This is a genomic window from Allobosea sp. 10L422 (assembly GCF_056395345.1).
This window is the reverse complement of sequence record NZ_JBFTJI010000006.1, coordinates 56,365-283,891: the sequence shown is the minus strand read 5'-3', so window position 1 is coordinate 283,891 and position 227,527 is coordinate 56,365. Positions and strand designations below refer to the sequence as shown.

The following is a 227,527-nucleotide window of genomic DNA, read 5'->3' as shown; positions in this document are numbered from 1 at the left end:
TGCTCCGGCCATGGCTTCAAATTCGCCAGCGCTATCGGCGAAATCCTCGCCGATCTGTCGACCACCGGCCATTCACCCTTCGACCTCTCTCCCTTCTCGCTTTCCCGCTTCGCGGCCTGAGCCTTTCCGGCAGGATACCCCTTTGGCCAGCGCAGCCGAAAATCGCCGCGGCATCATCTTCATGCTCGCGGCCATGTCGCTCTTCGTCCTCAACGACACGCTGATGAAGCTGGCGCGCCAGACCTACCCGGCCGGTCAAGCCATCGCGCTGAGGACGGCTTTCGCGATCGTCGTCGGCTTCGGGCTTGTCTTCCTCGCCCGCGAGAGCGACCGCCTCGCCATGACCTTCAGGCCGCGCGTGCTGCTGCGCGGGGTCCTCGAGGCCCTCAGCGCGCTGACTTTCGGCTGGTCGCTCGGGCTGCTGCCGCTGGCCAACATCACCGCGATCAACATGGCCTCGCCACTGCTCATCGTCGCGCTTGCGGTGGTGCTGGGGATGGAACGCGTCGGCTGGCGGCGGACGACGGCGCTGACCGTCGGCTTCATCGGCGTGCTGTTCGTGGTGAAGCCGGGCGCGGCCTCCTTCAATTCCGCGGCGCTCGTCGCCCTGTTCAGCACCTTCCTCGTCGCCTGCCGCGATCTCGCGACCCGCACCATCGGCGATGACGTGCCCTCGACAGTCGTTTCGCTCACCACGACGGTCCTCGTCGGCGTCGCCGCCCTCGCCTACGGCCTGACCGAGCAATGGCTGCCGGTCTGGCGGCTCGAGACCGTCTATGTCGCCCTGGCTGCCGTTCTGGTCACAGTCGGCACCTTCTTCATCATCAGCGCGTTCCGCCGCACCGATGTCGGCGTGATCTCGCAGTACCGCTACGCCGTCATCGTCTTCGCGACACTGCTCGGCTATTTCGTCTGGGGCGACGTGCCCGATCTCTTCGCCTTCCTCGGCATCGGGCTGATCGTCGGCAGCGGGCTCTACGCGATGCACCGGCAGCGCGTGCGACCGGATTCCCGGCTGAAGCTCGACCGCCGCCCCGATCCTTCGAAAGAGGCCGCCTGACGGTGGACGGGCCGCGAGGGCCCGTCTCAGGTTTCCGGTGTCAGCGCCGCTTTACGGTTCCAGGCGAGCGATCAGGCTGGAGGTGTCCCAGCGATTGCCGCCCATCTTCTGCACCTCGGCGTAGAACTGATCGACCAGCGCGGTGACCGGCAGCTGTGCGCCATTGCGGCGGGCCTCGTCGAGGACGATGCCGAGGTCCTTGCGCATCCAGTCCACGGCGAAGCCGAAATCGAACTTGTTCTGGTTCATCGTCTTGCCGCGGTTCTCCATCTGCCAGGAGCCGGCGGCGCCCTTGGAAATCACCTCCAGCATGGTCTCGACGTCGAGCCCGGCGCGCTTGGCGAAATGCACGCCCTCGGACAGGCCCTGGACCAGGCCGGCGATGCAGATCTGGTTGACCATCTTGGTGAGCTGGCCGGAGCCGGCCGGGCCCATCAGGCGGCACATCCGGGCAAAGCTCGCGATGACCGGTTCGACGCGGGCGTAGGTCTCAGGCTCGCCGCCGCACATCACGGTCAGAACGCCGTTCTCGGCGCCAGCCTGGCCGCCCGAGACGGGCGCGTCGACGAAGCCGAAGCCGCCAAGCTTTGACGCCTCGTAGAGCTCCCGCGCGACATTGGCCGAGGCGGTGGTGTGGTCGACGAAAACAGCCCCCTTCTCCATGCCCGCGAAGGCGCCGTCCTCTCCTGTCGTCACCGAGCGCAAATCGTCATCGTTGCCGACGCAGGCGAAGACGATCTCCTGACCTTTCGCAGCATCGGCCGGTGTCGCTGCGGACAAGCCGCCATGCTGGGCGACCCAGGCCTGCGCCTTCGTCGGGTTGCGGTTGTAGACGGTGACCTCATGGCCCTTGGCCTTGAGATGGCCCGCCATGGGATATCCCATCACGCCGAGACCGATGAACGCGACTTTGGCCATGAGCAGCTCCCGCTCCTTTTTGAAGACTGAAACGCTTTAGCGCGCCGTTGCCGGTCCGGGAAGACGGATGCGCGCCAGCCCTCCATGCGGCATTTTCCGTTGCAGCCGGGAGACTGGCGGCTTAGCTGCGGTCCATGACCATATCGAACGACGACGAATTGCAGGCCCTCAAGGAGATCGGCGGCATCGTGGCTCGCGCGCTTGCAGCCATGGGCAAGGCTCTGGAGCCCGGCATGACCACTGCGGAACTCGACGCGATCGGGCGCGATTTCCTCGAGCGGCACGGCGCATGCCCGGCCCCCGAACTGGCCTACGGCTTCCCTGGCGCGACCTGCATCAGTGTCAACGAGGAGATCGCCCACGGCATTCCCGGCGAGCGGCGCATCCTCGCGGGCGATCTCGTCAATATCGACGTCTCGGCGGAGAAGGACGGCTTCTTCGGCGATACCGGAGCCTCGTTCGCCGTGCCGCCGGTCAAGCCGAAGGTCGAGCGGCTGTGCCGCGACGGCCGGCGCGCGCTATGGGCCGGCATCGGACAGGTCGGCGCCGGCAAGCCGCTCGCCGGCATCGGCCAAGCCGTGGGGCGCTTCGCGGACAAGAACGGCTATACGCTCGTGCGCAACCTGGCGAGCCACGGCGTCGGCCGCTCGCTGCACGAGGAGCCGACGGAGATTGCGACCTGGCCCGACCGGCGCGAACGCCGGACCATGACGAACGGGCTCGTCTTCACCGTCGAGCCGTTCCTCTCGCTGGGCGCGGACTGGGCGGAACAAGGGGATGGCGATCGCTGGACGCTCTACAGCGATCCCCGCGCGCCAACCGTCCAGTACGAGCACACCGTGGTCGCGACACCGCGCGGCGCCGTCGTCCTGACCCTGCCGGGCTGAAGCCAGGCTACGGCCGGCTCAGCGTAGCGAGAGATGCCGGCTGAGCCGCAATTCGACCCTGTCCCAGACGCGCCGGATGATCTCTACCAGCACAAGATAGATCAGCGCCGCATAGAGATAGATCGACAGGTCGAAGGAGCGGGCGAAGGCGAGCCGCGTCGCGCCCATGAGGTCGAAGAGCGTGACCAGCGAGGCGATGGCGCTCGCCTTGATCATCACGATCAGCTCGTTGCCGAGCGGACGCAGCGCCAGGATCATCGCCTGCGGCATGATTACGAGACGCAGCGTCGCCCAGCGGTGCAGGCCGAGCGAGAGCGCCCCCTCGAACTGCCCGCGCGGGATGGATTGGATCGCGCCGCGCAGGATCTCGGCCTGATAGGCGGCCGTGTTGATCGTGAAGGTGAGAAGCGCGCAATAGAACGGGTCGCGAAAGAACCACCACAGGCCGACATCCTGCCAGAACAGCCGGAACTGACCGAGGCCGTAATAGACGAGGAAAAGCTGGCAGAGCAGCGGCGTGCCCCGAAAGAAGGTGGTGTAGCCGCTCACCAGCTTGCCGATCCAGGGCGCCCCGTAAAGCCTCGCGACCGCAAGGCCGAAAGCCATGACGAAGCCGAGCAGCACCGAGAAGAAGACCAGCTCGACCGTGATCCAGAGGCCGGACGCCATCCGGCAGCCGTAGTTCTGCAGGACTTCGCTACCGACGAACCAGCCGGGGTATTCGCACCAGTTCATCGCGTCGCGCCCCCGAAGGCCGCAAAGCCGCGATTGGCGCGCCTTTCCAGCCCGTCGATCGTCCGGGCAGAGATAAGCGAGAAGAAGAGGTAGATCATCATCGCCGCGCCGAAGAACAGGAAGGGTTCCTTGGTCACGACATTGGCGCGGGTCGTGATGAACATGATGTCCGGCAGGGTGATGACCGAGACCAGCGAAGTCTCCTTGAGCAGCACCATCCAGTTGTTGCCGAGGCCGGGCAGCGCCACACGGACAAGCTGCGGCAGCACGACAAGCCGGAAGGCCTGGCCCTTGCTCAAGCCGAGCGCCGCGGCAGCCTCGCGCTGGCCCTTCTGGATCGAGTTCAGCGCACCGACCCAGACCTCGCTGGAGAAAGCCGAGAGCACGACGCCGAGCGCGACCATGCCCGCAACAAAGGGGGGCATGCTGAAGGAACCGGGCAGGCCGAGGCTCTGCCAGAGCTGCTGAAGCAGGATCTGGATGCCGAAATAGATGATGTAGAGCGTGAGCAGCTCGGGCACGCCGCGAAAGACGGTGGTGTAGAGCGTGGAGATCCAGCGCAGCAGCGCGTTGTCGGAGCGCTTGCCGAGCGCGACGATCAGCCCCAGCGCAAGGCCGAAAGGCAGCGTCGCCAGCGCGATCGAGATCGTGACGGCGGCGCCCTGCAGCAGGGCCCAGCCCCAGCCTTCGGGGCCGAAGCCGAGCAGCGCGAATTTATCGAGCATGAAGATGCCGGGGCAGGAGAAGCTTATGCCCGCCGGCCCAGCCGGGCCGGCGGGAACGGTTCAGGACAGCCGGCTCAGTCGTATTTGAACCACTTGTCCTCGAGCTTCTTGTGCGAGCCGTCGGCCATGGTCTCGGCGATGGCCTTGCTGATCTTCTCCTTGAGCTCCGGGTCCGACTTGCGCACGGCGCCGCCGACGCCGGGGCCATGGATGGCGTCGTCGCGCTTCACCTCGGCGATCTTGCGGCAGCAATCCTTGCCCTTGCCCCGAAGGAAGTCGGACAGCGCGAGCGCGTCGGCGACGATGTAGTCGAGACGGCCGTTGAGCAGGTCGAGATTCGCTTCTTCCTGCGTCGGGTAGAGGCGAATGTCGGAGTCCTTGTAGAACTTCTCGAGATAGTTGGCGTGAATGGTCGAGCCCTGGGTGCCGACCGACTTGCCCTTGAGCGCGGCCGGCGAGATGTCGTCCGACTTGGTGCTCTTCGGCCCGATCGCCCAGATCGGCGTCTTGCTGTAGACCGCGGTGAAGTCGACCCGCTTCTTGCGCTCGTCGGTGGCGTTCATGCCGGCGAAGATGACGTCATACTTGTTGGCGAGCAGCGCCGGGATGATGCCATCCCAATCCTGCACCACCCAGGTGCATTTCACCTTCATCTTCTCGCAGAGCAGGTTGCCGTAATCGATCTCGAAGCCCTCGAGCTCCTTCTTGGCGTTCAGATTGTTGTAGGGCGGATAGGCGCCTTCGGTGCCGATCCGAATCTCCTTCCACTCCTTGGCCTGGGCGAGAGCGCCTGTCGCACCAGCCAGCGTCAGCGCCGCAGCAGCGACGAAACGAACGAAACCCTTCATGAAACCTCCCGCAGTTTCGAGGCCGCCGGATTTACCCTTGTCCCCGGTCCGACCCCGCTGCGACAGATTGGGCGCAGTTTCGCCTTACCCGCAAGAGGGTGCCCCGCAGCTTTTGACGGCCGGCACCGCCCAAAGGGCTGGCAACGAGGTCAATACTGCCAAAGGAGAAGACTGGCGTTGTGCGGGAGGCCCGACGGGCCGCGCGTTTCAGCGACGAGCGTCGATGACCGCCACGATCCAGATCGCAAGGCCGCCCAGCGCAAGCGCCGCACCGACCCAGCCGGTCGAGGTCCAGCCATAGCCAGCAGCGATCGCCATGCCGCCGAGCCAAGGGCCGAGCGCATTGGCGGTGTTGAAGGCGCTGTGGTTGAGCGCGGCGGCCAGCGTCTGCGCGTCCTCGGCGACATCCATCAGGCGCGTCTGCAGCATGGCACCGAGACCGCCGCCGCTGCCGATCATGAAGACGACCAGCGACACCGCCCAGATATTGCCGGAAGCGAAGGGGAAAGCCGCGAGCCAGAAAGCGCTCCAGAGCAAGAGGCCGGCAGTTGCCGGAACCAGCGCCCGGTCTGCCGCCCAGCCGGCGAAGAGCGTGCCGAGTGTCAGTCCAAGCCCGAAGACGGCGAGCACGACCGGCACAAGCGCGGGCGAAGCACCGGTCACCGCCATCAGGGTCGAGGCGAGATAGGCGTAGACCGCGAAGAGTCCGCCGAAACCGATCGCGCCGGTGGCGAGCGTGAGCCAGACCTGCCGACGCTTCAGCGCGCCGAGCTCCCGCAGCGGGCTCGCGCCCGGTTGCACCCTGTCGCGCGGCGCATAGAGCCCGATCAGCAGGACCGTCAGCAGGGCCAGCCCCGCGACGATGGCGAAGCCAGAGCGCCAGCCCAGGACCTGCCCCATCCAGCTCGCGGCGGGAACGCCGAGAATCGTCGCGATCGTCAGGCCAAGCATGACCCGCGCGACCGACTGCGCCCGCCGGTTCGGCGGCGAGAGCGAAGCGGCGACCAATGCCGCGACGCCGAAGTAGGCGCCGTGCGGCAGGCCGCTGAGGAAGCGGAAGGCCAGCATCCAGTGATAGTTCGGCGCCATAGCACTCAGGCCGTTGCCGATCGCGAAGACGGTCATCAGGCCGATCAGCAGCGTACGGCGCGGCACCCGCGCCGCCAGCACGGCAATCAGCGGCGCGCCGACCACGACGCCCAGCGCATAGATGCTGATGACATGCCCTGCCGTGGGTTCGTCGATGCCGAGGCCGGCCGAGAAATAGGGCAGCAGGCTCATCGCCGCGAATTCGGTCGTGCCGATCGCGAAACCGCCCATGGCGAGCGCGAACAGCACCAGCCCGACCGGCGTCGAGCGAATGGCGGACGTGCCTGCGTTCAGGCTGCGATCATGCGCGGCAAGGCTCATAAGTGGCTTTCGAAGGGATGGGCGCGCGATGCTGCGCCGCAACATGGAATAGCCATTCCGACACGCCATAGCAGCAGCGAAAACGACGCGGCCCCATGCACTGAGGGCATGGAAATCCGACCGATACGCTGCGGACGCGCGCAGCTATAAGGCGGGTTCAGACACAGGTGAGAGCAACGTGATTCCCTGGACGGTCCTCGACAGCGCGCCCCTGCCCGATGGCAGCGGAGATCTGCGCCTCAAGCAGCGGGGCAGCGAGTTCTCGATCATGCTGGGCAGCAACGAGCTGATGAACAGCCGTCTCAGCGGCTCGGAGGAGGCGCTGGCGAAGCTGGTCTGCGAGCGGCTGGGCCAGCGCCCCGGAATCCGAATGCTGATCGGCGGACTCGGGATGGGATTCACATTACGGGCCGCCCTCACCCATCTGCCGCCGGATGCAGAGGTCGAGGTGGCCGAACTGATCCCCGCCGTCGTCGACTGGGCGCGCGGGCCGATGGCGGCGGTCTTCGCCGGCTGCCTGGACGATCCGCGCACCCAACTGACCGTTGCCGACGTGGCCGGCGTCATCACCAACGCCAGGGGCCGCTACGACGCGATCCTGCTCGATGTCGACAATGGGCCGGAAGGGCTGACAGTCGCCGGCAATGACCGGCTCTATGCGGCAGGAGGGTTGCACGCCGCCAAGGAGGCGCTGCGGCCGGGCGGCATCCTCGCAATCTGGTCATCGGGCCCGGACCACGGCTTCACCCGGCGCCTGCGCAGCGCAGGCTTCGCCACCGAGGAGATCACGGCACGCGCCCGCCGCACGGGCGGCGGGGCGCGGCATGTGATCTGGCTGGCGGCGCGGCGCTAGCGATACCGAAGAACGGCCGGGATACCGGCCGATCTCCTCAGTTGAGCCGGCAGAGCCCGTCGCAGGGCGCCGCCGAAACGGTCTGGATGAATTCGCCAACCGCCTTCTGCGCATCCGGCTTCAGGACGGGCTGAGCCGCCTGCAAAGACGCGATCAGCGCCTGCCGATCCGGGGGCGCGATGCCAGCGGCGATATCGGCCGCGTTCTCGGCAAGGCTGCGTGCGATCAAGAGCTGATTCTGAGGCTTCAACGCCGGATTGCGCAGCGCCAGCGCCGCTCCGGTGACGATCTGCTGCAGGCCTAGGCGCATTTGCCGGATGCCCTGAAAGCGAGCATCGGTCTTCTCGTCGGCCTGCAGATGCGCGCCGAAATTGTTGATCGCCTGCAGCGACGCGGCGACAGCCTTCAGCAGGAAGACATGGGTCCGCGTCAACTCGTCTTGGTACTCGGCGACGTTCTTGGCCGTGTCCGGCGGCTTCCGGTCGGCCGAGAACAGGGTATAGGCCTGCAGGATTCTCGTCTGCTTCTGGACGATGTTCAGCAACGCCGGGATATCGGCGCCCGTATAGGGCTTCTTGCCGAGGATGGCCTGCTCGTCCCAGACGTCAGCCAGCACCTTGCCTTCGACGGGATCGGCCAGGCGCGGCAGGCTCGGCTGGCTCTCCGACGCCTTCATCATCGTCTCGACCGACGCGGCGGCGGCGTCCATATAGGCCGATCCGTTCTGCGGCACCTCGGCGCGCGCTGCGAACCCCAGGAGACAGGCCCCGCCCAGGGCGGCGAGCCGTGCGATCGAACCGAACCTCGTCATGGTCTTCCTTTTCCTGCGGCGCGAGCCTCAGCCAGAAGGCAGAGCTCGGTGAAGAGAACCTGCGCCGCGCATTGCGCCGTGTTGCTGGTCGCATCGTATTGCGGCGCGACCTCGACGACATCAGCCGCCACGATGTCGCGCCCCTTGAGCGCGCGCAAAATCGCCAGTGCCTCGCGCGGCGTCAAGCCGCCAACTTCGGGCGTGCCGGTGCCGGGCGCAAAACCGGGGTCGAGCGAGTCGACATCGAAGGAGACATAGGTCGGCCCGTCGCCGATCACGGCCAACGCCTTGGCGATCACCGCATCAAGACCGAGATCGTCGACTTCATTGGCATGGATCACGGTCATGCCGGACTCGTAGGAGAACTCCCACAGATATTCGGCGCCGCCGCGGATGCCGATCTGGATCACGCGCTCGGGGTCGAGCACGCCATCCAGCACCGCCTGGCGAAACGGGCCGCCATGATGGAACTTCGAGCCCTCATAGGGGCCGGACGTGTCGCAATGGGCGTCGATATGCACCATGCCGACCGGGCGCTTCGCTCCCACGGCCTTGAGGATCGAATAGGTGATGGAGTGATCGCCGCCCACCGCCAGCGGCGAGACGCCGGCCTCGACGATCGTCCGGAAGGTCGCCTCTATATCCTCATGGCAGCTTTCGAGCGAATAGCGCGAACGGAACGGCACGTCACCGACATCGGCGGCCTTGATCATGGTGAAGGGCGCCGTGCCGAGCGCATGATCCATGGGGCCCATCCGCTCGATGGCACGGACAGCGCGCGGGCCGAGGCGGGCGCCGGCCCGGTTGGTCACGCCCAGATCCATCGGCACGCCGATGATCGCGACATCGAGGCCGCCGATATCGGGCTTGGCGAGGGCGTCCGGGCGATAGGGCGCACCGACGAAGGTCGCGACATCGGCGAAGGGCCATTTGCGCCTGTCGCCGGTGAACTGGCCTGCCGCGACCTTGGCGAAGCGCGGATCGTGAATGTCGCCGCCGCTGGCGCCGGCATAGCGCTGCCTGAGCCGGTTGAGCCTGTCCTGATCCATGCCTGCCTCCTCGCGGACTTGCCTCAGCCCGGAATGCGCTCGAGCATCAGCACCGTGTGGTCCTGATATTCGACCTGTCCGAAGCCCTTGTAGCCGAGCTTTTGCGCGACGCGTAGGGAAGCAACGTTCTCGGGCGCGATGATGCAGACGCTGCGCCGTGCGCCATGGGTCGCCGCAAACCAGCCGTGAGCGGCAGCCGCCGCTTCGCTTGCATAGCCCTTGCCGTGAGCCTCTGCGGCCAAAATCCAACCGGCCTCGGGGGCATTGTCGAACTGCGGGGACAGCCCACGGCAACCGTCGAACAGGCCGATCTCGCCGACGAAGGCGCTGCTGTGTCTCTCGACCGCCACAAACATGCCGTATCCGCGCAGAGCCCAATGGCCGGCGATGCGGGTCAACCGATGCCAGGCCTCCTCCCGGCTGAGCGCCCGGCCGCCGAGGTAGCGAACGACATCCGGGTCGCTGCGCATCGCGTGGATCGCATCGAGATCATCGATCTCAGGGCGGCGCAGCCGCAGGTTTTCAGTCTCGATCATGGCCGCTTTAAGCATCGCCGCGGGAGCGAGCCAAGAGATGCATCGGAACTAGCCGAAAGTCGCAAGAATCGTCGATGAAATCCCTCGCGCTTCGAAAATCCATTCGCTACAACGCGTTTCGGAACGTCGGGCGACAGAACCCCTTTCGAAACGCCCGCACCCCCTGAATGTCCGAGGAGAATCGCTAGATGAAGCGTCGTCAGTTTATTCAGACCGCGGCTGCCGGCGCCGCGGCCAGCGCTGTGGCCATGCCTGCGGTTGCGCAGTCCAATCCCGAGGTGAAGTGGCGCCTGGCCTCGAGCTTCCCGAAGTCGCTCGATACGATCTATGCCGGCGCCGAGATCATGGCCAAGATGGTCTCCGAGCTGACCGACGGAAAGTTCCAGATCCAGGTCTTCGCCGCCGGCGAAATCGTCCCGGCCCTGCAGGCTCTCGACGCCGTCACGAACAACACCGTCGAGATGTGCCACACCGTCTCGTATTACTATGTCGGCAAGGATCCGACCTTCGCGATCCCCGCCTCGGTGCCGTTCGGCCTCAACGCCCGCATGCAGAACGCCTGGCTGTTCCAGCATGGCGGCAACGAGCTGTTCAACGAATTCTACAAGAAGTTCAACGCCTACGGCCTTCCCTGCGGCAATACCGGCGCGCAGATGGGCGGCTGGTTCCGCAAGGAAATCAAGTCGACCACCGATCTCCAAGGCCTGAAGATGCGCATCGGCGGCATCGCCGGCTCGGTGCTGCAGAAGCTCGGCGTCGTGCCGCAGCAGCTCGGCGGCGGCGACATCTACCCGGCGCTCGAGAAGGGCACCATCGACGGCGCCGAGTGGGTCGGTCCCTATGACGACGAGAAGCTCGGCTTCGCCAAGGTCGCGCCGTACTATTACTATCCGGGCTTCTGGGAGGGTGGACCGACCGTCCACGCCTTCGTGAACCTCGAGAAGTGGAACTCGCTGCCGAAGACCTATCAGGCCGCGCTCACCGCCGCCTGCACCTATGCGAACACCCAGATGGCGGCACGCTATGATGTCGTGAATCCGCCGGCGCTGAAGCGACTGGTTGCGGCCGGCACGCAGCTGCGCCCCTTCCCGCAGGACGTGCTGGAAGCGAGCCTCAAGGCCTCGAACGAGCTCTATTCCGAAATTTCGGCGAAGAACCCGGACTTCAAGAAGGCGATCGAGACCATGGCCGCGTTCCGTTCCGACCAGTATCTCTGGTGGCAGGTGGCGGAGCTGAGCTTCGACGTCTTCCAGGTGCGCACGCGCGCACGCTGAACGGCGGACGCCAAATCGTTGTTTCGAAGGCCCGGCATCACGCCGGGCCTTTTTTATTTGGCTGGTTGCCGCGGCGAGCGATCCATTGCGGATTATCGGCCCTGCCCCGCAATCCATGACGAAATTGCATGATTGCCATGCAAATACATCTTGCGCCGACAACCAGACCTGCTTTGCTGGCGTGCGTCAGCAACGACCGGAAAACCGGCGTGCATGCCTCTGAGGGAGAGCAAACTGGATGAAGCGTCGTCTATTCCTGAAGACCGCAGCAATCGGGGCAGCTGCGGGAACTATCGCGAGCCCGGCCATTGCGCAGCCGATGCCGGAGATCAAATGGCGGATCACCTCGTCCTTCCCGAAATCGCTCGATACGATCTACGGCGCCTCGGAAGTTCTGGCCAAGGCCGTTTCAGAAGCGACTGACGGCAATTTTCAAATTCAGGTTTTCGCAGCTGGCGAGATCGTGCCGGCTCTGCAGGCGGCGGATGCCGTGACGAACGGCACCGTCGAGATGTGCCACACCGCCTCCTACTACTATGTCGGAAAAGACCCGACCTTCGCCTTCGGCACGGCCGTGCCGTTCGGACTCAATTCCCGCCAGCAGAACGCCTGGTTTTACCATGGCGGCGGTATGGATTTGCTGAACGAGTTCTACAAGAAGGCGAACATCTACGCCCTGCCCGGTGGCAATACCGGCTGCCAGATGGGTGGGTGGTTCCGCAAGGAGATCAAGACCGYYGCCGACCTGCAGGGCGTGAAGATGCGCATCGGGGGCTTTGCCGGGCAGGTGATGAGCAAGCTCGGCGTCGTGCCGCAACAGATCGGCGGCGGGGATATCTACCCGGCGCTGGAGAAGGGAACCATCGACGCGGCGGAGTGGGTCGGCCCCGCCGATGACGAGAAGCTCGGCTTCAACAAGGTTGCGCCCTATTACTACTATCCCGGCTGGTGGGAGGGCGGAGCCTCGCTCCACTTCTTCATCAACACGCCGAAGTGGAACGAACTGCCGAAGGTCTACAAGTCGCTGCTCACGACAGCCGCCGCCCAGGCGAATATCGACATGCAGGCGAAGTACGACGCCCGCAATCCGGCCGCGCTCAAGCGCCTTGTCGCCGCCGGCGCGCAACTGCGCCCGTTTTCGCAGGAGATCCTCGAAGCCTGCCTGAAGGCATCGAAGGAAGTCTACGCGGAAACCAGCGCCAAGAATCCGGACTTCAAGAAGATCTACGATTCGATGTCGGCCTTCCGCGGCGACCAATATCTGTGGTTCCAGATCGCGGAATACACCTACGACAACTTCCTGATCCGCTCGCGCGTTTCGAACCTGCTCTGACCCAACGGAGCTTCCAGCGCGAGCGACACTTGCCCCGGCGCAAGCCGGGGTTTTTCATCGCATTGCGCCAAGCCACTCCCGCGGCAGCGCGCGCCATGCTAGACGGGATGCCATAGCCGTGCCTTGCTTTAGGGTTAGCAGGCATCGTCGCTCGGAAATCGCCATGCCCCGCACCGTCCTCGCCCTGCTCCTGACCTGCCTTGCGACCGCTGCCACAGCGCAATCGCTCGGCGAGCCCTTGCCGGGGCGCGCCGCTCCTCGCGAATCCTTCAGCAAACCCGCCCCCGCGGCCAGCAAGGGCGCCCGCCCCTGCCCCGAATACGGCGCCGGCTTCGTCCGCCTCGAAGGCTCCTCCCTCTGCGTCCGGGCCGGCGGCTCGGTCCGCGCCGAATTCGGGAAGAGCTCGCGCAACGGTTATGGCAGCCGCGCGGACGGGATGGCCTATCTCGAAAGCCGTGGCCAGACCGCCCTCGGGCCTGTCCGCTCGGTCCTCAGCGTTCGCGGCGGGGTCGATCGCGGCCTGGATTCCGGGCCGTTCCGCTACTGATCTCTTTATTTTCTACCGCGTTGTCGTCACGCGAGCCGGTGTCCGCTGCTCTCAAGGACGCTCTCGCCCTGAGGCTTCAGTAGCCGCGCGACCTCCGCCTGAAGCACGGGAACCAACTCTCGCTCGAACCAGGGATTGCGCTTGAGCCAGGCGTTGTTGCGCCAGGACGGGTGCGGCAGCGGCAGCATGCGCGGATGCACCGGCCGGGCCAGGATCTCACGCCAGTTCGACACCGTCCCCGAGAGATTGGCGGCCTCCTTTGCACCCAGATGCCAGCCCTGGGCATAGCGCCCGATCGCGAGCACAAGCTCGATCCGCGGCAGTGCCGCGAAGACCCGTCCGCGCCAGGCCGGCGCGCATTCCCGCCTCGGCGGCTTGTCTCCGCCCTTCGCGTCCAGCCCCGGAAAGCAATGCCCCATCGGCACGATGGCGACCTTGGCGGCGTCGTAGAACGCCGCCTCGTCGATGCCGAGCCAGCTCCGCAACCTCACGCCGGAAGGGTCGGTGAACGGGCGGCCGCTGGCATGAACGCGCGTGCCTGGGGCCTGCCCGGCGATGCAGAGCCGCGCCGTCGCGGAAGCCTGGATCACCGGGCGCGGCTGGTGCGGCAACGGCGGCAGGTAGAGCGGCGCGTCACGGCAAATCCGGCAGGCCCGCAGTTCCGCCAGCACCTCGTCGAGCGTTTCCGGCGCGCTCATCGCCTTGCCAGCCTGGAACGTCCGGGAGCCTGCGAGATTAGCCCATCGCAGACCCAAGCGGGCTGCTTCGCCGCATAGTCGTGCGGATCGCCTTTCTCGATCCGGGCGAGACCGTTGATGCGGCCGCTCGGACGGTTGCGGATGACATAGAGATCGCCGCTGACCTCGATGGTGAAACAATAGGTCCGGCGCGTTTCCTGCGGACCGTAGTAGTAGCAAACCGCGTCCGCGGTCGTCGTCCAGCAGGCATCCTTGTTCGACACGCCGCGGTTGTGACCGCTCGCGCGACCGTCGGGATGGTGAAACTCGCTGAAGGGCAGGTTGGTGCCGGTATAGACACCGGAGACGGTGTTGCCTTCGAACAGCCGCCGGATCTGCTCACCGTTCAGCCGCTCGGCCGCGCCGGCACCGGTCGCGGCGAGAAGCCCAAGGACCGCGACCGCGATGCCCGAGCACCGTCGCATCAGCGTTGCGCCAGCTTCCGGCTCATCGGCGGCGCCGGGGCGCGCGAGATCAAACCGTCGCAATACCAGGGCGTGCCGTTGTCGGTATGGTTGCGCGGATTGCCGAGTTCGACCTTGGCCAGCGCATTGACCATGCCGTTGCCGACGTTGCGCAGCACGTAGAGGTCGCCGCTCATCTCGACGGTGAAGCAATGCACCGTGCGATCGCTCGGCGGGCCGTAATAGTAGCAGATGCGGTCCGGCTTGGTGATCCAGCAGGCATCGGTATTGGGTTGCCAGCCATTATGGCCGAGCGCCTGCCCGTTCGGATCGTGATACTCGGTGAAGAAGCCGCCATTGGTGTAGCGCCCGGACACCGTGTTGCCGCGAAAGGCGCGTTCGATCGCCTCCCCGCTCAGGCGTTCGACCGCCTGCGCCGCGGTGACCGGAACCAGCAGAGCCAACAGGAACGGGAACAACCGGCGCATCACGCCTTCCAGCTCGGGCGCGTCGACAGCTGATCGTGCCAGCGGCGGATATGGACGAAGTCCTCGGCGAGCGGAATGCGTGAGGGCTTCATGAAGTCGATGGCGATGCCAGCGGTAATATCCGCCACGGAGAGGGCTTCGCCGCAGACGAAGGCGTTGCCGGCAAGCTGCAATTCCAGCAGCCAGAGATGGTCGTCCACGTGGTCCCGATTGGCCTCCGCCCATTCGGGGACCTGGTCCTCAAGCTCTGCCATGGACGGATGGCTGTGGCGGAAGACGGCGGCAACGCTGGCGAACAGCCCGAGCTCGATCCGCCGGTTCCACATCTCGATGGTCGCCTGCTCCTTCGGATCGCGGCCGAACAGCGCCGGCTGGGGATGAAGCGCCTCGATGTAGCGGCAGATCGCGATGGTCTCGGCAAGCGCGGTGCCATCGTCGAGTTCGAGCACCGGCAGGCGCTGCGCCGGGTTGATCCGGGCGAAGGCTTCGGTCCGATGCTCCTTCTTGGCGATGTCGATCGCCACCAGATCCGGCAGCGCCACGCCCTTTTCCGCGAAGAAGATGCGGACCCGCCGCGGATTTGGCGCCCGCCCGCCATCGTAGAGCTTCATCAGATGTTCTCCGTCTCCGGTGCACCGGATCACGGCCCGCGCCGGAAGGTCAACCACATGCTGCGGTTTCGTGACGCCAGCAAGGCGGGCGATGCCGCATCCGGCCGGGAGGGCCCGGGCTCAGCGCGGATGGGCGCGACGCCAGGCCTCGGGCCGCTCGAACTGCAGCGCCCAGAGTCCGCGCCGCGCGGCCCGCGCCTCCTCCTCCTGGGCCCGATAAGCACCATAGGACACCGCTTGGCCGTCGCGGACCATGCGGGCATTGACGTCCTCCTCGCCGACCCGGCAGCGGGCCAGCCCGCGGCCGTAGCGATCGACCTTGCCGATCTCGCAGGTCGCCATCCCCCCGGCCAGCATGGCCTGCAAGGCACGCCGCGCCTCGCGCCCGCAGGCAACCTGCCGGCCGGCCCGGTCGGTGCAGCTCTGGCGATATTCGGGGGCGTCGATCCCCTCCAGCCGCAGCTCCTCGCCGAGCAGCCTCAGCGAATCGCCATCGATCGCCTGCGCCGCTCCGACCAGCGTCCGGGCGGGGCCGAGGCGGTATTGCAGGATCGCACCAGCGAGCGCCAAAAAGCCGAGAAAGCCGAGCGCCACGGCGAAATCCGTGACGCGGCCGACACGGCGCCAGCCGAAGGGGCCGGAACGAGAGCTGCTAAATCCGAAGGGAGCCATCAGGAAGAGCTTAACGATTTGGTGTCCATGATGGCGAGCCGTTTGCGCATCCCGCGCGGCGGCACGAGGATACATCTTTCCGACCATGGCGGAAGTGACGGCCGAACAGGTGCAGCGCGGGCGCGGGCCCGATCCTTCCGTCGTGGCGCGCCGCAAGCACGTTTCACGGGAAGTGAAATCCGTGCGCGAGCGCCTGACGTCCTCGACCGGGCTCGAGCGCGCCTTCGATTCCGAATTGCTGCGCGTCTTCGCGCAATACCGCCTGACCGGCTCCGCCGGCACGCTGGTGCTGGTGATCGGCATCGCCGCAGCCGCCTGTCTGTGGCTGCCGACCATGTATGTCGCGCTGTGGAGCGCCGCGGTCCTCGCCAGCACGCTCATCATCGTCGCCCTGTCGCGCCGCTATCTGCGCAAGCCCGCCGATACGGTCCGGCTGAAACGTTGGCGCCGGCTCTTCACCCTGGCAGAGGGCATTCACGGCTTCTCCTGGGCGCTTCTCCTGCTGCTGTTCGCGCCTGTCGAGGCTCCCGGCGCGAAGGTCTTCGTCACCACGGCGCTGCTCATCGTCAGCGCGCTCACGGTCATGCTCTCCGCCACGATTCCGATCGCGGTCTATGCCGGGCTGACGCCGATCATCGCCGGCATCATGGCGTTCTTCTGGGAACGGCGCGACATGGACAGCGTGACGATGGCGCTGATGGCGGCCTCGGCACAACTCTTCTTCATCTTCCTGGCCAACCGGCTCTATGCCAGCTCGGTCGACTCGATCGGCTTCCGGGCCGAGAAGGACGCGCTGATCGCCGAACTCGAAACCGCGAATGCGAATTCCGACGAGGCCCGGCGCAAGGCGGAGGAAGCCAATCTCGCCAAGTCGCGCTTCCTCGCCACGATGAGCCACGAGCTGCGCACGCCGCTCAACGCCATCCTCGGCTTCTCCGAGGTGATGAAGAGCGAGATCTTCGGCGCGCACGCCAATGCCGCCTACAAGGAATATTCGGCCGATATCCACGGCTCGGGCCAGCACCTGCTGAACCTGATCAACGAAATCCTCGACCTGTCGCGCATCGAAGCCGGCAAATACGAGCTGAACGAGGAGGCGCTGTCGCTCGTCGACATCGTAGAGGACTGCCGGCACATGCTGGCAATGCGCGCCAAGGCCAAGGGCCAGAGCATCCGCACGCTTGCAGAGCCGCAGCTGCCGCGGGTCTGGGCCGATGAGCGCGCCATCCGCCAGGTCGTCCTCAACGTGCTCTCGAACGCGATCAAATTCACGCCTCAGGGCGGCGAGATCACGATCAAGGTCGGCTGGACGGCGACGGGCGGGCAATATGTCTCGGTCGCCGATACCGGGCCCGGCATCCCCGAGAACGAGATCCCGATCGTGATGCAGAGCTTCGGGCGCGGCTCGCTCGCCATCAAAACCGCCGAGCAGGGCTCGGGGCTGGGCCTGCCGATCGTCAAGGGACTGATCGATCTCCACGGCGGCAGCTTCAACCTGAAATCGAAGCCGCGCGCCGGGACGGAAGTGACCATCACCCTGCCGGCCGAGCGCGTGATGGACACGCTCGCCGCCTTGCCCGAGCCGAAGTCGCGGGCGGCATGAACTGCAAATCCGCGGCGGCAACGCCCGAATCTCGCCCCATCGATCGGCAACATCCATAGACGCCTCGCTCGGGGCGCCCACACTCTCCTCTCGGACCCTCGCATCATGAACCGGAAAACGCGCGTCGCCGTGCTCTATGGCGGAAAGTCGGGCGAACACGAGGTCTCGCTGAAATCGGCGGCCTCCGTCCTGCGCTATCTCGACCGGGACCGGTTCGAGCCCGTGCCGATCAGCATCGACAAGCAGGGCCGTTGGCAATGCCACGATCTGCGGCGCATCGAAGCCACGAACAGCGACAGCCTGCCGATCCCGGCGGATTCTCCGGCTATCCGGCTGGAAGCGCGGGGCACGCAGACCGCAATTCTGCCCGCCGACAACACCGCGCCTGCCATCGCGCCGGTCGATGTGGTGTTCCCGGTAATCCACGGCCCGCTCTGCGAGGACGGCGCGATGCAGGGCCTGCTGGAGCTTTCGGGCGCGGCTTATGTCGGTTCGGGCGTGCTGGCCTCCGCGGTGGGCATGCACAAGGACATCGCCAAGCGCCTCGCCGCGCTCGCCGGGCTGCCGGTCGCGCCATATCTTGCCCTGTCGCGCCGCGACTATCGCCGCGACCCCGAGGGCTCGGCGAGTGCGGCGCGCGAGGCACTGACGCTCCCGATCTTCGTCAAGCCCTGCAATATGGGCTCCAGCGTCGGCGTCCATAAGGTCAAGCGCTGGGAGGATCTTGACGCGGCGCTCGCCGATGCCTTCCTGTACGACACCAAGGTGCTGATCGAGCAGGGCATCGATGCCCGCGAGATCGAGGTCGCAGTGCTCGACGGCGATCCGCCGGTGGCGAGCGTCGCGAGCGAGCTCAACGCCGGCCCGCAGCACGAATTCTACTCCTACGAGGCCAAGTATATCGACCAGGACGGCGCAACCGTCGACCTGCCGGCGAAGCTCGATCCGTACCAGATGGCACGCGTGCGCCAGCTCGCCATCGACGCCTTCGTCGCACTGGAATGCAGTGGGCTGGCGCGGGTCGACTTCTTCCTCGACCGCCAGAGCGGCGCCTTCTACTTCAACGAGATCAACACGCTGCCGGGCTTCACCGCGATCAGCATGTATCCGAAGATGATGGAGGCTTCCGGCCTGCCCTACCCCGCGCTAATCACCCGCCTGATCGAACTGGCGCAGGAGCGACACGCCGAGCGGGCGGGGCTGAAGACGGATTATACGGAGTGAGCGGAACGTCATTCTCGGGCGGAGCGAAGCGCAGACCCGAGAATCTCAGAACAAGAGAAGACTGGTTTCCGAGATGCTCGGGTCAAGCCCGAGCATGACTGCTCATCTCAATCCTTCCGCGCGACCTGTGCCTGCTCGAAGGTCGCCATGCCCGAATGGACCGCCGCCGCCGCCTTGACGAGGCCTGCGGCGAGCGCCGCGCCCGTGCCCTCACCCAGCCGCATGTCGAGCGCGAGCAGCGGCACCTTGCCGAGACGAGCGAGCACATCGGCATGGGCGCCCTCAGCCGAGAGATGGCCGGCGATGCAGTGGTCGATCGCGGAGGGCTCGATGGCATGCAGGATCGCCGCGGCAGCCGTCACGACGTATCCATCGAGGATCACCGGGATGCGCTGCGAGCGCGCGGCGATGATCGCGCCGCAGATCGCCGCGACCTCGCGCCCGCCGAGGCGACGCAGCACTTCGAGCGGGTCCTTGAGATGGGCGCGATGCAGGGCCAGCCCCTTCTCCACCGCCGCGACCTTGCGCTTGAAGCCGGCTTCATCGACGCCGGTGCCGTGCCCGCACCAATGCGCGGCGTCGCCGCCATAGAGGGCGGCGTAGATCGCCGCGGCCGAGGTGGTGTTGCCGATGCCCATCTCGCCGAGGCAGAGCAGATCGGTGCCGCCGACAAGCGCTTCCATGCCGAAGGCCATGGTGGCGACGCAGGCGCGCTCGTCGAGTGCATCGGTCTGGGTGAAGTCTCCCGTCGGCAGGTCCAGCGCGAGATCGAAGACCTTGAAGCCGAGATCATAGGCCGCGCAGATCTGGTTGATCGCAGCGCCGCCCGCCGCGAAATTCTCCAGCATCTGGCGCGTCACCGTCTGCGGGTAGGCCGAGACGCCCTGAGCCACGACGCCGTGATTGCCTGCGAAGACGCAGACCAGCGGCCGGTCGACGCGCGGCGGCGCCTTGCCCTGCCAGGCCGCGAGCCATTCCGCGATCTCCTCCATGCGGCCGAGGCTGCCGGCCGGCTTGGTGAGATTGGCGTCGCGGGCGCGTACCGCGTTCGCCGCCGCCATGTCGGGGCCGGGCATCGCGGCGATGAGTTCGCGGATATCGTCGAAGGGCAATCCGGAGGCGGCCATGGGCAAATCCATTACGCAAGGAACCGCATCAGCGCATCGGCATGGCGGCAGGATTGAAGCTGCTGCTATAGGGTCGGGAGCGTGAAGACAATCGAGCAGAACAACGCGGCAGGCATGGCTGAAGCCGAGACGACGACGGAGACGCCCCCGCCGGACTGGCCGGGCTGGACGATCGCGACGGCGATCTGCCTGCGCTTCTGGTCGCGCCTGCCCGTCCCGCCATTGCCCGGCGAGGCCGGCAGCCACGGCATCCCCGACTTCCGCAGCGTGCCACGCGCTCTGCCCTTCGCGGCCCTCGTCATCGCGCTGCCGGCGTCGCTCATCACACTCGGCGCCGGGCTGGCGGGCCTGAGTGGTTTCGTCGTGGCTGCGCTCTCGCTGACCGTGCTGGCGCTGACCACCGGCGCCTTTCACGAGGACGGGCTGGCGGACACCGCCGACGGGCTGTTCGGCGGACACACGCCGGAACGCCGGCTCGAGATCATGAAGGACAGCCGCATCGGCTCCTATGGCGCGCTGGCGCTTGGCCTGTCTCTGCTGCTGCGGGCGAGCCTCATCGCCTTGATCCTCGACCGCTCCGGCGCCTGGGCGGCGGCAGCGGCGGTGCTCGTCGCGGCCCCCTGGTCCCGCGCCGAAGGGCTTTTCCTGCTCGCGACGCAGCCGGCGGCGCGCAGCAGCGGCGCCGCCGCGGCTGTCGGCCAGCCGTCGATCGTCACGGCGCGGATCGCGCTCGCCCTGAGCCTCTTCCTCGCGACCGGGATCGCGCTGTTGGCGCAACTCCCGGTGGCCGGGCTGCTGCTCGGTTTCGCGCTGGCGCATGGTGCCGCAGCCGTGCTGTCGCGGCTGGCGCAACGCCTGATCGGCGGGCAGACCGGCGACATCCTCGGCGCGGCGCAGCAGCTCGCCGAGATCGCGATCTATCTCGGGCTTGCGCTCATGCTGCATCCGAGCGCCTGACCAGCCGCCGCGCCCCCACGCGGACCGCCGCCAAACGTCATGGCGGGAGGCTCGAATGCGCAACGGGACTTGACGGCAACGATTTGTGAGCGCTCGCTCTGCTTGCCTCCCGTCTGCTTACGTTAGGTGACAATGCCATGCGCAAAGCTCTTCTTGGATTCCCGGCCGGACTGTTCGCCGTTGCCGCCGCCTATGCGGTGTCGAGCCTCGTTCTTCCGTCCACGGCCTCCGCCGTGGTCTGTGCCAAGGGCGTCTACCGGGCTGGATGCGCCGGGCCGAACGGCGCTGTCGTCGCACGGCGCGGCTATGTCGCTCCGCGCTCGCACGGCGCCGTGTGCCGACGCTACGGGGTCGTCGGCGGCGTACGCCGCTGCGTCGCCTGGTAGCAGCGGCGTCAATCTTGATCTGAAAGGCATCCGCCCTCCTTGCGACAGGGGCGGAACTTCAGACCGACCAGCCTGTCGCGGGAACAGAACTCAGCTCTTTGATGGCGGATGCATTGCACCGCCCGGAGTAGTCCCGGCTTGCCGCCGGTCCAAGGCGGCAAGAGCCTCTCCGCTCAAACGAAAGAAGAGCTTCTTCGGCTGTGCGGTCGCACCGAGGCTTTCATAGAAGCGCAGCAGGTCCGGGTCGTCGGCATCGGCAGTCCAGTCGATGCGGCGGTGGCCGCGTTCGAGCGCGAGGTCGGCCAGCGCCTCCATCAGCGCGCGCCCCAGGCCGCCACCGCGCGCCGCATCGGCAACGTAGATCTCCTTCAGGAAGAAGCCGGATTTCAGCCCCGGACCCGGATAGAGATTACAGGCAGAGGCGAAGCCGAGCACCGCCTCGCCTTTCACCGCGACGAGGATGTCGACGCCGGCCGGTAGTTGCGCGAGACCGACAAGGATCTCATCGGCCGGCGGACACGGCACCGCGTAGTGGCCCTGCATCTCGACCATCAGCGCGGCCAGCGCCGGATGATCGGCGGGCTGGAGCAGCCGGATCGCGGTTTCGCTCATCGGCCGCCCCACCTGCTCAGTGCAGCAGCGACCAGATGAAGCGGCTGGCGACGAAGAGCAGGAACAGACCGAATGCGACCTCCAGCCGCCGCTTCGAGAGCCGGTGCGCCATGCGCGCGCCGATCGGCGCGGTCCAGATCGAGGTCGGGATGAACAGGATCATGCCGATCAGCGAGACATAGCCGAGCGAGAGCGGCGGCAGGATGTCCATCTTCGGCCAGCCGGCATAGATGAAGCCAAGTGCGCCGGGGATCGAGATCAGCACGCCGAGGCCGGAGGAGGTCGCGACGGCCTGATGGATCGGGCGGCCATAGAAGGTCATGAACAGGCTGGAGAGCTGGCCACCGCCGATGCCCATCAGCGCCGAGAGCACGCCGATGACGCCGCCATAGGCGACCATCAGCGGCTTGCCCGGCATCTCCTCGCCGAACTTCCAGCGATCGGCAGCGAAGAGCAGGCGGATGGCCGAAATCAGTGCCACGACGACGAAAATGATCTTGAAGAGATCGGCCGGCGCGTAGCGGGCGATATAGCTGCCGACGATGACGCCGACCACGACCGGAACGGCCCAGATCTTCAGAATCGAGAGATCGACGAGTCCCTTGGCGCGATGGGCGTTGAAGGAGCGGATCGAGGTCGGGATGATGACGGCCAGCGAAGTGCCCACCGCAAGCGGCATGCGCACCTCGTCGGCCACGCCGATGACGCGGAAGACCTCATACAGCACGGGCACGATGACCGCGCCGCCGCCGACGCCAAAGACGCCGGCAAGAAGCCCCGTGGCCGCGCCGGCGAGCACGAGGGAGACGGCGAGGAAGGCGAGATCGCCGAGAGGAATGCCAGCAAACATGAAAACTCGATCCGGTTGGGCAGCCCGATCTCTCGGCCATTTGCGCGGCCGGGACAAGATGCCACCCCGCATGACGGCTGCGAGAAATCATAGCGCCAAGCCGAACCTCTCCTTGACGCGGTGCGTAGGGATCGACCGTGCCGGCGTTTCTGCTGAGCGTCCCCCTGTTTCGCGGAGGAGACCGAGCGACCGGCAATGTCGGCCGCCGGCCTGACGGCTCACCCCTGCCACAAAACCCTCATTCCAGGGCGAGCCCGGAACGAGGGAGGCTTTCATCCGCCGCGATCACACATCCAGCAGCGGCGCGAAGCCGCCATAGACGACGCGCTTGCCGTCGAAAGGCATCTTGAGCTCCCCCATGCGCGGATCCGCCATCATCTTGCCCCAGGCAGCGGCGCGCGCCTCCTTGGACGGCCACTCGACCCAGCTGAAGACCACCGTCTCGCCGGCTTCAGCCTTCACCGCTCCCTTGAAATCGGTGACCTTGCCATCCGGCACATCGTCACCCCAGGCGTCGACGACGCGGCGGGCGCCGAACTCCTTGAACAGCGCCGCGTGCCCGGCGGCGAAGCTGCGATAGTCGGCCTTGCGATCATTGGGCACGGCAACCAGGACGCCATCGAGGTAGCCCATCGCACCGCCCTCGCCTTCATCGATCAGCGAGGCGAAGCCGCCATAGATCATGCGCTTGCCGTCGAAGGACATCTCCTGGCCCATCATCTCCTTCATGCGCGGATCGCTCATGATCTTCTCATTCGCGGCGTCACGTGTGGCCCGGTCGGGGTATTCGAACCAGGAGAAGACCACGACCTCGTCGGGCGTCGCCTTCACGGCGCCCTTGAAATCGGTGACCTTGCCGTCCGGGACATCGTCGCCCCAGGCCTCGACATGGCGCCTGACGCCGAATTCCTTGAACAGCGGCGCCGCGGCGGCGGCTTGCTTGCGATATGCATCCTTGTTCGCGGCCGGGACCGCGACGACGAAACCATCGACATAAGCCATAGCGTTCTCCTCACTTGCGGCTGCCCGTGCGGCCGCGTCTCAAAACTTTGATATCGACCGACGCTTCCTGCTGTTCGATGCGGAAAAGCGCGCTCAAGCGCAGCAGGAGCCGGTTGCCAGCAGAGGCTGGAAGTTCGCTGCGCCCTTCGGCTCGTCCTCGTAGCGATCGTGGTGACGCATCCAGTCCATGATCCCGTCCTCGTTGCGGCCCTTCGGCATCATGTCGAGGAAGTTGTAGGCACCGATCAGCAGGTCGCCGCCGCGCGCATAGGTCGAGTAGGTGTGGAAGATCTCGCCGGCCGCATTGCGGTAGAAGACACTGAAACCCGGCATCTCGCCGCCTTCGCCTTCATGCGTCTCATAGTTGTATTCGTAGCGGCCGGCCGCCTTCTCCGCCGGGCTCGGCGAGACGTGAAAGTCGTGGTTGAAGTCGCTGCCGGCTGGGGACACCCAGGGGAAATCCCAGCCCATGCGGCGCCGGAACGGCTGGAACTCGGCATAAGGCGCTCGCGAGACCACCACTAGGCTGACGTCGTGGTGTTTCAGATGCTGGTTCGCGCCGTCGAAATGATCGGCGAGCAAGGAGCAGCCCGGGCAGCCTTCCTTGGCGCCCGGCCCGAACATGAAGTGATAGATGAGCAGTTGGCTCTTGCCGTCGAACAGATCGGCCAGCGACAGCCGCCCGTTCGGACCGGCGAAGACATAGTCCTTGTCGATTCTGACCCAGGGCAGCGCGCGCCGCTCGGCCGAGAGCGCGTCGCGTTGGCGGGTGAACTCCTTTTCATGGGCGAGATGGGCCTTGCGGGCCGCAAGCCATTCTTCACGGGATACGATCCTGTGTTCCATCGTCTCCGCTCCCTGTGTTTCCGCCGGCCCACGCCGGCAGCTCTTCCACGCGCTTGCCCGGCGGGGCAGCGCCGCGCTCCTTTTTCAGGCGAAGTAGGCCTCGAGCTTTTCCATGGTTCCGGTCCAGCCATGGGTGTGGCCGCGCACGGCCGCACCGTCGAACAGCTTCTCGTGCAAAAGCGTCAGGATCGTGCCCTCACCATCCGGCTTCAATGTGACGGTGACGCGAGAAACGCGCTCCGGCGTCGTCACCCAGGACCAGCTGAAGACGAGACGCTCGTTCTCGACGACTTCTAGATAGCGCCCGGACACCTCGTGGCGCTGGCCCGTATTCTCGATCATCACGACGCGATAGGCCCCGTCGACGCGCGGATCGATTTCGGCCTCCTGCGCAACGACGTTCTCGGGCCCGAACCAGCGCACGAGCAGCTCCGGATCGGTCCAGGCCGTGTAGACCTCGGCCGGCGACGCGTTGAGGCGGCGCTTCATCGTGAGGCTCGGTGTCACCTGTTGATGCATGTGCCCATCCCTTCAGCCTTCGCCCTTGCGCCGCGCCTCGAGCAGCGCCTCGAGCGCATCGAGCCTTTGGGTCCAGAAGCGCTGATAATGCGCCAGCCAACCCATCGCTTCCTCCATCGGCTCGGCGTTGAGACGACAGGACACGGTGCGCCCCGTCTTCGTCCGCGTGACCAACCCTGCATCCGACAACACTTCGAGATGCTTCATGATCGCCGGCAGCGAGACCGGGAACGGCTTCGCCAGCTCGCTGACGGAAAGCCCGTCTTCCCGCTCCAGCCGCGCCAGCAAGGCCCGCCGCGTCGGATCCGCCAGCGCGGAAAACGTCCTGTCGAGCTGAGCGGCCTGAAACTTAACCATTGAGTTAAGTTTAAAAGCAACCCGTCGACGCCGTCAAGCCCTGCTCGTTCGATGGAAACGGAATGCGCTGTACGGAAAGCTTGTCGGCTGGAGCGGGTGGTTTGTCGAAGCCGCCCGTAGCGGACTTCAACCGCCTTTTCAGATCAGACCAGCCGGCCTCGTCGATCGCCTCGACGCCGGGCTTGGACGCGTCCTTGAGCTTGGGACCAGCACCGGATCCAGCGCGAGCCGATCGGTATTCCACGAGACCACACCCGCGACCTTCGCGCCGAGCGGTTCGGCCATCGCCCTGGCCTCGTCGCGGATCATCCACTCCAGCGGGCCGGTGAAGACCAAGATCTTGCCGGCGACGGAGCTTGCCAAGGGGGCCGCTTCCAGTGGCTGCCGCGAGTCGACGTCAATCGCATGCGAGAGGTTGGTCACATGCGGCCTTTCTCGCGCCCTCCTGCAATCAGCCCTTCCCACTCAACGCCAACGGTTCTTTGATCTTTCCAGATGTGGCAAGCTCGGCGCCCATTGCGGCGTGCGCGCCCCGCTTGCCACTCAGATATCGTCCCAACGCGATCGAAGGCTGCTCGACAAGCCGATACATCATTTCGGCTGCGGGAAACACGATTGCCAGGAACAACAACGCTGTCATCGGCAAACCGATCCTGTCGGCTCCGAGGTGAATGGCCGCGAGCCAGAGAGGCATGTGGATCAGGTAGAGACTATACGAAACCCGGCCAAGCCACTGAGCTGGTGCCGAGAGAAGCAAACGCCAGCGATCGCCATAGGCGACGGTCGTCGCCACGATCCCGACCGCACCCACACCGATGACCCAATCCGACAGATAGCTATGCGTGCTGGGAGCCAGCAGGAGGATCACGGACAGCCCGACGACAACGTGACGGCGGGCCCCGCTGAGCTCCGCGAGCCGGCCGCGCCAGATGGCAAGCGTCTCCGCCATCACGATACCGATGATAAAAAAGATCAGATAGCGGGCGGTAACGATGACGTTTCCCAGCATCGTTGTGGACGATACGTAGATCTGCTGGCCCTCGCCAATCGGCGGCATGAGAAAGCTCGATCCAAGCAGGAGGAGTCCCCCGCCGATCAAAGAACCGACGCGCCAGCGTGTCGCGAGGAGTATCAGGACCGGAAAAATCAGCGCCACGCGAATTTCGACGATGAGACTCCAGATCGGGCTATTGAGACTGATGTCATCAGCTCTGCCGGTGCCGATCAAATGCAGCAGAACGAGCGGCAAGGACAGATCGACATTCCAATTCTCATGCAGCCAAGCGCTGGCCGTCGTCCCGCCGCGATTGCCTGTGAGCCAGAACAGCAAGGCCGCCAATAGAACCGCTACCGCAAACGGCGGATAGAGCCGGGCGAGCCGCTTCACGATGAAATCCTTGAAGACCAGCGACCGGCCGCCAGTGAACGGCAGAGCGACAACGAAGCCGCTCATGACGAAGAATACCAAAACTGCTGCGTGCCCCGCGATGAAAATGCGCAGGGGTGAGTACTTGATAATATTCACCCACTCCGCGCCACTCCCCGTCGGAAACGACAGGTAGATATGCTGGATGACGACGACGGCGGCCATGAGTCCGCGCAACGCATCTATCTGATGTATACGCATTATGGCCGATCTTTCTCCAGGCACCTGTGGTGAACACGAGAGCTCATCGAGTCTTTATGGCCCTGACTTGATCACTGCATTTTCCGGAAATTTGCCTCTCGAGGAACGCCCGGACGACGTGCGTCTTGCGCTCCGTGAAGAGGCTGAAAGCGAAGGCATAGAGGACAAGCGCGACCGTCAGCCCCACGCCCCAACTCACACCCTCCCAGCCGCTGGGCTGCAGGCTCAAACGCGGGTCGGCACGGCCGTTTGCCAGCGCCAGGATGAAGTGCAGTGCGGGAGCATGAAGAACATACAAGCTGAATGAAAATGATGCCAAAAGCGCATTGATGGGTGCAATCTTCAGCAGCACTGGAGAGTTGCTGAACCGCGCGGCAAGAAGGGCGTTCGCAAAAGCCAGACCGAGAACGATCTTCGCGCCTCCCCCCAGCAGCGTGGCCAGAGCCGGAAAACTGAAGCAGGCGGCCACTGCGGCAGCCCAAGCCAAGATCGGGGACGCAAAAATAAGCCTGGGCATGAATCGGACAACCGCCCCAAGCACCCAAATGAAGAAATAATTTATGACTGAAGGATTATTTTTGAACACTATTACAAAATATAATGCAATTATAAATGTGATCCTCAGATCTAAACGCCCCCTCCAGAAAGCGATAAATATGAATGGAAAGGTTAAGTAATAAAACATTTCATATGCGATGCTCCACAACGGGATATTGCTTCCAATCGTCGGCGCAAGAATGGTCTGCAGATTCAAGACATTCAGAATAACCGTAAGAGCGCTATAGCTGGCGACTGTTTCGCCCCCCGCATTGAGGCTAATGCCGAATTGTCCCACCCTGATCAGATCGAGCGTGAAACCCAACGCGAGCGCCGGCAGATACACGGCGTAGATCCGCGATATCCTATTGACCAGATAGTGCCTGCCCTCGAAGCGACCCGAGACGATATCCGAGACCGCACTCCCGCCGACCAGGAACCCGCTCGTGATGAAGAACCAGGTAACCGCTTGGTCGCCACAATTGGTCACGAGATAAACAATCGAAACCAGCGCTGACCGCAGGCTTTCCGATGTGTCGGCGGCCGGAACGAGAACGTTCTCCCGGACGTGGTAGATAAGAACAAGCAGAGCTGCGGCCCAGCGCGTCAGGTCGAGCGCCGAGGCCATGGACGGGCTGATTTCCTTGCTCGACACCGCATGTTCGATGCGACGTCTTGCGGTCCGGGCGATTGACGCTGGCCCTAGCAAGTCAGGCTCCTTCCGCCATGCCACGGCCGTTCACCGGGAACGCGCGAACGATTGAATTGCTCGGCGACGATACGGAGTTCAGCCATCCGACTGCTCCCGCCAACCGCGCCGGCCACGCCAGAGCGCGAGCGCGAAGGCGATTTCGCCCAACAGGATCCCGACGACGGACCAGAGCGGACCGCCGGTGAAGAGCAGGGTTGGAACAGCGATCATCGAGACCGCGGCGGAGACAATACTCGCATGGGCCAGGAGTCGGAACTTGCCCGCCGATTGCAGCAAAGCGCTGTCGGGCGCGCGCAGCATCCTGACACCGACGATAAGCATCCAGAGGGCGACACCCTGCGAGAGATAGCTCAGATCGTACTCGCGCGGGAAAACGAGCCAGGGCGCATAAAACAGCAGCAAGACCGCCGCCATTACCACCAACAACCATGCCGCCACGAGAATATAGCGGAAGAAGGTCACTGCGCGCTCCGCCTCCTCGCTCTGCCTCTCGTTGATGAAGCGCGCGATACGCGGCCGCTCGAACTCCGTCAGAGCATTCATGACCACGGTCAGCGGGCGCGTCAGCAGAGCGCTGGCGGCGATGGCGGCAAACGCGCCCGCGCCGCTCACGAGGGTCACGACATAGGCATGCGCGTTGCCGGTCGCCTCCGTCGTGACGACGCCCAGAAGCGACCAGCCGGAATGCTCCCGCCAGATCCCACTGTAGCGAGACAATTCGGCTCGTGCAGGCCAGCAAAACTGCTGCCGAAGGTAGTCGCGGCCCAACGGGAGCATGCCCAGCGAGCCGCTCAGCAAAAGCGCGAGATAACCAGAGACCGAGTCCGCACGGCCGGCAACCCAAATCGCAAGCATGGCAATGGCGAGCGCCGCACCAGAGACGATATCGGAAGCTGTTGCCCGTAACGGGCGACAAACTGCATAGGAATAGGCGCGACCGAACCAGCGCAGCATCGTCGCCGCTGAGAAGCTGGCGAAAACCGCAGCCTCCAACATGCTTGAGCCGATGGCCAAGGCAATGCCGCCAATCGTTGCGAAAGTGGCTGCGGTGAAGACCAGGTTCATCGCGAACAGGCTCCGCGCCATATTCCGCCGCTGCGCCTCCTCGCCTCGCAGAATCAGCACGGCGATCGGCGCGCAGAACAAGGCGTTCGACAGCCCCATGGCGAGCTGGCTCACAACGAGGAGAAAGGAGAACGTCCCGAAATCGGCCGGCGTCAGCAGGCGAAGCATCTGCAGCGAAAGCAGAAACTGCGTTGCTGCGAGAGCGATCGGCCCGAAGGCGGCGATGCCATAGCGCGAAAGCTGACCCAGCGAGCGCGAAACCCCACCAGCCGCGATGCCGGATCTCCTGAAGCCGTTCACCACACGCGACTCGGTCATGGCCTCGAAACCTCTGGACCATGCGGAGTGGCGCAATCCCGCATCGCCGGCGCCGTCATCGCTCGCCCACCGGCTGTGCAAGGCCGCTGCTTTTCGCGTGGACGCTGACAATCACGATCACCAGCATCAATTGCAGGAACTGGTCGCGGTCCATGATCGTCGTCTCCGTGGCGTTGTGTCCCAGGATGAACACCATCAACGCGAAGAGCAGACAGCCTGATCGGGATCGGAACACCGGATTGCCCAGAAGCGTGACGAATGGCCCTAAGATCAGGGCATAGACGGCCAGGATGATGCCAGGGATGCCGATTTGAGCGGCGAGATCGAGATAGCCGCTGTGGCCGCTGGCCAATGCGGTCAGCCAGCTGCCAGGCTGCGCGTATTCGAAGATCGGGCTGTTCGGGCCGATATTCCAGAACGAGCCATATCCAGACCCCAACAGCCAGTTCTCACCGATATAGCTGAGCAGCGGGCGCCATATCTGTGAACGGCCGGTCAACGTGTCCTGGCGATCGAGAGGCGCGATGATCTGCTCCCAATGCCACATGCCGTAGGCCGTCAGAGCGAGCACTACGAGGCAAGCGGCGATCAGCACGACCCCGCGGTCGCGCTGGCTGTAGAGGGAGAAGAGATACCCCGCAGCCAGGGCGATGACCGTCAGGCCAAATGAGGTTTTCGAATTCGTGAACCAGAGGAAGATGAACGAAAGCAAAATTATAGACAGACGATAGGCGCCACCGGTTCGCGAGAACGAAAACAGCAGTATGGTGATCGCGCAAATCATTCCCGTATAATTTTTCTCAGGAAATATTCCGCGCCAGTCCCCAACCAGAGCTATGGCCCGAAAACTGTCGGCCTGGTGAACGCCGATCGACGGAAGGGCGAATACGGCCGAGAAGTTCAGGAGGCAAACCGCGCCAAGGATCAGGCGAAGTTGCGCGAATGCCCGGTGCGCGCCCAGATGCACCAGACCGAGCGACAGCGTCACGACCACGATCGTCGTCAGCACCAGCCTGCGCACAGCGACATCGGGCTCGATCGCCCAGGACAGGCTCAGCCAGCAATAGCCCAGCACGAGCAGCAGACCGGGCGGAACTGCCTGGAGCTGCCGAAGATCGCGGTGCATCCCGACACCGAAGGCGGTCGCACCGAAGATCGCCATATAGACGAGCTGACGCCACAGCGTGCCCTGCCCCGTCAGGCCGGGGTTCGAAGCCGAAACGGCCAGATCGCTCATATCAGTCGCGATTGGCGCCGTGATCACCATGATGAGAAGAAGGAAGAACGAGATGTCGACGAGTTTGAGACGAGACATCGTGTCCGCCTCGCCCCCCCGCCTGCCGTCCGAGATGTGCGGCATCGCACCAGTCCTAAATCCGGCGCGACCGCGATCTAACAGGTCCATTGAAGTACCAGCCTCTCGTCTCGCCCCAAAAGCAGCGGCACTCGTCGGCGCCCTATTCGTAAGTGATCGATAGGGCATTGATTTTCATCGAGCCCGAGCCCCGCGTGACTTCAACTCCGGTGCCAAGCCCGTTGAACCACTCCTCGCCGGTTATCACGCCCTGCGCGCGCAGCCACAGGAGCATGGCCCGGATATCGACCGATGAAATCCGGACATCCGTCGAGGGCAGCAGGAGGATGTCCGGCACCTGACGGGTGCGATCAATGCTGACCTGCCAGTTGCGACCGGTCTCATCGCGGTATGCCCCGATGGGCGTCGAGGAGCGAACATAGAGTTTCGCGAGATCAGCGGCATGAAAGAAGACCTGCACTTCGAATAGCTGCTGATCATGACGGCCGGCTTCCCGGGTCAGCCATATATTAGTCATGACATTGTACTGATCGAGATTCCCGGCCAGAGCGAAATCGTGATTGTGCTTGAGGACAGCGATGTCTCGCACCTTGCGAGCGCTAATCGGGACAGGAGGCTTGGTGTTATAATAGTTTCCGAAATTGATCGCCAAGAAATTGAACACTCCGGACGCAGGAGGCGTACTCGGCCACGCCCACTCAATCGAAGTCTCTGCCGGAAAGCGATCCGGAAGGATCTTCATCGCGTTCGTATAGTCCTTCCCTTGGATCAGAGCTCCGGCGCCCCAAGGTTCCAGCCACGCCAGCCAGGGTCCCTTCGCGAAAGCCTGACGATCATGCAGTTCAACCACATGCGGTGGGCTCTGCTGGGCCGCTGCCTCGCCGACGGCGAAGCTCGACATCAGAAGTATGGGTGCTGCCCGACACCAGAATTTTTTCAATCGCATCGTCACTCCCTTACGGCACCATGAGACGCTGAACCGACAAACCGAGAGCCTGCCCGAGCCGCAGCTGGTCGAGCGAGCCGAACGACACACCTCCCCGAGACAGACGCCCGAACGCCGCGCGCCTCACCGCGGCCGTGCCCAGGTGCGGCGGCTTGAGTTGAAGATTCCACCCGCTGCAAGCGACCTGACGCAAGATTTGCGCCTGGCATGAGCCTTCGCGACAGGAAACCCTGAAGCCACTCACCCCAGAACCAGCAAGGGTCACATCATCTCGCGCACCCTCGCATCAATCTTCGTCTGCAGGCGCGTGGAGCCCAATATGATCGCCGGCAGCTCGACACCGACCGGCTCCGGCTTGCGGCTCTCGAGCAGGAGCGACAAACCCACGCCAAGGATCAGCCCCGCGGCCGCTCCCAGAATCAAGAACTGGATGCCGTTTGGAAACGTCGCCCGCAGGGGAATTGTCGCCGCCTGCACGACCCGCAGATTCGTCAGCTTGGCAGCTCGCAGATCCGCGTTGATCTGTTCTTCGACGGCGCGCTTAGCGTAGGTTTCAGCATTTAGCGTGGCCAGCGACAGCTCGCGCTTGAGCCGCTCGAATTCAGCCTCCTTGGCGGAGAGCGTGCGCAGCTCGGCATTGAGGCTGCCCATCTCAGTCTGCTGCTGAGCGGAAAGTCCCTCCAGTCCGGCAATCTCTGAATTGACTTTGAACAGCGCAACCATCGCCTCCTGATAGACCTTCACCATCAAGAGCGGCGGATCGTTCGAGGTCGCGTCGCGCCGGGCGCCCGGCCGTGTGGGCGCACTCGCGTCCGAGCCGAGGCTCTCGACGAGGTTGGAGACGAAAGGCGATTGCGTGACAGGCTTGAGAAGCCGAAGCTGTTCCGTCAGCCCCGAGCGTTGTCCCTGCTTCTCCGCGACCGCGATCCGCGTGGCGCTTAAGGAGGCGGAGAGTTCGCTGGCCCGACGCAGCAGCAGACTGCGCTGATCCTGGACCGAGTAGATGGCCTCCCTCCGGGCGAAATCTTCCAGCGCGGCCGAACGGCGTTCGACTTCGGCGTCGAACCGGCCACGCTGACTGCGGAAGAAGTCGGCCGCGCCTGGCTTTTCCGCCAGGTTGAGCTGGCGCGCGATAAAGGAGTCGGTGATCGCATTCGCGAAATCAGCCGCGAGTGCAGGATTGCTGTGTTTGAACGAAATGCGAATAATCTCCGAGTTCGGCTCGGTCCTTACCGTGACGTTCCGGGCCAGCTTCGCTGCGGCCACGTCGACATCGGGAATATTGATCGGAGCCGGCTCCGACTTTCCGTGAACGACAGCCCTTAGCGAGCCGCCAAGACCGTCGAGGATCGATGGTCTTGCGGTGCCGAACCTGTCCAGCCCGACCCGCGTGATCGCATCGCTGATCACTTCCTGGCTTTCCGCGACGCGCGCCTGAGAGCTGACCATCTCGATGGGCCGATTGCCGCTCTCCGGGCCCCCTCCCTGGCTGACGAGCACGGTGCTCGTAGCCTCGAAGACCGGCGTGATCAGCAGATAGAGCGCCACGAATGCGCCTAAACCGACGATCACCGACGTGATCATGATGAGCTTGTGCGACCAGACAGCACGGAGCAGCGCCGCAAACGAGGGGTCCTGGGACCTGAATTGAGCCATTAAAACCCACTCCGCGTTAGAAGTTCCGACACGCGCTCACCAGCAAAGGTCATGCCTGAAGGTAACTTCCAAAAGAAATTGCCCCTGCCGCAAAGGGAACTGCGCCGCATTACCGAAAAATTCCGACACCTCGGTGACGGGGCATGCACCGATTCACGGTGGTGCGGATTGCATGCGTTCAGTCGCGCGCGCGCTCGCCCGCTCCACGAAGCCATTTTCTGCTCCGTTGCGTTCATCCGAGCGAATCCGCCGATCTGCAGGAAGCGGCCGCCGACAGCGCCCAGGCAGCGGGTGGCGGCGCCTTCACGACGACCGCCGAAATCGGCGCGAGGGGCGGTTTGCGTTTGCTTGCCAGCCCGGCCAACAGCCCGAATGCCGTCAGATTCCACGCGACAAACGAGTAAGCTGCTCCCGCGAGCGTGCCGCGGCGAAACCAGAGAAATGCGATGGGTGCGACCAGCGCCATGACAGCGACGATCAGCCAGCCAGCCCGGAACGAACCCGCAATCAAAGCTGCCGCAATGAGCAACCACCAGATCATGATCAAGGCTCCGTTGCGGATCTGACTCAGCCGGGAAACAACCCGGCCGAGATGAGCTCGTCCGAGTGCGCCGCGCAGGACCTCGCCCGCCGCATTTGTGTGTTTCGACCGGATCCTTTTGCGCAGCAGGGCGTAGCTCGCGATGGTATGGCCGAAGTGGCGGACGGCGGGCATGTCAAGCCGTGTGAGCTCCCAGCCACGGCTCGCAAGCCGCGCCGCCAGTTCGAACTCCTCGAAGGCATGCAGATTGCGATCGGCGAAGTAGCCGACCTCGCGAACAGCTGAGCTTCGATAGAGCCCGCCGCAATCCAGCCGGTCGATGCGCGCCGGGTAGAAGGCGCTGTCGGATTGCAGGGCCTGGCGCCGTACGCGGAACTCGTGGTTTGCGGCGTTGACCTCCTCGATCCGCCCGCCCACGCCGGCAATCCGCGGATTGCGCTCCATGAAAGGGATTGCCGCCTCGAGGAACGCCGAATGCAGCTCCATATCGCCATCGAGGATGTAAAAAAATTCACCCTGCGCGTGCTGAAAGGCCAACTGTGCGCCGGCTCCGCAGGACCGGTCGGAGAGGTCGGAGAATTGCACGATTTTTACCGGATAGCGTGCCGCGATTTGCAGCGTGTCATCGGTCGACCCACTATCGGCGAGTATGACCTCACCCCCGAAACGCTCGGCGGCCGCAAGCGCACTCTGCAGCGCTCGCTCGATATGCCGCTCCTCGTTGAGCGCCTTGATGCCTATCGTCAGCTTCATCGAGCGCGTCCCGGGTTCTCCAGCTTTGACGCAGAATTCATCACAACTATACGCCACGATTCTCCGCTCCAACGATTAATCAGGAAAGTAATCGCTGATATTCGAATATTACGCGGTCGAACGACGCAGTTTTTCCCAGCCGCGCCGCGCGCTCGCTCATCTCCTCGTAGAACGGATCATCGTGGAGGAGCCGCCTGATGGCGGCGGCAAGGCCCGCGGCATCGTCCAGCCCCAGAAGAACGCCGCATGCGATCCCCCGATCATCGGTGATGCCTTCGACCTGGACCGGAATATCGGAGACGACGAGGGGAATGCCGAGTTTGGCAGCCTCGATCAACGCCAGGCTGTGCCCTTCAAAGCGGCTCATCTGGACGAAGACATCAGCCGAGGCCAGCGCAGCCAAGGCCTGCTCACGCGCCATGAAGCCATGCAGAGTCACGCGATCGGCGACGCCGCTGGCGTCAATGAAAGCGCGAAGCTGGCCTTCCTCCGGGCCTCCCCCCACGATGCTAATCCGAACGCCCGGCAGTTGCTGTGCCGCGCGGATCAGCACCTCGTAATTCTTCTGCTCCGAGAGGCGTCCTAACGCGACGACATGATCGCGTGGGCCCACGCCCCGCCGCGCGTCGCGGCGCACCTTGAGTGCAGCAAGACAACGCTCGATGCGCGGCGGCAGCGCATTGTGGATGACCCTCTGTTTCGTCGACAGCAAGCTGCCGGCTTTTGCGTAGGAATGCGCGACGGCGGTCGACACGCTGACGGCGGCGGCAACATTGGGCAGCAACCGGACGTAACGGTCGAGCAGCCCCACGGCACCGCTCAAGGTGTCGGCAGGGGTATGATGCGTCGATACGACCCGGATTTTCAGATCCGCGACGCACGCCGCAAGCGGAACGACCAGATTCGCCCCCGGCATGGCGGTGATCACCCAGTCCGGGCGCGTCTCGCGAAAATAGCGAACGAGGTGAAAGAAAAACGCCGTCAGTTGGCCAAACGTCCGGGGCTTGCCTGCGCAGATATGGGTCCATGCGACTGCGCCGGTCGTGGCACTCGCGGCTTCGGGCAGCGGCCAGAACGCGGCGAGCCCACTGTCGTGACCATTTCTGGCGAGCGCACCCGCGAGATCAGCCCAGAGCTCGCCGACGCCGCCCGCCGCCGAATGATTGACCATGAAGCAGACACGCCGCCTTGAGGCTTGTTGAAGGTTCAGCGTCACCAGTCGCCTCTCTCGCCAATCAGCCCTTGTCGCCCACGCACGCAGATCGCTCTGCTTCCGCGTTCCACAGCGCCCCGAGGTCATGCTGCACGCGCGGGCCGCGGCCCGCTCTCGCTGCCTCGCGGTCCCTGCCAAATATGCATCATCCTGGCGATCATCGCGTCATGGCTGAGCTCGCGCCGAAAGGTGCGGTAAGCATTCTCCGCAAGCAATTGCCGCAGAGCCTCATCGGATTCGAGCCGCGCGACAGCATTGGCCAGCGCCGCATGATCTCCGACGGGGACGAACAGACAGTCAAACCCGTCCTTGAGCGTTTCTGGGATCGCCCCCACCGGCGTGGTCACCACTGGCAGATGCGCGGCGAATGCCTCGATGATCGACATCGGGAAGCCCTCTTGATGCGAGGGCACGATCATGATGTCGGCTGCGTCGATAACGCTCCACATCCGCGTTCTGTCGATCCAACCGAGGAAGTCGCAGCAGTCTTCCACGCCAAGTTCGCGGGCCATCTGCTCGAAATGGGCGATCATTCCTCCGCCAGCGAGGGTCAGCCGCACATTGAGGCCGGCCTTCCGTAGCTCCGCAAGCGCAAGCAGAGCCTCCCGGACGCCCTTTCGCGGCGTCAGGTTCGCGAGCAGTACCAGTTGGAGCGGCTGCCCCGGCTCGCGCCGAATGTTGCGCGGCTTTCGCCCAGCAAGCCTGATAGCATTCTGAACGAGCGCGATCTTGTCGTCAGCGATATTAAGTTTGTCCCTGAGAACGCTTTTCCAGACATTGCCGAGAACGACGTTGACGCTTGCCGCCTGACAGACCTTTCGGGCGATCCGCTTCCACAGCGGCGAAGCCGTCTCGATGAAATCAGGAAACTCGGCACCGTGATGATGCAGGATGACACGCGTTCCGAACGCCCTGGCCAGCAGCACAAACATGCCTTCGCGCAGCACGCTCAGCCTTTGCGTCAATTGGACATGTACAACGCTTCGCCGATTGACCATCAGCAATGCGGTGAATGCTGCGGCAGCTGCAGGTGTCTCGTAGAGCGACTTCAGGACGGTCCCCTCGCTGCGCGTGTTGAGAACATGCGTGCGCTTGCCGGCCGCGATCAGCCCCGCTTCCATTTCACGCGTCATCGTGCCGAGCCCCCCGCCTTGGAGACGCCCGCCCGGCGACACGAAGATCACCTGTTGAAACTCTGCCACGCCACGGGCTCCCACACGTAAACAAAGCATCTTCGATAAGCTGAAGGACCGCGCGCCCCCAGCTCAGGCGCGGGTTTTGGTCAGCAAATGAAATGCCGCGATCGGGTTCGTCGAAAGATAGCGCGGCCCCAGGCGACGCGGCTCCTGCCGCATTCGATGGAGCCATTCGAGGCCGGCCCCCTGCATCCAGATCGGCGCCCGTGGAACATTGCCTGCGACATGATCGAACAGACCACCGCAGGTTCTGATCCAGGCCAGCCCGGCCAGCTTGGCCTGCCAGCGGGTCGCAAGACGCTCTTGGGCAGGGCTACCCAGACCGAGCCAGAGGATATCTGTGCCTGCATCCGTGATGGACCGACGGATCGCTTCCTCATCCCCTTCGCCAAAGTATCCCTGACAACAGCCGACGACCCGCAGTTGCGGGTATTGGCGCGTAAGCCGCTCTGCCGCCTGCTCCGCGACCCCGGGCTTTCCGCCTAGGAAAAAGAAGCGGATGCCGTTTTTGGCTGCCAGTGCAGCGCAGTCATGGATCAGGTCCGTCGTCGCAACACGCTCGGGCAGCGGGCGATTTGTCAGCCACCGCGATGCGATCACGAGGGGGGCGCCATCGGCATCGACGATGTCCGCCTGCGTGACGAGCTGCCGGAACTCCCCGTCACCGTGATAGCGCGCGATGACCGATCCATTTGACGCGATAACGACTCTGGGATGCGCCAACGAACCGGCTCGCGCCGCGCCGCAATCGCGAAGCATCAACTCAGCGAGCTCCTTGCGCGTGACGCGTGCTGTCGGAATCCCGCCGACGACCATCGTGTCGAGCGGCTTGGCACCCCTGGTCGCTCCCAAGTGGATCGGAATGCGATCGCTTGCCGGCTTCAACCATTTTTTTCTCTGCATTCCCTCACCTCGAGAAGTCAGAACCCAATGTCGATCGGAGAATCGAATAGATTCTCTTGAATTCAATGATATTAAATCGAGTGATTGATCTGATTCCTTAGTAAGCATCAGATTTTTGACTTATCTCCATGGAGATCGTCGTCAGAATTATACGTATATCCAGCCAGATAGACCTGTTTTCGACGTACCATATATCGAGATTTACGCGCCGCTCCATGCTCTCGACGGTTGGAGTCGGGCCACGAGAGCCATTGACTTGAGCCCAACCTGTAAGCCCCGGCTTGACAGAAAAGCGCCGCGAATAGGCAGCAATCCGCTGCCCGTAGTAGTCATCATGCGCTAGCGCGTGAGGGCGCGGCCCGACGAACGCCATCTCGCCACGCATGACGTTCAATAATTGCGGCAATTCGTCGAGGCTCGACCTACGAAGGAAGCGCCCAACTGCAGTAACGCGATGGTCGACGCGCTCTGCTTGGCGCACGACCGGGCCGTTTTCCTGCACATACATGGAGCGAAATTTGTAGATCTGGAACTTGCGACCGTTGAGGCCGGTTCGCAATTGCCGGAATAACACAGGCCCTTTGCTGTTAGCCCGGATCGCAACGGCGATCATGAAGAAGAGCGGCGTGAGAACCAGAAGCGCCATCACTGCTGACAGCGAACTCACAGCGCCGCGCAAATCTGACGACAGTCTCCAGTTGAATCGATTGACCCTGGGATTGACGGCGAGAGCGGGACCAGCGCCTGCCCTAACGTCGCCCGGTCCTGCACCGTCCATGCGACCCTCAATTCATTAATAATCTATTAATTATACGTTTCTCGCAGTGCAGCATTGATGTCAAGCCGCAGAATTGTGCATAATAAAATAATAATGCTCAATTCGGTGTCATATAATTGTTATCATTAAGCGCTATACCGCAACGTAATTTTCGCATGGCTATTTCATGTGCCCGCAATTTAGCCAACGACATATTTCACTTAATTATCGATCGACGCATGTTCTGGTTTATTATTGTAATGTCTTTGATCCATGTTGGACATAAGTTCATATTGCGCGAGTCCATAAGTATCGTACACTGGTTATATTTCACGATTAGCTGCTATTAAATCCCATGATCCAACGTCAGATTTAGCCTAAATATCAGGCAATCTGCATTTTGTACTTGAATAACGTGAAACTCGCGGCAAACTGACGTGCCGAGAAACCGACAGAGCCGCCGAATAATGTTGCAATCACCGCGCGGACTGCCTCACAGCGATTATACGCGGCGGATTGATGGATTTGACGGACTTCGAGCAATCGCGGCACTGATGGTTGTGGCCAACCACAAGACGGCAATTGCGCATGAATTTAATATATACAGTGGATCTTACGGAGTAACTCTGTTCTTTATTTTGAGCGGATTCCTGATCGTAAATATACTTAGAAATTATAAATATAACATCGACATGGGAGTCGGAATTTACAACGACTATATCTATAATTTTTATCTGAACAGGTTACTCAGAATCTGGCCACCATACTTCTTGACGATTGCATTGGCGTTCACGATGGGCGTGATCGGGATATGGAATCCGCTGACGCCATCCGAGCTGGCGGGCTCCCTGACGTTCACGATGAATGTCTTCCAGGCCTACTACTGGGCTGACTATCCCGAGCATATTGGCGCGCTTTGGAGCATCGCAATCGAAGAGCAGTTCTATCTCTGGGCAGCACCGGTTTTCCTCCTGAGCCCGAGACGTTATTTTCCCGCCATCTGCATGATTGTCATCGTCATCGCAGGCCTATCTGTCCCGCTGAACTGGCTGCTTGGCCTCCCCAGTCGAGCCATCTATGTCGGTTCCGCAGTCAATTTCGGTTTCATGGCTCTCGGCGGGCTCTGCAGCATCGCCATCAGACCATCCCCCATCTACGCAAGGGCCGCGCCGTTTGCCCTGATAGCCTTCCTTCTTCTGCCCATTGCAGCTTCCCATTACCCGACCAATGGTCTGCCGGCGTTGCTATTGAGAGCGTCGACCGCGCCGATCGTCGCTGTGCTGCTGCTCGGAATAGTCAGTGATCAAAAGAGCCTTTTGGTTCGGGCCCTCAGCCTCAAGCCGTTGGTCTATGTCGGACAGATCAGCTACGGCCTCTACCTCTATCACGGCCTCGTGGATCTCAGGCCGCTACCCATTGAGCCTCTTTGGCTTGGCCTCGTTGAAACCCCGATTGCATTCGCCGCCGCGTCGCTATCGTGGCGCTACATGGAACGCCCATTGATTGGGCTGAAAGGGCGCCTCCGGCGGGAACCGACGGCCAGCGCGCCCGCGTCATCGCGTATAAAGGGCGAGAGGAGCTGAAGCGGGGGCGTCAGCCTGTCTATGCAGCTCTTCGTCTTCGCGATTGCGGATGATCGTGATCGATCGAGGTTGGAGCGCCTTACCGCAAGATAGAGCCATGAGAAATGCGATGTGGAATCCCACATCGCGATCGCTCGGGTGCTTCGAGGGATAGACGTCATCAACGAAAATAAATCGCGATACGGTCGCCGGCGATCTCGTGGATCGCCATCTCGACATCGTAGATCGCGCCCATGACCTCTGCCGTTATGATCGCTTCCGGCGGCCCTTGATGCAGCACCCGGCCGTCGCGCATCGCGACAATCCGATCGGCGTAACAGGAGGCGAAATTAATGTCGTGCAGCACGACGACGACTGTCTTGCCGAGTTCGTCGGCCATGCGGCGCAGGAGGCGCATCATGCCGCGGGCATGTTTCATGTCGAGATTGTTGAGTGGCTCGTCGAGCAGCACGTAATCGGTGTCTGGCACAGCACCATCGCGACGTGCGCGCGCTGGCGCTGGCCGCCAGAAAGCTCGTCGAGGAAGCGATCGGCCAGCGGTTCGAGTGCGAGGAAGGCGAGTGCGCGCTCGACATGGTACCTGTCCTCCTCGGTAAGCCTGCCCTTCGAATGCGGATAGCGGCCGAAGGCGACGAGGTCGCGCACGGTCAGCCGCGCGGCGATGTGGTTGTCCTGCCGCAGGATCGAGAGCCGCCGCGCCAGATGGTCGGAGGGCGTGCGCAGCACATCGAGCCCGTCGACCAGGATCTGCCCGCCGCTCATCGGGATCAGCCTGCCGATCATGGAAAGCAGCGTCGACTTGCCGGCGCCGTTGGGGCCGATCACCGCGGTGACGCCGGCCTTCGGCAGGGTAAGGCTGACGCCGTCGACGACGAGCGTCTCGTCATAGTGCTTGCTGGCGTTGCGGATCTCGATCACCGGACACTCCCCCGGACCAGCAGGATGATGAAGACGATGCCGCCGAGGAATTCGACGATAATCGCCAGCGCCGTGTCGAAGGCGAAGACGCGTTCGAGCATGAGCTGGCCGCCGACCAAGAAGAGGATGGCGAGCAGGATCGCCGCCGGCAGGATCAGGATGTGCCGGTGCGAACGGATCAGCGCATAGGCGAGGTTGGCGACGAGCAGCCCGAAGAAGGCAACCGGCCCGACCAGAGCCGTCGACACGCTGACAAGGAGTGCGATCACGAGCAGGAGCCGCGTGATCCGGCTGCGGTAGTTGATGCCGAGTGCGATGGCGCTGTCGCGCCCGAGCGCCAGCACGTCGAGCTCGTGACGGCTCCGCCAGGCGGGAATCGAGGCCAGCGCCGTCGCCAAGGCGGCGATGCCGAGCAGCGTCGGATCGACCGTGTTGAAGCTGGCGAAGAAGCGGTCCTGCAGCACGACGAAGTCGTTGGGGTCGATCATCCGCTGCATTACGGACGACAGGCTGCGGAACAGGATGCCGAGCACCGCCCGCCAACGCCGCCTTCCAACGCGCGACCGTGGCTGGAGGCTCATGGGTGACGAAGCGGATATCGAGCCGCGCCGACTCGCCGAGTCGGCTAAAGGCGGATCGGGGCCTCGCCTCGCCCAGGATCGCCCTGACGATGCGTCGCACGGCCAATCCGTCGCGCGGGGCGTTCAAATGTCGGCCCATTGCCGCAACAGGTTGTGATAGGTATTCGCCAGCGTCAGCACGGAGGGGTGATCGTCCGGCAGGTCCTGCCGCAGGCGGATGATCGCCAGATCGAGCTGGTGCAAGAGGCCCCGGTTGGCCTCGTCCTTGATCATCGACTGGGTCCAGAAGAAGGAGGCCCAGCGGCTGCCGCGAGTGATCTCGTTGACGCTGTGCAGGCAGGTGGTCGGATAGACGATGAGGTCGCCTGCCGGCAACTTCACCTCGCGCGTGCCGTAGGTGTCCTCGATCACCAATTCGCCGCCGTCATAGTCCTCAGGCGGAGTTAGAAACAACGTTGAGGAGATGTCGGCGCGCATCCGCGCCCCGCCCGCGGCGGAGCGCACCGCGGCATCCACATGGCTGCCGAAACGCATGCCGATATCGTAGCGGTTGAACATCGGTGGCAGCACTCGCAGCGGCATGGCCGCCGAAGTGAAGGTCGCATTGCGGCCCAGCCCATGCAGCACGATTTGGCCGAGCTCGCGCGCTTGCGGTGAATCCACGGGAAGTTGCAGGTTGTTCTTGACCTTGCGAGCCTGCTCGCCGGCCGTCACGGAACCGTCCGTCCAGGCCGAAGCCTCAAGGACGGAGCGGCAGTGTTGGACCTCCTCGGATGTCAACAGGCCGGGAATGTGTACGAGCATGTCGTGTTCTCGACAGAAAGAGATGGAAGGACCGGGACCGGCCTTCCATCCAGATCAAGGCTGCGTTGATCGCTGGCTCAGAAGGTGGCTCCCACCGTCAGCACCACTGTGCGTCCAGCTGACGGTATTGCACGCGCCGTATTCAGGTTTTCGCCTTGGAAGAACGAGTCGTAATTCAGCCGGTCCGTAAGATTGTAGCCGTTGAGCGCCACGCGCCAGTTTCTGTATTCATATGAAATCAGCGCATCGAGCGAGAAGCTATGCGGAAGCTCTGCCATCTCGTCGTTGCGGATATACATCTTGTCGCGATAGGTGAAGCCGCCCCCCACCAATAGACTTCCCGGCACCGCGCCTGCGAAAAGCGTCGCAACATCATACGTCGTCCACAGCGAAACCGAATTCTTTGGCACGCCCGGCACCGGGTTGCCCTTATTGGCTACGACGTTCGTGCCGACGATCTCGCTGTCGAGATAGGCATAAGCGAGATTGACGGCCCAGGCATCGGTCACCTTGCCGGAGAGGCCCGCTTCGAAACCTCGAACCCGCTGCTTTTCTCCTGTCTGCGTCAGGACGCCACTCGTCGGGTCGGAGTAATAGGCATTGTTTTTCGTCACTTGGAATACAGCCGCGGTTAATCCGAGGCGCCCGTCGAGAAGACCGATCTTTGCACCAAGCTCAAAAGTGTCGGTCGTCTCGGGATCAAGATTTGTGCGTGCGGCGACGATCGGATTGACGTCGGAGGCAACATACTGCCCGAAGGGCAGGTTCGCTGCCGACGCAAACGAAGCGTAGAAGGTGTAGTCCTTGGTCGGCTCCCAGATCAGACTTGCCTTCGGACTCCAAAAATTGGCATCCGCATCCGTGATTGTTCGCCCCGTCGCTGCGGTTAAATCGTATTTGGAACGGAAATAGTCCCAGCGAACGCCGCCCAGGATCGAGAACTGGTCGGTGAGCCACACACGGTCGCTCGCGAAAAGCGCGACATCGTCGGATTCCGAGCGTTTCACATTGTTCGGATTCGGCAAGATCGCATAGTTCGCCCACGTATTCGGGGACCAGAGGCGCGGAATCGGATTCTTCGCGGGAGAGTATGAAAAGCCCTGCCGCTTGTCGTCCTGGTGGTTCAGGTCGAGCCCGAAGATCAACTCGTGGCGCAGGAAGCCGGTGTGGAACTTGGCGATGCCGGTGGACACATTCTGGATGCCCCAGGCCTTCTGCTCATAAGTTGGGCCGCCGCCGGCACCGTAGACGATGATCGGGTTTCCACCAGCGAAGAACGTGTTTGCGCAAGCCTGGTCGCAGCTTGGGGTCGTCGCGCTGAATCGGCGATCGTAATGTGAGAGCCTCGTGTCGTTGCTGAACGTCAGCCAATCCGTCACCTTCGTCTTGAAACGCGAGGTGATCATATCGACGTCGGAGACGTCCTCATCGCTGGATTTTCCGTAATAGAAGTTCCGCGGAATGCCGAATTCGGTCACCGGTCGACGTATGGTCGAGGCAGTCCTACCGATCATCGGAACTCCATAGTCCGGCGTGCGGTCATTGTGCTGGTGGAAATAGTTCAGGTGCCAGGTCGTATCCGTGCCCAGCCCCATGGCCAGCGAGGCGGCAAGCCCCCACCGATCTGACTTGACGCCATCACGGTCGGCAATGTCTTGCCGATTTGCCATCCCATTGATGCGCAGCGCCGTTGTTTCGTTGATCTGCTTGTTGACGTCGAACGTTCCACGGGCCAACGCGCCGGTGCCAAACGAGCCATTCACGTCATAACGATCACCAAGGCCTGCTTGCTTCGAGGTCGTGTTGATCGCGCCACCGGAGGTACCGACGCCAAAGCTCTCGGAAGACGGCCCTTTGAGCACTTGCACCTGCTCGTAGTTGAAGCTGTCGCGGACATAGACGCCAAAATCACGTAGACCGTCGACATAGTTGTCGCCGAACGCCTCAAAACCGCGGATGCGGAAACGGTCGCCGTTCGGCCCGCCATTGGCCTCCCCGATCGCGACGGTGATGCCCGGGACGTTGCGGAGGGCTTGTTCGAGCGTCGTGATCCTCTGCTGCTGGATGATCTCCTGCGGCACAACGTTGACAACCTGCGGAATGTCCTGGACGCGCCCGGGCAGACGGTCGACACCGGTTTGCGCTTGCAGCGTGTTCCCTCCGGCACCGCCCTGCACGTCGATCGTCGGCAGATCAATTGATGCTTCACCAGCCGCCTGAGCCATGACCTCAAATGGAACGAGTGCGGCGGCGCCCACGGTGAGCCCCAAAACCCACGTGTTCTGGGAGGAGGATTCGCGATCCCTGTCCTGGTTCATCTTCGGCGCACCCCAAGCCCGCTTTCAGCAATCCAAAAGGCTATAAGGGTTGGAAAACTGCGGTCGCAACACCGATGTTTCAGGTCACGTCTAAGTTTTGTTTTGCGCATTTTAGAGCGATTATAAAATCAAACTTCATGCTGAATTCGACTTGAGTGAGGCATATACGATCTCCCAACATTCTCCGGCGATGCAACGAGATCGAAACAGTGAACACGACTTCCCGTCTCTCGGACTTGATTGATGCTCAGTTGCCTTTCAAGCCTGCGTCAACTCGCGAGGTGGGCGCGCCCCGTTCAAGCCATCTGCGCAGATTGCGCCTTCTCATGGCGCTGGACGTCCTATTGGTTACAGGCAGCGTCAAAGGAGCAGCTGCTCAACTCGGCTTGAGCGCACCTGCGATGAGCCGCCTTCTGGGACAGATCCGCGCAGAGGTCGGCGATCCGATCTTTGTGAGAACCGGACGCCAATTGGTTCCCACACCACGGGCGGAAGCGATGCGCCTGGCCTTACGGAATCTTGCATCCGACGTGGAGCGCGTGCTCGATCGCAATTACGATTTGCCAGCCGCAGAGCAGAATGAGCACCGTGGCTCCAAACCGCTGTCGCGCCGGTCCCCTCCCCTGGGAATCCGGCCAAGCGTGTTGCTCGATGGTCAGCCCACTCCTGTGGAATTCGCAAAAGGTTTGGCTGAGCTTGCGAATACCTCTGATCCCCGACGACGCCTGGCTGGCTATCTGGCTTTGATGGGGCGTGGCATCGGCAACTCCCGGCCATTGACCCAAACAGAGGCTGACGATGCCTTTGAGATCATTCTCAACGGGCAAGCGGATCCGCTTCAGATTGGTGCGTTTCTCCTCCTGATGCACTATAGGCGCGAGACCGCGCCTGAACTTGCCGGCATGGTCTCGGCAGCTCGTCGTGTTAGTCAAACAGCAGGGCAATCCCCTGATCATGTCGATCTCGACTGGCCGGCCTATCTGCCCAGGCAGTCGCCGCGTCCACCGTGGTTCCTTCAGGCAGCACGCCTTGTCGCCAATGCCGGATATCGGGTCCTTCTGCACGGACCGACGACTGACGCAGCCAGCAGTCTCACGGAACTCGGTTTGGAAAAATTGGGCATTCGAAAATGTTCATCGCCATCCGAAGCCCGAAAGAAACTCAAGTCCGACGGTATTACCTTCTTGTCGCTTCGGTCACTTGGAGCTCAATTACAAAATCTACTGGACCTTTACCCAGTGTTCGAGTCTCGGACTCCCATCCATTCAGTGGTGCACATGCTCAATCCACTGGGAGCCGATGCCATTTTGGCAGGCGTCGCCCGCATCACTTACCATGGCATGCATCGGGATGCTGCCCATCTACTGCAATGGCCGGGAATGTCGGTCCTAGCCAGCGCCCGAGATGTTGCCGAGTTCAATCCGTTCAAGACCGCCAAAATCTATCGCCTCAGCGACGGTATCTCGGACGAGGTGATACTTCCCATGCAGAACGAGATCAGGTCGCCACCTCGCTCGATCTATTCAGTCATGGAAAACTGGGAAGCGGTTTGGGCGGGGGCAGAACGCGACGCGCGCGCGGTCGAAGTGGTTGTCAACACGGCGGCGGTAGCGCTTCTGACCATTCGCAAACAGGGAGTTGATGACTACCCACGCGCTCTGGAGGAAGCACGCCTCCTTTGGCAGGAACGTTTCAGTTAGCTGGAGTGTGGCCCTGCGGGCAGACAGGATCAGGTTGCGGTTTTGACCAAAAGCCGGGCGTGTCGATCCTCGAACTGCTGCCGGCTGAAAAACAGCCGAGCGCGGGAGTGCAGTCGACTTGGGCTGCTGCAGCTCTCGCCGTCGGGACAGAGCGCTGGTTCGGCGGCGCTCGATCAGCGGAGACTTTGGAGGCTTGCCGAAGAGCCGACCCTGCACAGGCCCATTTCCTGCAGCGCGTAGGCGGCTCTCAGGCAAATGTCCTCCCGCCACGGCGGTGCGATGAGCTGGACCCCGATCGGAAGTCCGCCGCCCCGGACCGGCACGACCGCGACGGGCAGCCCGATGCAAGAGATCGGCTGTGTGAACAGCCCCAGGCTTGGGCGCAGCGGAAGGGTCTCGCCCCTGACCTCCAGGGTCTTTTGACCGATGAGCGGCGCCGGGCATGGCGTGGCCGGCGCGATAATGAGATCGACTTCGGCGAAGCATCGCATCATCTCGTCATGGAACCAGCGGCGAGCACGTTGTGCCTGGACATACCACGCAGCCGGCAGCAGGGCGCCCGCCAGGAAGCGATCGCGCGTTTCGGGATCAAAATCATCGGCCCGTTCGCGCAGGCGCGGCAGATGGAAGGTCGAGCTTTCCGCATTGGTGATCAGGAAGGCGGCGGCGCGTGCGATCGCGGCGCCCTCCATGACGAGGCCCGGCTTGCCGCCAAGCGCCTTGGCCACCGCTGCAACTGCAGCGTCAGCTTCCGGCATGCCGTCGGTCGCGAAATAGCCGGCCGCCACGGCGATGCGCAGCCCCGAGAGCCCATCATGCAGATGCGGCATCACCGGCTCGACCGGCCGCTGTGCACAGGCCGGGTCGCCCGCATCGGGGCCCTGCATCAGGTCGTAGGAAAGCGCGAGATCGGTTGCGTCCCGCGCCAACGGTCCGAGATGGTCGAGGGAATCGCAGAAGGGAAACGAACGCGTGCGCGGCAGGCGCCCATAAGTCGGCTTGAGCCCGAAAACCCCGCAAAGCGAGCCCGGGACGCGGATCGAGCCGTTGGTGTCGGAGCCGAGCGCGATCGGCACGAAGCCTGCGGCAGTCGCTGCACCGGAGCCCGAGGAGGAGCCACCGGCCATCCGCGCCAGATCGTACGGGTTCCGGCAGGGGCCGTCATGGGCGTTCTCGCCGGTGAAGTCATAGGCATATTCGCCCATATTGAGGCCGCCGAGCAGGATCGCGCCGGCCGTGGCGAGGCGCTCGACGAGCACCGCGTCCCGCGTGGCCGGCCGCCGCTCTCGGTTGATCTTCGAGCCGGCGCGCGTCGGCAGGCCGGTGATGTCGAACAGGTTCTTGGCGGCGAAGGGCACGCCCGCCAGCGGCCCAAGCGGCTCACCGCGCGATCGGGCAACGTCGACCACGCGTGCCTGCTCCAAGGCGCGCTGCGCCGTCAAGTCGGTGAAGGCGTTCACATGCGGATCGAGCCTTGCGATGCGGGCGAGCGCCGCTGCGACCCCCTCCTCGGCGGTAGCCTCCCCGTCGCGAATCCTGCGGGCGGCCTCGTGAGCCGGGGCGAAGGCGTCGCTCATCGGCCGCCTCCCGGCAAGCCGGGGCGGAAATTTGGCGCCAGCTCCAGCCTGTCGTCGGCCAGCGGCGTCGCGTCGACGATCCGCGCCATGTTGTGGGCGATGGTGAGGAATTGCAACACGACCGGCTTTTGCGCCTCGCTGATCGCCAGGCCCAGCGTCGGTGCCATCACCTCGAGATGGCGGGCGGGGTCGAAGCCTCCGGGCGAATTGTCTGCCGTCTTCATGCTTCCGCTCTCTCCATGCGAACGAGCGCTGCCACAAAGGCCGCGCCGATCTCGGCGCTGGTCGTGACGCAGCCGAAGATGCCGCCCTGGGCCGCGATCATCCGCAACCCGACCTCGTGGAATTCCGGGACGTAAGAGGCACAGGCGTCGCCGGGTACGAGGCAACGATAGCCGCGATCATTTGCTTCGCGGATGGTGGTGTGGACGCAGACCTCGGTGGTGACACCGGCGACGATCAGGAAGGTGATGCCGCGATTGCGCAGCATCAGGTCGATATCCGTCTGGTAGAAGGCACCCTTGCCGGGCTTGTCGACGACGGGTTCGCCGGAAAGCGGAGCGAGCTCGGCAATGATGTCGTGGCCGGGCTCGCCGCGGACGAGGATGCGGCCCATCGGGCCGCAGGCGCCGATCCGCTTGTCCGGAGAAGAGCGCTCCAGCTTGGCGGGCGGCGCGTCCGAGAGATCGGCGCGATGGCCTTCGCGCGTGTGAATGATGAAAAGACCGGCCTCTCGCGCAGTGTCGAGCAAGCTTTGGCATGGGGCAATGGCGGTGCGGAGCCGCGAGACGTCGTTGCCGAGTGCCGTGCCAAAGCCACCGGGTTCGAGAAAGTCGCGCTGCATGTCGATCATCAGCAAGGCGGTTCGCTCTGGCTCGAGCGCGAAAGGCGCGGGCTGAGCCGGAATGACGAGACGACCCATAGCGACTCCCTGGGCGACAGATGCCGAAGGCTCTGCAAGGCGCGTGCCCGCCCGCTCCGGCGCGGCCGTCATCGGCGATCGCCGGGTTTTCGGCGCGGCCGGCCGCAATGCCGAACCGCGCGCACAACTCTTGCATACATGCCGATGGGAACTGCCTGCCCTTTGGGCACTATGATGGAGGCCGCCGCGTGCAAACCCTGACCGAGCTTTTGGCCGCGCATCTCGCGGGAGCCCGGCGCCTCAGCGAGACCGTGACGGGCTGCTATGCGCGCTGGCGGGCGCATGGCGACCCGGCGATGTTCATCACGCTGCGCCCTGAAGCAGAGGTCGTCGCGGAAGCCGAGCGCTTGCAGGCGGAGGGACCGCGAGGCCGCAGGCTCTGGGGTATGCCGATCGCCGTCAAGGACAATATCGACGTCGCGGGCCTGCCCACGACCGCCGCCTGTCCCGCCTTCGCCTACACGCCGACACAAGATGCGAGCGCCGTCGGGCGGCTCCGGGCAGAAGGCGCGATCGTCATCGGCAAGACCAATCTCGACCAGTTCGCGACTGGGCTCAACGGCACGCGCTCGCCCTATGGGACGCCACGCAACGCGCTGCGGGCCGACCTCGTTCCCGGCGGGTCGAGCTCCGGCTCGGCGAGCGCGGTCGCGGCCGGAATCGTGCCGGTTGCGCTCGGCACGGATACGGCCGGCTCGGGGCGCGTTCCCGCAGGCTTGCAGAATATCGTCGGGCTCAAGCCAAGTGTCGGGCTGGTACCGAGCGCCGGCGTCGTGCCGGCCTGCCGCACGCTGGACTGCATCTCCGTCTTCGCGCTGACGGTGGAAGATGCCTGGGCCGTGCTCGATGTCATGGCGGGGCTCGATCCGGCCGATCCGTTTTCGAGGTCGCTGCCGCTCGGCCGCCCCGGCGCCGCGCCGCCCTCGATCCGGCTCGGCGTGCCCGGCCCGGCCGATCGCGATTTCGCCGGTGATCGCCTTGCCGAAGCGAGCTACGCGGCGGCGCTCGAGCGGGCGGCAGCGCTTGGAGCCGAGATCGTGCCGCTCGACTTTGCGCCCTTCTACGAGACCGCGCGGTTGCTCTACGATGGCCCCTGGGTCGCCGAACGCTGGCTCGCCATCCGTGATCTCTACACGAGCGATCCAGATGCGATCCTGCCGGTGATCCAACAGGTCATCGCCGGCAAGCCCTTGCCGGATGCCGCAGCCGCCTTCGCCGCGCGCTATCGCCTGGCGGAACTCGCGCTCGCGGCCAAGGCCACGATGAAGGCCGTCGACGCCCTGATGGTGCCGACGGTTCCCCGCCCGGTGACCATGGCCGAGATGGCGGCTGATCCGATCGGCGCCAACTCCATGCTTGGACGCTATACCAATTTCGTGAACCTGCTGGATCTTTGCGCACTCGCTTTGCCGGTCAGCGTCGCAAGCGACGGCACGGCGGCCGGCGTCACGCTGATCGCGCCAGTGGCACAGGATGCGGCTCTTGCAGGCTTCGGGCGCGCCTTCCATGCCGCCAGCGGCCTGCCGCTCGGCGCAACCGGCCGTCCCATGCCGGCGGCGCCGGATTGGCCGACTTCGGGCGAACCCGGCGGCATCGAGATCGCGGTCGTCGGCGCCCATCTTTCAGGCATGCCGCTCAATGGCGAGCTGACGGCTCTGGGCGGCAGTTTTATCCGCGCGACGACGACGACGCCCGACTACCGGCTCTTCGCCTTGCCGGGTGGCCCGCCGATGCGGCCGGGCCTGGTGCGCGTCGCGAATGGCGGCGGAGCCATCTCGCTGGAGGTCTGGTCGCTGCCGCCGGAGGGCTTCGGCCGCTTCGTCGCCGGTATTCCCGCGCCGCTGGGGATCGGCACGCTGGGGCTGGCCGACGGCACGCTGGTCAAGGGCTTCCTGTGCGAGGCCGTGGCGACGCAGGACGCGCGGGACGTCACCCACTTCGGCGGCTGGCGCGCCTTCGTCGCGGCGCAGTCGGCTCAGCGCGCCCCCGCATAGCTGCGAAAGGCATCGCGCACGAAGCCGATATGGGCCCGCATCGCATCAGTGGCGGCCTGCCGGTCACCGCGCAGAATCGCCTGCACGATCACGTCATGTTCCTGCCAGGAGCCTCCGAGCCGCCCGGTCGTGCGGAACTGTGCCCGCCGGAACGGCGCGACGCGCTTGCGCGTCATCAGCGTCATCTCGGCCAGATAGCCGTTATGGGTGCCGGCATAGATCGCGCCGTGAAAGGCCTCGTTGCGTTCGTGGTAGCGCAGCGGATCGCCCTGGTGCACCAGTCCGCGCAACTCCAGATGGATCGCCTCCAGCCCGTGGCGCTCGGCCGTGTCCATGTTGTGGGCGGAGAGCCCGGCGCAGAGCGCTTCCAGCTCTGCCATCGCCTCGAACATGTCGTGGAGTTGCTCCGGTGTCGGCAACGCGACGAGCGCGCCACGATGCGGCCTGACCTGCACCAGCCCGGAAGCGGACAATTGGCGGATGGCTTCGCGGACGGGCGTGCGCGATACGCCGAAGCGCTTGGCCAGCTCCTGCTCGTCGAGCGCCTGGCCGGGCGCGAGCAGGCCGGAGACGATCTCGTCGGCTAGCTGCAGGCGCAGGCTCTCGGTGCGGGTGAGCGCACCCGCTTCGGCATCGGGTTGGGTCGCACTGCGTCGCATGGCGGCCGGTCGTGGAAGCGCAGCCGCCGGGGCGCCCGGCCTAGCGGGCAAGATTCGCTCGGTCATCCCCGCCGCTCATTCGGCGATGATGCTGACATGAGCGGCCACGACGCGCCAGCCTTCCGGAAACCGGACCCAGCTCTGGCTCTGGCGCCCGATCTTGCCGGTCATGCCATCCCGGCGAAACAGCGTGTTCGCGGTGGCGAAGTCATCGCCATAGGTGGTGATCCGGGTCCGTTCCAGCGCCCGCATCAGCCCTACGGGCGAGCGCCCTGCCCGGAAGGCCGCGATTTCCGCATAGCCATAAAGGTTCTCGCCCACGCCGTAGCGCAGGGTTTCAGGGGCGTTCCTGAAAAGCTTGTCGAGCGTTTCCACATCGTTCGTGGTCAGCGCTTTCTCATATTCGGCGAAAGCGGCTTCTACTTCCGCAAGGATGGCGGGATCGTTGATCTTCATGGCCCTGTTGCTTCGACGTGCGGGTGAAGGAGGCGTCATGCCGGCGGGTGCGGAATCGCGGTGAGCAATTCTTTCGTATACTCCGCCGTGGGCGCGCCGAGGACGGCCTCGGCCGTGCCCTGCTCGACGATCTGCCCGCTGCGCATCACGATCACCCGGTCGCAGAGCAGGCGCACAACGTTGAGGTCATGCGAGACGAAAATGTAGCTCATGCCGAGCCGCTGCTTGAGCTCCTCCAGCAGGTTGAGCACGACGGCCTGGACGGAGACGTCGAGCGCGGCAGTCGGCTCGTCGAGGATGACGAGATCGGGGTCGAGCGCGATTGCCCGCGCGATGCCGACGCGCGCTTTCTGGCCGCCCGAGAGCTGATGCGGGAAGCGGTCGATCAGCTCCACCGGCAGGCCGACGAGCTGCGCCAGCTCCTCGCAGCGGGCTCTGAGCGCGGCGCGGCCCCGGACACTCCCCATGCGCAGGATCGGGTCGACGATAGCCCGCTCGGCCGTAAAGCGCGGATTGAGGCTGTCGGTCGGATCCTGGAACACCATCTGGATACGTCGCCGGAAGGGCGATGCGGCGAACTGTTTCGCCGGAATCGCGCCGATATCCTGCCCGGCGAAGATGATGCGACCGGATGTCGGATCGAGCAGCCGGTTGACCATCATCGAGGTCGTCGATTTGCCGCAGCCGGATTCGCCGACGAGGCCCAGCGTCTCGCCGCGGCGCACCTCGAACCCGATGCTGTCGACGGCACGGAAGGCCGGCTGGTCCGGCTCCGCCTTGCCCATGAGCTTGGCGAGGAACGAGCCCTTGGCCGGGCGAGGATATTCCTTGACGAGATTCTCGACGACGAGAAGCGGCGTTGCGCCGGCGGAGCTTGGCGGTGGGCGCGCGCTGGAGCGCGCGGCCGGCTGGGTGGCAGCCGCCCGCTTCGCCTGGTCCTCCGGCAAAAGATCGCGCAGGCTCATTCCGATGCGCGGCGTCGCCTTCATCAGCCTGCGCGTATAGGGATGCTGCGGATTGCGGAAGATGTCGGCGGCGCTCGCCGTCTCGACGACGCGGCCCTTCTCCATCACGACGACCTTGTCGCAATAGGCGGCGGCGAGGCCGAGATCATGGGTGATCAGGATGGTCGACATGCCGCGCTCGCGCGTCAGCTCGACGATGAGGTCCATCACCGCCTTCTGCGTGGTGACGTCGAGGCCTGTGGTGGGTTCGTCAGCGATCAGCAGCTGCGGCTGGCAGGCCAGCGCCAAAGCGATGACCACGCGCTGGCACATGCCGCCGGAAAGCTCGAACGGATAGGCGTCATAGCGTTCGGCCGGGCGCGCGATCCTGACCTTCTCCAGCGCCTCGATCGCCTTCTCCCGCGCGGTCGCGCGCGTCGCCTGGACATGCTGGACGAGCACGTCTTCGATCTGCTTGCCGACCTTGCGAATCGGATTCAGCGCGGCCCGCGGATTCTGGAAGATCATCGAGATCTCGCGGCCGCGCAGGTCGCGCATCTGCGCCTCGGTCGCGGAGACCAGATCGACGCCGGAGAAGGCGATCGAACCTTCCGCAACCCGGCCGGCCCGGTCGAGGATGCGGACTACCGCGTAGGACGTCACGGACTTTCCGGAGCCGGATTCGCCGACGATCGCGACCGTCTCGCCCTTGCCGACGCTGATGTCGATTGCTTTCACGGCCTGCACCGTGCCACGGCGGGTCGCGAATTCGACGGTGAGGTTGCTGACATCGAGGAGAGGCGTGCTCATCGTCAGTTCCTCCGCTGCGGGTCGACGAGGTCGCGTACGCCGTCGCCGAGCAGGTTGAAGCAGAACACCGCGGTCATCAGCGCAAGGCCCGGAAAGAAGGCGACCCACCACTCGCCCGAGACGATGAAGCTCGCGCCTTCGGCGACCATGATGCCCCATTCCGGGGTCGGCGGCCGGACGCCGAGGCCGATGAAAGACAATCCCGCCGCGTTCAGGATGGCGTAGCCCATGGTCAGCGACATCTGCACGGCCATGATCGGCATGATGTTGGGCACGATCTGCGTCAGCAGCAGCCGCCATTCCGAATTGCCCGAGAGCCTCGCCGCCTGCACGAAGCCGGCCTCGCGGCGGATATTCGCCTCGGCGCGGGCGACGCGTGCGTAGAGCGGGAAATTGATGATGGCGGTGGCGATGACGATGTTGGTCACGGAGTTGCCGAGCGCCGCGACGATGCCCATCGCCAGCACGAAGAGCGGAAAGGCCATGATCGTGTCGGCGACGCGCCCGACCAGCGTGTCGACCCAGCCGCCGAAGAAGCCGGCCATGACGCCGGCAAGCCCGCCGAGCAGGAAGACCAGTGCGACCGAGGCAACGGCGATCGAGAAATCGAGCCGCGTCGCCGCGACCACGCGGCTGAAGATGTCGCGGCCGAGTTGGTCGGTTCCGAACCAATGCGCCGCGCTCGGCCCCTGAAGGGCCGCATTCGTGTTCGAGGCCAGCGGATCATAGGGCGTGAGCCAGGGGCCGAAGACGGCCGCCAGCAGGATCAGCGCGAACAGCCCGAAGGCGAAGCCGGTCACGGGGTTTTCCGCGACGATATGCCGGGCGTGGGCCAGCAGCGTTGTCGAGGGCGGAGCCTCGAAACGCAGTTGGGCGGGCTCGATCTTGCTCAACTCGTTCATGACTCAGCCCTCCAGCCGGACACGGGGGTCGATGACGCCGTAGAGGATGTCGATCATGAGGTTCAGCGCGACGTAGAGGATCGCCATGGTCAGCACGAAGCCCTGGATCGGCGCGTAGTCGGAGGCGAGCAAGGCCTCGACCGCATAGGAGCCGACGCCCGGCCAGGCGAAGACCTTCTCGACCAGCACATTGGCGCCGAGAAGGAAGGAGAAGACCATGCCCAGCGTGGTGACCACCGGCAGCATGGCGTTGCGGAAGGCGTAGGTGCCGATGACCTTGCGGCTCGACAGGCCGCTGGCGCGCGCCGTACGCACGAAATCGGCGCCGAGCACGGCCAGCATCGAGGCGCGTGTCATGCGCGTGATCGGCGCCAGCGAGAAGATCGCGAGCGTCAGCGCCGGCAGCAGCAATTGCGCGAGCACGGCCCGGAAGATCTCGAGATCGCGCGCGATCAGGCTGTCGATCAGCAGGAAGCCGGTGACGCGCGGCGGCTCCGAGAAGAAGACATCGAGCCGCCCGAGCGGAGCCGGCGCCCAGCCGAGGATGAAATAGAAGACGTAGACCAGAAGCAGCCCGGTGAAGAACACCGGCAGCGAGACGCCGGCTGTCGCGACGATCCGGCAGAGATGGTCGATCCAGGAGCCTTGTCGGACGGCCGCCAGCACGCCGAGCGGCAGCGCGATCGCCATCGAGATCAGCAGCCCTATGAGCGTGAGTTCGGCCGAAGCCGGCAGGCGCTGCGCCAGATCGACTGTCACCGGCTGTCCCGTCGTCAGCGAGGTGCCGAGATCGCCTTTAACCAGCGCTGTCACATAGGACGCGAACTGGACCGGCAGCGGCTGATCGAGCCCAAGCTTGCCGCGGATATCGGCGATGGCCTCCTTCGAGGCGGCGGGGCCCGCAAAATAGGCGGCGGTGTCGCCAGGCAGCACGCGCGTCAGCAGAAAAGTCACGATGATGACGCCGATCACCGAAGGGATCGTCGTCTTCAAACGGGCGGCGATCATGCCTAGCATGTACAGTTCCCCCGAGATTGCTTGCGTCATTCTCGGGCGGAACGCAGCGCAGACCCGAGAATCGCTTGATCGAGATGCTCGGGCCGAGCCCGAGGATGACGAGCAGGCGCATGGCACCTGCTCGTGAAAACACCCCTCACCCCTTGGTGAAGTAGCGGAAGTCCGGCTCGCGGCAGGGCTGGAACTGGTAGCCGCCGATCGACTTCTGCATCGCGACGTCGTGGGTCGGCTGAGAGATCGGGATCATCGGCACTTCGCGCTCGACCAGCTTGACGAAGTCGACCACGAACTTCTGGTACGCGGCTGTGTCCGTGGTGAAGCGGGCGGCATTGATCAGCTTGTCGAGCTCCGGGTTCTGGTAATTGGCGATATTGAAGATCGAATTGTTGCCGTGCATCGTCCAGAACAGATAATAATCGGGATAATCGAGCCAGCCGGCGAAGCGGTTCAGCGTCATCGGATTGGTTTTCTTGGCGATCTCGGTGCGGAAATTCGCGCCGGGAATCTTGGCGATCTCAACCTCGATGCCGATCGCGCCCAGCGCTTCCTTGATGAGCACGGACATCGGCTCGGCCACCGTCGCGTTTCCGGCATCGAACTGCAGCGTAGTCGAGAAGCCGCCACCGGCGGACGCGACGAGCGCCTTCGCCTTCTCGACATTGGTCTTGTAGGCGAAGGGCGTCGGCCAGGCCGGCGGCGGTGTCTCAGGTCCCCCGGACATGTCGACGCCACGACCAAACAGCGAGGCCTGCAGCATCTTGTCGTAGGGCAGCACCCATGCGACGGCCTGGCGCAGACGGGCATCCTTGAACGGCCCGACCTGGCTATTGAGATAGAGGCCCCAGACGCCGTTGGGAATGGGAACGCCGACGACGTTGATCTTGCCGCCGTCGAGCAAATCCTTGAAATCCTTAGGGGGCAGACCGTAGGAGACGTCGGCGTCACCGCGCTCAATGAGCGCGCGGCGCGTCGAAGGCGAGGCGATGTCGCGCGCGATGATGCGCTTGAGCTGCGGCAGCTTCCCGCTAGCCCAGGCGTCATTGCGCACATAGATCGTCTCGACGCCGGGCTTCCAGCTCTCGACTTTGAAGGCGCCGGAGCCCGCTACATTGTTCTTCAGCCATTCCTTCGCGAGCGGATCGCCGCCGCTGTTCTTGATCGCCAGTTCGGAGTCGAAGACGAAGGGGATCGTGACCGCCAGATTCGGCATGGTCAGCTTGTCCTTGCGCAGGAAATCAATTCGGAAAGTCTTGTCGTCGACGGCGACGAACTGCTCCGGCTTCTCCAGCGAGCCGGCGTTCATCTGCGTGGTGGCGAAGCCGCCGATGGTGACGGCGCGGTCCAGCGACCACTTCACATCCCTGGCCGTGACGGGGCGGCCGGAATGGAATTTGGCATCGCGCAGTTTGAAAGTGCAGCTCATGCCGTCGGAGGCGACCTGCCAGCTTTCCGCAAGCTCGCCTTCGAGCTCACTCATCGAAACCTGGTTGCCGCCACCGCCGGGGATCGGCACGGGTTTGAAGCGCAGCAGACGGTCATAGCAGTTGAGCGCCACGCCGTTCACAGGTTGCGAGGCGCCGATGCCCTGCATGTCCAGGCTGTTCGGCCCATATTCCTGCACCAGCAGCAAGGTTTCGGCGCGGCTTGGTGATTGCGCGCTGGCGCGCCCCGACATCAGGAATGGCGCGGACAGGCCTCCGGCAATGGCGGCGCGACGCGTGATGGCCATGGTGCTCTCCCGAGATAGCCGACGCCGCTCTGCGCCGGACGCTTCCGTTCGGGAGGGGCAATGCAGTTACCGTGCCGGGCTTGAAGCGCTCCCGTGCCGGGGATGGGCACCGATTGCGGCGGGCAAACGCGCAGTCATGCATACAATTTGAGATCCCTCGCTCAATAATTCGCCAATTTATACGCTGCCAGTAATTTCACCACGGCACATGGCCAGATGTGCTCCATCGCGAGCGCTCGCCCGGCGTGACCAGGAGCGGCGCAGAAGCGCTGCTATCGATACTTCACTGATTTACGCGGCAGATCGGCTGCCAGCGCAGCAAACGTGGCTGTCCCGGCAGTCCGTCCAAGCACCCGGATTCATGTCGGCGCAGGCAGCTGGCGGGCGAGCCGTGGCGGCGGACGAGCATCGATGGCCCGCTCTCGATTCCGCATCGGCCGTCGATCGGGCCCGGCGTCAATTTGGCTGGCGATGGCGCGAAGACGATCTCCACCCGCGCACGTCGCAATGCAGAACCTACGAAGCCCGCCTCGGTCATAGACTAAAGGATGACAACGACGCTGTTCAGACAGAGGCGTAGATATTTCATCATGACGGCAATCGGGCGCTCAGATCCGATCTAATCCATTAAATCGGGAGGATAACGATGCACCTGACCCGTCGCGGGTTTACGACCGTTCTCGCCGGTACCATTGCCGCCCCGGCCGTCATGCGGACTGCCTACGCCCAAGGCGCCACCGTCAAACTCGGCATGGTCGTGCCGATGACCGGCGCCGCCGCCGAATCCGGCTCCTTCGCCCAGACCGGCGCCAAGATCGCGCTCGAACAGGTCAACAAGGCCGGCGGCGTGCTCGGCAAGCCGCTCGAACTGATCTTCGAGGACGACCAGACCACCAATCCCGGTGCGGTCCTCGCCTTCTCCAAGCTCGCCAGCCAGCCCGACATCGTCGCCTTCATCGGCTCGATCCGCTCCACGCAGATGCATGCGATGGCGCCCGATATGCTGAAGATCGGCAAGCCCGTCGGCTTCGGCGGCACGGACCCGAACCTGACCAAGCTCGGCAATCCCTGGCTCTTCCGCTTCCGCCCGAACGATTCCTATTCGGGCAAGGTGATCGCGCAGTTCGGCGTCAAGGAACTCGGCAAGAAGAAATGGGCGATCGTCCATTCGACCGACGCCTTCGGCACGGCCGGCGGCAAGGCGCTTGCCGATGCCCTGCCCGACAACGGCGCGACGCTCGCGCTCGACCAGGGCTATGCCAACCAGAGCCAGGATTTCACGCCGGTCGTTCTGGCGGTGCGCCAGTCCGGTGCAGACATCCTCGGCACCTACTTCACCTTCGAGACCGATCTCGGCATCTTCGCCCGTCAATTGCGCCAGCTCGGCGTCACCATCCCTTGGGTCGGCTCGCCCTCGATCGTCAACATCTCGGCGCTCAAGCTCGCCGGTCCGGCGCTCTACAACACCTATGGCGTGGCGGACTATGCCGAGGACTCGAGCGATGCCTCCAAGGCCTTCGGCAAGGCCTATCGCGATGTCCGCAAGGTCGCGCCCGACAACCAGTCGTCCTGGACCTACGACGCCGTGACCTGCCTCGCCATGGCGATGAACAAGGCGGGCTCGACCGAGCCCAACAAGGTGCGCGAGGCCATGCTGGCGATCCGCGGCCATAACGGCGCCGAAGGCCAATACAACTTCGACAAGAACGGTGACGGCCTGCACGGCTACAACATCGTCAAGAACGACAAGGGCGACATCAAGTTCGACAACCGGCTCGACTTCACGCCGGACCTCGGCTGATTCCCGCCGAGGCGCGCCGGCTTCTCTGCGAAGCGGGGATCCGGCAGCCGCGCGGGGCTCGACAACGAACCTCGCACGGCGAAAGCCGCACGGCGCATCTCGTACCACGCCTTTCGAGGCGGGCGGCCTCGCGCCGTTCGCCGCGAAGGACCGATCGGCTCCACGCAAGCGCGGTAGACAGATGGATCTCGTTCTTCAGCTTCTTTTCACCGGGATCGGCATCGGCTCGGTCTATGCGCTGGTCGCGCTCGGCTTCGTCCTGATCTTCCGGGCCACCAATGTCGTGAATTTCGCCCAGGGCGAGTTCTCGATGGTGGCCGCCTTCCTGATGGTGGTCTTCTCGGTCAAGATCGGCCTGCCCTACTGGATGGCTTTCATCATCGCTCTGGTCTGCATGGCGGGGCTCGGCACGGTCTTCAATCTCGCGGTCTATTATCCGCTGCGCCACCGCACCTACCTGCCGGTCATCATCTCGACGATCGGCGCCTCGATCTTCATGGCCAACACCACGCTCGCGATCCACGGACCGGAGCCGGAGGTGCTCTCCGGCTGGTTCGACACGCCCGGCTTCATGCTCGGCCCGGTCTATCTCGACAACCAATACGTCCTGATCATCGTCGTGACCGCACTGCTGGTCGCGCTCCAATACTGGTTCTTCGAGCACACCCTGCTCGGCAAGAAGTTGCAGGCGACCTCGCAGGACAAGGAGACGGCCTCGCTGCTCGGCATTCCCGTCGCAGTGATGATCATGATCACCTTCGTCTATTCGGCGGTGATCGGCGGGATTGCGGGCATCCTGGTCGCGCCGGTCCTCTTCGTCTCGATCGGCATGGGCGCGACCATCGCGCTTAAGGCCTTCGCAGCCACCATCATCGGCGGCTTCGGCGACGTAACGGGCGCGATCATCGGTGGCCTCGCGCTCGGCGTCATCGAGACTTTCGGCGCCGCCTATATCTCCGTGCCCTACAAGGACGGCTTCGCCTTCCTGGTGCTGATCGCCTTCCTGATCTTCCGGCCGCAGGGCATCTTCGGCGAGCGCGTGGCGGAAAAAGCATGAGCACGACCGAAACCACCGCCGCCACAGACGACATCCGGCCGCGTCTGCGCTGGGGCGTCCCGGCCTATATCCTGCTCGTCCTCGCGGCGATGACGCTCGCCATCATCGTCCCCAAGACCGGCTATATCCTCAACATCTCGATGCAGGCGACGACCTATGCCATCGCCGTGCTCGGGTTGACGATCGTGCTGGGGCTCTGCGGCCAGATCAATCTGGCGCAGGCTGCCTTCTTCGGGCTCGGCGCCTATGCGGTTGGCCTCGGCCAGACCGATTACGGCCTGAATTTCTGGGTCTGCCTGCTGGTCGGCACCGGCCTTGCCGCCGGCTTCGGCGCGCTGCTCGGCGCCTCGACGCTCCGGCTCGGCGGCCACTACCTCGCCATGGTGACGATCTCCTTCCAGCAGATCGTCACCCTCGTCCTGATCAACTGGATCCCCGTCACCAAAGGGCCGGACGGTGTCCGCGCCATCCCGCGGCCACCGCTATTCACGGACGGCTCGACCTATCTCGCGCTCTGCATCGCGCTGCTGGGCATACTCGGCTATCTGGTCTGGCGCCTGCGCGACACCAAGCTCGGCCGCGCCATGCGGGCGGTGCGCGACAACGAACTCGCCGCCGGCGTCGCCGGCATCGACGTCTACCGCACCAAGGTCACGGCCTTCGCCCTCTCCGCCATCCTCGGCGGCATCGGCGGCGGTCTCTTCGCCGGCGGCTTCGCCTATGTCAGCCCGGACCAGTTCTCCTTCGCGGAGTCGGTGGTGTTCCTGACCATGGTGCTGCTTGGCGGCGTCGCCTCGCCGGTCGGCGCCGTCATCGGCACGGGCCTGCTGATCCTGATCCCGGAATGGCTGCGCTTCCTCAAGAGCATCCCCGGCCTCTATCTCGCGATCTATGGCGCGGCGGTGATCCTGATCGTGCTGTTCATGCCGGACGGCATCTGGGGCTTCCTGCGCGGCCAGCTCGACCGCTTCAAGCGGGCCGTGCTGCCCGGCCGGACGGCCGCGACGCTGCAACTGTCGGGCGGCGGTGAAGGCACCGAGACCGTGATGGAGGTGCGCGGGCTCTCCAAGCATTTCGGCGGCCTCAAGGCGGTCGACGAGGTCGATCTCACCATCAAGCGCGGCGGCGTGCATGCTCTGATCGGCCCGAACGGGTCCGGCAAGACCACGACGCTGAACGTCCTCTCCGGCCTCTACCGGGCGACGGCCGGAACCATCAAGCTCAACGGGCAGGACATCACCGACCTGCCGCCGCATGCCCGCACCAGGGCCGGGCTCGGCCGCACCTTCCAGAACATCCGGCTCTGGCGCTCGATGACGGCGCTGGAGAACGTCATGGTCGGTGCCGAGCGCCCAGGAAGCCCGATCGGCAACGACCCCGCCGCGCTGCTGGCGCGTGCGCGGGCGGCGCTCGCCTTCGTCGATCTGGAGGACCGGGCTGACGAGGTTGTGGCGAATTTTTCCTATGGCCATCAGCGTGCGGTCGAGATCGCCCGCGCTTTGGCCGGCGATCCCGTCCTGCTCCTGCTCGACGAGCCCGGCGCGGGGCTCAACTCCTCGGAGAAGGTCGAGCTGCGCAATCTGCTCAAGCGCATCTCGGCCCGCGGCCTCACCATCCTCATCATCGACCACGACATGACCCTGGTGAGCGAGGTCGCGCAGCACATTACCGTGCTGAACTTCGGCCGCCGCATCGCCGACGGCTATTCCGCCGACGTGCTGAAGCATCCCGACGTGATCGCGGCCTATCTGGGAACGGCACCCGATGTCCCTGCTTGAACTGAAATCCCTCGTCGTTCGCTACGGCGAGGTCGAAGCCGTCGACGGCATCTCGCTCGTCGTCGAGGCCGGCGAGGTCGTCACCCTGCTCGGCTCGAACGGGGCCGGCAAATCCACCACGCTGCGCGCCATCTCCGGCCTCGCGAAGCCGGCCTCGGGCGACATCCTCTTCGAAGGTCAGTCGATCGTCGGCCTTAGGCCCGAGGCGATCGTGCGCCGCGGCATCGCCCATGTGCCGGAAGGCCGGCGCGTCTTTCCGGGGTTGAGCGTGCGCGAGAACATCATGCTCGGCGCCTCGAACCGGCCCGGCCTGAAGACCGCCGCGATCAGGCGCGAAGCGGACGAGATGTTCGACCTGTTCCCCGATATCCGCCGCTTCGCCAATGCGCTGGGCTGGACGCTCTCGGGCGGCCAGCAGCAGATGGTGGCGGTCGCGCGCGGCCTGATGGCGAAACCGCGCATCCTGCTGCTCGACGAGCCGTCGCTAGGATTGGCGCCGGTCATCGTCCAGGCGGTGTTCGCGATCATCGCCGAGATACGCCGGCGCGGCACGACGGTGCTGCTGGTCGAGCAGAACGCCCGCATGGGCCTGTCGGTGGCCGATCGCGGCTATGTGCTGGAAACCGGCAAGCTTGTACTCTCCGGCACGCCGGAACAGCTCTGGTCGAACGAGGAAATCCGCGCTGCCTATCTCGGCGGACGCACCGCCGCAGCCTGACAGCCGGAGCGCTTTTCGAAAGGAAACGCAATGACGACTGCCAAGAACACGATTTGCCTCTGGTACGATAAGGACGCCGAGGCCGCGGCACGCTTCTACGCTCAGACCTTTCCCGACAGCGCCGTCGACGCGGTCTTCCGTGCGCCCACCGATTTTCCTTCCGGCAAGGCCGGCGATGTGCTGACGGTCACCTTCACGGTTCTCGGCATACCCTGCCTCGGCCTCAATGGCGGCCCCACCTTCAAGCACAGCGAGGCCTTCTCGTTCCAGGTCGCCACCGACGACCAGCAGGAGACCGACCACTACTGGAACGCCATCGTCGGCAATGGCGGCCGGGAGAGCGCCTGCGGCTGGTGCAAGGACAAATGGGGCATCTCCTGGCAGATCACGCCGCGGGTGCTGTCGGAGGCGCTGGCCGTCGGCGGCGAGGAAGCGAAGCGCGCCTTTGCCGCGATGATGACGATGCGGAAAATCGATGTCGCCGCGATCGAGGCGGCACGACGCGGCTGATCGCCCCGCTCGACCTGCAGCCGTGACCTGAACGCCGGCTCAGGCCGCCACAGCAGCCTCGTGTCGCGAGACATGCGCGACGGCGGCACGAAGATCGTCCAGCGTCGCATCCGCTCCCACGCAGCGCTCTGCGAGATGGCGGCGGAAGAGGCGTGCGCCGGGGCGGGCCGGAAACAGTCCGACGAGGTGGCGGGTGAAGGCGTGCAGCCGCCCGCCCCGCTCGAGACGCGCGGCGATATGCGGCTCCAGCGCTTCCAGCATGGCGAAGGCATCCGGCACGGGCGCATCCGAGCCGAAGAGCAGCGGATCGACCTGCAGCAGGATTTCCGGGTTCTGATAGGCCTCGCGGCCGATCATCACGCCGTCGAGCTTCTCCAGATGCCGCGGCCATTCGGACGGCGCCTTGATGCCGCCGTTGATGGCGATCGGCAGATCGGGGTTGGCAGCTTTCAGCCGATAGGCTCGCTCATAATCGAGCGGCGGGATCTCGCGGTTCTCCTTGGGCGAGAGGCCCTGCAGCCAGGCCTTGCGAGCATGGACAATCAGCGCATCGACGCCAGCGGCGTGGACAGAAGCAGTGAGAGCGTCGAGCGCCACTTCCGGGTCCTGATCATCGACCCCGATGCGGCATTTCACGGTCACGGGAATGGAAACCGCGGCCTTCATCGCCGCGACGCAATCGCCGACCAGCGCCGGTTCGCGCATCAGGCAGGCGCCGAAGGCACCGCCCTGCACCCGGTCGGAGGGGCAGCCGCAATTCAGGTTGATCTCGTCATAGCCGAAATCGGCACCGATCTTCGCCGCTTCGGCCAGGAGCTTTGGATCGTTGCCGCCGAGCTGTAGCGCGACCGGGTGTTCCCCGGCATCGAAGCCAATCAGACGCTGGCGGTCGCCGCGGATCACCGCCTGCGCCGTCACCATCTCGGTGTAGAGCAGCGCATGGCGCGACATCAGGCGGTGGATGATCCGGCAGGCGGAATCGGTCCAGTCCATCATGGGTGCCACAGAGAAGCGCATGTTCGGGAGCGGCAAGTTCATGGCCGCTCCCCTAACGCATCCGGCGCGATTTTGCACGCCGGCTCGTCGGCTCACTTCTTGGCGCGGGCGACGATCTGCGTTGGGTTGACGAAGCGCAGAGCGATGATCAGCCAGATCAGCGTCGTGATCATGTAGATCACGGCCATGGCGTCGATCGACTGTACCGCGCGCACGCCGGCAGCGAAGACCGCGTAATACAGCGCGACGACGAGTGTCTGGCTGGTCGGGCCGGCCGTCAGGAAGGTCAGCTCGAACATCGCCAGCGTCCGCACCAGCACCAGCAGCAATGCAGCGAGGATGCCGGGCATCAGCAGCGGCAGCAACACATGCACGAAGAGCTTGAAGGTGTTGGCGCCGAAGACGCGCGCCGCCGACTCGATCTTGGTGTCGATCTGCTCGATGAAGGGGATCATCACCAGGATGACGAAGGGCACGGTCGGCACGAGGTTCGCCAGCACCACGCCCGACATCTGGCCGGCGAAGCCGGTCTGGTAGAGCACGGTCGCGAGCGGAATGCCGAAGGTGATCGGCGGCACCAGCAGCGGCAGCAGGAAGAGCAGCATCACCAGCTTCTTGCCCGGGAAATCCCGCCGCGCCAGCGCATAGGCCGCGGGCACACCGATCAGCCCTGAGAGCGCCACCACCAGGAAGACGATCTGGAAGGTGACCAGCAGCACGTCGTGGAGCTGGAATTCCGACCAGGCGGCCGAATACCAGCGCGTCGTCCAACCGGCCGGCAGCCAGGTGCCGAGCCAGCGCGTCGCGAAGGAGGACGTCACCACCGTCGCGATCATCGCGAAGAGGTTGACGATGAAGAAGCCGATTAGCGTCCAGTTGGCGGCTGCCCAGAGCTTCGTCGAGAGACGTGTATCCTTGACCATCGGCTCAGCCCTTTCCGCCGCCGGCAGGGCCGCGATAGAGCAGGCCGCGCGCCGCCAGCACCACGACGACGATGGCAAGCTGAACCATGCCCATGATCATCGCGACGGCGGACGCCATCGAGTAATCGTATTCCTCGAAGGCCGCCTGATAGGCCGCGATCGAGATCACGCGGGTCGGCCCGGCCGGCGCGCCGAGCAGCACCGCCGAGGGGAAGACCGAGAAGGCCTGCACGAAGCTCAGGCAGAAGGTGATGGCGAGGCCCGGCAGCAGCAGCGGCAGGAGAATGTGCTTGAAGCGCTCCCAGGGGCCGGCGCCCAGCGTCGCGCCCGCCTGCTCAAGCGCCGGATCGATGCCGGAGAGGTAGGAGAGCGTCAGCAGGAAGGTGAAGGGGAAGCCGGTGATGACCAGCGACAGCATCACGCCCCAGTAGTTGTGAAGCAGCTTCACCGGGGTCGAGATGAGGCCGAGCGTCATCAGCGTGCGGTTGAACCAGCCTTGCGGGCCGAGATAGTTCAGCAGGCCTTGAGCGACGAGCACGGTGCCGAGCGTGATCGGGATAACCAGGATGGTCGTCAGCAGGCGCTGGTTCTGCATCAGCCGGACGCGGAAGGCGACCGGGATCGCGAGCAGGAGCGTCGCGACCGTCACCGGCAGGGCGAGCCACAGCGTGGTTCCGATCGTCCCATAGAGGAAGGAATCGGAGAAGAAGCGCTGGTAGTTGGCGAAGACGCCGCCGGCCTTCGGCTCGAAGGAAAGGACCAGCCCGTAGAGGAACGGGTAGATGAACAGCGCCAGCAGGAACAGGATCGCCGGCACGACGAGCAGGGTCAGCCCGTCGAAGCCACGGGCGGCCAGCCTCTGCTTCAGCGGAATGGAGGAGAGGTCCGTGCTCACGCCGCCCCTCCGTAGACGAGGACGCGTTCCGGATCGGCGGTCAGCGTCACCGCCTCGCCCGGAGACAGCTTGTCACGGGCCAGGAAGGAGAGGTCGGTACCGTCAGCCATGCGGGCGAAGCCGACGAACTCGCGGCCGCGGAACTCGGTCGAGACCACCTTGGCCTTGAGGCCGGGCTGGCCGGATGCCACGGGATGCAGATCCTCCGGGCGGATGGCCAGAGTGCCGTCGGAACCGGCCGAGACCGCAGCGCGGGCGCGGCCCGAAAGCTGCGCATCGCCGACGGCTACAGTCGCCCTGCCCTCGCCTGCCGAGACGACCTTGCCCTTCACCTTGTTGCGGAAGCCCATGAACTCCGCGACGTCGAGATGGTCCGGCCGCAGGAAGAGGTCCTCCGGCGTGCCGACCTGGCGAACCTGCCCGTCACGCAGCACGACGATGCGGTCGGCGAGCGAAAGCGCCTCCTCCTGGTCGTGGGTGACATAGATCGTGGTGGCGCCGAGCGTATTGTGGATGCGGCGGATCTCGGCGCGCATCTCCAGGCGCAGCTTGGCGTCGAGGTTCGAGAGCGGCTCGTCCATCAGCACGAGCGGCGGCTCGACGACGATGGCGCGCGCGATGGCGACACGCTGCTGCTGCCCGCCCGAAAGCTGGCCGGGCAGCTTCTCGGTCTGGCCCTGCAAATGCACCAGCGCCGCGGCTTCCGCCACGCGCTTGTCGATCTCGGCGCGCGGCATGCCGCGCATCTTGAGGCCGAAGCCGATGTTCTTGTTCACCGTCATGTGCGGGAACAGGGCGTAGTTCTGGAAAACCATGCCGAAGCCGCGTTCTTCCGGCCGCAGCGGGTCAATGCGCTTGTCGTCGAGCCAAATGCCGCCGCCCGTCGCAGGCAGCAGGCCGGCAATCAGGTTCAGGGTCGTAGACTTGCCGCAGCCGGAAGGCCCGAGCAAAGCGATGAACTCGCCCTTGCCGATCGTCAGCGAGACGTCCTTGAGCGCGTTATGGGTGCCGAAGTCACGGCTCAGGCGGTCGAGCTTGAGCTCGCGGAACGAAGCTGCGTTGATGGTCATGGCTTCCGGATGATCTGAGAGCGGGGTCGAAATGCCCGGCGGCGGACTTCGAATTACGGCCGAAGCCCGCCGCCGTGACCGGTCTTACTTCTTCTTGGCGCCGCCGACCTGCTCGTCCCAGATGCGGAAGGCGACGACCATCTTCTCCGGATCGAGCGGCGTTTCCATCGGGTTATCGGCGATCAGCTTCTCGTATTCGGGGCGGCCGAACTCGGCGATGGCCTTCTGGCTGGAAGCCGGCGCCATCGAGAGCGGCACGTCCTTCACGGCCGGACCCGGATAGAAATAGCCTTCGTCATAGGTGAAGGCCTGCTGCGCGGGCGTCAGCATGTGACGGACCAGATCGAGCAGAACGGCGAGCTTCTCGTCGGACACACCCTTCGGGATCATCATGTACTGGGCGTCGGTGACCCAGTGGAAACCCTTGAGCGCCTGGATCTTGGCTTCCTTCGGCACGATGCCGAGCACGCGCGGGTTGATGTCCCAGCCCGTCGTGCTGACGATGATGTCGCGCGAGCCGTCGCCGAGTTCCTTCATCGTCGCGCCGGTGCCGCCCGGATAGTACTCGATGTTCTCGCCGAGCTCCTTCAGATAGGCCCAGGTCTTGTCCCAGCCCTTCTCCGGATCCTTCGGGTCCTTGTCGCCGAGGATGTAGGGCAGACCCATGATCCAGGTGCGGCCGGGGCCCGAATTGGCCGGGCGGGCATAGAGGAAGCGGTTCTTGTTCTGCTTCGTCCAGGCCAGCAGTTCCTCGGCCGTGGTCGGCACGTTCTTGACCTTGTCCGGCATGTACTCGAGCAGCGGGCCGGAGGGGTAATAGACCATCGCCATGGCCTGGCCCTGCCCGAGATTGTGCATGGCGAGCGCCGGCTTCAGGAGCACGTCGTCGGGCTTCGGCAATTCGGAAGCGAAGCGCGGGAACAGCTCGATCCAGAGCTTCTGGTCGATGCCGGCGGAGAGCACGTCGAGACCGCCGATGACGAAGTCGATGTCGGAACGGCCGGCGTTCTGCTGAGCCTTCAGCTTGGCCGGCAGCTCGGGCGCCGGAGCCTTGGTGAAGACCATCCGCGAGACGGCCTTGGGGTTTGCCTTGGCGTAATTCTCAAGCGGCGTCTGAACCAGCGCCAAGGCGCCGCCGACGTCGATGATGCTGATCGTGAGCGGCGATGCCGGCAGCTTGAGCTGCTGCGCGAAGACGCCCGGCGCCTGCATTGCTGCGCCGAGACCGGCGACGCCACCAATGAAATGGCGCCGATTGATGCTGTCCTGAGCCATGTTTTCTCCTCCAGATGCGGATGCCCGCTTCTTCAGCTTTTTTATGTTCCGACGGTCCGGCCGCCGCATCCGGAGCCCGCCTTGCGACCCGGGAACCTGCCAAGTTGACGCAGCCCCCGGTTGATCGGTATCCTAGTATACTAGTCATCAAGAGCTTGGCAATGGCCCACCCTGCAGCCCGTCATAGCACGGATCAGATCTACAGCGTGCTACGCACGGACATCATCAGCGGCGCGCTGAAGCCCCGCGAATCGATGTCCGAGGCGCGGATGGCGCTGCGCTTCGGCGTCAGCCGCACCCCGGTGCGGGAAGCGTTCAAGCGGCTTGTCGACGAGGGCTTCCTGGTCGCGGTGCCGCAGGTCGGCACCTTCGTCGCGCCGATCGACCTCGCCGCCGTCCATGACAGCCAGTTCGTCCGCGAGACGCTGGAATGCCGCACCGTGGTGCTCGCCGCCCAGTGCATCGGCGACGCCGACCGCCGCCGGCTCGAAGCGCAGATCGAAGAGCAGGCGGAGGCCGTGCGGCGACAGGACCGGTCCGAGATTTTCCGCCTCGACGAGGTGTTCCACGCCGAAATCTCGCGCATCGCCGGCCACCGGGCCGTCTGGAGCATGATCGAGGGCGTGAAGGCCCAGATGGACCGGGTGCGCTGCCTCTCCCTCGAAACCCCGTCCTGGTCCGAGGTGATCCTGCACGAGCACAGGATCATCGCCGCCTGCGTCATGAAACATGACGCAAAAGGCGCGGAGGCCGCGATGCGCGCGCATCTGCGCACCGTCTTCGCGACGATCGACACGATCGCGAAGGACCATGCGGACGCATTCGACGATTCACGCCTCGAGCACGATGCCTCCTGAGGCCCATCCGCCCCGATAAAGCGATTTTTCTCGAAGGATTACCGACAATGGAACAATGCTGGCGCTGGTTCGGGCCGGACGATGTCGTGACTCTGGCTCAGGCCAGGCAGGCCGGGGCGACCGGCATCGTGAACTCGCTGCACCAGATCCCCTACGGCGTGGTCTGGAGCGTCGAGGAGATCGAGAAGCGCCAGGCGATCATCCGCTCGGACAAAAGCTTCGGCCTGGAATGGAAGGTGGTCGAAAGCCTGCCKATCCATGARAGCGTCAAGATCGGCGAAGGCGATCTCGAAACCGTCTTCGAGAACTACCGCCAGTCGATGCGCAACCTCGCGGCCTGCGGACTCGAGGTGATCTGCTACAACTTCATGCCGGTGCTGGACTGGACCCGCACCGAGCTGGCCCACAAACTGCCCGGCGGTGGCACGGCACTGCGCTTCAACCTGCATGAATATGTCGCGCTCGATCATTTCATGCTGAAGCGCAAGGGCGCCGAGGAGGGGCATTCGGCCGAGGTGATGGACAAGGCCAAGGCCTGGTTCGACAAGTCCTCGCAAGCCGATCGCGACCGGCTGCTCTCCAGCGTCATGGCCGGCCTACCCGGCGCCTTCGACCGCTACGACCTGCCCGGCCTCGCCCGCATCCTCGAGCGCTATGCCGGCATGACCCATGACAAGCTGCGGGCCAACCTGAAGCGTTTCCTCGAGGCGATCATCCCGACCGCCGAGGAAGTCGGCATCCGCATGTGCATCCACCCGGACGACCCGCCGCGCTCGCTCTTCGGCCTGCCGCGGATCTGCTCGACCGAGGACGACATCGCCTTCATCCTCGCGGTCGATTCCCCGTCGAACGGTCTCACACTGTGTTCCGGCTCGCTCGGCGCCAATCCGAAGAATGACGTGCCCCGCATCGCGCGACGCTTCGCCGACAAGATCTGGTTCGCGCATCTGCGCAATGTCGCCAAGGACCCGGATGGCTCCTTCATGGAAGCCGAGCATCTCGGCGGCGATACCGACATGGTCGCGCTCATCGACGTGCTGATGGCCGAGGAGCAGCGCCGCCGTGCCGCCGGCATCCCGCATTGGCGCATCCCGATGCGCCCCGACCACGGCCACGAGTTGCTGGACGATGTCGGCAAGGGCAGTTTTCCGGGCTACCCGGCCGTCGGGCGCCTGCGTGGCCTCGCGGAGCTGCGCGGCGTGATGACCACGCTGGCGCAGCTCAAGGGTTACGCTGCGTGAGATGCGAAAGGCGGGCTAAAGCCCGCCTTTGCAATAGCTCAAGATAGTCCAAAGCCGTCATTCTCGGGCGAAGCGTAGCGGAGACCCGAGAAACGCTTTCAGGATAAAAAGCCCCTTTTGGCCGGAAATGCTCGGGTCAAGCCCGAGCATGACGCGGTATCGGCGCCTCAGTGATCGTGGGAATGGCCCTTGTGGCCATCGGCGGCGCCATGGCCGCGACCATGATCGTGATCGCCGTGGCCGTGATGGTCGTGATCATGGCCGCAGCTCTCACCATGAGCGTGATGGTGCTCATGTGCGTGATCGTGGCCATGGTGCTCGTGATGATGCCCATGGCTGTGGTCATGCCCATGATGGGCATGCCCATGATCGTGATCGTGATGATCGTCCCCGCAGCCGCAGTCATCGCCGTGGGCGTGATGGTGGACCTCCTGCTCCGGCTGGAACGGGCGCTCGACATCCGTCATCGAACAGCCCTGGCCGCGAACCAGCTCGGCCAAAGCGGGATGACTGGGGATATAGAGCGCGTCGGGCGTCATTTCCGCCGGGACATGATGGCCGCCGAGATGCCAGGCGAGGCGCACCAGCCGCAGCGGGTTCTCGGCACGGACTTCAAGAAGGCTTTCAGGAGCGGCCTTGACCTGCACGAGGCGGCCATCCTCCAGCTTCAGCGCATCGCCGTCGTTCAGCGTCGCAGGCTTGTCGAGATCGATCGCGAATTCGAGCCCGCCTGCAGCCGTCACGGCGACGCCGTTGCTGTTGCGGCCCTGATATCCAAGGCTGAGCGTATCGACGACGCGCTCGGCGCGAACAGCGGCTTTGCGAAGGACGGAAGTGGCGCGAAGCATATGCAGCGATCCCATGGCTGGGGCTGGAGCGCGAGGCTTCAAGCCCGGACCGGAGCTTAGTAGCACAAACCGAGGGGCGCGCTACCAAGCTCGCGGGATCGTGGGAGGTCAGCGCGGCAGCGCCTTGACCTCGGCGTCGAACTTCTTGAGCAGGCGCGAGCGCTCGGCCGGCGAGCCCCAACGCGGCGTGTCGTAGTCGATCAGCTTCATCTCGGCGAATTTCGGCGCGTCCGGCGAGAGCAGCGCGTTCTTGTTCGACGGGATCGAGTTGATCTTCAGCTTCGCATTGATGTTCTGCGCATCGGGCGAGAGCGTGAAATCGACGAATTTGCGCGCGGCTTCAGGGTTCTTGCCGCCCTTGATGATCGAGACCGATCCGGTCTCGTAGCCGGTGCCCTCGCAGGGGGCGACGGTCTCGATCGGCGCGCCCTGGAGCTTCTGCGTCAGCATGTCATGGATGAAGGCGATGCCGACCGCCGTCTCGCCGAGCGCGGCCGCCTTCACCGGTGCGATACCGGATTTGGTGTACTGGCTGATGTTCTTGTGCAGGTCCTTGAGGAATTCGAAGCCCTTCTCCTCGCCGAGGCGCTGCACCGTCGTCGCCAGGAAGACATAGGCCGTGCCCGACGAGCTGGGATCAGCGATCTGGACCTCGTCGCGCAGCTTGGGATCGAGCAGATCGGCCCAGCATTTAGGGGCGGCGATACCCTTCTTCTTCAGCACCTCGGTGTTGTAGCCCACACCGAGAGCGCCGAGATAAATGCCATTGGTGCGGAACTTCGACTGCTCGGCATGGCGCTGCGCCCAGTCATGCAGCTCCGGCAACTTCGGCGACTTGTACTCGTCCAGAAGCCCTTCGTCGGCCGCCTGCAGATGCGGCTCGCCCGGCCCGCCCCACCAGACATCGCCGCGCGGATTGCTCGCCTCGGCCTTGACCTGGGCATAGACCTCGCCAGTGCTCTTTCTGATCATCGAGACCTTGATCCCGGTCGCCTTCTCGAACATCGCCGCGCCTTCGCGGCACTGTTCTTCGAGGATCGAGCAATAGACCGTGACCTGCCCCTGGGCGAAGGCCGGCTGGGCAGCGGCCGCAAGCACAAGGCCGGCAAGCAGCGCGCCGGCAGGCGCGAAACGCGAAGCGAACATCATTTTCCTCCATCAGATTCGTTTGCCGACGAAGAAATCGGCCGACCAATGGGGAGTCAAGGACCAAGCGGAGCCATCGAATGCGACTGCGCCCGCTAGGCTTTCCGCTCGGGATTGGCCAGAGGAAGCGCGTCTGCTTCCTGTTCTGCCACATCGGCCGGCACGGCCCGCTTCTTCTTGGCGGCCGGTTTCTTGCGGCGCTTCGGCTTGGCCTTCGGCAGCTGCGTATCCTGCAATATCTCGAGCTGGACCTGCTGGATCTCGGCGAGGCGCTGCCATTGCCGCGTAATCAGATGGTCCATCTTCTCATGCAAATGCCGGATTTCGAGCTCGGCCTTCAGATTGACCTGATAGTCGTTGAGCGAGCGCAGCCGGTCCTTCGTTTCCTGCCGCTTCTGGCTCATCATGATGATCGGCGCCTGCACTGCCGCAATGCAGGACAGGACGAGATTGAGCAGGATGAAGGGATAGGGGTCAAAGGCCTTGCCCTCCCCGATCGCGGCGTTGATCGCCATCCAGACGACAAGCACGATGCCAAAGCTGATCAGGAAGGCCCAGGAACCGCCAAAGCTCGCGAGATTGTCGGATAGGCGTTCGCCCAGCGTGCGATGCTCCTCGAAATCGTCCTCGACGTTCTCGGCGATGGTCTCCTGTCGGGCGATGCTCTCGGCCACCTCCCGATCGAGGTCGGAATATTCGCCGTGCTCCTCGCGCAGGATCTCCTCGACATAGCGGGTCCGATAACGCGCCAGCTCCTTCAGGCTGATCAGCGCGTGGTCGGGCAGATCCGGAAAGTCGGCGCGGATGTGATCGACGAGCGCGGGGCGCAGCGTGCCGATCTCGATGAGGTTCCTACGGGCCATATCCTGGCCGCTGATGGCGCAGATGCCACGCTTCTTGCCGAGCGGACTGTGGGACGTTGGCGGCTCGATCACGGGGACCGGCGGCACAGCTGGAATTTCGCTCTCCAGATTTGTCATGCGTGCATCATGCCTCTTCCCCGTCGCGGCGCTCGGCGCCGCGTCCGGTCATTTTCCTGCGAGCAGCTCGCCGCCCGGAAATGCCCGAAGGAACCGACTCCTCCGGGCTCCGCTCAGCCGATACCAGACTCAGGCCTTCAGCTTTTCGTCGTCTTCGGCATCTTCCGCCGAATCGTCGTCCTCGTCATCCTCGTCTTCATCATCGTTCTCGGCCGCCTCTTCCTCGTCCTCTTCTTCGTCCTCTTCTCCGGCGTCGAGGTCGAGATATTCGTAACCGAAGACGATCTCGCCGGTTTCGGGATCAAAAGCGCTGACCGAGGAATCCTCGAAGGCTTCGATCAGCAATTCGGCATCATCGGGCCCATCGACCTCGAAGCGACGCACCACCTCCTCGCCGTCTGCCTTGAGGACAAGTTCGATCGACCAGCCCCGCCCGGTGGTGTCGTAGATGCATTTCAGACCCTGGATCGCCAGCATGATGCTCTCTCCTGAGATTGATCCGATGCGCGGCTGCGCATCGGCCAGATGCCCGAGCTGCGTGACGGACATGCGACGCCCCGGAGAACGCCGACAGGAGAACGGAAGCCGGGCCGAAGGCGCCCACCGGCAATCGGGCTATCGCGACGCCTCAGCCAGGAAACGCTCGACCTCGTCGCGGCCGGGCGCGCCGCTGCGGCCGCCGAAGCGGGTGCACTTGATGGCCGCCGCGGCGGAGGCGAATCGGATCGCGTCAGCTTCCGCCTGCCCCTCTGCGAGCGCCAGGGCGAAGGCGCCGTGCCAGACATCGCCCGCGCCCAGCGTATCGACGGTCTCGACGGGAAAAGCCGGGCTGTGGCGAACCTCGCCCTGCTCGACATGGAGCACGCCTTCCTTGCCGAGCGTCACAGCCAGCCAGGTCGGGACATCCGCCGCCACCTTCGCGAGCCCGGCTCGCGGATCCTCCTCGCCAGAGAGCTCGCGCAATGCCTGCTGGCTGAAAGCGACATGGCTCGCCGTCCCGACGAGCTCCGGATGAGGCGGCCTGCGGTCGCCGTCGAGCACGCCGGGAACACCGGCGGCGCGGGCGAGCTTCAGCGCCGCCAACGCCCCCTCGCCCCAGCGCGTGTCGGCGAGGACGGCGTCGGCTCCTTCCGGCAAGCGCGGAGGCAGCCAATCGGCGTCCTCCGGCATCGCCGGGTCGGAATGGGAGATCACCATGCGCTCACCCTCGGCATCGACGAGGATGGCGGAGACCGGCGAGGTCAGGCCGGCGACGCGCCTTGCAAAAGCGGCGTCGACGCCCTCCGCCTTCAGATCCGCGACGATCTGGTCGCCGGTCAGATCGTCGGCGAGGCGCGTCGCCAGCCAGCAGGCGCCGCCGAGCCGCGCGATCGCGACGGAGGCGTTGCCGGCGCAGCCGCCGCCGACCACGGCGAGCCCGCGCGAGCGGTATTTCTCGCCGCGGGTCGGCATGGCCTCGACGCTGTAGACGTAGTCGAGCGTGGCGATGCCGAGGCAGAAGACGCCGGCCAAGATCTCACCAGGCCCCGGTGTTCGGCATGCTGGCCCAGGGTTCGGCCACAGGCTTCGGATCGCCCTTCTGCAGCAGCTCGATCGAGATGTTGTCGGGCGAGCGAATGAAGGCCATGTTGCCGTCGCGCGGCGGACGATTGATGGTGACGCCGGCCTTCATCAGCTTCTCGCAGGTCGCGTAGATATCGTCGACCTCATAGGCGAGATGGCCGAAATTGCGCCCGCCCGTATAGGTTTCCGGGTCCCAGTTATAGGTCAGCTCGAGCGTCGGGCGGCCGCGCGAGGCGCCGGCCTTGGCCTCGGCCAGATCGTCGGACGCGGCGAGGAAGACCAGCGTGAAGCGGCCCTTCTCGCTCTCGATGCGGCGGGTTTCGACCAGCCCGAACTTGTTGACGTAGAAATCGAGCGCCTGATCGAGATCGGTCACGCGGACCATGGTGTGGAGATATCGCATCGTCTTTCCTCGTTGAGCGGGAACAGGGTTGATCCTTTCTCTAATTCGGGCAAGAGCTGCCGCGTTCCAAGGTACGCCAAGCAGGACGAGCCATGACGACAACGCAAGACGGCCCATTGATGGCGCCGCCTGAGCGCGCCACGCCCGCCCAGATCGCACAGATCAAGCAGCGCGCCGCGATCCTTTCGGTGATGGCGACCATCCTGCTCACGGCAGCGAAAATGGTCGGCGCCATCATTTCCGGTTCGCTCGCCCTGCTGACCGACGCGCTGCAGGGGCTGGTCGATGTCGGCTCGACGCTGTTCACCTGGTTCGCCGTGCGCGCCTCGGACAAGCCGGCCGACGACGAACACCATTACGGGCATGGCAAGGTCGAGGCGCTGGCGGCGCTGGTCGAGACCGCGATCCTGTTCACGCTTGCCGGCGCGATCCTGTGGGAGGCCGGCAGCAGGCTGTGGCACAACCTGATCGAGCACGTCGCGGTGACGCCGCTGGTCATCGGCGTGATGCTTCTCTCGATGACGGTCGACGCCATCCGCTGGCGCTCGCTCACCAAGGTCGCAAAGGAGACCGGCAGCGAGGCGCTCGCCGGTGAAGCCACGCATTTCTCGGCCGATTTCGTCGGCTCGGCGCTTGTTCTCGCCGGCCTCATCGGCATCTGGTACGGCTTCGAGCGCGCCGACACGGCCGCCGCCTTCGCCATCGCGGCCTACACCGCCTTCTCGGCCTTCCGGCTGGCCCGCCGCGTCCTCGACACGCTGATGGACACAGCACCTGAAGGTGTCACAGAAAAGCTGCGCGAGGCCGCGCGGCGCGTGCCAGGAGTGGTCGGGATCAATTGGCTCAGGGTCCGGCCCGCCGGCGGGCGTGTCCATGGCGAGATCGGCATCAGCGTCTCGCGGACGCTGCCGCTTGACCGCGTCACCGCGATCAAGGCCGAGCTCGGCGGGGCCCTGCTGAAGGCCGAGCCCGATGCCGAGATCACCATCACGGCCGATCCAGTCCAGGTCGATGACGAAACGGCGCTGGAGCGCGTGCTCCTGATCGCTCTCAAGCTGAAGATCCCGGTGCACCATGTCACGGTCCACAGCATCGGCGGCAAACTCTCGGTCAGCCTGGACATGGAGGTCGATGCCAACCTGCCGCTCGGCGAGGCGCACGAGATCGCGACCCGGCTCGAAAGCGCAATCCGGGCGGAATTCGGCGGCGAGACGGAGGTCGAGACCCATATCGAGCCGATGGAGACCGGCCAGCCTCATGGCCACAACGCCGCCTGGGAGACTGTCGAGGATATCGGCAAGGCGCTGGCAGGCGAGACTGCGAAGCTCGGCGGCCCTATCCACGACATCCACAGCGTGCGCGTGCGCCAGACAGCCAAGGGGCTGGTGGTCAATTATCACTGCCGCGTCGACCCGGCCCTGAACGTGGTGGCCGTGCATGATGCGGTCGATGCGATCGAGCGGGCGGTGCGGATCGCGCGTCCGCAGGTCTGCCGGCTGGTCAGCCATGCCGAGCCGGCGGTTTCGGCCGGTTCCTAGCCGTCATTCTCGGGCGAAGCGAAGCGCAGGCCCGAGAATCTCTTTCCCGAGGGGCCTCCAAAACCTCCTTGTCATGAGATGCCCGGGTCAAGCCCGGGCATGAAGGCCTTGTTTCCCTCCCGAGCCGGCATGCTCTAGAAACGCTCCCTGAACTTCGCCATCAGGGCTCCCATGCGCAACGACGATGCTCCGCTGATCCGCCTCGAGGATTACCGCCCCTCCGACTGGCTGATCGACACGGTCGATCTCGACATCAGCCTGCAGCCGCAGAAGACGCGCGTGCGCGCCCTGCTCGCCTTTCGCCCCAATCCGGAAGGGCAGCCCGGCGCGCCGCTCAAGCTCGACGGCGACGAGCTGGCGCTGAAATCGCTCGCCCTCGACGGCAAGCCGCTCGATGCTTCCGCCTATACGGCGACGCCGCAGGCGCTGACGATACCAAGCCCGCCGCCGCATGATTTCACGCTGACCATCGAGACCGAGCTCGATCCGTCCGCCAATACGAAGCTGATGGGGCTCTACCGCTCGTCGAAGGTCTATTGCACCCAGTGCGAGGCCGACGGCTTCCGCCGCATCACCTATTTCCTCGACCGACCCGATGTGATGAGCGTCTACACGGTCAGGCTGGAAGCGGCGAAGGCCGAGGCGCCCGTCCTGCTCTCGAACGGCAATCTCATCGCCACCGGCGAAGTGCCGGGCACGGACCGGCATTTCGCCCTGTGGCACGACCCGCATCCGAAGCCGGCCTATCTCTTCGCGCTGGTCGGCGGCGCGCTCGACCATGTCCGGCAGGACTATGTCACGGCCGACGGCCACAAGGTCGAGCTCGCCGTCTATGTCGAGCCCGGCAAGGCCGGACGCGCGGGCTGGGCGCTGGATTCACTGGTCCGCTGCATGCGCTGGGACGAGAAGGTCTTCGGCCGCAACTATGATCTCGACGTGTTCAACGTCGTCGCCGTGTCGGATTTCAACATGGGGGCGATGGAGAACAAGGGCCTCAACATCTTCAACGACAAATACGTCCTGGCCGACCCGCAGACCGCGACCGACGGCGACTATGCCTCGATCGAGGCGATCATCGCGCATGAATACTTCCACAACTGGACCGGCAATCGCATTACCTGCCGCGACTGGTTCCAGCTCTGCCTGAAAGAAGGGCTCACCGTCTTTCGCGACCAGGAATTCTCCGCCGACGAACGCTCGCGCTCGGTGAAGCGCATCGCCGACGTTCGCACGCTGCGCTCGACGCAGTTCTCGGAGGATGCGGGCCCCCTCGCCCATCCGGTGCGGCCGCGCGCCTACAAGGAGATCAACAACTTCTATACACCGACGGTCTACGAGAAGGGTGCGGAGGTCATCCGCATGCTCAAGACGCTGATCGGCGACGAAGCCTTCCGGCAGGGCATGGACCTCTATTTCGAGCGCTGCGACGGCACGGCGGCGACGATCGAGGAATTCCTCGCCTGTTTTGCGGAAAGCTCGGGCAAGGACCTCGGCCATTTCGCCCGCTGGTACGAGCAGGCCGGCACTCCGACCATCGTCGCCTCCGGCCGCTATGACGCTGCGACCCGGCGCTATACGCTCGACCTGGCACAGAGCACGCCGCCGACGCCCGGCCAGAGCGACAAGCAGCCCGTCGTCCTGCCGATCAAGCTCGGCCTTGTCGGAGCCGGGGGCGATCTGCCGCTGCAGACGCAATCCAATGCCTATGCCGGCGATGGCCTCGTCATTCTCGACAGCGCCTCGCTCTCCGTGACCTTCGACAATGTCGACGAACCGCCGATCCCTTCGCTGCTGCGCGGCCTCTCAGCGCCCGCACGGCTGGAACTCGATCTCGCGGACGCCGATCTCGTCAGGCAGTTCTCGGCGGACAGCGATTCCTTCAACCGCTGGCAGGCCCTGCAGACCATCGCCATCCGTGCCCTCGTCGCGGCCGGAAAGCCCGGCGCGGCCCGCAGCGCGCTCAATGCGACAGCCACCGGGCTCGGCCGGGCGCTGGACGGCTTCCTTAAGGCCGAAGCTCTGGCCGACCCCGCCTTCGCCGCGCAGGTGCTGCGCCTGCCGGCTCCCGCCGACATCGCACGCGAGATCGGCCGCGACGTCGATCCGGACGCGATCTTCAAAGCTCACCGGAGCCTGTCGGCCGCTATCGGAGCGGCCGTCCTCCCACAGCTTCCGCCTTTGCGAGAGGCGTTGGCGACAAAGGGCACGTTCAAGGCGGACGCCAGCTCCGCCGGGCGTCGCGCACTTCGCAACGAACTGCTCGGGCTCGCCGCTCTCGCCACCCCGGCAGAGGGCGCCGCTCTGTGCGAGGAGCAATTCGCTTCCGCCGACAACCTGACCGACCGACTGGCAGCGTTGGCCGCGATGACGCTGATCCCCGGCGAGCGACGCGAAGCCCTGATCACCCGTTTTGCGGCGGCCTATGCCGGCGAGCCGCTCGTCCTCGACAAATGGCTGATGGCGCAGGCGCTGATCGCCGAGCCCGAGACGCTGGAGCGGGTCAAGCAGCTGATGCAGCACCCCGCCTTCTCGCTCGGCAATCCGAACCGGGTGCGGGCGCTGATCGGAGGGTTCGCGGCCAATCTCACCCAATTCAACCGCGCCGATGGCGAGGGCTACGACTTCGTCTGCGACATCGTCATCGCGCTGGACAAGACCAACCCTCAGGTCGCCTCGCGCCTCCTCGGCTCGTTCAAGAGCTGGCGCATGCTGGAGCCCGGCCGCAAGCAGCTGGCACAGGAGGCGTTGAGCACCGTCGCGCGGATGCCGAACCTGTCGCGGGATGTCGCCGACATCGCCGAAAGAGCCCTCGCCTGAGCCCGTCTTCCCAAAGGTTAACGGCGACCTGTCCAATTCATTAACGTTTCATTACCCGCGCAGGATTCATCGGATAAGCAACACAACCTAAAGGAGAATTCTGGGCTCCCAACGCAACTCAGGGCTAGACAAAACCGGGCTCTCGGATTCAACTGACTGTGATTCGCGGGGATGCGGCACGTCTCCCGATCTTACTGACGGTAATGTTTTCCGAAGGGGGACGGGCATGTCGCGTGCCAACGCGGATTGCGCACCTGTGCGCGCCGATACGATTCTGGGTGTAGCGAGATCGCTGACCCATCCGTTGTATCAGCGCTTCGAGGGTTTCGAGCCCGCACTCAGAACTGCGATCCCCGTCCTGGTCGGGTTCTTCCTCGTCATCCTCGGCGCCGGCGCGATCATGCAGACATCCGCGATGCGCGACGACGCGCTCGTGGATGCCGCCGCCGATATGGATCTGGTTTCCGCGCTGGTCGCCCGCGAGCTCGACACTGCGACGCTCGCCGGCAAGGAGCCCGCGGCGGTGCTCGCCGGGCTCACGGCCCGCCACCTCGCCGCCCATGGCCGCATCGTCCATGTCAGCGGCGCCGACGGGCGCGTCATCGCCAGCGAGCCCGTGATCGGCCAGACGCAGCGCAGCCTCACCGACTTCCTCGGCCAGACCCAGCCGCTCACCGTCTTCGGCGACCGCGCCGGCGTGATGCGCATAGCCCTGCCCAACGGCGCCGAGGTTTTCGCGAGCGTGCGCAACCTCGCCGCCCCGCTCGGCCAGGTCGCGGTGCTGCAGCCGGTCTCGCGCGCCCTCTCGGTCTGGCAGATCCGCCGCTCCGGCCTCGCCATCCTGTTCGGCGCGGCGGGCCTCGTCCTCGGCGTCATCACGCTGGCCTTCATGCTGCAGTCGAAGCGCGCCCGCGCCGCCGACGAGGATTGCGACTGCGTGCGCGAACGCATCGACACCGCGCTCAACCGCGGCCATTGCGGCCTCTGGGACTGGGATCTCGCCCGCGGCCGCATCTACTGGTCGGATTCGATGTATGCCCTGCTCGGCTACGACCGCGCTGGCGAATACATGTCGTTCGGCGAGGTCAGCAGCTTCATCCACCATGAGGACGTCGACCTCTACGCCATCGCCGATGCGGTGAGCCGCGGCGAGGCCAGCCATCTCGATCAGGAATTCCGGGTCCGCGCGATTTCGGGCGAGTGGATCTGGCTCAAGGCCCGTGCCGAGCTCGTCATCGATCGGCGCACCCGCTCGCGCCACCTCGTCGGCATCGTCGTCGACATCTCCGAACAGCGCCGCATGGCCGAGCGCACCGCCACCGCCGACGCCCGCCTGCGCGATGCGGTCGAGGCGATCTCGGAAGCCTTCGTGCTCTGGGATGCCGACAACCGGCTGATCCTCTGCAACGCCAAGTACCAACAGCTCCACCAGCTCCCGGCCGAGGCCCTGCAATCGGGCACGAGCTATGACGAGATCATGGAGCGCTCGGCCCAGCCGCAGATCGATCAGGAGCCGATGCGGGTCCAGCGCGGCGCCGCCGGCGCCACCTCCTATGAAGCGCGGCTCTCCGACGGGCGCTGGCTCCAGATCAACGGCCGGCGCACCAAGGATGGCGGCTCGGTCTCGGTCGGCACCGACATCACCAAGCTGAAGCAGCAGGAAGAGCGCCTGACCCAGTCCGAGCACCAGCTCCTGATGCACGTCACCGACCTCAAGGCCTCTCGCCAGAAGCTGGAAGCCCAGGCCCAGCAGCTCGCGGATCTAGCCGAGCGCTACCTCGAACAGAAGGCGGCGGCCGAGAGCGCCAACCGCGCCAAGTCCGAATTCCTCGCCAATATGAGCCATGAGCTGCGCACGCCGCTCAACGCCATCATCGGCTTCTCCGAGATCATGGAGAACGGCCTGTTCGGCCCGCTCGGCGAGAAATACTCCGACTACGTCCGCGACATCCGCTCGAGCGGCGGCTATCTGCTGGGGATCATCGACGATGTTCTCGACATGTCGCGCATCGAATCCGGCAAGATGCGGCTGGAGAAGTCCGAGATCGCCATCGGCCCGGTGCTGGATCAGGCCCTGCTCAAGGTGCAGCCGGAGATCGAGCGCAAGCAGCTGATCGTCAATCTCGAGGGCCCGCTCGACACCCATCTCGAGGCCGATCCGCGCGCGCTCTACCAGATCCTCGGCAACCTGCTCGACAACGCCGCCAAGTTCACGCCGGAAGGCGGGCGGATCGCGGTGCGTACCCGACATGTGCCGGGCGCGCTCAACATCTTCATCGAGGACACCGGCATCGGCATCCCCAAGGAGAAGATCGACCGCGTCGGCCGGCCGTTCGAGCAGGTCGAGGGCGATCTGGTGCGCAGCTACAAGGGCTCGGGCCTCGGCCTCGCCATCGCCCGGTCGCTGGCCGAGCTGCATGGCGGCTCGCTCAGGCTGCGCTCGGCGATGGGCGCCGGGACGATCGTGATGGTGCATCTGCCGCTCGACGGCGGCGCCGAACGCGTCACCGCGCAGGCGGCCTGAGCCTAAACCGCCTCCGGCGGCCGCCGCCTCGCCATGCTCGGGCCAGACCCGGGCATCTCCTGCCGGAAGTGGCTCCTGCGTCCTCTCGTCATGAGGGTCCCGGGCCTGGCCCGAGCGTGACGCCTAGTTTCCCTTCCGGGCCTCTCCCAGCACGCGCGTGAAGATCGCCCTCACCGCTGCGCGCACCTCGTCCAACTCCGCCTTCAGCACCTTGGCGTCGGGCCGTCCGACCGCCGTCGCGATCCGCCGCAGCACCCGAGGTGGCACGGCCTTGGGATCGAACGCTTCCTCCACCGTGAAGCGCTGCCAGAGCTGGACGTCGCCGATCAGGCGATGTGCATCGAGCAACATCGAAGCATCCCCGTCAGAGAGCAGCCCAGCCGCCCGCGCGGCGGCGAAGACGGAGGCCGTATCGTTGACGATCAGGCCGGGATGGTCGCTGGCATAGGCCAGCAGCAGGAACTGGGCGAGGAAATCGAGATCGGTCAGACCGCCGGCAGCCAGCTTCAGGTCCCAGGCGTCCTTTTCGCCCTTCTCCTTGGCGATCAGGGCCCGCATTTCGGCGACGGCAGCCGCGACCTTGGCAGGCGCGCGCTTGCGGGAGAGGATCGCCCGGATCGACGCTTCGGCCCGCTTCGCCAGCCCGGCGTCGCCGGCGACGACGCGGGCGCGGGTCAGCGCCATCTCCTCCCAGATCTCCGCTTCACCGGTGTGATAGGCTTCGAAGCCGGCGAACTGCGTCGCCGCCGGGCTTTTGTTGCCGGTGGGGCGCAAGCGCATGTCGACCTGATAGAGCGTGCCGCGGCGCGTCGGCACCGTCAGCGCCGCGACCAGCCGCTGGGTGAAGCGGATATGCCAGGTGACAGGATCGAGGCTCTTGGCGCCGCTGCTCGGCCCGGCATCCTCGGGCCGATCGTAGAGCAGGATGAGATCGAGGTCGGATGACGGCGTCAGCTCTCCCGCGCCGAGCCGGCCGAGCCCGAGCACGACCGTCTCCGCCCCGTCGATTACGCCATGATCGGCAGTGAAAGACGCGCGCGTATCGGCAAAGGCCACGCGCAGGCAGGCTTCGGCCACGGCGCAATAGGCCTGACCTGCTCCTTGTGCCGGATAGACGCCGGAGAGCAGCCGCGCGCCCACGAGGAAATTCTCCTGACGGGCGGCGTCACGGAGCCGGTCGAGCCCGTCCTCTACGCTTGGCGGCGGCGAGCCGACATAGCTGCGGATGCGGCGTTCCAGCGTGTCGACATCGAGCACCGCCTGCCCGAATGCCGGGTCGATGACCCCGTCGAGCACATGCGGATGCAAGGCCGCGACCTTGGCGAGGCGCGGCGCGCTGCCGAGGATCTCGGCGAAGAGCGTCAGCAGGGAATCATGCGAGCGCAGCAGCGTCAGAAGCTCGACCGCTGCCGGCATCCGCACGAAGGCGTTGTCGAGATGGGCGAGCGCGCCGTCGGGATCGGCGGTGCGGCCGAGCGCGACCAGCAGCGCCGGTGTCAGCTCCGTCAGCACTTCGCGGGCGCGGGCGCTGGTGACGGCGGCGCGGCGGCCGAAATGCCAGCCCCGCACCGTCTCCGCCGCCGTCATGCCATCGCGGAAGCCGAGCTTGCCGAGCGTCTCGACCGTCTCCGGGTCGGGCTCGGAACCGGTGAAACTCAGCGTCCCGGCTTCCGAGGCAAGGCTCGGCCCTTCCTCGAACAGCAGGGCATAATGGCCCTCGATGGTCTTGGCATGGGCCGTCAGTTCCTTGCCGAAGGCGGCGGCGTTGGCATAGCCGCAGAAACGGGCGAAGGCGTCGAGATCGCCCGCCGCCTTCGGCAGGGTCTGGGTCTGCTCGTCGTCGCGCATCTGCAGGCGGTGCTCGATGGTGCGCAGCCAGCGATAGGATTCGGAAAGTTCGTCGCGTGCCTGCGGCGTGATCCAGCCTTCGTTCGTCAGCTCCTTGAGCATGTCGAGCGTGCGCGGCCCCCGCAGCGCCGGGCGGCGGCCGCCGAAGACGAGCTGTTGCGTCTGGACGAAGAACTCAATCTCGCGGATGCCGCCGCGGCCGAGCTTCACATTGTGGCCGGCGACGGCGATGGTCTCGTGGCCCTTCACCGTCTGGATCTGGCGCTTCATCGCATGGATGTCCGCGATGGTCGCGAAGTCGAAATATTTGCGCCAGATGAAGGGGGCGAGATCCTTGATGAAGCGCAGGCCGAGATCGGTGTCGCCGGCGATCGGGCGCGCCTTGATCATGGCGGCGCGCTCCCAGTTCTGGCCCACGGTCTCGTAGTAGGAATAAGCCGATGGCAGCGCGATCGCGACATGGGTCGAGGCGGGGTCGGGTCGGAGCCGCAGGTCGACGCGGAAGACGTAGCCGTCCGGCGTGCGCTCCTGGATGATGCGGGCGATCTGCTGGGTGAGCTTGACGAAGAAGCTCGACGGCTCGCCGACGCCAGCGGCCTCCGCCGCCTCGGGATCGAAGAAGACCACGATGTCGATGTCGGAGGAATAGTTCAGTTCCCCCGCGCCATGCTTGCCGAGCGCCAGCACGACGAGGCCGGAGCCGGGCCCCGGATTGGCGGGGTCGGCCAGATTGATTTTTCCGAGATCGGCGGCCTGTCGCAGCACATGGTTGGTCGCGAGGCGCACGGCCATGTCGGCGGTCGCAGTCAGCGCTGCCGTCACAGTCTCGACGTTCCAGACGCCGCCGATATCCGCGAGCGCGATCAGGAGCGCCATGGCGCGGCGGAAGCGGCGCAGCTCGCGCATCAGGTCCGCGGTCTCGCAGCCAGCCCCGGCAAAGGCTTCGATCCCGGCGAGCAGTGCGTCACGACGCGCCTCGGGCGCTTGCGTCAGGCAGGCGAGCAGGGCCTCGGGATCGAAGCGCACGACCTGGGAGAGGAAGGGAGAATGCGCGAGCACACCGGCGACCAGAGCGGCGCTGCGCGGATGTTCGGCCAGATGAGTCTTCAGCGCCTCGGCCGCCGCCTCGTCGTGCAGCCGCTCGATCAGCTCGCGCGCCAGCAGCGCCTCGGCCTTGGCGCGTGCCGGCAAGACCGGTGCCGCACCCAGCCTGTCACAGAGCCGCTCAACCATCGCACACCTTCCTCCTCAGGAGGACGGCACGCCAGCAGGGTTTGCGACGGCTGTCGAGCTTTGAGCTTCGGGAGCCGCCTGCGTTTCCACAGACTTGCTCTCAGCCATCGGCAGGGCGATGACGACGCGCAGCCCGGGAGCGTTGTCCTCCAGGCCGAGGCGGCCGCCATGCAGGCGCACGACACCGGCTGCCAACGACAGGCCCAGGCCGAAGCCGGGCTTGCTGCGGCTGGTGTCGAGCCGCACGAAACGGTCGAGCACGCGGCCGCGATCGGCTTCCGGGATGCCTGGCCCGTGATCGGCCACGGAAAGCTCGATCTCGGCTCCGTTGCGCCTTGCGGCGACGGTCACGGTGCCGTCCCCGCCCTGTTCGGGGCCGCCGTATTTCAGGGCGTTGTCGATCAGATTGGCGACGGCCTGCCCGACCAGCTCGCGGTTTCCGACGATCCGCAGGTCCGGCTCGACTTCGCCGACCAGCGAGAGCCCGGCATCCTCGGCGAGCGGCTCGTAGAGTTCCGTCATTCCCGAGACGATCTCCGAGAGATCAAGCTCAGCCATATTGTCGCTGACGCGGCCCGCTTCCAGCCGTGCCAGCATCAACAGGGCGTTGAAGACGCGGATCAGATTGTCCGCCTCCTCGATGGAGCCATCAAGCGCAGCCCGCAGCTCGTCCGGCGACCGTGCACTGCGCAGCGCCTCCTCGGCCCGGCTACGCAAGCGGGTGAGCGGTGTCTTGAGGTCATGGGCGATGTTGTCGGTCACCTGCTGCATGCCCGCCATCAGCTCTCCGATGCGGTCGAGCATGGCATTGAGATTCAGCGCGAGGCGATCGAGTTCGTCGCCAGTGCCGGTGATGGCGAGGCGCCCCTTCAGGTCGCCCTCCATGATGCCATGCGCCGTCTCGCTCATGCCATCGATACGCTTCAGCACGCGGCGCGCCACAAACCAGCTTGCAAAGCAGCCGAGAACGAAGACCAGCGCTGCCGACCAGCCGGCGGCGCGGCGGATCACGGCGCCAAGCCGGTCACGCTCCTCGAGATCGCGGCCGACGAGAAGGCGGAACCCGGCCGGCAGGATGAAGACGCGCACAAGCGCATGGCTCGGCGTATCGACCGTTTCGCTGGAGCGAGCGTATTCGATCTCGCTCTCGCCGGTACGATCGAGCGTGCCGGGCGGGATCGCCTCGACATTGCCGGCGATGCGCTCGCCTACCGGCGTCGTGACGAGGTAGAGAGAAGCACCCGGCCCGCGCGAGCGGCGCTCGACGATGTTGACCAGCCGGCGGATGCCGCCCTGGCGCTGCTGCTCGGCCAGCCCCTGGATCTCGGCATCGATGGTCGAGCGGATCTGGTCGGTCAGCAGACGCTGTGCATTCCAGGCGACATAGCCGAGCACGAAGGCGGCGAAGAGTGCGAAGATGACGAGATAGGCAGCCGTCAGCTTGAAGGCGGTGGTGCGGAACAGCGTCGGCAGGAATTTCTGGCGCCGTCGTGCGGGAGCATCAGCGGGCGCTGTCACGGACCATGTATCCCGCGCCGCGGATGGTGTGGATCATCGGCTGCTCGAAACCCTTGTCGACCTTGGCGCGCAGGCGGCTGACATGCACGTCGATGACATTGGTCTGGGGATCGAAGTGATAGTCCCAGACGTTCTCCAGCAGCATGGTGCGCGTCACGACCTGCCCAGCATGCTTCATCAGATACTCGAGCAGGCGGAACTCGCGCGGCTGCAGGACGATCTCCTGCCCCTCGCGGGTGACGCGATGGGCGAGCCGATCGAGCACCAGTTCGCCGACGCGATAGCTGGTCGGCTCCGAAGCCGGCGCGCCGCGGCGGCGGGCCAGCACCTCGACGCGGGCCAGCAATTCGGAAAAGGCATAGGGCTTGGGCAGGTAATCGTCACCGCCCGCGCGCAGACCCTTCACCCGGTCGTCGACCTGGGCCAGCGCCGACAGGATGAGCGCCGGCGTCTCGTCCTTCTGTTCGCGCAGCGAGCGGATCAGGGAAAGACCGTCGAGGCGGGGCAGCATGCGATCGACGACCAGCACGTCGTAGCCGCCACCCTCAGCCATCGCATAGCCCTGCAGCCCGTCGGCCGCATGATCGGCGACATGGCCGACCTCGCGGAACGCTTTGGTCAGATAGGCCGCAGCCTCGGCATCATCTTCGACGATCAGGAGTCGCATGAGTATAACCTAGCTCAGAGCAAACGCCGATCCAAACGGACCGGCCTTTGCTCTGTTTCCGCCTATCGCATTTTCTTCACGCGCGCCGGCTTCCACGTCACGCATAAACAAAAAACGGCAGGCCGGAGGATACGCATCCGGCCTGCCGCCGCGATGGCTGGTCCCCTCGGCTGGGGCGACAGGAAGACCGAGGGAACCTGCCTGCTTCGTTCAGGCCGCCGGCTGGCGGCCAACCTCGAAGGTCACGTCACGAGACTTGCCTTCGCGGAACAGGGTGATCGTGGCCTTGGTGCCAGGGGCGAAGGTCGCGATCTTGCGGGACAGGTCGCGGGCGTCCTTGATCGCCTCGCCGTTGACCGCCGTGATGGTGTCGCCGCGGCGGATGCCGGCCTTGGCTGCGGGGCCGTTGCCCTGCGCCTCGGCGACGAGCGCGCCCTTGGCTTCCTTCAGGCCGATGGCATCGGCCATCTCGCCGGTGACCGGCTGGATCTGCACGCCGATGAAGCCGCGCGCCACCGTGCCATCCTTCTTCAGCGAGTCCACGACCTGCTTGACCGTGGAGGCCGGGATCGCGAAGGCGATGCCGACATTGCCGCCGGAAGGCGAGTAGATCGCGGTGTTCACGCCGACGACTTCGCCATTCTGGTTGAAGGTCGGACCACCCGAGTTGCCGCGGTTGATCGGCGCGTCGATCTGCATGTAGTCGTCATAAGGGCCGGAGCCGATGTCGCGCCCCTGGGCCGAGACGATGCCGGCCGTGACCGTGCCGCCGAGGCCGAAGGGGTTGCCGATCGCCAGCACCCAGTCGCCGATGCGCGGCTTGCCTTCGCCGAGCTTCACATAGGGGTAGTCACCGGCATCCTTGACCTTGAGCAGGGCGAGATCGGTGCGCGGATCGGTGCCGATGACCTTGGCTTCCAGCGTCTTGCCGGAGTCGGTGACGAGCTGGACCTCCACGGCGTTCTCGACGACGTGGTTGTTGGTCACGACATAACCGTCCTGGCTGACGAAGAAGCCCGAGCCCTGAGCCATGCCCTGGCGCGGCTGCGGCTTGTTCGGACGGTCGTTCTCGCCAGGCTCGCGGAAGAAGCGGCGCAGCTGCGGCGGCAGATCATCCAGATTCTGCTCGTCACTGGCGGCTGCGGCCTGCGTCTTGACGCGGACGGAGACGACCGCGGGCTTCACCTTGTCGACCAGATCGGCAAAGGAAGGCAGCGTGCTCTGCGCGCCGGAGAGCTGAATCGGCTGTGCAATGGCGTTGTGGTTCTGCATCAGGGCGCTGTCGGCAAGGCCGGCGGCCAGACCGATGCCGAGAATGGCGGTGCCGGCGAGAAGGGCGCCGCGCTTCAGGATGGACTTACGGGTTTCGTTCTGTGTCGTCATGATTTGAACCTCGTGAGCGTCAGGGTTTTCCCTGTTCGTGACGAGGAAGATGATGCCAGCCGCCTTACGCGGCTTTGGCCTGAACATGACGGTTTCGTAAGATTCAGCGGCAAGACCGCCCGCACCATCTTGACGGCTGGCGGCTCGCCGGCGCCCCCTGTGCCTGGGATGGGGGAAGGCGCCTATGCGTATCATCTGGGGGATTTCGTTTGCCGTGGCCTGCCTGAGCGGCCCTGCCGTCGCGCAGCAGGGTTCGGCCTATAATACCGGGCTGCGGGTGGCGCAGGCACGGGGGTATGAAAACGCCGATTGCTATGCTCGCGTCTTCGCGAAACATGCGGTCGTCGTCGAGAAGCTCGGCGGCAAGCGCAGCTGGTATGCCAACTCGACGCCAGCCTACAATGCGGAGCAGCGCTCTCGCTGCGGGATCGACCGACTGCAGGATCTGGCGGCACGGCGAGATTCGGAGCGCTTCGGCGCGCCCGGCGCATCACGCGCACGCGGCGGAGCCTATGGTGCGGGATTGAGAGTCGCGGCGGAGCGCGGCTATTCCGGCAGCGACGCTACCTGCTTCGCACGAACCTATGCGACCTTCGCTTCGCCTCATCCCGCCCCGACCGGCCGGGGCACCTATGCTATCGCCGGCACCAGCATGCGCGCCTATTCGCACGAACTGTTTCGGGCGTGCGGGATTAGCCGCTAGGGCTTCTCGTCCGCCGCGATGAGAGCCGCGAGCTTTTCGCGCTCCTCGGCGGACAGAGTCTGCGGCCCAGCCATCGAAGCCGTGCGGTGGCGCGCGCGCATCCATACGAAGGCGAGCGCCAGCAGCAGAATGACGAAAGGCGCCGCCCAGAGCAAAGCCGTGCGTGCATTGAAGGGCGGACGAAGCAGCACGAAATCGCCATAGCGGGCGACCACGAAATCGACCACCGCCTTGTCGCTGTCGCCGGCAACGAGCCTTTCCCGCACGAGCAGGCGCAGGTCGCGCGCCAGCGGCGCATCGGAATCGTCGATAGACTGGTTCTGGCAGACGAGGCAGCGCAGGCCGCCGGAAATGGCGCGTGCCCGCTGCTCCAGCGCCGGATTCTTCAGCACCTCGTCGGGCTGCACGGCCTGTGCGCCGGTGATTGCCAGCAGCACGATGCCAAACGTCAGGAGAAGGCGACGCATCGGCCTACTCCGCCGGCTGCGGCGCGGCCACCGCTGGCGCGGCACGCTTCGGAGCCGCCAGCCGGAAGCGCCGGTCGGTGAGCGAAAGCCCGCCCCCCAGAGCCATGATGATCGAGCCAATCCAGATCAGCAGGATCAACGGTTTGTCGTAAAGCCGTACCGCGACGCCGCCATCCTGCGCCTCGCCGAGGCTGACATAGGCCTGGCTCAGCCCGTCCGTGCGGATGCCGGCTTCGGTCGTCGGCATGCTTCGGGCGGTATAGATGCGCTTCGACGCCTCGAGCGGCGCCAGTTCCCGGTCGCCGGAGAACAGCTGAAAACGCGCGACCTCGGCGCGGAAATTCGGCCCGGTCCGGGGCGTGACGCCCTCCAGCACGACCGTGTAGCGCCCGCTCGTCAGGCGCTCGCCCGGCTTGAGGACCGCAAGCGACTCGGTGCTCCAGGCTTGAGCGGCGATGCCGATGATGCTGAAGCCGATGCCGGCATGGGCCAGCGCCGTGCCCCAGGCCGAGCGCGGCAGCCCCTTGGCGCGCGACAGCACGGCCTGCCAGCCGCTGGCTCGCGCGACGATGCGCTCGCCAAGATCGACCGCCGCCCCCAGGATCAGGAAGACGCCGAGCCCAACGCCGAGCGGCGCCAGGACCGGCCCGCCCCGGGTGAAGGCGATCACCGCGAGCGACGTCAGCACGGCCAAACCGAAGGCGGCGGCGTTGCGCTGGGCGGCGCCGAGCAGATCGCCGCGCTTCCAGGCGAGCGACTGGCCGATCGGCAGGATCAGCAGCAGCGGCACCATCACCGGGATGAAGGTCGCGTTGTAGAAGGGCGCTCCGACCGAAATCTTGTCGCCGGTCAGCATCTCCAGCACCAGCGGATAGAGCGTGCCGACGAAAACCGTGGCGCAGGCAGTGGCAAGGAAGATGTTGTTGACGACCAGCGCTCCCTCCCGGGAGATCGGCGCGAACAGCCCGCCCTGCCGCAAGAGCGGCGCACGCCAGGCGAAGAGCGCGAGCGAACCGCCGACGAAGAAGACCAGGATGAAGAGGATGAACAGGCCGCGCGCCGGGTCGCTGGCGAAGGAATGGACCGAGGTCAGCACGCCGGAGCGGACGATGAAGGTGCCGAGCAGCGACAGCGAGAAGGTCAGGATCGCGAGCAGGATCGTCCAGACCTTGAGCGCATCGCGCTTCTCCATCACCACGGTCGAGTGGATCAGGGCCGTGCCCGCGAGCCAGGGCATGAAGGAGGCGTTCTCGACAGGGTCCCAAAACCACCAGCCGCCCCAACCGAGCTCGTAATAAGCCCAGTAGGAGCCCATCGCGATGCCGAGCGTCAGGAAGGTCCAGGCCAACAGCGTCCAGGGCCTGACGGCACGCGCCCACATCGCATCGATGCGCCCGTCGATCAGGGCGGCGACGGCGAAGGCATAGGTGATCGAGAAGCCGACATAGCCGATGTAGAGCAACGGCGGATGGATCGCGAGGCCGAGGTCCTGCAGGATCGGGTTGAGGTCCTGCCCTTCCGCCGGGGGCTGCGCCAGGCGCTGGAACGGGTTAGAGGTGAGCAGCAGGAAGGCGAGGAAGGCCACGGCGACCAACCCCTGCACGGCCAGGGTCCCGGCCCGCAGCCGCGGCGGCAATGAGTTGCGCGACAGCGCGACCAGCGCCCCGAACAGGGTCAGGATCAGCACCCAGAGCAGCATCGAGCCCTCATGGTTGCCCCAGACCGAGGTCAGCTTGTAGATCAGCGGCTGCGCCGAATGGGAATTCGCGACGACGTTCGCCACCGAGAAATCCGAACGGACATAGGATGCGACCAATGCCGCGAACGACAACGCGACCAGCGCGAAGCTGATCAGCGCCGCGCTGCTGCCGACCGACGCCAGTGCCCTGTCATGACGCACGACGCCCCAGAACGGCACCAGTGCCTGGATGACGGAGACACCGAGCGCCAGCGCCAGCGCGTAATGACCGATCTCGACGATCATGCCCGGCTCACGGCTTGGCCGCGGGCGCGGCGGGTGCGCCGGCGCCGCCGGGCTGCCAATGCCCCTGCTTCTTCAGCGTGTCGGCGACTTCGCGCGGCATATAGGTCTCGTCATGCTTGGCCAGCACCGAATCTGCCTTGAACCGCCCTGCTCCTTCGAAGACGCCCTCGGTCACTACGCCCTGCCCCTCACGGAACAGATCCGGCAGCAACCCGTCATAGCCGACCTTCATGGCGGTCTTGCCATCGGTGATCGCGAAGGAGACGCGCTGGCCTGGTCCACGCTGGACGGAGCCCGTCTCGACGAGGCCGCCAAGTCGCATTCGGGTACCGGGGGCTACTCCCTTCTCGACGATCTCCGTCGGGCCGTAGAAGAAGACGATCGTATCGCGCATCGCGAAGAGCACGAGCCCGGCCGCGAAGCACAGCACGGCGCCGGCCGCCGCGATCAGCGCGAGGCGGCGCTGCTTGCGGGTCAGGCGGCGCTTGGCCGGCATGGAGCGGGTGGGCTGGGCGATACTCACGGCTTGGCATCCTTCAAGGCCAATTCATCGACCAGGGCATCGATCGCCGCAAGTGCAGCCTGATCCTGCGACAGGCGCTCGCGCGCCGTCTTCACCGCTTGCACCGCGGCATCCCGGTCGCCGATCACGGCGCGGGCCCGGATGAGGCGGCTCCATTCGGGCAGCGTTCCGCCGCCATCGGCCAGCCGCGCGGCCAGGCCGTCCACCATGCCCTTGATCGCCTGCTGGCGTTCGGCCTCCGGCAAGGCTGCGACCGCCTTGCGCCCGGCATCGGCCTGCATCTGCTCGATACGGGCGCGCACAGCGCCGGCCCAATCGGCCTGTGGCGGCGCATCGGCGAGGAGTTGCTGCAGATCGGAAAGTGCCCCCTCCCCGTCACCATCCTGCTCCTTGCCGACGGCGAGGTAGTAGCGCGCTCGCGGATTCCTCGGGTCGAGCTTGACCGCTTCCGCCAAGGCTTCCCGCGCGGCTGCTGTCACAATCCCGCCAGCTTCGAGAATGCGGGCTTCGCCGAGCCCGGCGAGCAGATCGGTATCGGGCCTGCCGTAGCGAACCGTCGCGGCGAAAGCCTTCACTGCCTCGTCGTAACGTCCCTGTCTCAGATAGATCGGCGCGATCAGCGACCACCCCTTGGCGTCCGTCGGATTGGCCGCGAGATGGGCCTCCATGCGCGCCAGGACAACGGCAAAATCCTGCTGCGGCCCGGCCTTCTCGACCCGCGCGGCCAGCGGCTGGTCGGAGAAGCCGGGCGAGCCGTACAGCCCGTAGACCAATAAGGCGAGGAGCGGCACAACCGACAGCATCAGCGCGGAGCTGGCCCGGCGGCGGCGCAAGGACGGTTCGGTCTCGCCCGAAGGCCCCACCTCGTCGTTGGCGGCCCGCAGCAGGCGGCGCGCCGCTTCAGCACGCGCGGCCTCCGCTTCCGGCTCCGCGATCAGCTTGCGCCCGAGATCGCGATCGATCTCCTTGAGCTGGGCGCGATAGAGGCTCTTGGCATCCGCGATATCGGCGAAATCCTGAACCTGGCCGTGGCTGAGCGGCCGGAGCAAGGCGAAGATCGCCGCTCCCGTCATCGCTGCAAAGATCGTCCAGATCATCATGAGGTGTTCTTAGCGAATCGGCCGGTCGAGTTCATGGCGACAAAGGGTCACGCGGGCTTGGATTTGATCTAGATCGAAGGCAGGACGAGCCGCGCGCGCAGCCCGCCCAGCTGCGAACGCTGCAGCGTCAGCTCGCCGCCATAGAGCTTGGCGAGATCGACGACAATCGACAATCCGAGGCCCGAACCCGGCGTCGCCTCGTCGAGCCGGCGGCCGCGCTTCAGCACTTCCGCCCTGGCGCCGTCGGGGAGGCCCGGACCATCGTCGTCGATCAGCAATGCCATCTTCTCGTCGTCAACGGCCTTGGCGCCCTCCAGCGAAACCTCAACGCGGGACGCCGCCCATTTGAAGGCATTGTCGAGCAGGTTTCCGAGCATCTCCTCGAAATCCTGCTTTTCGCCGCGAAAGCGCAGCGTCTTCGGAACGGCGTGCGATCCGGCGATCTCTCTGTCCTGGGAGATCTTCATGAAGGTCCGCAGGAGCGCTTCAAGCGAGGGAACCACTTCGGTGACGCCACCCAGCGCCCCGGACAACGCTGCGGCCCGCGCACGATCGAGATAGTACTGGACCTGATCGCGCATGATCGCCGTCTGTGTCCGAACCGTCTGAGGGAGTTGCCCTTCGCCCGAACCCGCCTCGTTCATCATGACGCTGAGCGGCGTCTTGAGGGCGTGGGCGAGGTTGCCGACCTGGGTGCGAGCACGGTCGAGTATCTCGTGATTGGCATCGATCAACTGATTGAGCTCGCTGGCGAGCGGGGCGAGGTCAGGCGGATACTGGCCGACGATGCGCGGGCTCTCGCCCGTTCTCACCGAACCGACCGCGGTCCGCAGGCGCACCAGCGGGCGCAGGCCGAACCGGACCTGCACGAGCGTCGAGGCGACGAGCGCAATGCCGAGCAGCAGGAAGGTCATCGCGAGCGCGAAGCGGAAATCCTGGATATCGCCCTCGATCTCGTCGGCGGGCGCGGCGACGGCGACGGTGAAGCGACCGTCCTCGCCGACATCGATCTCGCGCTCGAGAATACGCAGCATGCGATCGTCCGGGCCGGAGACATAGCTCTCCCGCAGGCCGCGGCTGTTCGGCGTGATCGACTGGTCGAGGAGCTTCGGCAGCTGGCCGCCGACCAGCGAGCGCGAGGCACGCACATTGGGCCGCTCGCCGTCGAGGCGGGTGATCTGCCAGTACCAGCCAGTCAGCGGCAGATCGAAGCGCGGCTCGCCGAGATCGCCAACCGTCTGGCGCTCCGTTTCCGGCGGCGCGGCGAGGTCAGCCACGAGTTGCTTGATATAGACCGAAAGCCGCTCGTCGAAACCGCGCTCGGCCGAGCGGCGGTAGAAGGTGGTGAGGCCGACGCCCGCCAGGACTAGGATGAGGACGCAGCAGAACGCTGCCGAGAGGAAGAGCCGCGCTCCCAGCGAATAACGATGGGATTTGAGGACCATCTCCCTAAATCAGACCTTTTCCGGAGCGGCGGCGATGTAGCCGAGGCCCCGGACGGTCTCGATGATGTCGACCCCGAGCTTCTTGCGGAGGCGGCCGACGAAAACCTCGATCGTGTTGGAATCGCGATCGAAGTCCTGATCGTAGAGATGCTCGACCAGTTCGGTGCGCGAAACGACGCGCCCCTGATGGTGCATCAGGTAGGAGAGAAGCCGGTATTCATGCGAGGTCAGCTTCACCGGATTGCCGTCGACCACCACGCGGCTTGCCCGCGTATCGAGCCGGACGGGTCCGCAGACCAGTTCCGAGGTGGCATGGCCGGCCGCGCGCCGTAGCAGGGCCCGCACGCGCGCCAGCAGCTCCTCGACATGGAAAGGCTTGACGACATAGTCGTCGGCGCCGGCGTCGAACCCTCCAACCTTGTCGCTCCAGCGGTCGCGCGCCGTCAGGATCAGCACCGGCATGGTCTTGCCAGCCCGGCGCCAGCCCTGCAGCACCGCGACACCATCGACCTTCGGCAGGCCGAGGTCGAGGATGACGGCGTCATAGGGCTCGGTCTCGCCGAGATAGAGCCCCTCCTCGCCGTCGAAAGCCTTGTCGACGGCGTAGCCGGCGTTCTCCAGCGCGGTCACGATCTGGCGGTTGAGGTCCTTGTCGTCCTCGACGACGAGCAGTCTCACGGTGGGTTCGCTCCAGTTTGTGCAGATGCCGGCAAGCGCTCAGCGGATGGTGGCGATCTTGCCGGATTGTCCTTCCAGCGTCACGCGTGCGACGCGCCCGTCGCGTTTCAGCGTCGTAACGACATAGACGAAATCATCGCCCTGCCGACAGAGCCTGATGCGGACGACTTCGCCGGGAGCCGCATGGCGGGCATGGCGCGAGGCCTCGGCAGGTTGCATGACCCGGCCTTCGGCAACGGCGTCGCGCGTTTCATCCGAGGACAGGCAAGACATCGGCGTCGCATCGTCGACGCGGATGATCGGCATCGGCGACGAAGTCATGAGCGCGAAAGCGAGGATCGGTTCGACCGGCATCATCGACATGGGCTAATCCCATCCGCGTGAATGGGCCATGAATGCATCACCCCGACCACAACCTAGACTAGATCATCCGACGGCGATCCGTCCACGCCATTCGCGCCCTCGCCCCACGGTTGTGCTCAGCTGGGCCAAAGACAAAGCGAGCTCCTGCTGCGCGGAGCCGAAATGCGCAAGCTCCTGCTCGGGTGGATAAATCCATTCGGGCGCGTTCACGATTTCGGCATGTATTAGCGTCTCACCATCGAGGACGCGGATTTCGTAGCGCTCAACTTCTTCGCCGGTGGGAACTTCGGCCAGATCCCACGAATCACCGTCGCTGCGGGTGCGCCGTACCCAGCTCAGACGGATGCCGGCGTCGGAACGGCGAGCCTTCGCCCGGGCCGGAGAGAACGGCAGCAGCGCATCGGCGCGCACCTCGACCGTGACCTCCGTCATCGTCGGATCGCCGACATCGTGGCGCGCGGGGCCGATGCGATAGCGGCGCTGTTTGCCGATCTCGGACAGCTGCGTCGTCAGTGTCACCGCCGCTCCGTCGAGAACGACCACGCGAGCCCCGGGCGGCAGATGGCGGGAAGCACCCGCTTCCGATCCACCAATTCCACGGACGAAATTTGAGAGGCGGAAGCGCTGCGGACCGATGAGATCGACCTGCGCCGCTGTCACGATCTCGACCTCGCCGTCCTCGCCGATCAAAGCCAGCGCGTTGGCGCCGGCGAGCGCTGCATGCGGCGACACGGACGACAGGACGCCGCCGCGTAACCGGACTTCGAGCACGGTGCGCTGATCGGTTCGCCAGAGCGGCCCTGGCGGGAGCTCGGTCAGCGTTTCGCCAATGATCGAGGGAGCCTCGACGAAGCCGCCGAGATCGAACAAGCCGGCCTCGTCGGCACTCCAGATCGCCAGCGCTCCCGGCCAGGGCGATGCGAAAGCCGCGACCGAGAGCAGCGCCGGTGGCTGCGCCGCGACGATCGGCAGGGCGAGCGGAACCACAAGAGGCCGGCCGGGCAAGGCCGGCGGCGTCCGCGGGGAGCGAGGGCCGCCCTTCGCGCCGGCACTGGAATAGATCGCCGGCTCGACCGCGCGCGCACTGACCTGCCGGGTCGGGCCATCGGCGATGCGCGTCACCCGGAACAAGCGGCGCCCCGCATCGACCGGAACGGAGACGACGTCCCCCGGCTCGAGATCAAGACAGCGCGGCGACAGCTCGCATTCCAGCGTCTCGCGCGCCGCCCACGCCTCCTGCAGGCGCTGGTCGGCCAGGCGTTGGGCCTCGGCGATGCGCGTCACGATCGCCGTCTCGACCGCGACCTCCCGGCGCGCCGCGCCGGCAAGGCGACGCGAGCGGCTTGCGGCTTTGCGATAGTCGTTTTCGCTGTCGCTGAAGTCGAGGCGCAGCTCCAGCGGCAGCTCCGTTTCCTGGCTGCGGCGCAGGGTGAAGGGCTCGCCGTCACGATCCGCAACGAAATCGTCGTGGTCGAGCAGCCGCGCGACCTTGCCGCCCCGCCCCTCGAAGCGCAGGCGCCCCGCGCTCATCACGGCGTCGAAGCCGAAGGTCTGAGCCAGCGTCTCGAGCGCCTGGCGGGCGGAAAGCGGGCGGTCGAGGACGTAGCCATCCACGAAGCCGTCCACGGTCATGCCCTCTGCAGGCGGCAGGCCGAATTCGGCGAGCAGCCCGGCGATGAGGCGATCGACCGGTATTCCCTCCAGCCGGCCGTTCAACCAATGCCCGGTCTCGAAATTGGCGCCGTCGGCCCAGATACCGCCGAGATCAGGAAAAGCCGGGAATGGCCGGGCATCCCAGTTCCAGACGACGATATGCGCGGGGTCGACCATGCGGATCCCGCTGACGGGATGAACCGGATTGCGCGTGGGATCGAAGCCGAGGCGGGCGGGATCGAAGCCGGAGATGATCGCCTCCAGCCCGCGCGTCTGCACCAGATCGTCACGAGCGCCGCTGGAGAAGGGCGGGAAGCCGCCCTCGGCCGAGCGCGTGTCGGGAAAGACATTGGGCGCGTTGGCGCCCTTGTCCACGGCCGGGATGCCGATCTCGGTGAGCCAGATCGGCTTCGCGCCCGGAACGAAGGGCGTGGCAGTGGTCTCGGCGCCCCCAGAGCGCCGGACATGCGCATTGTTCCACCAGCCATGCAGATCCTTGGGCCGAAACTGCCAAGGCTTTCCGTAGGCGCCGTCGGTGATCGGCACCCTCACCTGGGCTGTACGGCCTTCTTCATCGGCATAATACCAGTCAAAGGCTTCACCCGCAGTCAGCCGATTGCGGAGATAGGCGAGATCGGCGGGCCCGCGCGCGACGGCAGCATCGGCGTGATCGCCGGAATCGCGCCAGTCCGACAGCGGAGGATAATAGTCGATGCCAACAGCACCGATCGCCGGCGAGGCCCACAGCGGATCGAGCGGAAAATCGATGTCCTCGCCGCCGTCTCGGACATCGGCGCCATACTCCGTCCAGTCGGCGGCGTAGGTCAGGGTCGCCTCGGGCAGAATGGCTTCGACGTCCTGAGCGATCCCGATGAGGTGCTCGACCATCGGATAGCCCGACGTTGCGCGCAAATGCGTCAGCCCGACCAGTTCGGATCCGATCACGAAGCCTTCGACGCCACCTGCGGCCTGCGCCAGCATCGCGCAATGCATGATCTGGCGGCGGTACGACCACTCGTCTGGCTTGGAGCAGCCGATGGCATCGCCCACAAGCGACATGTCGGCCGGCCCGACCGTGCCGACGAAGGCGGCGACCTGCGCGGCGGCGGCCGCAGTTCCCTCCGCGCTCCCTGTGCGGCCGGGCGCGGGATCGCAGCTGATCCGGCCGCGCCAGGGATAGCGCGGCTGGCTGACCCCACCCGACCAGGGGTCCGGCAGGGCATTGTCGATCGGGACATCCATCATCAGGAAGGGATAGAGGACGACTTCGAGACCGTAATCGAAGCGCAGGCGCCGAATCAGTGCGATCACGCTCTCGTCGGAGGGCGTGCCGCCGAAGGCCGGGCGGCCGTCCATTTGGCTGACGGGGCGGCCCGAAGCGCGCGCCAGCCCTGCGACCGACCATTCGGCACCGACCGTCGGCTTGTGCGGAATCTCGACGCGCGGCGCGACGCTGCAGGAACCGGCGCGCAGATCGTCGCCGAACCAGGACACCACGAGCGAAACGGAGCGCAAACCGGGGCAGAGCGCGAGGAGATGGCCGAGCGCCGTATCGACGTCCGAGCCGCCATAGAGCTGGTGGCGCGTCAGGCTCTCGCTGACGCCCGGCTCGGGCTCATGGCTGACCGGCCTGGTGTCGTAGACGAATTCGCCGGCGCCGGGGATCAGCGAGACGGCGCGGATCATGCCACCCAGCCCCTCGACGGCACGCACGACCTCGAAATCGAACTGGGGCACGCGATTGCCATAGTCGGCAAGCGGGAGGCGCTCGAAGACGACATAGGCCAAGCCGCGGTAGGCCGGCGCGTCGCCCGCCTCCTTCGCGGCGATCAACGGATCCGGCTCCTGCGCTTCATGCCCGTGATGGACGCGCATCGCGACCGTGTTGACGTCGAGCTCACGTCCGTCGACCCAGATGCGCCGGATGAAGGCGATCGGCCCCTCGCAGAGGCCGATCGCGAGGTTGGCGTGGTAGCTGTAGGTTGTCTCAAAAGTCTTCTTCGAGCTGCCACCCTTGGCGCCGCTCTTGCTGCGGGTGACCGAAACGCTGACCTCCTCCTCGAAGCGCGTCGCCCAGATGAGCTGGCCGCCGAGGCGTGCCCGGCCATAGACCCGCGGAATCGATGCGCCCTCGGTGGAGGCGAGCCCGTTCACCTCCTTCAGCCGCGGCCCTTCGACCATCTTGTTGCCGCCTGCGCCGCCGAGCCAGGCCTGGTCGATGGTCGCGCCGGCCAGACCGCCGAGCGCCTGGCCGATCATGCCGCCGACCGGGCCGCCCAAGGCTGTGCCGAGCGCAGCGCCCGCGACCTGGAGGAGAAGCGTCGCCATCAGTCGGTCACTCCGGGGAAGGAAAAGGCATGGCTGAGATGGCGCCGCCACCAGGGCGTGAACGCGACCTCGGCGACGGCCGCCCCGTCATGGGCGTGGATGATGCGATCGGGCGCGCTCAGGATGGCGCAGTGCTTTGCCGGCAGATGCTCGCGCCAGCGGAAGAGCAGCACATCGCCACGCCGTTCAGCCCCGGTCGCGACCGGCATGAGATGGCGCAGCGCCGCGCTCGCCAGCGTCTCCTGCCGCAGGCTTTCGGCCCAATTTGCCGTGTAGGGCGGCGGCGCTTCCGGCTCCTCGCCCAGCAGATCGCGCCAGATCCCCCTGACGAGGCCGAGGCAGTCGCAGCCGACGCCGCACAGCGAGGCCTGGTGGTGATAGGGCGTGCCAAGCCATAGACGCGCGGCTTCGACGATTTCATCGCGTCTCATCGGAACAGGCTCCCCCCGTCGAGCGCACCGTCGCCGGGACGGACGCCGCCGATGATGAAGTCCGTCGTCGGCATATGCGGAAAGCCGCGGAAATTGACGCCGTTTCCGAATTTCGTCCGGCAGGTGGCGAAGCTCTTGTCGCATCCCGGCGCGACGCTAAAAGCGTCGCCTGCAAGGATCGCTCCGGCCGGAATCTGCCAGAGCTGGAAGACGGCGTGATCGCCCTCGATGCCGTGCCGCTTCACCTCCGTGGCGAAGCCGGCGTTGGCGCCGCCGGTGAAGACAAGCCGTCCGCCGGTGAAGTGGCCATCGGGATAGGAAGCGAGCGCTCCCGCGGTCAGCGTCAGGCGGCCATCGCTCCCACTGACGGCCGCGGCGACCGGCACCAATGCGACGCCGCAGCGCGCATCGCCGAGATCCGCCGAGCACGAGCGCAGGTAGAGGCGTCCACGCTCCTCGTCGAAGGCCTTGGCGATGCCGCGCATCTCGGCCGTGAAGCCGTACTCGCCGCGCCGCACCTCGCCGACGAAGCCCTCCTCGAGCAGCAACCTCTGCTCGGGCACGGCCCAATTGACCAGCCAGACGCGGACTCGCGCATCGTCGTAGAGCCCCCGCGCGAGGTCGGCCTCGTTCAGGCCCGATGCCGCGAAAGCACCGGCGACATCGCCGCCGCCGATGGCGAATCCCAGCTCGGCCGTCGTCTCGGCTGCCTCAAGCCCGGTCGACGCCGCATAGGTCAGACCGTCGAAGTCTAGAGCCCGGTCATGATCGGTGAAGCCGAGCACCAGCCCGTCGCGCCGCGTCAGGCTCCAGCAGCGACACAGGGTGGTCGCCCCGCTCTCGATATGGGCGGCGAGACCGGCGGGGATAGCGCGCATGGTGGAACCTCAGGGCAGGATCTCGACGACGGGGATGCGCGGGATCTCGCCAGCCTCGAAAGCCGAGAGATCGACATCGATCGCGTCGACGTCGAAGCGCACGGGAACGTCGAAGGCGAAGCCAGCGGTCACCGTCGCGCCCGGTGGCGGGATCGAGCCGGGCGCGAAGGTGATGCGCCCGGTCGCGGTGTCGCAGGCGAAGCTCTCCGCCGGCTGCTCGACGCCATCGAGCGCAATCTGCACGGTGCCTTCGCATGGCTTCGCAATCGCGCGGCTATAGGCGGACGGGCCGGCGCCATAGATCTTGCAGAGCTGGAAGGCCGCCGCGACGCCATCGCCAATCCCGATGATCTGATCCGTGGCGGCAGGCTCGCGCGAGGGAGGCGAGCTCTTCCAGTCGAGCTGGTCGCGCCAGCGGAAACCATGAAGCCGGCCGCGGCGCTCCTCGAAGAAGCTGACGACGGCCGCCAGGGCATCGAAGCTGCGTACGCCGAGCCCGGCGTCGTAGCGGCGCCGGGAATGGGCCCAGCGGCTATTACGAACCTCGCGCCCGGAGGCGAGCGTGACGATCTGCGTCTGACGCTCCGGCCCACCCCGCGCGCCACGCGCCACATCGGTCGGAAAACGGACTTCGTGAAAATCAGCCATGGGGACTCCGCTCATAGCGCACGGCTGCCGCGCGCAACGGCGCGGGCGATCGCGGCGGAGACCTGCGCTTCGGACCGGCGGAAGCTCTCGGCGTCGGGCGTCGACACCTGCACGACAACGCTGGGTGGCCGCACTGGGCCGCTGCCCGCCGCGCGCACGCCAAGCCGCCCATCGGGGCCGCGCGACAGCGGCATGATGGCCTCGGCGCCGCGCTCGCCCATCAAGCCGAGTCCGCGCCCGGTCGGGAAATAGGATGGGGAAGCAACGATGCCGCCTTCGGCGAAGGCCTTGACCGGAATGCTCGCAGCGACCGACCCAAAGCCGCCGGTGAACAGGTCAGTAAGACTTTTCACACCCATGCCGAGCAGACTGGAGAGGCCTGTCTGGAGCGGCTTGAGAGCCGTCTTGAGCAGGCTGTCGGTCAGCGAGCGGCCGACGCTACGCAGCACGTCCTCGAAGCGCTTGCCCTCCACGACGCCGCGAGAGAACGCATTTACGATCGATTTACCAAAGCTTTCCGAGGTTTTGCTCAAAGATTGAGTCAATTTATCCATCGTCCGCAGATCAGACAGACGATCGGTCTCGACCTCATCGTCACCGGTCATGTCATCCTCTTCAGATATTGATTCAGGAATTCAACTCAACTGTCTGGATGGGCGGCCATGAGAGCTGCCAGAGCGGCGCGATCCGTGGCGCCGCCGGCTTCGCTCTGATGTGCCCTCAGGGCTGCCGCGATCTCGCGCGGCGTCGCCGCCCAGAACTGCTCGGGCGGCCAGGCCAGCCGCCCTAGCCCGAAGGCCATGACATCGCTCCAGGGAAAGGCCGCCGACGGCTTCACGCCCCCGGCGGCGGCGAAGGGCGGCCCGTATCGCCCTCGCCGAAAGTGGCTTCCAGCAGCGCAATCGCGGCTTTGATCGCCCCGCTCAGCCCACCGTCGAAGGACAGGTTCGCCACATCCTCGTCCCGAATCGCCCTGCCCGCCCCCCGCAAGCCCGCCGCGAGAATGCGGATGATGTCGCGGGCGGAGAGCCGGCCATGCACGAAGCGCTCCCCGAGAGCGGGCAGGCTGTCGACGGCGAAGGCATGCTCCAGCTCGGCCAGCGCTCCCAGCGTCAGCCGCATGGGCAACGCATCGCCCGCGACCATGAGCGCGGTCTCTCCTCTGTGACGATTGACCATCACCGTCTCCTCAAAGCGCCGTGAAAGCGAGCGGGCCGGCGGATTCCAGCGAGAGGTCGAACGTGACCTCCCCGGCATGGTCGCCCCGGTACTCGAGGCTCGTCAGCTGGAAGAGACCTTCGATTATGCCGAAATCCGGCACCACGACCTGCCAACCTTGGATCAAACCGTCGAAAAAAACCTGGCGGACGAGAGCGTCGGAAGCCTCATCCTTGAAGATGCCGGAGCCGCTGATGCTGGCCCGGCGCACGCCCGCCCCGGCCAGTAATTCGCGCCAGCGCCCCGCGGATTCCGAATGGGTCACGTCCACGGTCTCGGCGTTGAACGCGATCTGCCGCGCCCGCAAGCCTGCGACGGTGACGAATGCGCCGACGCCATCCGCCGCCTTGAGCAGCAGATCCTTGCCTTTCTGTGCCGCCATGCGGCTTCTCCTTCCAATATTGGGGGTTGCCGGTGTCAGAGTGTTTCGGTGACCGCCCGAAAGCGGATCGTCACATGGCCGAGCCCGCTGCGCGGCTCGCGGGCGAGCCGGCTCGACAGCCAGCGCAGATTGACGAGGGCGTGCCCTTCCAGAGCGAGTTCGGCTTCGTCGAGCGCGCCGACGATCAGCCCAGCCGCCTGCAAGGCCTGCTGCGAGGAGCCGCTTTGCGACGCCCAGACGACGAGCGCGAGTTCCTGCTCGCAGCCGCGTTCGCTGCCGGTCGACCAGTCGCGGGCCTCGACATCGCCATGGACGACGTAGAGGCCGCGAGCCGCGCGCGGCGCCTCGCCATGGATGCGGCCGGGGCCGATCAGCGCCGTCAGCGCGGCATCGGCCGTCAAGCGAGCCTGAATTGCAGCGCGCAGGGCAAGGATCGCGCCGCTCATGGCTTCACCTCCTCCGCAAGACAGACGAGGCGCCGACGCGAACCGTCGGGATCGGCAACCGTTCGGATGTCGAAGATCCGGTCGCCGTCGCGCAGCCGCTTGCCGCCGTCGAGATCGCCGCGCCAACGCAGCGTCACGCGATGAGTGCCAACCTGCTCCGGGCGCCCCTGACGCCATTGCTCGGCGCCCGCAAGCCATTCGACCTGCGCCCAGAAGGCGGCCACCACCTCGAAGACCTGGGTTACCCCTCCCAGCTCATCCGGCGTGGAAACCGGCGCTTCCAGAGTAAGCCGGCGCCTCAGTCTGCCGATCGCAGCTCCAGCAGCCCTCGCCATGGTCAAAGCCTTCCACGGCGGAACGGAGACACCAACGCTGCGATCGCACTCGGCAGCGCCCGTGCGTCGCGGCTGGCGACATCGCCGCGCTCCTCGAACCAGCGGGCGGCCAATCTGAGCACGGCCTGGCGCAGGGGGGCGGGCACGGCGGCGGCTGTCGCCCCGTACCCGGCAACGATGTCGATCTCGATCGCGCCGTGATGGCGGCCGATCTCCGGCAGCTCTCCGGTTACGCGGATCAGTGGAGGGTCGGCACTCCTGTCCAGCGTGAGCGCCGCCTCGGCGACCGGTTGCGGAGCCCCGAGCATATCGTAGACCCGCGCCGCCTCGATCCTTGCGATCGGCGACAGCGGCAGCCTGATCTCGCCATTGCCGGGCCAACGATCGAGAACGATGCGCCAGGGCTGCTCGATCAGGCAGCGGCCCGCTGCCGCTTCGATCATCAGCCGAGCGGCCGTGATCAGTGTAGCGAGCAGATCATCCTCATTGTTATGGTCCAGGCGCAGGAATAGCCGGGTCTCGTTGAGCGTGACCGGTTCTGCCGTCGGCGGAGCCAGGGCGAGCGGCGTCATGTTCATCCCCTTCGTGGAATCGTCTGAAAGGTTCATTTGCGGAGCGAGGCGCGCTATCAGCGTTCCATCGGAAAGGAGCACTCGATGCGCATCGCGAATTGGATCGTCGCCGCCTCGCTCGGCGGCGCGGTCTGCGGGCTCGGCCCCCTGCCCGCGCAGGCCGTGGTCGGCGGGCGTGAAGGCGGACCCGCCGTCGGCTCGACCTTGATGGTGCTCAATGCCCGCGGCGGGGTATGCAGCGGTATCGTGCTCTCGCCGCGCGCCATCCTGACAGCGGCTCACTGCGCCGCCGGCGGAACGGAGCTGCGCATCCATTGGCGCGAAGCTGGCGAGCCCGTCCTGATCGCGCCTGCGGCGGTCAGCTTGCATCCCGAGTTCGATGCCGGTGCGATCCGCAGCCGGCGGCGCTCGATCGACCTCGCTCTGATCCGGCTCGCCGAGCCTCTGCCGGCGCGTTTCGCCCCTGCGGAGCTGGCCGACGGGCCGCTGCCTCCAGCAGGAAGCCCTGTCACGCTCGCCGGTTATGGGGTCGCCCGCGAGGGCGAAGCCCGCAGCACGGGCACATACCGATCCGCCACCCTGGCGGCGATCGAGCCCTATGGACCGAGCCGCATCCTGCTGTGGGCGGCCGATCCGGCCGGTGCGGGCAAGCAGCCCGGCGCCAGCGCCTGCCAGGGTGATTCCGGCGGACCGATCTTCGCCGATGGCGGCATCAGCGCCGTGACGAGTTGGTCCACCGGTCCGAAAGGCCGCAATTGCGGCCTCCTCACCCAGGGCATTCTGGTCGCGCCGCAACGCCAGTGGATCGACACGACACTTTCCCGATGGGGCGATACGGCACGCTGGTCAAAAGGCCGGTGAAAACGCTGGACTGCGCCGCGCCACCTCCTAGATTGATCGGCCGTCCACTGGTTCACATCATGATCCTGCGCTCGCTTACCGCTCTCGCGTTTTCCCTTCTGGCTGCCGCAACGGCGCAGCCCGCTCTGGCCGTCGTCGGAGGCACCGACTCACGCGATGCCCATGGAGCGCGTGCCTGGACCGTGCGGGTCGAGACCAGCCGGGGCGAGCTCTGCTCGGGCGCTGTGATCGCGCCTGAGATCGTGCTGACGGCCGCGCATTGCCTGATGGGCGGCGGCTCGATCAGCGTGGTCAGCCTCGACCCCCGTTTCCGCGCGCGGCGGCAGATCGTCGTCGCGGTCCTGCCGCATCCGAGTTTCGTGCCCGGCACTACGCCGCGCACGCAACCGGGCACCGACCTCGCCCTGCTGCGGCTGGCACAGCCGCTGCCGCCGGATATCGAGCCGCTCACGCTGGGCGGCGGCCTCTGGCAAGGCGAAACCGTCACCATGGCGGGCTACGGCCTCTCCGCCGAGAACAACAAGCGCACCGCCCGTCGCCTGCGTGAAACGCAGCTGCTCAACGCCGGCAACTATACGACCCAGAACACGGTCAAGGTCGCGGTCGACATCGAGGCGCGCGGCGAAACGCCGGGCGCAGGCGCGTGCCGCGGCGATTCCGGCGGTCCGGTGCTGCGCGGCTCGACGCGCTCGCGGGATCTCGTCGGCATCGTGAGCTGGTCGAGCGGACCGCTCAACACGCGTGCCCGGCGCATTTGCGGCGGCTTCACCGCCATTACGCCGATCAGCGACTACCGCGGCTGGATCTCCGAGGGCAGCGCACGGCTGCTTTCGTTCGGCAGCGAGGCGCCACCGGACGAGGCGGCCCAGCCGCGCGCTGCCTTCAGCTGGTGGTTTTCGCGCTGAGCAACTTCAGACCGCGAATTTCAACCCCTTGATCGCCGCGAAATCCTGCACGCCGCCGCCCACGCGCTTGGTCGTGTAGAACAGCACATACGGCTTGGCGGAATACGGGTCGCGCAGGATGCGCACGCCCGCCCGGTCGACGACGAGGTAGCCGCGCCGGAAATCGCCGAAGGCGATCGAGACCGCGTTGTTGGCGACGTTCGGCATGTCTTCCGCCTCGACCAGCGGGAAGCCGAGCAAGGTCGCTGGCGCACCGGCGGAAGCTGGCGGCTGCCAGAGATAATTCCCGGTGGTGTCCTTGAACTTGCGGACAGCGGCCTGCGTCTTGCGGTTCATCACGAAGGAAGCGTTCTGGCGATAGCCGGCCTTCAGCGCGTAGACGAGGTCGACCAGCACGTCGGACGGGTTCGAGGCGGCGAAGGCGCCGGCCACACCGGTGTGGAGCACGCCGATATTGCCCCAGGCCCAGCTCGCATCGGCTACGGTCGGGTAGGCGAGGAAGCCCTTCGGCTTGTCGGTGCCGTCGCCATTAACGAAGGCGGCGCCCTCCTGCTCGGCGAAAGCGCTCTCGGCCTCTTCGGCGATCCACTGGTCGATGTTGACGATGGCATCGTCGAGCAGCGTCTGCGTCGCGGCCGGCATGGCATAGAGTTCCATCGCCGGGAAGGAGAGCTCGGCCAGGGTGGGCGAACCCGTCTGCGGGCGCGCCGCGGTCTCCGCGACCCAGCCCGCGGCCGGGCCGGTCGTCGAGAAGGCCTTCTTGTAGGTGCCCGACGAGATCGTCCGCACTGTCGCCAGCGACCGGATCGGCGAGACGCTGGCCAGGCGGCGCAGGATCTCGCCCTCGACGGTCGAAGGCGCCAGGTAGCCGCCATCCGGGCCGGAGCCGGTGGAAAGCGCCTTGGCCTCCAGCCGCTTCAGGCCGCCGGCCTCGCCGGTGCGGACATAGGCCGCGAAGGCCGCCTTGTGCTCGGCGACGAGCGGGTCGCGGGCCGGGCCGTCCTGGCCGAGCGGCGGGCGGGCCCGGTCGAGAGTCAGCCGGTCGATGCGGCGCATGGTGTCGTCGAGCGCGGCATCCATGCGGATGAGCTTCTCCTCGGTCAGCGGATCGGCACTGTTGCGAGCTTCGATCCCGGCGAGGCGCTCGTCATTGGCGGCGCGATAGCTATCCAGCGTGTAGCGCAGATCCTCGAAGGCGAGCGCGAGGTCGGCGCCGGCCGCCTTGGTCTCCGGAGCATGGTCGAGATGGGTCATGGATTCTCCTCGGGTGAAGGTCAAAGGAAAGCGAGGTTGCGGAAGGCCGTCTTGACGGCGCTGATCCGGGCCTGGGGCAGCATCGGGAAGGTCACGATAGAGACCTCCCAGAGATCGACGCGCTCGAGCCGGCGCAGCCCGGAGCGGGGCTCGTTGCGGGCGCGATCGGGGCGGAAGCCGATCGACAGCCCGTCGATCGCACCTTCCCGCATCAGGGCATGGATTTCGCGAGCGCGGGCGACGGCAAGCGAAAGCCGGCCGCGCACGAAGAGGCCGCGGCTGTCCTCGCTCAGGCTCAGCCAGCGGCTGAGCGGCTCGGCCGGGTCGTGCTGCCAGAGCAGCTTGACGCCGGAGGGCCCGCGCCGGGCGAGACTATCGCGGAAGGCGCCGGGCTCGACCACGTCCTTCCCGAGATCGGGGATGCGGAACAGGCTGGCATAGCCCTCGAAGACCCCGTCCGGCATGACGCGCGCCGGCTGCAGCGGCAGCAACTTGGATTCGAGTGGAAGCCGATGCGGGCCGTTCATCGGCCTCCCTCCGCGCCTTTGCCGGCTTGCGGACTCCCTCCCTCCAGCTTCGCCAGCGTGCGGACGAAGCTGCTGAAGGTCTCCGTCGTCACGCCTTGGGGGCGCGCCTTGGCCGGCTGTGGCCGGCCGGTTCCCGGCCTGGTCGATGGCGGTTTGGCATCGCTGCTGCCCTTCATGATGGATCCCCCTCGTGGCGCGCGTTGAAGCGGTTGAGTTCGCGGACGAAGTCGTCGAAGCGGCGGTTCGCCGCGGTCAGTTCGCGTAGGACGAGCCAGGCGAGGCCGGAGGCGCTCGCGGCCCAGAGCAGCAGGCCGAGATGGCCGACATCGGCCCGGCCGATGAAGGCCGTAACGATTTGGTCGAGCATGTTCATGATTGCTCCTTCCCGGAGGCGCGCCGGCCGTAGCCGACCGCTTCGCGTTTCTCGTCGTCGTCGAGGAAATTCGCCGCGCCGACGCGCCGCCAGAGCGATTCGCGCTCGTCTGCGAGCGCCTCGACCGCATCGAGATCAGGTTCCAGCAAAAGGTCATCGCCGAAGGCGGGGCCAAGCCATTGCGCCAGCGACTGCGCCGTGCGTCTCACCAGTGGGATCACGGTCTGGCGCCAGAGTGCGCGGTTGGCCTCGGCGAAATTGGCGTGCGTGTTGTCGCCGGGCAGGCCGAGCAGCAGCGGCGGCACGCCGAAAGCGAGCGCGATCTCGCGCGCCGCCGCGCCCTTCGCCGAGACGAAATCGAGTTCCGCCGGGGTTAACGAGAGCGGCTTCCAGTCGAGACCGCCTTCAAGCAGCAGCGGGCGGCCGGCATTGCGCGCCCCTTGAAAGGAATCCTCCAGCTCCTGCTTCAGCCGGTCGAACTGCGCCTCGGTCAGCGTCGCGCCTTCCGGCCCGTCATAGACCAGAGCGCCCGAGGGCCTTGCGGCATTGTCGAGCAGGGCCTTGTGCCAATTGCTGGCGGCGTTGTGGATGTCCAGTGCACTCGCCGCCGGCTCGACCGGCGAGAGGCCATAGTGGTCGTCGACCGGGTGGAACAGCGTCAGATGCAGGATCGGCGGCAATTCGCCCTCATCCTGCCTGAAACGCACCGTGTCGCCGCCGACGGTGTAGTCATAGCCCTCCGGCCAGCCGTCGCGGCCGGGCACGACGCGCATCCGGTCGGGCCTCAGCGCATAGAGCTCGCGCGGCTCGCGACTGGTGCTCACCGCCTCGACATAGGCGTTGCCGGCAACGAGCAGATGGCCGAACAGCATCTCGCGGAAGGCGATGCCGCCCTGGCGGGGATTGGGCCGCTCGACCAGCGCCAGCGCCGGATGCTCCGGCATCTCGCGGTCTGCGACCTTGGCGACGAGCGGCGTCTGCGCCGCGGCCTCCGCGATCAGGCGGATGCAGCGATGCACCACCGGGTTGCGCTCATAGCCCTCGCGCGACAGGGCGACATAATCGCGGGGCGTCCAGACCGCCCGCCCCGCCTCGTGCAAGGCGATGAGCGGCCCGACGCGCGAGCGCTTCTGGTCCGGCGCGGCTCGGCCGCGCAGGTTGCGAAGGAAATCGAACATGGAGGTCTCGCTGTTGGAGCGTGAAACGACGTGGCGTCATGGTCGGGCTTGACCCGACCATCTCGGAAACCAGCGCCCTCTCGTCATGAGATTCCCGGGTCGAAGCTTCGCTGCGCCCGAGAATGACGCCTCTACATCCCCCTCACCCGCGGCCGGCCCTTCGGCGCGAGCATCAGATGGGTCAGCGCCCAGACGAGCGCGTCGAGCCGGTCGGGCGAGCGGCCGCCTTCGAGGCCGCGCGGCCCGAAGGCGCACATCTCGTCCTCCAGCTCCGGGAAGGTGCCGGCATGGCGCACGCGGCACTGCGCATAGAGCGCGGCGACCGGCTCGGCGCGCAGGTATTTGCCGCGCGTTGCCCGCACCGAGAGCACGGGAACGCCGGCATCGACCTCGCGGATCACGCTCTCGACCATCTCGCCGCCTTGGTTGACCTCAACGACCAGCGCATCCGCCTCGTGCCGGCGATAGAGCGCCACGGCCCTCTCCGCCCACTCCTGCGGCCGTGCGCCGGCAAGCGTCGCATCCTCCAGCACATGGCCGATGCCGTCGCGATCGATGCCGGCCACAACCAGCCCGCAGCGATCGGCGCGCTGCGAGGAGGAGGCCGGTGGATCGACGGCAACGGCGATGCGGGCGAGCGGCGGATGCTGCCGCTCGCGAGCCGCCTCGATCATCGCGCGGGTCCAGAGCGCGTCCGGGCTCTCCTCGACGATCTCGCCATCGAGCTCCTGCCGGCCGAGGCGCGTCCCGCCATAGGTTTCGGTGACGGTACGGACGAAGTCCGCGGCGAGGTTGAAACGATTGTCCCGCGTCTTCGCCCGGCTGACCGCGACATGCGGCTCGGCCAGCAGGCGCTTGACCAGCGGCACCGGGCGCGGCGTCGTCGTGATGACCTGCCGAGGGTGATCGCCGAGGCGAAGCCCGAATTGCAGCATGTCCCAGCACTCCTGAAGGTTCGGCCATTTCGCCATTTCGTCGGACCAGGCCGCGCCGAATTGCGGCCCGCGCAGCCCTTCCGGGTCTTCCGCGGAGAAGACCTGCGCGATCGCGCCGTTTGGCCATTGCAGGCGGCGCAGCGAGGGCTGCCAGATCGGCCGCTCCCAGCGCGTGTGGATTGCGAGCAGGCCGGAGACACCCTCGATCATCACGTCGCGCACCTGACCCTGGGTCTCGCCGATCAGGGCGATGCGCCCGGTCCGTATCTCTGCGAAGGGCGGATGGCCCAGTGCCATGCCCTTGACCCATTCGGCGCCGGTGCGGGTCTTGCCGGCGCCGCGTCCGCCGAGGACGAGCCAGATCGGCTTCGCAGGTTGGGGCGGCAACTGGTCCGGCCGCGCCCAGATCGTCCACTCCGCCATCACGGTCTCGACAATCTCAGATGGGGCCGTCTCCACCAGCTTCTTGAGCACCCTCACCCGCCTCTTCGGCGGCAAGTGCTTCAAGACGTCGAGCAAGCTCCTGACGGAGCGGTGCGACATGTCGCAGACCGTCCGCAGCAGAGAGTTCATCAGGCTGCTTATCCCTTTTCGCGGTCTGCGGCTCTTCGATCGCGACCAGCTCGCGCACGGTCCGCGCCAGCGTCGCCAGTGCCTTGGCGTCGGCCTCGCTCGCCGGTGCCCCCTTCGGCAGATCGGCGAGATGCTGCTCATGTGAATCGAGCTGGCGCTTGGCGGCGTGCCAGAGCTGGCCCACCACCGCTCTCCGGGAGACCGGCTGGCGTTTTCGCTTCGGTGCGGCGGGCGGTGGCAATGTTTCCATGCTGTCGTCTTCGGCCATGCGTCCCTTCCCGGATGACGGGCACGAAAAAGCCGCCGGCTGAGGGCGCGGCGGCTTCGTTCGGGCAGATTTCGTGAGCGTTCCTGATCTCTACACGATCAGCGTCACGTTGTCAAGATAATATTCCTACAACCTGGAGGCGCAAACTGCGAGAAAAAGTCAGGCTTGTTCCTTCTCGATCCATTTGTAGGTCGCGGCCGGAACGTAGTTCCCCATCCGGTCCAGCAGCGTCGCCGGCTCGGTATCGGTCATCGCCATGGCGCGATGGCTCTGCTTCAGGAAACCAGCCTCGACGGTCTGGTCGAGGAAGGTCGCCAGCGGATCGTAGAAACCCGCAACGTTCAGCAGGCCGAGCGGCTTGGCATGGATACCGAGCTGCCCCCAGGTCCAGATCTCGAACAGCTCCTCGAAGGTGCCGATGCCGCCGGGCATGGCGATGAAGCCGTCCGAGAGCTCGGCCATCCGCGCCTTGCGGGTGTGCATGGTGTCGACCACCTCGAGCCAGGTCAGCCCGATATGGCCGACCTCCTTGTCCTTCAACGCCTTGGGAATGACACCGTGAACCTGGCCGCCCGCTTCCAACGCCGCGTTGGCGACAATGCCCATCAGCCCGACGGCACCGCCGCCATAGACCAGCGTCAGACCGCGCCGGGCGATCTCGCCGCCCATGGCCCGGGCTCCCGCCGCATAGACGGGATCAATGCCGGGATTGGAACCGCAGAAGACACAAACCGATCTCATGTACCAAGAGCCTGCAAGATACGGGCCCAGGAACGCTGGCCCTTGTGGAAGGAGGACATGTCGTACTTTTCGTTCGGCGAGTGCACTCGGTCGTCGTCGAGGCCGAAGCCGACGAAGAGGGTATCGATGCCGAGCGTCCGCTTGAAATCGCCACCGACCGGGATCGAGCCACCGCTGCCGATCGAGACCACGCGCCCACCCCATTCATCGGCGAGTGCCGTGCGCGCCTTCTGAAGCACCGGCGAATCCGTCGGGACCGCCAGCGCCGGCGAGCCGGAATGGCTGATGAACTCTGCGGAGACATCCTCCGGCAGCCGGTCGCGGACGAACTGACGGAAGGCTTCGGCGATCTTGGCCGGATCCTGATCGCCGACGAGGCGGAAGGAGACCTTGGCCGAGGCTTTTCCGGGAATGACGGTCTTGCTGCCCTCGCCGGAATAGCCGCCCCAGATGCCGTTGACGTCACAGGTCGGGCGCGACTGGATCTGCTCGATCAGCATGCGCCCCTTCTCACCGATGGAATGCTTCAGCCCAACCTGCCCGAGGAACTCCTTCTCCGTCAGGTTGAGATCGGCCCACTCCGCCTTCTGGGCATTGGTCGGCTCATGCACGCCTTCGTAGAAGCCGGGAACTGTGATGCGGCCGTTCTCGTCGTGCAGCTCGCCGAGGATCTTCGTCAGCACATGGATCGGGTTGCAGGCCGCGCCGCCGAACAGGCCGGAATGCAGATCGCGATCGGCAGCCGTCAGCGTCACCTCCTGATAGACCATGCCGCGCAGGGTCGAGGTGATCAGAGGCGTCTCGCGGTCCCACATGCCGGTGTCGCAGACCAGCGCGTAGTCGGCCTTCAGCTCGGCAGCATTGGCCTTGATGTAGCCGGGAAGGTTGACCGAGCCGGATTCCTCCTCGCCCTCGACCAGGATCGTCAGCCCGATCGGTAGGTCGCCGGTCTCAGCCAGCATCGCGCGCACGGCCTCGATGAAGGTCATCACCTGCCCCTTGTCGTCGCAGGCGCCGCGAGCCGAGATGACCTTGCGGCCGGGCTCCAGCTCGCGCACGGTCGGCTTGAACGGGTCGGTGTCCCACAGGCTCAGCGGGTCGACCGGCTGCACGTCATAATGCCCATAGAACAGCGCATGCGGCGCGCCCGGCTTCGGCCGATGGGCGAGGACGACGGGGTGTCCGCCGGTCTCGCGCAATTCCGCCTTGAAGCCGAGAGATTCAAGATCGGCCCTCAGCCATTCGGCAGCGGCGCGTGTCTGCGCATTGAACGCCGGATCGGTGCCGATCGAAGGGATTTCGAGCCAGGAAGACAGGCGTTCGAGGGAAGCGTCGAGCCCGGCGTCGAGACGGTCGAGAATAGCGGGGAGCTTGGTCATGGCAGCCATCGGAAGCGATTCAGGTGACGCCATCATGGCAAGAGCCCAAACCGGCGTCAGCCCACAATCGTGCATTGCCGCCCGGCCCGATCGCAGCTCTAATTGACAACGCTTCGCAACTGCATTGACAGCATGCGGAACGGCGGCTACTTCTTATTGCAAACAAGTCGCAGCAAGGTCAGATCATGTCGCAAGGCGCCCCGGAATCCTCGTCGATCTGGCTACGATCGCGGGGCGAGCCCTCCCTGACGGATGTTTTTCGCACCATCAAGGTGACGCCGACCTCCTCGACCTGGCGAAAGTTCCTGGCCTTCTTCGGTCCGGGTTATCTCGTCGCCGTCGGCTATATGGACCCCGGCAACTGGGCAACCTCGCTCGCCGGCGGCGCCCAATTCGGCTACACGCTGCTGGTCGTCGCCCTGGTCTCGAACCTGATGGCGATCATCCTGCAGTCGCTCTGCGCGCGGCTCGCCATCGCCACCGGCCGCGACCTCGCCCAGGCCTGCCGCGACGCCTATCCGCCCTACATGGCCTGGCCGCTCTGGCTGCTGGCCGAGCTCGCGATCTGCGCGACCGACCTCGCAGAAGTGATCGGCACCGCGATCGGCCTCAACCTCCTCTTCGGCATCCCGCTCGAGATCGGCGTTCTGATCACCGCCTTCGACGTCTTCATCATCTTATGGCTGCAGACGCGCGGATTCCGGTGGATCGAGGCCTTCATCATCACGTTGCTCGGCGTCATCGCGCTGTGCTTCGGCATCCAGATCGCGCTCGCCGATCCGAACTGGGGCGAAGTGATCCGCGGCTTTGCGCCGACGACCGAGATCGTGACCAACCCGAACATGCTCTACATCGCGCTCGGCATCATCGGCGCGACGGTCATGCCGCATAATCTCTACCTGCACTCCGGTATCGTGCAGACCCGCGCCTATGGCCACACACTGCCTGAGAAGCGCGAGGCACTGAAGTTCGCGACGATCGACTCCACCGTGGCGCTCTGCTTCGCGCTGCTGATCAACGCGTCCATCCTGATCCTCGCCGCGGCGACCTTCTATAAGGCCGGCCATCACGACGTCGCCGAGCTCGGCAAGGCGCAGGAACTCCTGCAGCCGCTGCTCGGCGCCTCGATCGCGCCATCGCTCTTCGCCATCGCCCTGCTCTGCTGCGGCCTCAACTCGACCGTGACTGCGACCATGGCCGGGCAGATCGTGATGGAAGGCTTCCTGCGCATCCGCCTGCCCGCCTGGATGCGGCGGCTGGTGACGCGCCTCGTCGCGATCGTTCCGGCGATCGCGGTCACGCTGATCTATGGCGAGAGCCAGACGGCGAAACTGCTCATCCTGAGCCAGGTCGTCCTCAGCCTGCAGCTGCCTTTCGCGGTGGTGCCGCTGGTCATGTTCACCGCATCGAAGGGCAAGATGGGCGCTCTGGTGGCGCCGCGCTGGCTCAGCCTGACAGCGGGCTTCATCGCCGCGATCATCATCCTGCTGAACCTCAAGCTGCTGTTCGATCTCGCGACCGGGGCGTGACGGCGGCGACAGCGTTCCGATAAAGAACTCGTCATGCTCGGGCTTGGCCCGAGCATCTCCTGCCAAAAGACGCGCCAGTGCCCTTTCGGGGCTGAGATTCTCGGGTCTGCGCTTCGCTCCGCCCGAGAACGACGCCCGGGCTCAGCGCTTCCCGGACATCGAGCCGAGAATGCCGCGCAGGATCGCGTTACCCACCTGGCGGCCGATCGAGGTCGCGGCCGAGCGCGCGGCCGAGGTAATGACCTTCTCCGCCATGCTCTGCGGCAGCGGACCGCCACGCGAACCCGGCCCTGTCTTCGGGCGCTGCTGGGGCGCGCCGCCGCCGAGCCAGCCGCCGATCGTGTCGAGGATGCCCCCTCCCCCACCGGTGGACGCCTCGATGGACGAGCCGTCCGGATTGAGGTTCTTGCGCTTCATCAGCACTTCATAGGCCGACTCGCGGTCGATCATGGTGTCGTACTTGCCCTTCTCGGGCGAGGCATTGATCGCCTGCTGGCGCTGCTGCGGCGTGCATGGACCGACCTGCGCCATCGGCGGCGCGATCAGCGCGCGCTCGACCATCTCCGGCGAGCCCTTGCCCTCCAGCATAGAGATCAGCGCCTCGCCGACGGCGAGCTGGCTGATCGCCTCTTCCGTCTTGATCTTCGGGTTCTGGCGGAAGGTCTCGGCAGCGGCGCGCACGGCCTTCTGGTCGCGCGGGGTGAAGGCGCGCAGCGCGTGCTGGACACGGTTGCCGAGCTGGGCCAGCACCGTGTCGGGGATATCGAGCGGGTTCTGCGTGACGAAATAGACGCCGACGCCCTTGGAGCGGATCAGGCGAACGACCTGCTCGACCGCCGTCAGCAGCGCCTTGGGGGCGCCGTTGAAGAGCAGATGCGCCTCGTCGAAGAAGAAGACGAGCTTCGGCTTGTCGAGATCGCCAACCTCGGGAAGCTGCTCGAACAGCTCCGAGAGCAGCCAGAGCAGGAAGGTCGCGTAAAGCCGCGGATTGTTCATCAGCTTGTCGGCGGCGAGGATGTTGACGATGCCGCGGCCGTCGCGATCCGTCTTCATCAGGTCGTTGATGTCCAGAGCCGGCTCGCCGAAGAACAAATCGCCCTTCTGGTTCTCCAGTACCAGCAGCGCGCGCTGGATCGTGCCGACGGTCGCGGAGGTGACATTGCCGTATTTGGTGGTCAGGTCCTGCGCATTCTCGGCGATAAAGGTCAGGATCGCACGCAGATCCTTGAGATCGAGCAGCAGGAGCTTCTGCTCGTCGGCGATGCGGAAGGCGATGTTGAGCACGCCCTCCTGCGTGTCGTTGAGATCGAGCAGGCGCGCTAGCAGCAGCGGCCCCATCTCGGAGATCGTGGCCCGGACCGGGTGCCCCTGCTCGCCGAACACGTCCCAGAAGACGGTGGTGAACTGATCAGGTTCGTATTTCAGCCCGAGTTCCTTGGCCCGGTTGACGAAGGCCGGCTTGGAATCGCCCGGCGCCACGATGCCGGAGAGATCGCCCTTGATGTCGGCAGCGAAGACCGGGACGCCGTTGCGGGCGAAGCCCTCGGCCATGACCTGGAGCGTCACCGTCTTGCCGGTTCCGGTCGCGCCGGTCACGAGACCGTGGCGATTGGCGAGCTTGAGCAGCAGGTTCTCCGGCTTGCCGCTCTTGCCGATCAGAATCGCGCCGTCATCCGCCATCACACCCGCCTATGAGATTTCCCAGAACGTCAGTGGAGGGTGTAACCAAACGACGCAGAAGGCGGAAGCCCAAGCCCGTTGGAATCAGATCGTAAATATGTAAACTATTTTTACTGGGCTTCGCGGCGAAGCCGTTTGGCGAGGGGATTGGGACCATGGAAGAATTGCTCACGCGAGTGGCCGCTGCGGCCGGCATCAACGAGGAACTCGCCCGCAAGGCGGTCGGCATCATCCTCGCTTTCCTGCAGAAGGAAGGCCCGGCGACCGAGATCGGCCAGCTGATGGCTGCCCTGCCGGGCGCGCAGGCGCTCGCGGATGCCGAAGGAGGCGCCAAGGGCGGCATGCTCGGCGCGATCGGCGGGCTGATGGGCGGTGGCGGCGGCGTCATGGCGCTCGGCGGCCAGCTCATGGGCGCGGGCCTCTCGATGGGCCAGATCCAGAGCGTGTCCAAGGAAATGTTCGCCGTCGGCCGCGAGAAGGCCGGCGAGGACGCAATGGGCGCGATCGTGGGCGCCATTCCGGGGCTCGGCCAGTTCGTCTGATCCCGATCGATATTTTTGCGCCGTCGCGACGCCGTCCTTGTGCGGCATAGCGGCGGCGTTTTGTATCCCCTTCGTATTTCTGCACCTGCCCTGCGACGAAGTAGGGATGGCGGTGCGCGCCCGCCCATGGCAATCAGCGCTCCACGGCTGCACATTGTGCGGAAGAGGAGCATCGGCGCGCATGAACTCGGCTGCCCCATCCGACCTTCCCTACCTCGACGCCTTCCCGGCGCCGTCGCATGACGTCTGGCGTGCGGCGGTCGACAAGGTTCTGAAGGGTGCGGATTTCGAGAAACGGCTGGTCGGCCGCACCGCTGATGGCATCCGCATCGAGCCGCTCTACCCCGCTGCCTCCCCCACCGCGCGGGCCTTGCGCTCCGAAGCCGGGCGCTGGCATGTCGCCGCGCGGCTCGACCATCCCGCGCCGAAGGAAGCCCAGGCGCTTGCGCTCGCCGATCTGGAAGGCGGCGCCGACACGCTGACGATCAGCTTTGCGGGCGCGCCGGCGGCACGCGGCTATGGCCTCGTCGCCGATGATGTCGCAACTCTCGATGCCGCGCTCGACGGCGCGATGCTCGATCTCATCCAGCTGCGGCTCGACCCTGCCCCGGAGGGCCGCATCAACGCCTTGCTGCTGGCGGCGCTGATCGAGAAGCGGGGCCATGCGCCGGCCGAGCTTTCCATGGATTTCGGCCTCGACCCGATCGGCGTCTTCGCCGGCCTCGGATCGCTCGCCGTCTCCTGGTCGGAGGTCGGGCGCCGCCTCACTGAGACCATCCGCGCTCTCAAGGACCGCGGCTTCTCCGGCCCGTTCATCACTGTCGACAGCCGCCCCTATCACGAGGCCGGCGCCAGCGAGGCGCAGGAACTCGGCGCAGCGCTTGCCACCGCGGTTGCCTATCTGCGCACGCTCGAAGCGCAGGGATTTTCACTGGCAGAGGCGCGCGACACCCTCTCCTTCACGCTTGTCGCCGACACCGACGAGTTTCTGACGGTCGCGAAATTCCGGGCTGCCCGGCTGCTCTGGAAACGTATCCAGCAGGCGTGCGGGCTGACCCCGAAGCCGGCGCGAATCCATGCGGAGACGGCCTGGCGTTCGCTGACCAGGCGCGATCCCCATGTCAATCTGCTGCGCGGCACGGTCGCAGCCTTCTCGGCCGGAGTCGGCGGGGCGGATTCGCTGACCGTCCAGCCCTTCACCGCCGCGCGCGGTCTGGCCGACGCCTTCGCGCGCCGCGTCGCGCGCAACACGCAGTTGATCCTGCTCGAAGAGAGCAATCTCTGGCGCGTCGCCGATCCGGCGGCTGGCGCCGGCGGCTTCGAGGCGTTGACGCAGGCACTTTGCGAGAAGGCCTGGCAAGCCTTCCAGGAGATCGAGCGGCAGAGCAGCGGCGATCTGCGCGGCATCGTCGCCGGGCTCGCCAACGGTTCCGTCCAGAAGACCCTCGCCGAGCAGAGGGCAGCGCGCACGAAGGCGATTGCCACCCGCCGGGAGCCGATCACCGGCACCAGCGAGTTCCCCAATATCGGCGAGGGCGTGGTGACCGTGCTGGAAGTCGCGCCGGTCGTCCGCGGAGAACGACGTCCTCCCGGCAGCCTCGCCGAGCGCAACCAGGGCGAAATCATACGCTCCTTCGTCGGCGGAGCCGGCCGGGCCGATGCCCGGATCGCGCCCGGCGCGGCCCTGCACGCGGATGCGCTGCCCTCGCTCAGATTGTCGGAGCCGTTCGAGGCTCTGCGCGACAAGGCCGATGCCCTGCCGCAACGCCCGGTCGTCTTCCTGGCGACGCTCGGCTCCATCGCCGACTTCACCGCGCGCGCCGGCTTTGCCCGCAACCTGTTCGAGGCCGGCGGCCTTGCCGCGCCGAGCGGCGACGGCTTCGCCACCGACGGCGCCACCGATCTCGACGCGCTGGTCGGGGCCTTCCGCGCCTCGGATGCGAAGCTCGCCTGCCTGTGCGGTTCGGAACCGGCCTATGCCGCAGAAGGCGCTGCCGCGGCCGAAGCGCTCGCCGCGGCCGGTGCCACGGTCTGGCTCGCCGGCCGCCCCGCCGACAGCGAAGCTTTGAACAAGGCCGGCGTATCCTCGTTCATCTTCATGGGTTGCGATGTGGTCGAGGCGCTCGAACACGCGCAGGCCATCGCAAGGGCCTGATCGGAGACATGAGTTTGACTGCCATCGCCCTCACCATCGCCGGCTCGGATTCGAGCGGCGGCGCCGGCATCCAGGCCGATCTGAAGACCTTCGCGGCGCATCAGGTCTATGGCGCCAGCGTCATCGTCGCGCTGACCGCGCAGAACACGAAGGGCGTCAGCGCCATCCACGCCGTGCCGCGCGACTTCGTCGCCCAGCAGATGGACGCCGTCTTCGAGGATCTCGATGTCGGCGCGGTCAAGATCGGCATGCTGGCGACTGCCGAGTTGATCGAGACAGTCGCAGCCGGCCTGAAGCGCCACGGAGCGAAGAACGTCGTGCTCGATCCCGTCATGATCGCGGCTTCCGGCGCGCGGCTGCTCGAGACATCGGCGGTCGAGGCAATCCGCAAGCACCTCTTTCCGCTCGCGACGCTGATCACCCCGAACCTGCCCGAGGCCGCCGCCCTGCTCGGCTCCAGCATGGCGGAGACCGAACAGGCCGTCGACGAGCAGGCCGAGAAGCTTGCAGCGCTGGGCGCCGCCAATGTCCTGATCAAGGGCGGCCATGGCAGCGGCGATATCAGCAGCGACCTCCTGTTGCTCGCTGGCGGCGCGCGCCAGCGCTTCAATGCGCCACGTGTCTCGACCCGCAACACGCATGGCACCGGCTGCACCTTGTCCTCTGCGATCACCGCCAATCTCGCCAAGGGGCTGGCGCTGCCGGAGGCTGTCGGTCACGCCAAGACCTATATTTCCGCCGCCATCGCCGCCGCCGACGAGGTTGCGGTTGGCCAYGGCCACGGACCGGTGCATCATTTCCACCACTGGTGGGACAGGACCGACGGGAGCCAGCCATGACCGCGATCCCGGATTTCACGAAGCTCGCCTTCGCCGACACCCGGACGGCGGCGTCTGCAGACTTAGCGGCGGCCGAACCCTGGATGACACCGGAAGATATTCCGGTAAAGCCGCTCTATACGGCCGCTGACCGCGAAGGGCTGCCCTTCGTCGAGACGCTTCCGGGTATCGCGCCCTATCTGCGCGGCCCCTACCCGACGATGTACGTCAACCAGCCCTGGACGATCCGGCAATATGCCGGCTTCTCCACGGCCGAGGATTCGAACGCCTTCTATCGGCGCAACCTCGCCGCCGGACAGAAGGGGCTCTCGGTCGCCTTCGACCTCGCCACCCATCGCGGCTATGACAGCGACCATCCGCGCGTCGCTGGCGATGTCGGCATGGCGGGCGTCGCGATCGACTCGATCTACGACATGCGCACGCTGTTCTCCGGCATCCCGCTCGACCAGATGAGCGTGTCGATGACGATGAACGGCGCCGTTCTGCCGGTTCTGGCGCTCTATATCGTCGCGGCCGAGGAACAGGGCGTGCCGCAGGCCAAGCTCTCGGGGACCATCCAGAACGACATCCTCAAGGAGTTCATGGTCCGCAATACCTATATCTACCCGCCCTCGCCCTCGATGCGGATCATCGGCGACATCTTCGCCTTCACCTCGGCGAACATGCCGAAATTCAACTCGATCTCGATCTCCGGCTACCACATGCAGGAGGCGGGAGCGACGCAGGACCTGGAACTCGGCTACACGCTCGCCGATGGCGTCGAATATATCCGCGCAGGCCAGCAGGCGGGGCTTTCGGTCGATGTCTTCGCGCCGCGCCTGTCGTTCTTCTGGGCGATCGGCATGAACTTCTTCATGGAAGTCGCCAAGATGCGCGCCGCCAGGCTGATCTGGGCGAAGCTAGTCAAGGACTTCGGCGCGCAGAACGAGAAATCCCTGCCGTTGCGCACGCACTGCCAGACCTCCGGCTGGTCGCTGACGGCGCAGGACGTGTTCAACAACGTGCCGCGCACGATGATCGAGGCGATGGCGGCGACGCAGGGGCACACCCAGTCCCTGCACACCAACGCGCTCGACGAGGCGCTGGCGCTGCCGACCGATTTCTCCGCCCGCATCGCCCGCAACACCCAGATCCTGCTGCAGCAGGAGAGCGGCACGACGCGGATCATCGATCCCTGGGGCGGCTCCTATTATGTCGAACGGCTCACCGCGGAACTCGCCGAGAAGGCCTGGGGCCATATCCGGGAAGTCGAGGCGCTCGGCGGTATGGCTAAGGCGATCGAGGCCGGTATCCCGAAGCTGCGGATCGAGGAGGCCGCCGCCAAGACCCAGGCCCGCATCGACGGCGGCCAGCAGGCGATCATCGGCGTCAACTGCTTCAAGCCGGAGAATGAGGCTTCCATCGAGGTGCTCAAGGTCAACAACGCCTCGGTGCGCGCCCAGCAGCTCGACAAGCTGAAGCGCCTCAAGGCCGAACGTGACGAGACCGAGGTGCAGGCTGCCCTAGCTGCGCTCACCGATGGCGCGGCCGGCAATGCCAATCTGCTCGACCTCGCGGTCAAAGCGGCGCGCGCCAAGGCCACTGTCGGCGAGATTTCCATGGCCATGGAGAAGGTGTTCGGGCGCCACAGGGCCGAGATCAAGGCGATCTCGGGGGTCTACAAGCGGGAGGTCGGCGAGATGAACCCAGCCGTCACGCGGGTCCAGCTGATGTGCGGGGCTTTCGAGGAGGCCGATGGGCGCCGCCCGCGCATCCTCGTCGCCAAGATGGGGCAGGACGGGCACGACCGCGGCCAGAAGGTCATCGCCTCGGCCTTCGCCGATCTCGGCTTCGACGTCGATATCGGACCTCTCTTCGCGACGCCCGATGAAGCGGCGCGCCAGGCGGTCGAGAACGACGTCCACATTGTCGGCGTGTCCTCGCTGGCGGCAGGACATCTCACGCTGGTGCCGGAGCTGAAGGCGGCGCTGGCCAAGGCGGGCCGGCCCGACATCATGATCGTGGTCGGCGGCGTCATCCCGCCGCAGGATTTCGACGCCCTGATCGAAGCGGGCGCCTCGGCGATCTTCCCGCCCGGCACCGTCATCGCCGACGCCGCCGAGAAGCTTCTGGAAGAGCTGAACCAACGGCTGGGCTACGCCCAGCGCACGGTCGCTGCGGAGTAACGAAAAGGCGGGCGCTGCCCTCGGACCGCGCCCGCCCCATGGTCACAGCCGGCGTGGCGACACTTACCGCCAGCCGTAACCATAGCCGTAGCGCGGCGGAGGCGGCCGCATGCCGTAACCGTCGTAGTAGCGGTGCCAGCGACGCTGGCCCCAGAAGCCATGGACGGCGGGCGGCGCGGGCCGCCAATCGGCGCCATAAGCCGGGCGCTCATAGGCGGGCTCGTAACGGCCGCCGAAAGCCTGGGCATTTCCTGCTCCGGCGAAGGTGGAAGCGGCGAGCACGATGCCGCCCAGTGCGAAGGCCGCCAAACCTAAGCGGGCGCGATTGCGGAACATGGTCCCTGTCCTGTCTCGCGGCGGGGAGAATTCCCCTGCCGTGAGAGGAACATTCGCAAAACCCGGCTGAACGCGCTTTGAGGGCGCCGTTCAGCCACCGTTTAACTGCCGGAAAGCTGCTCGCGCTTCAGCAGCAGCGAAGCGGCGATCACGACGATGGCCACGGCCCCGATCATGATCGTGCAGGCGGCATTGATCTCGGGCGACACGCCGAGTTTGACCGCCGAGTAGAGCCGCATCGGCAGAGTGGTCGCGCCGGGGCCGGTCGTGAAGCTCGCGACGACGAGGTCGTCGAGCGAGAGCGTGAAAGCGAGCATCCAGGCCGCCGCCACCGCCGGCCAGATCAGCGGCAGGGTCACCGTCCAGAAGGTGACGAAAGGCGTGGCGCCGAGATCCTGCGCCGCCTCCTCCAGCGAGCGGTCGAAGCCGGCGAGCCGCGATTGCACGACGATACAGGCGAAGCCGAGACCGAAGGTCGCGTGGGCGATCGTGACGGTCCAGAAGCCGCGCTCGACATCGACGGCTACGAAAAGCAGCAGCAACGACAGGCCCGTCACCACCTCGGGCATGACAAGCGGTGCCAGCACCATGCCGGAGAACAAGGTGCGCCCCATGAAACGGCCATGGCGGGCGAGAGCCAGTGCCGCGAGCGTGCCGAGAATGGTCGCCAGCGTCGCCGAGACGACGCCGAGGCGGATCGAAAGCCAGGCCGCATCGAGCAGCGGCTCATTCTGCATCAAGGCGCCGTACCAATGCGTCGAGAAGCCGCCCCAGACCGTCACCAGCCGCGAGGCGTTGAAGGAATAGGCGATGAGCGTCAGGATCGGCAAATAGAGGAAGGCGAAGCCGACGATCAGCGCGAGGATCAACCCGGGGCCGAGCCGGCTCATGCCGCCATCTCCCGTCGCAGCCGCGCCCGCTGGAGCAGGACGAGCGGCAGCACCAGCACGACGAGCAGTACCACCGCCACCGCCGAGGCCAGTGGCCAGTCGCGGTTCGAGAAGAACTCGTTCCAGAGCACCTTGCCGATCATCACGGTGTCGGGGCCGCCGAGCAGGTCGGGGATGACGAACTCGCCCACCGCGGGGATGAAGACCAGCGCGGAGCCGGCGAGGATACCAGGCAGCGAAAGCGGCAAAGTCACCGTGAAGAAGGCTGTGACGGGCGTTGCACCGAGATCGGCCGCCGCTTCGAGCAAGCCGCGATCAAGTTTTTCCAGCGTCGCGAAGAGCGGCAGCACCATAAATGGCAGGTAGGAATAGACCATGCCGAGCAGCACGGCCGTCTCGGTGTTGAGCAGGCGCAGCGGCTCGATTTCGAAGCCGAGGAAAGCAAGCGCAGCGTCGAGCAGCCCGTCCGGCCTGAGGATGCCGATCCAGGCGTAGACGCGGATCAGGAACGACGTCCAGAACGGCAGGATGACGAAGACGAGCAGGAGACCGCGCCAGCGCGACGGCGCCGAGGCCATTGCATAAGCGAGCGGATAGCCGATCGCGAGGGCGAAGAGCGTGGTCAGCGCCGCGATGCGCAGGGAATAGAGATAGCTCTGCCAATAGAGGGGGTCGTCGCCGAGCAGCTTGAAGTTCTCGAAATCGAGCTGCGACAGGAACGCGCCGAGCTGCGCGAGCCCCTCGAAATGCGGCGCATAGGGCGGCAGCGCCGTCGCCGCCTGCGAAAAGGCCATGCGCAGCACGATGGCGAAGGGCGCGAGGAAGAACAGCGCCAGCCAGAGATAAGGCACGGCGACGACGAGGCGGCGAAGCCGCTGCAGCGAAGCGACCGCGCTCATGATGTCACTGCGCCGTCGTGCTCGGGCTTGCCCCGAGCATCTGGTGACATGAGAGGCTGCAGCGCCTCCTTCTGCCAGAGATTCTCGGGTCTGCGCTTCGCTCCGCCCGAGAATGACGCCCCTGCCCCAGCGCGCCTCATGGCGGCAGCACCACGCCGGCCTCGACATCCCAGGAGAGCCAGACCTTGTCGTCCCAGGCGAAGGGCCGCGCCATGCGCCGTGTCCGGTTGGCGAGCGCGACCTTGACGAGCTGACCACCCTCCCCTTGAGCGTTTTGCCCGCCGAGCATCACCTGGATCATGGTGAAGTCGCCGAGATAGCCGATATCCCAGATCTCGCCCGCGACCTTGTTGACCGCCTGGCCCGGCTCGTCATGGGCGATTTCGATCTTCTCCGGCCGGATGCCGATGACGAGCGGTTCGCCCGGCTTCAGCGCCGGTGCGTCCTCGTCGAGCTCGACGGTGCCGACATGCGGCACCTCGGCGCGGACCAGTTCGCCCTCGACGGCGGCGATCCTGCCTTCGAAAATGTTGATGTCGCCAACGAACTCCGCGACATGCCGGTTGGCCGGCGCCTCATAGATCACGTCGGGCGGGCCGATCTGGACGAGCTTGCCGTGGTCCATCACCGCCATGCGGTCGGCCATTGTCATGGCCTCGTCCTGGTCGTGAGTGACGACCATGAAGGTCAGGCCGAGCTCGCTCTGCAGATCCATCAGCTCGAACTGGGTCTGCTCGCGCAGCTTCTTGTCGAGCGCCGCCATCGGCTCGTCGAGCAGGAGCAGTTTGGGCCGCTTGGCGAGCGAACGCGCGAGCGCGACGCGCTGGCGCTGACCGCCGGAGAGCTGATGCGGCTTGCGCCCGCCGAGGCCGGAGAGCTTGACCAGCGCCAGCATCTCCTCGACGCGCCGGTCGATCTCGGCGCGTGGCAGTCCCTCGCGCTTCAGCCCATAAGCAATGTTGTTGGCCACGCTGAGATGCGGGAACAGCGCATAGGACTGGAACATCATGTTGATCGGCCGCAGATGCGGCGGGATGCCGGTGATGTCCTGCCCGGCGAGCAGGATCGTGCCCGCATCCGGCGTCTCGAAGCCGGCGAGCATGCGCATCAGCGTGGTCTTGCCGCAGCCGGACGGACCGAGCAGCGCAAAGAACTCGCGGGGATAGAGCGCGAGCGAGAGGTCGCCCACCGCCGTGACGTCGCCAAAGCGCTTGGTCACGCCCCGGAACTCCACCAGCGGCTTCGCCGCCGGGTCGTTCCAGGGCTGGAAGGCCCGGCGCACGCTGCCGGGCGAGGTCTTCTTCATGGGGCCGGCGACCTGTCCGAAACCGGTCACTTGCCGGTCTTCACGCGCGTCCAGAGCCGGTTCACCAGCCGCTGCGCCTTCTGGTCGTAGGGCGTGATCGTGTAGAGCCGCGCCATCACCGCATCCGACGGGTAGATCCCTGGGTTGTCGCGCACCGCGGCCGAGAGCAGCGGCTTCGAAGCGATGTTGCCGTTGGCGTACTGGATGAAGTCAGAGTTCTTCGCSGCCATCTCCGGCCGGTTGACGAAGTCGATGAACTTCAGCGCCCCGTCGACATTGCCGGCATCCTTCGGGATCACGAAGGAGTCGAACCACATCAGCGCGCCCTCCTTCGGGATGGAATAGGCGATCTGGACGCCGTTCTTGGCCTCCTCGGCGCGCTTCTTCGCCTGAAGGATGTCGCCGGAATAGCCGACGGCCAGGCAGATATCGCCATTCGCCAGCGCGTTGATATATTCCGAGGAGTGGAACTTCTGGATGTGCGGGCGGATCTTGCGCAGGAGCTCGCCGGCCTTGTTCAGATCGGCCTCGTTCTTCGAGTCGGGGTCGAGCCCGAGATAGCGCAGCGCCGCCGGGAACATCTCCTCGACCGCATCGAGCACATGGACGCCGCAGTTGGAGAGCTTCTTGAGTTGCTCGGGCTCGAAGACGATCTTCCAGCTGTCGATCACCGCGTCGGGGCCGAGGCGTTCCTTGATCTTGGCGGTGTTGTAGCCAATCCCCGTAGTGCCCCACATGTAGTTCACGGCGTATTTGTTGCCGGGATCGTATTTCGACAGACGGGTCTGGATTTCCGGCCAGAGATTCTTGAGGTTCGGCGCCTTGTCCTTGTCGATCGGCTGGTAGAGGCCGAGCGGGATGTGGCGCGGCAGGAACGACGCGGTGACGACGATCAGGTCGTAGCCGGTCTTGCCGGCCAGAAGCTTGGTCTCGACCGTCTCCATCTGGTCGAAGGTGTCGTAGACGACGGTGATGCCGGTTTCCTTCTTGAAGGCATCAAGCACCTCCGGATCGACATAGTCAGACCAGTTGAAGATGCGCAGCTGCTTCTCCTGCGCGGCCGCCGGTGCGGCGAGAAGTCCCAGCCCGATCGCGCAGGCGGCAATAGCCTCGGCCAATCGCTTCGTCGTCTTACCCAATCTGCCCCTCCATCAAGCTCAGGCGCGCGCACGCTAACAGCTTTCCCCCCGGCATCAACCGGCTTCAGGCGCGCTCCGATGCGCGCGCACAGCCCTGGGTTGCCAAGAGGCCCTGCAGCATGTCGGCGCGGGGTGACGCAAGCGTGATCGGCGATGTTCTTGCCGGCTTCAGCAGCCCTGCACATACCGTGCCGGATGCGCTTCCTCCGCCGCTTCCTGCTTTTCTTCGTCATCGCCTTCCTGCTGCCGCTCGCGACCCATGCGGGCTGGTGGATCTGGCAGACGCATGCTCCCGACTGGCGGCGGGCCGACTGGACGAGCGCGAAGCTTTTGCCCGCCGCCGCGGTCGAGCCCGAAGCGACGGTGCATCTCTTCGCCGCGCGCGTCGGGCGCTGGCGCGGAATCTTCGCGCATCATTCCTGGATCGTGGTGAAGGAGCGCGGCGCGAGCGCCTATACGCGCTTCGACGTCGTCGGCTGGGGCATGCCGGTTCGGATCAACCATCGCGACGCCGATGGCCGCTGGTTCGGCAATATGCCGGAACTCGTCGCCGAAGTCCGCGGCGATGCCGCCGAACGGCTGATTCCGCGCATTCGGGCGGCGGTTGCGAGCTACGCCTATTCGAGCCCGGACAGCTATCTCGCCTGGCCGGGACCGAATTCGAACAGCTTCGTCCAGCACGTTCTGTCGGAGGTGCCGGAACTCCGGCAGGCGCTGCCGCCGACGGCCATCGGCAAGGACTGGCGCGCCGACGGGCTGTTCGCCGGCCTTACCGCCAGCAGGACGGGCATCCAGGCCTCGGCCTATGGGATTGCGGGCGTCACGGTGGGCTGGGTCGAGGGCATCGAGATCAACATCCTCGGCCTCGTCGCCGGGTTCGACCTGCGCAGCCCGGCGCTGAAGCTGCCGGGCTGGGGGCGGATCGGGGTTTGAAGCCGGTCGTCATTCTCGGGTGAAGCGAAGCGCAGACCCGAGAATCTCCCGCCGGAGAGGGCACTGGTTTCCAGGATGCTCGGGTCAAGCCCGAGCATGACGCACCTTCTCTCAGACCGCCTCGAAAGCCTGTGCCAGATCGGAGATCAAATCCTCGATGTTCTCGATGCCGACCGAGATGCGGATCAGCGCGTCGGTCAGGCCGATCTCCTCACGCAGCTCCCTGGCGACGCCGGAATGGGTCATCGCCGCCGGATGCGAGACCAGCGTCTCGGTGCCGCCGAGGCTGACGGCGAGCTTCATGATCTGGAGGTTGTCGAGGAGCGCGAAGGCTTCCTTCTCTCCGCCCTTGACGTCGAAGGCGAAAGTCGAGCCCGCGGCGCTGCACTGCCGGTCGAAGACGGCCTTGCGCGGATCGCTGTCCTTGAGGTTGCCGAGATAGTGGACCTTAGCCACCTTCGGGTGGTTTTCGAGGTACTCCGCCACCAGCTTGGCGTTCTCGTTGGCGCGGCTCATGCGGATATCCAGCGTCTCCAGCGAGCGCATCAGCATCCAGCAGGAGTTCGGGTCTGCTTGCGTGCCGAGCGAGCCGCGCCAGGCCTTCACCTGCCGCACCAGCGCCTCGGAACCGCTGATCGAGCCGCCGACGAGATCGGAATGGCCGCCGACATATTTCGTSAGCGAAAGCAGAGTGAGGTCGGCGCCGAGGTTGAGTGGCTTCTGGTATTTCGGGCCGAGCAGCGTGTTGTCGACGACGACCGGTGGACGGTGGCCCTGCGACTTCTCCAGCTCGTCGGCGATCACCTTGCAGGCGGCGAGATCGACGAGGCCGTTGGTCGGATTGGCGGGGGTTTCGACCATGATCATCGCGACGCGGCCCTTGGCGGCAGCCGCCTTGGCAACCTCCCGCATCTGCGCGATGTCGAGCCCGTCGGTGAAGCCGAACGGCGTGATGCCGAAGGCGCCCATCTGGTTCTTGAGCAGGGTTTCCGTGCCGCCATAGAGCGGACGGGAATGGAGGATCGTGTCACCCGGACGCAGGAAGGCGAAGCAGGTCGTGGCGATCGCGGCCATGCCGGAGGCGAAGACGGCGCATTTCTCGGCCTCGTCCCAGATCGCCAGGCGATCCTCGAGAATCTCCATGTTGGGATGGTTGAAGCGTGAATAGACCAGCCCGGGCTTCTCGCCGGGTTTCGGCTGGCGCCGCCCCGAGGTGAAGTCGAAGAAGTCCTTGCCCTGCTGGGCGTTCTCGAAAACGAAGGTCGAGGTCAGGAAGACCGGCGGCTTGAGCGAACCTTCCGACATGGCCGGCGAATAGCCGAAGCCCATCATCAGCGTCTCCGGATGGAGCTTTCGGTTGGCGATCCGGTCCTTGTGATAGCTATCCCCGTTCATGAGCTGTCTCCCTTTTTTCGGCCGCGCCGTTGAATCCCTGCCTTTGAGAATAATCTCATCAGAGCGCCATTGCTTGGTCGATAAAGCTCACCGTAAACTCACGATTGCAGCTTCCTGCTCACAAACCTGCACAGCGGAGCATATCATGCTCGACACGATCGATCGTCGGATTCTCTCGGTGCTCCGCGAGGACGGGCGGATCACCAATCAGGATCTCTCGCAGCGGGTCGGGCTGTCGCCGACGCCCTGCCTGCGCCGGCTCAAGCGGCTGGAGGAGACCGGCGTCATCCAAGGCTATGCGGCAGTCGTCGACCCCAAGGCTTATGGCCTGCCCTTCAGCGTCTTCGTCTCGGTGCGTCTCACCCAGCAGAACCAGGAGCAGATCGCCGAATTCGAGAAGGCCGTCGAAAGCTGGAGCGAAGTCGCCGAATGCTACCTCATGACCGGCTCGCAGGACTATCTGCTGCGCGTCGTCACCGACGGCATCGAAGGCTATGAGCGCTTCCTCAAGCAGAAGGCGACGCGGCTGAAATGCATCCAGTCGGTCGAATCCAACTTCGCGCTCGCGACGATCAAGAAGCGTTCGGGCCTGCCGCCGATCTAGGGTCTGGCCTCGTCAGGCGCCGCGATCCATGGCGCGGCGCACGACCTGAGTGACCTCGCTGTTCGACAGGAACAGGTCGTGGCGCAGCATGCTCCAGCCGCGGCCGGACGTATCCGCGACGCGCACGCCCAGCGCATCGAGGCGCGAGCGGTCGGCAGCACCGGCGCGTGCAACGCCGCCGGCGATGCGCGCCGAGACCGCAAGCGCCCGGTCGCCGGGATCGATGATCACTGTCATGCGCTGCGCCAGCGGTCCGAGCTTCTTCACCGTCTGCTCGAAGGCGTCGATGTCGACATCGGGCGAAGCCAGCACGACGGAGCCGATCCGGGCATAGACATCCTGGGAATCGCGCAATTCGCGTAGGCCTTCCAGTGTCAGGAAGGTTCCCATCGAGTGGGCGACGATGTGGATGCGCCCGACCGTCGGGTTGGCAACGAGCGCCTGCAGGCTCTGGACGAAGCCGTCGCGCGACCAGAGCGCGCTCTCGCGGTCATAGGCGTAGTCGAACAGCTTGCCGCCGGACGGCCAAGTGAAGAGCGCGGTGCGGCCCTGGAATTCGAGCGAATGCGAGAGCTGGCCGGCGCTGCGCGCGGCTGTTTCGAAGGTTTCGTTGAAGCCGTGGACATAGAGCAGCACGTCGCGGCCATTGGCGGCATCCGAGAAGGCGCGCGGGGCGTCGTTGGTCACCTCGCGGCCGACGCCTAGCACAGCCCAGTCGCCACTGACGGCGGAGGAAACACGTCCGGATATTCCCCTGCCAGGCGCTGACAGGCGCACCTCGGCGAAGGTCAGCGGCCCCCGATCGGTGCCGAAATAGGGCGCGGCATTGCCGACCGACCTGCGCGTCGTCATGACCAGCAGACGCGGATCCTTGCCGAGCGCCGAGCTATCGGCGCGCTCCGGCTCGGCGAAGGGCGAAACGCTCGCTTCGCTCTGGGCGCAGGCGGCAAGCCCGAGGGGCAGGAACGCGGCGAGCGCCAGCGAGCGGCATGAAAAGTCGCGCCTCGTGACAGGCATGGCGGCAGGCATCCAAGATCGATCGTGAGAGGCCGAATGGCCAACCGGGCCTTAAGGGCAGGCTAACGCGGCCAGAATGGGGCGGCCCTGCGGCCTGGCTGCGGGGATCGCCCACCGTTGCAGCGATGTGACATCATTGGCCGCCGGAGAGGATCGTTACCGGAGCGGTCACGACCAAGCCGACGGTCGAGCCCACCGTGCCGACGACGCCGCCGGCGATGTCGCCGATCCGGTCGCCGAATTGCTGCCCGGCGAAGCCGATGCCCTTATCCTGCCGCAGCCGCTCGCCGATGAGCCGTACCACCTTGGGCGAGGAAGCGAACTTGGCGTGGTTCAGGCTGTCGCCCGAGGCCACCTCCGAGATGTCGATGATCCGCACGCCGAGCTTTTCCAGCTCCGCGATGATCTCGGTATCCTTCGCAGAGACGGAGCCGAGCCGGGTCTTGTCGCCTGCGAAGCGGCGCGAGAAGTCGAGCGCCTTGTCGTCGGCCGATACGAAGACGGTGACGGGCCGACGGATCTGCGCCATCTGCGTCTTGAAGACATCGAGATCGACATCGGGCGCGGCCAGCATGACGTCGCGCAGCTTGCCACCGAAGGCCCCGTCGCCGCGGATCGCGGCCTGGCGCAACGTCTCCAGCGTCAGCAGCGTGCCCATGGAATGAGCGAGAATATCCATGCGTGTGGAGCCGAGATCGCGCGGGATGCCGCGCAGACTGGCCTCGAGGAAGTCGCGCGAGTAGTAGGCGCTCTCGCGGTCATAGGGATAGGCGAGGAGTTCGCCGCGCGAGGGCCAGGAGAACAGCACCGGCACACCCTTGAAGCCGGAATCATAGACGATCTGGGCGAAGCGGTAGGCCGCATCGGCGAAATTCGTGTTGTAGCCGTGGACGAAGACGAGCACGTCGCGCTGATCGACCGGCCGGCTCTGGAGTTCCTTGCGCACATCCGAGATCACGGGCGCTAGGTCGAGCCGCTGGACATAAGTCGCGGTGAAATACTTGGCCGGATCGCCCGGCCCCGAGCTCGGCAGCTCCAGATTGCCGGGCTTGTGGCTGCGCGGCACGGTGATGTCGAGCCGCGCGAAGGAGAGCTTCGGCGAACGCTCGCCATTGAAATAGACCGGCTGCGCCGAGGGCTCGCGCGTCGTCGCGACATAGATTTCGACCGTGCCGGCGATGTCGGCCGCAGGCGCCTGGCTCAATTCAAGCGTGCGTGGCGTCGAGCAGCCCGCAAGGACCAGCGGCAGCAGCAACGCCAAAACAACACCGCGAAACCGCACCGCCACTCCAATCATCGCTCAGTCGTCTCACCGGATGCGCCGATCTTCAAGATGCGTGCATGACACAGTGATGAAGCAACTGGCGCACGGCGAACTCCTTGTCCCCCTCGGCGGCACCTTGCTAACTGGCGTCATGGCCCACCGCACGCCCACCGCCGACTCGCTCGGCGCCGCGCTTCTCGCCGGCGAACGCGCCGCCCTGGCCCGCGCGATCACGCTCGCGGAATCGCGCCGCGCCGACCATCGCGAGCAGGCGCAGGCGCTGATCCAGCGGCTGTTGCCCCATACCGGGCGTGCCATCCGCGTCGGCATCACCGGCGTTCCCGGGGTCGGCAAATCGACGACGATCGACGCGCTCGGCAGTCACCTCACGGCCAAGGGACACAAGGTAGCGGTGCTGGCGGTCGACCCCTCCTCGACCCGCACCGGCGGGTCGATTCTCGGCGACAAGACCCGGATGGCACGCCTCTCCGTCGATCCGAACGCCTATATTCGGCCATCGCCCTCCTCCGGCACGCTCGGCGGCGTCGCGGCCAAGACGCGCGAGACGATGCTGCTCTGCGAGGCGGCAGGGTTCGACGTCATCCTGGTCGAGACCGTCGGCGTGGGGCAGTCCGAAACGGCGGTGGCCGATCTCACCGACTTCTTCCTGGTGCTGATGCTGCCCAATGCCGGCGACGAACTGCAGGGCATCAAGAAGGGCATCATCGAGCTTGCCGACATGATCGCGGTCAACAAGGCGGACGGGGCCGGAGCAGCTGCGGCCCGCGCGGCAGCGGCCCAGTACAGGGCCGCACTTCATATCCTGGCGCCCACCTCGACCCTGTGGAGCACGCCCGTGATGACGATCTCCGGCCTGACCGGCGAAGGGCTCGACGCGCTCTGGACCAGGATCGAGGATCATCGCGCCCGCTTCGAAGCCAAGGGCCTGATCACCGAGAAGCGCCGGCGCCAGGACGTCAAATGGATGTGGGCGATGGTGCAGGATCGGCTGCAGGCCAAGCTCAGGCACGACCCTGCGCTGAAGGCGCGCGCGCCGGAACTGGAGGCTGCGGTCTCATCCGGCAAGCTCGCACCGACGCTTGGCGCCGAGGAGATCGCCCGCGCGCTCGGGCTCTAGCCGACGCCAGCCGCATCTTGCCTGTTCTGCGCGGCGTCGGTTTCAAATCGGGACAGCGGGGCTGGCACGCCGTTTGATCGCGGCGGGGTCGAAGGGGAGGTTCCATGGTGCTTTCGCGGCGCGGTTTCCTGGCTGCCGGCCTGACAGCCCCGGCATGGTTTCACCTGCCGGCCCGTGCGCAATCGGCAGCGCCATCCCGCGGCGGCCCGCTTGGCCATTTCGGCCTGGACGCCGCCCAGTTCGGATTGCGGCCGGGCGCTTCGGAGGATCAGTCAAGCCGGCTCCAGGCGGCATTGAATGAAGCGGCAAAGCGCAATGCCCCGCTCATGGTTCCAGCTGGGCGCTACCGACTTGCCTCAGTCCGCCTGCCGGACGGCGCGAACATCGTTGGGATGCCCGGGCAGACCCTCCTCGTGACTGCAAATGGCAATCCGCTGTTTGTCGCCAACAATATCGCTCGCGCAAATCTGACCGGCCTTGCCTTCGACGGGCTCGACATCCCTTCGCCGCAGCGCGACGGCCTCGTCGCCTGCAACAATATCGGCGCGATCACGATCTCGGACTGCGACTTCGCCAAGGCCGGGTCGGTCGGCCTGACCCTGCACCGCTGCGGCGGGCGCATCGTGGCAAGCCGCTTCCGCGGCATGCGCGATTCCGCCCTGTTCTCGTTCGACTCGGCGGGCCTCATCATCGAGCAGAACGATATCGAGGATTGCGGCAACAACGGTATCCAGATCTGGCGGAGCCAGGCCGGCGACGACCGGTCGATCCTGCGCGGCAATCGCGTCAGCCGCATTCGCGCCGATGCAGGCGGCAACGGGCAGAACGGCAATGGCATCAGTCTCTACCGCGCCGGCGGCGTGATCATCGAAGGCAACCAGCTGCGCGACTGCGCCATGACCTTCATCCGCAACAATTCCGGCTCCGGGGTGCAGATCCTCGGGAATCAGGGCCGCCGCTGCGGCGAAGTCGCGCTCTATGCCGAATTCGCCTTCGAGGGCACGATCATGGCGAACAACCTGGTCGAGGACTGCGCCCAAGGCGCCAACATCACCAATCTCGACCATGGTGGGCGGCTCGCCGTCTTCGCCAACAACATCATTCGCAACGCCAAGCGCGACCTGCCGCCCAATGGCGGGGAGCCGGTCGGCGGCATCGGAGTCCATGTCGAGGCCGAGGTGGCCGTGACCGGAAACGTGATCGAGAATGCGAGCGAGATCGGCATCTCGCTCGGCTGGTCCTGGGGGATGCGCAACCTGGTGGCGACCGGCAACATCGTGCGCAAGGCCGGCATCGGCATTGCCGTCTCGCTGGTGCCGAAGGAGCGCAACGCCGTCATCGCGAACAACGTCATCGACGAGGCACGCAATGGCGCCATCGTCGGCACCGAATACGGCAAGCCGGTCACCGGCGACCTCGCCAAGGCGCCCGACGCCAGAGCGGCGGGCATCCGGGTCGAGAACAACGCGGTCCGCTGATGCGCCTCAGGCAGCCGGTGCGCGGATGCGTCCGACCTCGATGCCGTTCCAGTTCTTCAGCACGGTTTCGCGCAGCGGCGCGAAGGCGGTCTGCGTCGCCTCGTCCATCGGCAGGAAGCGGGCGATCAGCGCGCCCAGCGCAACTTCCGCGGCACGGCCAGCGCCGTCATCGCATTTCAGCGCGATGCCATAGCCCAGCTCCGGCAAGGCAGCGCAGTAAACACCTTCGGCGCCAGTCTTGGTGAAGGCGCGGGCGCCGAGCAAGCTCATCAGCCGCGTGTCGTAGCGATCAGTGCCAGCCACCATGAAAGGGTGGGCCGCTGCGGCGGCGCGAATGCGCGCGGCGGCTTTCGCCCGCTCGGGGCCAAAGCCGTGGCCCGTGCCGAGGCGCGCGAAGCCCAACGCCAGCGCCTTCAGCGGCACAGCATAGGAGGGAATCGAACAGCCATCGATGCCCATGCGCTCGCTGGAATGCTCAGCACCGGTCACCTCCTCGAGGGCGCCGCGCACCGCCCGCTGGACGGCATGGCCCTGCTTCACATAGCCGGCCGGATCCTCATCCAGGCTGCAGGACAGGCAGACAAATCCGGCATGCTTGCCCGAGCAATTATTGTTGAGCGCGCTCGGCTCGGCGCCCGACTTGGCCAAGGCCCGCGCCACCGAGTCATTCATCGGCCAATGCGCCCCGCATTCGAGGCAGCCGGCGTCGCGGCCGGCCTTCTTCAGCATCGCGAGCGAGGTCTCGGCGTGCAGCGGCTCGCCTGAATGCGAGGAGACGGCCAGCGCGATCTCGGGCTCGGTCAGGCCGTAGTGGTCGGCCGCGCCGCTTTCCAGCAAAGGCAGCGCCTGGATCGCCTTCACCGCCGAGCGCGGAAAGACAGGCCGCTCGATGTCACCAACTGCGAAAACCACTCCACCATCGGCATCGACGATGATCGCAGACCCCCGATGGCGCGATTCGACGACATTGCCGCGCGTGACTTCGGCGAGGACGGGGTTTTCCATGGCGACCTCCAGATTCCGCTTGCTGCGGATTGCCGCTTTTGGCGCCGGGCGCGCCACCTGTCAAAAGCGCTGGCGGAAACCGCGAACGGCTGCCACCGTACACCCATCAGCCGTGCCACCGCCGAGCAGGATACCGATGTCGCCGGACTACGAGACCGAATACAACAACCGTGCCCGCGTGCCGGAGCATCCCGGCATCATCGCCGGCTGGCAGGCCGACGCCGCCGCCTACAGGGCGACCGCGCTGTGCGAGCTCGGCGTCTCCTATGGCGAGGGCGAGCGGCAGCTCTACGATCTGTTCAAGCCGGAGACGATCCGCGGCGACGCGCTTGTGATGTTCATCCATGGCGGCTACTGGCAGGCGCTCGACCGGAGCTTCTTCTCGCATATGGCGCGTGGGCTGAACCAGCTCGGCCTGCCCGTGGCGGTCGTCGGCTACGATCTTTGCCCGCAGGTCCATCTCGGGCACATCGTCTGGGAGCTTCAGCAGGCAGCTGCCGCGCTCTGGCGTCGCTTCGGCCTGCCGGTCGTCGCGACCGGCCACTCTGCCGGCGGGCATCTCAGCGCCTGCACGCTCGCTACCGACTGGAAGAATGTTGGCGCCGACCTGCCCGAGCATCTGGTGCCCGCCGCCTATGGCATTTCCGGCCTCTACAACCTCAAACCCCTGACCGAGACAAGCATCAACAACGCTCTCGGCCTCAGCATGGAAGCTGCCGAGCTCGAAAGCCCGCTATTCTGGTCGGCGCCGTCGCGGCTGACGATGGATGCCGTGGTCGGCGGCGAGGAGAGCGCCGAGTACCACAAGCAGAGCCGCCGGATCGTCGATGTGTGGGGGCTGGAAGGCGTGACGACGCGCTATGAGGAAATCCCCGGCGCCAATCATTTCACCATCATCGCCGGGCTGACAGAGCCGGACAATCCGATGACACGGCGCATCGCGGCGCTCGCTGGCGCCTGATCTCTCCGCAGAGGGCATAGCCTGCGCTGAAGCATCAGCCTCGCCCGAAAACCGCATTTCCCTTTTCGGGCCGATGCCTTATCCAGACCGCATCAGAGTTTCGGAGAGCGCGATGCAGACCTTCTTCGTCGAGATCAAATGCAAGCTCGGCAAGACCTATGAGGTCGCCAGCGAACTGGCCGATCGCGAGATCGCCTCGGAGATCTACTCGACCGCCGGCAACTACGACATCCTGGCCAAGTTCCATGTCGGCGCCGACGTCGATATCGGCCATTTCGTCGCGCAAAAGGTGCAGTCGATCCCCGAGATCGCGGACACGCACACGATCATCACCTTCAAGGCCTTCTGAGCCGCGCTCGCATTCGAGGCTTCGATTCAACCAGCGCATCTTCTGGTTGGAAGCGGCGTTTCCTGAGTCGCGCCAACGGATTGTCACAGCCTGCTCACAGAGCGATTCACCTCTTTCACAGATTGATTCAATCGGCCGCGGCCCGATCTTTGCCCTTGCTGCGGCCACCGAGGCATCCTGACCGCTTGACGCCGCATGGCCTTTTGCGCGACCAGCATCCTTCGGACTGCAGGGACCATCGCGCCATGAAAAGCACGCTCTCCACCGATCTGCGCTCGGGCGCGCTCGTCTATCATCGCCAGCCCCGGCCCGGTAAGCTGGAGATCCAGGCGACCAAGCCGCTCGGCAACCAGCGCGATCTGGCGCTGGCCTACTCGCCCGGCGTCGCCGCTGCCTGCGAGGCGATCGTCGACGACCCGTCTCAAGCGGCCGAACTCACCTCACGCCAGAACCTCGTCGCCGTCATCACCAACGGCACGGCCGTGCTGGGCCTGGGCGACATCGGCCCGCTGGCTTCCAAGCCGGTGATGGAAGGCAAGGCGGTCCTGTTCAAGAAATTCGCCGGCATCGACTGCTTCGACATCGAGGTCGAGCAAAAGAACATCGAGAAGTTCGTCGAGGTCGTCGCTGCACTGGAGCCGACCTTCGGCGGCATCAACCTCGAGGACATCAAGGGGCCGGAGTGCTTCGAGATCGAGGAGCAGCTCAAGGCCCGGATGAAGATCCCGGTCTTTCATGACGACCAGCACGGCACCGCGATCATCGTCGGCGCGGCCGTCCTGAACGGCCTCGACCTCGCCGGCAAGAAGATCGCCGACGTCAAGATCGTCGTCTCCGGCGCCGGCGCGGCCGCTCTCGCCTGCACCAACCTGCTCGTCGAGCTCGGTGCGCAGCGCAAGAACATCTGGGTCACCGATCTCGAAGGCGTGGTCTACCAAGGCCGAAACACGCTGATGGATCGCTGGAAGGAGGTCTATGCGCAAGAGACGGACGCGCGCACGCTGGCCGACGTGATCGGCGGAGCCGACATCTTCCTCGGCCTGTCCGCCGCAGGCGTGCTCAAGCCCGAGATGGCCAAGAGCATGGCGCCGAAGCCGCTGATCCTGGCGCTCGCCAACCCCAATCCCGAGATCACGCCCGAGGACGCGCTCGCCGTGCGTCCCGACGCGATGATCTGCACCGGCCGCTCGGACTATCCGAACCAGGTCAACAACGTCCTGTGCTTCCCCTACATCTTCCGCGGCGCGCTCGACGTGCAGGCGACGACGATCAACGAGGCGATGAAGCTCGCCGCGGTGCGCGCCATCGCGGCGCTCGCCCGCGAGGCCTCCTCGGATGTGGCGGCGCGCGCCTATGGCGGCGAAACCTCGACCTTCGGCGCGACCTCGCTGATCCCGAACCCCTTCGATCCGCGCCTGATCATGCGCATCGCCCCGGCCGTGGCGGAAGCCGCCATGGTGACCGGCGTCGCGCGCAAGCCGCTGGTCGATGTCGAGGCCTATCGCGAGCAGCTCTCGCGCTTCGTCTTCCGCTCGGGCTTCATCATGAAGCCGCTGTTCCAGCAGGCCAAGGCCGACCCCCAGCGCGTCATCTACGCCGAAGGCGAGGATGAGCGCGTGCTGCGCGCCGCCCAGGTCGCGCTGGAGGAAGGCCTCGCCATCCCGATCCTGATCGGCCGCCCGAGCGTGATCGAGACCCGCATCCAGCGCTTTGGCCTGTCGCTGAAGCCGGGCGTCGACTTCCAGGTGGTCAACCCCGAGGACGACCCGCGCTATCGCGACTACGTCCAGACCTATCTCGACATCGCCGGCCGGCGCGGCATCACGCCAGAGGCGGCGCGCGCGCTGGTGCGCACCAACAACACGGTGATTGCCGCGCTCGCGGTGGCGCGTGGCGAGGCGGATGCGATGATCTCCGGGCTCGAAGGCCGGTTCATGTCGCGTCTGCGGCACATCAAGGACATCATCGGCCTGGCGCCCGGTGTCTGCGATATCGCGGCCATGACGCTGATCATCACCAACAAGGGTGCCTTCTTCCTCTCCGACACCCATGTGAAGCACGATCCGAGCGCGGAGGAGATCGCGGACATGACAGTGCTCGCGGCGAGCCATGTCCAGCGCTTCGGCCTCGACCCCAAGATCGCTCTGCTCTCGCATTCGGATTTCGGCGCGGCCGACACCCCGAGCGCGCTGAAGATGCGTAATGCGCTGAAGCTGATCCGCGAGCGCGCGCCGCATCTGGAGTGCGACGGCGAGATGGAGGTCGAGACGGCCCTGGTGCCGCTGATCCGCGAGCGCGTGCTGCCCTCCTCGACTCTGAAGGGCATGGCGAACGTCCTGATCTTCCCGAACCTCGACGCGGCGAACATCGCCCATCAGTTCGCCAAGGTGCTGGCGGATGCGCTGCCGGTCGGCCCGATCCTGATCGGCACGGCCAAGCCCGCTCATATCCTCACCAGCTCGGTGACGGCACGCGGCGTGGTCAACATGACGGCCGTGGCGGTGGTAGAGGCCCAGGAGAGATCCGCGGCAGCCGGTTGATCGGCGCGATGCCCCTGCCACGCGCTCTACTGGCCCTCACGATCGGTCTTTGCCTGGCCGCGACGGCGACACCGGCACAGGAGCCGCTGCGCGAGGAGCCCGGTTTCCTGCGCGTCCAGATCGATGGCCGCGTAGCTCGCCTCGAAACCCTGGTCGTCCGCCCCGATCGCGCGTCGGGCCGTCTGCCACTCGCGCTGATCACGCATGGCAAGGCGCCGAGTCATACGAGGATGGGCGATCTGCGCGCCGTCGGTTATGCGGCCATCGCACGCGACCTCGCCCGCCGGGGCTGGATCGCCGCGGTCGTCGTCCGGCGCGGTTTTGGACAATCGGACGGCCCCTTCTCCACGGAAGGTGCGGGTTGCGACCTGCCCAACATGGTGCCGCGTTTCGAGAGCGACGCAAAGGAGCTCGAGGCCGCGCTCAAGGCTTTGACAGAGCGACCCGACGTCGCGCCCGACCGCATCATCGCCTTGGGTGAATCGGCGGGCGGCGCCGCAGTCATGGCGCTGGCCCAACGCAAGCCGCCCGGCCTGAAGGCCGTGATCAACGTCGCCGGCGGGCTCGATCTCAGCGACTGCGTCGAGAAGGGCCGGGACGCGCTCGTCGCGACCGTCCGGCACTGGCCGTGGAAGGATACCGTGCCGCAGCTCTGGGTCTATGCCGGCAACGACGAGCTCTTCCCGCCGTTCCTCGTCGACCGTATGCGGGGCGCGGCTCTCGACCGTGGCGGCGACGTACGTCTCATTGCGTTGCCGGAGGTCAAACCACGCGGCCACGCCGCCTTGCAGAACGGCAGAGCCCGCTTCGTTTGGCTCCGGGAGATGGACACTTCTTTGCGCGCCTGGAATCTGCCGACCCATTCTCCGGGACGGCCGAAGACGGAGTTCGACCGCATCGGCCTCGAAGGACGTGCTTCGGTGTTCGAGAACTATTTCAGCGCGCCCGGTGAAAAGGCGATGGCCGTCAGCCGAACCGGCAAGAGCTTCACCTACCGCTACGGCGAAAAGGATCTCGAGGCAGCCCGTCGCAACGCGCTGTCCGATTGCGGCAAGAAGGCCGAGGATTGCCGCCTGGCTTTCGAGAACGACCAAGCCGTCGACGCGCCCTAGGCAGGATCGGCTTTTCCGACTTGGCAGACTCACTCAGGCGGGTTCTACTTCCCTCCGTCGGGCATCGCTCGCAACGGCGCCCGGTCAAGGGAGGTTGCCATGCTCGACGTCACGCGCCGCACAGCTCCTCTGGCATTCGCCGCCATCCTGGCCGCAACCCGCGCCGAAGCGGTCCAGAGCCGGATCGTCTTCCACCGGGGCAATGACGGCGACCCCGAAACGCTCGATCCGCACAAGACCTCCACCGTCGCCGAAGCGCATCTGCTGCGCGACCTGCGCGAAGGCCTCGTCATCCACAATATGAGGGGCGAGGTCGTGCCCGGCGTCGCCGAGAGCTGGACGATGAGCCCGGACGGCAAGAGCTGGCGCTTCAACCTGCGCCCCAACGCGAAATGGTCGAATGGCGACCCGGTACGTGCCGCCGACTTCGTCTACTCCTTCCGCCGTATCCTCGATCCGGAAACCGGCGCGCGATACGCCAACCTGCTCTATCCGATCCGCAATGCCGAGCCGATCCACAAGGCATCGACCGGCTCCGCCCTCGACGATCTCGGCGTGGTCGCTTCCGGCGAGCACGTGCTGGAGATCGCGCTCGAACGGCCGACGCCCTATCTGCTCGAGCTTCTGACCCATCAGAGCACGCTGCCCGTCCATCCCGCCAGCACGGCCAAGGCTACGCAGGAACCGGGGCGCCCAGAAAACTGGATCACCAACGGCGCCTACATGCTGAAGGAGTTCGCCCCGAATTCGCATATCCGCCTCGATCGGAACCCCCATTTCCACGACGCCGCCAATGTGAAGATCGACACGGTGATCTTCTATCCGGCCTCCGATCTCGTGGCGGCGGCCCGGCGCTTCCAGGCCGGAGAGTTGCATCTGACGACAGACATTCCGGCAGACCAGTTCAAGCAACTGCGCCAGAAACTCGGAGACCAGGTTCGGATCGGCCCCTATCTCGCGACCTATTTCCTGATCCTCAACAGCGCCAAGCCGCCCTTCGACGATGCCCGCGTGCGCCGGGCTCTTTCGCTGCAGATCGACCGCGAATTCATCGCCGACCGGGTCTGGGGCGGTACGATGCTGCCGGCCTATGGGGTGGTGCCACCCCATATTGGCAATTACGGCGAGCGGGCCGAACTCGACTTCCGGCACAATTCGGTACTGGAGCGTGAGGAGGAGGCCAAGCGTCTTTTGGCCTCGGCCGGCTTCGGCAACAGCTTTCCGCTGCGGATCGAATACCGCTTCAACACGACCGACAACAACCGCCACACCGCCGAGGCGATCGCGGAACAATGGCACGCCATCGGTGTGGAGACCCGCTTCGTCGAGACCGACTACCGGACGCATTTCGCCTATCTGCGCGAAGGCGGCGATTTCGACGTCGCCCGCTACGGCTGGATCGGCGATTATTCGGACCCGCAGAACTTCCTGTTCCTGTTCCAGAGCGACAATGTCGGGTTCAACATCGGCAAGTACGGCAACCCGCAATTCGACTCGCTGATGAAGCTCGCCGCCGACGAACTCGACATCTCCAAGCGCGCCCTCATCCTGCGCGAGGCCGATAGCATCGTCATCAGCGAAGAGCCCTGGATTCCGCTGCTGCACTATTCGACCAAGAATCTCGTCTCGCCGAAGCTCGTCGGCTTCGAGCAGAACCTGCGCGGTGCGATCCCGACGCGGTTCCTCAGTCTGAAAGCCTAATACTGCGCCCTGCGCCAGACGCCGGGCCGTTTCCCTGCCTTGATGCTCGCAAGCGCCGCGAAGCTCCGCTAGGAAGAGCGCGTCCTTTTCCCACCCAGCGGGTCCGCAGCGATGAGCCGTATCGTCTATGTCAATGGCGCCTACCTCCCCGAGGAGGATGCCAAGATTTCCGTGTTCGATCGCGGCTTCATCTTCGGTGACGGCATCTACGAGGTTTCGGCCGTGATCGGCGGCAAGCTCGTCGACTGCGAGGCGCATCTGGCCCGCCTCGAGCGCTCCTGCGGCGAGATCCGGCTTGCGCTGCCTTGGTCGAAGGCCGAGCTCGTCGCGATCCATGAGGAGCTGATCAAGCGCAACAACCTCGACGAAGGCGGCATCTATCTGCAGGTCTCGCGCGGCGCGGCCGATCGCGACTTCCCCTTCCCGAAGGATGTCGCGCCTACGCTGGTGATGTTCACCCAGGCCCGCAATTTCGTGAACGCGCCGACGGCGAAGACCGGCATCAAGGTCGTCTCGACGCCGGACCTGCGCTGGGCCCGCCGCGACATCAAGAGCGTCAACCTGCTCGCGCCGGTGCTCGCCAAGCAGTTCGCGCTGGAGAGCGGGGCGCAGGAGGCCTGGCTGATCGAGGACGGCGTGGTGACGGAGGGTGCCTCCTCCACCGCCTGGATCGTCAAGGGCAAGACGCTGATCTCGCGCCCGCTCTCGAACAAGGTGCTGCCGGGCATCACCCGCAAGGCGGTGCTGGCCTATCTCGCGGAATCCGGTTTCGCCTTCGAGGAGCGCGAGTTCACGCTGGAGGAGGCGCTCGATGCCGAGGAGGCCTTCATCACCTCCGCGACCAGCCTCGTCATGCCGGTGACCTCGATCGACGGCCACACGATCCATAACGGCGCCCCCGGCCCGACCGCGCTGCGCCTGCGTGAGATCTATATCGCCTACGCCCGCAAGGGCGGCGTCCTGGGCTGAAATCGCAGGCCACTGCGTATCTCGTTGTCGTGCTCGCCCTTGTGGCGAGCATCCACGCCGTGAACGTCGCCCTCGACGAAGAAAGACGTGGATGGTCGGGACGAGCCCGACCATGACGGGCGGCGCTAAACGGCGTCCCCGGGCCGCTCTGCCCGCTCCCCCATCACATAGGTCGCGGCCACGTTACGCTCGTCGCCGAGCGTGACGAGCACAAACAGCTCCTCCGCGAGATCGCGCACCGTCTCCATGCGATGGGCCATCGCGCGTGTCGCCCCGGTGTCGAGCACGACGACATCCGCCTCGCGGCCAGGCTCGAAGTCTCCGATCAGATGGTCGAGGCCGAGCGCGACGGCATTGCCGCGCGTGATCGCGTGAAGCGCCGCGAAAGCGGAAAGCGACTGCCCCTGCAACTGCAGCACCTTGTAGGCCTCGGCCATGGTCCGCAGCATCGAATAGGAGGTGCCGCCGCCGATATCGGTCGCAACGGCGACCTCCACGCCGCGCTGCCGGGCATGGGCCCAGTCGAATAGGCCGGAGCCCAGGAACAGGTTCGAGGTCGGGCAGAACACCGCAACCGCGCCGGTCTCAGCAAAGGCCTGCCATTCGTTGTGGGTCATGTGGATGCAGTGCCCCATCAGGCTCTTAGGCCCGAGCAGCCCGTAGCCCCGGTAGATGTCGGCATAATCGGCCGCCTGCGGAAAAAGCTCGCTGGCCAAGGCGATCTCGGCCCGGTTCTCGTCGATATGGGTCTGGACATGGCAGTCGGGATGCTCCGCGGCGAGCCTTCCTGCCGCCGCCATCTGTTCGGGCGTCGAGGTGATCGCGAAGCGCGGGGTGATGGCGTAGAGCTGCCGGCCCTTGCCGTGCCAGCGCGCGATCAGCGCCTTCGAATCGCGATAGCCGCTCTCGGCCGTGTCGGTCAGCGCCTCCGGCGCGTTGCGGTCCATCATCACCTTGCCGGCGATCATGCGGGTATTGCGGCGCTGAGATTCGGCAAAGAAGGCTTCGGCCGATTGCGGATGGACTGAGCAATAGACTGCCGCCGTGGTCGTGCCGTTTGCCAAGAGCTCGTCGAGGAAGAAGCGCGAGAGCTTCTCGGCATGTCCCTGCTGCGCGAGCTTCTGCTCCTCGACGAAGGTGTATTTGTTCAGCCACTCCATCAGTTGCGCGCCGTAGGAGGCGACAACTTGCGTCTGCGGCATGTGGATGTGCGCGTCGATGAAACCCGGCATGATCAGATGCGGGCGATGGTCGATGATCTCGGCATCGGCCGGCAGCGTCCGCAGCAAATCCCGCGCCTCGCCGGCCGCCTTGATCATACCGTTCTCGATGACCAGCAGCCCGTCGGGGACATAGCGATGCGCAGCCTCGCCTGCTGTTTCCGGATCATCGACGAACCAGAGCAGGCGGCCACGCAGGGCGCGCAGGGCGGCGGGTGCAGTCACGGCGGGCAACTCCGGCACAATTCCACATCACATCTGCACCAAATCGAAGCTTCCGGCCAAGCGCGGATCGTGCCTAATCTGCAGGCATGAAATGGCTATGCGAGCGGAGCGGGCGGGATGCGTGAGACCTTGCGCTTCCTGCTCGGCGACAGGTTGGTCGAACTCGACCGCTGCGACCCGACTTTGACCGTGCTCGACTGGCTGCGCCTCGACCAGCGCATGACCGGCACGAAGGAGGGCTGCGCCGAAGGCGATTGCGGCGCCTGCACCGTCGTCGTCGGCCGGCTCGACCGCGGCAATCTGCGATACGAGGCGATCAATGCCTGCATCCGCTTCCTGCCGACGCTGGACGGCTGCCAGGTTCTGACCGTCGAGCATCTGAAGAGCACGGATGGCAGCCTCCACCCGGTCCAGCAGGCGATGGTGGAATGCCACGGCTCGCAATGCGGCTTCTGCACGCCAGGCTTCGTGATGTCGTTGCTGGCGCTCAGGCTCAACGAGGTCGAGCCGAGCACAGGGCGCATCGAGGATGCGTTGGCCGGTAACCTCTGCCGCTGCACCGGCTACGAACCGATCATTGCCGCAGGCCGCCGCATGGACGAGATCGCGCCGCGGGATGCGGATCGCTTCCTGCAGGAACGCGGGGCCGTGGCGAACAGACTCGCCGCGCTGAACGATACGGAAACGCTGGCCCTGCGGGGCGAAGGCGGGCGCTTCTACGCCCCGGCGACGGTCGAGGCGCTCGCCAATGTGATTGCCGCGCATCCGCAGGCGACGTTGGTCGCCGGCGCGACGGATGTCGGGCTCTGGGTCACCAAGGCCATGAAGCGCCTCGACCCGGTGATCTATCTCGGACGCGTAGAGGCTCTGCGGGCGATCACCGATGAGGGCGATCATCTCCGCTTCGGCGCGATGGCCGGCCATATCGACGTCCGCGCAGCGCTGGCCGGGCTTTCGCCGCAGCTCGACGAATTGATGCGGCGCTTCGGCGGCGAGCAGGTACGCAATGCCGGCACGGTCGGCGGCAATATCGCCAATGGTTCGCCGATCGGGGACCTGCCGCCGGCCCTGATCGCGCTCGGCGCGACGCTGGTGCTGGCGCGACGCGCCGAGGCCGGCATCGAGCGCCGCGTCATACCGCTCGAACGCTTCTTCCTCGACTATCGCAAGCAGGACCGGCGCCACGGCGAATTCGTCGAGGCCGTGCTGGTGCCGAAGCTGGCCCCCGGGATGCTCTTCCACGCCTCCAAGGTCTCGAAACGCTTCGACGAGGATATCTCGGCCGTCTGCAGCACCTTCCGACTGCAGCTCGGCCCGGATGGCCGCATCGGCGAAGCCCGCCTCGCCTATGGCGGCATGGCCGGCGTCCCGAAGCGGGCGGCGGCTGCCGAGGCCGCCCTGGTGGGCCGCGCGTGGGACGACGGCGCCGTCGCAGCCGCCGTCGCCGCGCTGGCGCAGGATTTCTCACCGCTCGACGACATGCGCGCCTCGGCGCATTATCGGCTGAAGATCGCCGGCAACCTGCTGCGCCGTTTTCTGATCGAGACGACGCAGCCCGCGACCGAAACGCGGGTCGCCGGCCTGCTGGCGGAGGCCACCCATGGCTGACGCACGCCACAAGCTCGATATCGCACTGGAGAGCGGCCCTGTGGGCAGCGCCCGCATCCATGACTCCGCGCCCAAGCATGTCGCGGGCGAAGCTGTTTATATCGACGACATCGCCGCGCCCGAAGGGCTGCTTCATGCCTATCTCGGCACGAGCGCCATCGCCCATGGCAAATTGCGGTCACTTGATCTCACGGCGGTGCGTGCCGCGCCGGGCGTCGTCGCCGTGCTGACGGCGGCGGACATCCCCGGCGCCAACGACATCTCCTCGACGCATCTGCATGACGAACCGGTCTTCGCGACCGAGGCCATCCTGTTCCACGGCCAGCCGCTCTTCGCCGTGGCGGCAGAGACGCGCGAGCAGGCACGCCGCGCCGCAACGCTGGCGAAGGCGGAGTATGCCGAGGAAGAGCCGCTGATCGACATCGCCACCGCGCGCGAAGCGGGAGGCAAGCTGGTCACCGCGCCGCTCAAGTTGGAACGGGGCGATGTCGCGGCCGCGCTCGCAGAGAGCCCGCGCCGGCTGAAGGGCTCGATGACGATCGGCGGGCAGGAGCATTTCTACCTCGAAAGCCAAGTCGCGCTGGCGATCCCCGGCGAGGACGAGGACATGGCCGTGCTGGTCTCGACCCAGCATCCGAGCGAGGTCCAGCACATGGTCGCCGCCGTGCTCGGCGTCGGCTCGCATGCGGTGACGGTCGAGGTCCGGCGCATGGGCGGCGGCTTTGGCGGCAAGGAGACGCAGGCCAATCTCTTCGCCTGCGTCGCCGCGCTCTGCGCCCGCAAGCTCAAACGGCCGATCAAGCTCCGGCCCGATCGCGACGACGACATGGCGATCACCGGCAAGCGCCATGATTTCGTCTGCGACTACGAGATCGGCTTCGACGACGACGGCCGCATCCATGCGCTCGATGCCGTCTATGCAGCGCGCTGCGGCTGGAACGCCGACCTGTCGGGGCCGGTAACCGACCGCGCCCTCTTCCACATGGATAATTGCTATTTCTACCCGGCGGTGCGCGCGCGCTCCGAGCCACTCTTCACCAACACCTGCTCGAACACGGCCTTCCGGGGCTTCGGCGGGCCGCAGGGCATGGTCGGGGCCGAGCGCTTCATCGAGGAGGTCGCCTTTGCGACCGGGCTCGACCCGCTGGAGGTGCGGCGGCGCAATCTCTATGGCGGGGCAGGCCGCGACGTCACGCCCTATCACCAGACGGTCGAGGATAACATCGCGGCCGAAATCATCGCCGATCTGGAGCGGCGCTGCGACTACCAGGCGCGCAAGACGGCAATCCGCGAGGCGAACGCAACGAGCCCCATCGTCAAGCGCGGAATCGCACTGACGCCGGTGAAATTCGGCATCTCCTTCACCGCGACCTGGTTCAATCAGGCCGGGGCGCTGGTGCATGTCTATACGGACGGCACGGTCGCGCTGAACCACGGCGGCACCGAGATGGGGCAAGGGCTCTACATCAAGGTGGCGCAAGTCGTGGCCCATTCCTTCGGCATCGGGCTAGACCAGATCAAGATCACCGCGACCACGACCGGCAAGGTGCCGAACACCTCGGCCACCGCCGCCTCCTCCGGCTCCGATCTCAACGGCATGGCGGCGCTCGACGCCTGCGAGACGATCAAGAAGCGGCTCACCGCCTTCGCCGCGAAGCACTGGCAGGAACTGCCAGAGGATATCGCCTTCCTGCAGGGGCGCGTGAAGATCGGCGCTCGCGAGATCGCCTTCAAGGAACTTGTCGCCGCCGCCTATATGGCGCGCGTCCAGCTTTCGGCGACGGGCTTCTACGCCACCCCCAAGATTCATTGGGATCGCAAGGCCGGGCGCGGCCACCCCTTCTACTATTTCGCCTATGGCGCSGCKGCTGCCGAGGTCGCGATCGACACGCTSACCGGCGAATACAAGGTCGAGCGTGTCGACATCCTCCATGATTGCGGGCAGTCGCTGAACCCCGCGATCGACAAGGGCCAGATCGAGGGCGGCTTCGTGCAGGGCATGGGCTGGCTGACGACCGAAGAGCTGGTCTGGGATAAAAAGGGCCGGCTCTGGACCCATGCGCCCTCAACCTACAAGATTCCCGTCGCCTCCGACCGGCCGCGCATCTTCAACGTCCACCTGCTGGAGAATGCGCCGAACCGCGAGCCGACGATCCACCGCTCCAAGGCGGTGGGCGAGCCGCCGCTGATGCTGGCGATCTCGGTTCTGCACGCGCTGTCGGATGCGGTGGCGAGCGTGGGCGACTATCGGATCTGCCCGCGCCTCGATGCGCCGGCGACGCCCGAGCGGGTGCTGGATGCAGTGGAGCGAGTCCGGGCGGAGGCTGGGCGATGAGGTTCGGAACCTCCCCCGTCATTCCGGGGCTTCGCGCAGCGGAGAGCCCGGAACCCATAACCGCCGACGACGTTCGAAAGAGCGTCACAGTGCCTGCCCTTTCCTTCTCGACCTGTGGTTATGGGTTCCGGGCTCAGGCCTGCGGCCTGCCCCGGAATGACGGGTGAGCAGCGCATGACCCTCGCCGCCTTCCTTGATGTCCATCAGCGCGAAGGCGTCGTGCTCGTCCGGATCGAAGCGGCGGAAGGCTCAACGCCGCGCGAGGTCGGCGCCCGCATGGCCGTGAGCCCCGGTGCCATCGCCGGGACGATCGGCGGCGGGCAACTCGAATTCCACTGCATCGACCTCGCCCGGCACATGCTGAGCGAGGGCGCCGAGGACCAACTGCTCGACATTCCGCTTGGCCCGCAGATGGGACAGTGCTGCGGGGGGCGGGTCCGTGTTTCGCTGCGCCATGCCGGTACGGCCGAGATCGCCCTGTTCAGCGCCCGCGAGAAAGCGGAGGCAGCGGCGCGGCCACCGGTGCTGATCTTCGGCGCCGGCCATACCGGCAGGGCCCTGGCCCATGCGCTGGCGCCCCTGCCCTTCTCGGTTTCGCTGATCGACGATCGCGACGACGTCATGGGCGGGCTGCCAGCCGCCGTCACCTGCATCCGCATGGCCGATCCCGTCGATGCGGTCGCGAGCGCTCCGGCAAAGGCCGCCTTCGTCGTGCTCTCGCACAGCCACGCGCTGGACTACCGGCTGACAGAGGCGGCGCTGGCGCGCGGCGATGCGGCCTATGTCGGCATGATCGGCTCGGCGACCAAGCGCGCCCGCTTCGAGTCGAGTTTTCTGCGCAGCGGCGGCCGACGCGAGGCTCTGGCACGATTGACCTGCCCGATCGGCGGTTCCGATGTGGACGACAAGCGCCCGGAGGTGATCGCGGCCTTGACGACAGCCGAGCTGGTGCGTTGCTTGCTTGGCCGCCGGGAACCGGCGAGAGGGAGACGCCCGAGACATGAATCAGCCGCGTGAGCAGGAAGTGCCGCCGCGGCTGGCGCTCGCCCATATCTCCAAGAGCTTTCCCGGCGTCAAAGCCAATGAAGACATCAGCCTGAGCGTCAGGCCCGGCGAGATCCACGCCCTGCTCGGCGAGAACGGCGCCGGCAAGTCTACGCTGGTCAAGATCATCTACGGCGTGCAGCAGGCCGACGAAGGCACGATCCACTGGAATGGCTCGGCCGTCTCGATTCCGTCGCCCAAGGCGGCGCGCAAGCTCGGCATCGGCATGGTCTTCCAGCATTTCTCGCTGTTCGACGCGATGACCGTGATCGAGAACATCGCGCTCGGGCTCGACGAAGCGGTGGATCGCGAGGAGCTGAAGCGCCGCGTCGCGGCGATCCTGCAATCCTACTCGCTGCCGCTGGATCCGGAGCGGGAGGTGCATACGCTCTCGGTCGGCGAGCGCCAGCGCATCGAGATCGTGCGCTGCCTGCTGCAGAAACCGAAACTGCTGATCATGGACGAACCCACCTCGGTGCTGACGCCGCAGGAGGTGGAGCGCCTGTTCGAGACGCTGCGCCAAATCGCGGCGCAGGGCTGCTCGATCCTCTACATTTCGCACAAGCTGCATGAGATCAAAGCGCTCTGCGACAGCGCCACCATCCTGCGCGGCGGGCGCGTGGTCGCGACCTGCGATCCAAAGGTCGAGACGACCAAGCGCATGGCCGAGTTGATGATCGGCGCGGAGCTGCGCAAGATCGAGCACGGCAAGACGGCCGGCAGCGGCGCTGTCCGATTGGAGGCCAAGGGGCTTTCGCTGCCGGGCGAGCCGCCTTTCGGCACCGATCTGGAGAACGTTACCTTCGAGGCGCGGGCGGGCGAGATCCTCGGTATCGCCGGCGTCGCCGGCAACGGACAGGCCGAGCTGCTGACCGCGCTCTCGGGCGAGCAACTCGCCGGCTGGGCCGAGGCGATCAGGCTCGACGGCAGGGCCATCGGCCTGGAGGGCGCCGGGACGCGCCGGGCGCTCGGCCTCGCCTGCGTGCCCGAAGAGCGAAACGGCCACGCCGCGGTGCCCGATTTCTCGCTCGCCGACAACGGTGTCCTGACCGCGCGCCACAGGCTTCCATTGGCGCCGCACGGCTTCATCAGCCGGGGCGCCGTCCGGCGCTTCGCCGATGGCGTCATCAAGCTCTTCGATGTCAGGACCACCGGCAATGCCGCGCTCGCCCGCTCGCTCTCGGGCGGCAATCTGCAGAAATTCATCATGGGCCGCGAGATCGGCCAGCAGCCGGCCGTGCTCGTGGTCTCGCAGCCGACCTGGGGGGTCGATGCGGGCGCCGCCGCCGCGATCCGGCAGGAACTCGTCGACCTCGCCGCCAAGGGCTCGGCTGTGGTGGTGATCTCGCAGGATCTCGACGAATTGCTCGAGCTTGCCGACCGGCTCTGCGTCATCAATGAAGGCCGGCTCTCGGCGCCGCGCCCGGTCGCGAGCCTCGGCATCGACGAGATCGGCCTGATGATGGGCGGCGTCCACGGCGCGGAGGGAGCCGTTCATGCTTGAATGGCGCCGCCGCCGCGAGCCGAGCACGCTGATGCTGGCCTTGAGCCCGTTGATCGCGATCGGTCTGACCATGCTGCTCGGCATGATCGTCTTCACCGCCATGGGCTATGACGGCTTCCATGCGGTCGGGAGCATTTTTCTGACGCCGTTCCTGGAGCCGCAGCGCTGGGCCGATATCGGCGTCAAGGGCGCGCCGCTCATCATGATCGCGCTTGGGCTGGCCATCGGCTTCCGCGCCAATGTCTGGAACATCGGCGCGGAGGGGCAATACATCATGGGCGCCATCGCCGGTACCAGCGTCGCGCTCGCGACCTACGACATGACCGGCTGGTGGATCCTGCCCGCGATGGTATTGGCCGGCATCCTCGGTGGCATGGCCTGGGCCGCGATCCCCGCCTTCCTGCGCGTCAAGCTGCAGGTCAGCGAGATCCTGACCAGCCTGATGCTGACCTATGTCGCGGTCCAGTTCCTGTATTTCCTCGTGCGCGGACCGTGGAAGGACCCGGACGGCTTCAATTTCCCGCAAACGCGGATGTTCACGGCCGACCAGACGCTGCCGACGGTGCTCGAAGGCTCGCTCGTCCATCTCGGTATCCCGGTCGCGCTCGTCCTTGCCGTCATCGCCTGGCTGCTGATGGAGAAGACCACCGCCGGCTATGCCATCAAGGTCGTCGGCCTTGCGCCCGCCGCCGCCCGCCATGGCGGTTTCAGCGCCGCACGCGCGACCTGGGCGACGCTGCTGATCAGCGGCGCGCTCGCCGGCCTCGCCGGGCTGTTCGAGGCAGCCGGCCCCTTCGGGCAGCTCACCCCGCAATTCCCGGTCGGCTACGGCTTCACCGCGATCATCGTCGCCTTCCTCGGCCGGCTCAATCCGCTCGGCATCGTCTTCGGCGGCCTCGTGCTGGCCGCGACCTATGTCGGCGGCGAGATCGCGCAATCGACGGTTCGGCTGCCGCAGGCCGCGACCGGCATGTTCCAGGCCACGCTGCTGTTCATGCTGCTCGCGACGGACGTGCTGGTCCGCTGGCGCATCGTCTGGAAGCGGAGGGCGGTGTGATGCGTTTCGCGACGGAACCTCGCCGTCATTCCGGGGCGGCCCGCAGGGCCGAGCCCGGAACCCATGAACACCGGCCAAGCCGCAGGAATCGCCGGGTTCGGGCTAGCATATCTGGACAAGAACCTGTGTTCATGGGTTCCGGGCTCATCGCTTCGCGATGCCCCGGAATGACGAGGGGGAGCGCATGACGACGGCCATGCTCGTCTCCATCCTGATGACCCTGATCGCGGCTTCGACGCCGTTGCTGCTGGCGGCGCTGGGCGAGCTCGTCGCCGAGAAGGCAGGCGTGCTCAACCTCGGCGTCGAGGGCATGATGCTGTGCGGCGCGGTCGCCGGCTTCGCCGTCGCCTTCTCGACCGGCAGCACTGGCATTGGCCTCGTCGCGGCCGCCTGCGCCGGTATCGCTGCCTCGATGGTCTTTGCCGTGCTCGCCCTCTCGCTGATGGCCAATCAGGTCGCGACGGGCCTCGCGCTGACGATCTTCGGCATCGGCGCCTCCTCCCTGATCGGCGCCGGCTTCGTCGGGCGCACCGTGACGCGCCTGCAGCCGGTGTTTCCGGCGGCGCTTTCGGAACACCCGCTGCTCCGGGTGATCTTCGGCCACGACATCCTCGTCTATCTCTCGCTGGCACTCGTCGCGGGCGTCAGCTACTTCCTGCACCGCACGCGCCCGGGACTTATTCTGCGCGCTGTCGGCGAGAACGATGCCTCCGCCCACGCCATCGGCTATCCCGTGATCGCGATCCGCTACGCGGCGATCGCCTTCGGCGGTGCGTTGGCCGGGCTCGGCGGCGCCTATTTCTCGCTGGCGCTGACGCCGATGTGGGCGGACCGGCTGACCGCCGGACGCGGCTGGATCGCGCTGGCGCTCGTCGTGTTCTCGGCCTGGAAGCCGGGGCGACTGCTGCTCGGCGCCTATCTCTTCGGTGCCGTGATGACGCTCGAATTACAGGCCAAGGCCGCCGGCGTGACCTGGCTCGCGCCGGAGGTGCTGGCGATGGCCCCCTACCTTGCGACCATTGCGGTTCTGACCATGATGTCGCTAGGACGAAAGACCGGCCGGCTCGACGCGCCTGCCTGCCTCGGCAAACCCTTCTCGGCGTCCTGACGCCGCATCCGACTACGGGGAGTTATAGGACATGACCAGCATCATCACCCGCCGCAGGCTGACCTTCGGCGCGGCCGCAGCCACCACCCTGCCGATCCTCGGCCGCGGCGCCTCGGCACAGTCGCCGCTCGGCGTGGGCTTCATCTATGTCGGCCCCATCGGCGACCACGGCTACACCTGGACGCATGACCAGGGCCGGCTCGCGCTGGAAAAGGAATACGGCGCGAAGATCAAGACCAGCTTCATCGAGAACGTCGCGGAAGGCCCTGATGCCGCCCGCGCACTGCGCCAGCTCGCCCAGGCCGGCAACCAGCTGATCTTCTCGACCTCCTTCGGGTTCATGAACCCGACGATCCAGGTCGCCAAGCAGTTCCCGAAGATCAAGTTCGAGCACGCCACCGGCTATATGCGCGCCGAGAACGTCGCCACCTACAATGCGCGCTTCTATGAGGGCCGCGCCGTGATCGGCACCATCGCCGGCCACATGTCGAAGACCGGTCAGGCCGGCTACGTCGCCTCCTTCCCGATCCCGGAGGTGGTGATGGGCATCAACGCCTTCCACCTCGCCGCTCGGAAGGTGAACCCGAACTTCAAGACCAAGGTCGTCTGGGCCTCGACCTGGTACGACCCCGCCAAGGAAGCCGACGCCGCCAAGGCGCTGATCGACCAGGGCGCGGACATGATCACGCAGCACACCGACTCGGCGGCTCCGCTGCAGGCGGCCGAGCAGCGCGGCGTCTTCGCCTTCGGCCAGGCCTCCGATATGAAGGCCTTCGCGCCGAAGGCCCATCTCACCGCCATCGTCGACGACTGGTCGGGCTACTACATCAAGCGCGTCAAGGATGTCATGGACGGCAGCTGGAAGACCGGCGACGTCTGGGGCGGCCTGAAGGCAGGAATGGTCAGGATCGCGCCGTACAACGACGCGGTCACGCCCGCGGCACGCGCGGCCGCCGACGAGGTGATCAAGAGCATCTCTGCCGGCACGCTGCACCCCTTCACCGGCGAACTGAAGGATCAGAAGGGCGAGGTTCGCCTCAAGGCCGGCGAGACGGCGAGCGACGAGATGCTCTCCAAGATGGACTGGTACGTCGACGGCATCCAGGCCTGATTCCGCTCTCCATCGGCGCCGGCGGGCTTGCTCCCGCCGGCGGCACGATTCGCAGGTCCTTGTTTGCCTTTCACCGTCAGGGAATGGTCCCGGGAGTGCCTACCCCCGTAGAAATCGGCATTATCGACCCTATTATCGACGGAACGAAGCCGTTTCCTGTGCGTATCTACCGCCGCGGGCATCGTCTTTCCGCGATAACCGTGGCAACTGCGTGAGTTGCGCGCCGCGAATAGCATCCATGTGTCGCGGTCGCTCGTGTCGGAAACGAGCATGAACGGCCGTAGTCCAGCACGCGACGCCTGAAGCACCTTCTCAAGGAGGATTTCATGACCAAGAACGAACTGATCGCCGCCATCGCGGATGAGACCGGCAAGACGAAGGCGGACGTCTCCGCCATCCTGGCCTCTCTCGGCACGACCGTCGCCAAGACACTCAAGAGCGGCGACGACGTCACGCTCGGCGGCATCGGCAAGCTCTCCGCCGCCAAGCGCGAGGCCCGCGAGGCCCGCAATCCGTCGACCGGCGCGACCATCAAGGTTCCGGCCAAGACCGTCGTGAAGTTCAAGGTCACCAAGGACCTCGCCGACGCGGTGGCGTAACGCCATCCATCGGGATCGAGCGGCGTTCGCGTTCCCTAGCGCGAACGCCGCTTGAGTCTCGCCGTCATGCTCGGACTTGACCCGAGCATCTCTTCGACGAGATTCTCGGGTCTACGCTTCGCTCCGCCCGAGAATGACGCTGGCTCCATGTTCCTTCGCCTCTTCACCGATCTGCGCGCCGCCAAGGTCCCCGTGACCCTGCGCGAATATCTGACGCTGCTCGAAGGCGTCGAGGCCGACCTCGCCGAGCACAAGGTCGACGAATTCTACTATCTCGCCCGCGCTACGCTGGTGAAGGACGAGCGCCATCTCGACAAGTTCGACCAGGTCTTTGCCCAGGTATTCAAGGGCATGGAGACGCTGGGCCAGGCGATCGAGGAAGCCGGCATTCCCGAGGAATGGCTGCGCAAGCTCGCCGAGAAATTCCTGACCGACGAGGAAAAGGCGCAGATTGATGCGCTGGGCTGGGACAAGCTCTGGGAGACGCTGAAGCAGCGGCTCGCAGAGCAGAAGGACCGTCACCAGGGCGGCAACAAATGGATCGGCACCGGCGGCACCTCACCCTATGGCGCCTATGGCTACAATCCCGAAGGCATCCGCATCGGTCAGGACAAGAACCGCAATTTCCGAGCGGTGAAGGTCTGGGACAAGCGCGAGTTCAAGGATTTCGACGACACGCGCGAGCTCGGCGTGCGTAACCTGCGCGTCGCATTGAGGCGGCTGCGCCGCTTCGCCCGTACGGGCGCGGCCGAGGAACTCGACCTCGACAACACGATCAGCGAGACGGCCAAGCACGGCTATCTCGACGTCAAGCTGCGGCCGGAGCGACGCAACGCCGTGAAGGTGCTGCTCTTCCTCGATGTCGGCGGCTCGATGGACTGGCATATCGAGCTGGCCGAGGAGCTGTTCTCGGCGGCGCGGGCCGAGTTCAAGCATTTCGAGCATTTCTACTTCCACAACTGCCCCTATGAGCGCGTCTGGAAAGAGAACCGCCGCCGTCACGACCAGATCATCCCGACTTGGGACGTGCTGCGGACCTATCCGGCCGATTACCGCCTCGTCTTCGTCGGCGATGCCTCGATGAGTCCCTACGAGATCGCGATGCCCGGCGGCTCGGTCGAGCACTGGAACGAGGAGGCCGGCGAGGTCTGGATGAACAGGCTGGTGAACAAGTTCCCGAAATCGGTCTGGCTCAATCCGGTCCAGCAGCATCTGTGGAACTATACGCAATCGATCCGTCAAATCGGCGGGTTGATGGGCGGACGCATGTTCCCGCTGACGCTCGACGGCCTCGATGGTGCGATGAGAGTTCTGGCGCGCTGAACCACGACGATCGGCCCGCTTCCCTTGGGCGGCCGGAATGCTCTAACTGCCCGCCATGACGAACAACCACGACGACGACGCCCCTGCCCCGAGCTGGCGCCAACGCCCGAAGCCTGTCGGATTCGAGATCAGCTACAGGCTCGACGGCGACACCCTCGAGATCGATCGGACGCGCCGCGTCGACAGCGTCAGGCTCAGCGCCGTCGAGCAGGTGCGTTTCGTCTATGCGCCAGGCAACATCTCGTCCAAGGGCTACAAGACGCAGCTAAGGCTCAGCGACGGCCGGACCGTGACTTTCGGCAACCTGTCATGGCGCTCGCTGACGGACCTCGATCGCGACGATGCGCGCTATCACCGCTTCGTCTCGGCATTGTCAGCCGCAATCGCACGGGCCAACCCGCGCGCCCGCTTCGTCGCCGGGCGGCCGAAGCCGCTCTGGCTCGGCGTCGTGTTCGTGGGCGCGGTGTCGCTGCTGATGCTCGCCGCCTTCACGTTGCGCGCCTTCCAGCAGGGAGCGACCAATGCCGGGCTGCTCGGCCTGCTGCTGGTCGCGGCCTCGTTCTGGCAGGTCTGGCCGCTCGTCAGCCTCAACCGGCCGCGCGAACTCGCGACCGGCGAAGTGCCCGACAGCCTCGTTCCCGGCCGCCCCGGCTAACGCTCAGCGCACCACCAGCACCGAGGACTTGGCCCGGCGCACGATGGCGGAGGCGTTCGAGCCGATGACGTAGGCCAGCATGCCGGGCTCGTGCGAGCCGATGACGATGAGATCGGCCCCGGCCGCATCAGCCTCGGCCAGCACCTCGCCATGGACCGAGCCCAACAGCACCTTCGCCGAGACCTGATCGGCCGGCAGGTCGACCGTGGCAGCGATTTCGGCAAGCTTCGCTTCGGCGTCCTGCTGCTGTTCGGAATCGAAATCAGCAGGGACGAATTCCATGTACGTGACAGGGATCAGCGAGCGGACATAGACCAGCCGCACCACGCCGCCCGATATCTTGGCGAAGGATACGGCGGCAGCGATCGCTGGCTTGGCTAGATCGGCCTCCGCCAGATCGACGGGAACCAGAATCGACTTGTACATCGTATCCTCCAAGGCTGGTTGCAGAACCATTCTGGAGTTTGCCAGCACGCGCGCCATGATCCAGCGCAAAATGCGCGCTGCGGCAGGGCGCCGCGCGCCGGTCGGTCAGCGGAGTTTCAACCCTGGCGCGCGGGGGTGCGCACGACCAGCCCGTCAAGATTGTCTCTGATCCGGATCTGGCAGGAGAGACGCGAGGTCGGCCGGACGTCGAAGGCGAAGTCCAGCATGTCCTCTTCCATCGGCTCGGCATGGCCGACGGCTTCCATCCAGGCATCGTCGACATAGACGTGGCAGGTGGCGCAGGCGCAGGCGCCGCCACATTCGGCCTCGATACCGGGAATCGCGTTGCGGATCGCCGTTTCCATCACCGTGGAGCCCGTTTCGCCCTCGACGGTGCGGCTCTCTCCGTGAGCGTCGATGAAGGTGATGTTCGGCATAAGAAACTCCGGCGCGCTATGACGGCCTCGCTTAGAGCATTTCAAAGCGGCACGGAACGGGCTTTTCCGCCGCAGCGCCGGTTCAGGCCGCGCAGTCGAAGCGCGCGATCGCCGCCCGTGCCTCGGCGGCGGCCAGGGCTAGTTCATCGAGAGCGCTCTCGGTCAGACGCGGCTCCGCATCGCCGAGGCTGTGCTCGATCCGATCTGCCGCTTGGGCGACCTGCCAGGCGCCAATGGCGCGGGCAGCGCCCTTCAAGGTGTGCGCCGCGTCCATCCGAGCTTGCGTGTCCGCGCTGCCGTGGATGGTGCGAAGATGCGCCACGCATTGCTGGGCGAACAGGGTGAGCAATTCGCGCTCGAGCTCATGATCGCCGCCGGTCTGGCGGTGAAGATGCTCGGTATCGATCGCGCTCTGGGGCATGGGCAACTCGTGAACATCGGATCGCCGCATGGGCGGTCTCACCCACTCCAAGAAGCGACTTGATGGTGAACGAGGCGTTAACGACGTTTGTGAATCGAGCACTCAAATGGGTTTCCAAGGTTACGGGGCTCCACTACCCTTCCAATTGGTAAATGATGGGCGCAGTGTCTCCGATCATCCCGGCCAGAGGCGGCAAGGGGCGACGGGGACGGGCTTTCGCGTCCATCGTCAGTAGCGTGGCGAGGCGGCAACGATGAATCGACCCAAGAAGCTCCAGGATCCCACTGAAGCTGCGATGTCGGCGATCGAGGAGGCGCTTCGACTCGACCAGCCCCAATCCGATATCGCCAGAGGCGAGACGGAGACGCTGGTCAGCGCCGAGCCCCGGCTTCCCATCACCAGCGAGAATGATCTCAAGCTCGAATTGCCGCGTGTCGAGCCTGCAGCTGCCGCCGCGCAGCCCGCGCCCGTAACCCCTCCCCCGGCGCAGCCGCGCGCCAGCGCTGCGCTTGCGCCCGACACCACCCGCGTCGCCAATGACGACCGCCGCGATTCCAGCTCGCTGGTGCAGGCTTTCGCCGTCCGCCCGTCGCGCAAGCCTTATTGGTTCGCCGCGCTCGCCTCGCTCGCCTGGCTGGGCGGCGCGGCCTTCGTGCTGTTCGGCCGCTACGGCTCCTTCAGCAATGGTCTTCCCGAGCCGGTCGCCAATTTCGGCATCGGCGAATGGACACTGCTTGCGCTCTCGATCGGTGCGCCGGTCGTGTTCTTCTTCGTGCTGGCGGCGCTCTATCGCCGTACGCAGGAGATGCGCCTGATCTCGCGGGCGATGACCGAGGTCGCGCTGCGTCTCGCCGAGCCTGAGGTCGCAGGGGCGGATTCCGTCCTGTCGCTCAGCCAGACCATCCGCCGCGAGGTCGCCGCCATGGGCGACGGCATCGAGCGCGCCGTGGCGCGCGCCGGCGAATTGGAGACGATCGTGCGCGGCGAGATCTCGACGCTCGAGCGCGCCTATGCCGACAACGAAATCCGGCTGCGTTCCCTGATCGACGAACTCGTCACCCAGCGCGAGGCCGTGGTCGGCAATGCCGAGCGCGTCAAGCTCGCGATCAGCGGCGCGCATGACGGGCTCGCCAAGGACCTAGACAGCGCCAGCCGTGTCATCGCCGAGGCCGTCGCGCAGGCAGGCGACCGCGTCACCGGTTCGCTCGGGGCCAAGGGCGACCAGATCACCCAGGCGCTCGGCCGGGCCGGCGAGCGGATGGTCGAGGAGATCAGCGGCCGCGGACATGATCTCGTCGAGAGGCTGCAGGTGACTTCGGGCGAGGTCTCCGAGCGGCTGGCCGGCGCCAGCGACAATCTTTCGACCATGCTCGACGGTCGCGCCAAGGAGATCGCAGGCTCGCTGGAACGCACGGGCGCTTCGCTGACCGAAGGTCTGACAGCCAGCGCCCAGGGCGTCACCCGCGCCATCAGCGAGACCGGCGCGCAGGTCGCGGAGTCGCTGACCGCCCGCGTCGATGTCGTCAACGAGACCCTGAAGAGCACCGGCGAGACGCTGGCCAAGGACATCTCCGCCCGCGGGACCGAGGCGGCGGAGCGTTTCGAGACCAGCAGCCGCAATATGGTCGCGCTGATCGAGAGCCAGAGCGAAGCCCTGCAGAAGCGCCTGTCGGAGTCCGGCGAGGCGCTGCGCAGCGCCCTCTCCGACGAGGGCGAGAGCGTCACCACCCGCCTTGCCGAGGTCGGCCGCGGCGTCAACGGCCTGCTCATCCGCCAGAACGAGGCCATCGCCAGCCGCCTCACGCAGGTCGGCGAGAGCGTCCATTCCCTTATCGGCACGCATGGCGACACGCTGGTCGGCCGCCTCAACGACACCGCTCGGACCGTCGACGACGTGCTCCGCGAGCGCAGCGAGGCGATCATCCTGCGCGTCAACGACGCCAGCGAGACGCTGAGCAATGCCGTCGAGAAGCATGGCGATGCGCTCACCGGCCGCATCACCGATGTCGCCGGCCAGGTGCACGGCCTGTTCACCGAGCAGGCAGGCAAGCTGGTCGATCGCCTCGGCGAAACCGGCGAGACCGTGCATGCTCTGCTCGACCAGCAGGCAGAGAAGCTCGTCGAGCGCGTTTCCGGCGCCGGCAACGAACTCGCCAACCTCGTCGGCCAGCAAAGCGGTTCCGCCGTGGCCCGCGTCTCGGAGGCTGGCAGCGAGCTGGCCCGCCTGCTCGTGGAACGCAGCGAAGCGGCCGTCGCCAACGTCTCCGAAGCCAGCCGCAACCTGACCGCGCTCATGGGCGAACAAGGCGATGCCACCGTCGCCCGCGTTTCCGATGCCGGCGCTGATGTCGCCCGGCTGCTCTCGGAGCGCAGCGAGGCGCTGGTCGCCAGCGTGTCGGGTGCCGTCAACACCGTCGAGACCCGCCTGCGCGACGAGAGCGACCTGCTCGTCGGCCGCCTGACCCAGGCCGGCCAGGACGTCGGCAACGTCGTCGGCCACCAGAGCGAGCGCCTGATCTCCGGCCTCTCCGAGACCGGCATGCGCGTCAGCGCCCTGCTGGAAGAGCAGGCCGGCGCAATGACCGTGAAGGTTTCGCAGGCAGGCCTCGAGATCAAGGATCTGCTCGGCAGCGAGAGCCAGGCTCTGGCGAGCCGCGTCGCCGATGTCGGCCGTTCCGTGCACGGCATCCTGGCCGAGCGCAGCAACGCGCTGATCTCCCGCCTCGCCGAAACCGGCGAGAGCATCGACCAGAAGCTGGAAGAGCGCGGCATGGTGCTCGCCCAGCGCATCACCGGCAGCGTCGAAGCCGCGCAGAACGCACTGGAACAGCAGCAGACGGGTTTCCTCGCGAGCATCGGCGAGACCGGCGACAAGGTCGGTGCCCTGCTCGGCGAGCAGCGCGAGACGATGGTCCGCGACCTCGTCAGCACCGGTCGCGAGGTCCACACCCTGCTCGGCGAGCAGAGCGAAGATCTGGCGCGCCGCATGACCGAGGCGACCCGCACGCTCACCGAGACGATCAATGTCGACGGCCGCCATGTCGCCGACCGCGTCTTCGAGGCGACGCAGGGCCTGCGCGACACCTTCACGATCCATGCCGAGGACGCGCGCACCATGCTCGCCGGCACCGGCCGCGAGATCGTGATGGCGCTCACCCAGCAGGGCGGACGCGTCAACGAAGCGCTTTCCGCCAACGCGGAATCGATGCTGCGTTCGGTCGAGGGCCGCGCCCAGGCATTGACCGAAGCCCTGGCGCAGCGCCACGACGCGCTGACTCGCCTCTTCGACGAGCGTGGCCGCGAGATCGAGACCGCGCTCGGCTCGCGCATGGCGACGCTGTCCACGCTGTTCGACACGCAGGGCCGCGAGATCGACACCGCGCTCGGCGCCCGCCTGTCGACGCTGTCCACCCTGTTCGACACGCAGGGCCGCGACATCGACACCGCACTCGGCGCCCGCCTCTCGGCGCTGGCCACCTTGTTCGACACGCAGGGCCGCGAGGTCGAGACCGCCCTCGGCGCGCGCCTGAGCGCCTTCGAGGACCTGATCGTCCGTCAGGGCGGTGCGCTCACCGCCAAGATCTCAGGCGATGCCCGCGAGCTCACCGAGGCGCTGCATAGCGGCATCGCCCAGGTCGAGAAGCTGATCTCCGAGGACGGCGTCACGCTCGCCGACAAGGTCGGCACCCGCGCGCTCGAAGCCGCAGAGCTCCTCGCCAGCCGCACCCGCGAAGCCGCGGATGCGATGGAAGGCCAGATCAAGCTGTTCGAGGACCGCTCGGGCGCCAAGAGCGCCGAGATCGCCGGCGCGCTCGACAGCCTGATCGCCCGCATCGACGGCAGCCTCGGCTCGCGGGCCACTGCCCTCAACGAGGCGCTGGTGGAACGCACGGTCGACATCGCCCGCGTGCTGGCAGAGGGCGGCCGCGAGGTCACCCGCGCGCTTGCCGCCAAGGCGGACGAGATCGGCGAGGTCGTGACCTCGAAGAGCGAGTCGCTGACGCGCACGCTCAGCGACAAGGCGGACAGCATCAACGCCACGCTGGGCGGCCGCGCCCTGCAGATCGCCGATACGCTCGACCAGAGCGTCGCGCGCTTCGAGGAGCGCGTCGTCAACCGGCTCGACACCGTCTCTCACACGCTCGACAGCCGTGGCGACGAAATCGCGACGACGCTGCAGGGACGCTCCGAGGCGATCGCAGCCACGTTGTCGGAACGGGCGCAGGAGCTGCGCGCGCTTTTCGACAACCAGGGCAACGGCATGGTCTCCTCGCTCGCCCAACAGAGCGAAGCCATCGCGGCCGCTCTCAGCGAGCGCGCCGAGCAACTGCGTACCCTGTTCGACGATCGCGGCCTGGGAATCGTCGCGGCGCTCGGCCGGCGCGGCGACGCCATCTCCGGTGCGCTCGACCAGCGTGCCGAGCAGCTGCGCGCGATCTTCGAGGATCAGGGCACCGGCGTCGTCACCGCGCTCGAACGCCAGGGCGCGGCGATCGCGAACTCGCTGGAGGAGCAGACGGATGCGCTGCGGACCGCGTTCGACGCCAAGGGCCACGGCCTTGTCGAAGTGCTCGGCCGCCAGGGCGAAACGCTGACCCAGTCGCTCGACGAACGGGTCGAGGCGCTGCGCGCAGTCTTCGACGCCAAGGGCAATGGCGCCGTCGAGGCGTTGAATGAGCGTGGTGAGGCGCTGGCCGCCGAGTTCGCCACGGTCGGGGAAACGGTGGTGCGCGCGCTCGAAAGCCGCGGCAACGCCATCGTCGCCGGGCTGCGTGACCGCGGCGCGGCCATCGCCAATGCGGTCGAGGCTTCGTCCAACGCGCTGCGCGAGACGCTTGAGGCCAGCTCGAAGCAGTCGGTCGAGGCCCTGGTCAGCACGAACGAGCAGCTGCGCGAGGAGCTCGGCGGCATGCTCGGCCGCCTGGGCGAAGCCAACAAGCTGATGCAGCAGATCGTCAACGGCGCGAACAAGAACCTGGCCGCCGTCGAGAACAGCCTGTCGACCCGCGTCGGCGAGTTGCAGAACGTCATCGGCACCGTGATGACGGAGGCAGGCAACGCCTCGCAGCAGGTCACGGCGCAGATCGCGGAGCTGAAGAGCTACTCGGAAGGCACCCTGCGCGAGACGACGGCCCTGATCGGCCAGCTCGACAATCGCGGCACCTCGCTCAACGAGGCGACGCAGGCCAGCAGTGCTGCGCTCAACGCCGTTGCCGGCCGGCTCGAACAGATCGAAGGACGCGTCGGCAACGCGCTGGCCGAGCGCCGCGATGCGCTGGAGCAGCTCCATGGGTTGATCGCCAACCGCACCGACGATGTCGAGGCGATCACCCGCTCCTTCGCTTCGCTGATCGACGAGTCGCTCGGCACCGCCGAGGCGCGAGCGCGCCAGATCGGCACCGTGCTCTCCGACTCGGCCGAATCGACGACGAGCGCCATCGCGCAGCAGTTCGAGACGATCCGCGCCGCGACCGGCAAGGAACGCGAGCGCACCGCGGAAGCCCTGCGCGAGGCCTATACCCAGGTCTCGACCGAGATCAGCGGCGAGCTCGCCAAGGTGACCGAGCGCTTCCAGAAGGCGGCGCAGGACATGCGCGGCATCACCGGCGACATCCAGCGCGAGCTGGAGGCAACGCGGGCAGAAATGAAGCGCGGCGTGCTCGAGCTGCCGAAGGAGGCACAGGAATCGACCTCTGCGATGCGGCGTGTCGTGGCCGAGCAGATCAAGGCGCTGAACGATCTCACCGAGATCGTGACGCGTTCCGGCCGGCGCGGCGACGTCTCGCTGCCGATCGACGCCGTCGTGAGCCGCAAGGCAACGGTCGCCGCCGCCCCTGCCCCGGCCCCGCAGTCGGCTCCGGCCTTCACGCCGGCGCCGCAGCCGAAGCCGGCGGCAGCGGAACCTCTGCTGCGCCCCTCGCTCGATGCCTCGGCCGAGACGGCGCGCGTCGCCACCCCTCGCGCGGAGCCCCGCAGCGAGCCCACTCCTGCGCCGAGCCGCCCGGCTCCGACCCAGGAGGCCCCGCGCCGGCAGCCCGACGCGACGGTGCAGCAGCCCGCCAAAGCCGGCTGGCTCTCCGATCTGCTCAGCCGCGCCTCGCGCGAGGACAAGCAGCCGGAGCCCAGCAAGCCGACGACCCATTCGATCGAGAAGCTCGACTCGCTCTCCGTCGATATCGCGCGGATGATCGACCATGACGCCGCCGTCGAGCTGTGGGATCGCTACAAGCGCGGCGAGCGCAACGTCTTCACCCGCCGGCTCTACACGCTGCAGGGCCAGCAGACCTTCGACGACATCCGCCGCAAGTACCGGCGCGACCCGGAGTTCAAGGAGACGGTCGATCGCTACATCGACGAGTTCGAGCGKCTGCTCGGCGARGCGGCCAAGGACGACCGCGACTCGATGGTGGCCAAGACCTACCTGACTTCGGAAACCGGCAAGGTCTACACCATGCTGGCCCATGCCAGCGGCCGCTTCGAGTAGGCGGCCGGTTCCCTGCGGACTGGAACGACAAAGGCCGCCCGAGAGGGCGGCCTTTCCTTTTGCGAGATGGTGGTTCCGGATAAGATCAGCTGACTCTACGCCGCGGCGCGGAAGCACACCTCGCCCCGGTTGAGGAAGCAGGCCTTGTCGAAGAGCGACAGGTCGAGCGGGTTGGGCAGCCGCACATCCGCGATGTCCGGAAACGGCTTGCCCGAGGCATCGTAGGACCGGTCGATCTGCGAGATGAAGATGAGGATCAGCCCCCTCTCCCGCGCGAAGGCTCGCAACGCCCTCACCTGAAGCGCCAGCTCCGGGGTATCGCGCCGCTGGTCGAGCAGTTGCAGGTAGTCGATGACCGCCACCGTGCCGCGCGGCGCCGTCGCCAGCGTTCCCACGATGTGGTCAGCGCTGATCGCATCGGAGCAATCGCAGTCGAACAGGCCGGCGAACTCATCCGGCTCGATGCCGAGCGCACGCAGGCGGCCCGCCACGTCGAGCGGCGTGTATTCGAGCGTGAAGAAGGCGCCACGACGGCCAGCTCTCATGGCTTCCGCCAGTAGGCCAAGGCTCGCCAGCGTCTTGCCCTGGCCCGGCCGCCCGGCCATCAGGACGAGATCGCCCGGCGTAAAGCGAGACAACAGCGCGTGGGCCGTTTCGGTTCGGGGCAGCTTCGCGACAAGCAAGCTCCAACTGCGATACCCTTCATCTGTCGCGATACGGTCGAGAGCGGCGTGGAGGGGAATCCGCTCTCTGCGGCTCAACAGCCTGGCTCTGCGCTTCAGTTGATGGATCGGGGCCGACAACGTCATGACATGAACCTCCTATCGCGGGCAGCGAGCGCAATCCCTCCTCATGCGTGATGCCCGGACAGTCGGTCAGATCGTCGAAATGCCCTGTATGATCATACTTCCCCGGCTGGAGGGGGGAGGCTCGGGCCGAGCCGGAATCAGAATTTAGAGCATTTCCGCGCATCTTCGAAGCGCGGAAATGCTCTGGATCGCCGCGCGTCCTCTCGGATGCGAAGTGGCGATCTATCTCTTTGTTTTAACATCGGATTTCTTCGAAAAATGGATTCCACTTTTCGGTCCGATGCTATAGCCCTTTGATTGGACGCATTTTCTTCACGCGAACCGAGGCCACTTCGCTCGAAAATGCTCAGGCCGATGCCGGCCGGGCAGGCTCAGCGCGCCCAGCGCACGATCTCGATCAGAACCTGCGACAGCGCCCGGTCGAGCGCCTGCGCGGCTCCCGCCCCGTCGACAGAGCTGGCCGGCACGCGGGCCGAGAACAGGCGCGCGCGCTGGATTTTGCCGCTCTGATCGCCAACGATCCGGGCGGTGATCTCGACCACCGCCATCCCGGTCGCAGCGTCGATGTTGAAGCTGCGGATGTTGGTGTTGAGCTGCACATCCGGCTGGATGCGCTGGCCTGGCGCCGAAACGGAGCCGATGCGGCTGGCATTCTCGAAGGTCTGGATAAGCCTCGCCTGCACCAGCGCGGGGATGCGATCGGCCCACTGAGCTCCGCCGACGAAGGAAAGGGCCCCGCCCGAATCCCTGACGATGACCCGATCGGAATCGAGCGCCTGCACCGTGGTCGGCTCGGCTACCACCATCACGGCGCGCGAGCCGCCGACCTTGCCGAAGCCGCTCGGTGCCGAGAGGTCGAACGTCGTCGGTGTCGGACCGCTGCAGCCTGCAAGCATGGCGCCGGTGACCAGCAGGAGGGCCGTGAGGCGAGCCTTCGTCGCCGGGAAGAGCGCTGCCTCGATCGTCATCGCTTAGCGGGATCCATTGTATTGCGGGAGCGGCGGCTTGCCGCCGAGGATGAGCTGCTGCGGATTGCGCTCGAAATTGCGCAATGTCCGGTTGATTTCGGTCAGGGTTTTCTTGCCGTCCGAGGCCAAGGCTTCGACATCCCGCAGCCCCGGCCCGGTGAAGCGGTTGATACCGGCGGTGATCTCGGCCGTGCGCTTGTCGAGATTGTCGGCGAGCACGCGCATCGATTTGGCGGCGTCGGCGACCTCCTGGAACGCGCTGCGGCCTTCCCCGCCGGCGCCGGCGTTGAGGAAGCCCTGCGCCGCCTTCAACACGCCCTCGACCTGGTCGGCCGCCTTGTCGAGCTTGGCCGAGATCGAGGCGGCATCCTTGACCACCTTCGCAACGTCGGCGCTCGAACCGCCGAGCGCGCCCGTGAATTTGTCGACGTTCTCGATGATGGCCGCAACCTTCTGCCGATCGACCGAGCGCACCACCCCGGTCAGCTCCTCGCTCAGAGTCTGAAGCCGTTGCGAGAGGGGTTGAATCGTCTCGGCGATGTTGCTGAAGCCGGCCATCAGCTTGTCGAGACCGTCGGAGTTCTTGCCCAGCGCCTCCGAGAACTTCTCGACATTGCGGACGGTGTTATTGAGCGGACCGGCGTTCTGCTTGATCAGCCCGTCGAGCGAGGTGAGCATCGTGTCGGCCTTCTGCGCGACGTTGCGCACGGTCTCGATGATGTCCTGCAGTTCGGAACGCTCGGCGATGATCGTCGGCATCGGCTCGCCGGGCTTGGCGGTCAGCACCGGGGCGTCCGGGGCACCGCCGATCAGTTGGAGCGCGACCACACCGGCCAGGCCCTGCGCCTCGATGCGGGCGCGGGTATCCTCGCGCAGCGGCGTCGTGCTGGCGACCTGAATGACGGCGTAGATGCGGCGCGGATCGTCCGGCTGAAGCTCGATGCTGGTGACCTCGCCGACGCGCAATCCGTTGAACAGCACGCTCGAACCGCGGCCTAGGCCGGTCACGGTGCCGGTGAAGATGACGCGCACGCTCTCCCTGCGCCCGGCCGCGCCACTGTTGAACCAGTAGACGAAGCCGAACGCCGCGGCCAGGACCGCGAGCGTGAAGAGACCGACGAGTGCGTAGTTGGCGCGCGATTCCATGCCCTAGCCGTTTCGTTCCCGTTCCCCGGCCGGCAGCCGGGCCATGGCGCGCTCGCCACCGAAATACGCCTTAAGCCACGGATGATCCGACGCCAGCATCGTCGCCAGCGGGCCAACCGCGATCACCTTCTTGTCCGCAAGCGCGGCGATTCGGTCACAGGCATGATACAGGCTGTCGAGATCATGGGTCACCATGAAGACGGTCAGCCCGAGAGTCTTCTTCAGGGTCATGATGAGGTCGTCGAACTCCGCCGCGCCGATGGGGTCCAGCCCCGATGTCGGTTCGTCGAGGAATACGATCTCCGGGTCGAGCGCAAGCGCCCGGGCGAGCGCTGCGCGCTTGATCATGCCGCCCGACAGCTCCGAGGGAACCTTGTCCGCCGCATCGAGCGGCAATCCCACGAGATCGAGCTTCACCATCGCCAGCTCTTCGAGCAGGTGAGGTGAAAGATGCAGATATTCGCGCATCGGCACCTGGATGTTCTGCTTCACCGTCAGCGCCGAGAACAGCGCGCCCTGCTGGAACATCACGCCCGAGCGGCGCTCCACCACGCGCCGCTGTTGCGGCGTCAGCGTATCGACGTTCTCGCCGAAGACTTCGATGGTTCCGCGCGCCTTCTGGACCAAGCCGAGGATCGTGCGCGTCAGCACCGACTTGCCCTGCCCCGAGCCGCCGACGAAGCCCAGGATCTCGCCGCGCAGCACGTCGAGATCGAGGCCGTCCATGATGACCTTCTCACCGAAGGCAACCTTGAGATTGCGCACCCGGATGACCGCTTCGGGCTCCCCCGCCTTCGGGTTTTCCGCCGATGAAACGGGTTGCGGCGCAGGAGCCGGAGATCTGTCGGGGAAAGCCATCGTCAGAACTCGATCGACGCGAAGAACATGGCAAAGAGGCCGTCGACGACGATGACCATGAAGATCGCCTTCACCACCGAAGCCGTGACCTGGCGTCCGAGCGACTCCGCCGAGCCCTGAACCGCCAAGCCCTCGATCGAGGCGATCAGCCCGATGACGAAGGCCATGAACGGCGCCTTGATCAGCCCGACGGCGAAATGCTTCCAGGTGATGACCGATTGCAGCCGGGCGAGGAAGGTATCGACCCCGATGCCGCCATAGAGCCAGGCGACGAGGCCGGCGCCGACAAGGCCCGCCATGGCCGAGATGAAGGTCAGGATCGGCAGCGAGATGATCAGAGCGAGAATACGCGGCACGACCAGAACTTCGATCGGATCGAGGCCCATGACACGCAGAGCATCGATCTCCTCGCGCATCTTCATCGAGCCGATCTCGGCGGTGAAGGCCGAGCCCGAGCGGCCCGCGATCATGATTGAGGTCAGGAGCACGGCGAGCTCGCGCAGGATTAGGATGCCGGTCAGGTTGACGACGAAAGCCGCGGCGCCGAACTGCTGAAGCTGAAAGATGCCCTGCTGCGCGACGATGCACCCGACAAGGAACGAGATCAGCATGATGATCGGCGCGCCGTTGAAGGCGATCAGCTCGATCTGGTTGACGAGGGACGGCCCACGGAACTTGCGCGGACCGAGAACGACGCCAATGGAGCCAACCACGACCTCGCCGAGGAACATGGCGCCGCCGACCATGTCGCGGCCGAAGCGCACGACCGCTTCCCCGATATCGACGAGGATGTCGACCACCCGGAAATGTCGCTGCGACGCCTGCAGGTCCGCGTCATGGACATGGACCTCCGCAAGCAGGATGGCATGCTCGGGCTTGTCGCTGACGATATCGACAGCCGCGCCCTCCCTCTCCTGCCGCTCCTTCAAGCGATTGAGGACATAGGCACCGAGCGTGTCGAGACGACTGACGCCGGAAAGATCGAGCCGCACATGCCGCGCCTGCCGCAGATCCTCGCCGATCTCGGCGATCAGCTTTTCGATGCGCGGCGCACGGTCGGCGCTCCAGGAACCGGCAAGCGCCACCGAGACCGTCCCGGCATCGGAGCGGATGATCGTCTGCGGTTCGGCGGTATCAACGCTCGCCATGTCGCTATGACGTCCCTCGCCCTGCCCAGGGCAGCCTCGCGGCTGCGCAACACCAGTCTCTCGCGTCGAAATCGACCCCTTAAGCTCTGTATTGCCGCGACCAAGGCACTTGGCAAGCATAGGGCAATGCCCAACGCACTTCCGCCGGCAAACGTTGCCGAAGGGCCATAGAATCGGCCTTTTTCGCAAGCGTCTCGCTGACGCCGGCGCCGGAAGCAGCAATTTCTTAAACAATCGTGGAGCAGCCTCGCTTTTGGAAAATCCCGACGGCCGTTGATTCGGCCGGTTGATCGAAGGCAGAATGGTCATGGGCGAACCGCGCTCGCTGACACCGCTGAGCCAGGCCGACTACGAGGCAATCGAAGCCGCGGTCATGGAGACGTCGCGCGGCCGTTGGTTCATGACGGAATACGCCAAGCGCAACCGCCAGGCCGATACGCTCCAGCTCCTCGGTGCAATTCACCGGATCGAGCGGGTCGTCGGGCTCGGCGTGCAGGAGACCAGCCGCGAAACGAACCTGATCGAAGCCGCTGCCCTGATCAGCGATCTGCGCAGCGACCTGGAACGCGTGAGCGGCAAGCCGGACATCCGCTCGTCCGGGCTCGCGGCCCGGATCGAACAGGCAGCCGGCACCGTCCTGTCCGCCACCGAAAGCATCCAGGAGGCGGCCTGGAGCCTGCGCGAGGCGGGCGCCGAGGAAGGGCTCTGCGACAAGCTGGATCAGCACTCTGCCGAGATATCGACCGCGATCGCCGTCGTCGACGGGCTCGTCCAGCGCATCGACAAGATCTCCGACACCATCGCCATGCTGGATTCAAGCCTGCGCGCCTTCGGCGAGGTTTCGCGAGAGCCGAGCACCAGCTTCGAGATCATGGCCGCGGCGGCCGAGGGGAGCATGGCCACCGCGCCGTCCCCGCCGGCGATCCGTCGCGAGTATCGCGACGCAAGCGCCGCCGCGGCAGACGAGCCGCCAGCCCCGTACCAGCTCAACGACCAGGCCGCACCGGAGACGCGCATGGGAACCGTGCATCTCCTCGACGACGACCTCACCTTCGAGGAACCAGTTGCCGCCTCGCCCGAGCCGCAGCGCGTCGCCGCCGGCTATTCGGAGGCCGGCCTGCGCGAGATCGACGCGCTGCAGGCCGATCGCAAGCTCGCTTATTTCGTCTGAAGCGTAGGCGAGGCCACTCCCCGCCAGGTCAGCGTCAGTTCTCGCGCCTGATCGCGCTCTCGTGCCAGCGATGCAGCAGCAGATGGGAGACCAGGCTCGTCGCCAGGAAGATCGCGATGCCCGACAGCGAGATCATCACCAGCGCGGCGAAGACGCGCGGGATCTTGAGCTGATAGCCGGCCTCCAGGATGCGATAGGCGAGGCCCGAGGCGCTGCCGCCCGTGCCTGCGACGAACTCCGCCACCACCGCGCCGATCAGCGCGAGTCCGCCCGAGATCTTCAGCCCCGCCAGGAAATAGGGCAGAGCCGCCGGCAATTTGAGGTAGCGCATCGTCTGCCAGCGCGAGGCGCCGTAGAGCTCGAACAGGTTGACGAGGTTATGGTCGGCCGAATTCAGCCCGAGGATGGTGTTCGACAGGATCGGGAAGAAGGCGACGATCCAGGCGCAGATCAGCAGCGACAAGTCGATATCATTGGCCCAGATGATGATCAGCGGGGCGATGGCGACGATCGGCGTGACCTGCAGGATGACGGCATAGGGCAGCAGCGCCATCTCCAGCCATTTCGACTGGCTGAACAGCACGGCAAGCGTCACGCCGACGACGATGGCCGCCGCCAGCGCCATGAAGGTGATCTTCAGTGTCACCCAGAGCGAGCCGGAGAGCGTGCCCCAATCGGCAACCAGCGTTTGGCCGACCAGGATCGGCCCGGGCAGGACATAAGACGGGATTTCGTTCCAGCGGACGGCAAATTCCCAGAGCGCCAGCACGATCACGCCGATCGCGAGCGGAGCGAGGATGCGCGGCCAGACACCGGCCGGCAGGCCGAGAATGCGGGCTTCGGCCGCAGCGACGGGCAGCGCCTGCGCGTCGGTGCCGTCCGACGCCAGCGTTTCGACGGGCGCGCTCATCGGCCGATCGCCTCCTTGAGCTTGGTGGAGGCGACGCGGCAGAGATGGGCGTATTCGCCGGAGGTCCGGAACAGCTCGTCGCGCGGATAGTCGGCCTCGACGGAGAGGTCGGCCATGACCCGGCCGGGCCTGGCCGCCATCACCACGATCCGCTGCGAGAGATAGACCGACTCGAACACCGAATGGGTGACGAAGACGGCGGTGAAGCGCTCGCGCCACCACAGCTCCAGCAGGTCGTCGTTGAGGCGGTGGCGGGTGATCTCGTCAAGCGCAGCGAAGGGCTCGTCCATCAGCAGGATCTTCGGGCGCATCACCAGCGCGCGGGCGATCGAGACGCGCATCTTCATGCCGCCCGAGAGTTCGCGCGGATAGGACTTTTCGAAGCCTTTGAGGCCGACCAGGGCCAGCATCTGCGCCGCGCGCGCCTCGGCCTCGGCCCGTGGCACGCACTTGAGCTTGAGCGGCAGCATGACGTTGGCGAGGGCATTCGCCCAGGGCATCAGCGTCGGGTCCTGAAAGACGAAGCCGAGATCGCGCGCACCATGGCCGGAGCTGCCCTGCGCGGCGCCCGCCTCGCCCGGCCAGGTGATCGTGCCGGAGGTCGGCGCGCCGAGGCCCGCGATCATGCGCAGCAGCGTCGATTTCCCGCAGCCGGAGGGGCCGAGCAGGCTGACGAACTGCCCTGCCCCGAGTTCGATGTCCACATCGTGGACAGCGAGCGTGCCGTTGGCGAAGCGCTTCGAGACGTGCCGGACCGCCACCAGCGGGTTGCCGGTGGTCTCTTTGCCTGCGGGTGTGCTTAGATAGGCCGTGTCCAAAGCCTGATGATCCAATCTGCGAAATGCCGTCATTCTCGGGCGAAGCGCAGACCCGAGAAGCTCATGAAGAGAAGGCGCTGGTTTCCGAGATGCTCGGGTCGAGCCCGAGCATGACGCGCCCTATGCCTTGCCGATGCCCTTGTTCACGAAGGCAAGGCTGTAGGCCTTCTTGACGTCGACGCCGGCCGGGATCACCCCAGCCTCGGTCATCGTCTTGGCGAAGCTCGCCCAGCGCGCATCGGTCATGGCGCCGATGCCGAGCGTCAGCGCGTCGCCGGAGAGCACGATGCCACGTTCGTTCATCACCTTGAGAGCGTAGTCGATCTTCTCCTGATCCATGTCGGGATTGTCCTTGAGGATCCGGGCATTGGCAGCGGCGATGTTGGGGCCGCCTTTCATGTATTCCGCCCAGCCCTCGAGCGTCGCGTCGACGAAACGCTGCACCAGCTCCTTCTTCTCCTCGGCCATCTTCCGGGAGATCGTGATGGTGGTGTTGTAGTTCTCGAAGCCGGCATCGGCGAGGAGATGGACGACCGGCTCGACGCCCGCCTTGCGGATGACGAAGGGCTCGGAGGACAGGAAGCCCTGCTGCGAGACCTTCTTGTCGGCCAGGAACGGCGCCATGTTGAAGGTGTAGGGGCGGATCTGCTCGTCGCGATAGCCGAACTTGAGCTTCAGGAACGGCCAGAACCCGACGCGCGCCTGCGCGCCGATCAGGATCGGCTTGTCCTTGAGGTCGGCGAGGGTGTCGTTGCCCTGGCCGGGATGCGAGATCAGGACCTGCGGGTCCTTCTGGAAGATCGAGGCGATGCAGAGGAACGGCAGGTTCTCCTGCGCGAAGCTGAGCGCCTCCAGCGAATTGCCCATGATCATGTCGACGCGGCCGCCGAGCAGGAGCTGCGTCGGGTTCTGCTGCGGGCCGCCGGGGCGAATATCGACGTCGATGCCGTACTTCTTGTAGATCCCGTTGGTCGCGGCCAGGTAGAAGCCGCCATGCTCGGTCTGGGCCCGCCAGTTGGTCTGGTAGCTGACTTTGTCGAGCGTCTGTGCGCTGACGCGAGCGCCCGGCACGGGGATGAGCAGGGATGCGGTCGAACCGCCGATCAGCCCGAGCGCTGCGCGCCGGTTCACGCGATATTTCATCGTCGCCATTTCGATATCTCCCCTGCGCCTGCCGCCGGCCGACTACTGGCCCGTCTGCTTATCCCATGCGATAGGACGGCGGGACAATGCAACGCCGTGCCGCCCGCTTTCTGCACAGAAACCAGGCAACCCAGCCGGCTCCTGACAGGCCTGTTCATCATGACCGCACGTTTCTGGGGCGACCTGAAGAGTTCCGATTTCGCCGCGCTCTCGCCCGAAAGCGCCGTGGCAGTGTTGCCGCTGGCGGCGATCGAGCAGCATGGCCCGCATCTGCCGGTCTCGGTCGACACCACCGTCATGAACGCCATGCTTGCCGAGGCGATGCCGCTGGTGCCGGCCGATCTCGACGTGCTCGTCCTGCCTACTCAGGCGGTCTGCAAGTCGAACGAGCATCTGCATTCGCCGGGGACGCTGACGATCGGCTGGGAAAGCGCGATCCGCTCCTGGATCGAGATCGGCGAGAGCGTGAAACGCGCCGGCTTCCGCAAGCTCGTGCTGATCACCTCCCATGGCGGCAATGTCGATCCCATGAAGATCGTCGCGCGGGAGCTGCGTGTCGGCCACGGCATGCTTGCCGTCTGCACCGCCTGGATGTCCTTCGGCCTGCCGGAAGGCATCTTCGACGAACTCGACACCCGCCATGGCATCCATGGCGGCGACGTCGAGACTTCGCTGATGCGGCATTTCCGGCCGGACCTCGTCGACATGAGCAAGGCCGCACTCTTCAAACCGCATACCGTGACCATGGCCGAAGAGGGTTACACGCATCTGCGGCCGACCGGGCCGCATGCCTTCGCCTGGATGGCGCAGGATGTGAACCGCTCCGGCGCCGTTGGCGACGCCAGCCTCGCAACGGCGGAGAAGGGCAAGGCCACCGCGGCACTGCAGGCGAAAGGCTTCGTCCAGCTGATGGCCGATGTCGCGCGGATGCCGCTCGATACGCTCTACAAGGCGGGCTGAACGTCAATCCGGATCGAGGAGGCGCGGACCCGGCCCTTCCTCGCCCAGCCGGTCGAGCGGATTGTGCAGCGGGCAATCGCGCACCGAGAGACAGCCGCAGCCGATGCAGCCGTTGAGATGATCGCGCAACCGCGTCAGCCGGTCGATGCGACGCTCCAGTTCCTCTTTCCAGGCGGACGACAGCCGCGTCCAGTCCGCGACGGTCGGCGTGCGCTCCTGCGGCAGAGCCCTGAAGGCCTCACGGATGGTCTTCAGCGGCATGCCGGCGCGTTGCGCCACCTTGATAATCGCGACCCGGCGCAGCACCTCGCGTGGATAGCGGCGCTGGTTGCCGGGCGCGCGATGGCTGCGGATCAGTCCCTCCGCCTCATAGAAATGTAGCGCCGAGACGGCGAGGCCGCTGCGGCGGGCGACATCACCGACGCTGAGCTCGCCGGGCAAACGCGCCTGCTGGGACATGGAACAAGCCTCTTGACCTTAACCTTAGTTGAGGTTCTATAAGCCCTGCTCCCGTGATGCAAACCGGAGCGTTTCCATGCACCAGAAGGTCGATACACGGATCAGGCTCGCCCTGATCTACGGCAGCAGCCGCGAAGGCCGCTTCTGCGACAAGGTCGCCGGCTGGGCGGTCTCCCAGATCCAGGGCGACGGCCCGTTCGATCTTGCCGTCGTCGACCCCGGCGAGATCGTCCTGCCGCCACGCCATGTCAGCGGCAAGCACCCTGCCCTGGAAGAGCTCAGGCAGATCATCGGCTGGGCCGACGGCTTCGTCGTGGTGACGCCCGAATACAACCGCGGCTATCCGGCGATCCTGAAGTTCCTGATCGACGCGGTCGGGCCGGAATGGCGGGGCAAGCCGGTCGGCTTCGTCTCCTATGGCGGCATCTCGGGGGGCCTGCGCGCCGTCGAGCAGTTGCGTCTCGTCTTCGGCGAGTTGCATGCCGCGCCGATCCGCGACGGCGTCGCCTTCGCCGATGTCTGGTCTCGCTTCGACGCGGAGGGGCAGTTGCTCGACGCCGACCGTGCCGAACAGGCGATGGCGACGATGCTGGCGCAGTTGCATTGGTGGGCGAACGCGCTGCGCAAGGCGCGCGAGAGCGTACCCTACGGCCAGTTCGCGGCGGCGTGAGAGGCTTCCCGATCACGCCAGCCCTCGTCCTGAGGAGCCGCGAAGCGGCGTCTCGAAGGATGCCCCAGATATCTCCAGCACCTCCCTGAGCATCCTTCGAGACGCCATTTCTAACGAAATGGCTCCTCAGGATGAGGGCTGGAGGCATTCTCCAACGGGCGCCGATACGTCACGCGAACGTGGGAACCGCTTCACAAATCCGAACTGGTCTCCTCGTGGTGGGATGCGGAACAATGCCCCTCCTTGATGAGGAGCCGACGGATATGAAGCTCAAACTTCTCCGCAACGCGACGCTGAAACTCGATTATGGCGGCAGGACCTTCCTGATCGACCCCGATTTCGGCCCGCGCCACAGCCGCCGCTCCTTCACCGGGCGTTCGCAGAACCCGATGGTCGACCTGCCCGAACCGATCGAAGACATCATCGCCGGCGTCGACACGGTGATCGTCTCGCATCTCCATGCCGATCATTTCGACGAGGTCGCCAAGCAGCGCGTTCCGAAGAACCTGCCGGTCATCTGCCAGCCCGGCGACGAGGCGGCGATCGCGCAGGCGGGCTTCTCCTCCATCACCGCGATCGACTGCTTCGTCCGGCTCGGGCCGATCGTGCTCAAACGGCATCCGGCCCAGCATGGCACCGGCGCCGTCGCCGAGACGATGGGCCACGTCATGGGTCTGAGCTTCGAGGCGCCGGGCGAGCCGACCATCTACTGGTGCGGCGACAGCGTGCTCTACCCGCCGCTGCGCGACGCGGTGGCAGCAACCGGCCCGGACATCATCGTCACGCATTCCTGCGGCGCGATGTGGGACAACACGCTGATCGTGATGGACGACACGCAGACGCTCGACCTCGCCGAGGCCTTCGCGCTGGCGACGGTGATCGCGACGCATATGGAAGCGCTCGACCACGCCACGGTGACGCGGGCCGCCTTGCGGAAGGCAGCGAAGGAACGCGGCGTGGACATGCAGCGCCTGCGTATTCCCGCCGATGGCGAGACGATCGAACTCGGCGTGCCGGCGATGGTGTGACCCGACTGCGTCAACCGTCATGCTCGGGCTTGACCCGAGCATCTTCTGAACGAGATTCTCGGGTCGAAGCTTCCATTCGCCCGAGAATGACGGAGCGAGCCGCCTACTCGCCGGCCTTCAGCTGCCTGGCGTAGATGTCCTTGTACTGCTCGCGCAGCAGGTTCTTCTGGACCTTGCCCATGGTGTTGCGCGGCAACTCGGCAACGACGAAGACCTGCTTGGGCTGCTTGAACTTCGCGAGCCGCTGCTCCAACGCCTTGGCGATGCCCTTTGCGGTGATCTCGGCGCCCGGCTTGGCGACGACGACGGCCGTGACGCCCTCCCCGAAATCGGGATGCGGCACGCCGATGACGGCGCTCTCGATCACGCCCGGCATCTCGTCGATCTCGGTTTCGACTTCCTTGGGATAGACRTTGTAGCCGCCGGTGATGATCAGGTCCTTGCCGCGYCCGACGATATGGACRTAGCCGGCGGGATCGATCTTGCCGAGATCGCCGGTGATGAAGAAGCCATCCGGCCGGAACTCGGCCTTGGTCTTCTCCGGGTTGCGCCAGTAGCCCTTGAAGACGTTGGGTCCCTTGACCTCGATCATGCCGATCTCGTCGCGGGCGAGTTCCTTGGCCGTTTCGGGATCGGTGACGCGCGCCGAGACCCCCGGCAGCGGGAAGCCGACCGTGCCGGCCACCCGATCGCCCTCATAAGGGTTSGAGGTGTTCATGTTGGTCTCGGTCATGCCGTAGCGCTCGAGGATGGCGTGGCCGGTGCGGTCGCGCCATTCGCGGTGCGTCTCGGCCAGCAGCGGCGCCGAGCCGGAGACGAAGAGGCGCATATGCTTCGTCGCTTCCTTCGTCAGTCGCTGATCCTGCAAGAGCCGGACATAGAAGGTCGGCACGCCCATCATGCTCGTCGCCTGCGGCAGGTATTTGAAGACCTGATCCGGATCGAATTTCGGCAGCAGGATCATCGAGGCGCCGGCGAAGAGGATCACATTCGTTGCGACGAAGAGGCCGTGCGTGTGGAAGATCGGCAAAGCGTGGAGCAGCACATCGCCCTTGCCGAAGCACCAGTAATCGACCAGCGCCAGCGCATTGGACGACAGGTTGTCGTGGCTGAGCATCGCGCCCTTGGAGCGCCCGGTCGTGCCGGAGGTGTAAAGGATCGCGGCGAGGTCGTCCGGCCCGCGCGCGACATCGGCGAAGTCGCCCGAAGCGGCATTGGCCTTGTCGAGCAGGCTGCCGTTGCCGACGCCGAGCGTCTCCAGCTTGGCGCCGGCCTTTTCGGCATAGGGACGCAGCGCTTCGGCCTTGGCGGGATCGCAGACGAAGACGGCCGGCTCGGCATCGCCCAGGAAATACTCGATCTCGGCCGGGGTATAGGCGGTGTTGAGCGGCAGGAAGATCGCGCCGGCCCGGACGGTGCCGAGATAGAGCATCAGCGCCTCGAAGCTCTTCTCGACCTGCACCGCGACGCGGTCACCCGGCTTCACGCCGAGCCCGACGAGAGCGTTGGCGAAGCGGGCGGAGACGGCGAGCATGTCGCCATAGGTGAAGCGCCTGCCGTCATCGAGCTCGGCGAAGGGCGCATCCGGCGCCGGCATGCGCGAGCGGATGAGGTCAAACAGGTGATTGCCCATGATTTCGGGTCCTTTCAGGCGTTTCCGTCTTAATTTGCCGCCGGGCGCAGCAGCTTGCGCACGCCGGAGGAGGCCACGACCGTGTTGCGGGTGGCGAAGGCCTCGTGATTGGTCTCGATATCGTCGAGGTCGTAGCGGTAGTTGACCATCACGCCATGCGATTCGCGCAGGCCCCGCGCCGAGAGATTGCCGCCGACATTGATCCGCTCCAGCCTGGCGCCATTGCCGAGATGAAAGCGCGCGACCGGGTCGATGACCCGGCCTGAACTCGTGCGCGCCCTCAGCATGTATTCCGCCGTCATCTGGCCGAGCAGCTTGTCGCGACGCGCCTTCGTCGCATCGTCGAGCGAGATGGTCTCGCCGCCGGGCCGGGCAAGCTCGGAGCGCTCCTCATTGGTGAGAGCGATTTCGCCGGGCTCGGCAGCGACACCGGCGAGCCAGCGCCCGAAGCCGGGCACCGGCGAGAGCGTGACGAAGGTGTCGAGCCCCGGCAGCTCGCGCTTCAGATCCTCCGCCACCTGCTTGATCAGGAAATTGCCGAAGGAGATGCCGCGCAGCCCCTCCTGACAGTTCGAGATCGAATAGAACACCGCGGTCGTCGCCTCCTGCGCCGCCAACACCTCGCGCTCCGGGCTCAGCACCTCGCCGATGCTGCGCGGTATCTCGGTGGTGAGGGCGACCTCGACGAAGATCAACGGCTCGTCGACCAGCTGGGGATGGAAGAAGGCGAAGCAACGCCGGTCCGCCGGCTCCAGCCGGCGCCGGAGATCGTCCCAGCCCTGGATCTCGTGGACCGCCTCGTAGCGGATGATCTTCTCCAGCACATTCGCCGGGGTGCGCCAGTCGATGCGGCGCAGAACGAGGAAGCCTCGGTTGAACCAGGAGCCGAAGAGATGGCGGAAATCGTCGTCGACCGCCTTGAGATCGGCCTGCGTCTCAATCGCCTCGAACAGCGCTTCGCGCATTCGCACGAGCACGGGCGTGCCTTCCGGCGCGAGATTGAGGCGGCGCAGCAGCTCCTGCCGACGCGGCTCCGCAGCAAGATGCAGCGCCGAGGTGGCTGCCGCATCGGGTTTGGCGCGATAGGTCTCGATCGCCTTGTCGAGCCGGGCGTGATCCGGCCCGAAACGCTCCTGCAGCAGATTGAAGAAAGCAAGGCGGCCCGGCTTGTCGAGCCGCTGCCAGGCTTCGAGCACCGCCTGCGCCAGCGCCATCCCGGAGGCCTCCCCCCGGCCGGAGAGCAGATCCTCGCAGAGCCGGTCGATAGGCCGGGCGCGATTGCCGAGGAAGCGCTCGAAACCGATCAGGGCGCGGCCACGATCGGCCACGCTCGTCAGAAGTTCGCCGAGAAACGCCATATCCATGCGGGCTCCCAGTTCGACCCGGCGTCGACTTTCCCGAAAACCGGAAGCCGCTTTCCGGGTCGATGCCCTGATCCTATACGAGATTCAGCGCAGGCAAATCGGGCATCAGCGCAACAGGTTCCAGGCTTTCAGGAAGAAATCCGGGGTGCCGAAATTGCCGGACTTGAGCGCCACGACCATGTCCGGCCCGTCGACCACGCGCGTCCAGGGCACGCCGGGGTCGATTTCCGGGCCGATCTCCAGCGTGCGGATGCCGAGGCCCAGCACGGTCGCACCCGAGGTCTCGCCGCCCGCGACGAGAAGCCGCGTCACGCCGCCCTCCGAGAGGCGCCGCGCCAGCTCAGCGAAGGCGTGCTCGACGATGCTGCCGGCCTTTTCGCGGCCCAGCCTGTCCTGCACGGCGGAGACTTCGGCCGGGTCGTCGCTGGAATAGACGAGGAAAGGCTTGTCCTGCGCCTGAGCCAACGCCCAGGCAGCGAGCCCGGCTGCATCCTGGCTGCCCGCGGCCAACGCCAGCGGATCGACCTTGAGCGCCGGATATCCAGCTTCCAGCGCCGCCTTGATCTGGCCGCGCGTCGCCGTCGAGCAGCTGCCCGAGATGATGCCGGCGCGGCCGGCCGGCGCCTGCAACTCCTGCGGGCCCGGGCGCTCCGGCAGCAGGCCGGCGCGGCGGAAATTCTGCGGCAGGCCCATCGCGATGCCGGAACCTCCGGTCAACAGGACATGCTCGGATACAGCGTGGCCGAGCGTCATCAGGTCCTCGTTGGTGAGGGCGTCGGTGACGGCATAGCGGACGCCGTCGGCCTGCAGCTTGGCGAGGCGCGCCTTCACTGCGGCGGGGCCTGCCAGCACGGCCGTGTAGTCGACGAGGCCGACTTCGGTCATGGCCTGCGCCGCCATCAGCCGCATCAGATTCGAATCCCGCATCGGCGTCAGCGGGTGGTCCTTCATCGAGCTCTCGTGCAGCGGCATGGCGCCGACGAAGAGATAGCCCTGATAGATCGAGCGGCCGTTCGCCGGGAAGGCCGGGCAGACGATGGCAAGCTTCGCACCGAGGCGCTCGGCAAGGGCATTCGCCACCGGGCCGATATTGCCTTCGGCCGTGGAATCGAAGGTCGAGCAGTATTTGAACAGGATCTGGCGCGCGCCGCCCTTCAGCAGCGCCTCGCAGGCGGCGAGCGAATCAGCGACGGCCTCGGCCACCGGATTGGTCCGCGACTTCAGCGCGACGACGACCGCATCGGCTTCCGGCAGCGTGCTGCCGGCCGGCGGCACCCCGATGACCTGCACGGTCCGCATGCCCGCCCGGTTCAGCATCAGCGCGACATCGGTCGCGCCGGTCATGTCATCGGCAATCACGCCCAGCAGCATACGGTCCTCTCCCTCAGCCATCCGCCTTGGTTCTTCACGCCAGTTCTAGCGGCCGATGCGCGGCGAGGCGACCGCCATCACCGCATCCGGCGGTTCCCCTGAAGACATGCGTTCCGGCTTTGCCCGCTCGGCATCCAGCCCTGCCTTTCGATGAGGCAGAGCTGCCCGCGAATTGATGCGGCGCATGATCGACGGCCCCGCCATTCTGAGTCAGGTTGGTGCCATGAGGAACGAATTCGGCGCGGCGGCATTTGCCGGCATCGCCGGGTGCGTCTTCCCAAAACCATCAAAAACGGGGGAAAGCATGAAGCTATTGAAGGTCGCCGTCTCTGCCGCCGCTCTCGCGCTCGCCACCTTGCCGGCGCTCGCGCAGACGCCCTCGACCCTGCGCATCGGGCTGCAGGAAGACCCCGACATGCTCGATCCGCACAAGGCGCGCACCTTCGTCGGCCGCATCGTCTTCATGGGCCTGTGCGACAGGCTCGTCGACATCACGCCGGAGCTGAAGCTGGTGCCACGGCTGGCGACGGAATGGAACTTCTCCGCCGACGGGCTGACGCTGACCATGAAGCTGCGCAGCGATGCGAAGTTCCACGACGGCGAGCCCTTCAACGCGGAAGCTGCCAAGGCCAATCTCGAGCGCGCGATGACCTTGCCGGATTCGCTGCGCAAATCGGAACTGGCCTCGGTCGACAAGGTCGAGGCGCCGGACGCCACGACGCTGTTGCTGAAGCTGAAGCGGCCCGACGCCACGCTGCTGTCGCAGCTGACCGACCGTGCCGGCATGATGCTTTCGCCCAAAAGCCTCTCCGGCGACGTCACCGCGAAGCCGGTCTGCTCCGGCCCCTACAAGTTCGTCGAGCGCGTCCAGAACGACCGCATCGTCCTGGAAAAATTTCGGGAGCATTGGGAGGCGGACAAGTACAATTTCGACCGCATTCTCTACCGCTCGATCCCGGACACGACAGTCCGCCTCGCCAATCTGCGCTCGGGCGAGCTCGACATGCTGGAACGTCTTGCGCCGACCGATGTGAAATCGGCTCAATCAGACAAATCGCTCAAGGTCATGAGCATGGCCAATCTCGGCTATCAGGGCATCACCATCAACACCAACAATGGCGAGGCCGCGAAACAGCCGATGGGGCAGGACAAGCGCGTGCGTCAGGCGCTGTCGCTTGCCATCGATCGCAAGGTGCTGAGCCAGGTCGTGTTCGAGGGGCTCTATGAGCCGATGAACCAGCCGTTCAACCCGGGTAATTTCTACATCAGCGCCGACCTTCCGGTTCCGGCTCGCGACGTCGCCAAGGCCAAAGCCCTGCTCAAGGAAGCCGGACAGCCCAAGGTCTCGGCAGAGCTCTTCGTCACCAACAACCCCGTCGACGCCCAGCTCGGCCAGGTCATCCAGGCGATGGCGCAGGAAGCCGGCATCGACATCCAGATTCGCTCGACCGAGTTCGCCAGTCAGTTGCGCGACCAGCAGCAGGGCAAGTTCCAGATGAGCCGGATCGGCTGGTCCGGCCGCATCGACCCAGACGGCAACATCCATCCCTTCGTCACCACGGGCGGCGGCCAGAACGACGGAAAATACTCCAATCCGGAGGTCGACCGCCTGCTGAACCAGGCCCGCACCGTCTATGAGCCAGCCGAGCGCAAGAAGCTCTACGACGCCGCGCAGAAGATCCTGCAGGACGATCTGCCGATCATCTATCTCTATAACCAGACGGTATTCTTCGCGCTGCGCTCCAACCTGCAGGGCTTCGTGATCAACCCGGACGGGATGATCCGGCTTGCCGGGCTGAAGCGCTCGTGACGGCGCTCATGCCGTGAGGAGTGGCCCATGGCCACGCTCATCATTCGCCGCTTCTTCATCGCGATACCGACGTTGTTCCTGGTATCGCTCTTCGTCTTTGCCTTGCAGCGCGCGCTGCCGGGCGACCCCTTCCTCGTCATCGCAGGCGAGGAGCGCGACCCGGAGGTGATCGCGCGGCTGCGCGAGATCTACCGCATGGACGATCCCATCTTCGTCCAGTTCTTCGCCTGGCTCGGACAAGTGGTCCAGGGCGATTTCGGCCGCTCTTTGCGCACGGGCGAGCCGGTGCTCGGGCTGATCCTGCAGAAGCTGCCGGTGACGATCCAGCTCGCCACCGCCTCGATCCTCGTCGCGATCTCGATCGGCATCCCGATCGGGATCCTGGCGGCGCGGCGCAAGGGCACGATCGTCGACTACTCCGCCAGCGCAGTCGCGCTGTCAGGGCTGTCGATCCCGAATTTCTGGTTCGGGATCATGCTGATCCTGCTGGTGTCGGTGCACCTGAAATGGCTGCCGGCCTCGGGCTATGAATCGATCTTCGTCCACCCCTGGGAGGCGATCCAGCGGCTGATCATGCCCGCCTTCGTGCTCGGCAACGGGCTCGCCGCCTTCCTGATGCGCCATACCCGCTCGGCGATGCTGGAGGTGTTGCGCTCGGACTATGTCCGCACCGCCCGCGCCAAGGGGCTCGACGAGGATACGGTGGTGCATCGCCACGCGCTGCGCAACGCGCTGGTGCCGATCATCACGCTGACGACCCTGCTCTTCGGCGAGTTGCTGGCGGGCGCGGTGCTGACCGAACAGGTCTTTACCATCCCCGGCTTCGGCAAGCTCATCGTCGATGCCGTGTTCAACCGTGACTACGGCGTGGTGCAGGGCGTGGTGCTGTGCACGGCCATCGGCTTCATCCTGATGAACCTCTTGGCCGATATCCTCTACATCCTCGTCAATCCGCGCCTGAGGTCCGGCTGATGGCATCGCTCGATTCCATTTCCGCCGCAGGCTCTGCGAGCGGCGTCACGGCACGTCCGGGCGTGCTCGCCCGGCTCGTCCGCAACAAGTCTGCGCTGATCGGCGGCGGGCTCGTTCTGATCTTCGTGCTGATGGCGGTGTTCGCGCCGATCCTACCGCTGGCCGACCCGTTCAAGTCCAACTTCCTCGCCATCCGCAAGCCGCCCTCGGAGCTCTACTGGTTCGGTACCGACGAGCTGGGGCGCGATCAGGTCTCGCGGCTGTTCTTCGGCGCGCGGGCCTCGCTGCTCGCCGGCATCGTCTCGGTGCTGATCGCGGTGGCGGTCGGCCTGCCCTTCGGAATGTTGGCGGGCTGGTATGGCGGCTGGACCGATATCGTGATCTCCCGCGTCACCGAGGCGCTTCTCGCCTGCCCCTTCCTGATCCTCGCCATCGCCTTCGCCGCCGTGCTCGGTCCGTCGCTGACCAATGCGATGATCGCGATCGGGCTTGCGGCTGTGCCGATCTTCATCCGGCTGGTGCGCGGCCAGGTGATGAGCGTGAAGATGGAGGATTTCGTCGAAGGCGCCCGCGCGGTCGGCGCGCGGGACGCGAGGCTGATGTTCCGCCATGTGCTGCCCAACACCCTGTCCCCCATCGTGGTGCAGTCGACTTTGTTCATGGCGCAGGCGATCATCCTGGAAGCCGCCCTCTCCTTCCTCGGCCTCGGCCAGCAGCCGCCGTCGCCGTCCTGGGGTCAGATGCTCAACGTCGCCAAGAACTTCATGGAGCAGGCGCCGTGGATGTCGGTGGCGCCGGGCGTCTGCATCTTCCTTGCCGTGCTCGGCTTCAACCTCCTCGGCGACGGCCTGCGCGACGCGCTCGATCCGAAAGAAAACTAGGCTTCAGGGATACGCCCATGTTCACAACCCGCCCCGAAATCCTCGGCACTTTCGGTGTCGTCACCTCGACGCACTGGCTCGCCACCGCCTCCGGCATGGCGATGCTGGAGAAGGGCGGCAACGCCTTCGATGCCTGCGCCGCCGCCGCCTTCGTGCTGCAGGTGGTCGAGCCCCATCTCGTCGGCCCGGCCGGCGACATGCCGGCCGTGTTCTATTCGGCTGAAACCCAGAAGGTCGAGACGCTCTGCGCGCAAGGACCTGCCCCGCAGGCGGCGACAATCGCCGCCTACAAGGCGCTCGGCCTCGACCTGATCCCCGGTTCCGGTCTGCTCGCGACCGTGATCCCCGGCGCCTTCGGCGGCTGGATGACGCTGCTGCGCGACCACGGCCGGCTCAAGCTGCGCGAGGTTCTGGAGCCGGCCATCGGCTATTTCGAGAACGGGCATCCGATGCTGCCGCGCGTCTCGGATTCGATCCGGGAACTCACCGACCTCTTCACCAATGAATGGTCGAGCTCGGGAGCCGTCTATCTGCCCGGCGGCAATGTGCCGGAGGCGCGCAAGCTCTTCGCCAACAAGGCGGCAGCCGCGACCTACAAGCGCATCCTGAGCGAGGCGGAGGCCGCAGGCTCCGACCGGCAGGAGCAGATCCAGGCGGCCTATGATTCCTGGTACAAGGGCTTCGTCGCGGAGGCGATGGACCGCTTCTGCCGCACCACCGAAGTCATGGATTCCTCGGGCCGCCGCAACAAGGGCCTGCTGACCGCGCAGGACATGGCAAACTGGCAGCCGACCTACGAGACGCCGACCTCCGTGACCTATCACGACTGGGAGGTCTTCAAGATCGGGCCGTGGGGTCAGGGTCCGGCCTTCCTCCAGACGCTGAAGATCCTTGAAGGCATCGACCTTGCCGGAATGGGGCCGGCGAGCCCCGAATTCGTCCACCATGTCGTCGAGGCGATGAAGCTCGCCTTCGCCGATCGCGAGGCCTATTACGGCGACCCGGATTTCGTGAAGGTCCCGCTCGATACCCTGCTATCGGCCGACTATGCCGCCGCGCGGCGCAGCCTGATCAGCGAGCGCGCCTCGCTGGAGCTGCGCCCCGGCATCGTACCCGGTTACGAGGCGCAGGTCGCGCATGCGCTGAAGGCGCTCGGCGCGATCGCCCAGCCGGGACAGGGCGGCGCCAGCGTCGGCGAGCCGACCATGGCCTCGATGGTCGCGGCCGGGCGCAAGGGCGACACCGTCCATATCGACGTCATCGACAAATGGGGCAACATGATCGCGGCGACGCCCTCCGGTGGCTGGCTGCAATCCTCGCCGGTCATCCCGGAACTCGGCTTCCCGCTCAACTCGCGCGCGCAGATGTTCTGGCTGGACGAGGGCCTGCCCTCCTCGCTGGCGCCGGGCAAGCGTCCGCGCACGACGCTGACCCCGTCGATCGCCTTCGAGAAGGGGCAGCCCCGCCTTGCCTTCGGCACGCCGGGCGGCGACCAGCAGGAACAATGGCAGCTCGGCCTCTTCCTGCGGCGGGTCCATCACGGCCTCAACCTGCAGGAGGCGATCGATCTCCCGCTGTTCCACACGCAGCATTTCCCCTCCTCGTTCTACCCGCGCAGCTCGCGGCCGGGCCACATGATGATCGAGGAGAGCATCGGTGCGGCCGCGCTCGCCGAGCTGGAGCGCCGCGGCCACGCCATCGAAAAGGCGCCGGCCTGGACCGTGGGGCGTCTCACCGCGGCGGAACGCAGCGCCGACGGGCTCTTGCGCGCCGCAGCAACGCCGCGTCTGATGCAGGCCTACGCCGCCGGCCGCTGAGGAACTAGCCGCATGACCTGGTCCATCGTCGCGCGCGACGTCGCCACCGGCGCCTATGGCGTCGCCGTCTCGACCTGTGCCTTCGCCGTCGGATCACGCGTGCCCTATGGCGGCGGCCGGATCGGCGCCATCGCGACGCAGGCCTTCGTCAATCCGCTCTACGGCGTCGACGGCCTGAGGCTCTTGCAAGAGGGGCGTTCGGCCCTCGAGATCGTCGCGACGCTGACGGCGGCCGATGAAGGCCGCGCCCATCGCCAGCTCCATGTCATCGACCGCGACGGCAGGATCGCAGCCCATACGGGCGCGGCCTGTATCGACTGGTGCGGAGCGGTGGACGGGCCGCAGGTCTCGGTCGCCGGCAACATGCTGGCCGGACCGGAGGTCGTGCAGGAGACGCTGAAGGCCTATATCGCCGCCTCGGCGCTCGATTTCGACGAGCGCCTGCTGGTTGCTCTCGAAGCCGGCGAGAAGGCCGGCGGCGACAAGCGCGGCCGGCAATCCGCCGCGATCCGCATCTGGAACGGCGAGCCGGTGCCGAGCTTCGACATCCGCGTCGACGACCATGCCGACCCGCTGGCGGAGCTGCGCCGGCTCTGGCGCGTCGCGCACCAGCGCTACGTGCCGTTCCAGCAGGCGGCGCCCTCGCGCAGCCGGCCGGCGGGCGTTACCGACCGGGCCGAGCTCGACAGGCTATGCGAGGACTATGCCGCCAACTGGAACGCGCGGCACCCGGAAGGCCGATAACCGAGCCAGCGCTTCCGCGACGCGAGCCCGGCATGCTAACCTGACGCTTCGTCACCTCGCCCTTGCCGATGGACAGGAGGCTGCGATGGCCGATGCGGATGTCGATAGCCTTCAGCGGCGCGTCGCAGCGCTCGAGGCCCAGATCGCTCTTCTGACGCAGGCGATCTCGGTCGACAGAGCCGGCAACATGACCATCAGCGCCGCGAGCCGGCTGACGCTTCTGAGCGGCGGCCCTTGTGCGATCCAGGCAGGCAGCACGCTCGCTCTCTCCGTCGGGGGCAGTATGAGCTTCGCCGTCGCCGGACGGCTTCAGATCGCGGGAGGGCAAGGGGTTTCTCTCGATACCCGCTACTGCACTCTGAACGCGACGGTGAATTTCGAGATCGCCAGCGCCAAGACGCTGACGATCAAAGCCGAGCGGGAAATGAACGTCGCTGCGGGCAAGACCCTCACGGCGACGAGTGCAGACGCGGCGCTCCTGAGAAGCGGCGATGCCCGGCTGAACCTGAAGAAGGACGGGACCGCCGAGCTGCACGGCCGCGACATCACGATCCAGGCCAGCGGACGCTTCACGGCAAAAGCGTCCTCCGACATGATCCTGAAGGGGTCGCGGCTTCTACAGAACTGACAATCCCGACGCCAGCCTGCCTTACGTCAGCTTGCCGCGCGCCGCGACCGGCAGCTCGCCGATCAGCTTGTCGCCGCGCACTGTGATCAGCCGGTCGACCATGTTGACGACGACGCAGACATGGTTCGGCACGATGCGCACGACTTCGCCAACCACGGGCCGCTCGTTCGAGCCGGACAGGTCGAGGAAGCCATGCTCCTCGGCGAATTGCGCGATCCGCGCCCGTGGATATTCGAGGATGTAGCCGTGGCCGTCGAGATTGCCCTTGTCGCTGGTCAGCGTCTTCGAGCCTGAATCGAGAATGCCGCGCTCCGGCGCCGCCCGGCTCACCACCGAGGCGTAGACCGTCAGCGCGCAGTCATCGAGCGTGGCGACGCCGGCCGCGATCTGCATGCGGTCGTTGAAGATCGAGGTGCCCGAGCGATGCTCGGTCGCGCCCCTGAGCTTGCCCATGTTGGGGATGTTGGGCGAGCCGCCGGTCGAGATGATATCGGCCTTGAGGCCGGCATCGCGCAGCCCGGCATTGGCGGTGTCGAGGAAGATTTGCGTCCGCTCCCAGCCATCTTCCGGCGGGTACATCAGGAAGCCGGCGAAGCGCAGGCCCGGCGAGGCGTCGATCATCTTGGCGAGTTCGACTGCCTCTGCGGGCGTCTCGACGCCGGCGCGCTTGCGGCCGGTGTCGCATTCCACGACGACTTCGAGGTCGCGACCGGCGATTTCGGCAGCGCGCGGCAGGCCGGAGATCGTGACCGGGTTATCGGCGGCCACGATCATCCGGACGCGACGCTGCAACGCCCCGAGGCGGCCCAGCTTCTCCTCGCCGAGGATGTTGTAGCTGATCATGATGTCGTCGAGGCCGCCATCGGCCATGACCTCGGCCTCGCCGAGCTTCTGGCAGGTGATGCCGCGCGCGCCGGCCTCGATCTGAAGCCGCGCGAGCTCCGGCGATTTATGCGTCTTGATGTGCGGGCGGTTGGCGACGCCGGCTGTGTCGCAGGCGGCCTGGAGCCGGGCGATGTTGGCATCGACCTTGTCGAGGTCAACAACCACGGCCGGGGTGCCGTAGACGCGCGCGATCTCGGCCGCGAGCGGGGTGGCCGCCGGCTGATCGACGGCCGGCGAGGTGGTGGCGGTCACGCTGGTCGAAGCGGCAGTCATGGCAGCACCTTGATGATGACTTCGATCTCGACGGTCATGTTGTTCGGCAGCGACCCCATGCCGACGGCGGAGCGGGCATGGCGGCCGCGATCGCCGAGCACTGCGACGAACAGGTCCGAGCAGCCATTGATGACTTTGGGCTGGTCGGCGAAATCGGGGGCGCCGTTGACCATGCCGAGGAGCTTGACCACCTCGACCTTGTCGAGCGAACCCGTCGCCTTCTTCATCGCCGCGAGCAGGCCGAGGCCGGTCTGCTTGGCATGCTCATAGGCTTCCTCGATCGTGACGTCCTTGCCGACCTTGCCGGTCGGATAGGTGCCGTCGGCCCGCTTCGGCCCCTGGCCGGAGAGATAGACGATGTCGCCGACCTGCTTGAAGCTGACATAGGTGGCGACCGGCGTCGGCACCTCCGGCAGCGTCAACCCCAGTTCCTTCAGCCTGTCCTCGGCGCTCATGGCATTCCTCTCTTCGATTGTCGCCGACGTCTGTCGCGCCGGCGTCTTCTGTCAATTCTGCAAATCGCGGCGCATGTAGCGGGCCGCATCGTCATAGCTCGCAAGCTTGCGGGCAAGGGCGGGGTCATGCACCTCGCGAAAGCCCTGCCGCCGCCAAAAGCCGGTCGAGCCGTTCACGGCGACGAGCGCTAGGCTGGCGAAGCCGGCTCGCATCGCGTGCTGCGCGATCTCGGCCACGATCCGCCCCGCAGCGCCGCCGCCCCTGCCCTCCGGCAAAAGCGCGAGGTCGTGGATATACCAGTTCCGCGTGCCGGGGGGGATCGCGCCGAGCATTGAATTCAGCGCGGGCACCGCACCAACCGGCCAGGGGTGGCTGACGAGGTAGCCTCGAAGCGCCCCGTCATCGGCCGCCAGGACATGGCAGCCCTCAGGCGCCAGACGCAGCCGCTCGGCGAAGACCGGCTCATCCTCAGGGTAGCCCGGATGCACAATGGCCGCGATCGCCATCACCGCCGGAAGATCGGCCGGCGCCATAAGGCGCCAGCCGGCTTCTCGCACGTCATGCTCGGGCTTGACCCGAGCATCTCCTGCCGAGGGAAGCTCCTGCGCGTCAACGTCCCGAGATTCTCGGGTCTGCGCTTCGCTTCGCCCGAGAACGACGCCGCGAGTCCGGCGCGGCAATTAAGCCGCGACCTTCGGGAACTTGCTCGTCCGCTTCGGGTGCCACCACTTGCCCTTGAGCACGACGCCCTCGGAGACGATCTTGCGGTCGCCCGCCAGGTGCTCGCCGACCACGTCCACGTAGTCGAACTTGCCTTCCTTGACGGTGAGGATCGTCGCATCGCCGAGCGAGCCGACCTTGAGCGAGCCGTATTCGGTCCGCTTCAGCGCCATGGCGGCGTTCACGGTCGAGGCGGCGATGACGTTGTTCAGGCTCATGCCCATGCAGAGGAATTTCGACATGGTGGTGACCTGGTCATAGGCCGGACCGTCGATGCAGAGCTTGTGCACGTCGGACGAGATCACGTCCGGTTCGAAGCCGTTGGCGAGCATGGCGCGGGTGGTCTTGAAGGAGAACGAGCCCTTGCCGTGGCCGATATCGAAGATGACGCCGCGCTTGCGGGCGGCGAGCACCTCCGGCTTCACCGTGCCCTGCGCGGTCGAGGGAGCGTTCGGGAAGGGGCGGAAGGCGTGGGTCAGCACGTCGCCCGGCCTGAGCATGCCGATGACTTCCTCATAGGACGGCGGCGGATGGTCGATGTGGCACATCAGCGGCATGCCGACCTCGTTGGCCACCTGCAGCGCGATGTTGAGCGGCACGGTGCCGGAGGTGCCGGAGGCGTGGAGGCCGACACGGACCTTGATGCCGACGATATAGTCGCGGTTCTTGTCGGCGACCTCGGCGCAGTCGATCGGGTTCATCAGGCGCAGATCGCCGCTCTCGCCGACCATGACGCGATGRTCGAAGCCGTAGATGCCGGCGTGCGAGACGTGGAGATAGGCGAGGATGCGCGCCTGGCTCGGCTCGATGACGTGCTTGCGGAAGCCCGCCCAGTTGCCGGGGCCGGCCGAGCCGGTATCGACCGAGGTCGTCACGCCGGAGACGCGGCAGAACTCGTCGGCGTCGATGCCCAGCGAGGTGCCGCCCCAGTAGACATGGGTATGCAGGTCGATCAGGCCCGGCGAGACGATGTAGCCGGAGACGTCGCGGATCTCCTTGGCGTCCTTCAGGTCCTTGCCGAAGCCGGACACCTTTCCGTCCGTGAAGGCCACGTCGAGCACGCCGTCGTGCTTCTGCGACGGGTCGATGACGCGGCCGCCCTTCAGGATGAGATCGTGAGTCATTTTAGTCCTCTGGGGTGATCAAACCGGGGAGACGGCGCCTTTGCGCTCGACGATCAGGCCGTAGGCCTGGGGCTCGCGATGCCTGGCGAAATTGAAGGTCGAGGCCTTATAGCTCTTTCCAAGATCCATGTCGCAACGGGCGACGACGAGTTCGTCGCCTTCGGTCACGGCCTGAGCGACGACCTCGCCGGTCGGCGCGATGATGCAGGAACCGCCGATCTGGTCGACGCCGGCCTCAAGGCCCGCCTTGGCGACGCCGACGACCCAGCTCGCGTTCTGGTAGGCGCCCGCCTGCATCACGAGCTGGTTGTGGAAATTGCCGAGCCGGTCATGGTCCCGCGCCGGCGGGTTGTGCTTGGGCGTGTTGTAACCGAGCACGATCAGCTCGACATCCTGCAGGCCCATGGAGCGGTAGCTCTCGGGCCAGCGGCGGTCGTTGCAGATCATCATGCCGATATTCGCGTCCATCGTCCGCCAGACGGGCCAGCCAAGATTGCCGGTCTCGAAATAGCGCTTCTCGAGATTCTGGAACGGCGCTTCGGGACGATGCTCGGGATGGCCGGGTAGATGGATCTTGCGGTACTTGCCGACGATCGCGCCGGATTTGTCGACCAGGATCGCGGTGTTGAAGCGACGCTTGCGGCCTTCCTCGAAGGCAAGCTCGCAATAGCCGAGATGGAAGCCGACACCGAGGCGCTTGCTCTCCTCGAACAGCGCAGCAGTCTCGTTCGAAGGCATCGCGCTTTCGAAATAGCCGTCGATCTCGGCTTCGTCGTCGATCCACCAATGCGGGAAGAAGGCCGTGAGCGCCGCTTCCGGATAGACGACAAGATCGGCGCCGTGCGCCTTGGCCTGACGCATCAGCTCGACCATGCGAGCCACGGCCGAAGCCCGGCTTTCATCGCGCTGGATGGGGCCGAGCTGGGCGGCGGCGACGGTCAGGATGCGGGTCACGTCATAGGCTCCGGATGAAGATCACCCTGCGGACAAGGCTTTCAAGCACTGAGCCGGCGCGTCAAGCGCCGGCAATGCGGGGCGTGGGTTGTCCCAGTTGCGGGGCTGGTCCTCAGATGGACTTCGCGAGGCGCGGATCGAGCGAGTCGCGCAGGCCGTCACCGAGCATGTTCACTGCGAGAACGGTGAGGGAGAGGAACACCGCGGGGAACAGGATGATGTGCGGGCGGACCTGCCAGAGCGCCCTGCCCTCGGCCATGATGTTGCCCCAGGACGGCGTCGCCGGCGGCACGCCCGCGCCGATGAAGGACAGGATGGCTTCGACGATCATGGCGCTGGCGCAGATATAGGTCGCCTGGACGCTCATCGGCGCGAAGGTGTTCGGCAGGATGTGTCTGATGATGATGCGCGGCACGCGCGCCCCATTGGCCACCGCAGCCTCGACATAGGGCTGTTCGCGCAGCGACAGCACCACGCCGCGCACGAGGCGCGCCACGCGTGGAATCTCGGCGACGGTGATGGCGATGATGACGTTGCCGACTGAGCCCCGGGTCAGCGCCATCAGGGCGATGGCGAGCAGGATCGGCGGGATCGACATCATGCCGTCGATGACGCGCATGATGATGCCGTCGGTCCAGCGCACGAAGCCGGCGAAGAGGCCGATGGTGAGCCCGACGACCGACGACAGGATCGCCACGCTGAAGCCGACGAGCAGCGAGACACGCGCGCCATAGATCACGCGCGAATAGATGTCGCGCCCGAGCATGTCGGTGCCGAACCAGTAGAGTTCGGAGGGCATGCGCGTGCGCCGGCTCGGCGAGATGGCGGTCGGGTCGACCGTGCCGAGCAGCGGCGCGAAGATGCCGATGAGCGCCATCAGGACGAGCAGGCCGCCGCCGATCGCCACGGAAGGGTGCCGGCGCAGATAGCGACGAAAGCGGGCCGAGCGGCTGAGCGCAGCCTTGACCGGCTCAGCGGGAACAGCGACGGCCGGGGCCGGGATGGAGGATTGAGCGGTCAATAGCGGATCCTCGGGTCGACGAGGGTATAGGTCAGGTCGATCAGCAGGTTCACGAGCACGTAGACCAGGCTGAACATCAGCACGACGCCCTGGATGACCGGGTAGTCACGCCGCAGGATGGCATCGACGGTGAGCCGGCCGAGGCCGGGGATGGCGAAGACGCTCTCGGTGACGACGGCTCCGCCGATCAGCAGCGCGATGCCGATGCCGATGATGGTGACGATCGGCACCGCCGCATTCTTCAGCGAATGCAGGAAGAGCACGTCCTTCTGCGACACGCCCTTGGCCTGGGCGGTGCGGACATAGTCCTGCTGCAGCACCTCGAGCATGGTGGCGCGGGTGATGCGGGCGATCAGCGCGATGTAGACGAGGCCGAGGGTGATCGAGGGCAGGATGAGGTTCCGGAGCCAGGGCCATAAGCCCTGCGAAATCGGCGTGTAGCCCTGCACCGGCAGCCAATCGAGCTTCAGCGCGAAGAAATAGGCGAGCAGATAGCCGACGACGAAGACCGGCACGGAGAAGCCGAGTACGGCGAAACCCATCGCGGCCTTGTCGATCCAGCTGCCGGCCTTCCAGGCGGCGATGACGCCCATCGGAACGGCGATGACGACGGCGAAGATCAGCGTCAGCACCATCAGCGAGACGGTGGGCTCGATGCGCTGGGAAATGAGCTGCGTCACCGGCAGGTTGGTGAAGATCGAGGTGCCGAGGTCGCCCTGGATCACGCGGAAGGACCATTCGGCGAAGCGGACCAGATAGGGACGGTCCAACCCCAGGCTGGCGCGGATGCGCTCGACATCGGCTGGGGAAGCCTGGTCACCGGCGATGATGGCCGCGGGATCACCCGGCGCGATATAGAGCAGCGAAAAGACGAACAACGCCACGAAGGCCATCACGGGGATGGTCGTAATGATGCGTCTGACGACGAAAGCAAACATAAAGCCGTGGAACCTCGTTCACGCCGAACCTGGGAACCGCGGCCCGGTCTTCTTCCGGGTCGGGGCGAGGCGAAGTGTCGGAGCCCGGCCGGCCCCGAAAGGCGGAGCGGCCAGGCCGCCCCGCGAAGAGAGGTCAGGCCTTGGCGACGTCCCAGAAGAACGGCAGCGGGCCGCTGACGACGCCCGAGACGTTCTTCCGCCAGGCCTGATAGCCGAGGTAGAAGCCGGTCGGCGCGTAGACGACGTTCTCGACCGCCGCCTTGTTGAGCTTGGCCATCGCCGCCTTCTCGCCGGCCAAATCCTTGGCGTTGAACCAGTTGGTCACCTCGGTCTCGACCGCGGGCACGTCCGGCCAGCCGAACCAGGCCTTCTCGCCATTGGCGCGGATCGCGGTGTAGGCGGCCGGATTGATGCAGTCGGCGCCGGCATGCCAGGTATGGAACATGCTCCAGCCACCCTGCCCCGGCGGTGTCTTCTGGGCGCGGCGCGAACCGACCGTACCCCAGTCGGTGGCGACGAAATCGACATTCATGCCGATGCTCTTGAGCAGCTCGGCCGTGACGTCGCCCATCGACTTGGTGGCGGCCATGTCCTGCGCGACGATGCAGACGACCGGCTCGCCCTTGTAGCCGGACTCGGCGAGGAGCTTCTTGGCTTCGGCGACATTGCGCTTCTTCAGGATGTCGCCGCCCTCTTCCGTGTAGAGCGGCGTGCCGGGGGTGAAGAAGCCCGGCAGCGGCTTCCAGAGCTTGTCGTCGTCGCCGACGACGGCACGCATGTAGTCTTCCTGGTTCAGCGCTGTGAGGACCGCCTGACGCACCTTCACATTGTTGAAGGGCGGGAAGAGGTGGTTCATGCGGAAGGCGCCGATATTGCCGAGTGGATCGCCGATATCGACGTTGATGTCCTTGTGGGCCTTGAGCACCGGCACGAGGTCGGCGAGCGGCGTTTCCCACCAGTCGATCTCACCGTTCTGAAGCGCGGCGGCCGCCGTCGCCGCGTCCGGCATGATCACCCACTCGACCCGGTCGACAAGGATGTTCTTGCCACCGGCGAGCCAATCCGCCTTCTCGGAGCGCGGCTTGTAATCCGCGAACTTCTCGAACACCGCCTTGGCGCCGGGAACCCAGTCGCTGCGCAGGAACTTCATCGGCCCCGAGCCGACATATTCCGTGATCTGGGTGAACGGGTCGGTCTTGGCGATGCGCTCCGGCATGACGAAGGAACAGGGCGCGTTGTTCTTGGCGAGCGCCAGCAGCATCTTCGGGAAGGGCTGCTTCAGCGACCATTTCCAGGTCAGCTCGTCGACGGGCACAAGCTCCACCTGAATGGCGCGGATCATCAGGCCCATCGGATCGCGCGCCGACCAGCGCACCAGGCTCGCGACCACGTCCTTGGAGGTCACCGGTGTGCCGTCATGGAACTTCAGCCCGGAGCGCAGCTTGAAGGTCCAGGTCAGGCCGTCGGAGGAGACCTCCTCGGCCTCGACCATCTGGCGCTGCGGCTGGAACTTGGAATCGATGCCGTAGAGCGTGTCCCACACCAGCGCGGCGGCGTTGCGGACGACGTATTGCGTTCCCCATATCGGGTCGAAGTTCGCGAGATTGGCCTGCGGCACGAAGCGCAGGGTCTTGGTCGCGCCCTGTGCCAGCGCCGGCATCGCCAGCCCGCCCGTTGCCGCGGCCATGCCGGCGCCAGTCGCGGATTTCAGAAACGTCCTGCGATCCATCATGTTCTCCCCTGAAGCGGCGCCTCTGATCGGGCTGCCTTGCCGTAAGTCTGAGCAGAAAAATCCTGCCTGACAACACGCAGCGGCGCCCGATTAAGGCCGCCGAACGCGTGCACGGTTCGTGCCAGACGGAACTTCAGGGACCAGAGCCGGCATTTCCGGCTCCCGGAGCAGCGTTTCGGCTGTTTTTCAGGGATCGCGAAAAAATTCGCGATTAAATCGGTTTGATGGGCAGGTCGACGCGCGCGAACGGCCTGGCCTGCTCGAAGGCAGCGGCTGCCCGCAGCACGAGCGCGTCCTTCCCGAAGGCTCCGACGATCTGGAGCCCCGCCGGCAGCCCCGCCGCGGTCAGGCCGCAAGGCACCGACACCGCCGGCTGCTCGGTGATGTTGAAGGGGTAGGTGAAAGGCGTCCAGCGCGTCCAGTCCTCGCCATAGGCGCCATGCTCGGGCGTGTTGCGTCCGACAGCGAAGGCCGGCAGCGGCAATGTCGGCGTCAGCAGCAGGTCGTAACGCTGATGGAACTGCGCCATGCGGTGAGCCAACGCATTGCGCTGGTTCAGCAGCGCATCGACATAAGTCGAAGCCGGGATACGCTCACCGAACTCCGCGACGGCGACGAGGCCGGGGTCCATCTGTGCCCGCCCGACGGCATCGACACTGCGCAGCGCCAGAGCCGCCCCGGAGGCCCAGATCGTCATCAGCGTCTCAATCGGATCGGCGAAGCCGGGATCGACTTCCTCAACCGTCGCACCGAGTTCGGCAAAGACCTGTGCGGCAGCAGCCGTCAGCGCAGCGATCTCGGGATCGACGATGACATCCTGGCCGAGGCGGGGCGACCACGCCACGCGCAGGCCCCTGACGCCGCCCTTCAACCCGTCGACATAATCGGGCGGACGGTCCGTCAGCGCGGTCATGTCGCGCGCGTCGGGCTGGCCGATCACCTTCATCGCCAGCGCAGTGTCGGCCACCGTGCGGGTCAGCGGACCGAGATGCGCGAGGAAGCCCATGGTCGAGATCGGCCAGGCCGGAACGCGGCCATAGCTCGGCTTCAACCCGACGACGCCTGTGAAGGCGGCGGGGATGCGCACCGAGCCTGCCCCGTCCGTGCCGAGATGGATGCAGCCGAGATTGAGCGCGGCGCAGACCGCCGCGCCGGACGACGAGCCGCCGGGGCCCGTACCCGTGTTCCAGGGATTGCGGGTCATGCCGGAAAGCGGAGAATCGCCGACGCCCTTCCAGCCATATTCCGGCATGGTGGTCTTGCCGAGGAAGACCGTGCCGGCCTCGCGCAGCCGCGCCGTCGCGGGCGAATCCTCCGCGAAGGGCGCCTCGGAAGCCACCGCCGAGCCGCGTCGCATCGGCCAGCCGGCAACGCCGAGATTATCCTTGATGGTAACCGGCACGCCGTCGAGCGGGCCGATCGCCTCGCCCTTCAGCCAGCGCGCCTGAGAGGCTTCCGCCATTGCCAGCGTGATGGCCTCGTCGCGGACGACGAAGGCGTTGACCTGCGGCTCGAAGCGCTCGATGCGCGCCAGCGCATCCTTGGCGACGTCGACGGGCGAGAGTTGCTTGCTGGCGTAGAGCGGTCCGAGTTCGGCGGCGGAAAGCGAGGCGATCGTCGTCATCGAAGGTCCTTTTGCAGCCTCATCGAAAATTTGAGCCCTCATCCTGAGGAGCCGCGCCGGCGGCGTCTCGAAGGATGCTTCAGATGGTTCCAGAGCCTCGGGGAGCATCCTTCGAGACGGCCCTTCCGGGCCTTCTCAGGCTGAGGGCCCATTTTGTTCAAGCGCTTTCAGGCGTTGGCGACGCGCCAGGCTGTGCTGAGCAGAATATTGGCACCGGCGACCATATCCTCGTCGGTGCTGAATTCGGCCGGGTTGTGCGAGAGCCCGCCGATCGAGGGGATGAAGACCATCGCCGTCGGGCAGAGCCGCGCCATCATCTGCGCGTCATGGCCGGCGCCCGAGATCATCCGCCGGATCGGGAGGCCGAATTCGCCGGCACTGCGCTCGACCTCGGCAATCAGGTCCTCGGCGAAAGGCGTCGCCGGGAAACGCGCGAGGTCGCGGAAGGAAATCTCGATGCCGTCGCGTTCCGCGAGCTCGGCGCAGAAGCGGCGCACCGCCTCCTCCGCCTGGGCCAGCGGCGCGTCGAGCGGGTTGCGCAGATCGAGCGTCATGACGACCGTCTCGGGCACGACATTGACGTTGCCGGGCTGTACGCGAATGACTCCGGAATTGGCGAGCTGGTGCGGGATCGTCTTGGTCAGCTCATTGGCGAAGATATTGATGCGCGCAGCGGCGAGGCCTGGGTCCTTGCGATAGGCCATCGGCGTCGTGCCGGCATGGCTCGGTCGGCCCTTGAGGGTGAGTTCCAGCCAGCAGATCGCCTGAATGCCGGTGACGGCGCCAAGGCCGCCGCCTTCGTTCTCAAGGACCGGCCCCTGCTCGATATGGAGTTCGACATAGGCATGAGCCGGCAGGAAACCCGGCCGCTCGGCGCCTTCGTACCCGATGCGCCGCAGCTCGGCGCCGAGACCCACGCCCTCGGAATCGCCTTCCCTGTGGGCCGCCTCGACACTCATGCCGCCGGCCCAGACATAGGAGCCGAGCATGTCGGGATGAAAGCGCGCGCCCTCCTCGTTGGTGAAGGCGATCACGGCCATGTCGCGCTTCGGCGTCAGCCCGGCATCGCGCAAAGCCGCGAGAACCTCGACGCCGGCAACGACGCCGAGCGCCCCGTCGAAGCGTCCGCCGGTGCCGACCGTATCGATATGCGAGCCCATGACCACGGCCGGCCCATCCTGCTGGCCTTTCAGAATGCCGACGATATTGCCGATTGCATCGACGCGGACATCGAGGCCGAGCGCCTTCATCTGACCCACCAGCCAGTCGCGGCCCTGCCGGTCCTCATCGGTCAGGGCGAGCCGGCGGCAACCTCCCTCCGGCGTGGCACCGATCGTCGAGAGTTCCGCCAGGCGCGAGGTCAGCCTCGCGGCGTCGATCCTCAGATTGGTGCTCATCGGTTCAGGCCCTCCAGCAATCGGCGAGGCAAGATGCAGACCGCGGCTGAACTTGTCGACCCGCGTCCAGCGCATCGGCTCCGGGCGTGGTCAGCCATGGGTGTGGCTGTTTCGGCGCTGCAATCGGCGGTAGAAGCGGCGCCCCTGGGAAATCACCGCATGTTGCCTGCCGACGTCTCCAAACCGCTTCATCCCTGGCTCGCGGAAGCGCGCGCCATGCTCGCCCTGAGCTGGCCGATGGTGCTCACCAATGTCGCGCAGACGGCGATGACGGCCACGGACGTCGTGATGATGGGCCATCTCGGTCCACGGGCGCTGGCGGCCGGCGCGCTCGGCGGCAACCTCTACACCGCCTTCCTGATCTTCGGCATCGGCGTGATGAGCGCGGTGTCGCCGATGATCGCGATCGAACTCGGCCGCAACAAGCATGCGGTGCGCGATCTGCGCCGCACCGTCCGGCAGGGCTTCTGGGCCGCCGCGACCATGGTGGGGCCGATGTGGGTTGTCCTCTGGCAGGCCGAATTCATCCTCACGGCGATGGGCCAGGACCCCGCTTTGTCGAAGGCGGCGGCGTCCTACATCCACACGCTGCAATGGGGCCTGCTGCCCTTCTTCCTCTATCTGTGCCTGCGCGGCTTCGTTGCCGCTCTGCAGCGGCCGCGCTGGGCCTTCATCGTCGTGCTCTTCGCCGTCGCCTTCAACGCCTTCGCCAATTGGTGCCTGATGTTCGGACATCTCGGCTTCCCGGCGCTCGGCCTGCCGGGCTCGGGGCTGGCGACGGCGCTATCCTCGACGCTGATGTTCGCCGGCCTCGCGCTCGTCGTCTCGCTCGACCGGCACTTCCGCCGGTATCACCTGCTCGGCCGCTTCTGGGTGCCGGACTGGCCGCGCTACCGGACCTATTGGCGGATCGGCTTCCCGATCGGCCTGACGGTCGCCTTCGAGGTCATCATCTTCAACGGCGCCGCCTTCATGATGGGACTGCTCGGCGAAACCCCGCTCGCGGCGCATGCCATCGCGATCCAGATCGCCTCGCTGACCTTCATGGTGCCGCTCGGCATCGGGCAGGCGGGCACGGTCAGGGTCGGTCGCGCCTTCGGCGCCGGTGACGCCGAGGGCATCCGGCGCGCCGGCGCCATGGCGCTGATCCTCGCCCTGAGCTTCATGGCCTCGACCGCGCTCCTCATGGCGCTCGCGCCGCAATGGCTCGTCGCGCCCTTCCTCGACAGCTCGACCCCCGGAGCCGCCGAAGTCACCGGTCTCGCGATGATCTTCCTGTTCTACGCAGCGGTCTTCCAACTCGCCGACGGGGCTCAGGTCGTGGGCGCCTCGATCCTGCGCGGGCTCGGCGACACGCGCGTGCCCATGATCTTCGCCGGCATCGGCTACTGGGGTATCGGCCTTCCGCTTTCCGCCGCGCTCGGCTTCCTGACGCCCCTCGCGGGGCGCGGCATCTGGATAGGTCTGGTGGTCGGGCTCGCCGTCGTCTCAGCCATGATGCTTGCGCGATGGTGGAGCCGCGAGCGGCTGGGCCTGCTCAAATGGGGGCTGCGGCAGGCAGTCTAGCCGGCTCTGCAGGAAATCGGGCGGGCGCCCGCGCTGTTGCCGATCGGCAACAGAGTTGCACGGCCACAATTTGGTCACTTCCTGTTCACCCCGCGGCCATGACGGACGCCTTGAACGGAAGCCTGCAACGGCGCATGGAACCGCGGCGCCGTCCCACCGTTGACTTCCGCCCCGCACGTAACGCCGAGTTTGCCGTCGATGTCCCCCGCCCGCCCGTCTGCCTCTCCCCTCGCCCGCCCGACACGCCGCGCCTTCGCCGCCCTGACGCCGCTCTTCCTCGCCGCCTGCGTGGGCCAGCGCCAGCAGCCCTACGAGGTTGCTCCCAGGGGCCCGCAGGTCAGCCCCGAATACCTGTCGATGTATGGCGAGCGGCCGGACGAGCTGCACCCGCTGCCGGCAACGGACCTCACCGAGGTCGATCCGCGCTTCCTGCGCCGCATCGTCTCCTATCCGACCCGCGAGCAGCCCGGCACCATCGTCGTCGATACCGACAATCGTTTCCTCTATCTCGTCCAGGAGGGCGGCAAGGCGATCCGCTACGGCATCGGCGTCGGCAAGCAAGGCATGTCCTGGCGCGGCCGCGCAACCATCGCGCGCAAGGCGCAGTGGCCGCGCTGGACGCCCACCCCGGCGATGATCGCCCGCGAGCCGGAGCGCAACCGCCCCTGGGCGGCCGGCATGGCTGGCGGTCTCGAGAACCCGCTCGGCGCGCGCGCCCTCTATCTCTACCAGGGCAACCGCGACACGATGTATCGCATCCACGGCACGTCCGAGCCGTGGTCGATCGGCAAGTCCGTCTCCTCGGGCTGCATCCGCCTGTTCAACCAGGACATCATCGACCTCTATAGCCGCGTGCCGACCGGAACGTCGGTCCTGGTGCTCAACCGCGGCACGCTGCAGCCGGGCTCCGAGGTCGACGAGATGCCGCCGCCGGACGACGATCTCGATGGCAGCATCTGATCCGCGGCAGCTTGCCGCGGCCACGGCCTTGATACTGTCACAGGCCGGTCCCACCTCTTCAACGCGGCGCAACCGCGCCGCGTAACGAGAGGAGATGACGATGACGCCGCAAGAACGCGACGTGATCGCCGGGATTTTCGACCGCCTCAGGCAGGCGGCCAACCAGCCCCGCGACCCCGAGGCTGAAAACTTCATCGCAGAACGCCTGCGCGACCAGCCCTATGCGCCCTATGCCATGGCCCAGGCTGTCTATGTGCAGGAGCAGGCGCTCGCCAATCTGCACCAGCAGGTCGAAGCCCTGCAGGCGCAGCTGCGCGACGCCGAGAAGCGAGCGAGCGAGGCTGCGGCCCAACCGGCTGCCGGCGGCTTCCTGTCCGGCATCTTCGGTGGCGGCAACGTGCCGCGCACCGGGTCGGTACCATCCGTGACGCCGCGAGCCGATGCGCCGGCCCCCTCCGGCGCCTGGAACACGCAGCCGCAGGGCCAGCCTATGCAGGCCGCTCCGATGCAAGCCGCTCCACAGACCGCCGCGCCGATGCAGCCCGGCCCATGGAGCAATCAGCCGCAGCAGGCGCCCGGCCGCGGCGGCGGCTTTATGGCGAGCGCACTGAGCACGGCGGCGGGCGTCGCAGGCGGCGTCGTTCTCGGCAACGTCCTTGCCAACGCCTTCAGTGGCGCGGGCGGGGCTGCGAAGGCCGCAACCCCGGCGGCCGCAGCCGATACGAACGCCAATGCCGGCGCCAATACGCAGCAGGCGGCCTATGATCAGGGCGCCTCGGATCAGGCGGCCTATGATCGCGGCTCGTCCGACCAGGCGGCGCAGGATCGCTCGGATCACGGCCAGGGCTATGACGGCGAGGCCGACACCCAGCAGGCCAATTACAATGACGACGACGATCCCGGCTTCGATTCCGGCGACGACGACAGCTGGGTCTGACGTCAGAGTCTCCGCAACGCCCGCCCAAAAGGCGGGCGTTCTTTTTTGGGGCGAGCCCTTCCCTTTGTAATCCAGAGCTCGTAGATTGGAATTATTCTAATCTACGAGTCTCCCATGAAACGCGTCACCGATCTCAGCGAGGCCGAAATCCTCGCCCTCGCCATTTCGAACGAGGAGGAGGATGCCCGCATCTACCTCTCCTTCGCCCAGCGCCTGCGTGCCAACTATCCGCATTCGGCCGGGATGTTCGAGGAGATGGCGGCCGAGGAGCACGGCCACCGCCATAGTCTGCTTGCCCTTTATGAGAGCCGTTTCGGCAAGGAGCTGCCGCTCATCACACGACAGGACGTGAAGGGCTTCTTCAAGCGCAACCCGGTCTGGCTGCACGAAGACCTGCAGCTCGACGCGGCACGCCGGCATGCCGCCTTGATGGAGCTCGAAGCGAGCCGCTTCTATGCGAGCGCAGCCGAGCGCGCTGTGGACACCGGCACCCGGAAGCTTCTCGCCGACCTTGCCGAGGCGGAACGCGCACATGAGAGCCTCGCCGAGCGGCTCGGCGAAGAACTCAAGACCTCGGGCGCAGCGGATGAGGAAGAGGAGACGCGGAAGCGGCTGTTCGTGCTCCAGATCGTCCAGCCGGCACTCGCCGGGCTGATCGACGGCTCGGTCTCGACGCTGGCGCCGATTTTCGCCGCGGCTTTCGCGACGCATGATTCCTGGAACGCCTTCGTCGTCGGCCTCGCGGCCTCGATCGGCGCCGGCATCAGCATGGGCCTGACCGAGGCACTCTCCGACGACGGCGTGGTCACCGGGCGAGGCCACCCCTGGGTGCGCGGCGGCGCCTGCGGCATCGCGACGACGATCGGCGGGCTCGGGCACACCCTGCCCTATCTCATCCCCGATTTCTGGCTGGCGACCGCCATCGCCGGCGTGATCGTCGCCTGCGAGCTCGTGGTGATCGCCTGGGTGCGCTGGCGCTACATGGATACGCCGTTCGGCTCCGCCATCGTGCAGATCATCCTCGGCGGCCTGCTCGTGCTGGCCGTCGGCATCGCGATCGGCAGTTCCTAACTCAGATCACCAGGACCTTGGCGCCGACGCGGACGCGCTCATAGAGGTCCTGGACGTCGTCATTGGTCATGCGGATGCAGCCCGAAGAAACGGCCTGCCCGATCGTGTTCGGCTCGTTGGTGCCGTGGATGCGGTAAAGCGACGAGCCGAGATACATGGCGCGCGCACCCATCGGATTCTCCGGCCCGCCGGCCATGAAGCGCGGCAGATCGGGGCGGCGCTTGAGCATTTCCGCCGGCGGCGTCCAGCTCGGCCATTCCGCCTTGCGCGAGACCGTCTTCATCCCGGCCCAGGAGAAGCCGGGGCGGCCGACGCCGATGCCATAGCGCAGGGCACGGCCACCCGGCTGCACCAGGAAGAGGAAGCGCTGTGGCGTGTCGATGATGATGGTGCCGGGCTTGTGCGGCCCGTCATAAGCGACTTCCTGCTTACGGAAGCGCGGGTCGACGAGTTGCTGGATGCCCTGCTGCGGCTCGACAGGCTGACCGAGCGCCGCCACACGGCGACCGGCCTCCGGCTGGCGCGCGGCCTCGAAGGGATCGGCCTCGTAGCCGGGGGCAGATCGAACGTTCTGGCCGTAGGCGTACTGACCACCGGGACGGTTATAGACGGCACCGCCGCGGCCATAGGGCGTGGGGTCACGGCCCGTCATCAGCATCTCGATGAAGCCGCCGCCGTAATTCGCGCGGCCGTGCGCCGCTGCCATCGGATCACGGGGCGCGGCATAGCCATAGCCCTGCGCCATGGCTGCGCTGGTGGTGAGGGTGCCGGCAGCGACCAGCAACGGAAGGACAATCGTTCGACGCATGACGCAAGACTCTCGACATCGGCTGCCGAAAACCTGCGGAATGGCCTGAAAGGAATGGTGAATCGCGGAGTTCCAGCACGCGAATCACGCCGAAACCCAGCCAATTCGCGGAATTAACCTTAGCGGGGCATCAAGCCGCAGGGTGAAGGAAGTGTTGCAGCGCGGGTCAGCGCTTTAACCCTTTTCGGGCGAGCCAGCGCAGCTTCAGGCCACTGCGCCAGCGGCCGACATCGCAGGCGAGAATCGCCACCGCATAGGCCAACCCGCCAAGGCCGATCTGGAGCGGCAGCTCCGCCAGAGCCGGCAGGCGGTTCTGCAGCGGCCAGACCACGAGAACCATCACGGCAGCGGCGAGGACGACACAGCCGAGATCGCGCAGCGGCGGCCAGGACGGCAAGCTGCGCAAGGCCACGATTCCCGTCACTGCAAAGGCCGTCACGAAGGCGGCACTTTGCGAAATCGCGATCGTTCCCGGTCCGGAGGCGCCCGGTATTGCGAAGATCGCGGCGAGATTGACGGATAATCCGGCGAGGGCCGCGAAGGTGGCGACAAGGGTGCGCCTTGCCAGCAGGAAGACCGGGTAGATCGCCGCCTGGAACAGCGCGATGGCGGCGAAGCCGGGCAGCAGCAGGGCCATGTAGTAGGCGAAGTGACCTCGGAAGCTGGCCGGCACCACGAGGCGTTCGAAGGCCGGCAGCGTCAGCCAAAAGCCGAGCGCAACGGGCAGCACGACGGCAAGCACGCCCACCATGTTGCGCGCGATGCGCTTCTGGGCGGCAGGGCGGCCGCGCGTCTCGTCGAGGCGAATGACCTCACGCAGCAGCAGGATCTCCAGCATCGAGGCCAGCACCGGAAACAGCCTGAGGCCGATATCGGAGGCGAGCGAGAAATAGCCGGCTTCCGCGAGGCCGAAGCGCTCCGCCAGAATGGCGCGATTGAGCAGCGGGATCAGTGAATAGACGGCGTTTCCGGCCACCAGCGGGAGTGCGTAGCGGGCGAAGCTGCGGGCAAGATCGGCGCGTGCGGCGGCAAGAACCGGCCCCGCATCCGCCAGCCTGCGGCGCACTGCGAGCACCGAGACGATGGTGCTGGCCAGCCCTCCCAGCAGGACGGCCATCGGATCGCGGAGCCACCATGCCGCGCCGACCATCAGCGCGAGGGCAAAGCTGCTCCTGACGAGGACGAGCCGGGCATAGGCAGCGTCGAGGAAGCGCGAGCGGGCGATGGCACCGTGATAGTCGAACCAGCCGGCGCCGACGCCGCCGGCAACGGCCACGGCGAGCAGGGTCATCGGCAGGCCCGTGTCGATTCCGGCGAGCAGCGCCGCCGCCAGGAGCGCGCAAAGGGAAAGGCCGATGCCGGCGAAGAGCAGATCGAGCGTCGCGCGGATGCCGGGGTCGCTTTCGCAGCTCTGCGCCGAATAGAAGCGGACGACCGAGAGCTTCAGCCAGTCGAGCAGTGCCGTGTTGATGAGCACGACGATCGCGGCGCCGATGGCATAAAGGCCGAACGCCTCGGGCCCCAGGAACAGGGCGACGAGCAACCCGAGGACGAAGTTCAGCCCGGCATTGACGATGAAGGGCAGAAGAACGGTCATGTTGTCTCGGTCGCGGCGCCCGTGCGGCAAGGGTCTTTTGACACCGGCAAGCGCAGGAAACCTGCCATGGTCCCTAACAGCCTCTAGGCCATCGGATCGAAAAGTGGAATCGGGTTTCTCGGAACAATCCGATGCTCTAAGTCAATCGCCATGACTGCCTTGCTACCGCCGATCCGCGACGCCCGCGATTCTGATTCCGAACCGCTCGCCAGGCTCATCGCCGCGAGCTTCGCCGAATATCCGAATTGCCATTTCGAATGGTCCGAGTTTCCCGAACTGCGTCGCCCGGCCAGCCACTTCGCAGCCAAAGGCGGAAAACTCTGGATCGCGGATTCGCCCCATGGCGGCATCGCCGGCTCGCTCGGCGTCACGCCGCTGCCGGAGCAGAACGCAATCGAGATCACCAAGGTCTATGCCGATCCGGCCTTTCGCGGTTCGGGCCTGGCGCAGGCGCTCTTCGACGAGGCGCTGCGCTTCGCCGAGGCCGGCAGCTTCAGCGAGATGATGCTATGGTCCGACAGCCGCTTCGCGCGTGGCCACCGCTTCTACGAAAAGCTCGGTTTCGTGCGCTGGCCGGGCGAGCGCTATCTGGCTGACGTCTCCGCGAGCTGGGAATACCATTTCCGCAAGCCGCTTGCCGCGCCGCCGGCATGACCTTGTCCATCGCCCTGCGCGCTGCGCTCGGCATCGCCCTCCTCACCGCCATGGATGCGGTGATCAAGGGCCAGATGCAGCAGCATCCTTTCATCGTCGCGCTGTTCATGCGCTTCCTGATGGGCGGCCTCTGCGCGCTCGCCGTCCTCGCGCTCGCCCGCCCGGCCCGCCCGACGCGCGACAGCATCATCGGCAATGTCGCGCGCGTCCCGCTCGTCGTGCTGACGGCTGGCAGCTTCTTCTATTCGGTCTCGGTGCTGCCGCTCGCCGAAGCACTGACGCTGTCGTTCCTTGCCCCTGTCTTCGTCGCGGTGCTCGGCGGCCTGCTCCTCAAGGAGACGATCGACCGGCGCGTGCTGCAGGCGCTCGCCTTCGGCCTCGCCGGCATGCTGGTCATGGTCTGGCCGCGGTTGCAGGGCCATGTCAGCGGCGCCAGCCTCGGCGTCGCCACGGCGCTGTTCTCGGCGGTGAGCTACGCCTTCAACCTGATCCTGCTGCGGCGCATCGCGGTCCGGGAGCACCCCACGGTCATCGTCGCCTTCCAGAATATCGGGCCGGCGCTGTGCCTCGCCGTCCCGGCATTCCTCGCCTTCGTGCCGATGACATTGGCGGATCTCGCGATCTATCTCTTCGCCGGTGCGCTGGGCGTCGCGGGCCATCTCACGCTTACCTCGGCCTATGCCAAGGCTGCGGCGTCCCGGCTGGCGGCCATCGAATATACCGCCCTGATCTGGGCGAGCCTGCTCGGCTTCTTCCTCTTCGGCGAGGTGCCGCTCTACACGACCTATCTCGGAGCGCTCCTGATCGTGGCCGGCGCCGGCGCGGTCAGCCGGCGCTAGCTTTCGCCGGAAACACCATGCAGGTTTCGGTGCCGTGCGCGAGCAACTTGCCGCGCTCGTCGCGCAGATTGCCTTCCGTCGTGATGACGGAACCGCCACGATGGATCAGCCTGCCTTCGCAGCGCACCGTGCCGGAATCCGGCATCACCGGCCGGACATAGTTCAGCTTCATCTCGAGCGTGGTGTAACCCTCGCCCGGCTTGAGCGTGGAATGGGCGGCGCAGGCCATGGCGGAATCGAGGATCGTCGCGGTCCAGCCGCCATGGATCGTACCGAGCGGGTTGAAGAAGCGCGGGGACGGCCTGCCGACAAAGACGACCCGCCCTTCATCCGCCTCCACCAGATCGAAATCCATGGTCCCGGCGAAGGGCGGGGCCGGGTGCCTGCCGTCGATGATGCCGCGCAGGAAGCTCAGGCCATCGCCCGCGACCAGCACCTCGCGGGACACCACTCCGAACGTTCGATCCATGACCACCCCTCAATTCGTGTAACTGCACGATAGAGAAAGCACGTTGAATGCGTCAACAGAGCCAACGGGAATCGTGCGGAAGGAGCCTCGATATCTCAACGCGGATCGCGCGCGGCGCGGCGCAGCGCCTTCAGCCCGTCGCGGGTCTCGCGCCAGCGCTCCTCGCCGAAGCCGCCTTCGATCTTGTCCTGCGCCGACCGCCAGAAGGGGATGGCAGCCTCGATCGCCGCCCTGCCCTTCTGCGTCACCGCATAGACAGCGGCACGACCGCGGCAGTCGACCGGCTCGACCATGCCCTCGGCGGCAAGGAGCTGGAGATTGCGGGTCAGCGACGTCCGCTCCAGGGCAAAGCGCTCGGCCAGCTCGGTGATCGACTTCCAATGTCCGGTGCTCAGCGCCGAGAGCAGCACGAACTGGGTGATCTTCAACCCGCTCGGCCGCATTGCCTCGTCATAGGCACGGGTGACGGCGCGGGCCGTCATCCGGACATGCAGCGCCACGCAGGATCGGGCGATATCGTCGAGGCGCGGATCGGGCGCAGGCGGGGGAGGGAGTGTCGTCATTCAGCCATCTTAGCGTGTTCTAGCGCGTGCGGCAGCTGGAAGGCGAAGGGCTGCGGTGCCGCATCCGGCGACGTTCACTTTGTTGTCGCAGGCTTCCTTGACTCTCCGGGACCCCGAGCCTATCTCCCCGCCATCTGTTAGCACTCTCATTCGCTGACTGCTAACAGCCTCCCCCGGGTGTCCATCAGCGGCGCCCGAACCGAATAAGACCGAGAGGAAGACAGAACCATGAAGTTCCGTCCGTTGCATGACCGCGTCGTGGTCCGCCGCCTTGACAGCGAAGAGAAGACCAAGGGCGGCATCATCATCCCCGAGACCGCCAAGGAAAAGCCCCAGGAGGGCGAGGTCATCGCCGTCGGCTCCGGCGCGCGTGACGAGGCCGGCAAGCTCGTTGCCCTCGACGTCAAGAAGGGCGACCGCGTCCTGTTCGGCAAGTGGTCGGGCACCGAGGTCAAGATCGATGGTCAGGACCTCCTGATCATGAAGGAATCCGACATCATGGGCGTCGTCGGCTGATAGCCGCCTGACCGCTTTCTCAACTTTTCAATTTCAGTCCAAGGAGTAGCTCTCATGGCTGCCAAAGACGTCAAATTCGGCACTGAAGCCCGCGACAAGATGCTGCGCGGCGTGGATGTCCTCGCCAATGCCGTGAAGGTCACGCTGGGTCCGAAGGGCCGCAACGTCGTGATCGAGAAGTCGTTCGGCGCTCCGCGCATCACCAAGGACGGCGTCACCGTCGCCAAGGAGATCGAGCTTTCCGACAAGTTCGAGAACATGGGCGCCCAGATGGTCCGCGAAGTCGCTTCGCGCCAGAACGACCATGCCGGCGACGGCACCACCACCGCCACCGTTCTCGCCCAGGCGATCGTCCGTGAAGGCGCCAAGTCGGTTGCGGCCGGCATGAACCCGATGGACCTGAAGCGCGGCATCGACCTCGCTGTCGAGGCCATCGTCGCCGATCTCAAGAAGAACTCGAAGAAGGTCACCTCGAACGCGGAAGTCGCGCAGGTCGGCACCATCTCGGCCAACGGCGACTCGTCGGTCGGCGAGATGATCTCGAAGGCCATGCAGAAGGTCGGCAACGAGGGTGTCATCACCGTCGAGGAAGCCAAGACCGCCGAGACCGAGCTCGACGTCGTCGAGGGCATGCAGTTCGACCGTGGCTACCTCTCGCCGTACTTCATCACCAACTCCGAGAAGATGGTCGCCGAGCTCGACGACCCCTACATCCTCGTCTTCGAGAAGAAGCTGTCCTCGCTCCAGGCGATGCTGCCGATCCTCGAGGCCGTCGTTCAGACCGGCAAGCCGCTCCTCATCATCGCCGAGGACGTCGAGGGCGAGGCTCTGGCCACGCTCGTCGTCAACAAGCTCCGTGGCGGCCTGAAGGTCGCGGCCGTCAAGGCTCCGGGCTTCGGTGATCGCCGCAAGGCCATGCTCGAGGACATCTCGATCCTGACCGCCGGCCAGATGATCTCGGAAGACCTCGGCATCAAGCTCGAGACCGTGACGCTCAACATGCTCGGCCGCGCCAAGCGCGTGCGCATCGAGAAGGAGAACACCACGATCATCGACGGCGCCGGCAAGAAGAAGGACATCGAGGCTCGCGTCGGCCAGATCAAGGCCCAGATCGAGGAGACCTCCTCGGACTACGACCGTGAGAAGCTCCAGGAGCGTCTGGCCAAGCTCGCCGGCGGCGTCGCGGTCATCCGCGTCGGCGGCGCGACCGAGGTCGAGGTCAAGGAGAAGAAGGACCGCGTCGACGATGCTCTGAACGCGACCCGCGCTGCGGTCGAAGAAGGCATCCTTCCCGGCGGTGGCGTTGCGCTCCTGCGCGCCCTGTCCTCGGTCAAGGGCATCAAGACCCAGAACGACGACCAGAAGACCGGCGTCGAGATCGTCCGCAAGGCGATCGCCGCTCCGGCCCGCCAGATCGTCGACAACGCCGGCGATGACGGCGCGGTCGTGATCGGCAAGCTGCTCGAGTCGAAGGACTACTCCTACGGCTACAACGCCCAGACCGGCGAGTACGGCGATCTGGTCAAGGCTGGCATCATCGACCCGACCAAGGTCGTGCGCACGGCGATCCAGGACGCGGCTTCGATCGCGGGCCTGCTGATCACCACCGAGGCGATGGTCGCCGACCTGCCGAAGAAGGACGCCCCGATGCCCCCGATGGGCGGCGGCGGCATGGGCGGCATGGACTTCTGAGGAAGTCCAGGCGCTCAAGCGCTTTGACTGCCGAAACCGGGCACGCCCGGTTTCGGTGGCGGCATGGACTTCTGATCCACCGCTCCCGGCGAGACCACGGAAGGCCCGGCGCAAGCCGGGCCTTCTGCGTTTCACGGCGCCGTCATCCACCGCCATCCAGCCGTCGCCTGATGCATGCACCCAACCGCGGTCAATTCATTCGCGTACCCTGGGAGGCATCATGCCGACACGCCGCTCAGTCCTCGCCGGCCTTGCCGCCACGACCGCCGTCCCTGCTTTCGCGCAGGCGCCGGACTGGCGACAGAGCATCAAGGAGGTGCGCTTCGGCGTCTCTTCCGCCGAGAACGAAGCGGGTGCCGTCGCCCGCACCCAGCCGATGGTCGACTACCTATCGCAGCGTCTCGGCGTGCCCGTGCGGTTCTTCCGAGTTTCGGACTATGCCGGTCTTGTCGAGGCGATGCGGGCCGATCAGGTCGACTTCGCCCGGTTCGGGCCCGCGGTCTACGCGCTCGGGCGCCGCGTGCTGGGCGACAAGCTCCAGCCGCTGCTCCGCGATGTCGATAACCACGGGCAGGAGGGGTACTATTCGGTGCTGCTGGTCCGCGCGGAGAGCCCCTACCAGAACCTTGCCGATCTCAAGGGCAAGGTCATGGCCTTCGCCGATCCGAACTCGACCTCCGGATACGCCTTCCCCGCCTATTTTCTGCGCAAGCAAGGTTTCGACCCGAAAGCTCATTTCAGCGGCACGGTCTTTTCCGGCGGGCACGACAACTCCGTATTGGCGCTGGTGCGGGGCCAGTTCGACGTCGTCGCGACCTATCAGGTCAATACCGAGTCCGGCGTCGCCCAGCGCCTCGCCCAACGCGGCATGATCCAGGCCGGCTCGACCCGCGTGCTCTGGACCTCGCCACTGATCCCCTCCAGCCCGTTTTCGACGCGCGCCAACCTGCCGCAGGGTCTCAAGGACGACTTCGTCGCCGCGATGAGCGCGATGAAAGAGGCCGCTCCGGACGTCTGGAAGACCTTCACCGACGGCCATGTCTCGCGCTATGCGCCCGCGCGCCATGAGGATTATCTTGACGTCATCGCCGTCACCGAAGAGCTGGAGGCTCAGCGCAAGGCGCGGAGCGGCTGAGGCCTTTCCGAGCCACCCGCAAGCTCCCCAAGCCCGCCATGGCATTGCCATGCGTTTGTCGCCGTGCCTGATGAAAATGCGGGCAGTGTCCCTCGGGTCGCCCCTGGCCTATACAGGCGACAAGCGATCCCCGGCGGGATCGCGCGCATAAATTGCATGTCGTAGGGAGATGCAGATGAAAAAGTCCCACTTCCTCTCCGGCGTCGCGCTGGCCGCTACGCTGTTCCTCTCGGCCCAGGCCGCCCAGGCCGACATCACGATCGGCCTCATCGCGCCGCTGACCGGCCCTGTCGCCGCCTATGGCGATCAGGTGAAGAACGGTGCCCAGACCGCCGTCGACGTCATCAACAAGAATGGTGGCGTGCTCGGCGAGAAGCTCGTGCTGAAGCTCGCCGACGATGCCGGCGATCCCAAGCAGGGCGTCTCATCCGCCAACCTCCTCGTCGGCGAGAAGGTCAAGTTCGTGGTGGGTCCGGTGACCTCGGGCGTCGCCATGGCGGTTTCCGACGTGCTCTCCGAAAGCGGCGTGCTGATGGTGACGCCGACCGCAACCTCGCCGGCCCTGACCACGCGCGGCCTGACCAATGTCTTCCGGACCTGTGGCCGTGACGACCAGCAGGCGGAGATCGCCGCCGCCTATGTCCTGAAGAACCTGAAGGACAAGAAGATCGCGATCGTCCACGACAAGGGCACTTACGGAAAGGGCCTCGCCGACGCCTTCCAGAAGGGCATCAATGCCGGCGGGCTCAAGGAAGTCGTCGCGCTGACCGTCAACCCCGGCGACAAGGATCTCTCGGCCGTCGTGACGCGCCTCAAGGCCGCCAATGTCGATCTGATCTATTTCGGTGGCTACCACCCCGAGGGTGGCCTGCTCTCGCGCCAGCTCGCCGATGCCGGCGTCAAGGCCACGATCATCGGCGGCGAGGGTCTCTCCAACACGGAGTTCGCGGCGATCGGCGGCGATCACGCCACGGGCACGCTCTTCACCAACGCCACCGACGCGCTGAAGAACCCGGACTCGGCCCAGGCGGTCGCCGCGCTGAAGGAGAAGGGCATTCCGCCGGAGGCCTTCACGCTCAACGCCTATGCCGCGGTCGAGGTGCTCAAGGCCGCCATCGAGAAGGCCGGCAAGCCGGGCGACGCAAGCGGCGCCGCCAAGGCCTTGCAGGCGGGCACGCCCGTCAAGACGGCCATCGGCACGCTGACCTACGGCAAGACCGGCGACCTGAGTTCGCCGAGCTTCTCGATGTACAAATGGGATGCCGGCAAGATCGTCGCCGCCCAGTGATGCTTGCAGCTAGCGGGCCGCTGTTCCGCTAGGTTTTGCCTTCCGCCCCGGGCGAGCCAAGCTCGTTCCGGGGCGTTTTGCTTGATGGCGCGGCGGCCTGTCTCAGCCTCGCCGCCGCCTCTCCACCAGATGACAATTTGCTCATTCGGGCGCATCGCCATTGAAAGGCCCCATCCGCTGCGACATGGTCCGAATCGTGGAGCCCACTGTTTCCCGCCAGGATCCCTGCCCATGCGTCTGTTGAGCATCCTCGTCGCCGTGTTGGCGGCTGTCACCCTGGTCGTCGGCCAGCAGGCCGGCTCGGCCGGGCTGATCGGCATGGGCGTCGTCGGCCTGCTTCTGGCAGCGGTAACCTTCCGCTCACCGACCCTTCCGTTCTTCCTGCGCATATTCTCTGGCGTCTTCGCGATCGAGTATGTGTTGTTCGGCGCGGCGGCGGTGCTGGCACAGATCGATTGGTGGCCCCCGGCGCTGCAGATTCCGCCGGTGCCGTCCAGCCTGCCGACCACCGTGGGCGTCTTCGCCATCCTGATCTACGCGATCTCCTTCGTGCCGGTGATCGCGCGCATCGCCCGGCTCGCCTCGCCCTATTTCGAATCTAATGAGATCACAACAGCCAATCTCTGGCCAATCGGGCCGTTCAGAATTCGACTCGGAGCCCTGGCTGTTTCGCTGCTCGTCTTGCTGATTGTGATAAACCAGGCGCAGGTCGGCGCATCGCTTCGCCTCTCCTTTTTCAATCGCGACATGTACGACGCATTGCAGAACAAGGACGCGGCGGCGTTCTGGTACCAGCTCTTCTACGTCTTCTGCGTCTGGGCCGGCTTGCTTGTTATTTCCAACCTGATCGAACTTTTCGCCAATTATACGATCCTGATCCGCTGGCGGCAGTTCATGGCGAACGAGTACACCCAGCGGTGGCTCGACCATGCCACTCATTACCGGATCGCGCTCGCCGGAAGCGTCGACAATCCCGACCAGCGCATCGCCGAAGACACCCGCGCCTTCGTCAACCAGACCTATAATTTCGCGCTGCCCCTGCTCTCGCAGGTTTCGACGCTGGTCTCGTTCTCGATCATCCTCTGGAACATCCCCGTCGCATTCACCCTGCCGGGAACCTCCTTCGCGGTGCCGGGCTATATCTTCTGGGTGGCGTTCTTCTATGCCGCGGCGGCCACCTGGTTGACCCACCTCATCGGCCGCCCGCTGATCCGGCTCGAATTCGAGCAGGAGAAGCGCGAGGCGAATTTCCGCTTTTCCCTGGCGCGCCTGCGCGAATATTCAGAGCAGATCGCGCTGATGGTCGGAGAGCCGACGGAGCGCGCACATCTAGCACAGCGCTTCCGCGATATCGTCGAGAACTTCTACCGACTAGTCTGGCGCCGGTTGAAGCTAAACAGCTTTACATGGTCCTATAATCAGCTCAGCGTCGTTCTGCCCTACATCATCCTTGCCCCCTACTACTTCGCGGGCACGATCACGCTTGGCATCATGATGCAGGTGGCCGGCGCCTTCGACCGGGTGCAGACCGCGCTCTCCTTCATCATCAACAGCTATTCCTCGATCGCTTCCTATCTCGCCTCGATCAACCGTCTGACCTCGTTCGAGACAGCGATCGCCGACGCGCAGCACGGCCCGATCAGCGAGGAAGCGCTCAGCCGCGAGACTTCGCGCGACAAGGGCCTGCACATCCGCAACGCGACGCTGCTGCTGCCGAACGGCAAGCCGATCGTGAAGCTCGGCGCGCTCGATTTCGGCAAGGCGCGCTCGACCCTGCTGATCGGCCCGTCCGGCTCGGGCAAGTCGACGCTGTTCCGCGCCATTGCCGGCATCTGGCCCTTCGGCGACGGCAAGGTCGGGATTCCGCCCGACGCGCAGATCATGCTGCTGCCGCAGCGCCCTTATCTGCCGCAAGGATCGCTGCGAGCCGCGCTGGCCTATCCCGCCAAGGAAGGCGCCTATGACGACGCCGCGATCCGCGCCGCAATGGAGAAGGTCAAGCTCGGCCATCTCGCCGACAAGCTCGACGAAATCGATCTCTGGGGGCAGCGGCTTTCGGGCGGTGAGCAGCAGCGGCTGGCCGTTGCGCGGGCGCTGCTGAGCAAGCCGGACTGGCTCTTTCTCGACGAGGCCACCGCCTCGCTCGACGAGAAGCTGGAGGGCGAGATCTACGCCACGATCGACCGGGAGCTCCCGCAGACCCGTATCGTCTCGATCGGCCACCGGACGACGCTGCGCTCCATGCACGACGTCATCGTCACCATGGAACCCAACGCGGACGACACCTTCACCCCCACACCGATGGAAAAAACGCCGGCTGCCTGAGGCAGCCGGCGCCGAAACATCCGGTCGAAGCTGAAGCGATCAGAGCGAGCGGCTGAGGGTCAACTCGCCGGCCGCGCCCTTGATGACGAGGCGGCCATTGACGATGTCCCAGTTGCGCGCTGCGCGCAGGGCGGTGAGGAAGGTGCGCTCGAACTCGAGCAGCCCCTTGTCGCAATCGCGCTTGGTGAGGGCGATCGGCCCCACCGCGATCCCCTGCTGGCGCAGAGGGTAGGCCGAGGCCGAAAAGGTGTTACAGCCGCCGAAACCGGTGCCGCGCAGGTTCTTGTCGATGATCAGCGTCGCCCGGCGATCATAGACGGGCTTGCCATTCAGCTGAACGACGCTCCAGCTCGCGCCGACCGGAAAGGTCTTCTCCTGCTGGGCCTGCGGAATCTCGGTCTGCCCGCCGAGCTCCGTGCGGGACGGCATCTGCTGGCGGCGCTGCGCCATGGCCTCGTCCGGCATCAGCATCGGCACGGCCAGGCCAGCAAGAACGGCCGCAAGGCCAAGGCGTCGGATCATGATCGTCTTACCTGCATTCACTCGCACGGCCGCGCGGCCGGCCGCCAAACCGGTTAACGCCTAGAGGCCAATTGGTTCAGGATCAAGGCTGAACCGCGACGGATACCGTCATTCCGTCGCAGAAAAGCGGCTTCAGATCCGGCCGTTGAGTCGTTCCAGCAGGCGGTTCGACCGGCGGAAGACGTAAGCCAGGGCGGAGACGGTCACATCGTCGGCACCGAGACCGTCGAGATGATCGACCAGCGCGAAGACGGCCTTGTCCGGGCAATGCAGCGTCAGCGGCGCACCGGCCGCCGGCGCACCGAACGGCAGGCGGGCGCCGAAACGCTCCCCGAGAACCGCCAGTACCTCCGGAGACAGATCGAGACGCGCGCGGACCTCGCGGATCGTGCGCCCCTCTTCCTCCGCCGCGATGCGCGAGAGGATGGTCTTCGCCGCTGCCTTGGCACGCTCGCCCCAGGGCGCGCGCATCGAGGCAACGAGATTGGCCTCCGAGGCCAGCATCACGCCGTCGTCCAGCACCTTCAGCGCGTTGGCAGCAAGCGTCGCCCCGGTCGTGGTAATGTCGACGACGATCTCGGCCGTGCCGGCGGCGGGCGCGCCTTCGGTCGCGCCGAGGCTCTCGACGATACGGTAATCGGCGAGGCCGTGCTCAGCGAAGAAGCGGCGGGTCAGATGCACGTATTTGGTGGCAACGCGCAGCTTGCGGCCATGGCGGGCGCGCATATGCGAAGCGACGTCTTCGAGATCGGCCATGCTGCGCACGTCGATCCAGGCCTGCGGCACCGCGACGACGACATTGGCGTGGCCGAAACCGAGCGGCGTCAGCATCTCGACCGCGGCGTCGGCATCGGACAACTGCTCACGGACGAGATCCTCGCCGGTGATGCCGAGATGGGCCGCGCCCGATGCAAGCTGTGAGACGATCTCGGAGGCAGAGAGGAACGCGACCTCGGCGCCATCAACCCCGGCGATCGTGCCGCGATAGCCGCGCTCGCCGCTGGCCTTGACGAATTTCAGCCCGGCGCGGCCGAAGAAGGCGGTCGCGTTCTCCTGCAGGCGACCCTTCGAGGGCACGGCGAGGACGAGGGGGGCATCATTGCCGGATGGCTGGCTCATGCCGCGTCTCCCGTCAGCCGGTCGAGCCAGAGCGAGGCGCCGACGGCCGGGATCGGCCGGCCCGCACCGAGACGGCCGAGGAGGTTGTCGTAGCGGCCGCCGCCGGCGACCGGCTTGCCGTCACCGCGAGTGGTGTCGTGCAGCTCGAAGATGAAGCCGGTGTAGTAGTCGAGATTGCGGGCAAAGCCGGCCGAGAAGCGGATCGTGCCGACATCGACGCCGCGCGCGGCGAGGAAGCCGGTGCGTTCGTCGAAGGCATCGAGCTGGCGGCCAAGATCGAGCGAGGCCTGATCGGCCAGCGCCCGCAGCGCGGCGGACGCGGTGTCGGGATCGCCGGAGACGGCGAGCACCTGCGCGAGCAGCGCCTTGACGTCACCATTGACCGGATTCTCGCGCTCGGCGGCGCGGGCCAGGAAACGTTCCGCGATATCGCCAGCGGTGCGGCCGCCGACGGTCGAGATGCCGGCGATCGACAGCACATCCTCGACGAAGGCGCGCGCGGCCTTGGGGTCCTGCCCTTCAAGCGCCTTGAGCAGGCCGGCATGGGCGGCGTCGCCCTCGGCGGTCGGCGGATCGAGTGCCTCGACGGCCTCCGTGCCCCTGCCCTGCACGATGGCGCGCACGAGGCGGCGTCGCGCGCCCTGCGGCACTGAGAGCCTGTCAAGCAGCGCACCGAGCAGCGCGACATCGCCCATGGCGATGCGGGGCGCCTTCAGCCCGAGAACGGCAGTCGCCTCGATAGTAACTGCCATGATCTCGGCGTCAGCGGCAGTGAAATCGCCACGACCGAAGGATTCGATGCCCGCCTGCTGGAACTCGCCCGGCTCACTGGCACGCATGCGGAAGACCGGGCCGGCATAGGCGTAGGCCGCCGGCTCGGTCGAGCCCGAGGCGATGTGATCGAGCGCGACGGGGATGGTGTATTCGGGGCGCAGGCACCAGTCGCGGCCATCGGCATCCTGCGTCATGAAGATGCGGCGGCGGATATCCTCGCCCGAAAGATCGAGGAAGACGTCGGCGGGCTGGAGGATCGCGGGCTCGGCATGGACATAGCCCTCGCCTGCGAAGAGCGCGATCACGGTCTCAATGCTGGCGCGGCTTGCGGACACGGCTTCCTATCCTGTTGCGAGCGCCGTCCTAGCAGCGGTGCGCCTAATTTTCGAGGGATTTGAGGGAAATGGGTGAACGGGATTTTCCGGTCGTCATGCTCGGGCTTGACCCGAGCATCTCGGGACGATGGAGGCTGCTCTACTCTTCCTGCCCGAGATTCTCGGCTCTCCGCTACGCTTCGGCCGAGAATGGCGATGGGTAAATATCTTCGAACAGATCTCGCCAGTTCGGATTACCATTCTCGATCAGTTCGATTTTCCATTCGCGATTCCAACGCTTCAGACTCGTCTCGCGCTGGATGGCCAGATCGATATGATCGAACGTCTCGAACCAGACGAGCTTGTCGAGATTGTATCGTGCCGTAAACGACCGACTGACAAGCAGCTTATGCTCCGAAATGCGTTTGACCAGATCAGCGGTCACACCAAGATATAACGCGCCTCGCGGCTTGTTCGTCATGATGTAGACGAAGGACGATTCGAGGTTCACGTCATTCTCGGGCGAAGCTAAGCGCAGACCCGAAAATCTCCGGCAAGAGATGCTCGGGTCAAGCCCGAGCATGACGCTGGAGCACGGTCTTCACCCCGTCCACCAATCGATCCACCGGCACGGCGAACTGCGCCTGCGCCTGCTTCGCCTTGTGCTCGGCGGAATCCTTGACGTCGCGGCTGGCGGCAGCGAGCTCGGCGCCGAGGATCAGGTCCTTGATGACGACGGTGCCGGCCTCGCGCTCCGAAGAGCCCTGAATGACAGCGCAGATGGCGCCGCGCCGGTCGGCGTATTTCATCTGCGCGTTGAAGCCGGAGGCGCCGAGATAGAGGTCCGCCCGCAGCAGCGGCTTGCCGTCCGCGTCTTTGGCCTGGCGGAGCGCCGAGACCATCGCCTGATAGCCGGGCATGAACTCCGGCGACTTGTTGTCCATCGCGGTGACGACGACGAGCGGGAGTTCGTTCTTGCTGTCGACGATGGGGGACTTCACCGCCTTCAGCGCCGAATAGAGCCTGGAGACGCCGATAGAAAAGCCGGTCGCCGGCACCGGCTCGGGCCGGAAGCGTCCGACGAGGCCATCATAGCGCCCGCCCCCTGCCACCGAACCGAAACGCACGACCTGTCCGTCGTCATTGGTGACCGGGAAGGTCAGCTCCACCTCGTAGACCGGGCCGGTATAGTATTCGAGGCCGCGGACGACGGAGGGATCGATCTTTATTCGTCCCGGGCCATAGTCGCTTCCTCGAATTAGCCGACACAATTCTTCGAGTTCTTGAACCCCTTGCTCACCAACATCCGATCCGGCAACAGCTTGGCGCAGAAACGAGATTGTCATGCCGTCGGACGGAAAGGTAGCCTCACCCGGCGGATCACCGGCCGGCGCGGGTTCACCTCGACGCTCAGACGCCGAACGTAGCTCAGGCGTCGATTCCCTAAAGCCAATTTGGCTCGTGATCAGCAGAACTCTCGCGGCTTGATCGCCGCTTAGGCCGGCCCCTTTTGTAAAATCTCCGCTTTCGTCCGTACGCCCTTCACAGAGAAGTTTGCGGACCTCTTCTGGTGGGAACTTGTCTGCCTTATCGATTGCGCGAAGCACCGTAAGCCGGCGCCCCGCATTCTCCTCGCCGCCGAGGCCGATGGCTTCCATTACGCCGTCGAGCACCTTGCGGTTGTTGACCTTCACGACATAGTCGCCGCGCTTGATGCCGAGCTTCTCCATCGTGTCGGCGGCGAGCATGCAGATCTCGGCATCGCCCGCGACGGTGCCGCTGCCTACGATATCGGCGTCGAACTGCATGAACTGGCGGAAGCGACCCGGCCCCGGCTTCTCGTTGCGGAAGACGTAGCCGACACGATAGCTGCGATAGGGCTTCGGCAGCGCGTCGAAATTCTCGGCGACATAGCGCGCGAGCGGCGCGGTCAGGTCGTAGCGCAGCGAGAGCCACTGCTCGTCATCGTCCTGGAAGGAGAAAACGCCCTCGTTCGGCCGGTCCTGATCCGGCAGGAATTTTCCGAGCGCATCGGTGTACTCGACGAAGGGCGTCTCGACCGGATCGAAGCCATAGACCGAAAAGCTCTCGCGGATGACGGAAAGCATGCGCTCGGTGGCGGCGACATCGGCCGGGCCACGATCGACGAAGCCGCGCGGCTGGCGGGCCTTCAGCTTGGCAGGGGCGGATTTGTCGGCGGACATGGGCGTTCGAACTCGAATTGGGCCAAATAACCCAGATATGCGTTGGGCAACACAGATGTGGGTTGATGGCGGGTTAGACCGTACGAGCGCGAGGGGCAAGGGTTCGAGCGTCGATAGCTCACTCCGTCATGGTCGGGCTTGTCCCGACCATCCACGTCTTCGTTCGGCGAGCGCGGTGTTCAAGACCTGGATACTCGCCACAAGGGCGAGCATGACGGCGTGCTACTCCACAGCCGCCAGCGCCTTCTCCCGCAACGGCCGATCCGCGATCCCCGCCCGCGCCAGCTTCTCCGGCAGCGGGCCGCCGGTCGCCCAGTCCAGCAATTCGGCGGTGTGGACCACCGGAGTGGTCGCGCCCTTGTCGGCAAAACCCTTCGCGAGCTGGGTCATGCAGCCAATATTGCCGGTCGCGACCAGCACCGGCTTGGTGCGCTCGATATTGCCGATCTTGCGCTCGCGCAGGCGGCCGGCGATCTCGGGCTGGAGGATGTTGTAGACGCCGGCCGAGCCGCAGCAGATATGGCCCTCCGGCACCTCCTTGACCTTGAAGCCCGCGCCAGAGAGCAGCCGCTTCGGCCCGTCCTTGAGCTGCTGGCCGTGCTGCATCGAGCAGGCCGAGTGATAGGCGATCGGCATGGCGACATCGCGGACCGCCGCAAGCTCCAGCGTCTCCAGGAATTCGGTGACGTCCTTCGCCAGCGCGGAGACCTTCGCCGCCTTCTCGGCATAATCAGGCTCGCCACGGAACATGAAGCCGTAATCCTTGATCGTCGTGCCACAGCCAGAGGCCGTGATCAGGATGGCGTCGAGCCCCTCGCCTGCGGCCTCCGCCATCCAGGCGTCGATATTCGCGCGGGCGAAGGACAGGGCATCGTGCTCCTGGCCCATATGATGGACGAGCGCGCCGCAGCAGCCCTCCCCCTTCGGCAGCACAACCTCGACGCCGTGCCGGTTGAGCAGACGGATCGTCGCCTCGTTGATGGCGGGATCGAGCACCGGCTGGGCGCAGCCSGARAGCAGCGCCACRCGCTTCGTCCGTGCCGCAGGCGGGGGGAAGCTCTGCGGCCCCTCCATCGTCGAGCGAGTCGGCAGCCGCACCGGGGCCAGTGCCAGCATCGCCCTCAGCCGCGGCCCGACGACCGGGAGCACGCCGAGGACGGGAGCGAAGGGCTTGCCGATGAGCGCCGCGAGCATCGCCGCGCGGAAGCGGCCGGGATAGGGCAGGATCGCCGCCAGAATCTTGCGCAGCAGCCGGTCATGCCAGGAGCGCACATAGGTTTCCTCGATATGGGCGCGGGCATGGTCGACGAGGTGCATGTAGTGCACGCCCGAGGGGCAGGTCGTCATGCAGGACAGGCAGGAGAGGCAGCGGTCGATATGAGTGACCACCTCCGGCGTCGCCGGCTTGCCGTTCTCCAGCATGTCCTTGATCAGGTAGATGCGCCCGCGCGGGGAATCCAGCTCGTCACCGAGCAGCAGATAAGTCGGGCAGGTCGCGGTGCAGAAGCCGCAATGCACGCAGGTGCGCAGAATCTTCTCCGAGGCCGGCATGCGCGGATCGGAGGCAAGGCGTTCGGGGGTGAAGTTGGTCTGCATGGCTCAGGCTCCGCCCTGCCAGGCTTTGATCCAGTCCATCGGCCAGAGCAGCATGATGACGTTGAGGGTGAGGTTGTCACGGATCAGCCAGCCGACGATCAGCTCCATTGCGAGCGCGCTCGAAACAGTCAGCCAGACAGGCGCCAGCCGCGCGACGAAGAAGCCCAGTACCATGGCCAGGATATCGGAAACCGAGTTCAGGACGCTGTCGCCGTAATAGTCCAGCGAGATCGTGGCGGAACGGTAGTGGTTGATTACCGCGTCGGTGTTCTCGGTGATCTCCCAGGCGCTCTCGATCACGATGGCGAGCAGCAGCGCGAGGCCGAAGGAGAGCGGCAGGCCGGTGAAGCGGCGGATCAGCCAGAACAGGCCGTAGAACAGGAAGCCGTGGATGATGTGAGAGAAGGTGTACCAGTCGGCAATGTGCTGGGAGTTCTCGGAGGACATCACCGTGCCCTGCCAGAGCTTGATGGTCCCGCACTTGCAGATGGGCTCGCGGCCCATCCAGAGCAGGACGGCCGCCGCGCCGACCGTCAGCAGCGCCGCCAGCACGGCGATAACCACTGGGCTCAGACGGCCCGGCGCCCAATTCGCTCCGATCGTAGGCCTCTCGGCGGAAAGCGTATCAGCGAGCGTCATCAGATCCCCGCATACATCCGGCCGGGCTCGAAGATGCCGGCCGGGTCGAAGCTCTTCTTGATGCCGGCCGTGACCCGCATCAGCGGCTCGGCCAGCGGCTGGAACACTTCGACCGAATCGCGCACCGCATCGGGCGCCCGCACCAGCATAGCGTGGCCGCCGAGCGGTTTCAGCGCGGTGCGGATGGCGGCCGTACCGGCATCGCCATCGGCGGAAACCGCCAGCCAGACCAGCCCGCCGCCCCAGTCGTAGAACCAGCGCGCGCCCGGCAGCATCCGCCCGATCGCCGCGGCCGCCTTCGGGCCGTCCGTCGGCTTGAGCGAGAGGCGCCAGACGGCCTCGTCCGTTCCGGCGAAGAAGGCAGCGTCGCGGATATCGCGCCAGAGTTCGGCCATGCCCTCGCCTTCGAGACGGTCGGGCACGCCGTATTCGCCGAGAAGCAGGGCGAGCTCGCCGGCGCGGTATTCGATCGAGTCCGGGAAATTCTCCAGGCGCAGGAGCGTCACGGCTGCCTCCCCAGCGAGGCCAGCAGGAAGATGGGCCGCGGCCATCGGCTCGAAGGGCGAGCCCAGCGCCTTCGATAGAAGAGCAACGCCCTGCGCATCCGACAACCCGCGCCATTGCAGCGTCGCGATCTCCGCCGGCTTCGGAAGCACGCGGAAGGTGACTTCAGTGAGGAAGCCGAGCGTGCCGTGGCTGCCGCTGACGAGCTTCACCAGATCGAGGCCGGTAACGTTCTTCATCACGCGGCCGCCGGATTTGATCATCTCGCCGCGGCCATTGACCATGCGGATGCCGATCAGGGAATCGCGCGCGGCGCCGGCATTGATGCGGCGTGGGCCGGAGATGTTGCAGGCGGCGATGGCGCCGATCGTCGGCTCGCCCTCGGTGCCATAGAGGGCACGGTGGTCCATCGGCTCGAAGGGCAGCATCTGACCGCGCTCGGCGAGCGTCTCCTGCACCAGGGCGAACTGCGTGCCGGCGCGCGCGGCGATAACCATCTCGGCCGGCTCGTAGAGGGTGATGCCGGTGAGGCCCGCGCTGGACAAGGTGCTTGCAGCCTGGGCCGGGCGGCCGAGACCAGCCCGTGTACCGCCGCCGCTCAAGGTCAGCGGCACGCGGGAGTCGATGACCGATTTCACGACGGCGCAGGCCTGCGCCTCAGTGGTGGGGGTGTGGATGATCACGTGCAGGCTCCCCCGTCATTCCGGGGCACGCCAAAGGCGTGAGCCCGGAACCCATAAGCACGACATATGTCATCGTGCGTTGGGCGCCTCCCCTTCCTTGCAACGTCGAGTTCATGGGTTCCGGGATCTTCGCTACGCGAAGCCCCGGAATGACGGGGGCGGTTCACTGCGCCAGTAGCGGATATAGATCCGCCCAATCGGGATTGTTCGCCTCGATCAGGTTGATCTTCCATTGTCGCCGCCACTTCTTGATATCCTTCTCGCGATCGATCGCCTCGGCCGCCGTCGCATGTTCCTCGCACCAGACCAGACGCTCGACCCCGTACCGGCGCGAAAATCCCGGAACCACCTTGCTTTTGTGCTCGTGAACGCGGCGAGCGAGGTTGCGTGTGACTCCTAGGTAAAGCGTTCCCTCGCGTCGGCTCGCCAGCAGGTAGACGTGAAACGGCACCCTCTTCCTCCGCGGTCTTTCCGGAACTTCGCGCAGCGAAGAGCCCGGAACCCATGACCACAACGCCGACGGAAGGTCGCAGATTGAACGATCGATTCAATCCGGAAGCGAGGGTGTCCATGGGTTCAGGGTTCGGCGCTTTGGGCCGCCCCGGAATGACGAAGAGATTCGTCACGCCGCCACCCTGCCTTCCAGCGGAAAAACCTTCGCGGGATTGAGCAGCCAGCGCTCGTCGAACACCGCCCGCACCCGCATCTGCTGGGCAAGATCCGCTTCGTTGAACTGGAAGGTCATCAGGTCGCGTTTCTCGATGCCGACGCCGTGCTCGCCGGTGAGGCAGCCGCCGACCTCAACACAGAGCTTGAGGATGTCCATGCCGGCATCCTCCGCTTTCTGCGCCTCGACCGCGTCGTTGCAATTGTAGAGGATGAGCGGGTGGAGGTTGCCGTCGCCGGCGTGGAAGACGTTGGCGACGCGCAGGCCATAACTCTTCACGATCTCGTCCATGCGCTTGAGCACGTAGGGGAGCTGCCCGGTCGGGATGGTGCCGTCCATGCAGATGTAATCCGCGATGCGGCCGGTGGCGCCGAAGGCCGATTTACGGCCCTTCCAGATCGCGGCCGACTCCATGGCGGACTGGCTCTCCTTCACCGTCTTGACGCCGTGCTCCCTAGCGATGGCGACGATGCGGGCAAGCTGGGCATCCATCTCGGCATCCGAGCCCTCGACCTCGATGATCAGCAGCGCCTCGACATCCATCGGGTAGCCCGCCTTGGCGAAGGCCTCGCAGATCTCGATCGCCGGCTTGTCCATGAACTCCATCGCGACCGGGATGATGCCGGCACCGATGATGGCGGCGACCGCCGCGCCCGCCTGCTCGCTTGTCGGGAAGCCGAACAGCACCGGACGCGCGCCCTCGGCCGAACGCAGGATGCGGACCGTCGCCTCGGTGATGATTCCGAGCTGGCCCTCCGAGCCGTTGATCAGGCCGAGCAGGTCGTAGCCCGGCGAATCGAGATGGCCGCCGCCGATCTCGACGATGCTGCCGTCGAGCATGACAAGCGTCACGCCGAGCACGTTATTGGTGGTGACGCCGTATTTCAGGCAATGCGCGCCGCCCGAATTCATGCCGATATTGCCGCCGATCGAGCAGGCGAGCTGCGAGGACGGGTCGGGCGCGTAGAAGAAGCCCTCCGCCGAAACGGCGCCGGTCACCGCGAGATTGGTGACGCCGGCCTGCACCCTGGCGGTGCGGTTGGAATAGTCGATCTCGAGGATGCGGTTCATCTTGGAGACGCCGATGACGATCGCATCCTCCTGCGGAATCGCGCCGCCGGCGAGCGAGGTGCCGGCGCCGCGCGGCACCACCGGGACGCCCTGCTCAAGGCAATAGCGCAGCACGGCTGCCACCTCCTGCGTGGTCGAGGGCAGAACGACCGCGAGCGGCATGCGGCGATAGGCAGTCAGCGCATCGGTCTCGTAGGGGCGGCGCTCGTCGTCGCTGGTGATCAGGGCGTCCCGCGCCACCAGACCGGCGAGGCCGGCAATGATCGATTCGCGGCGGGCGAGAATGCCGGCATCCGGCACCGGAAAAGCTATCGCGCTCATCACTCCCTCCCATCTCAACGGCACCAGAGCACCGCTCTCGGCGCATTGTTTGCGCTGCAAGATTAGATCAATTCAATGGCTCTTGCAGCGCGGCTAAAGCCAGCCATTATTTCCAGAATGGAAAAGGTGGCGTGCTGATGGACCGATTCGGCGATCTCGATGTGTTTGCGCATGTGGTGACGGCGAA

At 66.0% G+C, this 227,527-nt stretch carries 210 protein-coding genes and 1 pseudogene (2 of these 211 running past the window's edge); 75 read left to right on the top strand and 136 right to left on the bottom strand.

Annotated features, from left to right (window positions below; genetic code table 11):
• Together solA and AC1DEZ_RS14745 are read left to right on the top strand one after the other, a co-directional pair.
• Window positions 1-120 carry the 3' end of an N-methyl-L-tryptophan oxidase gene (gene solA / locus AC1DEZ_RS14750; protein WP_441512336.1) on the top strand. 1,020 nt of this gene lie to the left of the window's left edge, so the window shows 120 of its 1,140 coding nt (coding positions 1,021-1,140); the start codon falls outside the window, past its left edge; the stop codon is at window positions 118-120.
• A gap of 22 nt (window positions 121-142) precedes the next feature.
• Window positions 143-1,060, top strand: a complete 918-nt coding sequence (locus tag AC1DEZ_RS14745; RefSeq protein WP_441512335.1) for a DMT family transporter — start codon at window positions 143-145, stop codon at window positions 1,058-1,060.
• A gap of 51 nt (window positions 1,061-1,111) precedes the next feature.
• Here AC1DEZ_RS14745 and AC1DEZ_RS14740 read toward each other — a convergent pair whose 3' ends face one another.
• Window positions 1,112-1,978, bottom strand: coding sequence for an NAD(P)-dependent oxidoreductase (locus AC1DEZ_RS14740; RefSeq protein WP_441512334.1), 867 nt, complete (start codon window positions 1,976-1,978; stop codon window positions 1,112-1,114).
• A gap of 134 nt (window positions 1,979-2,112) precedes the next feature.
• On the opposite strand from AC1DEZ_RS14740, the gene map reads away from it, so the two are divergent.
• Window positions 2,113-2,865: a type I methionyl aminopeptidase gene (gene map / locus AC1DEZ_RS14735; protein ID WP_441512333.1), complete on the top strand. Its 753-nt coding sequence runs from the start codon at window positions 2,113-2,115 to the stop codon at window positions 2,863-2,865.
• 18 nt (window positions 2,866-2,883) lie between these two features.
• Here map and AC1DEZ_RS14730 read toward each other — a convergent pair whose 3' ends face one another.
• The 4 genes from AC1DEZ_RS14730 to AC1DEZ_RS14715 form a co-directional block, all read right to left on the bottom strand.
• Window positions 2,884-3,600 (bottom strand): ABC transporter permease, encoded by a 717-nt coding sequence (locus tag AC1DEZ_RS14730; RefSeq protein WP_441512332.1) that lies wholly within the window; start codon window positions 3,598-3,600, stop codon window positions 2,884-2,886.
• On the bottom strand, window positions 3,597-4,325 hold the full coding sequence (locus AC1DEZ_RS14725; RefSeq protein ID WP_441512331.1) for an ABC transporter permease: 729 nt from the start codon (window positions 4,323-4,325) through the stop codon (window positions 3,597-3,599). The genes AC1DEZ_RS14730 and AC1DEZ_RS14725 overlap by 4 nt, the downstream gene beginning before the upstream one ends.
• A gap of 74 nt (window positions 4,326-4,399) precedes the next feature.
• Complete coding sequence (locus tag AC1DEZ_RS14720) at window positions 4,400-5,173, bottom strand: transporter substrate-binding domain-containing protein (protein ID WP_441512330.1); 774 nt, start codon at window positions 5,171-5,173, stop codon at window positions 4,400-4,402.
• Window positions 5,174-5,380: 207 nt separating this feature from the next.
• Window positions 5,381-6,583, bottom strand: a complete 1,203-nt coding sequence (locus AC1DEZ_RS14715) for an MFS transporter (protein WP_476779845.1) — start codon at window positions 6,581-6,583, stop codon at window positions 5,381-5,383.
• Window positions 6,584-6,761: 178 nt separating this feature from the next.
• Here AC1DEZ_RS14715 and AC1DEZ_RS14710 point away from each other — a divergent pair, with 178 nt between their 5' ends.
• Window positions 6,762-7,436 carry a spermidine synthase gene (locus AC1DEZ_RS14710; RefSeq protein WP_441512328.1) on the top strand — a complete coding sequence of 225 codons (675 nt, stop codon included), beginning with the start codon at window positions 6,762-6,764 and terminating at the stop codon, window positions 7,434-7,436.
• 37 nt (window positions 7,437-7,473) lie between these two features.
• Here the strand turns inward: AC1DEZ_RS14710 and AC1DEZ_RS14705 are convergent, their stop codons facing one another.
• The 3 genes from AC1DEZ_RS14705 to AC1DEZ_RS14695 are packed head-to-tail and all read right to left on the bottom strand — an operon-like array spanning window position 7,474 to window position 9,832.
• On the bottom strand, window positions 7,474-8,247 hold the full coding sequence (locus tag AC1DEZ_RS14705) for a hypothetical protein (RefSeq protein WP_476779844.1): 774 nt from the start codon (window positions 8,245-8,247) through the stop codon (window positions 7,474-7,476).
• A complete protein-coding gene (gene speB / locus AC1DEZ_RS14700) occupies window positions 8,244-9,296 on the bottom strand; it encodes an agmatinase (RefSeq protein ID WP_441512326.1) in 1,053 nt (350 codons plus the stop codon). The genes AC1DEZ_RS14705 and speB overlap by 4 nt, the downstream gene beginning before the upstream one ends.
• A gap of 23 nt (window positions 9,297-9,319) precedes the next feature.
• Window positions 9,320-9,832, bottom strand: a complete 513-nt coding sequence (locus tag AC1DEZ_RS14695; protein ID WP_441512325.1) for a GNAT family N-acetyltransferase — start codon at window positions 9,830-9,832, stop codon at window positions 9,320-9,322.
• A 188-nt stretch (window positions 9,833-10,020) separates the two neighbouring features.
• Between AC1DEZ_RS14695 and AC1DEZ_RS14690 the strand changes: the two genes are divergently transcribed.
• From AC1DEZ_RS14690 to AC1DEZ_RS14680, 3 genes are all read left to right on the top strand, one after another.
• A complete protein-coding gene (locus AC1DEZ_RS14690; RefSeq protein WP_441512324.1) occupies window positions 10,021-11,106 on the top strand; it encodes a TRAP transporter substrate-binding protein in 1,086 nt (361 codons plus the stop codon).
• Window positions 11,107-11,344: 238 nt separating this feature from the next.
• Complete coding sequence (locus tag AC1DEZ_RS14685; RefSeq protein WP_476779843.1) at window positions 11,345-12,439, top strand: TRAP transporter substrate-binding protein; 1,095 nt, start codon at window positions 11,345-11,347, stop codon at window positions 12,437-12,439.
• Window positions 12,440-12,602: 163 nt separating this feature from the next.
• Window positions 12,603-12,986: a porin family protein gene (locus tag AC1DEZ_RS14680; protein WP_441512322.1), complete on the top strand. Its 384-nt coding sequence runs from the start codon at window positions 12,603-12,605 to the stop codon at window positions 12,984-12,986.
• 26 nt (window positions 12,987-13,012) lie between these two features.
• On the opposite strand, the gene AC1DEZ_RS14675 is transcribed toward AC1DEZ_RS14680, so the two are convergent.
• From AC1DEZ_RS14675 to AC1DEZ_RS14655, 5 genes are all read right to left on the bottom strand, one after another.
• Entirely contained in the window at window positions 13,013-13,684 is a 672-nt protein-coding gene (locus tag AC1DEZ_RS14675) for a uracil-DNA glycosylase family protein (protein WP_476779842.1), read from the bottom strand.
• The gene (locus tag AC1DEZ_RS14670) at window positions 13,681-14,148 is read right to left on the bottom strand and encodes a hypothetical protein (protein ID WP_441512320.1); all 468 of its coding nucleotides are present in this window, start codon (window positions 14,146-14,148) and stop codon (window positions 13,681-13,683) included. The genes AC1DEZ_RS14675 and AC1DEZ_RS14670 overlap by 4 nt, the downstream gene beginning before the upstream one ends.
• Window positions 14,148-14,615, bottom strand: coding sequence for a hypothetical protein (locus AC1DEZ_RS14665; protein ID WP_441512319.1), 468 nt, complete (start codon window positions 14,613-14,615; stop codon window positions 14,148-14,150). Before AC1DEZ_RS14665 ends, AC1DEZ_RS14670 begins: the two co-directional genes overlap by 1 nt.
• On the bottom strand, window positions 14,615-15,226 hold the full coding sequence (locus tag AC1DEZ_RS14660; protein WP_441512318.1) for a glutathione S-transferase family protein: 612 nt from the start codon (window positions 15,224-15,226) through the stop codon (window positions 14,615-14,617). The genes AC1DEZ_RS14665 and AC1DEZ_RS14660 overlap by 1 nt, the downstream gene beginning before the upstream one ends.
• A gap of 120 nt (window positions 15,227-15,346) precedes the next feature.
• A complete protein-coding gene (locus AC1DEZ_RS14655; protein WP_441512317.1) occupies window positions 15,347-15,898 on the bottom strand; it encodes a thermonuclease family protein in 552 nt (183 codons plus the stop codon).
• Window positions 15,899-15,983: 85 nt separating this feature from the next.
• On the opposite strand from AC1DEZ_RS14655, the gene AC1DEZ_RS14650 reads away from it, so the two are divergent.
• Window positions 15,984-17,501, top strand: coding sequence for a sensor histidine kinase (locus AC1DEZ_RS14650; protein ID WP_441512316.1), 1,518 nt, complete (start codon window positions 15,984-15,986; stop codon window positions 17,499-17,501).
• Between the two features lie 105 nt (window positions 17,502-17,606).
• Window positions 17,607-18,725 carry a D-alanine--D-alanine ligase family protein gene (locus tag AC1DEZ_RS14645; protein WP_441512315.1) on the top strand — a complete coding sequence of 373 codons (1,119 nt, stop codon included), beginning with the start codon at window positions 17,607-17,609 and terminating at the stop codon, window positions 18,723-18,725.
• Between the two features lie 107 nt (window positions 18,726-18,832).
• Here AC1DEZ_RS14645 and cobT read toward each other — a convergent pair whose 3' ends face one another.
• Window positions 18,833-19,852, bottom strand: coding sequence for a nicotinate-nucleotide--dimethylbenzimidazole phosphoribosyltransferase (cobT, locus tag AC1DEZ_RS14640; RefSeq protein WP_441512314.1), 1,020 nt, complete (start codon window positions 19,850-19,852; stop codon window positions 18,833-18,835).
• Window positions 19,853-19,966: 114 nt separating this feature from the next.
• On the opposite strand from cobT, the gene AC1DEZ_RS14635 reads away from it, so the two are divergent.
• On the top strand, window positions 19,967-20,809 hold the full coding sequence (locus tag AC1DEZ_RS14635) for an adenosylcobinamide-GDP ribazoletransferase (protein ID WP_441512557.1): 843 nt from the start codon (window positions 19,967-19,969) through the stop codon (window positions 20,807-20,809).
• Between the two features lie 137 nt (window positions 20,810-20,946).
• Entirely contained in the window at window positions 20,947-21,195 is a 249-nt protein-coding gene (locus tag AC1DEZ_RS14630) for a hypothetical protein (protein ID WP_441512313.1), read from the top strand.
• A 90-nt stretch (window positions 21,196-21,285) separates the two neighbouring features.
• On the opposite strand, the gene AC1DEZ_RS14625 is transcribed toward AC1DEZ_RS14630, so the two are convergent.
• The 18 genes from AC1DEZ_RS14625 to AC1DEZ_RS14540 all read right to left on the bottom strand — a co-directional run bounded on the left by AC1DEZ_RS14625 (window position 21,286) and on the right by AC1DEZ_RS14540 (window position 38,941).
• Window positions 21,286-21,807, bottom strand: coding sequence for a GNAT family N-acetyltransferase (locus AC1DEZ_RS14625; protein WP_441512312.1), 522 nt, complete (start codon window positions 21,805-21,807; stop codon window positions 21,286-21,288).
• Window positions 21,808-21,823: 16 nt separating this feature from the next.
• Window positions 21,824-22,657, bottom strand: coding sequence for a sulfite exporter TauE/SafE family protein (locus AC1DEZ_RS14620; RefSeq protein WP_441512311.1), 834 nt, complete (start codon window positions 22,655-22,657; stop codon window positions 21,824-21,826).
• A 285-nt stretch (window positions 22,658-22,942) separates the two neighbouring features.
• A complete protein-coding gene (locus tag AC1DEZ_RS14615) occupies window positions 22,943-23,659 on the bottom strand; it encodes a DUF1428 domain-containing protein (protein WP_441512310.1) in 717 nt (238 codons plus the stop codon).
• A 93-nt stretch (window positions 23,660-23,752) separates the two neighbouring features.
• Complete coding sequence (locus AC1DEZ_RS14610; RefSeq protein ID WP_476779841.1) at window positions 23,753-24,505, bottom strand: DUF899 domain-containing protein; 753 nt, start codon at window positions 24,503-24,505, stop codon at window positions 23,753-23,755.
• 84 nt (window positions 24,506-24,589) lie between these two features.
• Window positions 24,590-25,024: an SRPBCC family protein gene (locus AC1DEZ_RS14605; RefSeq protein ID WP_441512308.1), complete on the bottom strand. Its 435-nt coding sequence runs from the start codon at window positions 25,022-25,024 to the stop codon at window positions 24,590-24,592.
• A 12-nt stretch (window positions 25,025-25,036) separates the two neighbouring features.
• Entirely contained in the window at window positions 25,037-25,381 is a 345-nt protein-coding gene (locus AC1DEZ_RS14600; protein WP_441512307.1) for an ArsR/SmtB family transcription factor, read from the bottom strand.
• 138 nt (window positions 25,382-25,519) lie between these two features.
• Window positions 25,520-25,804: a hypothetical protein gene (locus tag AC1DEZ_RS14595; protein WP_441512306.1), complete on the bottom strand. Its 285-nt coding sequence runs from the start codon at window positions 25,802-25,804 to the stop codon at window positions 25,520-25,522.
• A gap of 28 nt (window positions 25,805-25,832) precedes the next feature.
• Window positions 25,833-27,008, bottom strand: a complete 1,176-nt coding sequence (locus tag AC1DEZ_RS14590; protein WP_476779840.1) for an acyltransferase family protein — start codon at window positions 27,006-27,008, stop codon at window positions 25,833-25,835.
• A 43-nt stretch (window positions 27,009-27,051) separates the two neighbouring features.
• Window positions 27,052-28,173, bottom strand: a complete 1,122-nt coding sequence (locus AC1DEZ_RS14585; RefSeq protein ID WP_476779839.1) for an acyltransferase family protein — start codon at window positions 28,171-28,173, stop codon at window positions 27,052-27,054.
• A gap of 159 nt (window positions 28,174-28,332) precedes the next feature.
• A complete protein-coding gene (locus tag AC1DEZ_RS14580) occupies window positions 28,333-29,490 on the bottom strand; it encodes a polysaccharide biosynthesis protein (RefSeq protein ID WP_476779838.1) in 1,158 nt (385 codons plus the stop codon).
• Window positions 29,491-29,695: 205 nt separating this feature from the next.
• Window positions 29,696-30,955 carry an O-antigen ligase family protein gene (locus AC1DEZ_RS14575; protein WP_476779837.1) on the bottom strand — a complete coding sequence of 420 codons (1,260 nt, stop codon included), beginning with the start codon at window positions 30,953-30,955 and terminating at the stop codon, window positions 29,696-29,698.
• 142 nt (window positions 30,956-31,097) lie between these two features.
• On the bottom strand, window positions 31,098-31,856 hold the full coding sequence (locus tag AC1DEZ_RS14570; RefSeq protein ID WP_476779836.1) for a hypothetical protein: 759 nt from the start codon (window positions 31,854-31,856) through the stop codon (window positions 31,098-31,100).
• Window positions 31,857-32,162: 306 nt separating this feature from the next.
• Window positions 32,163-33,557 carry a GumC family protein gene (locus AC1DEZ_RS14565; RefSeq protein ID WP_441512300.1) on the bottom strand — a complete coding sequence of 465 codons (1,395 nt, stop codon included), beginning with the start codon at window positions 33,555-33,557 and terminating at the stop codon, window positions 32,163-32,165.
• Window positions 33,558-33,789: 232 nt separating this feature from the next.
• A complete protein-coding gene (locus AC1DEZ_RS14560) occupies window positions 33,790-34,851 on the bottom strand; it encodes a glycosyltransferase family 2 protein (RefSeq protein WP_441512299.1) in 1,062 nt (353 codons plus the stop codon).
• A 79-nt stretch (window positions 34,852-34,930) separates the two neighbouring features.
• Window positions 34,931-36,067, bottom strand: coding sequence for a glycosyltransferase (locus AC1DEZ_RS14555; RefSeq protein ID WP_441512298.1), 1,137 nt, complete (start codon window positions 36,065-36,067; stop codon window positions 34,931-34,933).
• A gap of 80 nt (window positions 36,068-36,147) precedes the next feature.
• Window positions 36,148-37,266, bottom strand: a complete 1,119-nt coding sequence (locus AC1DEZ_RS14550; RefSeq protein ID WP_441512297.1) for a glycosyltransferase family 4 protein — start codon at window positions 37,264-37,266, stop codon at window positions 36,148-36,150.
• A gap of 63 nt (window positions 37,267-37,329) precedes the next feature.
• On the bottom strand, window positions 37,330-38,163 hold the full coding sequence (locus AC1DEZ_RS14545; protein WP_441512296.1) for a WecB/TagA/CpsF family glycosyltransferase: 834 nt from the start codon (window positions 38,161-38,163) through the stop codon (window positions 37,330-37,332).
• A gap of 97 nt (window positions 38,164-38,260) precedes the next feature.
• A complete protein-coding gene (locus AC1DEZ_RS14540) occupies window positions 38,261-38,941 on the bottom strand; it encodes a sugar transferase (RefSeq protein ID WP_476779835.1) in 681 nt (226 codons plus the stop codon).
• A 446-nt stretch (window positions 38,942-39,387) separates the two neighbouring features.
• On the opposite strand from AC1DEZ_RS14540, the gene AC1DEZ_RS14535 reads away from it, so the two are divergent.
• Window positions 39,388-40,503 (top strand): acyltransferase family protein, encoded by a 1,116-nt coding sequence (locus AC1DEZ_RS14535; protein ID WP_441512294.1) that lies wholly within the window; start codon window positions 39,388-39,390, stop codon window positions 40,501-40,503.
• A gap of 160 nt (window positions 40,504-40,663) precedes the next feature.
• Here the strand turns inward: AC1DEZ_RS14535 and AC1DEZ_RS14530 are convergent.
• The 4 genes and pseudogenes from AC1DEZ_RS14530 to AC1DEZ_RS14515 form a co-directional block, all read right to left on the bottom strand.
• Window positions 40,664-41,421, bottom strand: a pseudogene (locus tag AC1DEZ_RS14530) (iron ABC transporter ATP-binding protein).
• On the bottom strand, window positions 41,418-41,954 hold the full coding sequence (locus AC1DEZ_RS14525) for an iron chelate uptake ABC transporter family permease subunit (protein ID WP_441512292.1): 537 nt from the start codon (window positions 41,952-41,954) through the stop codon (window positions 41,418-41,420). Before AC1DEZ_RS14525 ends, AC1DEZ_RS14530 begins: the two are co-directional and overlap by 4 nt.
• Before the next feature lie 171 nt (window positions 41,955-42,125).
• Window positions 42,126-42,806 (bottom strand): Fe2+-dependent dioxygenase, encoded by a 681-nt coding sequence (locus AC1DEZ_RS14520; RefSeq protein ID WP_441512291.1) that lies wholly within the window; start codon window positions 42,804-42,806, stop codon window positions 42,126-42,128.
• 77 nt (window positions 42,807-42,883) lie between these two features.
• Window positions 42,884-45,124, bottom strand: coding sequence for a TonB-dependent receptor (locus AC1DEZ_RS14515; RefSeq protein ID WP_476779834.1), 2,241 nt, complete (start codon window positions 45,122-45,124; stop codon window positions 42,884-42,886).
• A gap of 209 nt (window positions 45,125-45,333) precedes the next feature.
• Here AC1DEZ_RS14515 and AC1DEZ_RS14510 point away from each other — a divergent pair, with 209 nt between their 5' ends.
• Window positions 45,334-46,824, top strand: coding sequence for a glycosyl transferase family protein (locus AC1DEZ_RS14510; protein WP_476779833.1), 1,491 nt, complete (start codon window positions 45,334-45,336; stop codon window positions 46,822-46,824).
• Window positions 46,825-46,997: 173 nt separating this feature from the next.
• On the opposite strand, the gene AC1DEZ_RS14505 is transcribed toward AC1DEZ_RS14510, so the two are convergent.
• The 3 genes from AC1DEZ_RS14505 to AC1DEZ_RS14495 are packed head-to-tail and all read right to left on the bottom strand — an operon-like array spanning window position 46,998 to window position 49,323.
• On the bottom strand, window positions 46,998-48,401 hold the full coding sequence (locus tag AC1DEZ_RS14505) for an AtzE family amidohydrolase (RefSeq protein WP_441512288.1): 1,404 nt from the start codon (window positions 48,399-48,401) through the stop codon (window positions 46,998-47,000).
• Entirely contained in the window at window positions 48,398-48,625 is a 228-nt protein-coding gene (locus tag AC1DEZ_RS14500) for a DUF4089 domain-containing protein (RefSeq protein WP_441512287.1), read from the bottom strand. Before AC1DEZ_RS14500 ends, AC1DEZ_RS14505 begins: the two co-directional genes overlap by 4 nt.
• Window positions 48,622-49,323, bottom strand: coding sequence for a cysteine hydrolase family protein (locus tag AC1DEZ_RS14495; protein ID WP_441512286.1), 702 nt, complete (start codon window positions 49,321-49,323; stop codon window positions 48,622-48,624). Before AC1DEZ_RS14495 ends, AC1DEZ_RS14500 begins: the two co-directional genes overlap by 4 nt.
• 188 nt (window positions 49,324-49,511) lie before the next feature.
• On the opposite strand from AC1DEZ_RS14495, the gene atzF reads away from it, so the two are divergent.
• Window positions 49,512-51,317, top strand: coding sequence for an allophanate hydrolase (gene atzF / locus AC1DEZ_RS14490; RefSeq protein ID WP_441512285.1), 1,806 nt, complete (start codon window positions 49,512-49,514; stop codon window positions 51,315-51,317).
• Here atzF and AC1DEZ_RS14485 read toward each other — a convergent pair.
• From AC1DEZ_RS14485 to AC1DEZ_RS14460, 6 genes are all read right to left on the bottom strand, one after another.
• Window positions 51,299-51,976: a GntR family transcriptional regulator gene (locus AC1DEZ_RS14485; RefSeq protein ID WP_441512284.1), complete on the bottom strand. Its 678-nt coding sequence runs from the start codon at window positions 51,974-51,976 to the stop codon at window positions 51,299-51,301. The genes atzF and AC1DEZ_RS14485 overlap by 19 nt on opposite strands.
• 75 nt (window positions 51,977-52,051) lie before the next feature.
• Window positions 52,052-52,432 (bottom strand): oxalurate catabolism protein HpxZ, encoded by a 381-nt coding sequence (gene hpxZ, locus AC1DEZ_RS14480; RefSeq protein WP_441512283.1) that lies wholly within the window; start codon window positions 52,430-52,432, stop codon window positions 52,052-52,054.
• Between the two features lie 35 nt (window positions 52,433-52,467).
• Entirely contained in the window at window positions 52,468-54,186 is a 1,719-nt protein-coding gene (locus AC1DEZ_RS14475) for a dipeptide ABC transporter ATP-binding protein (protein WP_441512282.1), read from the bottom strand.
• Between the two features lie 2 nt (window positions 54,187-54,188).
• A complete protein-coding gene (locus AC1DEZ_RS14470) occupies window positions 54,189-55,088 on the bottom strand; it encodes an ABC transporter permease (RefSeq protein WP_441512281.1) in 900 nt (299 codons plus the stop codon).
• A 3-nt stretch (window positions 55,089-55,091) separates the two neighbouring features.
• Entirely contained in the window at window positions 55,092-56,105 is a 1,014-nt protein-coding gene (locus tag AC1DEZ_RS14465; protein WP_441512280.1) for an ABC transporter permease, read from the bottom strand.
• A 136-nt stretch (window positions 56,106-56,241) separates the two neighbouring features.
• Window positions 56,242-57,834: an ABC transporter substrate-binding protein gene (locus AC1DEZ_RS14460; protein ID WP_441512279.1), complete on the bottom strand. Its 1,593-nt coding sequence runs from the start codon at window positions 57,832-57,834 to the stop codon at window positions 56,242-56,244.
• 646 nt (window positions 57,835-58,480) lie between these two features.
• Between AC1DEZ_RS14460 and AC1DEZ_RS14455 the strand changes: the two genes are divergently transcribed.
• The 5 genes from AC1DEZ_RS14455 (at window position 58,481) to AC1DEZ_RS14435 (ending at window position 63,698) form a co-directional block, all read left to right on the top strand.
• Window positions 58,481-59,635 carry an ABC transporter substrate-binding protein gene (locus AC1DEZ_RS14455; RefSeq protein ID WP_441512278.1) on the top strand — a complete coding sequence of 385 codons (1,155 nt, stop codon included), beginning with the start codon at window positions 58,481-58,483 and terminating at the stop codon, window positions 59,633-59,635.
• Between the two features lie 181 nt (window positions 59,636-59,816).
• Entirely contained in the window at window positions 59,817-60,692 is an 876-nt protein-coding gene (locus tag AC1DEZ_RS14450) for a branched-chain amino acid ABC transporter permease (RefSeq protein ID WP_441512277.1), read from the top strand.
• Window positions 60,689-62,470, top strand: coding sequence for a branched-chain amino acid ABC transporter ATP-binding protein/permease (locus AC1DEZ_RS14445; protein WP_441512276.1), 1,782 nt, complete (start codon window positions 60,689-60,691; stop codon window positions 62,468-62,470). The genes AC1DEZ_RS14450 and AC1DEZ_RS14445 overlap by 4 nt, the downstream gene beginning before the upstream one ends.
• Entirely contained in the window at window positions 62,457-63,188 is a 732-nt protein-coding gene (locus AC1DEZ_RS14440) for an ABC transporter ATP-binding protein (protein ID WP_441512275.1), read from the top strand. The genes AC1DEZ_RS14445 and AC1DEZ_RS14440 overlap by 14 nt, the downstream gene beginning before the upstream one ends.
• Before the next feature lie 30 nt (window positions 63,189-63,218).
• Entirely contained in the window at window positions 63,219-63,698 is a 480-nt protein-coding gene (locus tag AC1DEZ_RS14435; RefSeq protein ID WP_441512274.1) for a VOC family protein, read from the top strand.
• A 39-nt stretch (window positions 63,699-63,737) separates the two neighbouring features.
• Here the strand turns inward: AC1DEZ_RS14435 and dusA are convergent, their stop codons facing one another.
• The 5 genes from dusA to AC1DEZ_RS14410 all read right to left on the bottom strand — a co-directional run bounded on the left by dusA (window position 63,738) and on the right by AC1DEZ_RS14410 (window position 68,857).
• On the bottom strand, window positions 63,738-64,736 hold the full coding sequence (gene dusA / locus AC1DEZ_RS14430) for a tRNA dihydrouridine(20/20a) synthase DusA (RefSeq protein ID WP_441512273.1): 999 nt from the start codon (window positions 64,734-64,736) through the stop codon (window positions 63,738-63,740).
• A 50-nt stretch (window positions 64,737-64,786) separates the two neighbouring features.
• Window positions 64,787-65,617, bottom strand: a complete 831-nt coding sequence (locus AC1DEZ_RS14425) for an ABC transporter permease (protein WP_441512272.1) — start codon at window positions 65,615-65,617, stop codon at window positions 64,787-64,789.
• 4 nt (window positions 65,618-65,621) lie between these two features.
• On the bottom strand, window positions 65,622-66,512 hold the full coding sequence (locus AC1DEZ_RS14420) for an ABC transporter permease (RefSeq protein ID WP_441512271.1): 891 nt from the start codon (window positions 66,510-66,512) through the stop codon (window positions 65,622-65,624).
• Window positions 66,509-67,576: an ABC transporter ATP-binding protein gene (locus AC1DEZ_RS14415; RefSeq protein ID WP_441512556.1), complete on the bottom strand. Its 1,068-nt coding sequence runs from the start codon at window positions 67,574-67,576 to the stop codon at window positions 66,509-66,511. The genes AC1DEZ_RS14420 and AC1DEZ_RS14415 overlap by 4 nt, the downstream gene beginning before the upstream one ends.
• A gap of 90 nt (window positions 67,577-67,666) precedes the next feature.
• Complete coding sequence (locus tag AC1DEZ_RS14410; protein ID WP_441512270.1) at window positions 67,667-68,857, bottom strand: extracellular solute-binding protein; 1,191 nt, start codon at window positions 68,855-68,857, stop codon at window positions 67,667-67,669.
• Between the two features lie 14 nt (window positions 68,858-68,871).
• Between AC1DEZ_RS14410 and AC1DEZ_RS14405 the strand changes: the two genes are divergently transcribed.
• Both AC1DEZ_RS14405 and uxuA read left to right on the top strand, forming a co-directional pair.
• Window positions 68,872-69,714, top strand: coding sequence for a GntR family transcriptional regulator (locus AC1DEZ_RS14405; protein WP_441512269.1), 843 nt, complete (start codon window positions 68,872-68,874; stop codon window positions 69,712-69,714).
• A 47-nt stretch (window positions 69,715-69,761) separates the two neighbouring features.
• A complete protein-coding gene (gene uxuA / locus AC1DEZ_RS14400) occupies window positions 69,762-70,955 on the top strand; it encodes a mannonate dehydratase (protein ID WP_476779832.1) in 1,194 nt (397 codons plus the stop codon).
• A gap of 167 nt (window positions 70,956-71,122) precedes the next feature.
• On the opposite strand, the gene AC1DEZ_RS14395 is transcribed toward uxuA, so the two are convergent.
• From AC1DEZ_RS14395 to AC1DEZ_RS14370, 6 genes are all read right to left on the bottom strand, one after another.
• Window positions 71,123-71,803, bottom strand: coding sequence for an urease accessory protein UreE (locus tag AC1DEZ_RS14395; protein WP_441512267.1), 681 nt, complete (start codon window positions 71,801-71,803; stop codon window positions 71,123-71,125).
• A gap of 108 nt (window positions 71,804-71,911) precedes the next feature.
• On the bottom strand, window positions 71,912-72,949 hold the full coding sequence (locus AC1DEZ_RS14390; RefSeq protein ID WP_441512555.1) for an ABC transporter substrate-binding protein: 1,038 nt from the start codon (window positions 72,947-72,949) through the stop codon (window positions 71,912-71,914).
• 95 nt (window positions 72,950-73,044) lie between these two features.
• Window positions 73,045-73,929: a DUF1003 domain-containing protein gene (locus AC1DEZ_RS14385; protein ID WP_441512266.1), complete on the bottom strand. Its 885-nt coding sequence runs from the start codon at window positions 73,927-73,929 to the stop codon at window positions 73,045-73,047.
• Window positions 73,930-74,058: 129 nt separating this feature from the next.
• Complete coding sequence (locus AC1DEZ_RS14380) at window positions 74,059-74,478, bottom strand: hypothetical protein (RefSeq protein ID WP_441512265.1); 420 nt, start codon at window positions 74,476-74,478, stop codon at window positions 74,059-74,061.
• Window positions 74,479-74,544: 66 nt separating this feature from the next.
• Window positions 74,545-75,441 carry a PfkB family carbohydrate kinase gene (locus AC1DEZ_RS14375; RefSeq protein WP_441512264.1) on the bottom strand — a complete coding sequence of 299 codons (897 nt, stop codon included), beginning with the start codon at window positions 75,439-75,441 and terminating at the stop codon, window positions 74,545-74,547.
• 4 nt (window positions 75,442-75,445) lie between these two features.
• On the bottom strand, window positions 75,446-75,895 hold the full coding sequence (locus AC1DEZ_RS14370; RefSeq protein WP_441512263.1) for a VOC family protein: 450 nt from the start codon (window positions 75,893-75,895) through the stop codon (window positions 75,446-75,448).
• 92 nt (window positions 75,896-75,987) lie between these two features.
• Between AC1DEZ_RS14370 and AC1DEZ_RS14365 the strand changes: the two genes are divergently transcribed.
• The 3 genes from AC1DEZ_RS14365 to AC1DEZ_RS14355 all read left to right on the top strand — a co-directional run bounded on the left by AC1DEZ_RS14365 (window position 75,988) and on the right by AC1DEZ_RS14355 (window position 82,774).
• A complete protein-coding gene (locus tag AC1DEZ_RS14365; protein ID WP_441512262.1) occupies window positions 75,988-77,433 on the top strand; it encodes a cation diffusion facilitator family transporter in 1,446 nt (481 codons plus the stop codon).
• Window positions 77,434-77,604: 171 nt separating this feature from the next.
• On the top strand, window positions 77,605-80,250 hold the full coding sequence (gene pepN / locus AC1DEZ_RS14360; RefSeq protein WP_441512261.1) for an aminopeptidase N: 2,646 nt from the start codon (window positions 77,605-77,607) through the stop codon (window positions 80,248-80,250).
• A gap of 226 nt (window positions 80,251-80,476) precedes the next feature.
• On the top strand, window positions 80,477-82,774 hold the full coding sequence (locus AC1DEZ_RS14355) for a PAS domain-containing sensor histidine kinase (RefSeq protein ID WP_441512260.1): 2,298 nt from the start codon (window positions 80,477-80,479) through the stop codon (window positions 82,772-82,774).
• A gap of 123 nt (window positions 82,775-82,897) precedes the next feature.
• Here AC1DEZ_RS14355 and AC1DEZ_RS14350 read toward each other — a convergent pair whose 3' ends face one another.
• The 4 genes from AC1DEZ_RS14350 to AC1DEZ_RS14335 form a co-directional block, all read right to left on the bottom strand.
• Window positions 82,898-85,855, bottom strand: a complete 2,958-nt coding sequence (locus tag AC1DEZ_RS14350; protein ID WP_441512259.1) for a bifunctional [glutamine synthetase] adenylyltransferase/[glutamine synthetase]-adenylyl-L-tyrosine phosphorylase — start codon at window positions 85,853-85,855, stop codon at window positions 82,898-82,900.
• 15 nt (window positions 85,856-85,870) lie between these two features.
• Window positions 85,871-87,373, bottom strand: coding sequence for a HAMP domain-containing sensor histidine kinase (locus AC1DEZ_RS14345; RefSeq protein WP_441512258.1), 1,503 nt, complete (start codon window positions 87,371-87,373; stop codon window positions 85,871-85,873).
• On the bottom strand, window positions 87,357-88,040 hold the full coding sequence (locus tag AC1DEZ_RS14340) for a winged helix-turn-helix domain-containing protein (RefSeq protein WP_441512257.1): 684 nt from the start codon (window positions 88,038-88,040) through the stop codon (window positions 87,357-87,359). The genes AC1DEZ_RS14345 and AC1DEZ_RS14340 overlap by 17 nt, the downstream gene beginning before the upstream one ends.
• Window positions 88,041-88,250: 210 nt before the next feature.
• Complete coding sequence (locus tag AC1DEZ_RS14335; RefSeq protein WP_441512256.1) at window positions 88,251-89,423, bottom strand: trypsin-like peptidase domain-containing protein; 1,173 nt, start codon at window positions 89,421-89,423, stop codon at window positions 88,251-88,253.
• A 184-nt stretch (window positions 89,424-89,607) separates the two neighbouring features.
• Between AC1DEZ_RS14335 and AC1DEZ_RS14330 the strand changes: the two genes are divergently transcribed.
• Window positions 89,608-90,126 carry a hypothetical protein gene (locus AC1DEZ_RS14330; RefSeq protein WP_441512255.1) on the top strand — a complete coding sequence of 173 codons (519 nt, stop codon included), beginning with the start codon at window positions 89,608-89,610 and terminating at the stop codon, window positions 90,124-90,126.
• On the opposite strand, the gene AC1DEZ_RS14325 is transcribed toward AC1DEZ_RS14330, so the two are convergent.
• The 18 genes from AC1DEZ_RS14325 to AC1DEZ_RS14240 form a co-directional block, all read right to left on the bottom strand.
• Window positions 90,123-90,593, bottom strand: coding sequence for a cytochrome c-type biogenesis protein (locus tag AC1DEZ_RS14325; RefSeq protein ID WP_441512254.1), 471 nt, complete (start codon window positions 90,591-90,593; stop codon window positions 90,123-90,125). The two genes, AC1DEZ_RS14330 and AC1DEZ_RS14325, sit on opposite strands and share 4 nt — an antisense overlap.
• A 4-nt stretch (window positions 90,594-90,597) precedes the next feature.
• The gene (locus AC1DEZ_RS14320; RefSeq protein ID WP_441512253.1) at window positions 90,598-92,577 is read right to left on the bottom strand and encodes a heme lyase CcmF/NrfE family subunit; all 1,980 of its coding nucleotides are present in this window, start codon (window positions 92,575-92,577) and stop codon (window positions 90,598-90,600) included.
• Between the two features lie 7 nt (window positions 92,578-92,584).
• A complete protein-coding gene (gene ccmE, locus AC1DEZ_RS14315; protein WP_441512554.1) occupies window positions 92,585-93,055 on the bottom strand; it encodes a cytochrome c maturation protein CcmE in 471 nt (156 codons plus the stop codon).
• A 41-nt stretch (window positions 93,056-93,096) separates the two neighbouring features.
• Window positions 93,097-94,200, bottom strand: coding sequence for a c-type cytochrome biogenesis protein CcmI (ccmI, locus tag AC1DEZ_RS14310; RefSeq protein ID WP_441512252.1), 1,104 nt, complete (start codon window positions 94,198-94,200; stop codon window positions 93,097-93,099).
• 68 nt (window positions 94,201-94,268) lie between these two features.
• Window positions 94,269-95,645 carry a sensor histidine kinase gene (locus tag AC1DEZ_RS14305; protein WP_441512251.1) on the bottom strand — a complete coding sequence of 459 codons (1,377 nt, stop codon included), beginning with the start codon at window positions 95,643-95,645 and terminating at the stop codon, window positions 94,269-94,271.
• Between the two features lie 9 nt (window positions 95,646-95,654).
• The gene (locus AC1DEZ_RS14300) at window positions 95,655-96,323 is read right to left on the bottom strand and encodes a response regulator transcription factor (protein WP_265052504.1); all 669 of its coding nucleotides are present in this window, start codon (window positions 96,321-96,323) and stop codon (window positions 95,655-95,657) included.
• Window positions 96,324-96,362: 39 nt separating this feature from the next.
• Entirely contained in the window at window positions 96,363-96,686 is a 324-nt protein-coding gene (locus tag AC1DEZ_RS14295) for a PepSY domain-containing protein (protein ID WP_441512250.1), read from the bottom strand.
• 63 nt (window positions 96,687-96,749) lie between these two features.
• On the bottom strand, window positions 96,750-100,667 hold the full coding sequence (locus AC1DEZ_RS14290; RefSeq protein WP_441512249.1) for a baseplate multidomain protein megatron: 3,918 nt from the start codon (window positions 100,665-100,667) through the stop codon (window positions 96,750-96,752).
• Window positions 100,667-101,098 (bottom strand): C40 family peptidase, encoded by a 432-nt coding sequence (locus AC1DEZ_RS14285; RefSeq protein WP_441512248.1) that lies wholly within the window; start codon window positions 101,096-101,098, stop codon window positions 100,667-100,669. Before AC1DEZ_RS14285 ends, AC1DEZ_RS14290 begins: the two co-directional genes overlap by 1 nt.
• Window positions 101,095-101,976: a DUF2163 domain-containing protein gene (locus AC1DEZ_RS14280; RefSeq protein ID WP_441512247.1), complete on the bottom strand. Its 882-nt coding sequence runs from the start codon at window positions 101,974-101,976 to the stop codon at window positions 101,095-101,097. The genes AC1DEZ_RS14285 and AC1DEZ_RS14280 overlap by 4 nt, the downstream gene beginning before the upstream one ends.
• 9 nt (window positions 101,977-101,985) lie before the next feature.
• Window positions 101,986-102,624, bottom strand: coding sequence for a phage distal tail protein, Rcc01695 family (locus tag AC1DEZ_RS14275; protein ID WP_441512246.1), 639 nt, complete (start codon window positions 102,622-102,624; stop codon window positions 101,986-101,988).
• Window positions 102,625-102,635: 11 nt separating this feature from the next.
• Window positions 102,636-103,229, bottom strand: coding sequence for a phage tail tape measure protein (locus AC1DEZ_RS14270; protein WP_441512245.1), 594 nt, complete (start codon window positions 103,227-103,229; stop codon window positions 102,636-102,638).
• 35 nt (window positions 103,230-103,264) lie between these two features.
• Window positions 103,265-103,462: a phage tail assembly chaperone gene (locus tag AC1DEZ_RS14265; protein WP_441512244.1), complete on the bottom strand. Its 198-nt coding sequence runs from the start codon at window positions 103,460-103,462 to the stop codon at window positions 103,265-103,267.
• A complete protein-coding gene (locus AC1DEZ_RS14260) occupies window positions 103,459-103,803 on the bottom strand; it encodes a gene transfer agent family protein (RefSeq protein WP_441512243.1) in 345 nt (114 codons plus the stop codon). Before AC1DEZ_RS14260 ends, AC1DEZ_RS14265 begins: the two co-directional genes overlap by 4 nt.
• A 10-nt stretch (window positions 103,804-103,813) precedes the next feature.
• Window positions 103,814-104,224, bottom strand: coding sequence for a phage major tail protein, TP901-1 family (locus AC1DEZ_RS14255; protein WP_441512242.1), 411 nt, complete (start codon window positions 104,222-104,224; stop codon window positions 103,814-103,816).
• 35 nt (window positions 104,225-104,259) lie between these two features.
• Window positions 104,260-104,670, bottom strand: a complete 411-nt coding sequence (locus AC1DEZ_RS14250) for a DUF3168 domain-containing protein (protein WP_441512241.1) — start codon at window positions 104,668-104,670, stop codon at window positions 104,260-104,262.
• A complete protein-coding gene (locus tag AC1DEZ_RS14245; RefSeq protein ID WP_441512240.1) occupies window positions 104,667-105,005 on the bottom strand; it encodes a phage head closure protein in 339 nt (112 codons plus the stop codon). The genes AC1DEZ_RS14250 and AC1DEZ_RS14245 overlap by 4 nt, the downstream gene beginning before the upstream one ends.
• A gap of 2 nt (window positions 105,006-105,007) precedes the next feature.
• Window positions 105,008-105,577, bottom strand: a complete 570-nt coding sequence (locus AC1DEZ_RS14240) for a head-tail connector protein (protein ID WP_441512239.1) — start codon at window positions 105,575-105,577, stop codon at window positions 105,008-105,010.
• Between the two features lie 84 nt (window positions 105,578-105,661).
• Here AC1DEZ_RS14240 and AC1DEZ_RS14235 point away from each other — a divergent pair, with 84 nt between their 5' ends.
• Both AC1DEZ_RS14235 and AC1DEZ_RS14230 read left to right on the top strand, forming a co-directional pair.
• Window positions 105,662-106,438, top strand: a complete 777-nt coding sequence (locus tag AC1DEZ_RS14235; protein ID WP_441512238.1) for a S1 family peptidase — start codon at window positions 105,662-105,664, stop codon at window positions 106,436-106,438.
• Window positions 106,439-106,497: 59 nt separating this feature from the next.
• The gene (locus tag AC1DEZ_RS14230; protein ID WP_441512237.1) at window positions 106,498-107,343 is read left to right on the top strand and encodes a S1 family peptidase; all 846 of its coding nucleotides are present in this window, start codon (window positions 106,498-106,500) and stop codon (window positions 107,341-107,343) included.
• A gap of 6 nt (window positions 107,344-107,349) precedes the next feature.
• Here the strand turns inward: AC1DEZ_RS14230 and AC1DEZ_RS14225 are convergent, their stop codons facing one another.
• The 8 genes from AC1DEZ_RS14225 to AC1DEZ_RS14190 all read right to left on the bottom strand — a co-directional run bounded on the left by AC1DEZ_RS14225 (window position 107,350) and on the right by AC1DEZ_RS14190 (window position 114,571).
• Window positions 107,350-108,597 (bottom strand): phage major capsid protein, encoded by a 1,248-nt coding sequence (locus tag AC1DEZ_RS14225; protein ID WP_476779831.1) that lies wholly within the window; start codon window positions 108,595-108,597, stop codon window positions 107,350-107,352.
• Between the two features lie 20 nt (window positions 108,598-108,617).
• Complete coding sequence (locus AC1DEZ_RS14220; protein WP_441511148.1) at window positions 108,618-109,124, bottom strand: HK97 family phage prohead protease; 507 nt, start codon at window positions 109,122-109,124, stop codon at window positions 108,618-108,620.
• 172 nt (window positions 109,125-109,296) lie between these two features.
• Entirely contained in the window at window positions 109,297-109,497 is a 201-nt protein-coding gene (locus AC1DEZ_RS14215; RefSeq protein ID WP_441511147.1) for a hypothetical protein, read from the bottom strand.
• Entirely contained in the window at window positions 109,494-110,675 is a 1,182-nt protein-coding gene (locus AC1DEZ_RS14210; RefSeq protein WP_441511146.1) for a phage portal protein, read from the bottom strand. Before AC1DEZ_RS14210 ends, AC1DEZ_RS14215 begins: the two co-directional genes overlap by 4 nt.
• Before the next feature lie 131 nt (window positions 110,676-110,806).
• Window positions 110,807-112,090 carry a DNA-packaging protein gene (locus tag AC1DEZ_RS14205; RefSeq protein ID WP_476779830.1) on the bottom strand — a complete coding sequence of 428 codons (1,284 nt, stop codon included), beginning with the start codon at window positions 112,088-112,090 and terminating at the stop codon, window positions 110,807-110,809.
• On the bottom strand, window positions 112,050-112,451 hold the full coding sequence (locus tag AC1DEZ_RS14200) for a hypothetical protein (RefSeq protein WP_476779829.1): 402 nt from the start codon (window positions 112,449-112,451) through the stop codon (window positions 112,050-112,052). Before AC1DEZ_RS14200 ends, AC1DEZ_RS14205 begins: the two co-directional genes overlap by 41 nt.
• A 159-nt stretch (window positions 112,452-112,610) precedes the next feature.
• Window positions 112,611-113,192, bottom strand: a complete 582-nt coding sequence (locus tag AC1DEZ_RS14195; protein ID WP_441511126.1) for an LOG family protein — start codon at window positions 113,190-113,192, stop codon at window positions 112,611-112,613.
• Window positions 113,189-114,571, bottom strand: coding sequence for a dipeptidase (locus AC1DEZ_RS14190; protein ID WP_441511125.1), 1,383 nt, complete (start codon window positions 114,569-114,571; stop codon window positions 113,189-113,191). The genes AC1DEZ_RS14195 and AC1DEZ_RS14190 overlap by 4 nt, the downstream gene beginning before the upstream one ends.
• Window positions 114,572-114,756: 185 nt before the next feature.
• Between AC1DEZ_RS14190 and AC1DEZ_RS14185 the strand changes: the two genes are divergently transcribed.
• Window positions 114,757-116,100 (top strand): Nramp family divalent metal transporter, encoded by a 1,344-nt coding sequence (locus AC1DEZ_RS14185; protein WP_441511124.1) that lies wholly within the window; start codon window positions 114,757-114,759, stop codon window positions 116,098-116,100.
• A 141-nt stretch (window positions 116,101-116,241) separates the two neighbouring features.
• Here AC1DEZ_RS14185 and AC1DEZ_RS14180 read toward each other — a convergent pair whose 3' ends face one another.
• Window positions 116,242-117,780: a helicase HerA-like domain-containing protein gene (locus AC1DEZ_RS14180; protein ID WP_441511123.1), complete on the bottom strand. Its 1,539-nt coding sequence runs from the start codon at window positions 117,778-117,780 to the stop codon at window positions 116,242-116,244.
• 155 nt (window positions 117,781-117,935) lie between these two features.
• Here AC1DEZ_RS14180 and AC1DEZ_RS14175 point away from each other — a divergent pair, with 155 nt between their 5' ends.
• The 4 genes from AC1DEZ_RS14175 to scpA all read left to right on the top strand — a co-directional run bounded on the left by AC1DEZ_RS14175 (window position 117,936) and on the right by scpA (window position 123,481).
• The gene (locus tag AC1DEZ_RS14175; RefSeq protein ID WP_149130337.1) at window positions 117,936-118,322 is read left to right on the top strand and encodes a DUF2267 domain-containing protein; all 387 of its coding nucleotides are present in this window, start codon (window positions 117,936-117,938) and stop codon (window positions 118,320-118,322) included.
• Between the two features lie 181 nt (window positions 118,323-118,503).
• Window positions 118,504-120,477 (top strand): methylmalonyl-CoA mutase subunit beta, encoded by a 1,974-nt coding sequence (locus AC1DEZ_RS14170; RefSeq protein WP_441511122.1) that lies wholly within the window; start codon window positions 118,504-118,506, stop codon window positions 120,475-120,477.
• 14 nt (window positions 120,478-120,491) lie between these two features.
• The gene (gene thiD, locus AC1DEZ_RS14165; RefSeq protein ID WP_441511197.1) at window positions 120,492-121,316 is read left to right on the top strand and encodes a bifunctional hydroxymethylpyrimidine kinase/phosphomethylpyrimidine kinase; all 825 of its coding nucleotides are present in this window, start codon (window positions 120,492-120,494) and stop codon (window positions 121,314-121,316) included.
• Window positions 121,313-123,481, top strand: coding sequence for a methylmalonyl-CoA mutase (gene scpA, locus AC1DEZ_RS14160; RefSeq protein ID WP_441511121.1), 2,169 nt, complete (start codon window positions 121,313-121,315; stop codon window positions 123,479-123,481). The genes thiD and scpA overlap by 4 nt, the downstream gene beginning before the upstream one ends.
• Before the next feature lie 63 nt (window positions 123,482-123,544).
• On the opposite strand, the gene AC1DEZ_RS14155 is transcribed toward scpA, so the two are convergent.
• The 5 genes from AC1DEZ_RS14155 to AC1DEZ_RS14135 form a co-directional block, all read right to left on the bottom strand.
• The gene (locus AC1DEZ_RS14155; RefSeq protein ID WP_476779828.1) at window positions 123,545-123,817 is read right to left on the bottom strand and encodes a hypothetical protein; all 273 of its coding nucleotides are present in this window, start codon (window positions 123,815-123,817) and stop codon (window positions 123,545-123,547) included.
• Between the two features lie 101 nt (window positions 123,818-123,918).
• Window positions 123,919-124,707, bottom strand: coding sequence for an ABC transporter permease (locus tag AC1DEZ_RS14150; RefSeq protein WP_441511119.1), 789 nt, complete (start codon window positions 124,705-124,707; stop codon window positions 123,919-123,921).
• Window positions 124,704-125,606 (bottom strand): ABC transporter permease, encoded by a 903-nt coding sequence (locus tag AC1DEZ_RS14145; protein WP_441511118.1) that lies wholly within the window; start codon window positions 125,604-125,606, stop codon window positions 124,704-124,706. The genes AC1DEZ_RS14150 and AC1DEZ_RS14145 overlap by 4 nt, the downstream gene beginning before the upstream one ends.
• Before the next feature lie 136 nt (window positions 125,607-125,742).
• Complete coding sequence (locus AC1DEZ_RS14140; RefSeq protein WP_441511196.1) at window positions 125,743-126,912, bottom strand: ABC transporter ATP-binding protein; 1,170 nt, start codon at window positions 126,910-126,912, stop codon at window positions 125,743-125,745.
• A 26-nt stretch (window positions 126,913-126,938) separates the two neighbouring features.
• On the bottom strand, window positions 126,939-128,051 hold the full coding sequence (locus tag AC1DEZ_RS14135; protein ID WP_441511117.1) for a polyamine ABC transporter substrate-binding protein: 1,113 nt from the start codon (window positions 128,049-128,051) through the stop codon (window positions 126,939-126,941).
• A 195-nt stretch (window positions 128,052-128,246) separates the two neighbouring features.
• Between AC1DEZ_RS14135 and AC1DEZ_RS14130 the strand changes: the two genes are divergently transcribed.
• Window positions 128,247-128,984 (top strand): DUF3750 domain-containing protein, encoded by a 738-nt coding sequence (locus AC1DEZ_RS14130; RefSeq protein ID WP_441511116.1) that lies wholly within the window; start codon window positions 128,247-128,249, stop codon window positions 128,982-128,984.
• Window positions 128,985-129,095: 111 nt separating this feature from the next.
• Here AC1DEZ_RS14130 and AC1DEZ_RS14125 read toward each other — a convergent pair whose 3' ends face one another.
• The gene (locus AC1DEZ_RS14125; protein ID WP_441511115.1) at window positions 129,096-130,379 is read right to left on the bottom strand and encodes a cystathionine gamma-synthase family protein; all 1,284 of its coding nucleotides are present in this window, start codon (window positions 130,377-130,379) and stop codon (window positions 129,096-129,098) included.
• Between the two features lie 145 nt (window positions 130,380-130,524).
• Here AC1DEZ_RS14125 and AC1DEZ_RS14120 point away from each other — a divergent pair, with 145 nt between their 5' ends.
• Window positions 130,525-130,983, top strand: a complete 459-nt coding sequence (locus AC1DEZ_RS14120) for an Lrp/AsnC family transcriptional regulator (protein ID WP_441511114.1) — start codon at window positions 130,525-130,527, stop codon at window positions 130,981-130,983.
• A 12-nt stretch (window positions 130,984-130,995) separates the two neighbouring features.
• Here the strand turns inward: AC1DEZ_RS14120 and AC1DEZ_RS14115 are convergent, their stop codons facing one another.
• Entirely contained in the window at window positions 130,996-132,000 is a 1,005-nt protein-coding gene (locus AC1DEZ_RS14115; protein WP_441511113.1) for an alpha/beta hydrolase, read from the bottom strand.
• 133 nt (window positions 132,001-132,133) lie between these two features.
• Complete coding sequence (locus AC1DEZ_RS14110; protein WP_441511112.1) at window positions 132,134-133,282, bottom strand: alpha/beta hydrolase; 1,149 nt, start codon at window positions 133,280-133,282, stop codon at window positions 132,134-132,136.
• A gap of 133 nt (window positions 133,283-133,415) precedes the next feature.
• Between AC1DEZ_RS14110 and meaB the strand changes: the two genes are divergently transcribed.
• Together meaB and AC1DEZ_RS14100 are read left to right on the top strand one after the other, a co-directional pair.
• A complete protein-coding gene (gene meaB, locus AC1DEZ_RS14105) occupies window positions 133,416-134,402 on the top strand; it encodes a methylmalonyl Co-A mutase-associated GTPase MeaB (RefSeq protein WP_476779858.1) in 987 nt (328 codons plus the stop codon).
• Window positions 134,403-134,506: 104 nt separating this feature from the next.
• A complete protein-coding gene (locus AC1DEZ_RS14100; RefSeq protein ID WP_441511111.1) occupies window positions 134,507-135,880 on the top strand; it encodes a TIGR03808 family TAT-translocated repetitive protein in 1,374 nt (457 codons plus the stop codon).
• Between the two features lie 6 nt (window positions 135,881-135,886).
• On the opposite strand, the gene AC1DEZ_RS14095 is transcribed toward AC1DEZ_RS14100, so the two are convergent.
• Window positions 135,887-136,885, bottom strand: coding sequence for an asparaginase (locus AC1DEZ_RS14095; protein ID WP_441511110.1), 999 nt, complete (start codon window positions 136,883-136,885; stop codon window positions 135,887-135,889).
• Between the two features lie 136 nt (window positions 136,886-137,021).
• Between AC1DEZ_RS14095 and AC1DEZ_RS14090 the strand changes: the two genes are divergently transcribed.
• From AC1DEZ_RS14090 to AC1DEZ_RS14065, 6 genes are all read left to right on the top strand, one after another.
• Window positions 137,022-137,846: an alpha/beta hydrolase gene (locus AC1DEZ_RS14090; protein ID WP_441511109.1), complete on the top strand. Its 825-nt coding sequence runs from the start codon at window positions 137,022-137,024 to the stop codon at window positions 137,844-137,846.
• Window positions 137,847-137,958: 112 nt separating this feature from the next.
• On the top strand, window positions 137,959-138,195 hold the full coding sequence (locus AC1DEZ_RS14085; protein WP_066610093.1) for an Lrp/AsnC ligand binding domain-containing protein: 237 nt from the start codon (window positions 137,959-137,961) through the stop codon (window positions 138,193-138,195).
• A 245-nt stretch (window positions 138,196-138,440) separates the two neighbouring features.
• Window positions 138,441-140,735 (top strand): NADP-dependent malic enzyme, encoded by a 2,295-nt coding sequence (locus tag AC1DEZ_RS14080; protein WP_476779827.1) that lies wholly within the window; start codon window positions 138,441-138,443, stop codon window positions 140,733-140,735.
• 8 nt (window positions 140,736-140,743) lie between these two features.
• The gene (locus AC1DEZ_RS14075; protein ID WP_441511107.1) at window positions 140,744-141,847 is read left to right on the top strand and encodes an alpha/beta hydrolase family protein; all 1,104 of its coding nucleotides are present in this window, start codon (window positions 140,744-140,746) and stop codon (window positions 141,845-141,847) included.
• A 99-nt stretch (window positions 141,848-141,946) separates the two neighbouring features.
• Window positions 141,947-143,548 (top strand): peptide ABC transporter substrate-binding protein, encoded by a 1,602-nt coding sequence (locus AC1DEZ_RS14070; RefSeq protein WP_441511106.1) that lies wholly within the window; start codon window positions 141,947-141,949, stop codon window positions 143,546-143,548.
• Window positions 143,549-143,659: 111 nt separating this feature from the next.
• The gene (locus AC1DEZ_RS14065; RefSeq protein ID WP_441511105.1) at window positions 143,660-144,517 is read left to right on the top strand and encodes a D-amino-acid transaminase; all 858 of its coding nucleotides are present in this window, start codon (window positions 143,660-143,662) and stop codon (window positions 144,515-144,517) included.
• A gap of 125 nt (window positions 144,518-144,642) precedes the next feature.
• Here the strand turns inward: AC1DEZ_RS14065 and guaD are convergent, their stop codons facing one another.
• Window positions 144,643-145,962 (bottom strand): guanine deaminase, encoded by a 1,320-nt coding sequence (gene guaD / locus AC1DEZ_RS14060; protein WP_441511104.1) that lies wholly within the window; start codon window positions 145,960-145,962, stop codon window positions 144,643-144,645.
• 117 nt (window positions 145,963-146,079) lie between these two features.
• Between guaD and xdhA the strand changes: the two genes are divergently transcribed.
• From xdhA to AC1DEZ_RS14010, 10 genes are all read left to right on the top strand, one after another.
• The gene (xdhA, locus tag AC1DEZ_RS14055) at window positions 146,080-147,570 is read left to right on the top strand and encodes a xanthine dehydrogenase small subunit (protein ID WP_441511103.1); all 1,491 of its coding nucleotides are present in this window, start codon (window positions 146,080-146,082) and stop codon (window positions 147,568-147,570) included.
• On the top strand, window positions 147,563-149,905 hold the full coding sequence (gene xdhB, locus AC1DEZ_RS14050) for a xanthine dehydrogenase molybdopterin binding subunit (RefSeq protein ID WP_441511102.1): 2,343 nt from the start codon (window positions 147,563-147,565) through the stop codon (window positions 149,903-149,905). The genes xdhA and xdhB overlap by 8 nt, the downstream gene beginning before the upstream one ends.
• 174 nt (window positions 149,906-150,079) lie before the next feature.
• Window positions 150,080-150,922, top strand: a complete 843-nt coding sequence (xdhC, locus tag AC1DEZ_RS14045; RefSeq protein WP_441511101.1) for a xanthine dehydrogenase accessory protein XdhC — start codon at window positions 150,080-150,082, stop codon at window positions 150,920-150,922.
• Window positions 150,906-152,453: an ABC transporter ATP-binding protein gene (locus AC1DEZ_RS14040; protein ID WP_441511100.1), complete on the top strand. Its 1,548-nt coding sequence runs from the start codon at window positions 150,906-150,908 to the stop codon at window positions 152,451-152,453. Before xdhC ends, AC1DEZ_RS14040 begins: the two co-directional genes overlap by 17 nt.
• Complete coding sequence (locus AC1DEZ_RS14035; protein ID WP_441511099.1) at window positions 152,446-153,510, top strand: ABC transporter permease; 1,065 nt, start codon at window positions 152,446-152,448, stop codon at window positions 153,508-153,510. The genes AC1DEZ_RS14040 and AC1DEZ_RS14035 overlap by 8 nt, the downstream gene beginning before the upstream one ends.
• Before the next feature lie 184 nt (window positions 153,511-153,694).
• Window positions 153,695-154,618: an ABC transporter permease gene (locus AC1DEZ_RS14030; RefSeq protein ID WP_441511098.1), complete on the top strand. Its 924-nt coding sequence runs from the start codon at window positions 153,695-153,697 to the stop codon at window positions 154,616-154,618.
• 31 nt (window positions 154,619-154,649) lie between these two features.
• Window positions 154,650-155,729, top strand: a complete 1,080-nt coding sequence (locus tag AC1DEZ_RS14025; protein ID WP_476779826.1) for a BMP family ABC transporter substrate-binding protein — start codon at window positions 154,650-154,652, stop codon at window positions 155,727-155,729.
• Window positions 155,730-156,055: 326 nt separating this feature from the next.
• Window positions 156,056-156,328: an HU family DNA-binding protein gene (locus AC1DEZ_RS14020; RefSeq protein WP_265052451.1), complete on the top strand. Its 273-nt coding sequence runs from the start codon at window positions 156,056-156,058 to the stop codon at window positions 156,326-156,328.
• Window positions 156,329-156,475: 147 nt separating this feature from the next.
• Window positions 156,476-157,651 (top strand): vWA domain-containing protein, encoded by a 1,176-nt coding sequence (locus tag AC1DEZ_RS14015; protein ID WP_476779825.1) that lies wholly within the window; start codon window positions 156,476-156,478, stop codon window positions 157,649-157,651.
• Between the two features lie 55 nt (window positions 157,652-157,706).
• Complete coding sequence (locus AC1DEZ_RS14010; RefSeq protein WP_441511095.1) at window positions 157,707-158,306, top strand: hypothetical protein; 600 nt, start codon at window positions 157,707-157,709, stop codon at window positions 158,304-158,306.
• Between the two features lie 3 nt (window positions 158,307-158,309).
• Here AC1DEZ_RS14010 and AC1DEZ_RS14005 read toward each other — a convergent pair whose 3' ends face one another.
• The 3 genes from AC1DEZ_RS14005 to AC1DEZ_RS13995 form a co-directional block, all read right to left on the bottom strand.
• Complete coding sequence (locus tag AC1DEZ_RS14005) at window positions 158,310-158,732, bottom strand: universal stress protein (RefSeq protein WP_441511094.1); 423 nt, start codon at window positions 158,730-158,732, stop codon at window positions 158,310-158,312.
• A gap of 116 nt (window positions 158,733-158,848) precedes the next feature.
• Window positions 158,849-159,169, bottom strand: a complete 321-nt coding sequence (locus AC1DEZ_RS14000) for a 2Fe-2S iron-sulfur cluster-binding protein (protein WP_441511093.1) — start codon at window positions 159,167-159,169, stop codon at window positions 158,849-158,851.
• A gap of 82 nt (window positions 159,170-159,251) precedes the next feature.
• A complete protein-coding gene (locus AC1DEZ_RS13995) occupies window positions 159,252-159,590 on the bottom strand; it encodes an Hpt domain-containing protein (protein ID WP_441511092.1) in 339 nt (112 codons plus the stop codon).
• A gap of 253 nt (window positions 159,591-159,843) precedes the next feature.
• Between AC1DEZ_RS13995 and AC1DEZ_RS13990 the strand changes: the two genes are divergently transcribed.
• Window positions 159,844-166,074 (top strand): apolipoprotein A-IV repeat region-like domain-containing protein, encoded by a 6,231-nt coding sequence (locus tag AC1DEZ_RS13990; RefSeq protein WP_476779824.1) that lies wholly within the window; start codon window positions 159,844-159,846, stop codon window positions 166,072-166,074.
• 95 nt (window positions 166,075-166,169) lie between these two features.
• Here the strand turns inward: AC1DEZ_RS13990 and AC1DEZ_RS13985 are convergent, their stop codons facing one another.
• From AC1DEZ_RS13985 to AC1DEZ_RS13965, 5 genes are all read right to left on the bottom strand, one after another.
• Complete coding sequence (locus AC1DEZ_RS13985; RefSeq protein WP_441511090.1) at window positions 166,170-166,883, bottom strand: DNA helicase; 714 nt, start codon at window positions 166,881-166,883, stop codon at window positions 166,170-166,172.
• 371 nt (window positions 166,884-167,254) lie between these two features.
• Window positions 167,255-167,851, bottom strand: a complete 597-nt coding sequence (locus AC1DEZ_RS13980; protein ID WP_476779823.1) for an ABC-type transport auxiliary lipoprotein family protein — start codon at window positions 167,849-167,851, stop codon at window positions 167,255-167,257.
• Between the two features lie 3 nt (window positions 167,852-167,854).
• A complete protein-coding gene (locus tag AC1DEZ_RS13975) occupies window positions 167,855-168,997 on the bottom strand; it encodes an MlaD family protein (protein ID WP_441511088.1) in 1,143 nt (380 codons plus the stop codon).
• A 3-nt stretch (window positions 168,998-169,000) separates the two neighbouring features.
• Window positions 169,001-169,855: an ABC transporter ATP-binding protein gene (locus AC1DEZ_RS13970; RefSeq protein ID WP_441511087.1), complete on the bottom strand. Its 855-nt coding sequence runs from the start codon at window positions 169,853-169,855 to the stop codon at window positions 169,001-169,003.
• 2 nt (window positions 169,856-169,857) lie between these two features.
• On the bottom strand, window positions 169,858-171,003 hold the full coding sequence (locus AC1DEZ_RS13965) for an MlaE family lipid ABC transporter permease subunit (protein WP_441511086.1): 1,146 nt from the start codon (window positions 171,001-171,003) through the stop codon (window positions 169,858-169,860).
• A gap of 307 nt (window positions 171,004-171,310) precedes the next feature.
• Here AC1DEZ_RS13965 and AC1DEZ_RS13960 point away from each other — a divergent pair, with 307 nt between their 5' ends.
• Window positions 171,311-172,174, top strand: a complete 864-nt coding sequence (locus AC1DEZ_RS13960; protein WP_441511085.1) for a hypothetical protein — start codon at window positions 171,311-171,313, stop codon at window positions 172,172-172,174.
• A 34-nt stretch (window positions 172,175-172,208) separates the two neighbouring features.
• Here AC1DEZ_RS13960 and AC1DEZ_RS13955 read toward each other — a convergent pair whose 3' ends face one another.
• The 3 genes from AC1DEZ_RS13955 to AC1DEZ_RS13945 all read right to left on the bottom strand — a co-directional run bounded on the left by AC1DEZ_RS13955 (window position 172,209) and on the right by AC1DEZ_RS13945 (window position 175,054).
• Window positions 172,209-173,084, bottom strand: coding sequence for an ABC transporter permease (locus tag AC1DEZ_RS13955; protein ID WP_441511084.1), 876 nt, complete (start codon window positions 173,082-173,084; stop codon window positions 172,209-172,211).
• Window positions 173,081-173,902: an ABC transporter ATP-binding protein gene (locus tag AC1DEZ_RS13950; protein WP_441511083.1), complete on the bottom strand. Its 822-nt coding sequence runs from the start codon at window positions 173,900-173,902 to the stop codon at window positions 173,081-173,083. Before AC1DEZ_RS13950 ends, AC1DEZ_RS13955 begins: the two co-directional genes overlap by 4 nt.
• Before the next feature lie 120 nt (window positions 173,903-174,022).
• Complete coding sequence (locus AC1DEZ_RS13945) at window positions 174,023-175,054, bottom strand: ABC transporter substrate-binding protein (RefSeq protein WP_441511082.1); 1,032 nt, start codon at window positions 175,052-175,054, stop codon at window positions 174,023-174,025.
• 150 nt (window positions 175,055-175,204) lie between these two features.
• Between AC1DEZ_RS13945 and AC1DEZ_RS13940 the strand changes: the two genes are divergently transcribed.
• On the top strand, window positions 175,205-176,005 hold the full coding sequence (locus AC1DEZ_RS13940) for a creatininase family protein (protein WP_441511081.1): 801 nt from the start codon (window positions 175,205-175,207) through the stop codon (window positions 176,003-176,005).
• A gap of 3 nt (window positions 176,006-176,008) precedes the next feature.
• Here the strand turns inward: AC1DEZ_RS13940 and soxR are convergent, their stop codons facing one another.
• A complete protein-coding gene (gene soxR, locus AC1DEZ_RS13935; protein ID WP_441511080.1) occupies window positions 176,009-176,464 on the bottom strand; it encodes a redox-sensitive transcriptional activator SoxR in 456 nt (151 codons plus the stop codon).
• Between the two features lie 76 nt (window positions 176,465-176,540).
• Here soxR and AC1DEZ_RS13930 point away from each other — a divergent pair, with 76 nt between their 5' ends.
• Window positions 176,541-177,134 carry an NADPH-dependent FMN reductase gene (locus tag AC1DEZ_RS13930; protein ID WP_441511079.1) on the top strand — a complete coding sequence of 198 codons (594 nt, stop codon included), beginning with the start codon at window positions 176,541-176,543 and terminating at the stop codon, window positions 177,132-177,134.
• 263 nt (window positions 177,135-177,397) lie between these two features.
• Entirely contained in the window at window positions 177,398-178,162 is a 765-nt protein-coding gene (locus AC1DEZ_RS13925; RefSeq protein ID WP_441511078.1) for an MBL fold metallo-hydrolase, read from the top strand.
• Window positions 178,163-178,265: 103 nt separating this feature from the next.
• Here the strand turns inward: AC1DEZ_RS13925 and AC1DEZ_RS13920 are convergent, their stop codons facing one another.
• The 3 genes from AC1DEZ_RS13920 to otnK form a co-directional block, all read right to left on the bottom strand.
• Window positions 178,266-179,795, bottom strand: coding sequence for a malonate--CoA ligase (locus tag AC1DEZ_RS13920; RefSeq protein ID WP_441511077.1), 1,530 nt, complete (start codon window positions 179,793-179,795; stop codon window positions 178,266-178,268).
• Window positions 179,796-179,824: 29 nt separating this feature from the next.
• Window positions 179,825-181,159 (bottom strand): malonyl-CoA decarboxylase, encoded by a 1,335-nt coding sequence (locus AC1DEZ_RS13915; RefSeq protein WP_441511076.1) that lies wholly within the window; start codon window positions 181,157-181,159, stop codon window positions 179,825-179,827.
• A gap of 105 nt (window positions 181,160-181,264) precedes the next feature.
• Entirely contained in the window at window positions 181,265-182,551 is a 1,287-nt protein-coding gene (gene otnK / locus AC1DEZ_RS13910) for a 3-oxo-tetronate kinase (RefSeq protein WP_476779822.1), read from the bottom strand.
• 283 nt (window positions 182,552-182,834) lie between these two features.
• Between otnK and AC1DEZ_RS13905 the strand changes: the two genes are divergently transcribed.
• The 6 genes from AC1DEZ_RS13905 to AC1DEZ_RS13880 all read left to right on the top strand — a co-directional run bounded on the left by AC1DEZ_RS13905 (window position 182,835) and on the right by AC1DEZ_RS13880 (window position 189,382).
• The gene (locus AC1DEZ_RS13905) at window positions 182,835-184,340 is read left to right on the top strand and encodes an ABC transporter substrate-binding protein (protein ID WP_441511074.1); all 1,506 of its coding nucleotides are present in this window, start codon (window positions 182,835-182,837) and stop codon (window positions 184,338-184,340) included.
• Between the two features lie 27 nt (window positions 184,341-184,367).
• On the top strand, window positions 184,368-185,312 hold the full coding sequence (locus AC1DEZ_RS13900; RefSeq protein WP_441511073.1) for an ABC transporter permease: 945 nt from the start codon (window positions 184,368-184,370) through the stop codon (window positions 185,310-185,312).
• Complete coding sequence (locus tag AC1DEZ_RS13895; protein ID WP_441511072.1) at window positions 185,312-186,193, top strand: ABC transporter permease; 882 nt, start codon at window positions 185,312-185,314, stop codon at window positions 186,191-186,193. The genes AC1DEZ_RS13900 and AC1DEZ_RS13895 overlap by 1 nt, the downstream gene beginning before the upstream one ends.
• A 17-nt stretch (window positions 186,194-186,210) precedes the next feature.
• Complete coding sequence (locus AC1DEZ_RS13890; protein ID WP_441511071.1) at window positions 186,211-188,010, top strand: gamma-glutamyltransferase family protein; 1,800 nt, start codon at window positions 186,211-186,213, stop codon at window positions 188,008-188,010.
• Window positions 188,011-188,022: 12 nt separating this feature from the next.
• Window positions 188,023-188,754: a DUF1028 domain-containing protein gene (locus AC1DEZ_RS13885; protein WP_441511070.1), complete on the top strand. Its 732-nt coding sequence runs from the start codon at window positions 188,023-188,025 to the stop codon at window positions 188,752-188,754.
• Between the two features lie 85 nt (window positions 188,755-188,839).
• Complete coding sequence (locus tag AC1DEZ_RS13880; RefSeq protein WP_441511069.1) at window positions 188,840-189,382, top strand: DUF2345 domain-containing protein; 543 nt, start codon at window positions 188,840-188,842, stop codon at window positions 189,380-189,382.
• Window positions 189,383-189,403: 21 nt separating this feature from the next.
• Here the strand turns inward: AC1DEZ_RS13880 and AC1DEZ_RS13875 are convergent, their stop codons facing one another.
• From AC1DEZ_RS13875 to AC1DEZ_RS13830, 10 genes are all read right to left on the bottom strand, one after another.
• Window positions 189,404-190,540, bottom strand: coding sequence for a D-TA family PLP-dependent enzyme (locus AC1DEZ_RS13875; protein WP_441511068.1), 1,137 nt, complete (start codon window positions 190,538-190,540; stop codon window positions 189,404-189,406).
• Window positions 190,537-190,995: a RidA family protein gene (locus AC1DEZ_RS13870; protein ID WP_441511067.1), complete on the bottom strand. Its 459-nt coding sequence runs from the start codon at window positions 190,993-190,995 to the stop codon at window positions 190,537-190,539. Before AC1DEZ_RS13870 ends, AC1DEZ_RS13875 begins: the two co-directional genes overlap by 4 nt.
• Before the next feature lie 51 nt (window positions 190,996-191,046).
• Window positions 191,047-191,553 carry a GNAT family N-acetyltransferase gene (locus AC1DEZ_RS13865; protein ID WP_441511066.1) on the bottom strand — a complete coding sequence of 169 codons (507 nt, stop codon included), beginning with the start codon at window positions 191,551-191,553 and terminating at the stop codon, window positions 191,047-191,049.
• A gap of 123 nt (window positions 191,554-191,676) precedes the next feature.
• Window positions 191,677-192,840, bottom strand: a complete 1,164-nt coding sequence (locus tag AC1DEZ_RS13860) for an amidohydrolase/deacetylase family metallohydrolase (protein WP_441511065.1) — start codon at window positions 192,838-192,840, stop codon at window positions 191,677-191,679.
• A gap of 18 nt (window positions 192,841-192,858) precedes the next feature.
• Complete coding sequence (locus AC1DEZ_RS13855; protein ID WP_441511064.1) at window positions 192,859-193,794, bottom strand: N-carbamoyl-D-amino-acid hydrolase; 936 nt, start codon at window positions 193,792-193,794, stop codon at window positions 192,859-192,861.
• 112 nt (window positions 193,795-193,906) lie between these two features.
• Window positions 193,907-194,815, bottom strand: a complete 909-nt coding sequence (locus AC1DEZ_RS13850; protein ID WP_441511063.1) for an ABC transporter permease — start codon at window positions 194,813-194,815, stop codon at window positions 193,907-193,909.
• On the bottom strand, window positions 194,812-195,753 hold the full coding sequence (locus AC1DEZ_RS13845; protein WP_441511062.1) for an ABC transporter permease: 942 nt from the start codon (window positions 195,751-195,753) through the stop codon (window positions 194,812-194,814). Before AC1DEZ_RS13845 ends, AC1DEZ_RS13850 begins: the two co-directional genes overlap by 4 nt.
• Window positions 195,754-195,886: 133 nt before the next feature.
• Entirely contained in the window at window positions 195,887-197,482 is a 1,596-nt protein-coding gene (locus AC1DEZ_RS13840; RefSeq protein ID WP_441511061.1) for an ABC transporter substrate-binding protein, read from the bottom strand.
• A gap of 214 nt (window positions 197,483-197,696) precedes the next feature.
• Window positions 197,697-199,109 carry an amidase gene (locus tag AC1DEZ_RS13835; protein ID WP_441511060.1) on the bottom strand — a complete coding sequence of 471 codons (1,413 nt, stop codon included), beginning with the start codon at window positions 199,107-199,109 and terminating at the stop codon, window positions 197,697-197,699.
• A 167-nt stretch (window positions 199,110-199,276) separates the two neighbouring features.
• Entirely contained in the window at window positions 199,277-200,506 is a 1,230-nt protein-coding gene (locus tag AC1DEZ_RS13830) for a M20 family metallo-hydrolase (protein ID WP_476779821.1), read from the bottom strand.
• 159 nt (window positions 200,507-200,665) lie between these two features.
• Here AC1DEZ_RS13830 and AC1DEZ_RS13825 point away from each other — a divergent pair, with 159 nt between their 5' ends.
• The 4 genes from AC1DEZ_RS13825 to mbfA all read left to right on the top strand — a co-directional run bounded on the left by AC1DEZ_RS13825 (window position 200,666) and on the right by mbfA (window position 205,040).
• Window positions 200,666-202,072 (top strand): MATE family efflux transporter, encoded by a 1,407-nt coding sequence (locus AC1DEZ_RS13825; protein WP_476779820.1) that lies wholly within the window; start codon window positions 200,666-200,668, stop codon window positions 202,070-202,072.
• 198 nt (window positions 202,073-202,270) lie between these two features.
• Window positions 202,271-203,032 (top strand): L,D-transpeptidase, encoded by a 762-nt coding sequence (locus AC1DEZ_RS13820; protein ID WP_441511057.1) that lies wholly within the window; start codon window positions 202,271-202,273, stop codon window positions 203,030-203,032.
• A gap of 100 nt (window positions 203,033-203,132) precedes the next feature.
• Window positions 203,133-203,969 (top strand): DUF2076 domain-containing protein, encoded by an 837-nt coding sequence (locus AC1DEZ_RS13815; protein WP_441511056.1) that lies wholly within the window; start codon window positions 203,133-203,135, stop codon window positions 203,967-203,969.
• Between the two features lie 114 nt (window positions 203,970-204,083).
• The gene (gene mbfA / locus AC1DEZ_RS13810; RefSeq protein WP_476779819.1) at window positions 204,084-205,040 is read left to right on the top strand and encodes an iron exporter MbfA; all 957 of its coding nucleotides are present in this window, start codon (window positions 204,084-204,086) and stop codon (window positions 205,038-205,040) included.
• Window position 205,041: 1 nt separating this feature from the next.
• On the opposite strand, the gene AC1DEZ_RS13805 is transcribed toward mbfA, so the two are convergent.
• Entirely contained in the window at window positions 205,042-205,848 is an 807-nt protein-coding gene (locus AC1DEZ_RS13805) for a L,D-transpeptidase (protein WP_441511054.1), read from the bottom strand.
• A gap of 166 nt (window positions 205,849-206,014) precedes the next feature.
• A complete protein-coding gene (locus AC1DEZ_RS13800; RefSeq protein WP_441511053.1) occupies window positions 206,015-207,445 on the bottom strand; it encodes a lipopolysaccharide biosynthesis protein in 1,431 nt (476 codons plus the stop codon).
• 150 nt (window positions 207,446-207,595) lie between these two features.
• Between AC1DEZ_RS13800 and AC1DEZ_RS13795 the strand changes: the two genes are divergently transcribed.
• Both AC1DEZ_RS13795 and AC1DEZ_RS13790 read left to right on the top strand, forming a co-directional pair.
• Window positions 207,596-208,099 carry a GNAT family N-acetyltransferase gene (locus AC1DEZ_RS13795; RefSeq protein WP_441511052.1) on the top strand — a complete coding sequence of 168 codons (504 nt, stop codon included), beginning with the start codon at window positions 207,596-207,598 and terminating at the stop codon, window positions 208,097-208,099.
• Window positions 208,096-208,938: a DMT family transporter gene (locus AC1DEZ_RS13790; RefSeq protein ID WP_441511051.1), complete on the top strand. Its 843-nt coding sequence runs from the start codon at window positions 208,096-208,098 to the stop codon at window positions 208,936-208,938. Before AC1DEZ_RS13795 ends, AC1DEZ_RS13790 begins: the two co-directional genes overlap by 4 nt.
• Here the strand turns inward: AC1DEZ_RS13790 and AC1DEZ_RS13785 are convergent.
• Both AC1DEZ_RS13785 and AC1DEZ_RS13780 read right to left on the bottom strand, forming a co-directional pair.
• Entirely contained in the window at window positions 208,925-209,407 is a 483-nt protein-coding gene (locus AC1DEZ_RS13785; RefSeq protein ID WP_441511050.1) for a PaaI family thioesterase, read from the bottom strand. The genes AC1DEZ_RS13790 and AC1DEZ_RS13785 overlap by 14 nt on opposite strands.
• 95 nt (window positions 209,408-209,502) lie before the next feature.
• Entirely contained in the window at window positions 209,503-209,970 is a 468-nt protein-coding gene (locus tag AC1DEZ_RS13780; protein WP_441511049.1) for a MarR family winged helix-turn-helix transcriptional regulator, read from the bottom strand.
• Window positions 209,971-210,198: 228 nt separating this feature from the next.
• On the opposite strand from AC1DEZ_RS13780, the gene groES reads away from it, so the two are divergent.
• From groES to AC1DEZ_RS13755, 5 genes are all read left to right on the top strand, one after another.
• Window positions 210,199-210,486: a co-chaperone GroES gene (gene groES, locus AC1DEZ_RS13775; protein WP_047576256.1), complete on the top strand. Its 288-nt coding sequence runs from the start codon at window positions 210,199-210,201 to the stop codon at window positions 210,484-210,486.
• A 54-nt stretch (window positions 210,487-210,540) separates the two neighbouring features.
• Window positions 210,541-212,178, top strand: coding sequence for a chaperonin GroEL (groL, locus tag AC1DEZ_RS13770; RefSeq protein ID WP_441511048.1), 1,638 nt, complete (start codon window positions 210,541-210,543; stop codon window positions 212,176-212,178).
• Between the two features lie 220 nt (window positions 212,179-212,398).
• The gene (gene phnD / locus AC1DEZ_RS13765) at window positions 212,399-213,313 is read left to right on the top strand and encodes a phosphate/phosphite/phosphonate ABC transporter substrate-binding protein (protein ID WP_441511047.1); all 915 of its coding nucleotides are present in this window, start codon (window positions 212,399-212,401) and stop codon (window positions 213,311-213,313) included.
• 175 nt (window positions 213,314-213,488) lie between these two features.
• On the top strand, window positions 213,489-214,601 hold the full coding sequence (locus AC1DEZ_RS13760) for a branched-chain amino acid ABC transporter substrate-binding protein (protein ID WP_441511046.1): 1,113 nt from the start codon (window positions 213,489-213,491) through the stop codon (window positions 214,599-214,601).
• Between the two features lie 231 nt (window positions 214,602-214,832).
• Entirely contained in the window at window positions 214,833-216,926 is a 2,094-nt protein-coding gene (locus tag AC1DEZ_RS13755; RefSeq protein ID WP_441511045.1) for an ABC transporter ATP-binding protein/permease, read from the top strand.
• Between the two features lie 39 nt (window positions 216,927-216,965).
• Here AC1DEZ_RS13755 and AC1DEZ_RS13750 read toward each other — a convergent pair whose 3' ends face one another.
• The 10 genes from AC1DEZ_RS13750 to AC1DEZ_RS13705 form a co-directional block, all read right to left on the bottom strand.
• A complete protein-coding gene (locus AC1DEZ_RS13750; RefSeq protein WP_441511044.1) occupies window positions 216,966-217,448 on the bottom strand; it encodes an META domain-containing protein in 483 nt (160 codons plus the stop codon).
• 132 nt (window positions 217,449-217,580) lie between these two features.
• The gene (hisG, locus tag AC1DEZ_RS13745) at window positions 217,581-218,567 is read right to left on the bottom strand and encodes an ATP phosphoribosyltransferase (RefSeq protein ID WP_441511043.1); all 987 of its coding nucleotides are present in this window, start codon (window positions 218,565-218,567) and stop codon (window positions 217,581-217,583) included.
• Window positions 218,564-219,676 carry an ATP phosphoribosyltransferase regulatory subunit gene (locus tag AC1DEZ_RS13740; protein WP_441511042.1) on the bottom strand — a complete coding sequence of 371 codons (1,113 nt, stop codon included), beginning with the start codon at window positions 219,674-219,676 and terminating at the stop codon, window positions 218,564-218,566. The genes hisG and AC1DEZ_RS13740 overlap by 4 nt, the downstream gene beginning before the upstream one ends.
• 172 nt (window positions 219,677-219,848) lie before the next feature.
• On the bottom strand, window positions 219,849-220,166 hold the full coding sequence (locus AC1DEZ_RS13735) for a GIY-YIG nuclease family protein (RefSeq protein ID WP_441511041.1): 318 nt from the start codon (window positions 220,164-220,166) through the stop codon (window positions 219,849-219,851).
• Between the two features lie 58 nt (window positions 220,167-220,224).
• Window positions 220,225-221,859: a histidine--tRNA ligase gene (gene hisS / locus AC1DEZ_RS13730; protein WP_441511040.1), complete on the bottom strand. Its 1,635-nt coding sequence runs from the start codon at window positions 221,857-221,859 to the stop codon at window positions 220,225-220,227.
• Window positions 221,860-222,081: 222 nt separating this feature from the next.
• On the bottom strand, window positions 222,082-223,455 hold the full coding sequence (gene glcF, locus AC1DEZ_RS13725; protein ID WP_476779818.1) for a glycolate oxidase subunit GlcF: 1,374 nt from the start codon (window positions 223,453-223,455) through the stop codon (window positions 222,082-222,084).
• A 3-nt stretch (window positions 223,456-223,458) separates the two neighbouring features.
• On the bottom strand, window positions 223,459-224,094 hold the full coding sequence (locus AC1DEZ_RS13720; protein WP_441511038.1) for a DUF2585 domain-containing protein: 636 nt from the start codon (window positions 224,092-224,094) through the stop codon (window positions 223,459-223,461).
• Window positions 224,094-225,281, bottom strand: a complete 1,188-nt coding sequence (locus tag AC1DEZ_RS13715; RefSeq protein ID WP_441511037.1) for an FAD-binding protein — start codon at window positions 225,279-225,281, stop codon at window positions 224,094-224,096. Before AC1DEZ_RS13715 ends, AC1DEZ_RS13720 begins: the two co-directional genes overlap by 1 nt.
• Window positions 225,282-225,444: 163 nt before the next feature.
• Complete coding sequence (locus tag AC1DEZ_RS13710; protein WP_441511036.1) at window positions 225,445-225,732, bottom strand: GIY-YIG nuclease family protein; 288 nt, start codon at window positions 225,730-225,732, stop codon at window positions 225,445-225,447.
• Between the two features lie 171 nt (window positions 225,733-225,903).
• Window positions 225,904-227,340 (bottom strand): FAD-binding oxidoreductase, encoded by a 1,437-nt coding sequence (locus AC1DEZ_RS13705; protein WP_441511035.1) that lies wholly within the window; start codon window positions 227,338-227,340, stop codon window positions 225,904-225,906.
• Window positions 227,341-227,477: 137 nt separating this feature from the next.
• On the opposite strand from AC1DEZ_RS13705, the gene AC1DEZ_RS13700 reads away from it, so the two are divergent.
• Window positions 227,478-227,527, top strand: the 5' portion of a protein-coding gene (locus AC1DEZ_RS13700; RefSeq protein WP_476779857.1) for a LysR family transcriptional regulator. The gene runs 856 nt beyond the window's last position; the window shows 50 of its 906 coding nt (coding positions 1-50); the start codon lies at window positions 227,478-227,480; its stop codon lies off the right edge, out of view.

Coding starts and splice junctions, on each gene's coding strand:
- AC1DEZ_RS14740 (WP_441512334.1), bottom strand. CDS start 1,978: ATGGCCAAAGTCGCGTTCATCGGTCTCGGCGTGATGGGATATCCCATG.
- map (WP_441512333.1), top strand. CDS start 2,113: ATGACCATATCGAACGACGACGAATTGCAGGCCCTCAAGGAGATCGGC.
- AC1DEZ_RS14730 (WP_441512332.1), bottom strand. CDS start 3,600: ATGAACTGGTGCGAATACCCCGGCTGGTTCGTCGGTAGCGAAGTCCTG.
- AC1DEZ_RS14725 (WP_441512331.1), bottom strand. CDS start 4,325: ATGCTCGATAAATTCGCGCTGCTCGGCTTCGGCCCCGAAGGCTGGGGC.
- AC1DEZ_RS14720 (WP_441512330.1), bottom strand. CDS start 5,173: ATGAAGGGTTTCGTTCGTTTCGTCGCTGCTGCGGCGCTGACGCTGGCT.
- AC1DEZ_RS14715 (WP_476779845.1), bottom strand. CDS start 6,583: ATGAGCCTTGCCGCGCATGATCGCAGCCTGAACGCAGGCACGTCCGCC.
- AC1DEZ_RS14705 (WP_476779844.1), bottom strand. CDS start 8,247: ATGACGAGGTTCGGTTCGATCGCACGGCTCGCCGCCCTGGGCGGGGCC.
- speB (WP_441512326.1), bottom strand. CDS start 9,296: ATGGATCAGGACAGGCTCAACCGGCTCAGGCAGCGCTATGCCGGCGCC.
- AC1DEZ_RS14695 (WP_441512325.1), bottom strand. CDS start 9,832: ATGATCGAGACTGAAAACCTGCGGCTGCGCCGCCCTGAGATCGATGAT.
- AC1DEZ_RS14690 (WP_441512324.1), top strand. CDS start 10,021: ATGAAGCGTCGTCAGTTTATTCAGACCGCGGCTGCCGGCGCCGCGGCC.
- AC1DEZ_RS14680 (WP_441512322.1), top strand. CDS start 12,603: ATGCCCCGCACCGTCCTCGCCCTGCTCCTGACCTGCCTTGCGACCGCT.
- AC1DEZ_RS14675 (WP_476779842.1), bottom strand. CDS start 13,684: ATGAGCGCGCCGGAAACGCTCGACGAGGTGCTGGCGGAACTGCGGGCC.
- AC1DEZ_RS14670 (WP_441512320.1), bottom strand. CDS start 14,148: ATGCGACGGTGCTCGGGCATCGCGGTCGCGGTCCTTGGGCTTCTCGCC.
- AC1DEZ_RS14665 (WP_441512319.1), bottom strand. CDS start 14,615: ATGCGCCGGTTGTTCCCGTTCCTGTTGGCTCTGCTGGTTCCGGTCACC.
- AC1DEZ_RS14660 (WP_441512318.1), bottom strand. CDS start 15,226: ATGAAGCTCTACGATGGCGGGCGGGCGCCAAATCCGCGGCGGGTCCGC.
- AC1DEZ_RS14655 (WP_441512317.1), bottom strand. CDS start 15,898: ATGGCTCCCTTCGGATTTAGCAGCTCTCGTTCCGGCCCCTTCGGCTGG.
- AC1DEZ_RS14650 (WP_441512316.1), top strand. CDS start 15,984: ATGGCGGAAGTGACGGCCGAACAGGTGCAGCGCGGGCGCGGGCCCGAT.
- AC1DEZ_RS14645 (WP_441512315.1), top strand. CDS start 17,607: ATGAACCGGAAAACGCGCGTCGCCGTGCTCTATGGCGGAAAGTCGGGC.
- cobT (WP_441512314.1), bottom strand. CDS start 19,852: ATGGCCGCCTCCGGATTGCCCTTCGACGATATCCGCGAACTCATCGCC.
- AC1DEZ_RS14635 (WP_441512557.1), top strand. CDS start 19,967: ATGGCTGAAGCCGAGACGACGACGGAGACGCCCCCGCCGGACTGGCCG.
- AC1DEZ_RS14630 (WP_441512313.1), top strand. CDS start 20,947: ATGCGCAAAGCTCTTCTTGGATTCCCGGCCGGACTGTTCGCCGTTGCC.
- AC1DEZ_RS14625 (WP_441512312.1), bottom strand. CDS start 21,807: ATGAGCGAAACCGCGATCCGGCTGCTCCAGCCCGCCGATCATCCGGCG.
- AC1DEZ_RS14620 (WP_441512311.1), bottom strand. CDS start 22,657: ATGTTTGCTGGCATTCCTCTCGGCGATCTCGCCTTCCTCGCCGTCTCC.
- AC1DEZ_RS14615 (WP_441512310.1), bottom strand. CDS start 23,659: ATGGCTTATGTCGATGGTTTCGTCGTCGCGGTCCCGGCCGCGAACAAG.
- AC1DEZ_RS14610 (WP_476779841.1), bottom strand. CDS start 24,505: ATGGAACACAGGATCGTATCCCGTGAAGAATGGCTTGCGGCCCGCAAG.
- AC1DEZ_RS14605 (WP_441512308.1), bottom strand. CDS start 25,024: ATGCATCAACAGGTGACACCGAGCCTCACGATGAAGCGCCGCCTCAAC.
- AC1DEZ_RS14600 (WP_441512307.1), bottom strand. CDS start 25,381: ATGGTTAAGTTTCAGGCCGCTCAGCTCGACAGGACGTTTTCCGCGCTG.
- AC1DEZ_RS14590 (WP_476779840.1), bottom strand. CDS start 27,008: ATGCGTATACATCAGATAGATGCGTTGCGCGGACTCATGGCCGCCGTC.
- AC1DEZ_RS14585 (WP_476779839.1), bottom strand. CDS start 28,173: ATGGCCTCGGCGCTCGACCTGACGCGCTGGGCCGCAGCTCTGCTTGTT.
- AC1DEZ_RS14580 (WP_476779838.1), bottom strand. CDS start 29,490: ATGCTTCGCCTGCTGACGCCGGCCGATTTCGGGACGTTCTCCTTTCTC.
- AC1DEZ_RS14575 (WP_476779837.1), bottom strand. CDS start 30,955: ATGTCTCGTCTCAAACTCGTCGACATCTCGTTCTTCCTTCTTCTCATC.
- AC1DEZ_RS14570 (WP_476779836.1), bottom strand. CDS start 31,856: ATGTCGAGCTTCGCCGTCGGCGAGGCAGCGGCCCAGCAGAGCCCACCG.
- AC1DEZ_RS14565 (WP_441512300.1), bottom strand. CDS start 33,557: ATGGCTCAATTCAGGTCCCAGGACCCCTCGTTTGCGGCGCTGCTCCGT.
- AC1DEZ_RS14560 (WP_441512299.1), bottom strand. CDS start 34,851: ATGAAGCTGACGATAGGCATCAAGGCGCTCAACGAGGAGCGGCATATC.
- AC1DEZ_RS14545 (WP_441512296.1), bottom strand. CDS start 38,163: ATGCAGAGAAAAAAATGGTTGAAGCCGGCAAGCGATCGCATTCCGATC.
- AC1DEZ_RS14540 (WP_476779835.1), bottom strand. CDS start 38,941: ATGGACGGTGCAGGACCGGGCGACGTTAGGGCAGGCGCTGGTCCCGCT.
- AC1DEZ_RS14535 (WP_441512294.1), top strand. CDS start 39,388: ATGTTGCAATCACCGCGCGGACTGCCTCACAGCGATTATACGCGGCGG.
- AC1DEZ_RS14520 (WP_441512291.1), bottom strand. CDS start 42,806: ATGCTCGTACACATTCCCGGCCTGTTGACATCCGAGGAGGTCCAACAC.
- AC1DEZ_RS14515 (WP_476779834.1), bottom strand. CDS start 45,124: ATGAACCAGGACAGGGATCGCGAATCCTCCTCCCAGAACACGTGGGTT.
- AC1DEZ_RS14505 (WP_441512288.1), bottom strand. CDS start 48,401: ATGAGCGACGCCTTCGCCCCGGCTCACGAGGCCGCCCGCAGGATTCGC.
- AC1DEZ_RS14500 (WP_441512287.1), bottom strand. CDS start 48,625: ATGAAGACGGCAGACAATTCGCCCGGAGGCTTCGACCCCGCCCGCCAT.
- AC1DEZ_RS14495 (WP_441512286.1), bottom strand. CDS start 49,323: ATGGGTCGTCTCGTCATTCCGGCTCAGCCCGCGCCTTTCGCGCTCGAG.
- AC1DEZ_RS14485 (WP_441512284.1), bottom strand. CDS start 51,976: ATGCGACGCAGTGCGACCCAACCCGATGCCGAAGCGGGTGCGCTCACC.
- hpxZ (WP_441512283.1), bottom strand. CDS start 52,432: ATGAAGATCAACGATCCCGCCATCCTTGCGGAAGTAGAAGCCGCTTTC.
- AC1DEZ_RS14475 (WP_441512282.1), bottom strand. CDS start 54,186: ATGAGCACGCCTCTCCTCGATGTCAGCAACCTCACCGTCGAATTCGCG.
- AC1DEZ_RS14470 (WP_441512281.1), bottom strand. CDS start 55,088: ATGAACGAGTTGAGCAAGATCGAGCCCGCCCAACTGCGTTTCGAGGCT.
- AC1DEZ_RS14465 (WP_441512280.1), bottom strand. CDS start 56,105: ATGCTAGGCATGATCGCCGCCCGTTTGAAGACGACGATCCCTTCGGTG.
- AC1DEZ_RS14460 (WP_441512279.1), bottom strand. CDS start 57,834: ATGGCCATCACGCGTCGCGCCGCCATTGCCGGAGGCCTGTCCGCGCCA.
- AC1DEZ_RS14455 (WP_441512278.1), top strand. CDS start 58,481: ATGCACCTGACCCGTCGCGGGTTTACGACCGTTCTCGCCGGTACCATT.
- AC1DEZ_RS14450 (WP_441512277.1), top strand. CDS start 59,817: ATGGATCTCGTTCTTCAGCTTCTTTTCACCGGGATCGGCATCGGCTCG.
- AC1DEZ_RS14445 (WP_441512276.1), top strand. CDS start 60,689: ATGAGCACGACCGAAACCACCGCCGCCACAGACGACATCCGGCCGCGT.
- AC1DEZ_RS14440 (WP_441512275.1), top strand. CDS start 62,457: ATGTCCCTGCTTGAACTGAAATCCCTCGTCGTTCGCTACGGCGAGGTC.
- AC1DEZ_RS14435 (WP_441512274.1), top strand. CDS start 63,219: ATGACGACTGCCAAGAACACGATTTGCCTCTGGTACGATAAGGACGCC.
- dusA (WP_441512273.1), bottom strand. CDS start 64,736: ATGAACTTGCCGCTCCCGAACATGCGCTTCTCTGTGGCACCCATGATG.
- AC1DEZ_RS14425 (WP_441512272.1), bottom strand. CDS start 65,617: ATGGTCAAGGATACACGTCTCTCGACGAAGCTCTGGGCAGCCGCCAAC.
- AC1DEZ_RS14410 (WP_441512270.1), bottom strand. CDS start 68,857: ATGGCTCAGGACAGCATCAATCGGCGCCATTTCATTGGTGGCGTCGCC.
- AC1DEZ_RS14405 (WP_441512269.1), top strand. CDS start 68,872: ATGCGGATGCCCGCTTCTTCAGCTTTTTTATGTTCCGACGGTCCGGCC.
- AC1DEZ_RS14395 (WP_441512267.1), bottom strand. CDS start 71,803: ATGCTTCGCGCCACTTCCGTCCTTCGCAAAGCCGCTGTTCGCGCCGAG.
- AC1DEZ_RS14390 (WP_441512555.1), bottom strand. CDS start 72,949: ATGTTCGCTTCGCGTTTCGCGCCTGCCGGCGCGCTGCTTGCCGGCCTT.
- AC1DEZ_RS14385 (WP_441512266.1), bottom strand. CDS start 73,929: ATGACAAATCTGGAGAGCGAAATTCCAGCTGTGCCGCCGGTCCCCGTG.
- AC1DEZ_RS14380 (WP_441512265.1), bottom strand. CDS start 74,478: ATGTCCGTCACGCAGCTCGGGCATCTGGCCGATGCGCAGCCGCGCATC.
- AC1DEZ_RS14370 (WP_441512263.1), bottom strand. CDS start 75,895: ATGCGATATCTCCACACCATGGTCCGCGTGACCGATCTCGATCAGGCG.
- AC1DEZ_RS14365 (WP_441512262.1), top strand. CDS start 75,988: ATGACGACAACGCAAGACGGCCCATTGATGGCGCCGCCTGAGCGCGCC.
- pepN (WP_441512261.1), top strand. CDS start 77,605: ATGCGCAACGACGATGCTCCGCTGATCCGCCTCGAGGATTACCGCCCC.
- AC1DEZ_RS14355 (WP_441512260.1), top strand. CDS start 80,477: ATGTCGCGTGCCAACGCGGATTGCGCACCTGTGCGCGCCGATACGATT.
- AC1DEZ_RS14350 (WP_441512259.1), bottom strand. CDS start 85,855: ATGGTTGAGCGGCTCTGTGACAGGCTGGGTGCGGCACCGGTCTTGCCG.
- AC1DEZ_RS14340 (WP_441512257.1), bottom strand. CDS start 88,040: ATGCGACTCCTGATCGTCGAAGATGATGCCGAGGCTGCGGCCTATCTG.
- AC1DEZ_RS14335 (WP_441512256.1), bottom strand. CDS start 89,423: ATGACGACACAGAACGAAACCCGTAAGTCCATCCTGAAGCGCGGCGCC.
- AC1DEZ_RS14330 (WP_441512255.1), top strand. CDS start 89,608: ATGCGTATCATCTGGGGGATTTCGTTTGCCGTGGCCTGCCTGAGCGGC.
- AC1DEZ_RS14325 (WP_441512254.1), bottom strand. CDS start 90,593: ATGCGTCGCCTTCTCCTGACGTTTGGCATCGTGCTGCTGGCAATCACC.
- AC1DEZ_RS14320 (WP_441512253.1), bottom strand. CDS start 92,577: ATGATCGTCGAGATCGGTCATTACGCGCTGGCGCTGGCGCTCGGTGTC.
- ccmI (WP_441512252.1), bottom strand. CDS start 94,200: ATGATGATCTGGACGATCTTTGCAGCGATGACGGGAGCGGCGATCTTC.
- AC1DEZ_RS14305 (WP_441512251.1), bottom strand. CDS start 95,645: ATGGTCCTCAAATCCCATCGTTATTCGCTGGGAGCGCGGCTCTTCCTC.
- AC1DEZ_RS14295 (WP_441512250.1), bottom strand. CDS start 96,686: ATGTCGATGATGCCGGTCGAACCGATCCTCGCTTTCGCGCTCATGACT.
- AC1DEZ_RS14290 (WP_441512249.1), bottom strand. CDS start 100,667: ATGGCGACGCTTCTCCTCCAGGTCGCGGGCGCTGCGCTCGGCACAGCC.
- AC1DEZ_RS14285 (WP_441512248.1), bottom strand. CDS start 101,098: ATGAGACGCGATGAAATCGTCGAAGCCGCGCGTCTATGGCTTGGCACG.
- AC1DEZ_RS14280 (WP_441512247.1), bottom strand. CDS start 101,976: ATGCGCGCTATCCCCGCCGGTCTCGCCGCCCATATCGAGAGCGGGGCG.
- AC1DEZ_RS14275 (WP_441512246.1), bottom strand. CDS start 102,624: ATGGCTGATTTTCACGAAGTCCGTTTTCCGACCGATGTGGCGCGTGGC.
- AC1DEZ_RS14270 (WP_441512245.1), bottom strand. CDS start 103,229: ATGACCGGTGACGATGAGGTCGAGACCGATCGTCTGTCTGATCTGCGG.
- AC1DEZ_RS14260 (WP_441512243.1), bottom strand. CDS start 103,803: ATGGTCAATCGTCACAGAGGAGAGACCGCGCTCATGGTCGCGGGCGAT.
- AC1DEZ_RS14255 (WP_441512242.1), bottom strand. CDS start 104,224: ATGGCGGCACAGAAAGGCAAGGATCTGCTGCTCAAGGCGGCGGATGGC.
- AC1DEZ_RS14250 (WP_441512241.1), bottom strand. CDS start 104,670: ATGAGCGGCGCGATCCTTGCCCTGCGCGCTGCAATTCAGGCTCGCTTG.
- AC1DEZ_RS14245 (WP_441512240.1), bottom strand. CDS start 105,005: ATGGCGAGGGCTGCTGGAGCTGCGATCGGCAGACTGAGGCGCCGGCTT.
- AC1DEZ_RS14240 (WP_441512239.1), bottom strand. CDS start 105,577: ATGACGCCGCTCGCCCTGGCTCCGCCGACGGCAGAACCGGTCACGCTC.
- AC1DEZ_RS14235 (WP_441512238.1), top strand. CDS start 105,662: ATGCGCATCGCGAATTGGATCGTCGCCGCCTCGCTCGGCGGCGCGGTC.
- AC1DEZ_RS14230 (WP_441512237.1), top strand. CDS start 106,498: ATGATCCTGCGCTCGCTTACCGCTCTCGCGTTTTCCCTTCTGGCTGCC.
- AC1DEZ_RS14225 (WP_476779831.1), bottom strand. CDS start 108,597: ATGACCCATCTCGACCATGCTCCGGAGACCAAGGCGGCCGGCGCCGAC.
- AC1DEZ_RS14220 (WP_441511148.1), bottom strand. CDS start 109,124: ATGAACGGCCCGCATCGGCTTCCACTCGAATCCAAGTTGCTGCCGCTG.
- AC1DEZ_RS14215 (WP_441511147.1), bottom strand. CDS start 109,497: ATGAACATGCTCGACCAAATCGTTACGGCCTTCATCGGCCGGGCCGAT.
- AC1DEZ_RS14210 (WP_441511146.1), bottom strand. CDS start 110,675: ATGTTCGATTTCCTTCGCAACCTGCGCGGCCGAGCCGCGCCGGACCAG.
- AC1DEZ_RS14200 (WP_476779829.1), bottom strand. CDS start 112,451: ATGGCCGAAGACGACAGCATGGAAACATTGCCACCGCCCGCCGCACCG.
- AC1DEZ_RS14195 (WP_441511126.1), bottom strand. CDS start 113,192: ATGAGATCGGTTTGTGTCTTCTGCGGTTCCAATCCCGGCATTGATCCC.
- AC1DEZ_RS14190 (WP_441511125.1), bottom strand. CDS start 114,571: ATGACCAAGCTCCCCGCTATTCTCGACCGTCTCGACGCCGGGCTCGAC.
- AC1DEZ_RS14185 (WP_441511124.1), top strand. CDS start 114,757: ATGTCGCAAGGCGCCCCGGAATCCTCGTCGATCTGGCTACGATCGCGG.
- AC1DEZ_RS14180 (WP_441511123.1), bottom strand. CDS start 117,780: ATGGCGGATGACGGCGCGATTCTGATCGGCAAGAGCGGCAAGCCGGAG.
- AC1DEZ_RS14175 (WP_149130337.1), top strand. CDS start 117,936: ATGGAAGAATTGCTCACGCGAGTGGCCGCTGCGGCCGGCATCAACGAG.
- AC1DEZ_RS14170 (WP_441511122.1), top strand. CDS start 118,504: ATGAACTCGGCTGCCCCATCCGACCTTCCCTACCTCGACGCCTTCCCG.
- scpA (WP_441511121.1), top strand. CDS start 121,313: ATGACCGCGATCCCGGATTTCACGAAGCTCGCCTTCGCCGACACCCGG.
- AC1DEZ_RS14155 (WP_476779828.1), bottom strand. CDS start 123,817: ATGTTCCGCAATCGCGCCCGCTTAGGTTTGGCGGCCTTCGCACTGGGC.
- AC1DEZ_RS14150 (WP_441511119.1), bottom strand. CDS start 124,707: ATGAGCCGGCTCGGCCCCGGGTTGATCCTCGCGCTGATCGTCGGCTTC.
- AC1DEZ_RS14145 (WP_441511118.1), bottom strand. CDS start 125,606: ATGAGCGCGGTCGCTTCGCTGCAGCGGCTTCGCCGCCTCGTCGTCGCC.
- AC1DEZ_RS14140 (WP_441511196.1), bottom strand. CDS start 126,912: ATGAAGAAGACCTCGCCCGGCAGCGTGCGCCGGGCCTTCCAGCCCTGG.
- AC1DEZ_RS14130 (WP_441511116.1), top strand. CDS start 128,247: ATGCGCTTCCTCCGCCGCTTCCTGCTTTTCTTCGTCATCGCCTTCCTG.
- AC1DEZ_RS14120 (WP_441511114.1), top strand. CDS start 130,525: ATGCTCGACACGATCGATCGTCGGATTCTCTCGGTGCTCCGCGAGGAC.
- AC1DEZ_RS14115 (WP_441511113.1), bottom strand. CDS start 132,000: ATGCCTGTCACGAGGCGCGACTTTTCATGCCGCTCGCTGGCGCTCGCC.
- meaB (WP_476779858.1), top strand. CDS start 133,416: ATGGCCCACCGCACGCCCACCGCCGACTCGCTCGGCGCCGCGCTTCTC.
- AC1DEZ_RS14100 (WP_441511111.1), top strand. CDS start 134,507: ATGGTGCTTTCGCGGCGCGGTTTCCTGGCTGCCGGCCTGACAGCCCCG.
- AC1DEZ_RS14095 (WP_441511110.1), bottom strand. CDS start 136,885: ATGGAAAACCCCGTCCTCGCCGAAGTCACGCGCGGCAATGTCGTCGAA.
- AC1DEZ_RS14090 (WP_441511109.1), top strand. CDS start 137,022: ATGTCGCCGGACTACGAGACCGAATACAACAACCGTGCCCGCGTGCCG.
- AC1DEZ_RS14085 (WP_066610093.1), top strand. CDS start 137,959: ATGCAGACCTTCTTCGTCGAGATCAAATGCAAGCTCGGCAAGACCTAT.
- AC1DEZ_RS14080 (WP_476779827.1), top strand. CDS start 138,441: ATGAAAAGCACGCTCTCCACCGATCTGCGCTCGGGCGCGCTCGTCTAT.
- AC1DEZ_RS14075 (WP_441511107.1), top strand. CDS start 140,744: ATGCCCCTGCCACGCGCTCTACTGGCCCTCACGATCGGTCTTTGCCTG.
- AC1DEZ_RS14070 (WP_441511106.1), top strand. CDS start 141,947: ATGCTCGACGTCACGCGCCGCACAGCTCCTCTGGCATTCGCCGCCATC.
- AC1DEZ_RS14065 (WP_441511105.1), top strand. CDS start 143,660: ATGAGCCGTATCGTCTATGTCAATGGCGCCTACCTCCCCGAGGAGGAT.
- xdhA (WP_441511103.1), top strand. CDS start 146,080: ATGCGTGAGACCTTGCGCTTCCTGCTCGGCGACAGGTTGGTCGAACTC.
- xdhC (WP_441511101.1), top strand. CDS start 150,080: ATGACCCTCGCCGCCTTCCTTGATGTCCATCAGCGCGAAGGCGTCGTG.
- AC1DEZ_RS14040 (WP_441511100.1), top strand. CDS start 150,906: ATGAATCAGCCGCGTGAGCAGGAAGTGCCGCCGCGGCTGGCGCTCGCC.
- AC1DEZ_RS14035 (WP_441511099.1), top strand. CDS start 152,446: ATGCTTGAATGGCGCCGCCGCCGCGAGCCGAGCACGCTGATGCTGGCC.
- AC1DEZ_RS14030 (WP_441511098.1), top strand. CDS start 153,695: ATGACGACGGCCATGCTCGTCTCCATCCTGATGACCCTGATCGCGGCT.
- AC1DEZ_RS14025 (WP_476779826.1), top strand. CDS start 154,650: ATGACCAGCATCATCACCCGCCGCAGGCTGACCTTCGGCGCGGCCGCA.
- AC1DEZ_RS14020 (WP_265052451.1), top strand. CDS start 156,056: ATGACCAAGAACGAACTGATCGCCGCCATCGCGGATGAGACCGGCAAG.
- AC1DEZ_RS14015 (WP_476779825.1), top strand. CDS start 156,476: ATGTTCCTTCGCCTCTTCACCGATCTGCGCGCCGCCAAGGTCCCCGTG.
- AC1DEZ_RS14010 (WP_441511095.1), top strand. CDS start 157,707: ATGACGAACAACCACGACGACGACGCCCCTGCCCCGAGCTGGCGCCAA.
- AC1DEZ_RS14005 (WP_441511094.1), bottom strand. CDS start 158,732: ATGTACAAGTCGATTCTGGTTCCCGTCGATCTGGCGGAGGCCGATCTA.
- AC1DEZ_RS14000 (WP_441511093.1), bottom strand. CDS start 159,169: ATGCCGAACATCACCTTCATCGACGCTCACGGAGAGAGCCGCACCGTC.
- AC1DEZ_RS13995 (WP_441511092.1), bottom strand. CDS start 159,590: ATGCCCCAGAGCGCGATCGATACCGAGCATCTTCACCGCCAGACCGGC.
- AC1DEZ_RS13985 (WP_441511090.1), bottom strand. CDS start 166,883: ATGACGTTGTCGGCCCCGATCCATCAACTGAAGCGCAGAGCCAGGCTG.
- AC1DEZ_RS13980 (WP_476779823.1), bottom strand. CDS start 167,851: ATGACGATCGAGGCAGCGCTCTTCCCGGCGACGAAGGCTCGCCTCACG.
- AC1DEZ_RS13975 (WP_441511088.1), bottom strand. CDS start 168,997: ATGGAATCGCGCGCCAACTACGCACTCGTCGGTCTCTTCACGCTCGCG.
- AC1DEZ_RS13970 (WP_441511087.1), bottom strand. CDS start 169,855: ATGGCTTTCCCCGACAGATCTCCGGCTCCTGCGCCGCAACCCGTTTCA.
- AC1DEZ_RS13965 (WP_441511086.1), bottom strand. CDS start 171,003: ATGGCGAGCGTTGATACCGCCGAACCGCAGACGATCATCCGCTCCGAT.
- AC1DEZ_RS13960 (WP_441511085.1), top strand. CDS start 171,311: ATGGGCGAACCGCGCTCGCTGACACCGCTGAGCCAGGCCGACTACGAG.
- AC1DEZ_RS13955 (WP_441511084.1), bottom strand. CDS start 173,084: ATGAGCGCGCCCGTCGAAACGCTGGCGTCGGACGGCACCGACGCGCAG.
- AC1DEZ_RS13945 (WP_441511082.1), bottom strand. CDS start 175,054: ATGGCGACGATGAAATATCGCGTGAACCGGCGCGCAGCGCTCGGGCTG.
- AC1DEZ_RS13940 (WP_441511081.1), top strand. CDS start 175,205: ATGACCGCACGTTTCTGGGGCGACCTGAAGAGTTCCGATTTCGCCGCG.
- soxR (WP_441511080.1), bottom strand. CDS start 176,464: ATGTCCCAGCAGGCGCGTTTGCCCGGCGAGCTCAGCGTCGGTGATGTC.
- AC1DEZ_RS13930 (WP_441511079.1), top strand. CDS start 176,541: ATGCACCAGAAGGTCGATACACGGATCAGGCTCGCCCTGATCTACGGC.
- AC1DEZ_RS13925 (WP_441511078.1), top strand. CDS start 177,398: ATGAAGCTCAAACTTCTCCGCAACGCGACGCTGAAACTCGATTATGGC.
- AC1DEZ_RS13915 (WP_441511076.1), bottom strand. CDS start 181,159: ATGGATATGGCGTTTCTCGGCGAACTTCTGACGAGCGTGGCCGATCGT.
- otnK (WP_476779822.1), bottom strand. CDS start 182,551: ATGGCTGAGGGAGAGGACCGTATGCTGCTGGGCGTGATTGCCGATGAC.
- AC1DEZ_RS13905 (WP_441511074.1), top strand. CDS start 182,835: ATGAAGCTATTGAAGGTCGCCGTCTCTGCCGCCGCTCTCGCGCTCGCC.
- AC1DEZ_RS13900 (WP_441511073.1), top strand. CDS start 184,368: ATGGCCACGCTCATCATTCGCCGCTTCTTCATCGCGATACCGACGTTG.
- AC1DEZ_RS13895 (WP_441511072.1), top strand. CDS start 185,312: ATGGCATCGCTCGATTCCATTTCCGCCGCAGGCTCTGCGAGCGGCGTC.
- AC1DEZ_RS13890 (WP_441511071.1), top strand. CDS start 186,211: ATGTTCACAACCCGCCCCGAAATCCTCGGCACTTTCGGTGTCGTCACC.
- AC1DEZ_RS13885 (WP_441511070.1), top strand. CDS start 188,023: ATGACCTGGTCCATCGTCGCGCGCGACGTCGCCACCGGCGCCTATGGC.
- AC1DEZ_RS13880 (WP_441511069.1), top strand. CDS start 188,840: ATGGCCGATGCGGATGTCGATAGCCTTCAGCGGCGCGTCGCAGCGCTC.
- AC1DEZ_RS13875 (WP_441511068.1), bottom strand. CDS start 190,540: ATGACTGCCGCTTCGACCAGCGTGACCGCCACCACCTCGCCGGCCGTC.
- AC1DEZ_RS13870 (WP_441511067.1), bottom strand. CDS start 190,995: ATGAGCGCCGAGGACAGGCTGAAGGAACTGGGGTTGACGCTGCCGGAG.
- AC1DEZ_RS13845 (WP_441511062.1), bottom strand. CDS start 195,753: ATGTTTGCTTTCGTCGTCAGACGCATCATTACGACCATCCCCGTGATG.
- AC1DEZ_RS13840 (WP_441511061.1), bottom strand. CDS start 197,482: ATGGATCGCAGGACGTTTCTGAAATCCGCGACTGGCGCCGGCATGGCC.
- AC1DEZ_RS13835 (WP_441511060.1), bottom strand. CDS start 199,109: ATGACGACGATCGCCTCGCTTTCCGCCGCCGAACTCGGACCGCTCTAC.
- AC1DEZ_RS13830 (WP_476779821.1), bottom strand. CDS start 200,506: ATGAGCACCAATCTGAGGATCGACGCCGCGAGGCTGACCTCGCGCCTG.
- AC1DEZ_RS13825 (WP_476779820.1), top strand. CDS start 200,666: ATGTTGCCTGCCGACGTCTCCAAACCGCTTCATCCCTGGCTCGCGGAA.
- AC1DEZ_RS13820 (WP_441511057.1), top strand. CDS start 202,271: ATGTCCCCCGCCCGCCCGTCTGCCTCTCCCCTCGCCCGCCCGACACGC.
- AC1DEZ_RS13815 (WP_441511056.1), top strand. CDS start 203,133: ATGACGCCGCAAGAACGCGACGTGATCGCCGGGATTTTCGACCGCCTC.
- mbfA (WP_476779819.1), top strand. CDS start 204,084: ATGAAACGCGTCACCGATCTCAGCGAGGCCGAAATCCTCGCCCTCGCC.
- AC1DEZ_RS13805 (WP_441511054.1), bottom strand. CDS start 205,848: ATGCGTCGAACGATTGTCCTTCCGTTGCTGGTCGCTGCCGGCACCCTC.
- AC1DEZ_RS13800 (WP_441511053.1), bottom strand. CDS start 207,445: ATGACCGTTCTTCTGCCCTTCATCGTCAATGCCGGGCTGAACTTCGTC.
- AC1DEZ_RS13795 (WP_441511052.1), top strand. CDS start 207,596: ATGACTGCCTTGCTACCGCCGATCCGCGACGCCCGCGATTCTGATTCC.
- AC1DEZ_RS13790 (WP_441511051.1), top strand. CDS start 208,096: ATGACCTTGTCCATCGCCCTGCGCGCTGCGCTCGGCATCGCCCTCCTC.
- AC1DEZ_RS13785 (WP_441511050.1), bottom strand. CDS start 209,407: ATGGATCGAACGTTCGGAGTGGTGTCCCGCGAGGTGCTGGTCGCGGGC.
- AC1DEZ_RS13780 (WP_441511049.1), bottom strand. CDS start 209,970: ATGACGACACTCCCTCCCCCGCCTGCGCCCGATCCGCGCCTCGACGAT.
- groES (WP_047576256.1), top strand. CDS start 210,199: ATGAAGTTCCGTCCGTTGCATGACCGCGTCGTGGTCCGCCGCCTTGAC.
- groL (WP_441511048.1), top strand. CDS start 210,541: ATGGCTGCCAAAGACGTCAAATTCGGCACTGAAGCCCGCGACAAGATG.
- phnD (WP_441511047.1), top strand. CDS start 212,399: ATGCCGACACGCCGCTCAGTCCTCGCCGGCCTTGCCGCCACGACCGCC.
- AC1DEZ_RS13760 (WP_441511046.1), top strand. CDS start 213,489: ATGAAAAAGTCCCACTTCCTCTCCGGCGTCGCGCTGGCCGCTACGCTG.
- AC1DEZ_RS13755 (WP_441511045.1), top strand. CDS start 214,833: ATGCGTCTGTTGAGCATCCTCGTCGCCGTGTTGGCGGCTGTCACCCTG.
- AC1DEZ_RS13750 (WP_441511044.1), bottom strand. CDS start 217,448: ATGATCCGACGCCTTGGCCTTGCGGCCGTTCTTGCTGGCCTGGCCGTG.
- hisG (WP_441511043.1), bottom strand. CDS start 218,567: ATGAGCCAGCCATCCGGCAATGATGCCCCCCTCGTCCTCGCCGTGCCC.
- hisS (WP_441511040.1), bottom strand. CDS start 221,859: ATGTCCGCCGACAAATCCGCCCCTGCCAAGCTGAAGGCCCGCCAGCCG.
- AC1DEZ_RS13720 (WP_441511038.1), bottom strand. CDS start 224,094: ATGACGCTCGCTGATACGCTTTCCGCCGAGAGGCCTACGATCGGAGCG.
- AC1DEZ_RS13705 (WP_441511035.1), bottom strand. CDS start 227,340: ATGAGCGCGATAGCTTTTCCGGTGCCGGATGCCGGCATTCTCGCCCGC.